General features: G+C 65.9%; 208 protein-coding genes, 1 tRNA gene and 1 riboswitch (1 of these 210 cut by a window edge). Of the genes, 92 read left to right on the top strand and 117 right to left on the bottom strand.

Annotation, left to right across the window (positions count from 1 at the left end):
* Positions 1-17 precede the first annotated feature (17 nt).
* The 4 genes from AC6H0N_RS05890 to AC6H0N_RS05875 are packed head-to-tail and all read left to right on the top strand — an operon-like array spanning position 18 to position 3857.
* Positions 18-899 (top strand): ATP-grasp domain-containing protein, encoded by an 882-nt coding sequence (locus AC6H0N_RS05890; protein WP_497573134.1) that lies wholly within the window; start codon positions 18-20, stop codon positions 897-899.
* Positions 896-1735 carry a class I SAM-dependent methyltransferase gene (locus tag AC6H0N_RS05885; RefSeq protein ID WP_497573133.1) on the top strand — a complete coding sequence of 280 codons (840 nt, stop codon included), beginning with the start codon at positions 896-898 and terminating at the stop codon, positions 1733-1735. The genes AC6H0N_RS05890 and AC6H0N_RS05885 overlap by 4 nt, the downstream gene beginning before the upstream one ends.
* Positions 1705-2736: a methyltransferase gene (locus tag AC6H0N_RS05880; protein ID WP_497573132.1), complete on the top strand. Its 1032-nt coding sequence runs from the start codon at positions 1705-1707 to the stop codon at positions 2734-2736. Before AC6H0N_RS05885 ends, AC6H0N_RS05880 begins: the two co-directional genes overlap by 31 nt.
* A complete protein-coding gene (locus AC6H0N_RS05875; protein ID WP_497573131.1) occupies positions 2733-3857 on the top strand; it encodes a zinc-dependent alcohol dehydrogenase in 1125 nt (374 codons plus the stop codon). The genes AC6H0N_RS05880 and AC6H0N_RS05875 overlap by 4 nt, the downstream gene beginning before the upstream one ends.
* Before the next feature lie 57 nt (positions 3858-3914).
* On the opposite strand, the gene AC6H0N_RS05870 is transcribed toward AC6H0N_RS05875, so the two are convergent.
* Positions 3915-5339, bottom strand: coding sequence for a Mur ligase family protein (locus AC6H0N_RS05870; protein WP_497573130.1), 1425 nt, complete (start codon positions 5337-5339; stop codon positions 3915-3917).
* Between AC6H0N_RS05870 and AC6H0N_RS05865 the strand changes: the two genes are divergently transcribed.
* From AC6H0N_RS05865 to AC6H0N_RS05855, 3 genes are all read left to right on the top strand, one after another.
* Positions 5334-6125 carry a glycosyltransferase family 2 protein gene (locus AC6H0N_RS05865; protein WP_497573129.1) on the top strand — a complete coding sequence of 264 codons (792 nt, stop codon included), beginning with the start codon at positions 5334-5336 and terminating at the stop codon, positions 6123-6125. The genes AC6H0N_RS05870 and AC6H0N_RS05865 overlap by 6 nt on opposite strands.
* 56 nt (positions 6126-6181) lie before the next feature.
* Positions 6182-6255, top strand: a tRNA-Gly gene (locus tag AC6H0N_RS05860).
* 153 nt (positions 6256-6408) lie between these two features.
* A complete protein-coding gene (locus AC6H0N_RS05855; RefSeq protein WP_497573128.1) occupies positions 6409-6915 on the top strand; it encodes a CinA family protein in 507 nt (168 codons plus the stop codon).
* Here the strand turns inward: AC6H0N_RS05855 and AC6H0N_RS05850 are convergent.
* The 9 genes from AC6H0N_RS05850 to AC6H0N_RS05810 all read right to left on the bottom strand — a co-directional run bounded on the left by AC6H0N_RS05850 (position 6907) and on the right by AC6H0N_RS05810 (position 18196).
* Complete coding sequence (locus tag AC6H0N_RS05850) at positions 6907-7599, bottom strand: MgtC/SapB family protein (RefSeq protein ID WP_497573127.1); 693 nt, start codon at positions 7597-7599, stop codon at positions 6907-6909. The genes AC6H0N_RS05855 and AC6H0N_RS05850 overlap by 9 nt on opposite strands.
* A 9-nt stretch (positions 7600-7608) precedes the next feature.
* Positions 7609-8121: a hypothetical protein gene (locus AC6H0N_RS05845; protein ID WP_497573126.1), complete on the bottom strand. Its 513-nt coding sequence runs from the start codon at positions 8119-8121 to the stop codon at positions 7609-7611.
* Between the two features lie 11 nt (positions 8122-8132).
* Positions 8133-10829 (bottom strand): ABC transporter transmembrane domain-containing protein, encoded by a 2697-nt coding sequence (locus AC6H0N_RS05840; protein WP_497573125.1) that lies wholly within the window; start codon positions 10827-10829, stop codon positions 8133-8135.
* Between the two features lie 61 nt (positions 10830-10890).
* Positions 10891-11343, bottom strand: a complete 453-nt coding sequence (locus tag AC6H0N_RS05835; protein WP_497573124.1) for a PRC-barrel domain-containing protein — start codon at positions 11341-11343, stop codon at positions 10891-10893.
* Entirely contained in the window at positions 11336-12160 is an 825-nt protein-coding gene (locus AC6H0N_RS05830; protein ID WP_497573123.1) for a BON domain-containing protein, read from the bottom strand. The genes AC6H0N_RS05835 and AC6H0N_RS05830 overlap by 8 nt, the downstream gene beginning before the upstream one ends.
* Positions 12161-12433: 273 nt before the next feature.
* Positions 12434-15415, bottom strand: coding sequence for a hybrid sensor histidine kinase/response regulator (locus AC6H0N_RS05825; RefSeq protein WP_497573122.1), 2982 nt, complete (start codon positions 15413-15415; stop codon positions 12434-12436).
* Positions 15416-15565: 150 nt separating this feature from the next.
* Complete coding sequence (locus AC6H0N_RS05820) at positions 15566-15853, bottom strand: glycine zipper domain-containing protein (RefSeq protein ID WP_497573121.1); 288 nt, start codon at positions 15851-15853, stop codon at positions 15566-15568.
* Positions 15854-16104: 251 nt separating this feature from the next.
* Entirely contained in the window at positions 16105-17508 is a 1404-nt protein-coding gene (locus tag AC6H0N_RS05815) for a sigma-54-dependent transcriptional regulator (protein ID WP_497573120.1), read from the bottom strand.
* Positions 17509-17785: 277 nt separating this feature from the next.
* Positions 17786-18196, bottom strand: coding sequence for a hypothetical protein (locus AC6H0N_RS05810; protein WP_497573119.1), 411 nt, complete (start codon positions 18194-18196; stop codon positions 17786-17788).
* Between the two features lie 179 nt (positions 18197-18375).
* Between AC6H0N_RS05810 and AC6H0N_RS05805 the strand changes: the two genes are divergently transcribed.
* The 5 genes from AC6H0N_RS05805 to AC6H0N_RS05785 all read left to right on the top strand — a co-directional run bounded on the left by AC6H0N_RS05805 (position 18376) and on the right by AC6H0N_RS05785 (position 23341).
* Complete coding sequence (locus tag AC6H0N_RS05805) at positions 18376-19638, top strand: glycosyltransferase (protein WP_497573118.1); 1263 nt, start codon at positions 18376-18378, stop codon at positions 19636-19638.
* Complete coding sequence (locus AC6H0N_RS05800) at positions 19635-20369, top strand: SDR family oxidoreductase (protein ID WP_497573117.1); 735 nt, start codon at positions 19635-19637, stop codon at positions 20367-20369. Before AC6H0N_RS05805 ends, AC6H0N_RS05800 begins: the two co-directional genes overlap by 4 nt.
* Positions 20360-21013 (top strand): D-glycero-alpha-D-manno-heptose-1,7-bisphosphate 7-phosphatase, encoded by a 654-nt coding sequence (locus AC6H0N_RS05795; protein WP_497573116.1) that lies wholly within the window; start codon positions 20360-20362, stop codon positions 21011-21013. Before AC6H0N_RS05800 ends, AC6H0N_RS05795 begins: the two co-directional genes overlap by 10 nt.
* The gene (locus tag AC6H0N_RS05790; protein ID WP_497573115.1) at positions 21001-22206 is read left to right on the top strand and encodes a glycosyltransferase family 9 protein; all 1206 of its coding nucleotides are present in this window, start codon (positions 21001-21003) and stop codon (positions 22204-22206) included. Before AC6H0N_RS05795 ends, AC6H0N_RS05790 begins: the two co-directional genes overlap by 13 nt.
* Before the next feature lie 130 nt (positions 22207-22336).
* Entirely contained in the window at positions 22337-23341 is a 1005-nt protein-coding gene (locus tag AC6H0N_RS05785; protein WP_497573114.1) for a glycosyltransferase, read from the top strand.
* A gap of 25 nt (positions 23342-23366) precedes the next feature.
* On the opposite strand, the gene glgA is transcribed toward AC6H0N_RS05785, so the two are convergent.
* Positions 23367-24923 (bottom strand): glycogen synthase GlgA, encoded by a 1557-nt coding sequence (gene glgA / locus AC6H0N_RS05780; protein WP_497573113.1) that lies wholly within the window; start codon positions 24921-24923, stop codon positions 23367-23369.
* A 68-nt stretch (positions 24924-24991) separates the two neighbouring features.
* On the opposite strand from glgA, the gene AC6H0N_RS05775 reads away from it, so the two are divergent.
* Complete coding sequence (locus tag AC6H0N_RS05775; protein ID WP_497573112.1) at positions 24992-25957, top strand: glucokinase; 966 nt, start codon at positions 24992-24994, stop codon at positions 25955-25957.
* On the opposite strand, the gene AC6H0N_RS05770 is transcribed toward AC6H0N_RS05775, so the two are convergent.
* The 8 genes from AC6H0N_RS05770 to AC6H0N_RS05735 all read right to left on the bottom strand — a co-directional run bounded on the left by AC6H0N_RS05770 (position 25954) and on the right by AC6H0N_RS05735 (position 40532).
* Positions 25954-31080 carry a malto-oligosyltrehalose synthase gene (locus tag AC6H0N_RS05770; RefSeq protein ID WP_497573111.1) on the bottom strand — a complete coding sequence of 1709 codons (5127 nt, stop codon included), beginning with the start codon at positions 31078-31080 and terminating at the stop codon, positions 25954-25956. The two genes, AC6H0N_RS05775 and AC6H0N_RS05770, sit on opposite strands and share 4 nt — an antisense overlap.
* A gap of 2 nt (positions 31081-31082) precedes the next feature.
* Entirely contained in the window at positions 31083-33002 is a 1920-nt protein-coding gene (treZ, locus tag AC6H0N_RS05765; RefSeq protein WP_497573110.1) for a malto-oligosyltrehalose trehalohydrolase, read from the bottom strand.
* The gene (locus tag AC6H0N_RS05760) at positions 32999-34213 is read right to left on the bottom strand and encodes a glucose-1-phosphate adenylyltransferase (protein WP_497573109.1); all 1215 of its coding nucleotides are present in this window, start codon (positions 34211-34213) and stop codon (positions 32999-33001) included. Before AC6H0N_RS05760 ends, treZ begins: the two co-directional genes overlap by 4 nt.
* 178 nt (positions 34214-34391) lie before the next feature.
* Positions 34392-35447: a DNA topoisomerase IB gene (locus AC6H0N_RS05755; RefSeq protein WP_497573108.1), complete on the bottom strand. Its 1056-nt coding sequence runs from the start codon at positions 35445-35447 to the stop codon at positions 34392-34394.
* A gap of 4 nt (positions 35448-35451) precedes the next feature.
* Positions 35452-37623 carry a glycogen debranching protein GlgX gene (glgX, locus tag AC6H0N_RS05750; RefSeq protein ID WP_497573107.1) on the bottom strand — a complete coding sequence of 724 codons (2172 nt, stop codon included), beginning with the start codon at positions 37621-37623 and terminating at the stop codon, positions 35452-35454.
* Positions 37620-38729 (bottom strand): zinc-binding metallopeptidase family protein, encoded by a 1110-nt coding sequence (locus AC6H0N_RS05745; RefSeq protein ID WP_497573106.1) that lies wholly within the window; start codon positions 38727-38729, stop codon positions 37620-37622. Before AC6H0N_RS05745 ends, glgX begins: the two co-directional genes overlap by 4 nt.
* Complete coding sequence (locus AC6H0N_RS05740; protein WP_497573105.1) at positions 38726-39856, bottom strand: mechanosensitive ion channel family protein; 1131 nt, start codon at positions 39854-39856, stop codon at positions 38726-38728. Before AC6H0N_RS05740 ends, AC6H0N_RS05745 begins: the two co-directional genes overlap by 4 nt.
* An 82-nt stretch (positions 39857-39938) precedes the next feature.
* The gene (locus AC6H0N_RS05735; RefSeq protein WP_497573104.1) at positions 39939-40532 is read right to left on the bottom strand and encodes a hypothetical protein; all 594 of its coding nucleotides are present in this window, start codon (positions 40530-40532) and stop codon (positions 39939-39941) included.
* 462 nt (positions 40533-40994) lie between these two features.
* On the opposite strand from AC6H0N_RS05735, the gene rpoN reads away from it, so the two are divergent.
* From rpoN to AC6H0N_RS05720, 3 genes are all read left to right on the top strand, one after another.
* Positions 40995-42365 (top strand): RNA polymerase factor sigma-54, encoded by a 1371-nt coding sequence (gene rpoN, locus AC6H0N_RS05730; RefSeq protein ID WP_497573103.1) that lies wholly within the window; start codon positions 40995-40997, stop codon positions 42363-42365.
* A 41-nt stretch (positions 42366-42406) separates the two neighbouring features.
* Positions 42407-42994 (top strand): hypothetical protein, encoded by a 588-nt coding sequence (locus tag AC6H0N_RS05725; protein WP_497573102.1) that lies wholly within the window; start codon positions 42407-42409, stop codon positions 42992-42994.
* Positions 42995-43127: 133 nt separating this feature from the next.
* Positions 43128-43517, top strand: a complete 390-nt coding sequence (locus AC6H0N_RS05720; RefSeq protein WP_497573101.1) for a ChaB family protein — start codon at positions 43128-43130, stop codon at positions 43515-43517.
* Between the two features lie 39 nt (positions 43518-43556).
* On the opposite strand, the gene AC6H0N_RS05715 is transcribed toward AC6H0N_RS05720, so the two are convergent.
* The 3 genes from AC6H0N_RS05715 to AC6H0N_RS05705 are packed head-to-tail and all read right to left on the bottom strand — an operon-like array spanning position 43557 to position 46407.
* The gene (locus AC6H0N_RS05715) at positions 43557-44579 is read right to left on the bottom strand and encodes a cytochrome d ubiquinol oxidase subunit II (RefSeq protein ID WP_497573100.1); all 1023 of its coding nucleotides are present in this window, start codon (positions 44577-44579) and stop codon (positions 43557-43559) included.
* Entirely contained in the window at positions 44572-45993 is a 1422-nt protein-coding gene (locus AC6H0N_RS05710) for a cytochrome ubiquinol oxidase subunit I (protein WP_497573099.1), read from the bottom strand. The genes AC6H0N_RS05715 and AC6H0N_RS05710 overlap by 8 nt, the downstream gene beginning before the upstream one ends.
* Before the next feature lie 18 nt (positions 45994-46011).
* Positions 46012-46407: a TraR/DksA family transcriptional regulator gene (locus AC6H0N_RS05705; RefSeq protein ID WP_497573098.1), complete on the bottom strand. Its 396-nt coding sequence runs from the start codon at positions 46405-46407 to the stop codon at positions 46012-46014.
* Positions 46408-46654: 247 nt separating this feature from the next.
* On the opposite strand from AC6H0N_RS05705, the gene AC6H0N_RS05700 reads away from it, so the two are divergent.
* Together AC6H0N_RS05700 and AC6H0N_RS05695 are read left to right on the top strand one after the other, a co-directional pair.
* Positions 46655-48442, top strand: coding sequence for a thiamine pyrophosphate-requiring protein (locus tag AC6H0N_RS05700; RefSeq protein ID WP_497573097.1), 1788 nt, complete (start codon positions 46655-46657; stop codon positions 48440-48442).
* A gap of 80 nt (positions 48443-48522) precedes the next feature.
* Complete coding sequence (locus AC6H0N_RS05695) at positions 48523-49977, top strand: NAD(P)/FAD-dependent oxidoreductase (protein WP_497573096.1); 1455 nt, start codon at positions 48523-48525, stop codon at positions 49975-49977.
* 183 nt (positions 49978-50160) lie between these two features.
* On the opposite strand, the gene AC6H0N_RS05690 is transcribed toward AC6H0N_RS05695, so the two are convergent.
* Positions 50161-50595, bottom strand: coding sequence for a BON domain-containing protein (locus tag AC6H0N_RS05690; RefSeq protein WP_497573095.1), 435 nt, complete (start codon positions 50593-50595; stop codon positions 50161-50163).
* Between the two features lie 291 nt (positions 50596-50886).
* Between AC6H0N_RS05690 and AC6H0N_RS05685 the strand changes: the two genes are divergently transcribed.
* Positions 50887-51954, top strand: a complete 1068-nt coding sequence (locus tag AC6H0N_RS05685; RefSeq protein WP_497573094.1) for an AI-2E family transporter — start codon at positions 50887-50889, stop codon at positions 51952-51954.
* 2 nt (positions 51955-51956) lie between these two features.
* Positions 51957-55295: a DUF748 domain-containing protein gene (locus tag AC6H0N_RS05680; RefSeq protein WP_497573093.1), complete on the top strand. Its 3339-nt coding sequence runs from the start codon at positions 51957-51959 to the stop codon at positions 55293-55295.
* A gap of 22 nt (positions 55296-55317) precedes the next feature.
* On the opposite strand, the gene AC6H0N_RS05675 is transcribed toward AC6H0N_RS05680, so the two are convergent.
* The 4 genes from AC6H0N_RS05675 to coxB are packed head-to-tail and all read right to left on the bottom strand — an operon-like array spanning position 55318 to position 59676.
* Complete coding sequence (locus AC6H0N_RS05675) at positions 55318-56115, bottom strand: cytochrome c oxidase assembly protein (RefSeq protein WP_497573092.1); 798 nt, start codon at positions 56113-56115, stop codon at positions 55318-55320.
* Positions 56116-56147: 32 nt separating this feature from the next.
* Entirely contained in the window at positions 56148-56495 is a 348-nt protein-coding gene (locus AC6H0N_RS05670) for a hypothetical protein (protein ID WP_497573091.1), read from the bottom strand.
* Entirely contained in the window at positions 56492-59050 is a 2559-nt protein-coding gene (gene ctaD, locus AC6H0N_RS05665; RefSeq protein ID WP_497573090.1) for a cytochrome c oxidase subunit I, read from the bottom strand. The genes AC6H0N_RS05670 and ctaD overlap by 4 nt, the downstream gene beginning before the upstream one ends.
* Positions 59047-59676, bottom strand: coding sequence for a cytochrome c oxidase subunit II (coxB, locus tag AC6H0N_RS05660; protein WP_497573089.1), 630 nt, complete (start codon positions 59674-59676; stop codon positions 59047-59049). Before coxB ends, ctaD begins: the two co-directional genes overlap by 4 nt.
* An 81-nt stretch (positions 59677-59757) precedes the next feature.
* Here coxB and AC6H0N_RS05655 point away from each other — a divergent pair, with 81 nt between their 5' ends.
* Entirely contained in the window at positions 59758-60288 is a 531-nt protein-coding gene (locus AC6H0N_RS05655) for a DUF2231 domain-containing protein (RefSeq protein ID WP_497573088.1), read from the top strand.
* A 50-nt stretch (positions 60289-60338) separates the two neighbouring features.
* Here AC6H0N_RS05655 and AC6H0N_RS05650 read toward each other — a convergent pair whose 3' ends face one another.
* The 5 genes from AC6H0N_RS05650 to AC6H0N_RS05630 form a co-directional block, all read right to left on the bottom strand.
* Entirely contained in the window at positions 60339-60758 is a 420-nt protein-coding gene (locus AC6H0N_RS05650; RefSeq protein ID WP_497573087.1) for a CopD family protein, read from the bottom strand.
* Positions 60759-60788: 30 nt separating this feature from the next.
* Entirely contained in the window at positions 60789-62195 is a 1407-nt protein-coding gene (locus AC6H0N_RS05645; RefSeq protein ID WP_497573086.1) for a phospholipase D-like domain-containing protein, read from the bottom strand.
* Positions 62167-62490, bottom strand: coding sequence for a BON domain-containing protein (locus tag AC6H0N_RS05640; protein WP_497573085.1), 324 nt, complete (start codon positions 62488-62490; stop codon positions 62167-62169). The genes AC6H0N_RS05645 and AC6H0N_RS05640 overlap by 29 nt, the downstream gene beginning before the upstream one ends.
* A gap of 188 nt (positions 62491-62678) precedes the next feature.
* The gene (locus tag AC6H0N_RS05635; RefSeq protein WP_497573084.1) at positions 62679-62846 is read right to left on the bottom strand and encodes a DUF1328 domain-containing protein; all 168 of its coding nucleotides are present in this window, start codon (positions 62844-62846) and stop codon (positions 62679-62681) included.
* Between the two features lie 175 nt (positions 62847-63021).
* Entirely contained in the window at positions 63022-63468 is a 447-nt protein-coding gene (locus AC6H0N_RS05630) for a CBS domain-containing protein (RefSeq protein ID WP_497573083.1), read from the bottom strand.
* Positions 63469-63643: 175 nt separating this feature from the next.
* Between AC6H0N_RS05630 and AC6H0N_RS05625 the strand changes: the two genes are divergently transcribed.
* Complete coding sequence (locus tag AC6H0N_RS05625; RefSeq protein WP_497573082.1) at positions 63644-63805, top strand: hypothetical protein; 162 nt, start codon at positions 63644-63646, stop codon at positions 63803-63805.
* A gap of 32 nt (positions 63806-63837) precedes the next feature.
* On the opposite strand, the gene AC6H0N_RS05620 is transcribed toward AC6H0N_RS05625, so the two are convergent.
* Together AC6H0N_RS05620 and mqo are read right to left on the bottom strand one after the other, a co-directional pair.
* Positions 63838-64635, bottom strand: a complete 798-nt coding sequence (locus AC6H0N_RS05620) for a hypothetical protein (RefSeq protein WP_497573081.1) — start codon at positions 64633-64635, stop codon at positions 63838-63840.
* A gap of 296 nt (positions 64636-64931) precedes the next feature.
* Positions 64932-66668, bottom strand: coding sequence for a malate dehydrogenase (quinone) (gene mqo / locus AC6H0N_RS05615; protein ID WP_497573080.1), 1737 nt, complete (start codon positions 66666-66668; stop codon positions 64932-64934).
* A gap of 383 nt (positions 66669-67051) precedes the next feature.
* On the opposite strand from mqo, the gene AC6H0N_RS05610 reads away from it, so the two are divergent.
* A complete protein-coding gene (locus AC6H0N_RS05610; RefSeq protein ID WP_497573079.1) occupies positions 67052-67642 on the top strand; it encodes a hemerythrin domain-containing protein in 591 nt (196 codons plus the stop codon).
* Positions 67643-67671: 29 nt separating this feature from the next.
* On the opposite strand, the gene AC6H0N_RS05605 is transcribed toward AC6H0N_RS05610, so the two are convergent.
* Positions 67672-68013, bottom strand: coding sequence for a four-helix bundle copper-binding protein (locus tag AC6H0N_RS05605; protein WP_497573078.1), 342 nt, complete (start codon positions 68011-68013; stop codon positions 67672-67674).
* 157 nt (positions 68014-68170) lie between these two features.
* Between AC6H0N_RS05605 and AC6H0N_RS05600 the strand changes: the two genes are divergently transcribed.
* On the top strand, positions 68171-68629 hold the full coding sequence (locus AC6H0N_RS05600) for a hypothetical protein (protein ID WP_497573077.1): 459 nt from the start codon (positions 68171-68173) through the stop codon (positions 68627-68629).
* A gap of 39 nt (positions 68630-68668) precedes the next feature.
* Here AC6H0N_RS05600 and AC6H0N_RS05595 read toward each other — a convergent pair whose 3' ends face one another.
* Together AC6H0N_RS05595 and AC6H0N_RS05590 are read right to left on the bottom strand one after the other, a co-directional pair.
* Positions 68669-69538 carry an SDR family oxidoreductase gene (locus AC6H0N_RS05595; RefSeq protein ID WP_497573076.1) on the bottom strand — a complete coding sequence of 290 codons (870 nt, stop codon included), beginning with the start codon at positions 69536-69538 and terminating at the stop codon, positions 68669-68671.
* A 28-nt stretch (positions 69539-69566) separates the two neighbouring features.
* Positions 69567-69854 (bottom strand): hypothetical protein, encoded by a 288-nt coding sequence (locus AC6H0N_RS05590; protein WP_497573075.1) that lies wholly within the window; start codon positions 69852-69854, stop codon positions 69567-69569.
* Positions 69855-70261: 407 nt separating this feature from the next.
* Here AC6H0N_RS05590 and AC6H0N_RS05585 point away from each other — a divergent pair, with 407 nt between their 5' ends.
* Together AC6H0N_RS05585 and AC6H0N_RS05580 are read left to right on the top strand one after the other, a co-directional pair.
* On the top strand, positions 70262-70750 hold the full coding sequence (locus tag AC6H0N_RS05585) for a hypothetical protein (protein WP_497573074.1): 489 nt from the start codon (positions 70262-70264) through the stop codon (positions 70748-70750).
* A gap of 329 nt (positions 70751-71079) precedes the next feature.
* Positions 71080-71574 carry a YciE/YciF ferroxidase family protein gene (locus tag AC6H0N_RS05580; protein WP_497573073.1) on the top strand — a complete coding sequence of 165 codons (495 nt, stop codon included), beginning with the start codon at positions 71080-71082 and terminating at the stop codon, positions 71572-71574.
* A 100-nt stretch (positions 71575-71674) separates the two neighbouring features.
* On the opposite strand, the gene AC6H0N_RS05575 is transcribed toward AC6H0N_RS05580, so the two are convergent.
* The 7 genes from AC6H0N_RS05575 to AC6H0N_RS05545 form a co-directional block, all read right to left on the bottom strand.
* On the bottom strand, positions 71675-72571 hold the full coding sequence (locus AC6H0N_RS05575) for a ZIP family metal transporter (RefSeq protein ID WP_497573072.1): 897 nt from the start codon (positions 72569-72571) through the stop codon (positions 71675-71677).
* A 46-nt stretch (positions 72572-72617) separates the two neighbouring features.
* Positions 72618-73130: a ferritin-like domain-containing protein gene (locus AC6H0N_RS05570; protein WP_497573071.1), complete on the bottom strand. Its 513-nt coding sequence runs from the start codon at positions 73128-73130 to the stop codon at positions 72618-72620.
* Between the two features lie 96 nt (positions 73131-73226).
* Positions 73227-76601 carry a maltose alpha-D-glucosyltransferase gene (gene treS / locus AC6H0N_RS05565; RefSeq protein ID WP_497573070.1) on the bottom strand — a complete coding sequence of 1125 codons (3375 nt, stop codon included), beginning with the start codon at positions 76599-76601 and terminating at the stop codon, positions 73227-73229.
* Between the two features lie 6 nt (positions 76602-76607).
* Positions 76608-78689, bottom strand: a complete 2082-nt coding sequence (locus AC6H0N_RS05560) for an alpha-1,4-glucan--maltose-1-phosphate maltosyltransferase (RefSeq protein WP_497573069.1) — start codon at positions 78687-78689, stop codon at positions 76608-76610.
* Complete coding sequence (gene glgB / locus AC6H0N_RS05555) at positions 78679-80580, bottom strand: 1,4-alpha-glucan branching protein GlgB (RefSeq protein ID WP_497573068.1); 1902 nt, start codon at positions 80578-80580, stop codon at positions 78679-78681. Before glgB ends, AC6H0N_RS05560 begins: the two co-directional genes overlap by 11 nt.
* Positions 80577-80996, bottom strand: a complete 420-nt coding sequence (locus tag AC6H0N_RS05550) for a YgaP family membrane protein (RefSeq protein ID WP_497573067.1) — start codon at positions 80994-80996, stop codon at positions 80577-80579. The genes glgB and AC6H0N_RS05550 overlap by 4 nt, the downstream gene beginning before the upstream one ends.
* Positions 80997-81157: 161 nt before the next feature.
* On the bottom strand, positions 81158-81514 hold the full coding sequence (locus AC6H0N_RS05545; protein WP_497573066.1) for a hypothetical protein: 357 nt from the start codon (positions 81512-81514) through the stop codon (positions 81158-81160).
* Between the two features lie 133 nt (positions 81515-81647).
* Between AC6H0N_RS05545 and AC6H0N_RS05540 the strand changes: the two genes are divergently transcribed.
* A complete protein-coding gene (locus AC6H0N_RS05540; RefSeq protein ID WP_497573065.1) occupies positions 81648-82682 on the top strand; it encodes a glycosyltransferase family 9 protein in 1035 nt (344 codons plus the stop codon).
* A gap of 70 nt (positions 82683-82752) precedes the next feature.
* Here AC6H0N_RS05540 and AC6H0N_RS05535 read toward each other — a convergent pair whose 3' ends face one another.
* Genes AC6H0N_RS05535 through AC6H0N_RS05525 form a run of 3 tightly spaced genes read right to left on the bottom strand, consistent with a single transcriptional unit; the run spans position 82753 to position 85593 of the window.
* Positions 82753-83880 (bottom strand): glycosyltransferase family 9 protein, encoded by a 1128-nt coding sequence (locus tag AC6H0N_RS05535; RefSeq protein ID WP_497573064.1) that lies wholly within the window; start codon positions 83878-83880, stop codon positions 82753-82755.
* 2 nt (positions 83881-83882) lie between these two features.
* Complete coding sequence (locus tag AC6H0N_RS05530; protein ID WP_497573063.1) at positions 83883-85355, bottom strand: DUF4254 domain-containing protein; 1473 nt, start codon at positions 85353-85355, stop codon at positions 83883-83885.
* Positions 85348-85593 (bottom strand): DUF2795 domain-containing protein, encoded by a 246-nt coding sequence (locus AC6H0N_RS05525; protein WP_497573062.1) that lies wholly within the window; start codon positions 85591-85593, stop codon positions 85348-85350. The genes AC6H0N_RS05530 and AC6H0N_RS05525 overlap by 8 nt, the downstream gene beginning before the upstream one ends.
* 283 nt (positions 85594-85876) lie before the next feature.
* Here AC6H0N_RS05525 and AC6H0N_RS05520 point away from each other — a divergent pair, with 283 nt between their 5' ends.
* On the top strand, positions 85877-86245 hold the full coding sequence (locus AC6H0N_RS05520) for a hypothetical protein (protein WP_497573061.1): 369 nt from the start codon (positions 85877-85879) through the stop codon (positions 86243-86245).
* A gap of 126 nt (positions 86246-86371) precedes the next feature.
* Entirely contained in the window at positions 86372-87205 is an 834-nt protein-coding gene (locus AC6H0N_RS05515) for an SAM-dependent methyltransferase (RefSeq protein ID WP_497573060.1), read from the top strand.
* A 63-nt stretch (positions 87206-87268) separates the two neighbouring features.
* Here the strand turns inward: AC6H0N_RS05515 and AC6H0N_RS05510 are convergent, their stop codons facing one another.
* From AC6H0N_RS05510 to AC6H0N_RS05475, 8 genes are all read right to left on the bottom strand, one after another.
* Positions 87269-87589 (bottom strand): DUF3325 family protein, encoded by a 321-nt coding sequence (locus AC6H0N_RS05510; RefSeq protein ID WP_497573059.1) that lies wholly within the window; start codon positions 87587-87589, stop codon positions 87269-87271.
* Positions 87582-89270, bottom strand: coding sequence for a PepSY-associated TM helix domain-containing protein (locus tag AC6H0N_RS05505; RefSeq protein ID WP_497573058.1), 1689 nt, complete (start codon positions 89268-89270; stop codon positions 87582-87584). Before AC6H0N_RS05505 ends, AC6H0N_RS05510 begins: the two co-directional genes overlap by 8 nt.
* A gap of 14 nt (positions 89271-89284) precedes the next feature.
* A complete protein-coding gene (locus AC6H0N_RS05500) occupies positions 89285-89572 on the bottom strand; it encodes a hypothetical protein (protein ID WP_497573057.1) in 288 nt (95 codons plus the stop codon).
* A 40-nt stretch (positions 89573-89612) separates the two neighbouring features.
* A complete protein-coding gene (locus AC6H0N_RS05495; RefSeq protein ID WP_497573056.1) occupies positions 89613-92093 on the bottom strand; it encodes a TonB-dependent siderophore receptor in 2481 nt (826 codons plus the stop codon).
* Between the two features lie 141 nt (positions 92094-92234).
* On the bottom strand, positions 92235-93218 hold the full coding sequence (locus AC6H0N_RS05490; protein ID WP_497573247.1) for a FecR domain-containing protein: 984 nt from the start codon (positions 93216-93218) through the stop codon (positions 92235-92237).
* Between the two features lie 31 nt (positions 93219-93249).
* On the bottom strand, positions 93250-93771 hold the full coding sequence (locus AC6H0N_RS05485; RefSeq protein WP_497573055.1) for a sigma-70 family RNA polymerase sigma factor: 522 nt from the start codon (positions 93769-93771) through the stop codon (positions 93250-93252).
* A gap of 134 nt (positions 93772-93905) precedes the next feature.
* Positions 93906-95123 (bottom strand): MFS transporter, encoded by a 1218-nt coding sequence (locus tag AC6H0N_RS05480; RefSeq protein WP_497573054.1) that lies wholly within the window; start codon positions 95121-95123, stop codon positions 93906-93908.
* A gap of 6 nt (positions 95124-95129) precedes the next feature.
* On the bottom strand, positions 95130-95630 hold the full coding sequence (locus AC6H0N_RS05475) for a flavin reductase family protein (RefSeq protein WP_497573053.1): 501 nt from the start codon (positions 95628-95630) through the stop codon (positions 95130-95132).
* A gap of 111 nt (positions 95631-95741) precedes the next feature.
* Here AC6H0N_RS05475 and mutY point away from each other — a divergent pair, with 111 nt between their 5' ends.
* The gene (gene mutY, locus AC6H0N_RS05470) at positions 95742-96806 is read left to right on the top strand and encodes an A/G-specific adenine glycosylase (protein WP_497573052.1); all 1065 of its coding nucleotides are present in this window, start codon (positions 95742-95744) and stop codon (positions 96804-96806) included.
* Here mutY and AC6H0N_RS05465 read toward each other — a convergent pair.
* From AC6H0N_RS05465 to AC6H0N_RS05445, 5 genes are all read right to left on the bottom strand, one after another.
* Positions 96803-97228: a hypothetical protein gene (locus tag AC6H0N_RS05465; protein ID WP_497573051.1), complete on the bottom strand. Its 426-nt coding sequence runs from the start codon at positions 97226-97228 to the stop codon at positions 96803-96805. The two genes, mutY and AC6H0N_RS05465, sit on opposite strands and share 4 nt — an antisense overlap.
* Entirely contained in the window at positions 97218-97808 is a 591-nt protein-coding gene (locus AC6H0N_RS05460; RefSeq protein WP_497573050.1) for a nucleotidyltransferase domain-containing protein, read from the bottom strand. The genes AC6H0N_RS05465 and AC6H0N_RS05460 overlap by 11 nt, the downstream gene beginning before the upstream one ends.
* 84 nt (positions 97809-97892) lie before the next feature.
* Complete coding sequence (locus AC6H0N_RS05455) at positions 97893-98489, bottom strand: LON peptidase substrate-binding domain-containing protein (RefSeq protein WP_497573049.1); 597 nt, start codon at positions 98487-98489, stop codon at positions 97893-97895.
* Entirely contained in the window at positions 98486-99115 is a 630-nt protein-coding gene (locus tag AC6H0N_RS05450) for a flavin prenyltransferase UbiX (RefSeq protein ID WP_497573048.1), read from the bottom strand. Before AC6H0N_RS05450 ends, AC6H0N_RS05455 begins: the two co-directional genes overlap by 4 nt.
* Before the next feature lie 200 nt (positions 99116-99315).
* Positions 99316-100137, bottom strand: a complete 822-nt coding sequence (locus tag AC6H0N_RS05445) for an ABC transporter substrate-binding protein (protein ID WP_497573047.1) — start codon at positions 100135-100137, stop codon at positions 99316-99318.
* Between the two features lie 120 nt (positions 100138-100257).
* Here AC6H0N_RS05445 and AC6H0N_RS05440 point away from each other — a divergent pair, with 120 nt between their 5' ends.
* Positions 100258-101358: a substrate-binding domain-containing protein gene (locus tag AC6H0N_RS05440; RefSeq protein WP_497573046.1), complete on the top strand. Its 1101-nt coding sequence runs from the start codon at positions 100258-100260 to the stop codon at positions 101356-101358.
* Between the two features lie 5 nt (positions 101359-101363).
* On the opposite strand, the gene modC is transcribed toward AC6H0N_RS05440, so the two are convergent.
* From modC to AC6H0N_RS05415, 5 genes are all read right to left on the bottom strand, one after another.
* Entirely contained in the window at positions 101364-102437 is a 1074-nt protein-coding gene (modC, locus tag AC6H0N_RS05435) for a molybdenum ABC transporter ATP-binding protein (RefSeq protein WP_497573045.1), read from the bottom strand.
* Positions 102434-103120, bottom strand: coding sequence for a molybdate ABC transporter permease subunit (gene modB, locus AC6H0N_RS05430; protein ID WP_497573044.1), 687 nt, complete (start codon positions 103118-103120; stop codon positions 102434-102436). Before modB ends, modC begins: the two co-directional genes overlap by 4 nt.
* Positions 103121-103448: 328 nt before the next feature.
* On the bottom strand, positions 103449-104201 hold the full coding sequence (gene modA, locus AC6H0N_RS05425; protein WP_497573043.1) for a molybdate ABC transporter substrate-binding protein: 753 nt from the start codon (positions 104199-104201) through the stop codon (positions 103449-103451).
* On the bottom strand, positions 104201-105490 hold the full coding sequence (locus AC6H0N_RS05420) for a nucleoside recognition domain-containing protein (RefSeq protein ID WP_497573042.1): 1290 nt from the start codon (positions 105488-105490) through the stop codon (positions 104201-104203). Before AC6H0N_RS05420 ends, modA begins: the two co-directional genes overlap by 1 nt.
* Before the next feature lie 155 nt (positions 105491-105645).
* Positions 105646-106239 (bottom strand): CBS domain-containing protein, encoded by a 594-nt coding sequence (locus AC6H0N_RS05415; protein WP_497573041.1) that lies wholly within the window; start codon positions 106237-106239, stop codon positions 105646-105648.
* 212 nt (positions 106240-106451) lie between these two features.
* Between AC6H0N_RS05415 and AC6H0N_RS05410 the strand changes: the two genes are divergently transcribed.
* Entirely contained in the window at positions 106452-108098 is a 1647-nt protein-coding gene (locus tag AC6H0N_RS05410) for an ATP-binding domain-containing protein (protein WP_497573040.1), read from the top strand.
* A 51-nt stretch (positions 108099-108149) separates the two neighbouring features.
* On the opposite strand, the gene AC6H0N_RS05405 is transcribed toward AC6H0N_RS05410, so the two are convergent.
* The 3 genes from AC6H0N_RS05405 to AC6H0N_RS05395 form a co-directional block, all read right to left on the bottom strand.
* Entirely contained in the window at positions 108150-108611 is a 462-nt protein-coding gene (locus tag AC6H0N_RS05405) for a ProQ/FINO family protein (protein ID WP_497573039.1), read from the bottom strand.
* Positions 108612-108698: 87 nt separating this feature from the next.
* A complete protein-coding gene (locus tag AC6H0N_RS05400; protein ID WP_497573038.1) occupies positions 108699-109922 on the bottom strand; it encodes an Eco57I restriction-modification methylase domain-containing protein in 1224 nt (407 codons plus the stop codon).
* 95 nt (positions 109923-110017) lie between these two features.
* Entirely contained in the window at positions 110018-110956 is a 939-nt protein-coding gene (locus tag AC6H0N_RS05395) for an MBL fold metallo-hydrolase (RefSeq protein WP_497573037.1), read from the bottom strand.
* A 78-nt stretch (positions 110957-111034) separates the two neighbouring features.
* Here AC6H0N_RS05395 and AC6H0N_RS05390 point away from each other — a divergent pair, with 78 nt between their 5' ends.
* Positions 111035-111988, top strand: coding sequence for a chromate resistance protein ChrB domain-containing protein (locus AC6H0N_RS05390; protein ID WP_497573036.1), 954 nt, complete (start codon positions 111035-111037; stop codon positions 111986-111988).
* Entirely contained in the window at positions 111985-113349 is a 1365-nt protein-coding gene (gene chrA, locus AC6H0N_RS05385) for a chromate efflux transporter (RefSeq protein ID WP_497573035.1), read from the top strand. The genes AC6H0N_RS05390 and chrA overlap by 4 nt, the downstream gene beginning before the upstream one ends.
* A gap of 3 nt (positions 113350-113352) precedes the next feature.
* Here chrA and AC6H0N_RS05380 read toward each other — a convergent pair whose 3' ends face one another.
* From AC6H0N_RS05380 to AC6H0N_RS05360, 5 genes are all read right to left on the bottom strand, one after another.
* The gene (locus AC6H0N_RS05380) at positions 113353-113784 is read right to left on the bottom strand and encodes a YqaA family protein (protein WP_497573034.1); all 432 of its coding nucleotides are present in this window, start codon (positions 113782-113784) and stop codon (positions 113353-113355) included.
* A 6-nt stretch (positions 113785-113790) separates the two neighbouring features.
* Positions 113791-114831, bottom strand: coding sequence for a DMT family transporter (locus AC6H0N_RS05375; protein WP_497573033.1), 1041 nt, complete (start codon positions 114829-114831; stop codon positions 113791-113793).
* Positions 114832-114856: 25 nt separating this feature from the next.
* On the bottom strand, positions 114857-115501 hold the full coding sequence (locus AC6H0N_RS05370) for a transmembrane anchor protein (RefSeq protein ID WP_497573032.1): 645 nt from the start codon (positions 115499-115501) through the stop codon (positions 114857-114859).
* A gap of 13 nt (positions 115502-115514) precedes the next feature.
* The gene (locus tag AC6H0N_RS05365) at positions 115515-116243 is read right to left on the bottom strand and encodes a HupE/UreJ family protein (protein WP_497573031.1); all 729 of its coding nucleotides are present in this window, start codon (positions 116241-116243) and stop codon (positions 115515-115517) included.
* 62 nt (positions 116244-116305) lie between these two features.
* Positions 116306-116653, bottom strand: a complete 348-nt coding sequence (locus AC6H0N_RS05360; protein ID WP_497573030.1) for a hypothetical protein — start codon at positions 116651-116653, stop codon at positions 116306-116308.
* Between the two features lie 180 nt (positions 116654-116833).
* Here AC6H0N_RS05360 and trhP point away from each other — a divergent pair, with 180 nt between their 5' ends.
* From trhP to metW, 9 genes are all read left to right on the top strand, one after another.
* Entirely contained in the window at positions 116834-118228 is a 1395-nt protein-coding gene (trhP, locus tag AC6H0N_RS05355; protein WP_497573029.1) for a prephenate-dependent tRNA uridine(34) hydroxylase TrhP, read from the top strand.
* A 192-nt stretch (positions 118229-118420) separates the two neighbouring features.
* A complete protein-coding gene (trmA, locus tag AC6H0N_RS05350; RefSeq protein ID WP_497573028.1) occupies positions 118421-119521 on the top strand; it encodes a tRNA (uridine(54)-C5)-methyltransferase TrmA in 1101 nt (366 codons plus the stop codon).
* A gap of 1 nt (position 119522) precedes the next feature.
* A complete protein-coding gene (locus AC6H0N_RS05345) occupies positions 119523-120011 on the top strand; it encodes a GNAT family N-acetyltransferase (protein WP_497573027.1) in 489 nt (162 codons plus the stop codon).
* Between the two features lie 77 nt (positions 120012-120088).
* Positions 120089-121714 carry an ABC-F family ATPase gene (locus AC6H0N_RS05340; RefSeq protein ID WP_497573026.1) on the top strand — a complete coding sequence of 542 codons (1626 nt, stop codon included), beginning with the start codon at positions 120089-120091 and terminating at the stop codon, positions 121712-121714.
* Between the two features lie 105 nt (positions 121715-121819).
* Positions 121820-122203, top strand: coding sequence for a PTS sugar transporter subunit IIA (locus tag AC6H0N_RS05335; protein WP_497573025.1), 384 nt, complete (start codon positions 121820-121822; stop codon positions 122201-122203).
* A gap of 7 nt (positions 122204-122210) precedes the next feature.
* A complete protein-coding gene (locus AC6H0N_RS05330) occupies positions 122211-122480 on the top strand; it encodes an HPr family phosphocarrier protein (RefSeq protein ID WP_497573024.1) in 270 nt (89 codons plus the stop codon).
* Positions 122481-122486: 6 nt separating this feature from the next.
* Positions 122487-124217: a phosphoenolpyruvate--protein phosphotransferase gene (gene ptsP, locus AC6H0N_RS05325; RefSeq protein ID WP_497573023.1), complete on the top strand. Its 1731-nt coding sequence runs from the start codon at positions 122487-122489 to the stop codon at positions 124215-124217.
* Positions 124218-124976: 759 nt separating this feature from the next.
* Positions 124977-126104 (top strand): homoserine O-succinyltransferase MetX, encoded by a 1128-nt coding sequence (metX, locus tag AC6H0N_RS05320; protein ID WP_497573022.1) that lies wholly within the window; start codon positions 124977-124979, stop codon positions 126102-126104.
* Positions 126101-126715, top strand: coding sequence for a methionine biosynthesis protein MetW (gene metW / locus AC6H0N_RS05315; protein WP_497573021.1), 615 nt, complete (start codon positions 126101-126103; stop codon positions 126713-126715). The genes metX and metW overlap by 4 nt, the downstream gene beginning before the upstream one ends.
* Here the strand turns inward: metW and AC6H0N_RS05310 are convergent.
* Entirely contained in the window at positions 126691-127017 is a 327-nt protein-coding gene (locus tag AC6H0N_RS05310) for a hypothetical protein (protein WP_497573020.1), read from the bottom strand. The two genes, metW and AC6H0N_RS05310, sit on opposite strands and share 25 nt — an antisense overlap.
* 259 nt (positions 127018-127276) lie before the next feature.
* Here AC6H0N_RS05310 and AC6H0N_RS05305 point away from each other — a divergent pair, with 259 nt between their 5' ends.
* The 6 genes from AC6H0N_RS05305 to AC6H0N_RS05280 all read left to right on the top strand — a co-directional run bounded on the left by AC6H0N_RS05305 (position 127277) and on the right by AC6H0N_RS05280 (position 134182).
* Positions 127277-129412 carry a putative bifunctional diguanylate cyclase/phosphodiesterase gene (locus tag AC6H0N_RS05305; protein ID WP_497573019.1) on the top strand — a complete coding sequence of 712 codons (2136 nt, stop codon included), beginning with the start codon at positions 127277-127279 and terminating at the stop codon, positions 129410-129412.
* A gap of 61 nt (positions 129413-129473) precedes the next feature.
* The gene (locus AC6H0N_RS05300; RefSeq protein WP_497573018.1) at positions 129474-130778 is read left to right on the top strand and encodes an AmpG family muropeptide MFS transporter; all 1305 of its coding nucleotides are present in this window, start codon (positions 129474-129476) and stop codon (positions 130776-130778) included.
* Between the two features lies 1 nt (position 130779).
* A complete protein-coding gene (locus AC6H0N_RS05295) occupies positions 130780-131508 on the top strand; it encodes a uracil-DNA glycosylase family protein (protein ID WP_497573017.1) in 729 nt (242 codons plus the stop codon).
* Positions 131509-131559: 51 nt separating this feature from the next.
* Positions 131560-132240: a carbonate dehydratase gene (gene can, locus AC6H0N_RS05290; protein ID WP_497573016.1), complete on the top strand. Its 681-nt coding sequence runs from the start codon at positions 131560-131562 to the stop codon at positions 132238-132240.
* On the top strand, positions 132240-133148 hold the full coding sequence (locus AC6H0N_RS05285) for an ROK family protein (RefSeq protein WP_497573015.1): 909 nt from the start codon (positions 132240-132242) through the stop codon (positions 133146-133148). Before can ends, AC6H0N_RS05285 begins: the two co-directional genes overlap by 1 nt.
* Positions 133145-134182 carry a GGDEF domain-containing protein gene (locus AC6H0N_RS05280; protein ID WP_497573014.1) on the top strand — a complete coding sequence of 346 codons (1038 nt, stop codon included), beginning with the start codon at positions 133145-133147 and terminating at the stop codon, positions 134180-134182. The genes AC6H0N_RS05285 and AC6H0N_RS05280 overlap by 4 nt, the downstream gene beginning before the upstream one ends.
* A 1-nt stretch (position 134183) precedes the next feature.
* Here AC6H0N_RS05280 and AC6H0N_RS05275 read toward each other — a convergent pair whose 3' ends face one another.
* From AC6H0N_RS05275 to rpmH, 14 genes are all read right to left on the bottom strand, one after another.
* Positions 134184-136367, bottom strand: a complete 2184-nt coding sequence (locus AC6H0N_RS05275) for a primosomal protein N' (RefSeq protein WP_497573013.1) — start codon at positions 136365-136367, stop codon at positions 134184-134186.
* A gap of 344 nt (positions 136368-136711) precedes the next feature.
* Positions 136712-137782 (bottom strand): uroporphyrinogen decarboxylase, encoded by a 1071-nt coding sequence (hemE, locus tag AC6H0N_RS05270; protein ID WP_497573012.1) that lies wholly within the window; start codon positions 137780-137782, stop codon positions 136712-136714.
* Between the two features lie 107 nt (positions 137783-137889).
* Positions 137890-139347, bottom strand: a complete 1458-nt coding sequence (locus tag AC6H0N_RS05265; protein WP_497573011.1) for a TrkH family potassium uptake protein — start codon at positions 139345-139347, stop codon at positions 137890-137892.
* Between the two features lies 1 nt (position 139348).
* A complete protein-coding gene (gene trkA / locus AC6H0N_RS05260; RefSeq protein ID WP_497573010.1) occupies positions 139349-140749 on the bottom strand; it encodes a Trk system potassium transporter TrkA in 1401 nt (466 codons plus the stop codon).
* 80 nt (positions 140750-140829) lie between these two features.
* Entirely contained in the window at positions 140830-142077 is a 1248-nt protein-coding gene (locus AC6H0N_RS05255; protein ID WP_497573009.1) for a sigma-54-dependent transcriptional regulator, read from the bottom strand.
* A 9-nt stretch (positions 142078-142086) separates the two neighbouring features.
* Positions 142087-144225, bottom strand: coding sequence for a sensor histidine kinase (locus AC6H0N_RS05250; protein ID WP_497573008.1), 2139 nt, complete (start codon positions 144223-144225; stop codon positions 142087-142089).
* Positions 144222-144815, bottom strand: coding sequence for a DUF4390 domain-containing protein (locus tag AC6H0N_RS05245; RefSeq protein WP_497573007.1), 594 nt, complete (start codon positions 144813-144815; stop codon positions 144222-144224). The genes AC6H0N_RS05250 and AC6H0N_RS05245 overlap by 4 nt, the downstream gene beginning before the upstream one ends.
* Positions 144775-146004, bottom strand: coding sequence for a 16S rRNA (cytosine(967)-C(5))-methyltransferase RsmB (gene rsmB / locus AC6H0N_RS05240; RefSeq protein WP_497573006.1), 1230 nt, complete (start codon positions 146002-146004; stop codon positions 144775-144777). The genes AC6H0N_RS05245 and rsmB overlap by 41 nt, the downstream gene beginning before the upstream one ends.
* Before the next feature lie 114 nt (positions 146005-146118).
* Positions 146119-146889, bottom strand: a complete 771-nt coding sequence (locus tag AC6H0N_RS05235) for a sulfite exporter TauE/SafE family protein (protein ID WP_497573005.1) — start codon at positions 146887-146889, stop codon at positions 146119-146121.
* A gap of 32 nt (positions 146890-146921) precedes the next feature.
* A complete protein-coding gene (gene mnmE, locus AC6H0N_RS05230) occupies positions 146922-148292 on the bottom strand; it encodes a tRNA uridine-5-carboxymethylaminomethyl(34) synthesis GTPase MnmE (RefSeq protein WP_497573004.1) in 1371 nt (456 codons plus the stop codon).
* Between the two features lie 40 nt (positions 148293-148332).
* Positions 148333-150012, bottom strand: a complete 1680-nt coding sequence (gene yidC / locus AC6H0N_RS05225) for a membrane protein insertase YidC (RefSeq protein WP_497573003.1) — start codon at positions 150010-150012, stop codon at positions 148333-148335.
* Positions 150013-150017: 5 nt separating this feature from the next.
* Complete coding sequence (gene yidD, locus AC6H0N_RS05220; RefSeq protein ID WP_497573246.1) at positions 150018-150248, bottom strand: membrane protein insertion efficiency factor YidD; 231 nt, start codon at positions 150246-150248, stop codon at positions 150018-150020.
* On the bottom strand, positions 150248-150607 hold the full coding sequence (rnpA, locus tag AC6H0N_RS05215; RefSeq protein WP_497573002.1) for a ribonuclease P protein component: 360 nt from the start codon (positions 150605-150607) through the stop codon (positions 150248-150250). The genes yidD and rnpA overlap by 1 nt, the downstream gene beginning before the upstream one ends.
* Before the next feature lies 1 nt (position 150608).
* A complete protein-coding gene (gene rpmH, locus AC6H0N_RS05210; RefSeq protein WP_002926183.1) occupies positions 150609-150743 on the bottom strand; it encodes a 50S ribosomal protein L34 in 135 nt (44 codons plus the stop codon).
* 286 nt (positions 150744-151029) lie between these two features.
* Between rpmH and dnaA the strand changes: the two genes are divergently transcribed.
* From dnaA to AC6H0N_RS05190, 4 genes are all read left to right on the top strand, one after another.
* The gene (gene dnaA, locus AC6H0N_RS05205) at positions 151030-152427 is read left to right on the top strand and encodes a chromosomal replication initiator protein DnaA (RefSeq protein WP_497573001.1); all 1398 of its coding nucleotides are present in this window, start codon (positions 151030-151032) and stop codon (positions 152425-152427) included.
* A 69-nt stretch (positions 152428-152496) separates the two neighbouring features.
* A complete protein-coding gene (dnaN, locus tag AC6H0N_RS05200) occupies positions 152497-153603 on the top strand; it encodes a DNA polymerase III subunit beta (RefSeq protein ID WP_497573000.1) in 1107 nt (368 codons plus the stop codon).
* A 136-nt stretch (positions 153604-153739) separates the two neighbouring features.
* Positions 153740-156223, top strand: a complete 2484-nt coding sequence (gene gyrB, locus AC6H0N_RS05195) for a DNA topoisomerase (ATP-hydrolyzing) subunit B (protein ID WP_497572999.1) — start codon at positions 153740-153742, stop codon at positions 156221-156223.
* Positions 156224-156466: 243 nt separating this feature from the next.
* Complete coding sequence (locus tag AC6H0N_RS05190; RefSeq protein ID WP_497572998.1) at positions 156467-157345, top strand: DMT family transporter; 879 nt, start codon at positions 156467-156469, stop codon at positions 157343-157345.
* Between the two features lie 24 nt (positions 157346-157369).
* Here AC6H0N_RS05190 and AC6H0N_RS05185 read toward each other — a convergent pair whose 3' ends face one another.
* From AC6H0N_RS05185 to AC6H0N_RS05170, 4 genes are all read right to left on the bottom strand, one after another.
* On the bottom strand, positions 157370-158638 hold the full coding sequence (locus tag AC6H0N_RS05185; RefSeq protein ID WP_497572997.1) for a D-amino acid dehydrogenase: 1269 nt from the start codon (positions 158636-158638) through the stop codon (positions 157370-157372).
* A 160-nt stretch (positions 158639-158798) separates the two neighbouring features.
* Positions 158799-158892: riboswitch (glycine riboswitch) on the bottom strand.
* A gap of 325 nt (positions 158893-159217) precedes the next feature.
* Positions 159218-161182, bottom strand: coding sequence for a TonB-dependent receptor domain-containing protein (locus AC6H0N_RS05180; protein WP_497572996.1), 1965 nt, complete (start codon positions 161180-161182; stop codon positions 159218-159220).
* 88 nt (positions 161183-161270) lie between these two features.
* Positions 161271-162620, bottom strand: coding sequence for a sensor histidine kinase (locus tag AC6H0N_RS05175; RefSeq protein WP_497572995.1), 1350 nt, complete (start codon positions 162618-162620; stop codon positions 161271-161273).
* Positions 162617-163312: a response regulator transcription factor gene (locus AC6H0N_RS05170; RefSeq protein WP_497572994.1), complete on the bottom strand. Its 696-nt coding sequence runs from the start codon at positions 163310-163312 to the stop codon at positions 162617-162619. The genes AC6H0N_RS05175 and AC6H0N_RS05170 overlap by 4 nt, the downstream gene beginning before the upstream one ends.
* Positions 163313-163507: 195 nt before the next feature.
* On the opposite strand from AC6H0N_RS05170, the gene AC6H0N_RS05165 reads away from it, so the two are divergent.
* The 3 genes from AC6H0N_RS05165 to AC6H0N_RS05155 are packed head-to-tail and all read left to right on the top strand — an operon-like array spanning position 163508 to position 167018.
* Complete coding sequence (locus AC6H0N_RS05165) at positions 163508-165715, top strand: TonB-dependent receptor (RefSeq protein WP_497572993.1); 2208 nt, start codon at positions 163508-163510, stop codon at positions 165713-165715.
* On the top strand, positions 165715-166866 hold the full coding sequence (locus AC6H0N_RS05160) for a PepSY-associated TM helix domain-containing protein (protein WP_497572992.1): 1152 nt from the start codon (positions 165715-165717) through the stop codon (positions 166864-166866). The genes AC6H0N_RS05165 and AC6H0N_RS05160 overlap by 1 nt, the downstream gene beginning before the upstream one ends.
* Positions 166863-167018 (top strand): hypothetical protein, encoded by a 156-nt coding sequence (locus AC6H0N_RS05155; RefSeq protein WP_497572991.1) that lies wholly within the window; start codon positions 166863-166865, stop codon positions 167016-167018. The genes AC6H0N_RS05160 and AC6H0N_RS05155 overlap by 4 nt, the downstream gene beginning before the upstream one ends.
* Here AC6H0N_RS05155 and AC6H0N_RS05150 read toward each other — a convergent pair whose 3' ends face one another.
* Complete coding sequence (locus tag AC6H0N_RS05150; RefSeq protein ID WP_497572990.1) at positions 167019-167879, bottom strand: HDOD domain-containing protein; 861 nt, start codon at positions 167877-167879, stop codon at positions 167019-167021. It lies immediately after the preceding gene.
* A 157-nt stretch (positions 167880-168036) separates the two neighbouring features.
* Here AC6H0N_RS05150 and AC6H0N_RS05145 point away from each other — a divergent pair, with 157 nt between their 5' ends.
* Positions 168037-169248 carry a tetratricopeptide repeat protein gene (locus AC6H0N_RS05145; protein ID WP_497572989.1) on the top strand — a complete coding sequence of 404 codons (1212 nt, stop codon included), beginning with the start codon at positions 168037-168039 and terminating at the stop codon, positions 169246-169248.
* Positions 169232-169873 (top strand): DNA oxidative demethylase AlkB, encoded by a 642-nt coding sequence (alkB, locus tag AC6H0N_RS05140; protein ID WP_497572988.1) that lies wholly within the window; start codon positions 169232-169234, stop codon positions 169871-169873. Before AC6H0N_RS05145 ends, alkB begins: the two co-directional genes overlap by 17 nt.
* A gap of 22 nt (positions 169874-169895) precedes the next feature.
* Here the strand turns inward: alkB and AC6H0N_RS05135 are convergent, their stop codons facing one another.
* From AC6H0N_RS05135 to AC6H0N_RS05125, 3 genes are read right to left on the bottom strand one after another with little or no spacing between them, the layout of a single operon-like run.
* The gene (locus tag AC6H0N_RS05135; RefSeq protein WP_497572987.1) at positions 169896-170195 is read right to left on the bottom strand and encodes a hypothetical protein; all 300 of its coding nucleotides are present in this window, start codon (positions 170193-170195) and stop codon (positions 169896-169898) included.
* 12 nt (positions 170196-170207) lie between these two features.
* A complete protein-coding gene (locus AC6H0N_RS05130; RefSeq protein ID WP_497572986.1) occupies positions 170208-170654 on the bottom strand; it encodes a phage holin family protein in 447 nt (148 codons plus the stop codon).
* Positions 170655-170662: 8 nt separating this feature from the next.
* Positions 170663-170956: an ElaB/YgaM/YqjD family protein gene (locus tag AC6H0N_RS05125; protein ID WP_497572985.1), complete on the bottom strand. Its 294-nt coding sequence runs from the start codon at positions 170954-170956 to the stop codon at positions 170663-170665.
* Between the two features lie 329 nt (positions 170957-171285).
* On the opposite strand from AC6H0N_RS05125, the gene AC6H0N_RS05120 reads away from it, so the two are divergent.
* Positions 171286-172257: a M14 family metallopeptidase gene (locus AC6H0N_RS05120; RefSeq protein WP_497572984.1), complete on the top strand. Its 972-nt coding sequence runs from the start codon at positions 171286-171288 to the stop codon at positions 172255-172257.
* A gap of 68 nt (positions 172258-172325) precedes the next feature.
* A complete protein-coding gene (locus AC6H0N_RS05115) occupies positions 172326-173513 on the top strand; it encodes an acyl-CoA dehydrogenase (protein WP_497572983.1) in 1188 nt (395 codons plus the stop codon).
* A gap of 9 nt (positions 173514-173522) precedes the next feature.
* Here AC6H0N_RS05115 and AC6H0N_RS05110 read toward each other — a convergent pair whose 3' ends face one another.
* Positions 173523-174479: a recombination-associated protein RdgC gene (locus AC6H0N_RS05110; protein ID WP_497572982.1), complete on the bottom strand. Its 957-nt coding sequence runs from the start codon at positions 174477-174479 to the stop codon at positions 173523-173525.
* A 52-nt stretch (positions 174480-174531) separates the two neighbouring features.
* The gene (locus AC6H0N_RS05105; protein WP_497572981.1) at positions 174532-174999 is read right to left on the bottom strand and encodes an SRPBCC family protein; all 468 of its coding nucleotides are present in this window, start codon (positions 174997-174999) and stop codon (positions 174532-174534) included.
* A gap of 339 nt (positions 175000-175338) precedes the next feature.
* Here AC6H0N_RS05105 and AC6H0N_RS05100 point away from each other — a divergent pair, with 339 nt between their 5' ends.
* From AC6H0N_RS05100 to ahpF, 8 genes are all read left to right on the top strand, one after another.
* Positions 175339-176052, top strand: coding sequence for a pseudouridine synthase (locus AC6H0N_RS05100; protein ID WP_497572980.1), 714 nt, complete (start codon positions 175339-175341; stop codon positions 176050-176052).
* Positions 176053-176175: 123 nt separating this feature from the next.
* The gene (gene earP / locus AC6H0N_RS05095; protein WP_497572979.1) at positions 176176-177435 is read left to right on the top strand and encodes an elongation factor P maturation arginine rhamnosyltransferase EarP; all 1260 of its coding nucleotides are present in this window, start codon (positions 176176-176178) and stop codon (positions 177433-177435) included.
* A 95-nt stretch (positions 177436-177530) separates the two neighbouring features.
* Positions 177531-178088, top strand: a complete 558-nt coding sequence (efp, locus tag AC6H0N_RS05090; RefSeq protein WP_497572978.1) for an elongation factor P — start codon at positions 177531-177533, stop codon at positions 178086-178088.
* Between the two features lie 180 nt (positions 178089-178268).
* Complete coding sequence (locus AC6H0N_RS05085) at positions 178269-178646, top strand: hypothetical protein (RefSeq protein ID WP_497572977.1); 378 nt, start codon at positions 178269-178271, stop codon at positions 178644-178646.
* 34 nt (positions 178647-178680) lie between these two features.
* Positions 178681-179283: a YcjF family protein gene (locus tag AC6H0N_RS05080; protein ID WP_497572976.1), complete on the top strand. Its 603-nt coding sequence runs from the start codon at positions 178681-178683 to the stop codon at positions 179281-179283.
* A gap of 84 nt (positions 179284-179367) precedes the next feature.
* Positions 179368-180297 carry a histone deacetylase family protein gene (locus AC6H0N_RS05075; protein ID WP_497572975.1) on the top strand — a complete coding sequence of 310 codons (930 nt, stop codon included), beginning with the start codon at positions 179368-179370 and terminating at the stop codon, positions 180295-180297.
* Between the two features lie 269 nt (positions 180298-180566).
* Positions 180567-181133, top strand: coding sequence for an alkyl hydroperoxide reductase subunit C (gene ahpC / locus AC6H0N_RS05070; RefSeq protein ID WP_497572974.1), 567 nt, complete (start codon positions 180567-180569; stop codon positions 181131-181133).
* Between the two features lie 150 nt (positions 181134-181283).
* Entirely contained in the window at positions 181284-182879 is a 1596-nt protein-coding gene (gene ahpF / locus AC6H0N_RS05065) for an alkyl hydroperoxide reductase subunit F (protein WP_497572973.1), read from the top strand.
* A gap of 86 nt (positions 182880-182965) precedes the next feature.
* Here the strand turns inward: ahpF and AC6H0N_RS05060 are convergent, their stop codons facing one another.
* The 4 genes from AC6H0N_RS05060 to AC6H0N_RS05045 form a co-directional block, all read right to left on the bottom strand.
* Positions 182966-183781, bottom strand: a complete 816-nt coding sequence (locus tag AC6H0N_RS05060; protein WP_497572972.1) for a PA2778 family cysteine peptidase — start codon at positions 183779-183781, stop codon at positions 182966-182968.
* A 145-nt stretch (positions 183782-183926) separates the two neighbouring features.
* Entirely contained in the window at positions 183927-184325 is a 399-nt protein-coding gene (locus AC6H0N_RS05055; protein WP_497572971.1) for a PA2779 family protein, read from the bottom strand.
* A 135-nt stretch (positions 184326-184460) separates the two neighbouring features.
* Entirely contained in the window at positions 184461-184871 is a 411-nt protein-coding gene (locus AC6H0N_RS05050; protein ID WP_497572970.1) for a VOC family protein, read from the bottom strand.
* Between the two features lie 7 nt (positions 184872-184878).
* Positions 184879-185727, bottom strand: a complete 849-nt coding sequence (locus AC6H0N_RS05045) for an aldo/keto reductase (protein ID WP_497572969.1) — start codon at positions 185725-185727, stop codon at positions 184879-184881.
* Positions 185728-185849: 122 nt separating this feature from the next.
* Here AC6H0N_RS05045 and AC6H0N_RS05040 point away from each other — a divergent pair, with 122 nt between their 5' ends.
* Positions 185850-186170: an ArsR/SmtB family transcription factor gene (locus AC6H0N_RS05040; RefSeq protein WP_497572968.1), complete on the top strand. Its 321-nt coding sequence runs from the start codon at positions 185850-185852 to the stop codon at positions 186168-186170.
* Positions 186167-186829 (top strand): arsenical resistance protein ArsH, encoded by a 663-nt coding sequence (arsH, locus tag AC6H0N_RS05035; RefSeq protein WP_497572967.1) that lies wholly within the window; start codon positions 186167-186169, stop codon positions 186827-186829. Before AC6H0N_RS05040 ends, arsH begins: the two co-directional genes overlap by 4 nt.
* Here the strand turns inward: arsH and AC6H0N_RS05030 are convergent.
* The 3 genes from AC6H0N_RS05030 to AC6H0N_RS05020 all read right to left on the bottom strand — a co-directional run bounded on the left by AC6H0N_RS05030 (position 186823) and on the right by AC6H0N_RS05020 (position 188218).
* Entirely contained in the window at positions 186823-187284 is a 462-nt protein-coding gene (locus AC6H0N_RS05030; RefSeq protein ID WP_497572966.1) for a hypothetical protein, read from the bottom strand. The two genes, arsH and AC6H0N_RS05030, sit on opposite strands and share 7 nt — an antisense overlap.
* A gap of 8 nt (positions 187285-187292) precedes the next feature.
* Positions 187293-187610, bottom strand: coding sequence for a hypothetical protein (locus AC6H0N_RS05025; protein ID WP_497572965.1), 318 nt, complete (start codon positions 187608-187610; stop codon positions 187293-187295).
* 164 nt (positions 187611-187774) lie between these two features.
* Positions 187775-188218, bottom strand: coding sequence for a hypothetical protein (locus tag AC6H0N_RS05020; protein WP_497572964.1), 444 nt, complete (start codon positions 188216-188218; stop codon positions 187775-187777).
* 167 nt (positions 188219-188385) lie between these two features.
* On the opposite strand from AC6H0N_RS05020, the gene AC6H0N_RS05015 reads away from it, so the two are divergent.
* The 5 genes from AC6H0N_RS05015 (at position 188386) to AC6H0N_RS04995 (ending at position 194986) form a co-directional block, all read left to right on the top strand.
* Entirely contained in the window at positions 188386-189177 is a 792-nt protein-coding gene (locus AC6H0N_RS05015; RefSeq protein ID WP_497572963.1) for a CbbQ/NirQ/NorQ/GpvN family protein, read from the top strand.
* A 7-nt stretch (positions 189178-189184) separates the two neighbouring features.
* Positions 189185-190741, top strand: a complete 1557-nt coding sequence (locus AC6H0N_RS05010; protein WP_497572962.1) for a nitric oxide reductase activation protein NorD — start codon at positions 189185-189187, stop codon at positions 190739-190741.
* A 405-nt stretch (positions 190742-191146) separates the two neighbouring features.
* Complete coding sequence (locus AC6H0N_RS05005) at positions 191147-191734, top strand: hypothetical protein (RefSeq protein ID WP_497572961.1); 588 nt, start codon at positions 191147-191149, stop codon at positions 191732-191734.
* Between the two features lie 94 nt (positions 191735-191828).
* Positions 191829-192914, top strand: coding sequence for a hypothetical protein (locus tag AC6H0N_RS05000; RefSeq protein WP_497572960.1), 1086 nt, complete (start codon positions 191829-191831; stop codon positions 192912-192914).
* Between the two features lie 302 nt (positions 192915-193216).
* Positions 193217-194986, top strand: a complete 1770-nt coding sequence (locus AC6H0N_RS04995; protein ID WP_497572959.1) for a tetratricopeptide repeat protein — start codon at positions 193217-193219, stop codon at positions 194984-194986.
* A 53-nt stretch (positions 194987-195039) separates the two neighbouring features.
* On the opposite strand, the gene yjjJ is transcribed toward AC6H0N_RS04995, so the two are convergent.
* The 4 genes from yjjJ to AC6H0N_RS04975 form a co-directional block, all read right to left on the bottom strand.
* A complete protein-coding gene (yjjJ, locus tag AC6H0N_RS04990; RefSeq protein WP_497572958.1) occupies positions 195040-196356 on the bottom strand; it encodes a type II toxin-antitoxin system HipA family toxin YjjJ in 1317 nt (438 codons plus the stop codon).
* Positions 196357-196517: 161 nt separating this feature from the next.
* Complete coding sequence (locus tag AC6H0N_RS04985) at positions 196518-197906, bottom strand: efflux transporter outer membrane subunit (protein ID WP_497572957.1); 1389 nt, start codon at positions 197904-197906, stop codon at positions 196518-196520.
* Positions 197903-201058, bottom strand: a complete 3156-nt coding sequence (locus AC6H0N_RS04980; RefSeq protein WP_497572956.1) for an efflux RND transporter permease subunit — start codon at positions 201056-201058, stop codon at positions 197903-197905. Before AC6H0N_RS04980 ends, AC6H0N_RS04985 begins: the two co-directional genes overlap by 4 nt.
* Before the next feature lie 10 nt (positions 201059-201068).
* Positions 201069-202235 (bottom strand): efflux RND transporter periplasmic adaptor subunit, encoded by a 1167-nt coding sequence (locus AC6H0N_RS04975; protein WP_497572955.1) that lies wholly within the window; start codon positions 202233-202235, stop codon positions 201069-201071.
* A gap of 98 nt (positions 202236-202333) precedes the next feature.
* Here AC6H0N_RS04975 and AC6H0N_RS04970 point away from each other — a divergent pair, with 98 nt between their 5' ends.
* The 8 genes from AC6H0N_RS04970 (at position 202334) to AC6H0N_RS04935 (ending at position 209697) form a co-directional block, all read left to right on the top strand.
* Positions 202334-202939 (top strand): TetR/AcrR family transcriptional regulator, encoded by a 606-nt coding sequence (locus AC6H0N_RS04970; RefSeq protein WP_497572954.1) that lies wholly within the window; start codon positions 202334-202336, stop codon positions 202937-202939.
* Positions 202940-203245: 306 nt separating this feature from the next.
* Complete coding sequence (locus AC6H0N_RS04965; protein ID WP_497572953.1) at positions 203246-203956, top strand: DUF481 domain-containing protein; 711 nt, start codon at positions 203246-203248, stop codon at positions 203954-203956.
* Positions 203957-204153: 197 nt separating this feature from the next.
* The gene (locus AC6H0N_RS04960; protein WP_497572952.1) at positions 204154-205785 is read left to right on the top strand and encodes an AAA family ATPase; all 1632 of its coding nucleotides are present in this window, start codon (positions 204154-204156) and stop codon (positions 205783-205785) included.
* A 296-nt stretch (positions 205786-206081) separates the two neighbouring features.
* Positions 206082-206780, top strand: coding sequence for a FadR/GntR family transcriptional regulator (locus AC6H0N_RS04955; protein ID WP_497572951.1), 699 nt, complete (start codon positions 206082-206084; stop codon positions 206778-206780).
* Between the two features lie 10 nt (positions 206781-206790).
* Entirely contained in the window at positions 206791-207585 is a 795-nt protein-coding gene (locus tag AC6H0N_RS04950) for a transporter substrate-binding domain-containing protein (RefSeq protein WP_497572950.1), read from the top strand.
* Between the two features lie 75 nt (positions 207586-207660).
* A complete protein-coding gene (locus AC6H0N_RS04945; protein WP_497572949.1) occupies positions 207661-208329 on the top strand; it encodes an amino acid ABC transporter permease in 669 nt (222 codons plus the stop codon).
* On the top strand, positions 208329-208982 hold the full coding sequence (locus AC6H0N_RS04940) for an amino acid ABC transporter permease (RefSeq protein ID WP_497572948.1): 654 nt from the start codon (positions 208329-208331) through the stop codon (positions 208980-208982). Before AC6H0N_RS04945 ends, AC6H0N_RS04940 begins: the two co-directional genes overlap by 1 nt.
* Positions 208969-209697: an amino acid ABC transporter ATP-binding protein gene (locus AC6H0N_RS04935; RefSeq protein ID WP_497572947.1), complete on the top strand. Its 729-nt coding sequence runs from the start codon at positions 208969-208971 to the stop codon at positions 209695-209697. Before AC6H0N_RS04940 ends, AC6H0N_RS04935 begins: the two co-directional genes overlap by 14 nt.
* Before the next feature lie 22 nt (positions 209698-209719).
* Here AC6H0N_RS04935 and AC6H0N_RS04930 read toward each other — a convergent pair whose 3' ends face one another.
* The gene (locus AC6H0N_RS04930) at positions 209720-210088 is read right to left on the bottom strand and encodes a thiol-disulfide oxidoreductase DCC family protein (RefSeq protein ID WP_497572946.1); all 369 of its coding nucleotides are present in this window, start codon (positions 210086-210088) and stop codon (positions 209720-209722) included.
* Between AC6H0N_RS04930 and AC6H0N_RS04925 the strand changes: the two genes are divergently transcribed.
* Entirely contained in the window at positions 210087-210587 is a 501-nt protein-coding gene (locus AC6H0N_RS04925; RefSeq protein ID WP_497572945.1) for a GFA family protein, read from the top strand. The two genes, AC6H0N_RS04930 and AC6H0N_RS04925, sit on opposite strands and share 2 nt — an antisense overlap.
* Before the next feature lie 4 nt (positions 210588-210591).
* On the opposite strand, the gene AC6H0N_RS04920 is transcribed toward AC6H0N_RS04925, so the two are convergent.
* Positions 210592-211173, bottom strand: coding sequence for a hypothetical protein (locus AC6H0N_RS04920; protein ID WP_497572944.1), 582 nt, complete (start codon positions 211171-211173; stop codon positions 210592-210594).
* 139 nt (positions 211174-211312) lie between these two features.
* Here AC6H0N_RS04920 and uvrA point away from each other — a divergent pair, with 139 nt between their 5' ends.
* Both uvrA and AC6H0N_RS04910 read left to right on the top strand, forming a co-directional pair.
* A complete protein-coding gene (uvrA, locus tag AC6H0N_RS04915) occupies positions 211313-216808 on the top strand; it encodes an excinuclease ABC subunit UvrA (protein WP_497572943.1) in 5496 nt (1831 codons plus the stop codon).
* Complete coding sequence (locus tag AC6H0N_RS04910) at positions 216805-217494, top strand: cytochrome b/b6 domain-containing protein (protein ID WP_497572942.1); 690 nt, start codon at positions 216805-216807, stop codon at positions 217492-217494. Before uvrA ends, AC6H0N_RS04910 begins: the two co-directional genes overlap by 4 nt.
* Before the next feature lie 70 nt (positions 217495-217564).
* Here the strand turns inward: AC6H0N_RS04910 and AC6H0N_RS04905 are convergent, their stop codons facing one another.
* Complete coding sequence (locus AC6H0N_RS04905) at positions 217565-218032, bottom strand: c-type cytochrome (RefSeq protein WP_497572941.1); 468 nt, start codon at positions 218030-218032, stop codon at positions 217565-217567.
* 228 nt (positions 218033-218260) lie between these two features.
* Here AC6H0N_RS04905 and AC6H0N_RS04900 point away from each other — a divergent pair, with 228 nt between their 5' ends.
* Positions 218261-219886 carry a methyl-accepting chemotaxis protein gene (locus tag AC6H0N_RS04900; protein WP_497572940.1) on the top strand — a complete coding sequence of 542 codons (1626 nt, stop codon included), beginning with the start codon at positions 218261-218263 and terminating at the stop codon, positions 219884-219886.
* Positions 219887-219936: 50 nt separating this feature from the next.
* Here the strand turns inward: AC6H0N_RS04900 and AC6H0N_RS04895 are convergent, their stop codons facing one another.
* Entirely contained in the window at positions 219937-221412 is a 1476-nt protein-coding gene (locus AC6H0N_RS04895; RefSeq protein WP_497572939.1) for a DegQ family serine endoprotease, read from the bottom strand.
* Between the two features lie 160 nt (positions 221413-221572).
* Here AC6H0N_RS04895 and AC6H0N_RS04890 point away from each other — a divergent pair, with 160 nt between their 5' ends.
* Both AC6H0N_RS04890 and AC6H0N_RS04885 read left to right on the top strand, forming a co-directional pair.
* Positions 221573-222511, top strand: coding sequence for a hydrogen peroxide-inducible genes activator (locus AC6H0N_RS04890; protein ID WP_497572938.1), 939 nt, complete (start codon positions 221573-221575; stop codon positions 222509-222511).
* Between the two features lie 123 nt (positions 222512-222634).
* Positions 222635-223108 carry a Dps family protein gene (locus AC6H0N_RS04885; RefSeq protein ID WP_497572937.1) on the top strand — a complete coding sequence of 158 codons (474 nt, stop codon included), beginning with the start codon at positions 222635-222637 and terminating at the stop codon, positions 223106-223108.
* 70 nt (positions 223109-223178) lie between these two features.
* On the opposite strand, the gene AC6H0N_RS04880 is transcribed toward AC6H0N_RS04885, so the two are convergent.
* From AC6H0N_RS04880 to AC6H0N_RS04865, 4 genes are all read right to left on the bottom strand, one after another.
* On the bottom strand, positions 223179-225689 hold the full coding sequence (locus AC6H0N_RS04880; RefSeq protein ID WP_497572936.1) for a DNA topoisomerase III: 2511 nt from the start codon (positions 225687-225689) through the stop codon (positions 223179-223181).
* A 132-nt stretch (positions 225690-225821) separates the two neighbouring features.
* Positions 225822-226286, bottom strand: coding sequence for a Smg family protein (locus AC6H0N_RS04875; protein WP_497572935.1), 465 nt, complete (start codon positions 226284-226286; stop codon positions 225822-225824).
* A gap of 17 nt (positions 226287-226303) precedes the next feature.
* Positions 226304-227389 carry a DNA-processing protein DprA gene (gene dprA / locus AC6H0N_RS04870; protein WP_497572934.1) on the bottom strand — a complete coding sequence of 362 codons (1086 nt, stop codon included), beginning with the start codon at positions 227387-227389 and terminating at the stop codon, positions 226304-226306.
* Positions 227389-228435: a LysM peptidoglycan-binding domain-containing protein gene (locus AC6H0N_RS04865; protein ID WP_497572933.1), complete on the bottom strand. Its 1047-nt coding sequence runs from the start codon at positions 228433-228435 to the stop codon at positions 227389-227391. Before AC6H0N_RS04865 ends, dprA begins: the two co-directional genes overlap by 1 nt.
* A 165-nt stretch (positions 228436-228600) precedes the next feature.
* Between AC6H0N_RS04865 and def the strand changes: the two genes are divergently transcribed.
* The 3 genes in view from def to htpX are tightly spaced (at most 59 nt apart) and all read left to right on the top strand, a layout consistent with a single transcriptional unit that may run on beyond the window.
* A complete protein-coding gene (gene def, locus AC6H0N_RS04860) occupies positions 228601-229104 on the top strand; it encodes a peptide deformylase (protein ID WP_497572932.1) in 504 nt (167 codons plus the stop codon).
* On the top strand, positions 229104-230051 hold the full coding sequence (fmt, locus tag AC6H0N_RS04855; protein ID WP_497572931.1) for a methionyl-tRNA formyltransferase: 948 nt from the start codon (positions 229104-229106) through the stop codon (positions 230049-230051). The genes def and fmt overlap by 1 nt, the downstream gene beginning before the upstream one ends.
* A 59-nt stretch (positions 230052-230110) precedes the next feature.
* Positions 230111-230686: the 5' portion of a zinc metalloprotease HtpX gene (htpX, locus tag AC6H0N_RS04850; RefSeq protein WP_497572930.1), read on the top strand. It continues 261 nt past the right edge of the window; 576 of the gene's 837 nt are visible here — the first part of the coding sequence; it begins with the start codon at positions 230111-230113; its stop codon lies off the right edge, out of view.

The following is a 230686-nucleotide window of genomic DNA, read 5'->3' as shown; positions in this document are numbered from 1 at the left end:
ACAGACAGACACCTTCCATGGCCCGCATTGTCGTTATCGCACACAAGCATGACCGCCTCCGCCAGTTCAGTCTGCGCGCCATGGGGTTTCGCGGGCGGTATTTGCTGCACGACATCCTGCAGGAATTGCGCCGCCGCGGGCATTCAGTGAAGGTGCAGTACGGTCCGAGTGAGCACGTGCCCCCGGCCGATCTGGCCATCCTGCATGTGGACGCGACCGTCACCCCGAAGGAATACGTCGATTTTGCGCGCCGTTTCCCGCGCTGTCTGAATGTCGCCGCCGCTGACATTTCCAAACGACACATCAGCGAGGCCGTGATCGGACCTGGCGAGGTCTGGGATGGTCCGGTGATCCTGAAATCGAATGCCAACTTCGGGGGGCGCGCAGAGGCACGACTGAATCGTCTGGCGCAACGGAATGGGGACCCGCTCCCCTTTCCCGGCGTGCGCGTCGTGGAGCGCTACGACATCTTCGACAGCCTCAGTGAAGTCCCGCAATCATGCTTCGACGACCCCATGCTGGTGGTCGAGCGCTTCATCCCCGAGCCGGACCCTGCGGGGTACGCCCTGCGCTTCTGGGTGTTCTGCGGCGAAGCTGAACGCTGCAACCGCTTCGTCTCGTCCAGTCCCATTCTGAAAGCCCGCAGCGTCACGAGCTGGGAACCCGTCGAGGTACCGGATGAACTACGCGCATTGCGTCGCAAGCTGGGCTTCGATTACGGCAAGTTCGACTTCGTGGTGCACGACGGAAGGCCGGTGCTGCTCGACGCGAACAAAACGCTGGGCAGGCCGCGCCACATGGACAAGACCTACGCGAGTCAGGTGCAACGCTTTGCTTCTGGGCTCGAGAGCATGCTCGATTCGACCAACGACACGCCGGACAGGACGCCCGCTTCATGACTCCCGATCAGACTCACTCCGCGCCGGGCCAGTGGCCTGCCGTGGCGCTCAACTGGCAATACATCGGTGCGCCTCTGCGGCCGTCAGCTGCGGACTCCGAGCGCTTTGGCAGCGTCATCTCGCAGTGGTGCGAAACGCATCCGGCGCAACCGCCCCGCGGCCTGATTCTCGGCGTGACGCCCGAGCTGTTCGCGTTGGCGTGGCCCGATCCAGCCCTGCTACGCGCCGCAGACCGTACCGAAGCGATGATTGCGCACATATGGCCTGGCCCCCGCAGCGCTGCGCTGGTGAACGACTGGCGTGACATCGCGTTGCCCGATGCTTCGGCCGACATCGTGATGTGCGACGGTGGCCTGCACTTGCTCGACTATCCACGCGGACAGGCCGCGCTGTGCGCCGAACTCGCACGGCTGGTCGGCGCGGGCGGTCTGGTGGCGTTCCGGCTGTTCGTTCCGCCCGCGCGCCGCGAATCGGTGGATGCGGTGCTGGAATCACTGCGCCGCGGCGCCATCCGCGACCTCAACTGCCTGAAGCTCCGACTGGGCACGGCCTTGCAGACTGCGCCGGAACAAGGTGTGGCTCTTGCCGATGTGTGGGCCACCCTGCACGCCGAGGCCGGGTCGGGCTGGAAGGATCTGGCCGCCCGACTGGATTGGCCGCTGGAGCAGTTGCAGGTCATCGACGCCTATCGCGAGTCGGGCGCAAGCTATTACTTCGTTACCACCGAACAGGCCATTGAACAGTTCCGCTGCGCGGGCTTCGAGTGCCTCGCCATCCACGCCCAGACCTACGAAATGGGCGATCAATGCCCGATCGTGGTGTTCCGCAGATGCTGAACGATCCGCTCGCACCGCTGACCCGATTGATCGACGGCTATCAGACCACGGCCGTGCTGCTGGCAGCCGTGCAGCTCGGCCTGATCGACCGTCTGGCTGCAACACGGAGTGACGTGGCGACGCTGGCCGAGAGCCTTGGCGCCGACACCGACCATCTGCATCGGTTGCTCGACGCACTGGTTGCCCTGGGTATCTGCCGACAGGAAGACCTCTCGGCATATGCCCTCACCGAAGCAGGACAGGCACTCACCGCCGGCTCTTCGAGCGGTCTGCGTCAGCGTCTGCAGCTCGCGGCGGGCCACTACGCTCCGGTGTGGGCAATGCTCGCGCAAGGCGTGCAGCAGGGCACGACCGCCTTCGCAGTCCTGCACGGCTGCACCCCGTGGGAGTATCGCGAACGGCACCCCGAGACCGGCGCACTCTTCAATGACTGGCTACGCAACGAAACCGGACGAATATCCGGGGTTCTGGCCCCGACCCTCGATCTAGCGGGCGTCTCGCACGTCGCTGATATCGGCGGCGGCACCGGGGCACTGCTCAAGGCCGTACTCAAGCAATATCCTGCGATTCACGCAACGCTGTTCGATCAACCGCATGTGATCGAACAGGCCGAGGCGCAGTGGCACGCGGAAGGCCTTGCCCCGAGACCTGCCACGCTCGGTGGCGACTTCATGCGTGACATCCCGGTACGGGCCGATGCCTACCTGCTCAAGAGCATCCTGCACGACTGGAGTGACGCCGACTCCCTGCGCATCCTGAGCAACTGCCGAAGCGCCATGCGGCACGGCGAGCGCCTGCTCGTGATCGAGCGCGTGCTGCCCGAGCACCCGGCTGAAGACCCGGCCACCCACCTCATTGATCTGCACATGATGCTGGTCACCAGTGGCCGCGAACGCAAGCTTGCACAGTTCCGCGCGCTGCTCGAATCCGCCGGCTTCGAAGTCGGGGCCGTGCGCCCGACGCCCTGCGCCTTCACCCTGATCGAGGCCGTCCCGCGATGAACACCCCTCGCTTCCGCCGCGCCATCGTCCTGCATGCAGAAGACCAGCCGATGCCCGGCGTGCATGTTCCGGCGCCGAACCAGCGCTACCGCCATCCCCGCCTTCAGCTGGAGGAGCGTGCGCTGAACGCGCTCGACCCCACGCACATCCGGGTCGAAATGCTCTATGCCGGCATCTGCGGCACCGATCTGCATCTGGTCGCACGAGATCCGCACTCCGGCTATGTGCGCACGTCTGCCCCCGCCAGCATCCCGGCTGCCGGGCGGGTCATCGGCCACGAAGGGGTGGGGCGGATCATCGAGGTCGGCAGTGCGGTTCGCACGGCCAAGGCGGGTGACACGGTCGCATTCGCATCCATCGATGCGTGCATGAAATGTCCGACCTGCCTCGCTGGCATGCCCAACCAGTGCCCGCAGGCAAAGTTGCTCGGCATGGAGATGGACGGCATCTTCACCAGCATCGCCGACGTGCCGGCCAATCTCGCCCACGATGTATCGTCCATTGCCACCGATGAAGCGGGCCTGCGCGCAGCCGCCTGCCTGGAACCGGCCGGATGCGCCTTGCTGGCTTGCGAGAATGCCCCCGTGCGGCGCGGCGACCGCGTACTCGTCTTCGGGGGTGGGCCAATCGGGCTGTTTGCAGCAATCGCGGCACGCCAGGTGTACGGTGCGGCACGCGTCGTGCTGGCCGAGCCGATCGAGCATCGTCGGCAATGTGCTGTGCCATGGTGCGATGCGGTGGCCGACCCCGCACAAGTCGACGCGCACATCGCCGACGGCATCGACGTGGTGATCGAATGTTCGGCCTCGCTCGATGTCGTGAACCGCATCTTCCGGCACATTGCGCCGGGCGGCCGGGTGGTGCTGCTCGGGCGCAGCGGCAAGCCGCTGATGCTCGACGCGGTCGACCACATGATCACCAACGCCATCAGCATCCGAGGCTCGCGCGGTCATCTTGGTGGCGCCTTGCCACGTGCCATCGAGCTGCACGGCCGCGGACTGCTTCCGATGGCCGCCGCCATCACTGGCGTGCTGGACTCCATCGACGCGCTGCTCGACACCCTGCAGCGACCCGAAACCTTGGCCTACGCCCACTGCAAGCTGCTCGCGCGGATGACATAGCGAAATTGAGCTGACGTGCAACGATACCGGCCCCAGCCCAGGCCTTGATGCGCCGCTTCAGACCAGACCAAGCTCCTTCGCCCGCTGACTATAGAGGCTCTGGATGACCAGCAGATCACCCTCGCGGGCGCGCCCGAACGCCATTCGCAGGGCCGCATCGTGGTCCCCGGCGACCTCCACCTGCCCGGCGGGCACACCTGCCGTGGTCAGGCCTTCGGCGAGCAAGCGCGGGACTTTCAGCGACTCGCGCCCGCGCAATGACATGGCATCGGTGCAGACGTACTCGTCGAACGCTCCGGCACAGACCGCACTCATGCCGCGAATGTAGTCATCCGGCCGGTCGCCCATGGCCTGCATCAACAACAGCTTGCGCCCGGCGACATCCATCTGCCGGACCAGGCCTGCCAGTTCGCGCATCGTCTCCTGACCATCGCACGCAGTCACCAACAGCTTGTAAGGCAGGTCTTCGCGAAAATTCATGCGCCCCGGATTGGAACGCTCATCGGAGGCGAAGCTACGCAGCGCTCGCTCAATGCAATCGGGCTCGACACCCATGCCGTATGCAACGGCCATCGCGAACAGTGCATTCGACAGCGCCGGAGTGAACAGCCCCCCGAACGAGGCCGGAATGTCGCTGGCCGCAACCGAACACAAGGGTGTACTGCCACGCCGCAACTGCAGTTCGCGACCTTGCTTATCAAAGAAGGCAGCAAGCCCGCCGTGCGCCATATGTGCGCAAAGTTCGGGGCTGTTCGACTGCATGCTCACCAAGCAGATGTGCGACGCCCGGACTTCATCGCGCATCGCCAGACACAGCGGATCATCGGCGTTGAGTACCGCCAGCTTGCGAGCCGCGTGCGCGACCTGCGCCTTGACGTGAGCCATCTGCTCACGTGATGTCACGCCGCCCAGGCCGACGTGGTTGTCGTAGACGTTGAGCACCGCTCCGACATCGCAGCCGTCAAACGCGATGCCGTCGCTCAATAAACCGCCTCGCGCGAGTTCAAAGACGCCTGCCTGCACCCGCCGATCGAGCAACAGACGGCTCGCATAACGGCAGTTCGAGGAATCTCCGAGGCGTGTGGCCCGACCGTTGATGAACGTGCCCTGCGTGGTCGACACCGCCACGCACAGGCCCGACGCCGCCAGAATGTGTTCGACCATGCGACAGGTGGTGGTCTTGCCGACGCTGCCGGTGACGAACGCACTCGGCACGCGCAATGGCAGCGTCCGGCGTTCGCCGCGCGCCCAGGCCGCGTGGATGCGCCTCCATCGGTACTTGAGAATACGCTTGCGCAACCAGTACATACACGCCCTCCATGTTTTGTCGCGGGCGCGAACGCCTGCATACTGCCAACCGCCCCGCGCCATTTCGGCGTCATACGGACATGACTGAGCGCACCGCCAATGAAGCCCGAACCGAAGCTGAGCATACTGCTCGTGAGCTACAACCAGGAACGATTCATAGAGCAATGTGTGCAAGGAATCCTGATCCAGGAGTACCCCTATCCGTTCGAGGTCGTCGTTGCCGATGACTGTTCGACTGACGGCACGCTGGAACCTATCGAACGCATGCTGTCCGCGGCAAGCGTCGACTACCGTGTCTTGCCGACGCCGGAAAATCTCGGCATGGGCGCCAACTACACGCGGGGCTTTGCTGCCTGCCGGGGGGAGTACATCGCCGTGCTGGAGGGCGACGATTACTGGACTTACACCCGCAAACCGGCCGAACACACAGCGTTTCTCGACCTGCATCACGAATGCGTGATGAGCTTCAACCGGGCAATCATCTACCGCGACGAGAGCAAGCGCTTCGAGGTGCGCAGCATTGGTCCGGACGGCCCCTTCGAGTACATCACCACGGCACAGCTTGCTTCAGGTGCCGGCATTGGCAACATGTCGACCTGTGTTTTCCGCACTTCGGCGATCCGCCGTCTGGACGATGAATTCTGGAGCATGAGCACCGCCGACTGGGGCTACGGGCTGGCACTCGGCCGGTTCGGACTGATCGTCCGACTGCCGGGGGCAATGTCGGTGTATCGAGTACACGGGGGCGGGCTGTATAGCGGGCGCTCCAAGGACGAATACCGACGCAGGGCAATGGAACGTCTGCAAACCTGGGACCGCTATCTTGGCTACCACTTCAGCCGCGAGTTCCGGAAGCATCAGCAGATGGCAGGCTGGAGAGGGCTGCGCCGAAACTGGCGCCGCACACTGCGCAGCGCGCTGCAGAGACTGGTCGGTCTGTCCGGACGCAACAAGGCCTGAAGCACGCGCCCGACGCTGTGAAAACACGCGGGGCTCACGTACAATCGGGCGCCTTCGCGGGTGTAGTTCAATGGTAGAACGGCAGCTTCCCAAGCTGCATACGTGGGTTCGATTCCCATCACCCGCTCCACGGCTTTCCCTTCAGGCTCCGCTCCTCGGGCCGATTCGATTTCTCCCTCGCATTGCGCCACGGCCTTCGCTCTGGCTGCGTCACGCGTCGGCCAATGCCCGGCACGCCGCTTGCTGCTGTTTCCGCAGGATCAATCTGTTAGGGAACCTACGCATGAACGCTATCGCCACCACCGCACATTTCATGTGCCATCACGGGCTGCTGCTGACCACCGCCGAGTCGTGCACGGCCGGGCAAATTGCCTCCGACCTTGCCGATGTACCCGGCGCCGGTCACCTGCTCGATTGCGCCTTCGTCGCGTATTCGGAGGAAGCCAAATGCGCGGAGCTTGGCGTGCGGGCGGAAACCATCGAGCGACACGGCCTCACCAGCGAAGAAGTCGCGCATGAGATGGCACTGGGTGCGCTGCGCCGTAGTCGCGCCAATGTCGCCGTAGCCAATACCGGTGTGGCGGATAACGGCGGCAACGGCACGCCGCCCGGTACGCAGTGCTACGCCTGGGCCTTCGCTATTGAAGGCGAAACGCCGGATGACCCAAAGGTGTTCACCGAAACCCGGCGCTTCGACGGCGACCGCAAGGCAGTGCGGCAGGCCAGCGCCGCCTACGCGCTGTCCCGCATCAGGCACTACCACGCCCGGGCGACCGAACGCTCAGGATGAATCGCCGGAACCTCGCGGCTTGACCGGCTTGCGGTTGGGTGTAACGGCCGGCGGATCGCTGGCCGGAAAGCTCTCTTCCATGGCTTCGTCGAGGAGGTCTTCCTCATGAAGCTCTTCGGGCTTGTGTCGATCCGTTTCGGTGGCCGGTGGCTTCGGCTTCTTGCTCGTCTGTTTCTGCATGTGCGTCTCCTTGTCGTCAGCAGTTGACTGCGTTTCCTGCTCCCTTCGGTGCTCACCTTGCTCCATGAGCTGCAATACCGACAGCACGATCCATCCCAGCAGACAGGCTGCCAGGGCAGTGCCAAAGCGGCCGAGCCCAGCCGCAATACCGGTCACGGAAGTCATCCAGATGCCGGCGGCGGTGGTCAGGCCACGAATGTCGCTCGCCGCGTGGCGCTTGAGGATGGCGCCGGCGCCCAGAAAGCCGATGCCGGTCACCAGCCCCTGGATCACGCGTGACATCCCGTCCGGACCAAGCTCTACCTCGACTGCCACGATGACAGCCAAGCCCGAGCCGGCGGCCACCAGCATGTGGGTGCGCAAACCGGCGGCCTTGCCCTTGCGCTCGCGCTCATAGCCGATGATCGCCCCGCAGGCCAGGGCAAAACCCAGCCGCAGCAATGAACGCGCCAGTTCCCGTGTGTCACCGAAACCCGCCAGAAGTTCTGCAGTAAGAAAGTCCATGACGGCGCTTCAGGACGCTTCGCCAGCGCCAAGCGCGGCACCGGCGGGCTCGGCTTCCCGCGCATGGCGGGCCAGCGCGCGTAGGCAGAACGCCACGCTTCCCGCGAAGGCTTCGTCGAAGGCCGGAAAGGCGCCGCTGACGGCCACCACAATGCCATCCAGGCACACTCCGCCGCGCAACAGTGAGTCGCCCCTGCACAGGCGATGCGGCTGACTGGCATGCACGAGGTCGCCGTCCAGGCCAGTGCGCCAGCTCAGCTTTGCCTTGGCGCGGGCAAAGGCGGCGTAATCGGCGTCCCAGCGGCTGGGGTCGCCGACGGCATGTTCATACAGCACGGCCTCGTCAAAGCTGCACTCTCCGGGCAGCCGGGTAGGGTCCATGATGACGAGATAGAGGAATCCGCTGCCCACCACCTCGCGGTCGGCTCGCGCCTGTTCCAGCATCGGCGCGGCCAGCGCAATGGCCTGCCGGGCGGCGTCGGGGGTGAGGTAGTAGCTGCCGTCGGATGATGGGTTCTGCATGGCGGGTTCTCCTATGGGCGGGTTGGGTCGGAAAGGGGTGCGCTGACCGGCGGCGCGGCGCCACGGCGGCCCAGCACGCCAGCCACGGCAGCCGCCAGTTCGTCGGTCTGCACCGGCTTGGCCAGATGCATCTGGAAGCCGGCGAGCAGCGCGCGCATGCGGTGCTCGCTGCGGTCGTGGGCGCCGACCGCGATGGCCGGCAGGCGTTCGTCGAGGGCGAAATCCTGCTCGGCTTCATAACGCCGGAGCTGCGCAATGACGTCGTAGCCGTCTTCCTCGCCGAGCGCGACGTCGCAGATCATGGCGTCCGGCCAATCGGTGCGTGGCTGCCCGAACAGCCAACGCAGAGCCTCGGCGCCGGAGGCGCAGGCGTGCGATAGCGCGCCATGGCGATGCAGCGCGGTTTCCACCTGATCGCGCGCTGCAGGGTTGTCGTCCACCACCAGCACGCAGGCGCCGGAAATGGACGCCACCGGTCGCGGGGCGGCGGCCTCGCCCTCCACCGTGGGCACCTCGGCCAGCACCTGCGACGGGAACGACACCAAGGTTTCCACCATAGTCCCGGCCAGGCTGCGCTGCTCGTAGCGCCCGCCCTGATCTTCCACCGCGGCGCGCAGTTCGTCGGGCTGCAGCCCGCGCGGGTCGGGCTCGGGCAGCACCGCGGCTTCGTGGCGAAAGCTCACGCGCAGCCACTCGCCTGCTCTATCGATGCGCCATTCCACACGCCCGCCCGGCGGGCTCGCCGCCACCGCATGCGCCACCAGCGTCCACATCACCTGCTGCAGACGCCCCGGGTCTCCGGTGATGCGCGTCGAATCGGCCGCGATGGTGCTGTAGAAGCCAACGCCGCGCTCGCCGATCTCCTCGCTCAGGGTATCGATGACGCCGGCCAGCAAGGCCAGCAGGTTGAGCTGCTGCAGCGCCATGTCGCGCTCGGTGCGCTCGACCTCCTGTTGCTGGCGCTGCAGACGCCATAGCTGGGCATACAGGCCGTCGTCGTGGAGCAGGCGCTGGTGCGTGCCGCGCTCGACGATGCGGCCGTGTTCGAGCACCAGAATCTCGTCGGCGTCGACGATGGTGGACAGCCGGTGCGCGATGATCAGCGTCGTGCGGCTGCGGGCGAGACGATCCAGCTCCTCCTGGATGGCGCGCTCCGAGCGGGTGTCCAGCGCCGAGGTGGCCTCGTCGAAGACCATCACCGGCGGGTTCTTGAGAATCGCGCGGGCAATCGCGATGCGCTGCTTTTCGCCACCGGACAGGATCACGCCGCGCTCGCCCACCTCGGTGTCGTACTGCTCGGGCAGGCTGGCGATGAACTCGTGCACATGCGCCGCTCGCGCCGCTTCGATGACTTCCGCCTGCGACGCACCCTGGCGACCGTAGGCAATGTTGTAGGCGATGGTGTCGTTGAACAGGATGGTGTCCTGCGGCACGATGCCGACGGCCGCGCGCAGGCTGTGCTGCGAGATGTTGCGGATGTCGACGCCGTCGATCGTGATGCGCCCGCCGCCGACCTCATAGAAGCGGAACAGCAGCCGGGCCAGCGTGGACTTGCCCGAGCCGCTGCCGCCGACCACCGCCACGGTGGCCCCCGGCGGGATCGTGAAGCTCACGTCCCACAGGATCTGGCGGCTCGGTTCGTAGGCAAAATCAACGTGCTCGAAGCGCACCTCGCCTTGTGTTGCCGCCAGATCGGGGGCCGCCGGGCTGTCTTCGATCTCGGGCTTCTCGTCGAGCAGGCGCAGCATCTTCTCGGCGTTCACGACCGCATCGCGCGCCTGACGGAAGACGAAACCGAGCGAATTGAGCGGCAGACAGATCTGGATCAGATAGGCGTTGACCAGCACCAGATCGCCTACCGACATGGTGCCGTCCAGCACGTTGCGGGTCGCGAGCAGCATCACCGCCGCGACTCCCACCGCAATCAGCCCGCTCTGCCCGACATGCAAGCGCGACAGCACCTTCTGGTTCTTCACGCCGACCTCGATCCACTGGTCGAGAATGGTGCTGAAGCTGCGCCGCTCAAAACCCTCGTTGGTGTAGTACTTCACCGTCTCGTGGTTGAGCAAACTGTCGACCAGGCGACCGTTGGCGGTGGAATCGAGCTCGTTCAAGGCGCGCTGATAAAGCGCCCGCTTCTCGGTGAACACCACGGTGAAGCCGGCATACAACACGAAGGTCGCCAGAATGATGGCCGTGAACCAGTTGCTGTAGCCGATGCTCAGGATGGCGATGACGGCCGTGATCTCGACCAGCGTCGGCAGGATCGTGAACAGGCCGACCCCGAGCAGAAAGCCGATGCCGGCGGTGCCCCGCTCGACGTCGCGGGTAACGCCGCCCATGCGGCGGCGGGCGTGAAAGCGCGCGCTGAGGCGATGCAGGTGGGCGAACACCTGCATCAGGAAGTCGGAAACCGTGCTTTGCGTGACGCGCACGAAGACAACGTCCCGCACCTCGCTGAAGAAGGTGCCGAGAAAGCGCAGCACGGCGTAGCCCAGCACCAGAACGACCGGCAGCACCAGCGACGCGGGGACGCCATCGAGCTGGTCGATGATGCCCTTGAGCGCCAGCGGCACTGCCACGGCCGCAAGCTTGGCAAGGATGACCAGCGCCAGCGCCGTCAGCGTACGGCTGCGATAGCGCGTCAGCGCCGAGCGCAGCAGGCGGAAGACGAAGGCGGTGGTCGAGGAGGTAGCGACTGTAGCCATGGCACGGATGAAGCGGGTTGCCGTCCCCTGCCGCGCGCAGCAACAGGGGACGGCAACGGGCTTACAGGCGGTCTGGCTGCCAGTAGGTGGGCTGACCGTAGAAGTCGTGCACCTCGCTGGCCCACGTCGCATCCGCCATTCGCGGCCAGTAATCCTTGTCGAAGCCGGGTGCGCTCTTCAGGCGTTCGGCGTCGACGTCCAGCACAAAGCACTTGCGGTCGATGTCCAGCGTCAGCGCCGCCCACGGAATCGCGAAAAGCCGGTCGCCAATGCCCAGGAAGCCGCCCGACGACAGCACCGCGTAGGCCACCCGGCCGCGCGGCACGTCGATCATGATTTCCTGGATCGTTCCCAGGTCTTCACCCCGGCGGTTGACCACCTTGTCGCCCTCGAGCGTGCTTGCGGCCATGACTTGCGGCCCCGGTCCGTCGGGCTGCAGGGGCTGCTCACCGACGATGGCCTGGCCGTCGGCACGGCCCGCCTCGCCACGACCGGCGGAAGTCGCATCAGCCATTCTTCGGCCCCCCGCGGGAACGCGACGGAGCGGACGCTCCAAGCGGTTTCGGCGCGGACGTGCGCGGCTCGGACTCCAGGCCGTCGGTGGCCTGGGCCGGGATCGGGCCGGAGCGCGGCGCAACGCGAATGCGGTTGTCCACATCCTTCACGCCCCAGCAGTTGTCGGCGGCATCCTCAATGGCATGCTTCATGTAGCGGTAGGGCACCGTACCTTCCAGCGACACGCAGCCCTCGCTCACGTTCACCTCGACATCGCTGACCTCCAGCACGTGCTCGCGCGCCAGAGTCTCGCAGATGTGCTCGCGAATGCGCTCGTCGGAACGGCTGTAACCGCGCGGCCCCTTGCGGTCGCGCGGCACGTCGTCCCAATTGCGGTCGGCCGGGTTATCGCCGTAGCCCTGCGACCACCACGCGCTGCGGTTGGCGCCCGGGGCATCCTGGTCATCGCCCCAGTGTCCCGGCTGAGTACCGCTGCGCAGCCGGTCGGAATTGAGGCCGCGCCGGTTGCTCTCGATCGAGTCCCGGCCGCGCTCGAACGGGTCGCGGCCATAGCCCTCGCGACCGTAGCCCTCGCCGCCGCGCCGGCTCATCTCTTCGTCGCGGTAACGTCCTCGCCCGTCGGGCCAGTTTCGCTGGGCACTGTGCCGGCCGCTGCTTTCGCCGGCGTGGCGGAAGTCCTCACTACCCTGTTCCGCCCAACGCTCGGACGGCTGGCCGTAGTCCGGATCACCGCCAATGCTGCTCGCACCGGCCTCGTCATACATGGGTTCGCCCTGACCGCGGTAGGGCGTGGACTGCGGATATCGGTTTCTCATGGTGATGTCCTCGTGTCTGGGTTCGTCAGCGCACCGGCAGCTCCGCTGCCGCCGGGGGGAGTACCGGGAGAGCCCCGTCGCCCCGCCGGTCGCCTTCACGCTCGCAATCGGCGTGCCTTGGCCGGCCAGACGCAGCGGTCTGCGCTGCTGCCGGGCACGCAAGCCGGGTTGGCAAGAATTACAGCGGCGTGTAGTTCTTCCCCGCGGGCGCACGACTGCGCCCGCGGGGAAGACACGCTGATCAAGGAAACCAACAAAAGGAGAGGTGCAGAGTCAGGACAGGTGTGCCGCCGACCGCAACAGGTCGGGCGTCGGCGTTTCGGCGTGCGCGGGTCTGCCCAGCGCAATGAGCAGTGTGTCGATCAAGCGGTCTTCCTGCACGGGCTTGCCAACGCGCGACTGGAAGCCGGCCTCGATGAAGCACTCGTTCGCGATGTGCGTGAAGGCGGTGCAGGCAACGGCCGGAATGGCCGGGCGGCGGTCGCTCGCCCGCAGCTGCCGCAATACGGCAAATCCGCTGCTGCCCGGCATCGCGACATCCAGCAGCAGTACCGCCGGCATGGGGATGACCGCGTCGCTGTTCCACATCTCCAGCAAGGCCTCTCCGGAACCGAATTCCTGCACCTCGGCGCCGGCGTTGACCAGCATCAGGCGCATGACCTCGCGCGCGCTCTGCTCATCATCAACCACCAGCACCATCGCTCCGCGCAGCGGCAAACCCACCTGGCGTCCCGAGTCGGAGTACCCGATCCTGCGTGCCACGCCGCCCTTGGCGCGCGGCAGGGTCACGCTGAAGGACGCGCCCTGATGCGTGCCGGGGCTGCTCGCGCTCACGCTGCCGTGGTGCAGCTCAACCAGATTGCGCACCAGCGCCAGACCGATGCCCAGGCCCAGATAGCAGCGCGTCATGGAGGTGTCCGCCTGGCTGAAACGGTCGAACAGATGTGGTACGAAATCCGGCTCGATGCCGATGCCGTTGTCGGTCACCGTGAGTTCGACCTGCTCCTCGGTCTGCTTCACGGAAACCTCCACCGTGCCGTGCTCGGGAGTGAACTTGATGGCATTGGAAAGCAGGTTGCTGACCACCTGCTGCAAGCGGTCGAAGTCACCTTCCACCGGCACCATGGTGTCCTCGCACACGATGCGCAGTTCGATCTCCTTTTCCTTCGCCAGATCACGTGAGCTGTCGAGCGCGCCCGACACGACATCGGCCAGGTTCAGGCAGTAGAGATTGAGTTCCAGCTTGCCGCTGATGATGCGCGAGCTGTCGAGCAGGTCATCGATCAGCCGGGTCTGGTGATCGATGTTGCGCTTGATTGCAGCGGCCGCGCTTTTCACCAGCTCGGGCTCCAGCTCGGTCGCGCCCGCCAGGATCTGGCTCCAGCCCTTGAGCGCGTTGAGCGGTGAGCGCAGCTCGTGCGACACGATGGCCAGGAATTCATCCTTGGCGCGGTTGGCGCGTTCGGCCTCGCCGCGCAGACTGTGCTCGGCCATCAGCAGCTGCTCCAGCTCCACTTGCGCGCGCTTGCGCTCTGTGATGTCCATGGCCACGGCCACCACGCCGAAAACGTGCTCGTCTTCCTCTCGCAGCGGCGATTTCGTGACCAGATAGGTGCGCGTCACGCCGCCAACCGTGCGCCGCTCCTCCACAATCAGCGAGCGGCCGGTCTCGATCACCCGGCGGTCGTGCTTGATCGACAGGCGCGTCTCGGCGGTAAAGCCCAGAACGTCCTCCTCGCGCCGTCCGACAACTTCCTCACTGGTCAGTCCCATCACTTCCAGCGCGGCGGCGTTGACCATGATGATGCGGCCATCACGCCCCTTGGCCATGATCAGTTCCGGCGTGGTGGCGGCGATGGTGCGCAGCAGCTCGGTGCTCTCACGCAGCACGCTCATCGTCTCGTCGAGTGCCTGCGTGCGCTCGGCCACGCGCTGGTCGAGCGCCGCATAGGCCTCGCGCTCGGCGTGTGCGCGGGCGCGGTCGATGCTGACGTCCCGCAGCACCAGCACGCCGCCGGTCAGGCGGTCGCTGCTGCCGACAATCGGCGTTGAGGTCACTTCGACCGCACGCAGACGGCCATCGCGGCGGAGCACCGCCGGCTCGCCGGCCAGCGCGCGCGCGAAGCCCCCGCTGAAAGCGCGGTGCAAAGGCGAACCGAGTGGGGTGCCGGTGACTTCATCGACCAGCATCAGGACATCGCCGATGTCCTGCCCGATCGTGTCGGCGGCCTCGACCTCGAGCAGTTCCTCGGCGGCGCGGTTGAGAAAGCTCACACGTCCGGCGTCGTTCAGGCTGATCACGGCATCACTAATGCTGGCGAGTGTCGCCTGCAGCCAGCGCCGCTGATTCGCTTCGCGGCCTTCGGCGACGGAGCGCCGATGGTTCATTTCGTCCAGCCGGCTGGACGTCCACAAAATCAGCAAGACACAGGCGCCGATGCCGGCCACCGTCAGAGCGCCGGCGCTCTCGATGCCCTCGAACCAGCCGGCGCGCACGCCCAGCCCCTGCACCCAGGCAGCCAGCAGCGGCAGGCACACCGCCAGCGGAACCAGCCGACGCGCGATGACGGCGCCGGGCGAATCGTTCTCCAGCAGTTGCAGCAAGCGCGAGGCAGGGCGCGTCAGCATCAGGCCGACACTGGCAGCCAGCAATCCCAGCGCCACCGGCAAGGCCATGCCCAGCGAAGGCACCGCGACATCCAGTCGAACGAGGCGGAAGGTCAGACCCACCAGCGCGACCAGCGCGATGCCGCCGACCATGGCTCCGAAATACTGCGCCCACTCCCAACTCCGCTGTCCTGGCAGTGTGGCCAGCAGGAGGGCTGCCGCCAGGATTACGTAACAGGACGCGGCACCGACGGAAGTGGGCGGCCAATCCAGCCACGGCATCTGGAAGACTCCCGCGGCACCGCGAGCCGACCACCAACCTTCTTCCAGCGCGATGCCGGGAAGCGCGATCACCAGAATAAGCAGTGCGCACAACCGTACCGCCCAGCGCTGCTCATGCGCCTTGGGGCTGGCCAGCATGCGCAATGAAATGGTGGCGGCGAGCAACACCGCCACGCCACTGAGCATGATCGGTCTGGCCTCGGTGCCGAGGGTGGTCAGCGCTGGCACGCCGGCAAGCCAGCCGATCACCCCCAGCAAGGCCAGAAAGGCCACCAGCGCGCTGGCGCCCGCCACGCTCGAGCGCAAGCGGGCAGACCAGACTTCCGAAGCATTAAGAGTCGAAGGCGCTGGGATGCCGGCAATCACGGCGCGGCCTCCCTGGCGCGCCACGGCACGCCGCCCACCTGCCTGCGTTGGGCGGGGCCCTTGCGGGCGTCCTGCGGCTGAACGCCGCAGACCTTGGAGGGCGCGACGCAGGCAGGCGAACCATTGCATACCTGCATCACCGGCGGGTCCTCAGCGCGACAGCAGCCGGCTGAGCAGCAAGCCGACGCCTACCGCGACCGCTACTGAAGCCAAGGGATGATCACGCACGCAGTCACGCATTTCCTCGGTCCACAACTGACGGCGCGCCGACAGTTCATGCGCCAGTTCCTGACTGCGGGCGCTCGATTGACGCAGCGCTGAAGCCGCGCCCTGCTGCGCACGTTCCGCCGCCTGACGGGCCCCTACGGACAGATGCTCCAGCTTGGCGGCGCCCTCTTCGGCCACGTCTGCAATGCGCTTTCCCGTACTTGTACTCATGTTCTCGTCCTCCGTTGACTTCAAGCCCGGCGCGTTCGCGCCGCTGCCGGCGTGGGCGGAACACGCGGCCGGCAGCTGCTGGCCGGTCGCAATTGTCGTGCCCGCCCCTGAGGCCACTGCCACCACGTCGCCGGATGCTGCCACCGTGGTGATCGCCTCGCCACGTGCTCAAGCCGAAGAGCCAAGGCGTCCGACCCTGCGGCCGGAAAGAGCTACTCCCTGACTGTAGCAATTACATGGACAGGCGCCTGCTAGCCTCCGGGCGCGTCGGCCCGCTCTGGTTCGTCCTGCAACTCGTCGTCCTCTTCGTCTTGTTCCTGCTTGCCGGCGTTATAGACAGCCAGTCGGTTGTACAAGGTCTTCAGACTGATTCCGAGCATCTCGGCGGCCTTGCGCTTGACGTTGCCGCACTCCAGCAACGTGGCCTCCAACACCCGTCGGTTGACCTCTTCCAGCGGCGTTCCGACGCGGATCGTGAGGACCGTGCTGTGCGCCGGCTGCAGAAAGCTCTCGGGCGCCAGATCCGCCTCGATGACCTCGTCGGCAAGAATGTAGGCGCGGTGTACGTAGTTCTTCAGCTCGCGCACGTTGCCCGGCCAGCTGTGGGCGTAGAGCGATGCAACGGCCTCGGGCGCGAAGCGCTTTGTAGTGCCTTCCTGCTCGTTGAGCTGGGCGAGGAAGTGCTCGGCGAGCAGTTCGATGTCGGTGCCGCGCTCGCGCAGCGGCGGCAACTGGATGGGAAAGACGTTGAGGCGGTGGAAGAGGTCTTCGCGCATGCGGCCTTCGGCCACCGCCTTTTCGGGCGAACGGTTGGTAGCGGCAATCAGCCGCACGTCCGTGGCGATGGGTTCATTCGTGCCCACGCGCATGAAACTTTTTGTTTCAAGTACGCGCAGCAGTTTGACCTGCAGGTCCACCCGCATTTCGGTGACTTCGTCGAGAAACAAGGTGCCGCGGTGGGCGCGCTCGAAAAAGCCCTGGTGCTGGCGGTCGGCGCCGGTAAAGCTGCCCTTTTCGTGACCGAACAGCTCGCTCTCGACCAGTTGCGGCGAGACGGCCCCGCAGTTGAGCGGCAGAAACGGCTGGCGTCTACGCCGGCTCAGTTCGTGAATGGTCTGTGCCACCACTTCCTTGCCGGTGCCGCTCTCGCCCATCAGCAGCACCGAAGCCGAGGTCGGCCCGACCCGCTTGATCTGGTCGTACACGCGCCGCATGGCCGGCGAGTTGCCCATCATTTGGCCGAAACGGCCCAGTCGCAGCAACTCGTCACGCAGCTCGCCGATCTCTTCGCGGTAGTGCTCCACCTTCGGAACCCGCTGCAGGATGCTGCGCAGGCGTTCGACGTCGACCGGCTTCACCAGATAGTCAGTGGCCCCGAGTCGCAGCGCTTCCACCGCACTTTCCAGACTGGCGTGACCTGTTACCACCACCAGCTCCGGCGAGTCGCCGTCTTCGAATTCATTGATCAGTTCGATGCCTTGCCCGTCGGGCAGCATCAGGTCGGTGAGGATCAGCTCGGGGCGCGACCGCGTCAGCTGTATACGCGCCGTCCTCAGCGAATTCACGGCGCTGACGGAATACCCCAGACCGCCGATGAATTCCTTCATCCAGGCGAGCGCCTCGGCGTCATCGTCAACGAGAAGTACTTGCGGCATATCGGCTCCCTTTCACGCATCCCTGCGAAATATGTCTGAATGTTATCCGCAGGCGGAGCAGCACGATGGATGCAATTTGTAATATTTTCGACGGCTTTGTGTGCACTTACTAAGAAAATAGGTCCTTAACCTAAAAATGACAACGCGCTGCTGCGCCGCGACCGGCGGGGCATTGCCCCCGAGGTTAACCGGGTCGACGGCTGCTGCAAACACAAGTTCATTGGTGCAACGGCCCGCCGACCGCGTCGGCGCTGTGACCACACATTAACGGCGGGAATCAGCGCCGCGCCGGGGCGATACGCGTCCGACAAGGGATATGCGGACGGGCTTGCCAGCGTTGGCGTCGCATCCGGCGCGTGGGCAAGCGCGCGCGGCGTGATACACCGCGAGTCAGCGGGAAGCGCGGCATGAATACGCTGCAGACACCCCGCGCCGGAGGGATGCCCTCGCCGCCCAGCGGGCGACCGGTGGGCTCCCACAGCAGCAGCCCGACCACGCTTCCCACCAGCAAGCCTACCGACGCACCGCCGGTCATCGCCCCCAGCCCCCACCAGCCGCCAAGCAATACACCGGCGAGCGCGCCGATGAAGGCGCCGCGCAGCACCTCGGCCCCCAGCGTGGGCTGCTCGGCACACAGCCGACAGGCGATCTCCAGCACGACACGATTCCAGGACAGACGAGGCTTCATGCCGCTGCTGCAAGCAGCCGGCGTGCCCTGTCCACGTTCGGAGAGCCTCAGTAATTTTTCTCTGCTTCATGACGAAGTTACACGCCGGCCGCCCCGCGGTTGCGCCGCGCTAGGAGGCATCCGCCGGGCACATCGCTTGCGTAGGCAGCAGTCACCCAACTTCCTTGACGCAGGTTTCCATGAACATCGCACTCATCAGTGAACACGCATCTCCGATGGCCGTTCAAGGTGGCGCCGACAGCGGTGGCCAGAATGTTTACGTCGCGTACGTCGCGCGCGAGCTCGGTCGGGCCGGACACAGCGTGGATGTGTTTACGCGCCGCGATGACCCGGCTCTGCCGCGCGTCATCGATTTCGCGCCGGGCGTGCGGGTATATCCGGTGCCGGCAGGGCCGGCAACGCCGCTGCCCAAGGAAAAGCTGCTGCCCTTCATGCGTCAGTTCGGCGAGCGCATCGTCGAGCATTGCGCCCAGGCGCCCCGCCCCTACGACGTCGCCCACGCCAACTTCTTCATGTCCGGCCTGGCCGGCCTGCAGTTGCGCGAAGCCTTCGGCGTACCGCTGGTAATCACCTTTCACGCATTGGGCAAGATCCGCCGACAGCACCAGGGCGACGCCGACACCTTCCCCGACAGCCGACTGCACATCGAGGAAATGCTGGTGACGTGCGCCGACCGCATCATCGCCGAGTGCCCGCAGGACCGCGAAGATCTGGTTTCGCTCTACGGCGCCGACGAGAAGCTGATCGAGACCGTGCCCTGCGGCGTCGATCTCGACGAACTGGGCCCCGGCGACGCCGGCATGCGCGAGCGCCTGGGCCTGGCCGCGGAGGATTTCGTCGTCCTGCAGCTGGGCCGGCTGGTGCCCCGCAAAGGCATCGACAACGTGGTGCTGGCGCTCGGCGAACTGCGCCGCCGTCACGGCGTGCGGGCGAAGCTGCTGGTGGTCGGCGGCGAATCTGCCAATCCCGACGACGGCCGCACCCCCGAGATCAGCCGCCTGCGGGCAATCGCACGAGCCGCCGGCGTCGAAGCGCAGGTGCATTTCACCGGCCGACGCGAACGCTCGACGCTGCGCGACTACTACGCCGCGGCCGACGTGTTCGTGACCACGCCCTGGTATGAACCTTTCGGCATCACTCCGCTGGAAGCCATGGCCTGCGCCCGTCCGGTGATCGGCGCGGCGGTCGGCGGCATCCGCCACACGGTGGTCGAAGGCACGACCGGCTACCTCGTCCCGCCGCGCGACCCCGTCGCGCTGGCCGACCGCCTCGCCCTTCTCCACAGCGACCCGGAGAACGCGCGTGCGCTCGGCCTGGCCGGCATGCGGCGAGTGCGCCGCAACTTCACCTGGGAGCGCGTTACCGCGTCCCTCATCGGCGTCTATAGCGGCCTGCAGCAAACGCGGGCCGTTCAACTCACGGAAAGGATGACAGCTCAATGAATTCAGCCCCTCCTCTACTGTCCGGCAAGATCGCTCTCGTCACCGGTGGTGCCCGTGGTCTGGGCCAGGCCATTTGTGAAGCACTGTGCGAGGCCGGCGCGCGTGTCGTCGTGGCCGACGTGCGTGCCGACCTCGCGGCGCAGGTCGCCAGAGACCTGACCGAACGCGGCCACGAGGCCCTGCACTGCGCTGTGGATGTCGGTGACGAAAAGCAGGTGAGCGACTGCATCAACACCACCCACGAACGCTTTGGCCCGATCGACATCCTCGTCAACAACGCCGGCGTCGACTACACCGTGCCGCTCGACGAACTGGAAGTCGAGCAGTGGGACCACGTCATGTCCACCAACCTGCGCGGCCCCTTCCTGCTCACCAAGTACGCGGTCGCGCAGATGCCGTCAGGCGGCGGGCATGTCATCAACATTGCCTCCACCGCGGCCAAGCGCGGCTGGCCCAATGCCTCGGCCTACCACGCCAGCAAGTGGGCGCTGCTCGGCTTCTCGCACGCCCTGCATGCCGAGCTGCGGCCGCAGGGCATCAAGGTCACGGCGGTAATCGTCGGCGGCATGCGCACGCCCTTCCTGCTCGACCGCTTCCCCGACATCGACCCGGAAGTGCTGCAAGACCCGCAAAGCGTGGCCGAAGCCGTCGTGCATGTATTGACGCTGCCGGCCGGCAGCGTCGTAGGCGAAATATCGGTCTTGCCGATGAGGGAAACATCATGGCCGTGAGCGAAGCGGTCGTACCGCCGGCCGTCAGGCCGCGCACGCGCGAACGGGCGCCGGCCATCTTCATCGACAAGGACGGCACACTGGCCCACGACGTCCCCTTCAACGTCGACCCGAGCCGCCTGCGCCTGCGCCACGACGCCGGTCCGGCGCTCGCGCACCTGCAGCGCGTCGGCTACCGCCTGGTGTTGATCACCAACCAGTCGGGCATTGCCCACGGCATGTTTGACGAAGCCGCGCTGCCGCCGTTATGGGCCGCCATCGCCACGGCGCTGGCGCCGCACGGCGCCGTGCTAGACGCCATCTACTACTGCCCGCACCACCCCGACGGCAGCGTCAGCCAATTCGCGCGCAGCTGCGACTGCCGCAAGCCGGCGCCGGGGCTGCTGCTGCGGGCAGCGCGCGAGCACGGCCTCGACCTCAGCCGTTCGTGGTTCATCGGCGACATCCTCGACGATGTCGAGGCCGGTCATCGCGCGGGCTGCCGCTGCGTGATGCTCGACGTCGGCAACGAGACCGAATGGCGCGACTCGCCGCTGCGACGTCCGGACCGCATCGCCGCCAGCTTCACCGAAGCGGTTGCCGACATCCTCGCGGCGCCGGGCGCGAGCCGCGCCCGCACGCAGGCGGAGGCGTGGATACGTTGAAGCCCGACGACGACTCGCCGCCGCATGACGGCGTCACCGACACCCCCCCACCAGCGCAGCACTCCGTGACGCGTCACGCCGCGCCGTCGCGGGCGTGGCGTCAGGCGCGGCGCATTCTGGCGGTGCGCCTGGACAACCTCGGCGACATCCTGATGACCACACCGGCACTACGCGCACTGCGCCAGGCCGCAGCCGGACGCCACATCACCCTGCTGGCCGGCGGCGCCGGAGCGGCGCTGGCGCCGTATCTGCCGGAGGTCGACGACTGCATCACGGCCGCCTTTCCGTGGCTGCCGGGCGACAAGCTCAGCCCCGACAGGCTGGCCGCCACGGCGGAGCGGCTGCGCGCCGGCTGCTTTGACGCGGCGGTGATCTTCACCGTCTACAGCCAGAGCGCGCTGCCCGCCGCCTTGCTGTGTTGGCAGGCCGGCATCCCGCTGCGGCTGGCCTACAGCCGCGAGAACCCCTACCAGTTGCTGACCGACTGGGCCGACGAAGTCGAACCGCACGAGCTGCTGCGTCACGAGGTGCGCCGCCAGCTCGACCTCGTGGCACGTGTCGGCGCCCGCCCGGACGATGATCATTTGTCCTTCGCGGTGCCGGCGCGCGAGCGCCGCAGCGCACGAGCCAAGCTGGCCGAGGCCGGCATCGACCCCGACCGCCCCTACGTGGTGGTGCACCCGGGCGCCAGCGCGCCCAGCCGGCGCTACCCGCCGGTGCTGTTCGCCGCCGCCCTCAGGCAGCTTGCCGCGCTGTCGGCCGGCCAGGCGCCGCAACTCGTGCTCACCGGTGACGACAGCGAAATCGCCCAGGTCGAGGAGATCCGCCTGGCCGTCGGCACCGCCGCCTCGCTGGCCGGACGGTTGCGTCTGGGCGAACTCGCCGCAGTGCTCGACGGCGCCGCGCTGCTGCTGGCCAACAACACCGGGCCCGTGCATCTGGCCGCCGCGCTGGGCACCCCGGTGGTGGACATCTATGCCCTCACCAACCCCCAGCACGCTCCGTGGAAAACCCCGGCCGCGGTGCTGTACCACGACGTGCCCTGCCGCTACTGCTACCGCAGCGCCTGCCCGCAAGGCCATCACGCGTGCCTGCGCCTGCTCGAACCCGAGCGCGTGGCCGCCGCGGCCCGTCGGCTGCTCGACGAAGCCGCCGAATCGGTCGCAGTAGTGGCCGTCCCGGACGGCGGCTAAGCCACACGGAGCGCAGCTTGACCACGCCCGTCGCCAGCCACCACCTCGTTCCATCGAAAAAGGCCTGCGCGCGCTCCCCCGTCGCGCCGCGCTGCCGAACGCCCTGAACCTGCACGGAGGAGACCGCCCGATGGCCGCCCATCCCACGCTGTCACGCCGCCCGCTGCGCATCCTGACCTGGCATGTGCACGGCAACTATCTGTACTACCTGAGCCATGTGCCGCACACCTTTGTGCTGCCGGTGGACGCCGAGCGTTCGCCGGGCTACACCGGTCGCACCGGCACCCTGCCGTGGGGCGACAACCTCGTCGAAGTACCGGTGGAAGACCTGCCCGACACCGAGTTCGACTGCATCCTGTTCCAGTGCGCGCGCAACTACGAAGAAGACCAGCACCGCCTGCTGACGCCGGCCCAACGGCGGCTGCCGCGCATCTTCCTGGAGCACGACCCACCACAGGTCCACCCCACCAACACCCGGCACCCGGTGGACGACCCGGACACGCTGCTGGTGCACGTCACACCGTTCAACGCGCTGATGTGGGACAACGGCCGCAGCCCGGTGCGCGTGGTCGAGCACGGCGTCACCGTGCCGCAAGTGCAGTACAGCGGCGAGCTGACACGCGGTATCGCGGTGGTGAATCACCTCGCGCGGCGCAGCCGGCGCCTCGGCGCAGATGTGTTCGAGCAGGCGCGCGAACAGGTGCCGATCGACCTCGTCGGCATGGATGCGCAGCGCAGCGGCGGGCTGGGCGAAATCCCCAACCTCGAGCTACCAGCCTTCCTCGCACGCTACCGTTTCTACTTCCACCCGATACGCTGGACCAGCCTCGGCCTGGCCGCCATCGAAGCGATGATGGTCGGCCTGCCGGTGGTCGGGCTGGCCACCACCGAGCTGGTCAGCGTGGTGCGCAACGGCCGTGAGGGCTGGATCGACACCGATCCGCAGAAGCTGGTCGAAGTCATGCGCCATTTGATCGACGACCCGGCCGAGGCCGCCCGCATGGGAGCCGAAGCACGCCGCACGGCGCTGGAGCGCTTCGGCATCGAACGCTTCGTCGCCGACTGGCTGGCGGTCTTCGCCGAAGCCACCGGCCAGGCACAGCCGCAAAGCGGTGACCGCCTTGCCGTGTTGTGAACAGCGCGGCGCAAGCGCGTCGGCTCTAGCCTGCGGCGACGCGTCGGGCGCGCGATTTGGGCTGCGCCGCCGCCTGCGTGCTTGCGCGCCGCTGCGGCGACACGCCGGCATCGATGGGCGCGTCCAGCATGCTGCGGTAAAGCGCCACATAGCCGGCCGCGCTGGCCTTCCAGCTCATGTCGCGGCGCATGCCGTTACGCCGCAGCCGGTCCCAGGCGTCAGGGTTGTTGCGCACGGCGGACACGCGGTCCACCGTCGCGATCAGGGCCTCGACCGTCGGCTCGGTGAACACGAAGCCGGTGGCTTCGCCGCGCTCCAAGGCGCCCGGCTCGTAGTCGCACACCGAGTCGGCCAGGCCACCGGTGGCGCGCACCACCGGTGGCGTGCCGTAGCGCTGACTGTACATCTGGTTGAGGCCGCAGGGCTCGAAGCGCGACGGCATCAGAAAGGCATCGGCGCCGGCCTCGATGCGGTGCGCCAGCGCCTCGTCAAAGCCGATATGCACGGCCACCCGGCCGGGCCAGGTCTGCGCCGCCTCCCGCAGCGACAGTTCCAGGCCCGCGTCACCACTGCCCAGCAGCACCAGTTGCAGTGGCCGGGCCAGCAGCTCGGGCAGGGCTTCCAGCACCAGATCCACGCCCTTCTGCTCGGTGATCCGGCTGGTCATGCCGAGCAGCAGCACGTCGTCGCGGACCTCCAGACCGGCTTCCTGCTGCAGCGCGCGTTTGTTGTCGGCCTTGGCGGCCAGCGCATCGGCGTCGTAGTTGCGCGCCAGATGAGGGTCGCTGGCCGGGTCCCACTGCGCGGGGTCGATGCCGTTGAGAATGCCGTTGAGGCTCTCGCGCCGTGTCCGCAGCAGACCCTGCAGGCCGCAGCCCAGCGGCTCGTCCAGAATCTCGCGGGCGTAGGTCGGGCTGACCGTGACGATGCGGTCGGCGTAGTACAAACCGGCCTTGAGGAAGGACAGCTGACCCCAGTACTCCACACCCTCGACGCCCGTCGACTCCGGCGGCAGACCGAGCGCTGCCGCGCTCGACATCGGGAAGAGCCCCTGAAAAGCCAGGTTGTGCACCGCCATCAGGCTGCGTGCCGGTTGCGGCAGGCCGAGCTTGAGGTAGGCCGGCGTCAGCGCTGCCGTCCAGTCGTTGCAATGCACCACGTCGGGCCGCCACGACAGCGGGCTGGCCGCGCTCGACAGGCGCGCCGCCACGCGCGACAACAGGCCGAAACGCAGCGCGTTGTCGGCATGGTCCCCGCTCTGTTCGTCCTGATAGGGGCCGCCGTTGCGGGCGTACAGCGACGGGCAGTCCAACACCATCACCGGCACGCCGTCGGGCAGGCGCCCGCGCAACAGCGTGGCTTTCGGAAAGCCGGCCTCGGGCTCGAACACAGCGGCGCGCCGCAAGCCCTTGGCCTGCGCCAGCACCGACGGGTAGGCGGGCATCAACACCCGCGCGTCCACATCCAGCTCGCGCAGCGCGGCGGGCAAGCCAGCGCTGACCTCGCCGAGGCCGCCGGTCTTGGCCCACGGCGCGCATTCAGGGGTGACATACAGGATCTGCAGGGCGCGTTTTTTGCTCATGTTGATTCTCTCCATACCGGTGCCGCGCGGGGCGGCAAGCGGTTGTTGACGGGACAAAGGGGGATGCAGTGATTCTGTGTGGCGATATCGGTGCAACGAAAAGCCTGCTCGGCTACGCCGAACAACATGGCGACGGCTTCCGCATGGGCTTCGTGAGGCGTTACGAGAACCGTGACTGGCCGGACTTCAACGATCTGGTCATCGACTTCATCGCTGCAGCGGCCCAAGTCACCGGCCGGCCGGCCGAACTGGCGATGGCCGCTTTCGGTGTGGCCGGGCCGGTCGGGCCAGGCGGCGTGCATATGACCAATCGCGACTGGCAGATCGGCGACGACGCGCTGCGCACCCTGCTGGGTGGCGCGCCGGTGAGCCTGCTCAACGACTTCGAGGCCAACGCCTACGGCATTTCCGATCTGGCGCCCGACGGCTTGCTCACCCTGCAGCAGGGCGAAACCGTGGCCGGCGCGCCGCAACTGGTGATCGGCGCCGGCTCGGGGCTGGGCGTGGCCTTCCGGCTGCCGGGGCCGAACGGCCCGCGGGTGTTGGCCGGTGAAGGCGGACACATCGGATTCGCGCCGCGCGACACGCGTCAGGCCGGCCTGTGGATGAATCTGCAGGAGCACTTCGGACGGGTCAGCGCCGAGCACGTGGTGTCCGGGCCGGGCCTGGTGCGTATTCATGACTGGCTCAGCGGAAGCGATGGCGTGCCGGTCAACAGCGGCGAGGCGGTGTGGGCGCGCGCGCTGGCCGGCGACCCCTGCGCCAGCGAGGCGCTGGCCATCTTCGTCGACGCCTATGGCGCGGTGTGCGGCGACCACGCCCTGAGCGTGCTGGCGCGCGGCGGGGTGTACCTCACCGGCGGCGTGGCGCCGCGTCTGCTGCCAGCCGCGGCCGGCTCCTTTCTCGACGCCTTCCGCGACAAAGGGCCGCACGCGGTGCTGGCGGCCAGCCTGCCAGTGCATCTGGTCACCGACGAGCGCCTGCCGCTGCTCGGCGCAGCACGCGCGGCGTGGCAACACGCCGGCCATCATTAGGCCGACTCCGCGCGTTCGGCCACCAGCAGCGCGAACGGCAAGGGGCCGAACAGGCCTGAGAGTTCCAGCGCCGTCGGGCCGTCGGCCGGCAGCGGCACTTGCCGCCCCGACAGGGCTTCGCGCCAGCCACCGGGGGCGTGCCGCCACGGCAACTCCACGCAGGTGCCGGCCCAGGTGGCCGCGTCGCAGATGCGCGCTTCATCGCCGCCGGTCAGCCCGAACAACAGGCGTGTGGCAATGGCCACCACGGCGCCATATTCATCCACGCGGGCAAAGGCCACCACGTGGCGGGCGGCCGGCCCGCTCACATCGAGCGGCAGGTAGCGGCCGTCGCGCAGAGTGCTCTCGAGCCTGCGGCGCAGTTCCAGCCCGCGCCACAGCAGGTAGTGCTTGAGACGGCCATCGCCCAGCGTGTCCAGCATCTCCGCGAGGCCTTGCGCGTCGGCACCGTCCGGGTAATCGCGCTGCAGCCCATCGAGGCGCTGCGCGGCGGCGCTGAAATCCACCGGGCGGCGGTTGTCGGGGTCGACCAGGCTGAAATTCCAGCCCTCGCAGCCTTGATACACATCGGGCACGCCGGGCGCAGCGAGCTTGAGCAGTTGCGTGTTCAGGCTGTTCCACGCGCCGTAGCGCGCCACCACCGCATGGAAAGACCGGAAGTCAGCCAGGAAGCCCTGCTCATCCGCCAGCACCCGCCGCACGAATGCGCTCAGCGCGGCTTCATAGGCCGGGTCCGGCGTCATCCAGCTGGTGTGGCTCTTGGCCTCGCGCGCCGACTTGAGCAGGCAGGCCTGCAGCCGCACGATGAGTTCGGCCTTCTCTTCGGCGTCGGGCGGCTCGAACGGCCAGATGCCGAGCAGCGTCTGATAGAACAGGTATTCGTCATTGGCCGACGGTGCGGCTGCAGCGCCTACGCGGGTCTTGCGCCGCTCGTTGAGGCGCCGCCAGCGCCGCAGCGCCAGCCGCCACGCGCCGGGCATCTCGGACAGCACGTCGATGCGCGCGCGCACGTCTTCGGAGCGCTTGCTGTCGTGCGTGGAGGTGGCCAGCAGACCATAGGGATGGGTGCACGCCAGGCGCTCGGTGGCAAGGTGGAAATCCTGCACGCCGATGCCAAAAGTGCGCGGATCACCGCCCACTTCATTGAGCGACATCAGCCGGTTGTAGCGGTAGAAGGCGGTGTCTTCCATGGCCTTGGCCATCACCGGTGCGGTGAATTGCTGGAAGCGGCGCACGAAGTCGAGCTTGAGCCGCCGCAAGGCCGCATCCGGCTCGCTGGGCGCACCCAGCAACACGTCGCGCACGAAGCGCTGCACGCTGGCGTCGCCCGCCAGGCCGCGCGCGGCGGCGTCTTCCACGGCGCTGTGCACGTAACGTCGGTCGCCCTCGCCGACGCCGCGCTCGCCGATATAACTGCGATACACCGGAAAGGCCGCGATGATTTCAGCCAGCGCGCCACGCAAGCGGCTGCGCGTGAAGTCGCGTGTGCGGCGGTCGCGCTGCGCGATGTCGTGCAGGCGGTGCGCCAACGTGCCCAGCTCGCCCGACAGCGAGTGCGTCATGATCAGCTGGCGCGACTCCAGCAGCACTTCGCTGAAGGTGCGCGACTCACCGGTGAAGGCGCGGTAGATGCGGCTGAAGCGCGATTCCTGCACCGGATCGACGAAGAGGTTGTTGCACAGGTTGGCAAAGCGGTAGCCGGTGCCGCCGTGCACCCGCCAGTCGTCGGGCAGGCCCTCGAATTCGGCGAAGATCTTTTCCACCACCACGTACAGCGCTCTGACCGACGCGCCGACGGTCTCGGCGTGGCGCTGCTGCAGGCGCTCGAAGTAGGCCGCCGGATCGGCCAGCCCGTCGGGGTGGTCGATGCGCAGGCCGCTGACCCGCCCTTCGGCGCACCACTGCAGCACGCGCGCATGCGTGGCCTCGAACACCTCGGCGTGTTCCATGCGCAGGGCGGCGAGGTCGTTGACGTCGAAGAAGCGGCGGTAATTGATGTCGTCGGCCGCCACCCGCCATGAGGCCAGGCGATAGGCCTGACGCGACAGCAAGGCATCCAGCGCATCGAAGCTGGCCGGCTCGCCGACCTCGCCCCGATAGGCTGCCAGCGCAGCTTCGACGCGTTGCTGCACCGCCGGCAAGCGCGCATACAGCTCGGCCAGCTGCTGCTTGAACAGCACCTGATTGCGGCGCCGCTCGGCCAGCGCCTCGGAGTCCTCGGCGTCGCGCGGCGGCAGATGGCGCAAGGCCGCCAGCAAGGTCTCCAGCGCGGCGTCCTCGGTCACCTCGGCTTCGCCGGGCGCGGACTCGGACGGCACCGCCGCATCCAGGATGGCTGGGTAGTCGCTGGGGTCCACCGGGAAGCGGTGGCCGTAGTAATGCACGCTGAATTCACCGCGCTCCGGCGCGAAGTCGAGCCGCAATTCGCCGTTTTCCAGCACCCGTCCGTACTGGTCGCCCAGTACCGGCAGCAGCAGCTTGCCGCGCAATTCGGCAAAGGACGGTTCCCAGTCGATGTCGAAGTGGTCGGCGAACTCCGACGCCTGCCCGTTCTCGAGCACGTCGAGCCACCATTCGTTGTCGGCCTCGAACACGCCGACATGGTTGGGCACGACGTCGATCACCTGACCCATGCCCTCCTCGGCCAGGCGCGCGCAGTAGCGCTCGAAGTCGTCCTCGCTGCCGATCTCCGGGTTCAGCGTGGCGTGATCGACGATGTCGTAACCGTGGCTGCTGCCCGGTCGCGCCTTGAAGAAGGGCGAGGAATACACGTGGCTGACGCCCAGCCTGGAAAGGTAGGGCAGCACCGCTTCGGCGTCGGCAAAGCCGAACGCCGCATTCATCTGCAGGCGATAGGTGGCGCGCGGAATGGTGGCGAGTTCGGGGTGGAAATCCGGCGGCCCACCACTGAGCAACAGCGGCCGATGCCGACGCTCGCCGTTGATGGCCTCGGTCACCGCCTGCCAGCGCGGATCGGCGGCGAGTTCGGTGAGGCTGGCGGCAAGCCGGCAGCGCCAGTTGGGCCAGGTCTCTTCGCCGGTGCCGGGCAGGTTCACCGCGTCGAGCTGGCCCAGCACGTCCTCAAGCTGCACCGCCAGCATGGCCGCCGGCGAACGCGCGAGATAGCGATGTACGGCCGGCGCCAGCCAGGCCGGCGGCTCACCGCCGTCCTCGGCCTCTTGACGCGACAACTCACCGGCCAGGCCCTGTTCGCTGAGCGCATCGAGCAGCGCCGCGCGGTCCTCGCGGCGGCGCTGGAAGTGCCGGTCACGCAGGCCGCTGTCGGAATAGATGCCGAGCCGCTCGCGCAGCATCAGATCGCGGCTGCACCAGTAGCCGCGCAGCGTCGGCAGGTCGTGCGTGCCGACCACCGCCATAGCTGCCGCCTGCCAGTGCTGCGGCGCGCGGAAGGCCGCGCCGTCCTGTTCGAAATACAGCGGCCGGTAGGACAGCAGGCCGTGGCGCGCCATGGCCTCGCGCACCTGCGGCGGCACGATGCCCAGATCCTCGCCGATGATCAGGCAGCGCTGGCGTCGACTCTCCAGGCACAGCAGACGCATCAAGGCTTCCAGTTCGGCGCCGACATAGGCGCCGACCGCCGGCCGGCCATCCACACGGGCAGCCGGCAACCAGAACAGCCGCATCAGGCTCATGACGTGGTCGATGCGCAGCGCACCGGCGTGACGCATGCTGGCGCGCAGCACGGCGCGGAAGGCGGCGTGGCCATCGGCCGCCTGGCGGCGCGGGATGGGCGGCGGGAAGCCCCAGTCCTGCCCGGCCGGGTTCAACTCGTCGGGCGGCGCGCCGGCGTGGGCGCCGAAGGCGTGCAGCGACTGGCGCGCCCAGGTTTCCGAGCCGCCCTCGTTCACGCCGACGGCGAGGTCGCGATACAGGCCGATGCGCATGCCGCGCGCGCGACAGCGCGAGGCCACCGCATACAGCTGCGCTTCGGCCTGCCATTGCAGGTATTCGAAGAACTCGATGTCCTGCTCGTGATCGCCGGCGAAGGCTTCCACCGCCGCACCGTCGGGGTCGCGGTATTCCGGCGGCCAGGCAGGCCAGCCCCACACGGCCTGGTCGCGCTCATAAAAGTGGGCCTGCAGGGCGTCGAACAGCGCATGCAGACGCAGGCTGCGGCCGCCCTCGCGCTGAAAGTCGCGGAACAGCCCGGCGCGCTGCGTGCCGCGTTCCAGATGGGTGCTGCGGAAATGGCGGTAGAGCAGTTCGAGCACCTCGAACTTGGCCGCCGCCACTCCGCCGTAGTCCACCTGCTCGCTGGCGCGCAGCGCCTCGATGCGGCGGCGAAAGTCGGCCGAGGCGCTCAGCTCGGCGGCCGCCTCGCACTCGGCGAAATCGCGCGTGGCCTCGATGTCGATGTACAGCACGTTGAGCCACTCGCGGCTCGACGGGCTGTACGGGCTGGCCCGCGCCGGATCGTGCGGGAACAGCGCGTGCAGCGGATTCACGCCGACGAAGTGAGCACCCGCGTCGGCCGCCAGATCCACCAGCCGGCGCAGGTCGCCGAAGTCGCCCATGCCCCAGTCGCGGGACGAGCGCAACGCATACACCTGCACCGACGGGCCCCACAGGCGCTCGCCCGCGGTGGGCTGGCAACTGTCCGGGCAGACCGCCACGGTGGTTTCGGCCAGCGGCTGTGCAGCGCTGGCCGATTCGTACAGCGAGAGGCGGTGGTAGCCCGCCGGCAGGTCGACCGGCAGGTTCAGCTCGGCTTCCTGCAGCGTCCCGGCGTTGTCGGACGGGCCGTTGAGCGCGCGCGCAAAGGCCAGGCCACCGCGCTCGCCGCCTTCTTCGAGCTGAATGCGCCAGCGCAATTGCGTGCCCACCATCTCGGGCGGCAGTCGCGGGCGCACGCGCAGCGGCGGTGCGCCGGCCTCCAGCGCCAGCAATGCCGGCAGCACGCAGGCCGCATCCTCGGCGTGCAGACGGGCCAGCTCCGCCTCGGCTGCGCCGGCCACATCGAGCTCGCCCAGCGGGTGGCCCATGGCCGCCAGCAGCGCGAGCTGGCTCGTGCGCGGCACTTCGGTGCGGCGGCCCCAGGCGTCCTCAAAGCTGGCGTCGATGCCCAGAAACTCGCACAACGCATCCACTGCATCGGCAGCCATGCTCAGTCCTCTTCCGGTGGTCGATTGAGGGCATCGAGCACATAGGCACGTACGGCCCACGGCCCCAGCCGGCCGCCGTTGTCACGAGCCTCGGCGCCGACGGCAGCAAAGGGCGGCACGCCTGGTTCGGGCAGTGGCGGCGAATCGAGGCCGGACAGATTGGCGGCGAGCACCAGCGTGAAGCCGTCGCTGGTCTGCCAGCGCAACTCGAAGGCGTTGTCACCGGCGAAGACCCGCGCGCAGCGCCCCGGCACGAGCCGCGGCAGCAGCGGCTGGACGAGACGACGGCGCAGCGCCAGCAGCTCGCGGTAGAAGCTCAGCCACTCCTGCGCTTCGGGCAGACGGCGGGCGTCCCAGTCGAGCTTGCTGGCGAGAAAGGTCGATTCCGCGCAGGGGTCGGGAATGGCCTCGGTGTCGAACTGGGCGAAGTCGGCGAACTCCTTGCGGCGCCCGTCGCGCACCGCTTCACCGAGCTCTCCGCTGTAGTCGCAGAAGTACAGGAACGGCGTGGTGGCGCCGGCTTCCTCGCCCATGAACAGCAAGGGCGGCTGCGGCGCCAGCAGTTGCAGCGCAACCAGCGCGCGCAGGCGCTGCACGGTGGTGAGCTTGATGATCCGCTCGCCCAGCGCACGGTTGCCGACCTGGTCGTGGTTCTGCAAAAAGTTCACGAAGGCGCTGGCCGGCAGGCTGGCGCTGGCTTCCCCGCGCGGACCGCCGTGAAACTCGGAATACTCACCCTGGTAGGCAAAGCCCTGGGCCAGGCAGCGTGCCAGCAGGCGCACCGGACTGTCGGCGAAGTCGGCGTAGTAACCATCCTGCTCGCCGGTGAGCAGCGCGTGGGCGGCATGGTGGTAGTCGTCGTTCCACTGCGCTTCGTAGCGCCCCGGCGTCGCCGGCGGGCCAAGCAGGCTGGCGCGGTTGTCGACGTTCTCCAGCACCAGATGCACGTGACGGTCGCGCACGCGCTCACGCACCCGCAGCGAGATCTCTTCGAGAATGTGCGGGCGGCTGTCGTCGAAGATGGCGTGCACGGCGTCCAGACGCAGGCCGTCAAAGCGGTATTCCTGCAGCCAGTACAAGGCGTTGTGCACGAAGAAATCGCGCACCGTCTGACTCGCGTCGCCGGCGTAGGCGATGGCGCCGCCCCACGGCGTTTGGTAGGCATCGGTGAAGAACTGCGGCGCGTAGGCGTGGAGGTAATTGCCGTCCGGCCCGAAGTGGTTGTAGACCACGTCGAGAAACACCATCAGGCCGCGCTTGTGGGCGGCCTGCACGAAGCGCTTGAGTTCGTCCGGCGTGCCGTAGTCGGCCGCCGGCGCATACGGCAGCACGCCGTCGTAGCCCCAACCGCGATGGCCCGAAGCCTGGGCCAGCGGCATCAGTTCGATGGCGGTGATGCCCAGCCCGGCCAGCTCGTCGAGCCGGCTCTCGGCGGCTGCGTAGGTGCCTTCCAGCGTGAACGTGCCCACATGCAGCTCGTACAGCACGCACTCTTCCCACCGCCGGCCGCGCCAGTTGGCATCGTCCCAGCGGAAACTGGCCGGATCGACGATCTGGCTGGGTCCGTGCACACCGTGCGGGTTGAAGCGCGAGGCCGGGTCGGGCACCTCCAGGCCATCCTCCAGCACAAAGCTGTAGAGATCGCCGGGGCGGGCCTGCCACAGCTTGCAGCTGTGCCAGCCGTCGGAGACGGAACACTCCTGCACGATGCGCTCACCGTCGGCGCAGTACAGGCACAGGCTGACGCGCTGCTGCGTCGGCGCCCACAGCCGGAAGCGGTAGCCGGCGTCGGGGTTGGAGGCGTTCAGCACGCGCGTGCCGAACGGCATGCGATGCTCGAAATTGGCGTTGCGGCGGGCTTCATCCTCACGCCGCCAGCCGCGCGAGAACCGAAGGGCCGGATGTGCGAAGGCTGTACTCATGGCTTGAGCTGCCCTTTGCCGACGACCACGATGCCGCTGTCGCTGACGTGGAAACGGGCCCGATCGGCATCCAGGTCGTAGCCGATCTGCATGCCGGGCGGGATGACGTTGTACTGGTCGATGATGGCGCGCCGCACCTTGGCGCCGGCACCGATGACGCTGCGGTCCATGACGATGGATTCGCTGACCTCGGAACCCGGCTCCAGCACGACCTCGCGCCGCAGCATCGAACGCTCGACGCTGGCATCGCGAATCAGCACGCCGGCACCCACCGAAGCGCAATGGATGCGTCCGTTGATGATCTGGGCCGAATCGGTCTGATCGGGTGCGGCATAGATCGGCCAGTGCGGGTTGGCCATGGAGAAGCTCGGCGACTCGCCCAGCGTGTCGAAATTGGCCTGGTAGAAGGCTTCGATGGTGCCGACGTCGCGCCAGTAGCCGATTTCCTCACTGTCGCGCAGGCCCGGCACGGTGTTGGTCGAAAAGTCGTAGGCCATCACGCGATGGCTGTCGCTCAAGGCCGGCAGCAGATTGCGGCCGAAGTCGTAGCCGCCGCGCGAATGCGCACGATTGAGCGCATCCACCAGCACGCCGGTGTTGAAGATGTAATTGCCCATCGAGGCCAGCGCATGGTCCGAACGGCCGGGCATCGGCTCGGCCGTCGCGGGCTTCTCCTGGAACTCGCGGATGCGGTGGTCGTTGTCGGTGCGGATGATGCCGAAGGACGAGCACTGCGACAGCGGCACCGGAATTGCCGCCACGGTGGCGTCGGCGCCGCTGTCGAGGTGAAAGCGCGCCATCTGCCGCACGTCCATGCGATAGACATGATCGGCCCCGAAGACCGCCACCAGATCAGGCTTGATCAGGTCGATCAGGTGCAGGTTCTGGTACACCGAGTCGGCCGTGCCCTGGAACCACTCCGGTCCGTTGAGCATCTGCGGCGGCACGACAGTGACGAAGTGGTGCGGAATCACCGGGCTCATGACCCACGAGCGACGCACATGCTCGATCAGCGACTGCGACTTGTATTGCACCAGCAGGTAGATCGAGAAGATCTCCGAATTGATGAGATTGGAGAGCACAAAATCGACGATGCGGTGGCGTCCATTGAACGGCACCGAGGGTTTTGATCTCTGGGCAGTCAAGGGGTGCAGACGGCTGCCTTCCCCTCCTGCCATGACGAACGCGAGTACGGATTTGCCAGCAATCATGATGTGCCTCTCTGGTTGAAGAACCGGCGGCCGATGGCGGGCCTTCCGGTAGTAATGGCGCCAGCGGCCACGGCCCGCGGATGCGGGCGGGGTACGCCGGCCGGCGCTTGAATGGCCGCCGTGCGCTGCGCACGGCGGAAATGGGTGAGCCCTCGCCGGGGCGTTGTGGTGTCGCGTCTCATGCGCGCAACTCCCGCACAGCGGCCCGCGGTGGCAAGGCACTGCGCGGCGTGGCCGTGGCGCGACGCCGCAGGCCACGCTTGAGCAGGCGGCTGAGCACGTCGTCGGGCAGCGGCGTAGTGCCATCGGAATCCGCTGCATCGGCCAGCTCGCCGGCGAGGTAGAGGTCAAAAATCACCGGGCAGATGTAGCTCGCCCGCGTCACCGCGGCGGTGTTGCCAAGCTGCGCCGCCACCTCGCGCACGCAGCGCGTGAGTACCTTGGCGCCGCTGCGCTCGTCCGCCGGCGCACCGGCCGCGGCCAGAATGCAGGCGGCTCGGGCGGTGCCGCCCCAGGTGCGGAAATCCTTGGCGCTGAAGGGGCCGGCGAGGTCGCGGATGTAGGCGTTGAGCTCGCTTGCCCGCACCGGCCGCACCCCGCCGCTGCCGTCGTCGCACTTGAACAGCACGCTGCCGGGCAGTTCGAGCAGGCGCCCGACCAGCCGGGCCAGGCGGCGATCGCGCAGCGTCTGTTCCTGCTCGACGCCGTGCTTGCCGGTGTAGCGCAGCATCAGCAGGCTGCCGTCCACCCGCACGTGGCGCTTGCGCAGCGTGCTCAGGCCATAGCTGCGGTTTTGCCGCGCGTAAGCGGCGCCGCCCACGCGCGGATGCATGCAGTCGAGCAGGCGCACCATCAGCGCCAGCACCTTGCGTTGCGGCAGGCCGGGGCGGCGCAGGTCGGCCTCGGTGTGTTCGCGCAGCCGCGGCAGCGCCTCGGCAAAGCGCGCCAGACGCTGCCACTTGTGCATGGCGCGGCGCCGCACGAAATCCGGGTGATAGCGGTATTGCAGGCGGCCACGGGCGTCACGCCCGAAGGCCTGCAGCACCTCGTCCGGATCGGGGCTGACGAACACCTCGCGATAAGCCGGCGGCACGGCCAGCGCGGCGATGCGCGCCAGCCCGGCGCGATTGCGGTATTCCCGCCCGTCGGGGCGCAGGTAGCGGAAGCCGCCGCCGGGCAGCGCCTCGCGGCGCAGATAGCGATTGCGCAGCACGCTGGTGCAGGTTTCGGCCATGGCCTCAGCCCTCCCCGTCCAGCCGCGCGACAAATTCGCGCATGTAGTTTTCGTCGCTGTCGGGCATGGCCGCGAACAGCAGCAGGGAGCGCGCGCCGACGCGGTAGCTGTCACCCACGCCAAAATCCGGGCAGCCGTCGGGGCCATCGAGGGCGGTCGTGACCAGCAGTGTCCAGCGCGTCACGCCGGCGACGGTCGGCAGCGTCCATTCCACGGCCACATGCGCGGCATTGAGGATCAGCAGCGTCACCATGTCGGCGCACGGCTCGGGGCCGGTGCCGAGGTGGGCGCGCCCGTCGGCCAGCATGCCGAAGCAGCGCATCACCGGATCGTCCCAGGCCTCGGACTGCAGCTCTTCGCCGGACGGCGACAGCCAGATCACGTCGCGCATTTCGTGCGAGGGATGGCCGCCGGTGGCGAAGCGCGCCGGGCGCAGCACCGGCAGCGCCCGACGGATGGCCAGCACCCGGCGCACGAAGGCGATCTGTGCGGCAGCGCCGCCGGCCAGCGCGGGCCAGTCGATCCAGCCGATGCGGTTGTCCTGGCAATAGGCGTTGTTGTTGCCCTGCTGGCTGCGACCCAGCTCATCGCCGGCCAGCAGCATCGGCGTGCCCTGGGCGAACAGCAGGGTGGCGAGCAGGTTGCGTTTCTGACGCTCGCGCAGTTCGATGATCTCGGCATCGTCGGTCGGGCCTTCCGCGCCGCAGTTCCACGAACGGTTGTCGGAATGGCCGTCGCGGTTGTCTTCGCCGTTGGCTTCGTTGTGCCGCTCGTTGTAGGAAACGAGGTCGTGCAGCGTGAAGCCGTCGTGGGCGGTGATGAAATTGACGCTGGCCCACGGCCGCCGGCCGCGACGGTTGTAGCGCTCGGCAGAGCCGGTGAGGCGGCCGGCGAGATCGCCGGCCTGGCCTTCGTCGCCACGCCAGAACGAGCGCACGGTGTCGCGGAAGCTGTCGTTCCACTCGGCCCAGCCGGGCGGGAAGTTGCCCGGCTGGTAGCCGCCGGGGCCGCAGTCCCAGGGCTCGGCGATGAGCTTGACGCGTTCGAGCAGCGGATCCTGCCGGCAGGCGTCGAGAAAGCCGCAGCCGGGGTCAAAACCGGCGTCCTCGCGCCCGAGCACGGTGGCCAGATCGAAGCGAAAGCCGTCCACGCCCAGGTGCACCCAGTGGCGCAGGCTGTCGAGCACCATCTGCACGACGCGCGGGTGGCTCTGGTTGAGCGTGTTGCCGGTGCCGGTGTCGTTGATGTAGTGACGGCGGTCGGGCGCCAGCCGGTAGTAAGAGGCGTTGTCGAGGCCCTTGAAGCTCAGCGTCGGCCCCAGCTCGTTGCCTTCGGCTGTGTGGTTGTAGACCACGTCGAGGATGAGCTCGATTCCGGCGTCGTGCAGTCGCTCGACCATCTCGCGGAAGGCCTGCGCGCCAGCGCCGGGGAGATAGCGTGGCTCGGGCGCGAAGAAGCCGAGGCTGTTGTAACCCCAGTAGTTGCGCAGCCCGCGCTCGAGCAGGTGGGCGTCATCCACGAAGGCATGCACCGGCAGCAGCTCCAGCGAGGTCACGCCGAGGCTGCGCAGGTGGTCGATCACGGCCGGGCTTGCGATGCCGCCGAAGCCGCCGCGCAGCTTGGCCGGCACATTCGGGTGCAAGCGCGTGAGGCCGCTCGCGTGGGCTTCGTAGATCACCGTATGCGGCCACGCCACGCGGTGCGCGAGCGGCACTTCGCGCGCCGGCTCCGGCGAGGTGACGCGGGCCTTGAGCATGGCCGAGGCGCTGTCGCGACGATCGAAGCCGGCGCCGGGTTCGCGGCGGTTGCGCATGTCGTAGCCGAACAGCACGGAGCTCCAGCGCAGGCGGCCGACCAGCTCGGTGGCGTAGGGGTCGAGCAGCAGCTTGTGCGGGTTGAAGCGGTGGCCTTCTTCCGGCACATACGGCCCATGGGCGCGGTAGCCGTAGACCAGTCCGGGCTGCGCGCCGGGCAAAAAGCCGTGCCACACCTCGTCGGTGTATTCCGGCAATTCCAGACGCGCGACCTCGTTACGGCCGTCCGCGTCGAACACGCACAGTTCGATGCGGCTGGCGTGGGCCGAGAACACCGCGAAGTTCACCCCGTCGCCGGTGCAGGTCGCCCCCAGCGGATGCGGCTGCCCGGGCTCCAGACGCAGCTCTGCCGGCAAGCTCATTGCCATCCTCCCTGTTCGATGGGGGCGGCGAAATCGTCGCGCGGCGTGCGCACCGCCTTGATCACGTCGTGCACGAAGCACAGCTTGTCGAGCACCGTGTTGGCGATGACAAAGGGGTAGGCATCGCCCTGTCCCAGGCTGCGGCCCATGTTGTTGAGGAACTGGCTGAGCGGCAGCCACTGCTCCAGCAGCACCTGGCGAAACGGGCGGGCGCCGTTGGCAACGTCAGGCACGCCGACCGGCCCGCCCTCGCTGGTAGCGGAATGCAGCGCGAAGCCCCAGTGCGCAGCGGTGTCGAGCGCATCGCTGATGTGCAGGTAGTGCGCCCAGGTCTCCGCCCAGTCTTCCCACGGGTGGGCGGCGGCGTAGGCGCTGATGTGGTGCTGCGACCAGTCGGTCGACGGCGGCGCGGCGTAATGCGCGGCGAGGGCGGCGGCGTAGTCCTGGCGCTCGTCGCCGAAGAGCTGACGGAAGCCCGGCAGCCACGGCCCGCCGTCGACCAGGCGCTCCCAGTAGTAGTGGCCGATCTCGTGGCGGAAGTGGCCGAGCAGCGTGCGGTAGAGCTCGCCCAGCGCCACGCGGCGGGCTTCGCGGGCGCTGTCGTCAGCCTCGGCAATGTCCAGCGTGATGGTGCCGTGCAGGTGGCCGGTGGTCGGCGCCTGCTCGCCGCCACTGCCGCGGCGGAAGTCGAACATCAGCGGGTAGCCGTTCTCGCCGTCCACCGGCAGGCCGAGCTGGTAGAGCGAGTAGAACAGCCGACGCTTGGCCGCTTCGAGCTTGAGCCAGGCGGCCTTCTCGTACGGATTGTTCACGTCGGGGATGAGATCGGTGTGGCGGCAACAGCGGCACAGCGTGTTGGCGTCTTCGGCACGCACCATCCAGTTGCAGATCTGGTGATTGGCGTAGTTGTGGCAGGGCTGCCAGGCCAGTGCCTCGCCCTGCTGCGCATCGACGCCCAGGCGCTGCCAGCGACCGTCCGGCCGAACTTCGAAGGCGGCCATGGCCAGCTCTTCCGGCACGAAACCGAGCCGCGCCCCGCACTTTCCGCACAGGTCGTTCTCGAAGAAGGCGACGAAGCCGCAACGCTCACACTGAAAGCTTTTCATGGCGCCGGCGCCTGTGTGCCTTCCACAGGGCTGTCGGGCCAGCCGGCGGCCTCCGGCGACATGGCGCCCTCACGCGCCGGCCGCTCGATGGTGGCCCGGTGCTGGGGCAGCCACTCCGGATAGTGTTCCTGCATGAAGGAAATCAGCTGCTCGCGCACCTTGCAGCGCAAATCCCAGCCCAGCCCAGCATCGCGGGTGCTGACCAGCGCGCGCAACTGCATTGCCTTGTCGCTGAAGTCGGTGACCTGCAGCACGCACACCCGGCCATCCCATTCCTGCGCCTGCTCCAGGATGTCCTTGAGCGCGTCACGCAGCGGCTGCACCGGCATGCGGTAATCGACCCACAGGAACACCGAGCCGATCAGGTCGGAAGTGCGTCGGGTCCAGTTCTGGAACGGGTTCTGAACGAAGTACTCGAGCGGCACGACCAGCCGGCGGTCGTCCCAGATGCGTACCACTACATAGGTGCCGGTGATTTCTTCGACCCGCCCCCACTCGCCTTCGACGATGAGCACGTCGTCCACGCGGATGGGCTGTGCCAGCGCGATCTGCAGGCCGGCGATGAGGTTGCCGAGCACGGGGCGCGCGGCCAGACCTGCGACGATGCCGGCCAGGCCGGCCGAGGCGAGCAGGCTGGCGCCGATCTGGCGCACGTTGGGGAAGGTCATCAGCACCGAGCCGAGACCGAGCAGACCCACTATGACCATGGCGATGCGCGCCAGCACGCGCACCTGGGTATGTATGGCGCGCGCTTGCAGGTTGTCCGCCACGGTGGTCGGATGGCGCGCCGCCGTAGCGTCGGCCAGCGCCGCAACAACGCGCATCGCCAGCACGGTGACCAGCAGGATGACGGCGATCGACATGAGCTGGCGCAGGCCGGCCAGCACGCCGGCCGGAATCGCCGCGTCGGTCAGCGCGAGGTGCACCAGCAACACCGGCAGCAACAGGCGTCGCATGCGGCGCGTGTAGTCCACGATTCGTTGAATCGTCGGATGACGTCGGCTGATCCGTCCCCACAGGCGGTCGAACACCGCATGCAGAACGAGACCAATCACCACCGCCACCACGCACTGCAACAGCAGCGCGATCCACGGATAGCGCGCCAACAGCTCGGTAGCCTCATTCATTCGCCACCCCCGCATAAGCGCAAGCCGCCCTGCACGAGGCAGGGCGGCGCACTGCGAGGAAACGCCCGGTCAACCATGCTGCTCAGCCGCGCGTGCGCTCGGCCAGGGGCGACGCCCATGCACTCGCACGGTCGGCAGCGGCCAGTGCCACGCCGGCGGCGTAGTCTTGCTGCGCCGTGGCCTGAACGGACGGCGGCAGGCCCAGGGACGAATTCGGCCTGAGCGGCAGCGTGCCGTCCGGGCCAGCCCCGGGGTTGGCGCCCGGCACCGTATCGACGTCGCGCGAGTTTGCCCCGCCGTCGGTGCTCAAGCCGGTACCGGTCATGCCGCCGCTGGTGCCCGTGCTGCTGCCCGAGTCCGTTCCGGTACCCGAGTCCGTTCCAGTACCCGAGCCCGTTCCAGTACCCGAGCCCGTTCCAGTGCCGGAGCCCATGCCGCTGCCCGAGCCCATGCCGCTGCCCGAATCCGTGCCGTTGTTGGTAGGCGGCGTCTGGGGCGCGACGTTGGTCGGCGGCACCGCCGGCGGCATGGAACTCGCCGGCGGGGCGGAGGGGCTGGACGGGGGAGCGGGGATGCCGTCAGGCTGAGAATCCGCCGGCTCTTCCGGGCCGCAGGCCGTCAGCAAGCCGCCAGCCGCCATCACTGCCACCAGTTGACGCAGTCGTATCGAATTCATGGTTCTTCCTCCATTTCGCGGGGGCCTGCGGAGGTGCAGACGCCCTTCCGTGCCAGCCCCCGACCGCCCAATGAGTGGGGCGGACTGCAGCCAGCCACCCCGTTCCTGCATTCGGCGTGCCTGAAGGCAGGGGCGGTCTGAAAGTGCCTGTTTGCTGGATTGAGGAAAGACCGAGGAGATGGCTTGCCGCACCCCGGACGGGATCAAGGGAGATGTGCGAAAGCACGGGCCTGCGCCTGCGGATGGGGCCGCTGCACAGCCATTCCAAGCGCATTTTCGCGGCGCCAACAGATGGGAAGTTCTTACTATCCGGATGTAAAACCTTCCCGCCCGGGCGGGCGGCAACAGGGCGGCAGCCCAGCACCCGCGGGCGCGAGCACGTTGGCATGGACCTTGCGAAGTCTGTAGCCCGGCCCGCGGCACCCCGCCCGCAGGCCATGCAACGCAAAGGAAGGAAACGTCATGAGCCTCGGAATGGAAATGCGCATGCGCCCGCACCTGGCGATCACCCCGCAAATCCGGCAAGCCTTACGGCTCTTGCAGCTGTCCTCGCAAGAATTCACCCAGGAAGTCGAACAGGCGGTTACCACCAACCCTTTCCTGGAAGAAGACCCCGACCGACCCGCGCCGCCGCCAACCCCTGCCGTTACCAGCCCGTCTGCGGCAGACATTGCGCCGACCCCGACCTATGACGGCGGGCGCGGCGGCAGTGACGAGGATTCGGACTGGACCGACTGGACCGAATCGCCGGTCTCGCTGCGCGACAATTTGCGCGACCAGTTGCTGTTCTCGACGATGAGCGACCGTGATCGCACGCTCGCCCACATGATCATCGACGAGCTGACCGACGCTGGTTATCTGGAGACCCCGCTGGAGGAGTTGCTGGAGCTGATCCCGCCCGAAGACGGGGTCGATCTGTGCGAACTGAACGCCGCGCTGAAGCTGGTGCAGCACCTTGAGCCGGTCGGCATCGCGGCGCGTTCGCTGCAGGAGTGCCTGCTGCTGCAACTGCGCGCACTGCCGTCGGACACCCCCGATCTGACGCTGGCACTGCAACTCGTCGACACGCATCTGGAGCTGCTCGCAGGACGCGAATTCAATCGCCTGCAGCACAGCCTGGGCTGCAGCGAGCATGAGCTGCACAGCGCACGCACGCTGATCCGCTCGCTCGAACCGCGCCCGGGGCGCGGCTTCGCGCCCGACAACACGCGCTATGTGGTGCCCGACATCTTCGTCACCTTTCAGCGCGGGCGCTGGGTGGCGACGCTCAATCCGGCCGTGCAGCCGCAACTGCGCATCAACCGCGCTTACGCCGATCTGGCCTCCGGGCGCGGCGGCGGCAGTTTCTCGGGTCTGTTGCAGGAGGCGCGCTGGCTGCTGCGCAACGTCGAACAACGCTTCAACACCATCCAGCGCGTGGCCGACGCCATCGTGGCGCGCCAACGCCTGTTCTTCACGTATGGCGATGCCGCCATGAAGCCGATGGGCCTCAAGGACATCGCCACCGAACTGGGTCTGCACGAGTCCACCGTGTGCCGCGTCACCAACGGCAAGTACATGTCCACGCCGCGCGGCCTGTTCGAGTTCAAGTACTTCTTCTCGCGCCAGCTCGCCACCGACGATGGCGGCACGTGCTCGGCCACCGCCATCCGGGCGCTGATGAAGGAGCTGATTGCAGCCGAAGACCCGCAAACCCCGTTGTCCGACGCACGGCTGGCCCATCTGCTCGCCGAACAGGGGCTGAAACTGGCACGTCGTACCGTGACCAAGTACCGTACGCTCATGCGCGTACCCAGCGTGGAACTGCGCCGGGTTGCCGGGCGCGCCTCATGACCGCCGCTACCCGCGGCGTTCCCAACCAGGAGACACGACCCATGACGACAGTCATCATTGCCGGGCATTTCGCCCACATCGAAGACCTGCATCAGGCCACCGCAGAGTTGGAAGACGCCGGTTTCAGCCGCGACGACTTTGCCACCTACTTCCTCAACCTCCCCGGTCAGCACGACCTTCACCCCATAGGCGGTGACGCCAAGAGCGACGAGGGCGCCAGCGACGCCGGCAAGACCGCCGCCGCCGGCGCGGTTGGCGGCGGCGCGGCAGGAGCCGTGGCCGGCGGCACCGCCGGCGCGCTGCTTGGCACGCCGGGCGGGCCGGTGGGCGCCCTCGCCGGCGCCGGCCTCGGCGCCTATCTGGGCGCCTTCTCCGGAGCGCTGTGGGGCACCGACGATCCCGATCCCGAAAACGCCAGCCGCGACAGTCCGGCTGAGCCGCCGCCCGGTCCGATGGTTGCCGTGCGGGTGGACACGCAAGAGCAGGAAGCCGCTGCAGCGGACATCCTCGATCGTTGCCGTGCGCGCCAGGTCGACCGCACCCTGGGCGAATGGCACAAGGGCGAGTGGCTGGACTTCGATCCGCGCGAACCCATCAAGACCCTGCTGCGTCGGGACGACCAGCAGTAAGGCAGCACTGCGTGATGCGCCTCGCCGCCGACGGTAGCGCGGCGCGTCACGCGGGGAGCGGCAAGCAGCCGCCCGGGCACGCGGATTTCATGCCTTCCGGCAGGCACTTCCGCCTGACTTTCAGGAGAGATTCATGCCCCGAAATCAGATCAGCATTCCCGACACCATCAAACGCTCGTCGGCCAAGGCGCGACGCACCTATGCCAAGACCCTGGAAAGCGCCGAGCGCCAGTACGGCAAGGGCGAGCGCGCCAGTCGCACGGCGATTTCCGCCCTCAAGCACAGCTTCGAGAAGGTCGGCGATCACTGGGAGGAAAAGGCGCGCCGCGGGCCGTCCGACCCGCGCGCCGAAAAGTCCGTGCCGCGCGACGGGCGCGACCGCGGCGAATCCTTCGGCGGCGTGGATTACAACGGCCACACCGCACGCGAGCTGTACGAGCGCGCGCGCGACCTCAACATCCGCGGGCGTTCGTCGATGAACAAGGCCGAACTCGCCCGCGCCATCGCCAAGCACCAGGACTGAAGCCACGGGCCGCAACACTGCGGCCCTTCACCGCGGCGCTCAGCCGTAGTCGAGCTGCGTCGCCTTGCCCCAGAACACGCGATAGGCAAACACCGTGTAGGCCACGATCAGCGGCAGCACGATGACAATGCCGACCAGCATGAAGCGCAGCGACTCGGGCGCAGCCGCGGCCTGCCACAAGTCCATGCGCTGCGGCACGATCCACGGATACAGGCTGTAGGCCAGGCCATGAAAGGCCAGGATGAAGATCGCCACCGTGGCGGCAAAGGGCACCCACGCCCAGCCCTGGCGCCCCTCCCGCAACTGCGCCGGCAGGCGGTACAGCGCCACCCCGGCGAGCACGAACAGTGCGGCGGTGATCAGCGGGATCGGCGCCAGCAGGAAGACCTCGGGAATGGAGAACCACTTCTCGAAGATCCCCTCGCTCAGAAACGGCGTCACCACCGACACCGCCGCAATGCCGAAAGCCGTGGGCCACAGCGCCCACCAACCCCAGCGCGCGGCGCGGCGCTGCAGCGCGCCCTCGGCCTTGATCAGCAGCCAGCCGGCGCCGAGCAAACAGTAGCCGGCCGCCAGGCACAGGCCGATGAAGGCAGCAAAGGCCACGTTGGTCGGCGTGCGCTCGAAGCCCACCACCAACATGCCCAGCATGTAGCCCTGGGCCAGTGCGGCAAGCAGCGAGCCGACGCAGAAGGCACGGTTCCACCACGGCTTGTGCTGGGCCTGGGCCTTGACCCGGAAGTCGAAGGCCACGCCGCGCAGGATGAGACCGGCCAGCATGGCCGCTACGGGCAGATAGAGCGCGCCCATGATGATGCCGTGGGCCAGCGGAAAGGCTGTCAGCAGCACGCCGACGCCCAGCACCAGCCAGGTCTCGTTGGCATCCCAGAACGGCCCGATCGAGGCCACCATGATGTCCTTGTCGGCATCGCTGGCCAGGCCGAGCAAGGCGCCCAGGCCCAGGTCATAGCCATCGAGCACCACATAGACGAGCACCGCCAGCCCCATCACACCGAGGAACACCAGCGGCAGCCAGGCGTTGGCGTCACCGAGTTCAGTCATCACGCTTCTCCTGTGCAGGGCCGGCGTCAGGTTCGGGACGTTCGCGCTGCGCCACGCCGACGCCGGCCTCGAAGGGGTCGTGGAGCGGATTCATGCGCTTGGGCTCGTCGCTCGCCCCGGCCTTGCGGGCCAGGTGGAAGACCACCGTGATGAAAGCCGTCAGCAGCACGGCGTACAGCGTCAGATACATGCTCAGGGTCATGCCGATATGCGTCGCCGGCGTGTCGGTGGCGGCGTCAGCCGTGGCCAGCACGCCATACACCAGCCATGGCTGGCGGCCGATCTCGGTCACGTACCAGCCCGCCACCAGTGCCACCCAGCCCGAAAACGTCATCGCCACGAGCACGCGCAGCAGGCCCGGCCCCAACACCCCGCGACGGCGCAACTGGTACACCGACAGCCACGACACCAGCAGCATCAACATGCCGATGCCGACCATGATGCGGAAGGCGAAGAACACCGGCCGCACCGGCGGGTGCTCACCGACGAAATCGTCCAGGCCCTGGATCTCGGCGTCGAAGGAATGGCCGAGGTACAAGGACGCCAGACCGGGCACCGCAATCTCGTAGCGATTGCTGCGCGTGGTCTCGTCCGGCAACGCAAACAGCACGGCCGGGGCGCGCGTCTGGGTCTGCCAGATGCCTTCCATCGCGGCCAGCTTGGCCGGCTGGTGGTGCAGCGTGTTGAGGCCGTGCAGGTCGCCGACCAGGATCTGCAGCGGAATCAGCAGGGCCGCAAGGCGCAGGCCGGTGCCAAGTGCCGCGCGCACCTCGCCGGCGTGATCGCCGCGGCGCCAGCGCCAGGCTGAAACGCCGGCAACCAGAAAGGCCGTGGTCAACCCCGAGGCCAGCATCATGTGGGTGAAGCGATACGGAAACGACGGCGAAAACAGGATCGCCAGCCAGTCGGTGGCGTGGGCGCGGCCGTCGATCATCTCGAAGCCGACCGGCGTCTGCATCCACGAATTGAGCGCCAGAATCCAGAACGCCGACAGCGTGGTGCCGGCGGCCACCAGAAAGGTCGCCAGGATGTGCACGCGCCGGCTGACCCGGCCGGTGCCGAACAGCATGATGCCGAGGAAGGTCGCCTCCAGAAAGAACGCCGTCAGCACCTCGTAGGCCAGCAGCGGACCGGCGATGTTGCCGACGGTTTCCATGTAGCCCGGCCAGTTGGTGCCGAATTGGAAGCTCATGGTGACGCCGCTGACCACCCCCAGCGCGAAGGTCAGCGCGAAGATCTTCACCCAGAAGCGGTAGGCCTGCATCCACGCTGCGTCGCCGCTGCGATCGAAGCGCAGGCGGAAATAGAACAGCACCCAGGCGAGCGAAATGCTGATCGCCGGGAACAGGATGTGGAAGGTGATGTTGGCGGCGAACTGCACCCGCGACAACAGCACCGGATCGAGGCTCTCCATCGCTGGCCAGACCTGTCGTCAGCGCACGCTGTCGGTCGGCTGCGCGTACAGGCGCTCGTAGCGCTCCTGGCACGGCACACAGCGCGCAGCCGTCGGTTGGGCCTGCAGCCGGGCGAAGGGAATCTCCTCGTCACAGTCGATGCAGATGCCAGCCTGGCCGTCGGCGACGCGCGCCCGCGCCGCCTCGATATCGCGCAGTTCGCGCACTTCGCGCACGACGGCGGCGTTCTCGTTGTCGCGTGTCAGTTCCACATCGGCACGGTCGGCCGTGTCGCCTACCGGCGTCGTGGTTTCCGGTTCGCTGACTTCACGCAGGCGGTCGATGTGCTCGTGCACGCCGGACCTGACCTCCTGCTCACGCGCGGCTAGCAGTTCCTCCAGGATGTTCAGTTGCTGTTCGCTCAGATGGCTCATGAATCGCTCCTCGTTGCGCCCTGCCGGGCATGGGACGCTTTGCTGCAAGTCGCGGACCCGGCAGGCCTGCCCGCTTGAAGCACCGCCAAGCTCGACGGCAGCGGTAGCTTTTTCGTCGCCGTGCACATTCTTCATCCCGCTCGGGGACGACTGCGTGCGCCGCGCATGCAAATGCCACGCCCGCCACGCGACGGGTACGCCACTTGCAAACATCGCGGGACATCCACGCTTCAATGGAGAGCACCACATGCATCAGACGGTCAGCGACTACCTGCTCGAACGCCTGCACGCGTGGGGCGTGCGCCGCATCTACGGTTATCCGGGTGACGGCATCAACGGCATCATCGGCGCCTTCGACCGCATGGGCAGCCGCATGCGCTTCATCCAGGCCCGTCACGAGGAACTGGCGGCCTTCATGGCCTGCGCCCACGCCAAGTTCACCGGCGAGGTGGGGGTGTGCCTCGCAACCTCCGGCCCCGGCGCGGTGCACCTGCTCAACGGCCTGTATGACGCGAAGCTCGACCACCAGCCGGTAGTGGCCATCGTCGGCCAGCAACGCCGCGCCGCCCTCGGTGGCGACTACCAGCAGGAAGTGGATCTGGTGTCGCTGTTCAAGGATGTGGCACACGAGTTCGTGCACATGGCGACCACGCCGGAGCAGGTGCGTCACCTGATCGACCGCGCCATGCGCATCGCGCGCGACCAACGCACGGTGACCTGCGTCATCGTGCCCAACGACGTGCAGGATCTGGCCGCCGCCGACCCGTCGCGCGAACACGGCACCGTGCACAGCGGCATCGGCCGCACCGCCATCGGCCAGGTGCCGGCGGCAGACGATCTGGCCGAAGCCGCCGACATCCTCAACCGCGGCGAGCGCGTGGCCATGCTGGTTGGCGCCGGTGCGCTCAATGCCACCAACGAGCTCATTGCGGTGGCCGAGCGGCTGGGCGCCGGCGTGGCCAAGGCCCTGCTCGGCAAGGCCGCGCTGCCCGACGACCTGCCCTACGTCACCGGCGCCATCGGCATTCTCGGCACCAAGGCGAGCTGGGATCTGATGAACGAGTGCGACACCCTGTTGATGGTCGGCTCGGGCTTTCCCTACGGCGAATTCCTGCCGCCCGAAGGCCGCGCGCGCGGCGTACAGATCGACATCGACCCGCGCATGATCGGCCTGCGTTACCCGATGACGCTGGGCCTGGTCGGCGACAGCTGCGAAACCCTGCGCGCGCTGCTGCCGCTGCTCGACCACAAGCCGGCCGACGTCTGGCGCAAACGCGTGCACAGCTGGGTGGAACGCTGGTGGCGGGTGCTCGAGAGCCGCGCGATGAACCCGGCCGATCCGGTCAATCCGCAGCGCGTGTTCTGGGAGCTGTCACCGCGCCTGCCCGACGACGCCATCATCACCTGCGACTCGGGCTCGGCCGCCGACTGGTACGCGCGCGACCTTCGCCTGCGCCGCGGCATGCTCGCCTCGCTGTCGGGCGGCCTGGCCAGCATGGGCTCGGCCGTGCCGTATGCGCTGGCCGCCAAGTTCGCCCACCCGAAGCGGCCGGTGGTGGCGCTGGTTGGCGACGGCGCGATGCAGATGAACGGCATCAGCGGCCTCATCACCGTCGCGCGCCACTGGCAGGAATGGAACGACCCGCGAATGGCCATCCTGGTGCTCAACAACGGCGATCTGAATCAGGTGACGTGGGAGCAGCGCGCCATGGGCGGCGACCCGCGCTTTGCCGATTCGCAGGAAGTGCCGGACTTTCCGTATGCCGCCTACGCCCGCCTGCTGGGCCTCGGCGGCCTGTTGGTGGAGCGGCCGGAAGACGTCGGCGCGGCCTGGGATCTGGCCTTGTCGGCTGATCGGCCGACCGTGGTCGAAGTGCGCACCGACCGCAACGTGCCGCCGCTGCCGCCTTACGTAACGCTCAAGCAGGCTGTGTCCTACGCGCGTGCGCTGCGCGGCGACCCCGACGCCCGCGCGCTGGTGATCACCTCGCTGCGCGAAACCTGGGACAGCCTTTTCCCCGGCAGCAAGCGATGAACAAGCCCTTGCGCCACACCCTGCAATGCCGGGCACGCCACGCGCTGCCGGCGTGTTCGGCCCGTTTACCGGAGACCGCCATGATGTCCACCTTCCTGCAGCCCCTGTCGCGCGCCGGCGCCATCATGTTGTCGGCGCCGGAACCGGCCGGGTTCTCCCGCAAGCCGCCCGGCGCCGACGCTGATGAAACGCCGTCACCCACCCCGCTGACGGCTGATCTCGCGTCCCACGAGACGGCCGCCCGCCGCCATCGCATCGTCATCGTCGGCGGTGGCGCCGGCGGGCTCGAACTGGCCGCGCGCCTGGGTGACGACGCCGGCCGGCACGGCAAGGCCGAGATCGTGCTGGTGGACGCGGCCCTGACGCATCTGTGGAAGCCGCTGTTGCACGAAGTCGCGGCCGGCACCATCGAGCCGCAGGACAACGAGTTCGACTTCCTGCAACAGGCGCGCCGCCATCACTTTCACTTTCATCCCGGCCGTCTCGAAGCACTGGAGCGCACGGCGCAGCGCATCTGGCTGGCCCCGCTGACCGACGAATCGGGCATGGAGCTGGCCCCGCGCCGGCCGGTGGCCTACGACACGCTGGTCATCGCCATCGGCTGCGTCGACCACGACTTCGGCACGCCCGGCGTGCGCGAGCATTGCCTGTCGCTGAACACGGCCGAGGAGGCCCGGCGCTTTCACCAGCGTCTGCTGGCGCTGTGCGTGCGGGCCGAGATGAGCACCGGTGAGCCGGTGCGCATTGCCATCGTCGGCGGCGGCGCCACCGGCGTGGAACTGGCCGCCGAGCTGAGCAGCGCCGGCGCCGAAATCGCCGCCTACGGCGTGCGACTGCGCCAGTTGAAGCAGCCGCTGCACATCACCGTGCTGGAGGCCTCCGACAGCCTGCTCTCGGCGTTGCCGCAGCACATGGTCCGCGAGGCCCACGAGAATCTGCGCCGACGCGGCGTGGACATCCGGCTCGGTGCGCGGGTGACCGAAGCTCACGCCGATCACATGGTGCTCGAGGGCGGCGAGCGCATTACCGCGGATCTGATGCTGTGGAGCGCCGGCACCCAAGGGCCGGAAGTGCTGGAAAACCTGAGCGGACTGGAGAGCAACTCGCGCCGCCAACTGAAGGTCCGGCCGACGCTGCAGACCACCGCCGACGACCGCATCTTCGCCTTTGGCGACTGCGCCAGCTGCCAGCTGCCCGGCGACGACAAGCCGCTGCCGCCCAAGGCGCAGGTCGCGCAGCAACAGGCCCAGCTGCTGGCACGCTCGCTGCAGCGCCACATCGTCGGCAAGCCACCGCTGGAGTTCCGTTACCGCGAACACGGCAACCTGGTTTCGCTCGGACGCAAACGCGCCGTCGGCGACGTCGACGCGCCGGGCGGGCAGCACCTGCGTCTGAGCGGACGCTCGGCACGGCTGGGTTACTGGATGCTGTACCAGCGCCATCTGATGGTGCTGCTCGGCGGGCTGCGCATGGTGCTGGTCACCATCGGCCGGTGGCTGAAGCGGCGCTCACAGCCGAAAGTAAAACTGCACTGAACAAGTGCCGGAACCTTGCTTGCAAACGCGGCTGGCGCAGTCCGGGGTGGACTGCGATGACGGGATGGGCTTAAACGGCGCGGCCGGACGCAGCTGCGGCCCGCCTGAACAGACGGGCCGCAGCGGGTTGTAGAAGTTACAACCGCCGACAAGAACTACACGTCGGCGGCCTGCCGTGCACGATCAGCGCGACGGCCGCGTGGTCAGCGAATTGCGCACTTCGCGCACGCCGTCGACGCCCTTCGCCGTCCGCTCTGCTTTCTGGGACTCGGCTTCGGAATCGACGGTGCCATTCAGATGCACGACGCTGTTGCGCACCTCGACTTCGATGTCGCGCGCCTTGGTTTCGTCGTTGCCGATCAAGGCCGCCTTCACCCGCGTTTCCAGCATCTGGTCGCCGACCTGTTCGCCCATATCGCGGTCGCCAGCGCCCTGATTCATCGGACGCTGATCTGCGTCGCGCTCCTGCATGCGCCGCTGGTCGCCGTCGGTCATCGGGCGCTGGTCGGCGCTGCGTTCCTGCATGCGCCGCTGGTCTCCTTCGGCATACACGGCCGGGGCCACCAGGGCGGCAGCGGCGATGGCGCCAATCACGGATGCGAGTCTGCTTTTCTGCATGGAACTTTCCTCCTGTCAGGTCCGCGTCGGCGTGCACGCAGCGCGCCTCGCGGAACATTCCGGACCGTCGGATGACGGCTCCACACAGCACAAGGCAATCGACATACCTGCAGGGCACGATGCTTGCAGCATCACCTAAGGAACCCTTTCGGTGGAGACCCCCATGAATGTCAGACTCGATTCCCTGCCTCCGCCCCGTTCCGCAGCCGGACCGCAGGCGCGGCAGCGGGCAAGCGCTTGAGGCCGCGCCCCTCCGTGATGCCACGCCGACGCCATTTGCGCGCGATGGCCATGGCACCCGCAGCGCCCGGCGTGGCGGCCGACGCCCGGCGAGCGGACCGTTCCATCGCCGTCGCCGCGCTGGTCATCCTGCTGCTGGGCTTTGCCCTGCTGCTGTGGGCCATTGCCGACGTGGTGCTGCTGATCTTCGCCGGCGTCCTGCTGGCGGTGTTCCTGCGCGGCCTGGCCGAAGCCCTGTCGGAGAAATGCGGGATGTCGGACCAGGCTGCGCTGGCCGTGGTGGTGCTGTCGGTGGTCGGGGTGCTGACCCTGGGCGGCACATTCCTCGGCGACGAAGCCGCCAGCCAGCTCGAGCAGCTCGGGCCGCGCCTGGGCGAAGCCTGGGACAAGGCGCTGGCCACCATCAGGAGCTATGAATGGGGCAACACGCTGCTCTCCGAGTACAACCTGCGCCTGCTGATGCCTCAGAGCGAGGACTGGCTGAAGCATCTCGGCGGCCTGTTCTCCACCACCTTCGGCGCCGTGGTGGGCGTGTTCATCACAGTGTTCATCGGCCTCTATGGGGCGGCTGACCCGGGCACCTACCGTCGCGGCTTCCTTGCCCTGTTCCCGCTCGGCAGCCGTGATCGGGCCGGACAGATGGTCGACGACGTCACCCAGACCCTGCGCTGGTGGCTGATCGGCACTTTCGCCAAGATGACGCTGGTGGGCCTGTCGGTGGGCATCGGCTTGTGGATGCTCGACATCCCGCTGGCGCTCGCGCTGGGGCTGATCGCCTTTCTGTTTGATTTCGTGCCCTTCATCGGCCCGATCCTGGCGGCCGGCCCGGCCTTGCTGGTGGCGCTGGCGACGGGGCCCGACGAAGCGCTGTATGTGTGTCTGCTCTACCTCGGTGTGCAGGCCGCAGAAAGCTACGTGATCTCGCCGCTGATCGACCAGCGCAGCGTGCACCTTCCGCCCGCCCTGGCAATCGCCTCGCAGGTCCTTCTCGGCGCCCTGCTGGGTGCACTCGGTGTGGTCTTTGCCACGCCGCTGGCCGCCTCGGGTATCGTGCTGCTGCGCGCACTGTACGTCGAAGACGAGCCCGAGCCGCCCGACGCGGAGGAGTGCAAGGATTGAGCATGAATGACGACCGTCAACCGGAACTGCCCATGTCTGACGAGCCCCCTCAGTTTGCACCGCGCCGCAGGCTGATCCAGGTCGCCGTCGGGCTGGCCGTGCTGCTCGTGCTGTATGCGCTGGCCGGCTTCCTGCTCGCGCCATGGCTGGTGCAGCGCCAGCTGCCGCAGCTCGCGGCAGAACGCCTGGGGGTGGAGCTGACGCTGGAGTCCCTGCGCTTCAACCCGTTTACCCTGCGCGCCGAAGGCCGCGACATCGTCGTCGCGCTGCCTGACGGCGAGCGCCTGGCCACGGCCGAACGCTTCAGCGCAGATCTGGCGTGGAGCGGGCTGTTCACCCGCCACTGGACGCTGTCGTCGGTCGAACTCGACCGTCCGCAGGTCGCACTCATGCGCGAGGCCGACGGCAGCTTCGTGCTGCCCCAGCCGCGCCGCGACGAAGCCGCGCCAGCCGCCACCGGCGATGACACCGCCCAAGCCGAGCGCGCGCCGCCGGCCGTGTTGCTGCGCCACCTCACACTGAACAACGGCAGATTCAGCGTGCGCTCGCGCAATGACGAGTACGCGCCGGTGGTGGCGGACGACATCATGCTCGAAGCCAGCGACCTCGCCACTAACGGCGGCGAGCCCTCGGGCCGCTATCGCCTCGCAGCGTCGCTGCCGGGCGGCGGCACGCTGACGGCCGAAGGCCTGGTCACAATTGCCGCACGCAGCAGCGCCGGCTCCCTCGCCATCGCCGACGCCGAGCTGTCCGGCTGGTGGCCGCTGTTGGCTCGCGAATGGGCGCTCGCGCCGCCGCAGGGTCGGCTTTCGGGCACCGGCAATTACCGCGCGGGGGTCACCGCCAACGGCTTCGACCTTGTCCTCGACCGCCTGTCGCTGACCGCCACCGGGCTCTATCTGGCGCAGCCCGACTCCGACACACCGATGCTGGCGCTGCAGCAAGCCAGCACCAGCGAAGGTCGTTTCGCCCTCGGCGAGCGCCAGCTCACGCTGCCCGGATTACACCTGACCGACGGCGAGCTGAGCCTGCAGGTGGACGCCGAAGGGCGGCTGGACTGGGCCACGCTGCGCCGCAACCCCGACGAGACGCAGGCCACCGAAACGGACCCGTGGCACATCGACCTGCCCGATGCGCGCGTCGAGGCCCTGGCCGTGCATTACCGCGAGTTGAGCAACGAGCAGCGCCGTCTGGACGTGGCCCGTGCCGACGCCACCGGCAGCGTGCTGATCGCTACCGGCGAAGAGGGTGTGCGCATCGAGAGCCTGGCCGCCACGCTGCAGGAGCCGCGCTTTTCGGGCGGCGACGCCACGCCACTGGCGGTGCAGCGCATCGTCATCCAGGACGGCAGCCTGAACACCGCCCGCCGCAGCCTGCGCGCGGCCAAGCTGACGTTGTCCGGCAGCCAGGTGAATATCGCCATCGCGCCGGACGGCAACCTGCAAGTGCCGGGCGGGCTGCTGCCACGTGCCGCCCAGGAGGGCCGGCCGGCCGATGCGCCGGCCGACGAGCCCTCCGAACCGTGGTCCTACGACTTCCGTCAGGTCAGCGCCGACGACATCAAACTCGGCTTTCACGACCGCCGCGCCGCCACTCCGCTGCAACTGCAGGCCACTGCCCGGCTGCAGCTGAACGAGGTCGCGAGCGGCGCCGAAACCCCGCTGGGCTTTGAGGCACGGCTGCAACTTGCCAGCGGCGGCACCCTGCGCCTGCAAGGCACGGCGGCGCAGGACGCCAGCACGCTGCAGGGCCGGGTGCATCTGGACGGTGTCGATCTCACGCCGGCACGCGCGCTGGTCGAGTACCACACCACGCTGCGGCTGGTCGGCGGGAAGCTTGGCGGCGAACTGCAACTGGCCTACGCCCGTGACGCGCAACCAAAACTGAAGGTCGACGGCAACGCCCGGCTCGACGCCATCCGCTTTGACGTGGCCGAAAGCGGTGAACCGCTGTTCTCCGCCCGCAGCGTGACCACCCGCGGCGCCCTGCAACTGTCGCCGAACGACATGACGCTGTCGTCGGTGGTGCTGGACCACGCCACCGCCGTGCTGCAGGTGGATGCTGATCGCCAGCTCAATCTCGCCGAGATCGTGCGGGAGCGCCAGCAGGAGGACGCCCAGCGCGATGACGACGGCGAGCGTTTCCCGCTGCGCATCGATCGCATCGAACTGCGCGAAGCCACCATCGACTTCAGCGACGAGAGCCTGATCCTGCCCTTCTCCACGCAGATCACCCAGCTCAACGGCTCGCTGCGCAGCGTCAGCAATGCCCCCGACAGCGAGGCCGTGCTCGACGCCCGCGGCGCCATCGAGCCGCATGGCGAGGCGCGCGCCGAAGGCCGCCTGCGCCCCTTCGACCCGACCGAGCTGACCGACGTCACGGTGCAATTCGACAACGTCGAAATGTCCGAACTCTCGCCGTACACCGCCACCTTTGCCGGCCGCACCATCGCCCGCGGGCAGCTGTGGCTGAAGGTGGATTACCGCGTCTTCGACCAGCGCCTGGATGGCCTCAACGTGGTCACGCTGGAAGACTTTGAACTGGGCGAACGGGTCGATGCGCCCGGCTCGATGGACCTGCCGCTGGAACTGGCGCTAGCGCTGCTGCGCGACCCGCAGGGACGCGTGCACCTCGAAGTGCCGGTGCGCGGCGACGTCGGCGACGCGAGCTTCGGCTACGGCGCACTGGTGCGCGACGCCATCGGCAACGTGCTGCAGCGCGCGATCACCGCGCCGTTCCGCCTGCTGGCGCGGCTGGTCGGGGGCGGCGAGGACGACAGCCTGGAGGCCATAGGATTTGAAGCCGGCAGCGCGCGTCTGGCCCCGCCGCAGCAGGAAAAGCTGCAGCGTCTGGCTGACGCCCTGAGCCAGCGGCCCAAGTTGCAACTGCAGCTGCGCGGCACCTACCTTTCCGAAGTCGACGACAAGGCCTTGCGCACCCAAGCCCTGCGGCGCGAGATCGCCGCCAGCGCCGGCACCACTCCCGAAACCGGCCCGGTCCCGCTGCTCGACTTCGGCAACGAAGCCGTGCGCCGCGCCGTCGCCAAGCTTTACGAGGAACTCACCGGCCCCAATGCGCTGGCCGAGTTCCGCAGCGAGTTCGCACAGGGCCCCCAAGCCGGCAACGAGGCAGCACTGCACCGTGCGCTGTTCGAGCGCTTGCTGCAGAACCAGCCGCTCGCCGAAGGCGCGCTTGAAGAGCTCGCCCGCCAGCGCGGTGAAGCGGTACAGGAATTTCTGGTCGGTCTAGGCGTGGCGGAGCAGCGCCTGGACAAGCAGCCGGCCGGCAGCGCTTCGTCCGACAAGGGCGCCGGTGTGGAGCTGTCGCTGGACACCAAGTAAAACGCCGGCAGCGGGCTGCGTTTCAAGGCCCGGGGTTGCCGCTCGTGCGCAGTGCGCCGGCACCACGCTGCAGCCAGCGCCAGCTCATCCAGCCCGCCGCAACGAGGTAGAACAGCGAGCCGGGCACCCACATGATCAGGCCGGCGAGTTGCTGTTCGGTCACGCTGCGCTCCGGCCCGTAGAAGGACACGGTGGCGAAGGTCAGCAAGGCGCCGAGCAGGCCGGTGTGCATCAACGTCACGCCCACGGCGACCAGCGCGGCACCGGTCGCACTGCCTGTCGCGCGCAGCGCCGCCCACCAGAACAGCCACGCGGTGAACAGAAAGGCAGCGTGTTCGAGGGCGTGCACCCAGGCGTTGTCCAGCGCCAGCACGTAGAGAAACGGTACGTGCCACACCCACACCATCGCGCCGTGCAGCGTGGCGCAAGCGGCCGGCTGGCGACCGGCCAGCACCAGCGCGCGCCATAGCAAACGGCCGCGCCCGCCCAGCGCCGCGTGCCACTGCGGCAGCGGCCCGGCCAGCGCCCATAGCGGTGCGATGACAACCATGAACAGCATGTGCTGCACCATGTGCATGGCGGTGTTGGTCTCGGCCCAGTGGTCGAGCGGGCCGAACACCGCCAGCACGGCAATCACCATGCCGGCGTGAAAGCACCAGCGCGCGGAGGCCGGCGCCGGTCGCAGCCGCACACCGCGCAAATAGAGCAGCCAGGCGGTGGCCATGCCCAACGCGGCCAGCCACAGCGGCAGGCGCTCAAGCTCCAGCGCAAACGGCGAATGGGCCTGCACCGCGCCCGACGTCAGCAGCAGGCACGCCATCAACATCCCCTGCACGCAGCGCCGGGGCGACATCACAGGCATGGCGGCAGCCCCAGCAGCGGCACGCCGACGAACAAGATGGCGACCACCGCGATGACGTGCATCGCCGACCCGACGCGTGCGGCGAAGCGCTCCTGCGACGGGCGGCCCTCGGCGTGGCGCGCGGCACGCCAGCACTGCACGGCGTAGTAAGTCGGCACCAAAGCGGTGAGCAGCGTGAACAGCAGGAACCCGACATTGATCGAACCCATGCCCTCGCCCGCCGCAGGTTGCAGCCGCTCGCAGGCCACCGCCACGCCGCCGTACAGGGCGACGAACCACACGCCCCACAGGCTCAGGCCAAGCGGGATGTGCGCCGGATGGAAAGCGGACGGTTTCATGCGCCGCCCCATGCCGGCGGGAACAGCACCAGCGCCGCCCAGGCGCTCCACAGCACGCCACCGTTGAAGTGCCACAGCCGCGCCACGACCTGCGGCTCGTAGGGCGCTTCGAGGTGCACGTAGCCATGGCGCACCCGCAGCGCCTGCAGCGCGGTCACGGTCGCGGCGAGCGCCACATGGACCATGGCGTAGCCCAGCGTCACGGCGATCACCGCGTCGTGTGTGGTGGCCGTGATGTCCAGACCGGCAGCGCTCAGCGAGGCCAACAGCAAGCCCAGCGTGACGAGGCCGCCGGCGCTTGCCGCGGCAAAGCCGACGCCGGAGTACGGCAGGCGCACGCCGCGGGCCAGACGCCCGGCGAGCCGGCCCATGCCGAGTTGCGCCACGCTGTGCACCACGGCCGCGGCCAGCAACAACATGCCGGCCAGGCCGGTCACGCCGGCGTTCTCCGGCACCTGCCAGTTGGGCGCCACGGTCCACAGGTAGATCCAACCAAACAGCAGCGACAGATACAGCGCGCCGTCGGCCAGCAGGGTCAGTGCCATGCCGAACAGGCCGGGGCCATCCGCCGTGCTTGAGTGCAGTGGCGGATCGCCCTCGACGCGGCGCGCGCCGGCTACCGCCTGGGAATGGTGGCCGTTCTCCCACGACCAGCGCAGCAGCAGCGCCACCGTGAACAGCGCCGCAACGAGTGCCAGCCAGTAGAACTTCGTCAGCAGCGCGATGCACATCACCGCCAACACCGCGGCGGTGATGATCGGCAGCAAGGTGTTGCCGGGCAGATGAATGACCTCGCGCACCGCTCCGCTGAACGGATCGACGCCCCAGGTTTCGCGGCGACCGTGGTCGATGACGTTCAGCCCGCCTTCGCCGCGCGCCAGTTCGACGCCCAGTTGCGGTCGCTCCCACAGCGGATGGCGGCTCGTCACACGCGGCAGGGTGAGGAAGTTGTAGGGCTGCGGCGGCAAGGCGGTGGCCCACTCCAGCGTGTCGGCCTGCCACGGGTTGTCCGGCGCCGGCCGGCCATAGCGGAAGTGCAGCAGGATGTCGGCAATCACGACGGCAATACCCGCCGCCATTACGAAACTGCCCACCGACGAAATCAGGTTGGGCAAGTCCCAGCCCAGCCCGGCCTCGTAGGTGCTGACCCGCCGTGGCATGCCGAGCAGGCCGGTCCAGTGCATCACCAGAAAGGTCAGGTTGAAGCCGCCGAACACCAGCCAGAAACCGCAGTGCCCCAGCCCGCGCATCGGCATCCGACCGGAGAAATGCGGCAGCCAGTAGTACAGTCCGGCCACCATCGGAAAGAACATGCCGCCGACCAGCACGTAGTGCAGATGCGCGACGACGAAATGCGTGTCGTGCACCTGCCAGTCGAAGGGCACCAGCGCCAGCATCACGCCGGTCAGCCCGCCGGCCACGAAGACCACCAGAAAACCGGTCAGCCACAGCATCGGCAGGTGGAACACCGGCCGCCCCAGCCACAGCGTGGCGATCCACGAAAACACCTGAATGCCGGTGGGCACCGCCACCAGCATGCTGGCGGCGGAGAAGAAGGCCTGCGCCAGCATCGGGATGCCGACCGTGAACATGTGGTGCACCCACAAGCCGAAACTGATGAAGGCCGTGGTCAGCACCGCCACCACCACCCACGCATAGCCGACGATGGGGCGGCGCGCGAACACCGGCAGCAGCGTCGACACGATGCCGGCCGCGGGCAGGAAGATGATGTACACCTCGGGGTGGCCGAACAGCCAGAACAGGTGCTGCCACAGCACCGGGTCGCCGCCGCGGGTCGGGTCGAAGAAGGGCATGCCGACCGCGCGTTCAAGCTCGAGCAGGATGGAGCCGAGGATCAGCGGCGGGAAGCCGACCACGATCATCATCGCCATCGCCAGGATGTACCAGGCGTACAGCGGCATCTTGTCGAGCGACATGCCCGGCGCGCGGGTGCGCAGGATGGACACCGCCAGCTCGACGCCGGCGGATACCGCCGAGATCTCGACGAAGGTGATGCCGATCAGCCAGAAATCGGAGTTCGGCCCGGGGGTGTAGGTGCCGCTCGACAGCGGCGGGTACATGAACCAGCCGGCGTCCGGCGCCACGCCCAGAAAGAGGCTGGCGCACAGGATCAGCCCACCGAACAGGTAACACCAGTAGCCGAAGGCCGTCAGGCGCGGAAACACCAGGTCTCGCGCGCCCAGCATCTTGGGCAGCAGATAGACCGCCATCCCCTCCATCATCGGCACCGCGAACAGGAACATCATCACCGTGCCGTGCATGGTGAACACCTGCCCGTACGCCTCGGGCGTCATGATCGGGTGCTCCGGCAGCGCCAGCTGGGTGCGGATCAGCATCGCCAGCAGGCCGCCGAACAGGAAGAAGCCCAGCCCGGTAACCATGAAGCGCAGGCCGATGGTGGTGTGGTTGACCGCGCTGATGGCGCGCCAGCCCGGTTCGTTGCGCCATACCGCGTGAAAGGCCCGGTGCAGTTCGGGCTCGGGCGTGGCCGCGGCCGTGCTGTCGGTTTCGGGCGGGCGCTGTGCGTCGCTCATTGCCCGCCCTCCTGCTGCGCCTCAAGCCACGCCTCGAAGGCCGCGGCCTCATGGACCTGCACCTGCAGCACCATGACGGCATGGCCGGTGCCGCAATACTCGGCGCACTGCCCGCGAAACTCACCGGGCTCGTCGGCAAACAGCCGGATCAGATTGCTGCGCCCCGGCACCACGTCGATCTTGCCGGCCAGGCGCGGCACCCAGAACGAATGGATGACGTCGGCGCTGCGCACGCGCACATCCACCGCCCGTCCGGCGGGCAGATGCAGTTCATCAGTGAGCACCACCTCGCTGTCCGGGTAGCGCACTTCCCACCACCATTGGTGGCCGGTAATCTCGACGCGCAAGGGCTGTTCGCCGACCAGCGGCAAGGGCAGCATGCGATGACCGGCCGGAATGCCGAAGGCCAGCAACACGACAATCGCGCTGCACGGCAACACCAGCCCACCCCACACCAGCCAGCGCAGCGTGACGCGGCGCGCCTGCTCGGGGCTCAGCTGTGGAGCGGGTCGGCGCATCGCATACAGCCACACCGCCACCACCCCGATCAGCACCACCACGGCCACGGCCAGCATGCCCCACCACAGCTGGGCCGCCTCGCGCGCTGCCGGGCCCGCCGGTTGCATGGTGGACTGCGGTCCGGCGCATCCGGCCAGCAGCCCGGCGCCGAGACACACCATCACTCGCCAACTGCCGAGGAAGCCTTTATGCCCCGACCCCTGCGACCGCCCGGACCACCCTTGCCGAAGGACACGCCGGAGCCGATCCACAGCCGCGCGTCCATCGGCCCGCATCCGCTGCATCCGATGCTGATCCACTTTCCGGTCGCCGCACTGCTCGGGCTGGTGGCCACGGATTTCGGCTGGTGGATCAGCGAAGACCCGTTCTGGACGCGCGCCGGCCTGTGGCTGGCCGGCGTCGGCGCCCTCGGCGGCTGGGTGGCGAGTTCCATGGGGTTGATCGATCTGCTGACCGTGCCGCGTATTCGCGAAAAGATCGCTGCCTGGTGCCACGCCGTACTGGCGGTAATGATGCTCTCGGCGGCCACCCTCAACTGGTTGCTGCGGCTGCGCGAGGCGGAAACGGTGGACGTTGCCGGCCCCTGGCTGTCGGTGCTCACCGCGGTGCTGATTGCGCTGACCGCCGCGCTCGGCGGGCAACTGGTGTACGAACACGCCGTGGGCGTGAGCCAACCCGCCCAACCGGACGAGGCGGAGGAGCCGGCGGACGGGCGCTGAGGCCGCCCGGGCCCGGCCGTCGCGCCCGCGGGGGCGTGCATGGGCGCTCCCTAGAATGGTTTCGCCAGCACCAGCCACAAGGTCGCTCCGATGAAGGTCAGCACGCCCAGCAACAAGGCGTTGGCGCAACGGCGCAGTAGAGCCATCGAGGGGGATTCGCGCTCCAGCTGCAGCAGCACTGCGCCACAGCCGGCGTGGCAGCACACCATGCCGGACACGCTGCTGAGCTTGGCGACCAGCCACAAGCCGGTGATGTCGGCGCTCAGGAACAGCAGCGTGCCGGAGCCGACGGCCAGCAGTGCCGCCGGCGTGGCGGCCCAGATGAACAGCAGCCGCGCGAGGCGGGCGTGCAGGCTGTCGTCGTGCGCCTCGGCCGGCAGGCAGGCTGCGCGCAACAGCGTCGGCAGATAGATGAGCAGGCCGCACCACACCAGCAGGGCCGAGAAGTGGAACAGCTTCAGCCAAGGCATGGTCCCTCCAGATGCGCCGTCGGGCGGCGCTCACAGCAGGTATTCCAGGCGCCGCGCCAGCCATTCGAGAAAGCGCGAGGTGATGCCGCGACGCTTCCAGTCCGCCGCCAGCACTTCGTGCGACTCGCCGACGTCGTGGGTGAACAGGGCTTCGAGTTCCTGCGCGAAACCGCCATCCAGCACAAGAATGTCGGCTTCATAGTTGTGGACGAAGCTGCGCCAGTCGAGATTGGTGGACCCCACGCTGGACCACACGCCGTCGATCACCGCTGTCTTGGCGTGCAGCAGGGCATCGCGGCGCTCGAAGACCCTCACGCCGGCCTTCAGCAGCTTGCTGTAGTGCGATCGCCCGGCATGAAAGGGCGCCCAGAAATCGCTGAAGCCGGGCAGCACCAGACGTACGTCCACGCCGCGGCGGGCGGCCGCAGCCAGCGATTCCACAAGCCGTTCGTCGGGCACGAAATAGCCGTAGGTCAGCCACACGCGCTCGCTCGAATGCTCCAGCGCAGACAGCAGCGCGACGTACAGCTCGCTGCGCCCCTGGATCGGATCGGCTGCCACGAGCCGCATCGCCATGTCGCCGGCGCGCTCCGGTGTCGGACGCGAGCGCGCCGCCATCTCGGGCTTGCAGCGCTGGTCGCGCCAGCTGTCGTCGAACAGCTGCTGGAAGTGCGCCACCACCGGGCCGCGCACCTCGACATGGGTGTCGCGCCAGCCCGAACGGGGGTCGGCCGACTGCCCGCTCTGGCCGAAGGAACCCGAGCTGTAGACCGAGCTGATGTTGATGCCGCCGGTAAAGGCCACCTCGCCGTCCACCACCAGAATCTTGCGATGGTTGCGGTTGTTGATGGTGAGCTCTGTATCGGCGGCAGCGTCCATCGGATTGACCGGATTGAATTCGCACACCGCTACTCCGAGCGCGCGCAACTCGTCGAAGTACGACGCCTCCGTGCTGCGCGAACCAACGCTGTCGTACATCACCCGCACGTCCACGCCGTGCTGGCGCCGATCCTCCACCAGCGCCAACAGGCGTTCGCCTGCCCCCTCCCGTTCGAGGATGTAGGTCTCCAGATCGATGCTGTGCTGCGCCTCGGCGATGGCGCGGAACATCGCATCCTTGGTGTTGGGGCCATCGATCAGCAGATGTGCATCGTTGCCCAGCACCAACGGAGAGACGACAACCTTCTCGACCTGGGCCAGATGGCGGGCGAGCAGCTGTTGCTCGTCGCGGTCGCGCGCGAGCTTCTGCACCACGGCTGCAGCGCGTGGCGCTTTGATCGGGCCGTGTTCGTCCTCGATGCGTACTTCGCCCGCGGCACCCCCCGCCTGCGGCGGCGGCACTGCGACGGCCGGCCCGATGGCACAGCCGCCCAGCAAGGGGCTCAGGGCGAGTACACAAGCCCATCGATCAATTCGACGGCTTGATTCGGATGTCATTTCTGACCGACCGTACCCCCGGAACGTCACGCGCCAGCTCGACAGCGCGGTTTGCCTCAGCAGTGGTGCCTACAAAGCCACTCAGCTGCACCACGCCGTTGTGGGTTTCGACCTGCACCTCGCGCCCGCGCACTTCCTTGCTTTCCACCAATCGGGCCTTGACCCGTGTGGAAATGGCCGCGTCATCAATGTAGGCGCCGGTCGACTGGCGCGTCTCGGTGCGGGCGCAGGCTGCCACCAGCGGCACCAGCATGACCGCCGTGGCGGCACGCAGCATGGAACGTCTGTTCATCATCTTGGGATTCCTCCAGAGATTGGGAGTCGATCGCGGCGGCGCACTGCGGCAAGGCGCAAGGCGCCGCTGTTGCCGACCGCCGAAGGCGAGCCCCCGGCCTGTCGGCCTTCGCGCGGGCGATCACGGCCGCGCGAAGATCGGCCCAGCCCACACGCTATCAGGTGGGGTCGGGCATCGTCAGACGGGGGCTAACCAGCCCCCCCCATCAAGCCCATGACCAGCGACACCAAGAAGATCACGAGGAAGACGTAGAACAGGATTTTGGCAATGCCGGCGGCGCCGGAGGCAATGCCCCCGAAGCCGAACACAGCGGCAACAAGTGCGATGACCAGAAATACCACGGCGTAATAGAGCATGGTCGTTCTCCTGTTGAGGTGATTTTGACTGCGCTGCGATGGAGCAATCCGCGTGCCCCGCCCGGTTCTGCACGATCAGCCTGCGCGAATGCCGCGGCGGCATAAAAAGCGCCACGCCGGCTGTAAAACTTGCAGGCGAGGGACGGTGCTCCATCGCGCTTGATGAATACGCTGACTACTGGCGCGAACTGCTCATGGACCCCGCGCCGTTCGAGGGGCGCGAGATACCGCACATGGCCTGCCCTACCGATCGCAGACCCTGGCGGTTGGCGAGGTCCGCCAGCGAGACGATGCCCACCAGCTGCTTGTCATGGTCGAGCACCACCAGGCGATGCAGCTGGATGTCGCCCATGTTGCCGGCCACGCTGTCGAGGTCGTCATCCTCGAAGCAGTACTTCACCTCCTGACTCATGACCTCGCGCACCTTGGTGTCGGCCGACTTGCCCTCGGCCACGCCGCGAATGGCGATATCGCGATCGGTCACCATTCCAACCAGACGCCCGTTCTCGCCGACCGGCACCGAGCCAAGATCGCACTCGGCCATCAGGCTCGCGACCTCGCGGATGGATTGATTCGGGTCGACCAGCTTGACGTCTCTGGTCATCGCTTCACTAACTTGCATGGTGGTCTCCTTGAAGTGTCTATGGCGGACGACGCCCGCCGCCCCTGTCGGACTGCAAACCGCGTACCCGCCGCGCCCACGCTGGCGCGCTTGCCGGGCCTTCGAGTGACCACGGCCTGCCGGGAGGCACGCCGTTTGCGGCACATGCAGACACGCTTCAAACAAGGAGAACGCTATGAGCTTCCAACGCCTGCACGAGCGCGTTGCACACCAGCCGCTGCCGATGCCCGATCCGGACCCCGACCCCTTCCCCGACCCGCCGCCGGAGAATCCCCCGATGCGCGACCCGGAACCGCCCATGCCCGCAGAGGAAGACCCGCCACCAACGTTGCACTGAGCCCGCCGCGGCGCGGTCGCAGGTGCCCGTCGTCAGTCCACCCGTGGCGGGTCGCTTGCGCGCACCGGCGGCGGGGCCGGGCCAATGGTGGGGCTCACACGCGGCCCCGAAAAAGTGTCCGGGCGGGCGCCCAGGCGCACCCCATGCACCCCCGCGGCGCCACCTGCCGCGCCGGCGAACAGCGCCAGCAATGCGGCCACGCTGAGCCAGGTGGCGGCGATGGCGGCGGTTCGCGCGGCGTCATTCCGCGCTGCGGTGCTGTGCCGCACCGCCAAGGCCTGATCGACGGCGCGGCTGGCCTGTTCGTCACTCAGGCCGAGGCGCTCGCTCAATACACTCGTTGCGGTGGCACGGTCGCCGCGCTGCAGGCTTGCCACCAGCTCCCCCAGTGCGCTTTGCGACGTGTGGGGCGCGGCAGACGGCGCATCGGCGGTCGCCATCAAGGTGCCGCTCACGACCTGGCTGCCCAGCACACCGCTGAGCATGGCCACGAACAGCAGGCTTGCGCCCCAGCTCACGGCACCGTGCAACACGCCTTCCGGAATGCGCTGCAGCGCCGCACTGCGCGCAGCCACATAGCCTCCGGCAAAAGCGCCGATCAACATGCTGGCGGTGTTCCACAGGGCAGCCGTGGTCAGCAGGCTGTCGCCGGCCGGCCGCAGCGCGCTGCCGAAGGCCGCCAACGCAGCGGCCGCGCCGATCAGCATCAGCAGCAGATGTACGCCCAGTCCCACGGCCAGACCGCCAAGGACAGCGCCCCAGCACAGGCGCGTGGGGTGCGAAAAAGGTTCGGCTGCGCCGTCTTGGGCTTCCAGAGCCGGGCTTTCCATGGTTCTCCTCGCAACTAGTGAGCGGGTTTCGATCGCCCCGCAGGGGCACGCAATCGTCGATCCGCGGCACGGCGCGCTGTCGGCAGCCACAAGGGCGCAGACCATACGAACTATTTACGCGACGCTGTAATTCCTACCGACCGCGGCTGGCGCCCTCGAACCCCTTCGATAAAGGGGGTGCTTGCCCGGCAATGCAGACGCTACAGCCCGCAGCCTTTGAGCCAGTCGCTCGTGCATGAGGCGCGGCCGCGATTACGAGCTGCGGGCCTGCCTTTGAAATGGCGCGCCGTATCGCTTCAGTTGTCGGTAACGCTTTCCCGGCGCTCTTCCTCATCGGCGTTCTCTACGTCACCGACCGGGCCGCTCTCCGGTGCTGTTGTGTCTTTCATTTCTTCCGTGCCGGCACCGCCGCTCGGGGTGGGGGCGGCATCGTCACCCGGCAGGTTGGCCCGCACGAAGGCTTCCTGACCCTCCAGTTCCAGCAGCTGCGAGGTGCGCAGACGCACCTGGCGCAGCAGGTCCGGGTTGTCCGCCAGTTTCGTGCCCAGCGAGGGGATGATCTGCTTGAGCTTGGTCTGCCATTCCGGGCTCTCGAAGCGCTCCGGAAAGACGCGGGTCAGCAGGTTGAGCATGATCGGCGGTGCGGTGGAAGCGCCGGGCGAGGCACCCAGCAGGGCCGACATGGTGCCGTCCTCGGAGACGACCACCTCGGTGCCGAACTGCAACTTGCTGCCCTCTTCGGTCTTCTTGATGATCTGCACGCGCTGGCCGGCTTGCCAGAACTCCCAGTCATCCGGATTCAGCTCGGGGTAGTACTGACGCAGGGATTCGAGACGATCCTCGCGGTCCTGCAGCACCTCGCCCACCAGATAGCGCACCAGACCGAAATTGCTCAGCGCGACCTTTGTCATGGGCAGGACGTTGCGGAAAGTCACCGATTCAAACAGGTCGGTCCACGAGCCCTCCTTCAGGAACTTCGTCGAGAAGGTGGCGAAGGGGCCAAAGAACAGCACCGGCTTCCCGTCCAGATAGCGCAGATCGAGGTGAGGTACCGACATCGGCGGCGAGCCTTCAGCGGCCAGGCCGTAGGCCTTGGAGTGGTGGCGCGACACGACGTCGGGGTTGGTGGTGTAGAGAAAGGACCCGCCCACCGGGAAGCCGGCGTAAGGCTTGGCCTCGGGTATGCCGGATTCCTGCAGCAGCAACAAGGCCGCGCCGCCTGCGCCATTGAACACATAGCGGGCGTTTACGGAGTCGGTTTCACCGCTTTCAAGGTCGTACACGGTGACGCGCCAGGTGCCGTCCTCGTTGCGATCCAGGCCGCGCACTTCGGTGCCGGTGGTGAGCGTCACGTTGGGCTGGCGATCCAGGTTTGCCGCCATCTGACGCGTCATCACGCCCCAGTTGACGGCGGTGCCCAGATCCATGCGCGTGGCGGCCATGGGCGTGTCGTCCTCGCGGCCGGCCATGACCAGAGGCATCCACTCGGCGAGCGTGGCCTTGTCTTCGGTGTACTGCATGCCGGCGTAGAGCGGGATCTCTGACATGCGCGCATAGCGTTCGCGCAGGAAGTCGATGTTCTCCTGCCCCCACACCACGCTCATGTGCGGCACCGTGGCAATGAATGAACGCGGGTCGGAGAGGATTCCGCGTTCGACCTGATGCGCCCAGAACTGCCGCGATATCTCGAACTGTTCGGTGACATTGATGGCGCGCTGGATCGTGACGCTCCCATCCTCGGCCATGGGCGTGTAGTTCATCTCGCAGAACGCCGAGTGACCGGTGCCGGCGTTGTTCCAGCCGTGCGAGCTTTCCTGGGCGATATCGTCCAGGCGCTCAAACAGCTGGATGTTCCAGTCGGGCTCGAGCTCGGTCAGCCAGGTGCCCAGCGTCATGCTCATGGTGCCGCCGCCGATGAGCACGACGTCGAGAATTTCACCCTCGCTGCGCGTGCCGTCGTTGTCCTGGGCGGCGGCAAAGCCGGGGAGAAAAAACAGGTTGAGAAGTAGCACTGCGATGAAATGCGTTTTCATGACGGTCTCGTTGCTTGGTGCGCTGTGATCAAAAAAGCGCCTCTTGGGGAAACGGATGGCGGTATCGCTTACCACTGCTGGCAAAAGGTGTGCCGCTCCGGCTGGCCGGGTGTTGCTTTCAAGCCTTCGGGGTGAGCAAACGATGGTCCCAGCAGGGGCTGCTCATCGCCTTCGGCAGACGGCGCGCCCTGGGTCGGCAGCGCTCAGTGCGGGCACGCCGACAGTGCGAACTTCTTACGCATCGATGTAATTCCTACCGGCGCCGGCTGGCGCCGTGCCACGTCGTGCGCGGGACTTTCCCCGGCACAGGTCTTGCGCGGAACACACCACCGCCTTCCCGGATGAAACCGTGACGAGCCGGCACGCGCCGGCAAGGAGAGCACATGACACCCGCCCGCAAGCACGACGCCCTCGACCAGATTCAGGCCGAGCACGACGCCCTGCGCACGCTGCTCGCCGAGGCTCGCACCAAGGCCACCGCAGACATCCCCGGCGACGCGCCGGCGGCGATGCCCGAGCGCGACCGCCCACTGCGTGACGTGCTGCCACATGTACGGGGCTGGCTGACGCGCCGCTCGCGCCTGGAGCACGGCCTGCTCTACCCCGCACTCGAAGAAGCCGACGCCGACGAGGTGATCCTCGGCTATGCGCGCACCGAGCATGAGCTGCATTGCCGGCTGCTCGAACGCGCCGAGCAACTGGCCAGAGCGGCCACGCAGGTGGACGGCGGCGAGTCGAGCAACGGCCATTTCCGCATGACCTTCAACGAACTCGCCGACCGCTTGTTGCGACACGTCGAATGGGTGGAACGCATGGTCTTTCCGCTGGCGCGCCGCACCCATGTCGACCTTGTCGCGCTGGGCAAACGCATGCGCGAACTGCCCACACAGCAGGAAGAACCGCCCGCGGCCACGCATGCGGACGACGGACGGCTCGATGTCGGTGCGGGGGAAGATCGCAGCCCCAAGCTGTGACGGCGAAGCCGCTCCCAGCCGCCGCGCCTTCACTTCGAGGTCATCCCCTCGCAGCTGTTCTTGCAGCGCTCGCAAGCCGCGATGCAGTCGTCCATGTCATCGAGATCACGACAACTCGTGATGCAGGCATCGCAGACATCCGCGCAGACCGCGCAGATCTGCCGGTGCAGGGTCGATCCAGTCGCCATCACATCTGCGGCCAAGCCGCACACCCATGCGCAGATCAGCATCGCGCGCACGTGTTCGGGCTCGATGTGGCGGCCACCTTTCTCCAGGCAATGACCGGTGGCCAGGTTGAGGCAGATCATCTGGCACTGTCGGCATTCGTCGATGCAGGCGGCGATCTCGGGGGCAAGTTCGGGTCGGGTCATGGAAACCTCCTTGTGTGGAATGGAACGGGCCGACTCGACGCCGACCGTGCCACTCCCTCGCAGCAAGCCCCGTTCCCACGACGCCGGCCCGCACGCCGGAACGCCGGAACGCCGATTGCTGACAGCACTCGCAGCGTGTCTGACAAGGAGGCCCAACATGCGCAAGGAACACATCGGCGGTCTGGAAGACCTTTGGCTGCAGAACGGTTACGACACCGCCGGCGGCGAGGTGACGTGGCGCGACCGGGACGGCCTGAGGCGCGCCATCACGCTGGAGTTGTGCTGCGCACGGCATCGTCTGGCGCCGGATGGCATCCGCTTCCTGCGACGCCTGACACAGCGCAGCGAGGGCGAACTCGACGCCCTGCTGGGGCTGGCCGATGGCACCGTGGCGGCGTGTGAAGCCGGTACGGCAAAGCTGCCCGAAGAGGCCTCCATGCGCCTGCGCAGCGATGCCCTGTCCGTCATCGGCGCTGCGGACAGCGAGGTCGAGGCGCAAACGCTGGTGCCGGCGCGCAAGCTCGTGTTCGCGCATCGCGACAGCGGCTGGTACTGCGCCGAACGGACGGTAGTGCCGGCCCTGTTGCAGGGCGCTCCGCAGTTCACTGTGAGGTAAGCGTAAGCGGCCGCGCCGAGCGACGCCGCCGCTTGCCCCTCAACCGTTGACGATCTCGCCGCCGTTGGGGTGCAACACCTGGCCGGTGATGTAGCTGGCACCGGCGCTGGCCAGAAAGACGTAGCACGGCGCGATCTCGTCGGGCTGGCCGGGGCGGTGGCCGAGCGGCTGCTTGCCGCCGAATTTGTCGACCTTCTCGGCCTCGAACGACGACGGAATCAGCGGCGTCCACACCGGCCCCGGCGCCACGGCGTTCACCCGGATTTCCTGCCCAGCCAGCGACTGCGCCAGCGAACGCGTGAAGGCCACGATGGCACCCTTGGTGGCGGCATAGTCGATCAGGTGCGCGCTGCCGCGGTAGGCGGTGACCGAGGTGGTGTTGATGATGCTGCAGCCCGCCTTGAGCCGCGGCAGCACCTGGCGGCACAGCTCGAACATGCCGAAAACGTTGGTGCGGAAGGTGCGCTCAAGTTGCTTGCGGCTCACGTCGGTGAGGCTGTCCTGCGGGTGTTGCTCGGCCGCGTTGTTCACCACGATATCCACGCCGCCCAGCATCTGTGCCGTCGACATCACCAGCCGCTCGACAAACGACTCATCGCCGATGTCGCCGGCCAGCACCAGGCAACGTCGCCCTTCGGCCTCGACCAGACGTTGGGTGTGCGCGGCATCGTCATGTTCGTCGAGATAGGCAATGGCGACGTCCGCGCCTTCCTTGGCAAAGGCCACCGCCACGGCGCGGCCGATGCCGCTGTCGCCGCCGGTGATGAGGGCGACCCGGCCCGACAGCTTGCCGCTGCCGACATAGCCACGCATCTCGTCGCAGGGTTGCGGATCCATCGGCGCGACATGGCCAGGCTGCTTGTCCTGGTGCTGCGGCGGCGGGGTCTTGTCCGATTGCGATGTGCTCATGATTTGCTGTCCTCCATGAATGGGCGAGTCACGACCGCGGGCCGTGACGCTTGCCGCAGCAATAACCGGCCAGCATGCCGGCCACGCCGCCCAGCACGCTGGCGGTGCACAGCGCCGTCCACGGCCGGGCGGCAATGCGTTCGCGGCAGTGTGCGAACATCCCCGCGAGCTGGCCTTCACGCTCGCTGGCGTATCCGCCCGCCCCCTGTGCGGGATGGCCGGTGTCGCTGGCGTATACCTTCACGGTGTCCTCGGTGCCGACACCACGCTCGGCCGGCTGGATGTCGCTGCCGGTGTCCGGATGTTGTTCCTGCATGTTCGGGTTCTCCTGTTTGCATTGCTTCGTTCGGCGCCGCTCGCGCCGCAAGCGACGACCTGAGCACGCGGCGTATCCAGCCCGCGCCCGTCGTCGTTACGTGCAAGGCTCGTTCCCGAGTCGGCAGCGCGCCCGGTGCCGGCGCGCCTCAAGCGAGGGCGTAAAAGTTACCGGCCGGGTCGCGGCTCTGAGACAGCCGGCGGCAGGACACACGTGCCGGCTTATGGCTTAGGTGTGCGGCAAGCACGGAGCCGGGAATTTCCCTTGCTTGGCAAGACAAAGGCCGCTCAAGCGCGGCCGGTCAATTCCGGGCTGCACAGGAGGAAGACCATGTCCGAGAAGACTCCTCATAACCTCTTCGGCCGCACCGACACGCCTCTGCGCACGCGGCACGCCGGGGGGGCGCCATGACCGTGCTGTCACGAGCACTTCCCGCCGTCGCACTCACGCTGACTGCGTTGGGGCTGGCACCCGGCGCAACCCACGTGCTGGAGCTGCCCGTCAAGCTGGACTACGCTCCGGCGCTGTACGCGCAAGTCACGAGCACCCTGTATGCGTGGTTCGGGCTGGTGGGTGGCTCTGTTCAGATTGCCGCCGTACTGGCCGTTGCGCTTCTCGCGTTCCGCAACCGACGCACCCCCGCCGGTCGCCTCGCTGCAGCATCGGCCGCCGCGCTGCTCGCGTCCTTGCTGCTGTGGGGCCTGGTAGTAGCTCCCGTGAATTCAGCATGGGCCGCAGCGGAAGGGTCCCCACAGTTCGTTGGCGCATACGAGCAACTGCGCGCGCGCTGGGAGTTTGGTCACGTTGCAGCGTTTCTCGCCTGGCTGACCGGCTGGTTCGGCCTCGTTGCGGCAGTCACGGGACGTCACGCTGCAACTCAGCAGGGTGTTGCCTGAAGCCTCGGCAGCACGACAAGGCGGCGCAGACGCAGCGTAATAATTTCACGCGCCGTGTCGGATTTTCCGCGTGGCGCGGGATGCCCCGCGTTGGTCAACAGCGCCGAATGAACGGGCACGGCTCCCGCCCCACGGCTGGCCTGGCATCGGCTGCAGCCGGCTCTAAGCGCCAAGCCGCAGGCCCGCGCACGCACTCCGAGAACCGCAATTCGGCCACTTGAAGAAAGCCCAAGCAGCACACGTCACGGACCGGGAATTGGCATTGCTGGGTAGCGGCAGGAGGTCGCACACCAGCGGCCTGCTCAACCCACGAAACACAGGAGAGAACCATGTCCGTGAAGACCCTTGAAGACCTGTTCGTGCACGAACTGTCCGACATCTACAACGCCGAAAAGCAGCTCAGCAAGGCGCTGCCCAAGCTCGCTCGGGCGGCGAGCAATCCCGAGCTGGTCTCGGCCTTCGAGTCCCATCTGGAGGAAACCCACCATCAGATCGAGCGCATCGATCAGGTGGTGGAGAAAACCGGCCTGCGGCTCAAGCGCATCAAGTGCGCGGCCATGGAAGGGCTGGTCGAGGAAGGCCGGGAAGTGATCGACGCGATTGCCCAAGGGCCAATCCTGGACGCCGCGCTGATCGGCGCGGCGCAGAAGGTCGAGCACTACGAAATCGCCAGTTACGGCACCCTGCTGGCGCTTGCCGGGCAGTTGAAGCTCGACGGCATTGACGGGCTGCTGCAGGAGACGCTGAAGGAAGAGAAGGCCACCGACGCCAAGCTCACCAAGCTGGCCGAAAGCGGCACCAACCAGGCCGCCGCCGGCCGCTAGGAGGGCAGCTGCACCGGTGCAGCGCGAGGGCGGCCAACGCGCCGCCAAAAAAGGGGCGGTCCCGTGGGCCGCCCCTTTTTTTCACTACGCAAAGCCGGGCTCAGGCCGTGATGCCGGCGTCGAGAACCATCATCAGCACGAAGCCGAACATCAGCCCGCGCGTGGAATCCGCCTCGTGCCCCTGCCGGTGCGACTCGGGAATGAGCTCGTGGCTGACCACGAACAGCATGGCGCCGGCCGCAAAGGCCAGCCCCCACGGCAACAGCGGAGCGCTGACGCCGACAGTCACGGCGCCCAGCAGTGCTGCGAGCGGCTCGACCAGCCCGGACGCGGCGCTGATCAGGAAGGCCGGCAGCCTGCGCAGCCCGGCGCCAAGCAGCGCCACGGCAACCACCAGCCCTTCCGGCACGTTCTGCAACGCGATGCCGGTCGTCAGCGCGGCCGCCTGGTCGGCTTCGGGGCCGGCCGCCGAAACGCCAACCGCCAGCCCCTCGGGGATGTTGTGCAGCACGATGGCGAACACGAACAACCACAGGCTGCGCACCCGCCTGGCACGGGCAGCGTCGCCGCCATGTGCCTCGATGAAATGCGCATGCGGGGTAAAGCGCTCGGCCAGCATCAGCAGAATGGCGCCAAGCAACACCCCGGCACCAACCGTCAGCGCCGGCCTCCAGGCGCCGCCGGCCCCCGCGGCCGCCGCCTCAAGCGCCGGCCCGATCAAGGAAAAGCACGCGGCGGCCAGCATCACCCCGGCGCTGAAGCCGAGCAGGGTGTCGTTCAGCCGCTCGCCCAGCTTCCGCATCACGACAATGGGTACGGCGCCCAGTGTGGTCGCAAGCGCCGCCACTCCGCCGGCGGCAAGGGCGGCGCGTGCCGTCGGCGCAGTTTCCAGCCAATCCCAGGCCTGGCCCGCCAGCACCAGCGCGCCCACGACCAGGGCGCTCCAGCTCAGGAAGTGAAGCGGTCGCTGGCGCAGGCTGCCGGTCTTCTCGTTCATGTCGTATGCAGCGCCGTGGATCGCTCTCCGTCGCCGGAGCTGAAGCTCAACGCTTGGCCTGCGCGTTCGGGGCGAGATCGCGCGCGAGGAAGGCCTGCGTGATCTGCGGCAGGTGTTCGAGCAGCCACTGCGCCATCTCGACCTCCTGCGCGAGGATGTCCTCGCACACGCGGCGCGTTTCGGTGTCGCCGGCGGCATCGGCGGCAGCGATCAGCACGGTGTAGCTGGCGATCTCCATGTTCTCGAACACGTAACCGCTCATCGCGCCTTTCACCACTTCGTCCGACATGAACATGCCGGCGACCCCCTGGCCGAAGGCGGTGATCTTGCCGGTCAGATCCTTCATCGTCGAAGTGCTTCCGCCGAGTCCGGTTATGAGGCCGTCGAGCAAGCGTTGCTGCCCCATCGTCTCCTCGATGTGCTGCTCGATGCGGGCCTTGAGCTGCGGGTAGTTTTCCAGACGCTCGGCCTGGGCCTTCAACATGCTTTCGGCCTGCTGTTCCATCGCGTGCGCGTCGCGCAGCCAGTCGAGCAGGTTGGTCTTGTAATCGGTTGCCATGCAAATCTCCTTTGAATCACGTGAATCCGGGGAACGCCTGCCGCCTTGTGGCAGCCGGCACCGGAATGCAGCAATCGCCGTTCCCTCGCGCCGGATTCAGGGGCGGTCTGCGGCTTCGACCGCATCCACCAGCGCAGCCAGCGGGATATGCACCCAATCGGCGCGATTCTCGAGTTCGTAGCACAGCTCGTAGAAGAGCTTTTCCAGCACGAAAAGCGTCAGCAGATCGTCGTCGTGGCGGCTGGCAACGGGCTGTTCGACGGCGCGATAGGCCGCCAGAAAGGTCTCGCTGCTGCGCGCCTGCCAGGTCTTCAGCGCGCGGGCGAACTCCGCTTCGCGCTCCGGCCGTGCCGCAACCGCCCGCGCCTCGGCGGTGCGCGCGGCGTAGTCGAAGGATCGCAACATGCCGGCGACATCGCGCAACGGCGAATGCTTCTCGCGGCGCTGCGCGACCGGGCGCGCAGGCTCACCCTCGAAATCCACGACGACAAACTCGTTGTGCACCAGCAGCAACTGACCCAGATGCAGATCGGCGTGATAGCGCGTCTTAACGATGCCGGCGGCGGCGAGATCAAGGCTCTGCAGGCGGGCGGCCAGCACCACGCGCAACTCGATCACACGCCGGGCCAGCCCGGCCGTGGCTTCGCTCAGGGCCGGAAGACGGGCTTCGAGCAGATCGAGGCTGCGCTCCAGATCGGCCGCCACCGCATCGCGCCAGGCGGAAACTTCGGCCGGTGTCACCGGCTCCGGGCGGAAGGCCGGGTCGTCGGGGTCGGAGGCCAGCGCGGCGTGCAGCTCACCGATGCGCTGCCCCAGCCCGGCGATGCGCAGCTGATAGCCGTGGTCGAGCCCGTCGACATCGCTGCCTTCGTCGCTGCCCGGCCACACGTCGGGCGCATACAGGCGCGAGAGCTGGTCCAGCGTGTAGTCCCAGGCGTTGCCCTGGTTGTCGATGTAGTCCTGCACCAGCAGCAGGGCGGCGCTGTGCCCTGCGGCGTCCACGTATTCAGCACTGCCGGCCACCCCGGCGATGTGCGTAAAGCCGGCACGCGCGAGGAAACGGCCCATTTCGGCCTCCGGGTTCACGCCCTGCTGCAGGCGGCGGTAACCCTTGAGGTAAAGATCGTCGCCGAAGAACACGCCGATGTTGGTCTGCTCCTGCGCCGGCAAGCGCACCTCCAGCGTGGCGGCGCTCTCCAGCCGGTCGCGGTGCGCGCTGCCGTCGAAATCCAGCCGACCGTCACCCAATGGCAGGGATTCGCCGCGCGCCATGGCGCGCAGCAAGGCGTGGCAGAAGGCCGGGTCGGCAAAGGCGTCGTAGAGCAGCCCGACGCGCGCCTTCTCGCGTACCCGCGCCAGGGCGTGCGGACCGACGCGCTCGGCCGGCAGCTCACCGTTCTCTTCCCATGCGAGCGCCAGCGGCAGGAAGTAGCGCTGTGATTCGCCGTCGGCAAAGCGCACTTCGAGCAGCGTCAGCAACCACTCGCCGTGTTCGGTGCGCCATTCCTGCTCGTCCGTCACCGCCAGCCCGCTGATCGACTGGCCCTTGCCGGCGAACCAGCGCCGCCCGCGCAGGTAGGGCAGCACGATCTCGTCCTGCAACTGCCGGCGGCTGCGCAGCGCGACCGCAGTGCGTGCCGACGAATGCACCGCGCTTTCGACTTCGCGCAGGAAGGTGCGCCAGCCGTCGGTCAGCACCAGCACCGGCAGATCCGGCTGCAACTGGCGCTCGGCGTGCCACTCCGGCGGTGGCGCCGCTGTCGACAACTCGAAGGCATAGAAGCCGTAGCCGGGCAGCGTCAGCAAATACGGCAGCCGGCCGATCGGCGGAAAGTGGCTGCGGCCGCTGATCTCGACCGGCACGCGGCCGTCAAAGCGCGACAGTTCCAGCTCCACCGCCTGCGGCGTGGGCGACAGGTTGGCCACGCACAACAGGCGCTCGCCGCCGCTGCCATCCGGCCCGGCCTCGCCGTATTCGCGCAGATAGGCCAGCACCTTGCGGTTGCCCGGTTCGAGAAAGCTCAGGCTGCCACGCCCGAAGGCGCGGTACTGGCGGCGGGTCGAGATCAGCCGGCGGTGGAAGTTGAGCAGTGAATGCGGATTGCGCGCCTGGGCCTCGACGTTGATGGTCTGATAGCCATAGATCGGGTCCATGATCGGCGGCAGATAGAGCTGCTGCGGGTCGGCGCGCGAGAAGCCGGCGTTGCGGTCGGAGGTCCATTGCATCGGCGTGCGCACGCCGTTGCGGTCGCCCAGATAGACGTTGTCGCCCATGCCCAGCTCGTCGCCGTAGTACAGCGTGGGCGAGCCCGGCATCGTGAACAGCAGCGAACTCATCAGCTCGATGCGCGGACGGCTGTTCTCCAGCAGCGGCGCGAGCCGGCGGCGGATGCCCATGTTGATGCGCATGCGCGGATCAGCCGCGAAGTACTCCCACATGTCGTCGCGCTCGCGATCGGTGACCATTTCGAGCGTGAGTTCGTCGTGATTGCGCAGGAAGATCACCCACTGGCAGTTGTCGGGGATGTCCGGCGTCTGCCGCATGATGTCGACCACCGGAAAGCGGTCTTCCTGCGCCAGCGCCATGAACAGCCGCGGCATCAGGGGAAAGTGGTAGGCCATGTGGCATTCGTCGCCCTCGCCGGCAGCGTTGCCGCCGAAGTATTCGCGCACGTCTTCCGGCCACTGGTTGGCCTCGGCCAGCAGCACGCGACCGCGGTAGTGGTCGTCGATGACGCGGCGGATCTCGCGCAGCGTGGCGTGGGTTTCGGGCAGGTTCTCGTTGCTCGTGCCTTCGCGCTCGCGCAGGTAGGGCACGGCATCCAGGCGGAAGCCGTCCACCCCCATGTCGAGCCAGAAACGCATGGTGCGCAGCACCGCCTTGAGCACGCGCGGGTTCTCGTAGTTGAGGTCGGGCTGGTGGCTGAAGAAGCGGTGCCAGTAGTAGGCGCCGGCCACCGGGTCCCACGTCCAGTTGGAGGTCTCGGTGTCGTTGAAGATGATGCGCGTGCCGGAGTAGCGGTTGGGGTCATCGCTCCACACGTAGTAATTGCGCTTGGCCGAGCCGGGCGGCGCATGGCGTGCCGCCTGGAACCACGGGTGCTGGTCGGAGGTGTGATTCACCACCAGTTCGGTGAGCACGCGCAGGCCACGGCGATGCGCCTCGCGCACGAAGGTGCGGAACTGCGCGCGCGTGCCGTAGGCCGGCAGCACCTCGTGATAGTCGGCCACGTCGTAGCCGTCGTCCTTCAGCGGCGAGGGGTAGAAGGGCAGCAGCCACAGCGTGTCGACGCCCAGATCGCGCAGGTAGTCGAGCTTGCTGGTGAGGCCGGGGAAGTCGCCCACACCGTCGCCATTGCTGTCGAAAAAGGCCTTCACGTGCAGCTCGTACAGCACCGCGTCCTTGAACCACAGGCCGTCGTCTGCGCTGTCGGTGCCGGTGAGGCCCGGGCTTGTGGGCTGGCTAGTCATCGCGTCTCACAGGAAATAGTCGAAGTCGTGCTCGCTGCGCAGGCGCTGCCGCAGCACGAAGACATGTGCCGGTACGCGCGCCGGATCGAGGCGCACGAAGTTGCGCGCGCCGCTCCACAGGTAGCGCGCGCCGCTGAGCAGGTCGTGCATCTGGTAGCTGGCGTCCGGCGCCACGCCCAGCGTCGCCAGGTCCAGCTCCAGCCAGCCTTCTTGCACCTGCCAGGGGTCGAGATTGACGACCACCACCACGAGGTTGTCGCCGGCCTCGTCGTGCTTGGCGTAGGCCAGCAACTGACGATTGTCGATGGGCAGAAAGCGCAGCGAGGCGTTGCCGTGCAGCGCCGGGTTGTCGCGGCGGATGCGGTTGATGCGCGTGATCAGCGCTTGCAGGCCGTCGCCGCGCTCGGCGCGCACCGCCGCCCAGTCGCGCAGCTGGTACTTCTCGGAATCGAGGTATTCCTCGCTGCCGGGTTCGCGTGGCGTGTGCTCCATCAGCTCGAAGGCCGGGCCGTAGATGCCGTAGGCCGAGGCCAGCGTGGCGGCCAGCACCAGGCGCACCGAAAAACCCGGGCGGCCGCCGGTCTGCAGGTACTCGGGCAGGATGTCCGGCGTGTTGGGCCAGACATTGGGGCGGAAGTAATCACGGCCCGGTCCGCGGGCGAGTTCGGTGAAGTAGGCGGTGAGTTCTTCGCTGGTGTTGCGCCACGTGAAGTAGGTGTACGACTGGTTGAAGCCGAGCTTGGCCAGCCGGTGCATGACGCGCGGGCGAGTGAAGGCCTCGGCCAGGAAGATGGTGTCGGGGTGGTCGCGGCGCAGGCCGTCAAGCAGCCATTCCCAGAAGGCGAAGGATTTGGTGTGCGGGTTGTCGACGCGGAAGACGCACACGCCCTCGCCGATCCAGTGCCGGAAGACGCCGTCCAGCGCCTGCCATAGGCCGCGCCAGTCCTCGCATTCGAAGTCGAAGGGGTAGATGTCCTGGTACTTCTTGGGCGGGTTCTCGGCGTACTGCACGCTGCCGTCGGCGCGGCGGCGAAACCACTGCGGATGCTGGCTCACCCAGGGGTGGTCGGGCGCGCACTGCAGCGCGATGTCGAGCGCCACCTCCATGCCGTGCCCACGCGCGGCGTCGACCAAGCGACGCAAATCGGCGGCGTCGCCCAGCGCCGGGTGGATGTCGCAGTGGCCGCCCTCGCGGGCGCCGATCGCCCATGGGCTGCCGGGGTCGTCGGGCCCGGCGATCAGCGCGTTGTTTGGCCCCTTGCGGCGCTCGCGGCCGATGGGATGGATCGGCGGCAGATAGACCACGTCGAAGCCCATTTCGGCGATGCGCGGCAGGTGCTCAATGCAGTCCGACAGCGTGCCGTGCGACGGCGTTGCCAGCGAGCGCGGGAAGAACTCGTACCACGCGCCGAAGCGCGCCAGCGGGCGGTCGACATCCACCGCCAGCGGCGCATGAAAGGCGGCAAATCGACGGTCGGGATAGCTCTCCGCCAACTCGGCGCCGACCGAATCCAAAGCCAGTGCTTTCAACGCGCCTGCGTCGTCGGCCTCGCCACGCAAGGCATCCGCCCAGGCCGCCAGACGCTCGCTGTCGTCGCCCGCGGCACGTTCGGCGGCCTGCTCCACCAACTCGGCGCCGCCCAGCACCGCCAGGCGCACGTCGTCAGGGTCGATGCGGCGCGACAGCTCGTTGCGCCACGACTTGAAGGTGTCCACCCAGGCACACACGGTGTACCACCAGCGTCCGCATTCGGGCAGCGTGACGGCGGCGCGCCAGCGATCATTGCCGAGGGCGCGCATTGGCAGCACATGCCAGTCGCTGCCGCCGAAATTCACCACGCTGCTGCCTTCGCAGGCGCCCGGGCCGGGCCCGCCCGAAACCAGCGCGGACGCGCCGGGCACCTCCTTGCGCCAGCACAGCAGCACGGCCACGCTGTCGTGACCGTCGGCGAAGCAATCCGCTTCGATCACCAGCGCTTCGTCGAGGCTGTGCTTGACCGGAAAACGCCCGCCGTCCACCTGCGGGGTGATGCCCTCGACCACCGCGCGCACCCGGCCCTCGGGCGGCAGTTGGGTGTCACGCACCATCGGGGACCTCGAGCTGCAGGTACAGCACGCTCATCGACGGCAGGGTCAGCGCCAGCGACCAGGGCTGGCCCAGGCAAGGCAGCGGCGCCGCGTCGACGCCACCGAAGTTGCCGGCTCCGCTGCCGCCGTAGTGCTCCCCGTCGGTGTTGAGGCGCTCCTGCCAGTGGCCGGCGCAGGGCACACCGACCAGATAGTTGTGGCGCTGCACCGGCGTGAAATTGCACACCACCAGCATCGGCGAGGCGTCCGGCGCCTCGCGCAGGAAGGCGATGACGCTGTCCTGACTGTTGTCGGAATCGACCCAGCGAAAGCCGTCGGCATCGAAGTCGCGGCGGTGCAGCGCCGGGTGCGTGCGGTAAAGGTGATTGAGGTCGCCCACCAGCAGGCGCAGGCCGGCGTGTCGCGGGTTGTCCAGCGCCGCCCAGTCGAGCTCGCCCTCGTGCTGCCATTCGGCGCGCTGGCCGAATTCGCCCCCCATGAACAGCAGCTTCTTGCCCGGATGCGCCCACATGTAGGCGAGCAGCGTGCGCAAACCAGCAAAACGCTGCCAGTCGTCACCCGGCATACGCCCGATCAGCGATCCCTTGCCGTACACCACCTCGTCATGCGACAGCGGCAACACGAAGTTCTCGCGGAAGGCGTACCAGATCGAGAAGGTCAGGCGGCCCTGGTGGTATTGGCGGTGGATCGGGTCATGGCTGAAGTAGTCCAGCGTGTCGTGCATCCAGCCCATGTTCCACTTCATGCCGAAACCCAGGCCGCCGAGGTAGGTCGGGGCCGACACCATCGGCCAGGCGGTGGATTCCTCGGCGATGACGTGCACGTCGGGAAAGTCGCGGTACACCGCCTCGTTGAGCTGGCGCACGAAGGCCACCGCTTCCAGGTTCTCCTTGCCGCCGAAGCGGTTGGGCACCCATTCGCCTTCTTCGCGGGCGTAGTCGAGGTAGAGCATGGAGGCCACCGCGTCGACCCGCAGCCCGTCGATGTGATAGCGCTCGAGCCAGCACAGCGCGCTGGAAAGCAGGAAGGCGCAGACCTCATGCCGACCGTAGTTGAAGATGCACGAGTGCCATTCGGGGTGGTAGCCCTGGCGCGGATCGGCGTGCTCGTAGAGATAGGTGCCGTCGAATTCGGCCAGGCCGTGCGCGTCGGACGGAAAGTGCGAGGGCACCCAGTCCATGATCACGCCGACCCCGGCGCGGTGCAGGGTATCGACCAGGTACATGAAGTCTTCCGGCGTGCCGTAGCGCGCCGACGGGGCAAAGTAGCCGGTGCACTGATACCCCCACGAGCCATAGAACGGGTGCTCGGCCAGCGGCATGAACTCGACGTGGGTGAAGCCCATGCCGCTGACGTACTCCGCCAGCAGCGGCGCGATCTCGCGGTAACCGGGCAGGACGCCATCGGGACGCTTCCAGGAGCCGAGGTGTACCTCGTAGATGCTCATCGGCGCGTCCAGCGCCTGATGCTGCGCGCGCCCGGCCATCCAGGCCTCGTCACCCCACGCGTAGTCGAATTCCCATACGCGCGAGGCGGTGCGTGGCGGCTCTTCGGTGCAGGCCGCGAATGGGTCTGCCTTGTAGGCCACCTCGCCATCGGCGCGGACCAACCGATACTTGTACAGCGCGCCCTTGCGCACGCCCGCGACGCGGCCTTCCCATAGCCCGGAGCCATCCGGACGCGGGCTCAGCGGGTTCGCTTCTTCGCTCCAGTCGTTGAACTCGCCCACCACCGCCACGGCACGCGCATTCGGCGCCCACACCACGAACACCGCAGCGTCACCGTCGAGATGGCAGCCCAGCTTCTTGTGCAGGCGAGTGTGGCTACCCTCGCGGAAAAGGTGGATATCGAGGCCGCTCAGCTCGGCAACCGCGCTCGCGCCCCCGCTCATGGCGCCGCGGACGCCGTGGCGGCGACGATGCCTTCGCTCGCGGCCAGCAACAAGCAGCGCTCTTCCTCGATCTCGGCGGCCGTACGCACGCCAAGCCGACGCAGCACCGGCAGCGGCGGACACCAGCCCTTCAGCGCGTGCTGCAGCAGGAAGCCACCGACCAGGGCCGGCAGAAAGAAGAAGCGACGATGGGCGAAGACGCCGAGTACGCAGCCGGCCAGCACCACGCTGGCGGCATTGGCCTCGAGCACCCGCTCGATGTCCCACTCGCGATCCAGTTCGGCGAGGCGTCGCCTGATACCCGCCGGCCCGCCCAGCACGGCCGCCTCCACCGCATCACGGCCGTGTTGGCGGATGCGTCGGTTGATATGGGGCGGCGTGTTCAGCGGCACCCGTTCGTCGGTCAGCGGCAACATCACGTGCTCCTTTGCGGTTCGACTCGCCTCAAGCCTGCAATTGACGTGCCGGGGCCAGACACCGTCGCGTGCTGCGCTGTCGGGCCGGAATTTCGCCGCGCCGGGGTCGCCCAAGCATGCAAAGACTGCACGCCGGTGTAAAAATCACTCCCGCCCGCCACTCAGGCCGCTCCGCGTCGGCGGGCATGCGTGCACGCCACCAGGCGTCCGTGGCGACCCACGTCCAGGCAGCGCGGGTCATCGCCGCAACTGACAGTCTCGACCGCGCCGTCGGGCCGTTCGAGTTGCCGCGTCCACGCCGCGCAGCCGCAGCAGGCGAGAAAGCGCTGCAGCACCTCGGGGTTGTGAAATACGGTCAAGCGCCCTTCGCCGTCGTGCAGCGGACGGCCGTCGACCATCAACACCACGCAGCGCTCACCGCAGTCGCTTACGGCATGCAGGCCGAGGCCGGCGTCCTTGCCCTGCGCGGCCAGGACTGCCAGCTCCAGCCACGTCGCCGTCCGGTTCTTCAACACCATTTCCGTTTCTCTCCATGTGCGCGCAAGCAGGCCGCACCTGTGCGCCTCGGCACGCTCCAGACGCGACGATGCAAACCCCGGGCCCCGGCACCCCGTTTGCTGAAAACACGGCGTCATCTGTCTGGAGAGTTCGATGGAAACTGCACCGCTGCTGCGGCCCGGGCCGCGCAAGATCGTCGTCCTGCGCGCCCTGCAACTGGGCGACATGCTGTGTGCGGTGCCGGCGCTGCGCGCCTTGCGTGCCGCCTGCCCGCAGGCGCAGTTGACGCTGGTCGGCCTGCCGTGGGCGCGCGACTTCGCGGCCCGCCTTGCGGCCTACGTTGATGACTTCGTGGCCTTCCCGGGCTTTCCCGGCCTGCCCGAGCAGGTGCCCGACATCGCCGCGGTGCCGGACTTTCTGGCCGGCATGCAGGCGCGCCGCTTCGATGTGGCAATCCAGCTGCATGGCAGCGGCCGTCTCACCAACCCGATCACGGCCTTGTTCAACGCCGTTACCAACGCCGGCTTCCGTCCGGCCGACGCAAACACTGCCTATGACCCGCAGTCCTACCTGGCGTATCCGGCGCAGGGCTCGGAAGTGGAACGGCTGTTGGCGCTGACGCGCTTTCTCGGCGCGCCGGACCAGGGCAGCGAACTGGAATTTCCGCTGCTGCCCGAGGATGAAGCAGAGCTTGGCCGCAGCCGGCTGGCCGACGGCCTGGTGCCGGGCGGCTACCTCTGTCTGCACGCGGGCGCCCGCGCCCCCGACCGCCGCTGGCCGGCAGAATGCTTCGCCGCCGCGGGTGACGCCCTGCATGCCGCCACCGGCCTGCCGCTGGTACTCACCGGCTCGGCGGCCGAGCGCGACATCACGGCGGCCGTGCAGGCCGCCATGCGCACGCCGGCGCGCGACGCGGCCGCACCGATCGGCGTCGGCGCGCTGGCAACACTACTGGCGGGCGCGCGCATGGTGCTCAGCAACGACACCGGCGTGGCCCACCTGTGCGCGGCACTGCGCGTGCCCAGCGTCGTCGTGTTCCGCAACTCCGAGCTTGAGCGCTGGGCCGCGCAGGACCGCTCACGCCATCGCCCCGTGTGGGCGCCGGCCGGCGCCACCGTGGACGAAGGGCTGCACGAGGTGCTGACGCAGGCCATGGATCTGCTGACCGACAATCCGGCGCCTCACTAAGCGCGGCAGGGGAGCCGCGGCGGTCGGCCATCAGGGCCGCATACCCGTCGCCGTTTCCGTACCGTGATTGCTAGGCGTGGGCTTCGGCCATCGCCTCGCGCGGGACTTCTTGCCGCCACAGCGCAAGCGCGGCGTCGATGACCTCATCGACCTCGATATCGGCAATGAAGGAGGGGTCGTGGGAGCAGCGCCGGGCGAGGTTCTCCGCGCCACATACCGGGCAGTCCAGCCGGCAGGACACGAAGTAGCGGTGCCGCGCGACCGTGGGCGGAGCGGCCAGGAAGAGGTTGCTCAGCCAGTACAGCCCGACGCTGGCGGTGCCGACGGCCTGCGCCAGATGCAGCGGACCACTGTCGTTGGCCACCGTTAGCGTGCAGCGCTCGAACAGCGCCGCCAGCCCGCCCAGCGACAGCACACCGCCCAGGTCCAGCGCGGGGCGCTGCATGGCCCCGACCACCGCGGCGGTCAGTGCCCGCTCGCCATCGTCGCCCGGCACCACCACCGTCGCACCGGCGTCTGCCAGCGCATCACCGACGGCTGCAAAGCGCTCCACCGGCCAGCGCCGGCGCGGGTCGGTGGCGCCGGGGCTGAGCACGGCCAGCGGGCCCAGCGGCAGATCGACGCGCGCGGAGAGTTCGGCGCGGTCGCGCGCCAGCACCGGCAGATGCGACTCCAGCTCGACGCCATGCGCATCCGCCAGCGCGACCACTTCAAGCAGGCGCAGGCGTTCGTTCTGCCAGTCGAGGTAAGGCAGCGAATGCTCCAGCGGCTCGGCGCCGGGCGCGCACAGACCAAAGCAGTGACGCGCGCCGAAGCGGCGCACGAACGGATTGGAGTAACGGCCGCCGCCATACAGCTGAAAGGCCAGATCAAAGCGGCGATGGCGCAGACCGGCGCAGCACGCTTCGATCTCGCGCGGATCGCAGTGGGCTTCCGGCGGCGCCCCCACGCCGGGTATCGGCGGCAGCGTGACGACTTCGTCCACCAGCGACGTGCGCCCCGTGAGGAAACCACGGTGCCAGGGCTTGCCCAGCAAGACGACGTGGGCCCGCGGGAAACGCGCACGCAAGGCCGCCAGCGCCGGCAGCGCGAACATGAAATCCCCCACCCCGGTGGAGCGCAGCACGGCTATGCGCTCCACCGGGCCGAAGGCCCCACCCTCGGCTTGCTTGACGGCATGGCTGCGTACGGTACGCATGGCTAGCCCAGACTCAGCACACGCGGCGCGTCGACCTCGCGCTGCGTCACGGTGGTAGGCAGTTCCTGGTGATAGGCGCCGGACGGGATCAGCCCGCAGCCGCCGTCGCGCGCCATGACCCGCAACTGCGCATAGACGTCCTCACCGCAATGATTCTCGGGCAGACGTTGCCAGAAGCTGAAGCCGCCGGCAGCACGCAGCCTGGCGGTATCGAACAGCACGCAGCCACCGACCCAGGCCACGCGATAGCAGCGCTGGTTGGCGCGACTCAGGCCAAGCCGGCGCTGCAGGTGGTACAGGTTGGCCGCGCTGTGCAGGTGATGGCGCGCCCACGCGGGGCTGTCGGGCAGGACCGTTTCGGGTTCCACCCGGCTTTCCCAGAACTCGATGTCCTGCTGGTGAGGGCGCTCGTCGTCGGCGTGGCTCATGCCGATCACGGCACTGCCGACAAAGCCGCAGTCTTGCTCGCGGATGACTTCGAGCAGGCGTTCGATGAGGTCCGGCTCCAGCACCACGTCGTCATCCAGAAACAGTACATACGGCGCGCGCGCCTGCTCCAGCAGGAAATGACGCTGCTCGGCGAGGCCGCGCCGCGGCAGGTGGCGGTGCACTTCGAGCGTATGGCCACGCGTGCCGAGCAGGCGCTGCAGCGCCTGCACTTCGCCCGTCACGACGGCCTCGTGCTGCTCACCCTGATCCGAAATGACGATACGCAAGGGCGCGTGCGTCTGGGCGAACAGCGAGGTCAGCGTCACGGCCAGCGCCGCAGGCCGGTCGCAGGTGGGGATCAGCACGTCGACCAGCCCACTGCCGGCGGGCTGCCCCGTGCCGTTGCTCCCGCGGTACAGCTCGGGGTTGAGCGCGGGGTCGTTGTACATCTTGAACTGGCGATAGGTCTTGAAGCGCGAGACGCCGCCATGCGCTTCGGAAAGCAGGCGGTCGAGGCAGCTGGCGAGGTCGGCGCGCTGTTCGATCAGGGTCTGGTGTTTGGCGCGGCAGCGCTGCATATGCTCTTCGCCGGCTTCCTGCCGCTCGGCCTGCACGCGCATGTTGTGTATCTTCAGCGCGAGAATGGAAAGGCGGTCGATGATGGCGCCGGCCGTTTCGCTCGACAGCCGCGCTTGGGGCGAGGGCGGCCCGAACACCTTCTCGAACGCGCCCAGCAGCTCCTGATCGAAGGCCTCGACCGCATCGTTGCGGCGCTGGTTGTAGCGATCGATGTTGCGCTTGCAGCGGACGATGTCGGCGTCGGCCACGTCGGTGCGGCGGGCCTTGTCCTCTTCCTTCCACAGCGCGGCGTTGCAGCGGTGGTTCTCGGCAATCCAGCGCCATACCGAACCGGCTCGCGCCACGTCGCCCTCCTCGCCTTGCAGGAAGCGGTCATGGAAGGTAACCACGGCCTGCGCCGCAAGCTCCAGCGCCACCGCGAGTGGCTGCCCGGACGCCAGCCCTTCTGAGGTAGTCAGCTCAGCCAAGTTTCCCCACCTCCCGCGAGATCGACACCGGGCTGTCGTAGTCGCGCTCAGGAATCTGCTCAAGCGCCTCCAGCACACGCTGGTCGGCGCCTTCGTCACGGGCCTTCTGGATGATCTTGTCCTTGCTGACCGGATAGTCCAGACCACTGAGGAATTTCTGGATCTGAACCGGGTTGGGGCTGTCGTTGCCGGCTTGTCCGGAGTGTCCGTTGTGTTGCTGCGGTGCTTGCTTGTTCATGGCAGGTCTCCTGAAGGAGGGTTCGATGCCCTCGCTGTGCAAACCTGATGCCTGCCCTGCCACCCCGGCAGCCTTGCCGCCCGGCTTGTTCCGGCTGCTCCGCAGTGGCAAAAATTACCCGTCACCCGTAACTCTTACACCTCTCCGCGCGGCCTCGCGTCATGCCGCAGCGCCCGCATCCACCGCGGCGGAAAGCCTGGCGGGTCCGGCAAGCCATGGCGCACAGCATGGGTACGATGCATGCTCTGCAACACTGGCTGCACATCTCAAGGACGCCCACCCCATGAAACCTCTCAAACTGCAGGGCTGGCTGTCGGCAGGCGCGCTGTGCGTGCTGGCCGGTTGCGCCGCAACCTCGCCCACGCCCGTCACCACGCTCTTCAAGCACACCGGGGCGCGACAGTGCGAAACACCCACCGCAAGCGCCGCCGGGCTGCAGGCCGAGGTCGCCGCGCTGGAAAGGGCAGGCATTCAGGTGAAGTCGGCGCACTGCGGCGACGACGGCAACCTCTACCCGGCGGTATGCGGCGGTGGCACCGGCGACGTGTGGATCGTGAGCGTCGTGGCCGAATCGCTGTCCGGCCTGCAATCGCGCGGCTACCGCCGGCTGGACCCGGCGTTGCCGATCCAGACCCTGCCCTGCCGGTCCTGACCGGCACGCGCACGCCGTGTCGTGGAACCAAGCCCGCGCGATGTCGTCATCTGCATCAGTGCCGGGCGCGGCGGCGCGAGCAGCACATCTTCCTGCGCTGACGAGTCACCTTCACGGAGAACGGCGATGAGAACCCTCAATACATTCCTTGCGGCTGCGGCCTGCAGTGCCTTGGTGCTCGGCGGCCCGGCGTGGGCGCAGGCAACGGAGCCGGCAACGGGGCCGGCCGCATCAGACTACGCGCCGCGTGTTGGCCAGGAGGGCAAGGACGTGGTGTGGGTACCCACCGCCGACAGCCTGGTGGCGCGCATGCTCGATATGGCTGAACTCAAGCCCGGTGATCGCCTGGTCGACCTCGGCTCGGGAGACGGGCGGACGGTGATTGCTGCGGCAAAGCGCGGCGTGCCGGCGCGCGGCATCGAGTACAACCCGGAGCTGGTCGCCCTGTCGCGGCAGAACGCCAAAGCGGCGGGCGTGGCAGACCAGGCCACGTTCGAGGTCGGCGACATCTTCGAGTCGGACTTTTCCGAGGCCACGGTGGTCACGCTGTTTCTGCTCCCGGCGCTGAACCTGCGGCTGCGCCCGATGCTGCTCGACATGCCGCCGGGCACACGCATCGTGTCCAACTCCTTCCACATGGAAGAGTGGCAATCCGACGAACAGGTCGAGGTCGACGGCGCCTGCAGCACCTGGTGCCGCGCCTATAAATGGGTGGTGCCTGCCAAGGTCGAGGGCCGCTGGCAGCTCGGCGACCAGCAACTCGCACTGAACCAGAGCTTCCAGATGCTCGAAGGCGAGCTGCGCGGCAACGGCGAGGCGCTGGAGATTGCCGACGCGCGGCTGAACGGCACGCAGATCCAGTTCACGGCCGGCGCGCAACGCTACGTCGGCGAGGTGGACGGCAACACCATGCGCGGCTTGATCGACGGCAGGACGGCGTGGACGGCCACGCGCCAATGAGCGCAAGCCCGGCCGGCAACATGCCGCCGCGGTAAGCCCACGGACAGAGGGCCTGGTGCCGGCTCAGCGCCTGGCCAGAAACACCAACGGCCGCAGCCAGTGCGCCCGCCAGCCGAGCAGCAGCGCAATCGTCAGGGCGGCGGCGGCGAGCAGCATGACCCACACCAGACTGGCCATCGAAGGCCGGTCGGCGATGAAGCACAACACGGCCGACGCTGCCAGACCGATCGCGCCCATCAGACGCAGCCCGCTGGCGGAAGCTGCCGTCAGCGCGGCTTTGGGGCCGAATATCTGCCGCCAGTGCGCTTCCAGGCTCAAGGCCAACCAGGCCATTCCGGCCAGGGCGCAGAGCGCCGCCAGACACAGTGCCAGGGATTCAGCCATGGACCACCTCGGCAGCCATGGCCACATCGGCGCCGCGCTCGCGTCGCGCCAGCTTGCGCGCCGCCCATGCGGCGAGCGCGGCGCACGCCAGCAGGCTCAGATCGACGCCGGCCACCGGCCAGTACGGATCGGTGAAGACGGTCTTGAACAGATGGTCGCCGGTGGTGAGCCCGTTGAGCGTCACAGCCAGCACCGCCAGCGCCGTGATGGCCCAGCATTGCTCGCGCCACGCCGGGTTGATGCGCGCCTGCGCGACCGGCGCGCTGCGCACCAGTGCGTGCAGCAGGGCGGCAATCCACACGCCCCAGAACGCCAGCCGCTCCCAGTCGCCCTTGCCGAGCATGTCGGCCGGTAGCAGGCGGTTGGCCACCAGCATGCCGATGGCCGCAATCACCATGCCGGTGACGCAGGTCACCGCCAGCGCATCGACGATGCGGCTGCCCTGGCTGCCCGCTTCGGCGTGCCTCTTCTTGCGCTTCTCGACGAAAAAGACAAAGCCGGTGGCGATGCAGATGCAGCCCAGCAAGCCGCCCAGCACATACAGCCAGCGCAGCATCCAGTGCTCGAAGTGCTGCAGGTGCAGTCCGGTCAGGAACTCGTTGATGCCGCTGACGACGCTGCGCGGCGGGTCCTCGTGCAGCACTTCACCGCTGCTGCCCTTGAAATGGATGCCTTCGCCGACCAGCGCGACGCGGTCGCTGCCGGCGCGGTAGATCGAAACGTAGCTGTTGGCGTCGCCGACGTGGTGCACCATCAGGAAACCCACCTCTCCGGCCATGTCGCGTGCAGCCCAGCGGCGCCTGGCCTCGGCCACCATGGCGTCGACCGAGGCCAGCGGCGCAGCGACGCCGGCCGCCTCATGCGGTAGCCCGGTTGCCTGCGCCTCCAGTATTTCGTGCTGGTCGTGCAGCGGTTTGAGTACGCTGTGTCCGAGCGGGAAATAGATCGACGCCGCGAAGATCAGCAGGCCGGTGAAGGCAAAGAAGAAGTGAAACGGCAGCGCCACGACGCCGCTCAGGTTGTGCAGATCCAACGTGCTGCGCTGGGTCTGCTTCGACGGCCGGAAGGTGAAGAATTCGCGAAAGAACTTGCGATGCATGATCACGCCGGTGACCAGCGCCACCAGCATCGTGAAACCGGCCAGCCCGACGATCCAGGAGCCGACGTTGTTCCAGGCCCAGTTCAGGCTGTAGTGCAGCGGGTAGAACCAGTCGCTGCCGATCTTGAGCGCGTCGTCCGGCACCCCCGCGCCGCTGCGCGGGTCGATGGTCACGTCGCCATGCACATGGTTGTGATCGTCCGGGTTCCTGGCCAGCGGCACGCCGAAGCCCACGCCCATGATCAGCACCGGATCACGGTGCGTGGTGTAGGCCCAGTATTCGTCCGCCGGCAGTTCCAGGCGCGGCGTCATCGGGCCTTTGGCGGGGTCGTGCAGCTGCGGCATCATCGCCGCGTACTCTTTCGCATCGGGCTCAACGCGCTGCAGGATGGGCAGCAGCATGTTGTCGAACGACGGCATCGGCTGCGGTTCGAAACGCGTTTCGGGAATCGCCCAGCGATCGATCTCGCGATCGAACACCGACAGCGCCCCGAAGAAAAAACAGACCATCAACACGAAGCCGATGACCAGACCGAACCAGGTATGCAGCCAGGTCATGGTCTGGCGGAAGTTGGAAAACATGATCAAAAGCTCCGTCAGTACAGCAGGGCCTGCTGCAACCCCCAGGCTGCAGCCAGCATGAGCGCCGCACCGCCCGCCAGCACGGCCCACACGCGAGCCAGGCGGGGAGCGGCGAAGGCCCACAGGAAAACCACCAAAAAGACCACAAAGGCGAGCAACAACATCGCCGTCTCGGCCTCATGAAAGTCAGCGCCAAGCGCCACCAGCAGTACCGTGCCCAGAGCGGTCACGCCCCACGTGAAGGCATATCCACCCCCCAGACCAGCGACCACTCTGGCGACCACCAAAGCCGTTCCGTTCATTGAAGCCTTCTCCCTTGTGTCTTGATCTGTTCATCCACTGCTACCAGCGATACGAGAAGGTCGCCATGACGTTGCGCGACTCGCCCCAGTAGCAGTTCTCCATGCTGATGCACGAGGCCACGTAGGTTTCGTCGAGGAGGTTGTTGGCGGAAATGCGCAAGCTGCTGCCGGCCAGCGCCGGCGTGAGACGGCCCAGGTCGATGCCGAACATCAGGTCCACCAGCGTGTAGGGATCGACCTTCAGCGAGTTGGCGTTGTCGACCCAGCTCGAGCCGACGTGGCGAACGCCGCCCGCAAGCGTGAAGCCCGGTCGGAATTCCCAGTCGGCCCAAACCGAGGCCATGTGCTTCGGTGCCTGGTAGGGCGTGTTGCCCTCGAAGCCCTCGGAGGACTCGCGGAAGCGCATGTCGTTGTAGGTGTAGCTGGCCAGCACCGAGAGCTCGTCGCTCAGTTGCGAACGGACTTCCAGCTCGATGCCGCGCGAACGCACCTTGCCGGACGGCTCGTAATAGGACTGCAGCGGCACGCGCGAGGCGACGTTGTCCTGGGTCAGCTGATAGGCCGCCGCGGAGACATAGCTGCGGCTGCCGGACGGCTGGTAGCGCACGCCGATCTCGTACTGTTTGCTGGTCGCCGGCTCGATCAGGTCGCCGTTCTGGTCGGCCCGCAGGGCGGGATTGAAGCCGTCGGCGTAGCTGACGTAGGGCGCGAAGCCGTTGTCAAACAGATACACCGCGCCGACGCGCGTGGTGAGTTCCGAGCCTTTCCAGCTCGAAACCGCGCCGGCGTATTCGTTGCTTACGCGCGCCGTGTCATGGCGCAGCCCGAGCGTGAAGCGCCATTTGTCCCACGCGATCTGGTCCTGCAGGTAGACGCCGGTCTGCTTGAGCTGCCGGTCGATCGGATCGCGGCTGCCGATCACTAGATTGGGATTTCCGTACTGCGGGTCGCGCACATTGATCGGGTCGGCGCTGCCCGATTCCCAATAGCCGTCGTTGTTGCGGCGCTGATAGTCGATGCCGCCCACCAGCGTATGTCGCAGCGCGCCGGTGTCGAAGCGGCCTTCGAGCTGGTTGTCGACCGTCCAGGCACTGAGCTGCTCGCTCGCGCCGGCGTAGTAGCGCGTCAAGGTGTCCGGACCGTCCCAACCGTAACCGTAGATCTGCTCCAGATCCACGTCCGATCGCAGCTGGCGGAACTGCTGGCGGAAGGTCAGCCGGTCGTTGAAATCGTGTTCGAACTGATAGCCGAGCATGCGCTGCGTGCGCTCGAAGCGATTGGCGGTGGGATCGCCGTCGAAGAAGCTGCGCGGCACGCGAAAACCGTTGTGGTCGCGAGTGACGCTGGCGTCAGCGGGCACCGCGCCGTGGTAGTTGCCCTCCGGATCGCGCTGCAGATAGGCCTGCAGCAACAGGCGGGTCCGGTCGGAGAACGCGATGTTCAGTGACGGTGCGATGCCCACCCGCTCCTCGCGCACGTGGTCGAACTGCGTGTCGAGCTTGCGACCCATCGCGACGAGGCGATAGGTCACGTTGCCTTCCTCGTTCACCGGGCCGGACAGGTCGATTCCCACCTCGCGGCGATTGCGGCTTCCGATGCTCACCTCGACCTGACGATAGGGCTCGGCCAGCGGGCGCTTGCTGGTGAGGGCCACCACGCCGCCCGGCGAGGAGCGCCCGTACAGCACCGACGAGGGCCCACGCAGCACGTCGGCGCGCTCGAGGAAGTAGGGCTCGACCTGCGTGGCGGTGTAGCTGCCGTGGTCGCTCAGGGTGCGCAGACCGTCTAGCAGCGTGTTGTCGACGCTGTTGTCGTTGAAGCCGCGCAGGGCCACGTAGTCGTAGCGGTTGGTCGCCCCCACCAGGCCGGTGAACACGCCGGGCGTGTAGTTGAGCGCTTCGGACACGCTGCGCGGCTTCTGGTCGTCGAGCTGCTTGCGCGTGACGACCGAGATCGACTGCGGCGTCTCGATCAGCGGCGTGTCGGTCTTGGTACCGGCCGCGCTGCGCCGGGCCACCAGGCTGTTGACCGGGCCCCAGGCGGATTCGATGGTGTCGGATACGGTCACGGCGGGCAGCGTCGTGGGCGCATCGCCGCCCCTGTCGGCGCGCAGACGCACGGCGTAGCCGCCGCCGGGCGTGGGAACGGCCTCCAGCGGCGTTCCGGCGAGCAGTCGGGCAAGCCCTTCGGTCACGCTGTAGCGACCGCGCAAGCCCTCTGTGCGCAGCCCGGCGGTGAGGTCCGGGTCCACCGCGATCATCGTCCTGGAGGCAGCGCCGAAGGCGCTCAGTGCCTGGTCCAGCGTGCCGGCCGGAATGTCATAAAGCGTTTGTGCCTCGACCGTCTGCGCGGACTGCGCGCTCGCGGCGGGAACCAGGCCCAGCAGGCCGGTCGTCGCAAACGCCAGTGTCAGCGCTGCGCTGAAATTGAGCGTGTTATCCCTAGGCCGGGATTTTGCGGGTGCTTTCACCTTGAGGCCGCGCGCCTCCGGGAGACCGGTCTTGTGCCGTGTCTGCGTCATCTCTGTCTTCCCTGATCATGGTTGGCGGGACGTCGCTGAACACGACGTCTCTCACCAGACAGGACACGCGAGGCAGGGATATCTGCCCGGCCGTTACAATTTCGCCGGCAGACAGCATGGTGTGAGGCAGGCGGCGAGGGCTCATGACGGCCCCACCGTGATCCAGTAGCGTGTTCGGTATGCGATGCGCACGGGCAGCACCTCCTCCAGCATGCGCAGCGCGCCGTCCGTATCGTCCAGCGGGAAAGCGCCGGTTACGGCAAGCGTCGCCACGGCCGGATCGCAGCGCACGAGGCCGGGCCGATAGCGCGCGAGTTCAGCCGCAAAACGCGCGAGCGGCATGCGTTCGGCGATCAACATGCCCTGATGCCATGCGCCCTCGGTCGTCGGAGCGTTCATGGGCCGCGGCGCTTCGACGCCGGCAGGGCTGAAGCGGGCGTAGTGCCCGGCGTGGACAGTCGCTTCCCCGCCGCCTGCCGCCCTGCCCGGACGCACGCGCACCGCGCCCTCCATGACCGCGACGCGGACACGATCAGCCGCGTCGTCGTACTGCCTGACCGTAAAGCGCGTGCCCAACGGCTGCAGACTTCCGCCGGCGGTATGCACGATGAAGGGCCGGTGCGCGGCATCGGGCGCGGTCTCCACCAGGATCTCGCCGCGTCTGAGCCATATCTCGCGCCGCGCCTCGCTGATCTCGATATCAATCGCTGTGCTCGTATTCAGTACAAGGCGGGACCCATCGGCAGCCGTCAGCGTCAGCCGCTCGCCCACGCCGGTGCGATGGGCTGCGAGCAACGGCGGGGCAATGGTTTCTGCTGCGCGATGGCCCAGAACGGCAACCCCCGCAACCACCAGCGACAGCTTGATCAGCTTGCGGCGCGTGGCGCCGGGGGCCGCTTCCAGGGCCGCGCGCGCTGCACGCGGGTCGCCGGAAACCGCCGTATTCGAAAATGCGCCGGACAGCGCCTGGATGCGCTGCCACGCGCACTCGTGGTCGGGGTGCGCGGCGCGCCACTTCTCGCACGCCCCGAAGGTATCGGGGCCAGCTTCCGCATGCAGGCGCGCCATCCACCGCGCCGCCTCGCGCACCACTGCCGCCGACGGCTTTCCCGACGAGGAACCCATGGGGGCGAACAGGGCGGATGATCCGCTTCGCTCAGCCATAGACCGCGGCATAGCAGTGCTCCAGCCCCCGGATGACAGCCTTTTGCACGATGTTGACGGTGACCTGCAGTTCGGCGGCGATCTGCTTGTAGGGCAAGCCTTCGAGTTGGGCCATCAGGAAGATCTGACGGTCCCGCTCGCGCATGCCGTCGAGGACGGCGCAGATTGCCTCCAGCGCCTCAATCAGCAGACTCCGTGTCTCGACCGACGGCACGACCGTTTCCGGGCGCGCCGCCAACGCGTCGAGATAGGCCCGCTCCAGCTCAGCACGGCGGAAGCGGTTGCACATCAGGTTGTTGGCGATGGTGCGCAGATAACCGCGCGGCTCGCGCAGCTCGCTCCGCGCAGGCGTGCGGATGACCTGCTCGAAGGTGTCGTGGGCGAGGTCGGCAGCGTCATCGCGGTTGCCCAGCTTGCGGCGCAGGACACCTTCGAGCCATCCGTGATGATCGCGGTAGAGCTCTTGAACGATGTCACCGCCGCCTGCCTGCGCATGCGGTATTGCTGTCGGCACGCCTCACCTCCCATATCAATTACGAATGAAAACTATTATCACTCGCAATCGATGTCAAGCAGGGGAGGATATTTCGGTGGCGGCCCTGACCCGGTTCGGCGCTCCGGACCGGGTCAGCGTCCCAGGCGCGCGGCTCAGCCCGCGCGCTGACGGCGCCCGATGAGTACGGCGAAGCTGATGCCGATCAACAGCAAGCCGCAGGCCGGCACGAGAAAGGCCGGCGCGTAGCCGAAGTGGTCGATGACCAGCGCATTGAGCGATACCCCCGCGGCTTGACCGAGGAACAGGCAGGACGCGAACAGCGCCACCGCCGTGCCGCGGTGCTCCGGCACCATTTGGGTGGCGTTGAGTTGGAAGGTGTTGTGCAACATGTAGAAGCCGATGCCGGCCAGCCAAGCGGCCGGCAAGGCACCCGCCCAATGGGGCACCAGGGCAAGCAGCGCGAAGGCCAAGCCGAGCGCAGCGCCGCCGGAAACCGCCAGACCGCGCTCGCCCAGGCGTTCGACGAAACGGCGCGCGAACAGCGCGTAACTCAGCCCGCCCAGACCGAACAGGCCCATCACCGCGCCGGCCTGCGTCAGCGAGAGCTCGAAGTGTTCGTGCAGGTACGTCGGCACGAAGGCCAGCCCGCCGAACACCAGACCCCCTTCCAGACACACACCCAACAGGATCAGGCGCGCCCAACCTACCCGGCCGACCGCCGCGAAGCGTTGCAGAAAGCTGTGGTGGCGGGTCGCGACTGGCGTTGCGGCGTCGATGTCGGGGCTGCGCAGCACCTCGCATACCAGCAGCGCACCGACCAGCGCGAACACCACCAGCATGAACCAGAAGGCCCCGCGCCAGCCGGTAAGGTCGGCGAACAGGCCGCCGAAGGCCTGGCCGCAAATGACGCCGAAAATCTGTCCGATCAGGAAATACGCCAACACCGGCTGACGGCGTTCGTAGGGGACGTTGTCGGCAATCCACGCCATCGCCAGCGGGATGGCTGCGGCACAGGCCACACCACTGAGCACGCGAAACAGCAGCAGGTAGGAAAAATCGCTGGCCAGAGCCGACCCGAATACGCCAACGGTTCCGGCCAACAAGGCCCAGGCGATTACGCGGAACTTGCCGAAGCGATCGCCCAGCGGCCCGTACAGCAACTGGAAAAAGCCATAGGCCAGCGCGAACAGCGAGACCGCATGGGCGGCCTGCCCGGCGCTCACCGCAAACTCGGCCACCAGTTGCGGCAACAGGGGGTCGGCGATGCGCGCTGCGCCGCTGCTGGCGAAAGCAGCCAGCGACAACAGCGCGATGCGGCGGATCAGGTCACGTTCGGACGGTGGCGCCGACACGGCAGGCGGGCCGGCCACGGCGACTCAGGGCGCGAGGCGCTGATAGGCGCCGCCCCAGTAGATCAGCGGCGGGTGGGTTTCGTCGTGGTCGAAGCGCACCACTTCGGAGATGAACAGAATGTGGTCGCCGCCGTCGTGACGCACCGTGTTGCGGCACTCGAAGCGCGCGCAGCAGCCCTTGAGCAGGGGTACGCCATTCATGCCGGTGTCGAAGTCGAGCCCGGCGAACTTGTCGTCCGAGCGCGAGGCGAACAGGTTGGAGATGTTGTCCTGGTCGGCCGCCAGCACGTTCACCGAGTAGTATTCGCAGGACTCGAAAATCGGCACGCAGGGCAGATTGGACGACAGGCTCCACACGATCAGCGGCGGATCGAGCGAGACGGAATTGAAGGAATTGACGGTCAGCCCGATCGGCTGGCCATCGGGCGAACGCGTGGCGACCACGGTGATGCCGGTGGCAAACATGCCGAGCGCGTCGCGAAATTCGCGGGTGAAAGACTGGTGGGAAATCGGGGTTTGGGACATGAATGAGACCGGTCGAAAATCGGGTGATGTGCGCAGACCGGCGTGCAAGATCAAAGGTTCCGGTGGCGGGATTATCCCCGGGTTGTGCGCTGCGGTCGACAACGGACTGCGATGACGCCCGGACCGCAGTTCGCCGAGCGCCTGCTGGAGTGGCACGCGCAGCATGGCCGGCACGACCTGCCGTGGCAGGCCATGCGCGACCCCTATCGCGTGTGGTTGTCCGAAATCATGCTGCAGCAGACCCGCGTCGAGACGGTGATTCCTTACTACGCGCGGTTTCTGGCGCGCTTTCCGGACATCGCCGCACTGGCCGCCGCACCGGTCGAGGACGTGCTCGCGCTGTGGAGCGGGCTGGGCTACTACGCCCGCGCCCGCAATCTGCACAAGGCGGCGCAGGCCGTGGTGCAGGACCACGGCGGGCAGTTTCCGCAGTGCGCCAATGACATCGCCACGCTGCCGGGCATCGGCCGCTCGACGGCCGCCGCCATCGCCGCCTTCTGTTTCGGTGAGCGCAGCGCGATTCTCGACGGCAACGTCAAACGCGTGCTGTGCCGCGTTTTCGGCATTGACGGCTTTCCGGGCGAACGCGCAGTCGAGGAAAGTTTGTGGGCACTGGCCGACACACTGATGCCTGCAACACGCGGCGGCGACTACATCCAGGCGCAGATGGATCTGGGCGCCACCTTGTGCACGCGCACCCGGCCAGCCTGTGGGCGTTGTCCGCTGTCAGCCGACTGTGTGGCGCTGGCCACCGGCCGGGTCGGCGAGCTGCCGCAGGCCCGCCCGAAAAAGGCTGTACCGCAGCGGCACGTGCGGGTGGCGGTGATCGAGCAGGGCGGACGCGTTCTGATGGAGCGCCGCCCGCCGAGCGGCATCTGGGGCGGTCTGCTGGCGCTACCGGAAATCACCGAAGGCGAAGACCCGGCCGGCTGGCTGCTGCGCCGCTTCGGCGCGCCCGCCAGCGAAACCGCGGCGCTTGCCACCGTGCGCCACGTGTTCACGCATTTCCGGCTCGACATCGAGCCGGTGCTGCTGCGTACCCAGGGCCTTGCGGCTGCCGCGGCGGAAGCCGGGATGGAATGGCTGGCGCTGAATGCACTCGACGAGGCCGGACTGCCGGCGCCGGTGCGGCGCATCCTCGACGCGATCGACCACGTCGCGCGCCTGAGCAACTAAAGAACGTCGTCAGCGATGTGCTGCAAACGGGCAGCCTGGCGCAAGCACTCGGCCAGGGCCTGGTCAGTGATCAGTTCGCCATCGTAGTCACTGAGGTTGCGCTGCTTTCTGAGGCCATCAAGGACGCGCACCACGCCAGCCTCCTGGCCAAGGGTGTGGGCGAGGCACTGGATGCTGGTCTGGTGGTGACCGGGCCGGCTGGTCGTGGTGCGAAAACCGTGCTTGAGCAAGGCGGCATCGGCAATCGCGCGGATGGCCGTGTAGGCACAGTCGAACCGGGTTTCGGTGCTGTTCTCCTCGCGCTGGGCGTCTGCCAGCCGACTTCGGGCCGTGGCCAGCAACTTCTCCATCAAGGCCTGGGAGAAGGGAACTCTGTCTAGCTGGCCAATGCGCGCGAGGTTTTCCAGTTCTTCAGCAGGCACTTTCGTCTCCGATCAACAAAAGGCGAGGCTTTGCCAGGACATCGAGCACAAAGGGGTTGCCAGCGGCACGTCGGTCCTGCCATTCGTCACGGCTCATGAGCTTCGGGTTGATCTCCCGACCCAACTGGGTCTGCGCGTCATAAAGTGCATTGATCACTTCCGAAAAATCGACTCGCCCCACGATCAAAAGGTCGATATCGCTGTTGGCGTTTTCTGTCGCGCTGGCCATGGAGCCGAATACGAACGCCAGTTCGATGCGCTCTGCCAAGGGCGCGAGCCCGTCTCTGAGCACATCTCCCAAGCCTACCGTTTTCCTGATCAGGGCCTGCAACTCGGGAAACACCGGATGCGCGGTGTTGGTGCTGAACTGGACCTGATTGCCAACGCGTCGACTGAGCAACAAATCAACGCGGCACAGTTCGTCGAGTTCTTTCTTCAACGTGCCCGGCGCCGTGCCTGTCAGTCTGGCGACTTCGCGCAGATGGATCCATTGGCCGGGTCGTAACCACAGCAACGCCATCACCTTGCGGCGATAGTGATTGGGAAACAGCAGGTCGGCGAGGCTGGCTTGTGTTTTCAATTAAGAAACGATCGTTTTCTTTAAGGAAACAGTTTAGCCTAATATTCACGGCGCGCCAGCGCGCCAGCGCGCATGCGAGTCTGCTCAGTCCTTCTTGAGCCCCTGCTGCGCCAGATAGCTGCGGATGATCTGTAAGCGGTCGATCGGCAGTTCCAGCTCCAGCAGCGCCTGCCGCGCACGCAGCGGGATCGGCAACACACCGGCCAGGCGCATGCCGACCCAGTCGGCGTCTTCGAAATGCTGTGGCGGCGGGAAATGCTCTTCGCCCAGGTCGTTCATAATCGCGCGCAGCACCGATACCAAAATCACGCTCTCGGGCGGCACCGGCTGTGGCGCGCGCTCTTCGAGCCACTCCACATTGGCAATCAGCAGGCCGTTGGGGCCGACTTCGGTGTCAATGATGCGGTAGCGCCGCTCGCCCATCACCGACACCTGCAGCAGACCCGGCTGCGGCGCGTCGCAGGACACGATGCGCGCGCTGGTACCGGTGGCGTGCGGATGTGCCGGCGCACCCACTTCCTTGCCCTCGGCGATCAGGTTTACGCCAAACGTCGAACCCTCGCGCAGGCACTGCGACACCAGATCGACGTAACGCGCCTCGAACACCCGCAGCGGCAGCAAACCGCCGGGAAACAACACGGTCTGCAGCGGAAACAGCGGCAGGCTGGAAACCTCCTTCATTCGCCTGCCTCCGCGCCCCAGCGCTGCGTCAATGTGTGCGGCACATGCAACTGGTCGAGCACACGCGCGACGACGAAATCGATCATGTCGTCCACGGTCTGCGGATGTGTGTAAAAGCCTGGATTGGGCGGCAGAATGACCACGCCGAGGCGCGAGAGCTTGAGCATGTTTTCGAGGTGAATGGCCGAAAACGGCGTCTCACGCGGCACCAGGATCAGTTTGCGACCTTCCTTGATGGCGACATCGGCCGCGCGCTCGATCAGGTTCTGCGACAGCCCGGCGGCGATGGCGGCGAGCGTGCCCATGGTGCACGGGCACACCACCATGGCATCGGCCGGATTGGAGCCCGAGGCCAGCGGCGCAAACCACTCCTCGCGGCCAAACACACGCAACTGACCGGGTTTGGTGTTGAACTGCTGCGACAACACCGCTTCGAGCTCGGACGGGCGGGATGGCAGCTCGAGGTTCATTTCCTGCCGCGCAACGATCTGCGCGACCTGCGAATACAGCAGCCACACGGTGGTGCCGGCGCCGAGCAGGGTTTCGACCAGACGTAGGCCGTAGGGCATGCCGGAGGCGCCGGTAAAGGCGACGGCAACAGTACTTGGGGGGGTGCCGAAAGACATCAATCGCTCCGGTCGGACAATCGAACCGGGCCACTCTATCACGCTGATGGACGGCCTTCCTGAGCGCCCCTTCCTAAGGCCGGCAGGCGCAACGCACCTGACTTTCAGCGTGTGAGCGCGTATCCCACGCAGGAATCACGCAGGCGCCCTGAAACGACAACGGGGCGCCCGCAGGCGCCCCGTTGCAATGATTTACCCGATTACTTGTCGGCGTTCGGGAAGAACAGCTGCTGGCCGTCGATCTTGTACTCGGCGATGGCCGCCTGGCCTTCGGCCGAAACCAGCCAGTCGATGAACTTCTGACCGGCTTCCTTCTTCACGTGGGTGTGCTTCTCGGGATTCACGAGGATCACGCCGTACTGGTTGAACAAGCGCTCGTCACCCTCCACCAGAACGGCCAGATCGGCGCGGTTCTTGAAGTTCAGCCAGGTGGCGCGGTCGGACATGACGTAGGCGCCGCTCGATGCAGCGATGTTCAGTGCCGGGCCCATGCCGCAACCGCATTCCTTGTAGCCGCTGCCCATGTTGTCGATGCCGGCGGCCTTCCAGAAGCGCAGTTCGGCCGAGTGCGTGCCGCTCTTGTCACCGCGCGACACGAACGCCGCGTTGTCAGCAGCGACCTTTTTCAGCGCCGCAACAATGTCATTGCCCTTCACGTTGGCCGGATCCTTCTTGTCGCCGATCAGCACGAAGTCGTTGTACATCACCGGGAAGCGCTTGACGCCGTAGCCTTCCTCGACGAACTTCTTCTCGGCCACGACGTTGTGCACGAACAGCACGTCCGCATCACCGCGACGGCCGGTGTCGAGCGCCTGACCCGTGCCCTGGGCGACCACGCGCACTTCGATGCCGGTGGCCTTCTCGAAGACCGGCAGGATGTGGCCGAACAGGCCGGATTGCTCGGTTGAGGTGGTCGAGGCGACCACGATGGACTCGGCGTGGGCGGCACCCGCGGCAAAAGCGGACAGGGCAAACGCTGCGAGCAAGCCGCGCAACGGACGTGCAAAGGAAACCGGTTTCATGAAATCACTCCTGGGTTGAACGGGCTGTCGCGGTGTTGCGCGGCAACCTATGGTCTCGGGTTCATTACTTGATTTGGCGTAATCTATTGATCGTGATTACTTTCAGCAATATGAAGACCCGTGCATAGGATTCAGTTCAACTACGTGCTCGCCGACACGCGCGGGCCGACCCGGATACGCAATCCGCTGATCGACCTGCTCCATGCAGTCGAGGACAACGGCTCGATCTCCGCCGCTGCACGCCAGCTTGGCTACTCCTATCGCCACGTATGGGGCGAGCTCAAACGCTGGGAAGGCGAGCTGAACCACAGCCTAATCGTGTGGGAGAAGGGCCAGCCCGCACGGCTGACCGAGTTCGGCACCAAGCTGCTGTGGGCCGAGCGACAAGTGCAGGCGCGGCTGCAGGCGCAGATCGACAACCTGCACGCCGACCTTGAACGCGCCTACGCCGTGGCCTTCGACGACTCCACCCACGTACTGAGCTTCTACGCCAGCCACGACGACGCGCTCTCGGCGCTGCGCGAACAGGCGCGCGCCAGCAAGCTGCATCTGGATATCCGCTTCACCGGCAGCGTGGACGCGATCCGCGCACTCAACGAAGGCCGCTGCATGATGGCGGGCTTCCATACCCGCCTGCATCCGGCCCGCAGCTCGCTCGCCTATCGCACCTACAAGCCCATGCTCAAGCCGGGCCTGCACAAGATCATCGGCTTCGCCCGGCGCACGCAGGGCCTGATCGTGGCGCCTGGCAATCCGCTCAAGCTCAATGGTCTGAAGGACCTCGCCAAAAGCCGAGTGCGCTTTGCCAACCGTGCGCTCGGCACCGGCACGCGTCTGCTGCTCGATGAATTACTGGCGGAACAGCGCATTGCTGCGGATTCGATCAACGGATTCGACAGCGCCGAACCCTCACACACGGCCGTGGCGCAGGCCGTGGCGGCCGGCCAGGCCGACGCGGGGATGGGCATCGAAGCGGCGGCGCGGGCACGCGGGCTGGACTTCGTGCCCATCGTCGAAGAGCAATACCACCTCGCCTGCCTCAAGTCGGCGCTGGCCGAATCAGGCATCCAGGCACTGCTGAAACTGCTCGGCAACACCGACTGGCAGCACATGCTGGCAAACCTGCCCGGCTATGCGCCGGAACACTGCGGTGAGGTGCTGGCGATGAGCCGTGTGCTGCCGTGGTGGCGCTATCGCACGCACAAGCATCCGGCCGAGTAAGCGGCTCAGGCCTCCAGCAGTGCCGCCGACTTGATCTGCGCCCACACTGCGCAGCCCGGCGCCAACCCGAGCCGGTCGGCCGAGCACCGCGTGATGCGCGCCAGCAGCGGCACTCCGGCCGCATCCAGCCGGATCAGCACATAGGCCGGAGCATCGGCGGCCGCAACTTCAACGACGTTGACCGGAATCTGGTTGTTGATGCTGGTGTCTTCGGCGCGCGAGCGCGCCAGCCCCACATCGCGCGCATGCACACGCACACGCAGCGCCTCACCCGGCGCACGCGCACAACGCGGGACCAGCAATTCCCCGCCGGCGAAGGCCAGCCGAGACAGATGCCAGGCCTCGTCGTGGGCAACCACGGTCGTCTCGATCATGACGCTGGACTCGATGCCCCGCGCCAGCGACAGGTCGGTGCGCGCCAGTGTCTCGACCAGCGGGCCAGCCGCTTGCACGCGGCCGTTCTCGATCAGCACCAGGTGGTCGGCCAGCCGGATCACCTCGTCGTGGGAATGGCTGACATACAGCATCGGAATGTCCAGCTGGTCGCGCAGGCGTTCGAGGTAGGGCAGGATTTCCTGCTTGCGCGCGGCATCCAGCGCCGATAGCGGCTCGTCGAGCAGCAGCAGGCGCGGGCTGGTCAGCAGTGCGCGGGCGAGCCCGACGCGCTGGCGCTCGCCACCCGAGAGCTGCTCGGGGTGGCGGTCGAGCAGATGCCCGAGATCGAGCAGTGCCACCAGATCGTCCCAGCCGATGCGGCGCTCGGCGGCCGGAACGCGCTTGTAGCCGTATTCCATGTTGCCGCGCGCCGACAGGTGCGGAAACAGGCTGGCCTCCTGGAACACGTAGCCGAGGCTGCGCCGGTGGGTCGGCACGAAGTCGCGTCCGTCCTGCCACACCTCGCCATCGAACTCGACGCGGCCATCCGCCAGCCGCTCCAGCCCGGCGATGCAGCGCAGCACCGTGGTCTTGCCGGCGCCGGACGGCCCGAACAGCGCCGTGACACCGTGAGACGGCAGCTTCAGGTCGACATCGAGCCCGAAGTCGCCACGATCGACACGGAAACGTGCCGCGATCGTCACGATGCCACTCCCATCACCTTGAAGCGCCGGTTGATCGCATACACGCTCAGCAGCAGCGAGAACGACAGGACCACCAGCACCAGCGCCAGGCGATGCGCGGCGGCGAAGTCCATCGACTCCACATGGTTGTAGATGGCGATCGAGGCAACCTGGGTGCTGCCGGGAATGTTGCCGCCGAGCATGATGATCACGCCGAACTCGCCCAGCGTATGGGCAAACGACAGCACTGCGGCGGTGAGGAAACCACGCCGCGCCAGCGGCAGCGAGATCGTCACGAAGCGCTCGAAGGGCCCGGCGCGCAGGCACGCTGCAGCCTCCAGCACGCGCGTGCCGGTGGCCTGGAAGGCGTTCTGCAGCGGCTGCACGACGAAAGGCAGCGAATAGATCATCGAGCCGATCACCAGCCCCGAAAAGCTGAAGGCAAGGTGACCAATCCCGACATCTTCAAGAAAGCCACCGATGGCGCCATATGGCCCCAGCAGCAACAGCAGGTAGAAGCCCACCACGGTCGGCGGCAGCACCAGCGGCAAGGACACCAGCGCCTCGACGAAAGTCTTGATGCGCGAGCGCGTCTGCGCCAGCCACCACGCCAGCGGCACGCACAACACGATCAGGATGGCGGTGCTGATCACCGCGAGCTTGAGCGTGATCCACAGCGCGGTGAGGTCCTGCGGTGACAGCATCCAATTTCCTCATCAACCGGAAAACAATGACGCCTTCCGAACAGCCCACAGCACCATCACTCCCTCCCCTTCAAGGGGGCGAGCACGGGGTTTCGCGAAGCATTGCTTCGCGCCGTGTGAGCGGGTTGGCTGCGCAAAGCCAACCCTGGACCGTCGGGGTAGGGATGGGTTGAGCCAGTGCAACAAACCCATCCCCCTCCTGGCCTCCCCCTTGAAGGGGGAGGAACACGGCCTTCGACGGCCTTCGCCCGCTCGAAAGCCCCTTCCCGACCGTCCCTTGCAGCGGAGAAACACGGCGCCCGGACGGCTGCGCCATCCGCTTGCCGCCTCAGGAGTCGGCGAACCCGTAACCGGCAGCCTCGATGACCTTGCGGGCCTCGGCGCCACGCAGCCACTCCAGAAACTGCTTCGCAGCCTCGACATCAACCGCACGCTTGAGGGCCACGCCCGCCTGGGCAATCGGCGTGTAAGCTTGCTTCGGCGGAATCCAGTACGAGCCGGCAATGCCGCGCTCGGTCTTGACCTGCGCCAGCGCGACAAAGCCCAGATCCGCGGCAGCACTCGCGACCTGACTGTAGGTCTGGCCAATGGACTGCCCGCGCACCAGCTTGCCGGCGGAGTCGAGCCTAGCGAACACGCCGCGTTTGCGCAGGATTTCCTCGGCCGCCTTGCCGTAAGGCGCGAGCCTGGGATCGGCGAGGGCGAGATGGCGGAAGTCGCCGCGCTCCAGCACTGTTGCGTCAGCATCGACCACGCCTTCACGCGCACTCCACAGCACCGGCACACCCAGCGCATAGACAAAGCGCGTGCCCTCGACGGTGTGGCCTTCGCTCTCCAGACGTTCGGGGCGCGCCGCGTCGGCCGACAGGAAGACGTCGAAGGGCGCGCCGTTGAGAATCTGCGTGGTCAGCGCCCCCGAAGAGCCGGCACTGATCACGAGATCATGACCGCTGGCCGCCTTGAACATCGGCGCCAGCTTCTGCAAGGTGCCGTGAAAGTTGGCCGCGACGGCGACGCGAATCTCGGCCGCCAACGCCGTCGGCCCGCAGACCATCAGGATGAGTAAGGCGAGTGCCCGCATCACAGGAACAGGTAGGAACAGATCGCCACCGCCGCCATGATGGCAATCACATCTGCAGTCAGCGCGGCGGCCAGCGTGTGGCGCATGCGGCGGATCTGCACCGCACCGAAATAGACGGCCAGCACGTAGAAGGTGGTTTCGGTCGAACCCTGCAGCGTCGTCACCAGCATGCCGACGTAGCTGTCCGGGCCGATGGCCGGGTCATTGATGATCGAGGCCATCACGCCATAGGCGCCGGAACCGGACAAGGGCCGCAACAGCGCCATCGGCAGCGCCTCGGCGGGAAGGCCGACCTTGCCGGTGAGCGCGCCTAGCGTGGCCACCATGTAGTCCATCGCCCCGCTGGCGCGGAACATGCCGACCGCCACAAGAATGGCAACCAGATACGGAATGATGCGCAGCGCGACCTGAAAGCCATCCTTGGCGCCATCAACGAAGACTTCGTAGATGCGCACCCCGCGCAGCGCGCCGAACAGCAGAAAACCCACCATCAGCCCCGGCACGATCCACGGCGAAATGGCGCGGCCGTACACGATGGTGAAGGGAATCAGCGCAAACAAGCCACCCAGCGCCAGCGCCGACACCCACAGCGGATAGCCGCCGCCATCGTCCGGCAATGCCTCGCTCTCGGCATCGACCCAGGGGCGGTCAATCGGCGCGGCATCGGGGTCGAGCGGCCCGACCGGGAAGAAACGCCGATACATGAACGCGGCCACAACGGCTGCGATCGTCGCGCAAATGGTTGCGAAAAGCGTGGTTGGCAGAATCGCCGCCGGGTCAGCCGAACCGGCGGCCGCGCGGATGGCGATTACGCCAGTGGGCAGCAGCGTGACGCTGGAGGTGTTGATGGCGAGGAACAGCGCCATCGAGTTGGTGGCGGTACCGGGTCGGGTATTGAGCTTGTCGAGCTCCTGCATGGCACGAATGCCGAACGGCGTGGCGGCATTGCCCAGGCCCAGCGCATTGGCTGACATGTTCAGGATCATCGCGCCCATGGCCGGATGGTTGGGCGGCACTTCGGGAAACAGCCGCGTCATCAGCGGGCGAATGACCTTGGCGATGATCACCAGCAGGCCACCCGCCTCGGCAACCTTCATCAGGCCCAGGAACAGCGTCATCACACCGACCAGACCCAGCGCCAGCTCCACCGAGCCGGTGGCCGCGTCGATCATGCCCTTGGACAGCGCCTCCATCGGCGCAGCCATACCCTCGACCGGCACATGGCCGATCTGGCGCCAGGCTGCCGCACCAAAGGCAATCAGGACGATGCCGAGGAAGATTCCGTTCACCGCACGCCCTCCGGCCGGACGGCAGAGGGGCTGCAGACGATGCGATACGGGGAAATCAAGATGCGACGGCTCCTGGCGGCGGGGCATGACGGGCGGCGGACAGCCGCCATGAAATCACGTCGCCCCGCCCCGCACAAGCCGCCCGGAGGCGGACCTCAGCCGTTGGCCAGGGTCTCCTCGATTTCGGCGAAGGTGCGCGCCACGGCCATCGGCACAACCGGCACACCCAGGCGGCGCGACAGATCGGCCGACGAATACACGCCACAGATCTGCGCGGCGCCAGCGCTGTCACGGCGCATCACCAACGCGTGCTGGCGGCCATGCGCACGCATGGTCTCGACGATGTCCCCGACGCGTGCGCTAGCCAGCTCGGCGATGTCGATTGCCTCCACCGCATCAGCGGGCGTCATGATGTCCTGCACGCGGATCTCGTCGTGGTGCACGCCCCGTTCGCGCACGATCTGCATCGGTTTCTCGCCGAGCAGGTCGTTGCTGGTGATCAGACCGACCACGAAGCCGGCGTGATCCACCGCAAACAGCATGCGCACACGCCGCTCCAGCATGCGCTCATGGGCAGTCACGACGAGTTCATCGGCCCGCACGGTGACGGCCGCAACGCGGGTCAGATCGGTCATTGCCGCCAGCGCCGGTTCGTCGAGCATGCGCTCCAGGGGTTGTGCTTCGGGTGGCGCGGCCACGCGCGCCTTGCCGGACAGTGCCGACGCGGAAATCACATGAAAACTGGCCATTGCTTGTCCTCCTTCGCGGGCTGCAGGCTCTGCAACCGGTGGGGTTCGCCACGGCGGGCATGCCTGAAGCATCCAGCCAGGCGGCCGTTTTTACTATGGGCGCCACGCCAGCCCGGCGCAAGCATCGGAAACCACGCAGCTATGGCCTGGCAGACACGCGCCTTCGGCCGCTTCGCGTACCATGCGGGCATCCGCGACCACGGCTTCCGACCATGCCCCGCATCCACCCCGAAGGATGGCGCCAGATTCCCGCCAGCGGCGCGCTGGCACGCAAGCTCGATACCCTGGGCGAGCTGGAAGACGGCCTGCCCGATGGCTTCACCGTATTCCACGGCATCCACTGGACGCGCGCCGAGCACGAGCAACTGCTGTTCGGCGCCATCGACTTCGCCGTGGTCGGCCCATCCGGGCGGGTGCTGCTGATCGAGCAGGTCGCCGGCTTTCTCGACGAAACGCCCGAAGGCCTGGTCAAACGCCACATCCGCGCACGCCACAACATCAGCGTCGAACTGGCGCGCACCGCCGATCACCTGCGTGCACGCCTCAAGACCAACCTCGACGGCATGGAGCCGGTGCTCGACCTGCTGCTGTTCTGCCCCGACTTCACGGTGCGCGACCCCGGCAGCGCCGGCATCGATCCCAGCCGCATCATTGACGCCACCAAGCGCGATCAGCTGGCAAACGCCGTTCGCACGCTGCTCGCCAGCGAAGCGTCCGAACCGGCCATCGTCGCGCGCATCAACCGCTTCTTTGCCGACGAACTTCAGCTCGTGCCCGACACCAGTGCGCTGGTTGGCCAGGCCACCACGCTGTACACGCGCCTGGCCGGTGGCCTGGCCGAATGGGGCCGACGCATCGAGATGCAGCCGCACCGTTTGCGCGTCACCGGCACCGCCGGCAGCGGCAAGACACAACTCGCGCTGGCCGTGCTGGCCGATGCCGTGGCGGCAGGGCGGCGCGCGCTTTACGTCTGCTACAACCGCCCGCTGGCCGACCACATCTCGCGCATTGCGCCCACCGGCACGGAAGTCACGACCTATCACCAGTTGTGCGACCGCATGCTCAGCGCCGCCGGCAAGCGGCCGAGCTTCGGCGGCCCCGACTCCTTTGCGCGCATGGAACGCGACTTCGCCGCGCTGGCCGTCGAGCCGCGCTTTGACGAGCTCATCGTCGATGAAGGGCAGGATTTCGCCGAGGAATGGCGCGACGCGCTGCTACGCCTGCTCACGCCCGAGGGCCGCGCCTGGTGGCTCGAAGACCCGATGCAGAACCTCTACGAGCGGCCCGAAGTCGCGCTGCCGGGCTGGGTGCGGCTCACCAGCGAGCGCAACTTCCGCAGCCCCTCGGACATCGTCACGCTGCTCAACCGCAAGCTTGCGAACGAGCGCCCGATGGAAGCCGGCAGCCCGCTGGCTGGTTCGGAAGTGGAGATTTCGGTGTGGAACAACGAAGCCGAGATGATGGAGCGCACGCGCCGCGCCATCACCCGCGCCATCGGGCTCGGCTTCCGGCGCGAACACATCGCGCTGATCACCTTCCGCGGGCGCGAGAACTCACGCTTCACCGGGCTGGAACGCCTCGGCCAACACAGCCTGCGCGCCTCCACCGGGCGCTACGACCTGATCGGCTCGCCGGAATTCACGGCCGGCGATTTCCTCATCGACTCGGTGCACCGCTTCAAGGGCCAGGCCGCGCCCTGCGTGATCTTCACCGAGATCGACTTCACGGCGCTGGACGTACGCACGCAACGCAAACTCTTCGTCGGCGCAACGCGGGCGGGGATGAAGCTGATGATGGTGATGTCGCAGCGGGCGGCAAAGCTGATGGAGCTGAGCGCCAGCGAGGGGCCGGCGGCGTGACTCGCAGGTCAGAAAAACGCTGAGCGGCTTCTCTGACCTGCGCTTGCAAACTCAACGCTTCGAGAACTTCCCGACCAACTGATTGAGCCGCTCGGCCTTGCGCTGTTCGGCTTGTTCGGCGCGTTCGCGTTCCTGCTGTTCCTGCTGCTCGTCGCGCTTGCGCTTGGCTGCGGCCGCGAAGCGCTCTTTCAGCGTCTGCGAGGCGTGGCTGCGGTGCTCTTCGGTGATTTCGCCGTCCACCTTGCCATCGAGATCGAAACGCTCGGTGGCCTTCTCGACGGCCTTCAGATAGCGCGTCGAGCTGACGTGCATGCGCATGGCGGTGCGCACCGTCTTGCGTTCGAATTCGGGGAAGCGCGCGTGGATGGCCTTGTCGATGCCGAGCGCCAGCGGCTTGCAGTCGCGGAAGGTCGGCGATACCTCTTGCAGGCGGCGCAACACTTCACGCGGTTCTATACCGGCAGCCTTGGGGGCCTCGGTGGCGGGTTCTTCGCTGGGGATCTCGGATTCCATCGGCTCTACAGGCAGCAGTTTCGGACGCGGCGCAATCATCGCACGAAACGGCGGATGCCGCTCAGAAGGGCCGAACAGCCAGCCCGATCAAGCCACGTGGCGTCGTGCGGAAGTCGCAACTGCGCCCGGGCTCACTGGCTGCGGGCGACGCAACTCGTTGAACACCTCGGGCAACAGCAGCGATGCAAGGCTGCGCTGCGTGAACAAGAAGCGGCCGTCGACCACAAAGCCCAGCTCGGCCCACGGCACGGCGGTGTTCAGCAGCTCGACGGCGCGCGTGATGTCCATGCCCTCGACCTTCGGAAACAGCGCCAGAATCGAGCCGTCGTAGGCCTCGCAGTCGTGCCGGAAAAACGGCGCCGAGCGGCGCGTGCGGCTGTTCACGTAGATACGCGGGCGGCCCGGTGCGTCGTGGAAGGCCCGGCCCCACATCCACCAGTTGGTCTCGTCAAAGTCGCGCACGCGGCGCGCCAGCAGCTTGGCCTTGTGGCGCTTCAGCGACGGGTGGCGCAGGTTGTAGAGCATGCGGCGGGTCTCACCGGTGTCGATGGTCTTGGAGCACACGAAGTCCACATTGCCCTGCCGGTGCTCAAACACCGCATCGGCCCCCGACACCGCGCCCACCTTGACCATGAACAGCGAGGCCAGCGGCACGCTCAGCTCGGTGGACGAGAAAATCAGCTGCCCGTCCATCTCCACGAAACGGCGCGTTTGCCACTCGCCACTCCACTCGCGGTACAGCGTCTCACGCGTGAAGTTGCCCAGCTCGAAGCGGAAGATCGCGCAGTTGGGCACCGCGCCATCAAAAATACGGTTATCTCCCGTCTCGATCCAGTGCGTGATCGTGCCCAGCTCGAAGAGCCGGCGGTTGAGCTTGCGCGCCGAGGTGAGCTTGATGAATTCGCGCGGCACGATGAACACCAGCTCGCCCCCCGGCTTCAGATGTCGCACTGCCTTCTCGATGAAGAACAGCGCGAGGTTGCTGCGCGCGTCGAACAGCGTGCCGTCGAGCAGCCGCTTGGTCGCATCACCGATGTCCTGAAAGCGCACATACGGCGGGTTGCCGATCACCGTGTCGAACTGCTCGCTATCCGGGTAGGCGAAGAAATCCATCACCTGCGCACCCGCCGGCGCCACGCGAGCGTCGAACTCGATGGCCACGCAGCCCGGAATCCGGCGCGAGAACGCGCCATCGCCGCAACTCGGCTCCAGCGTGCGGCCCTTGCGCTCGCGCAGGGAAAGCATCTGCTGCACGACCAGATCGGGCGTGAACACTTGGCCAAGCTTCCCCACGTCGAGCTGCTTCTTCAAACCGACCCTCCTTGCTGCTGACGCGGCCCATTGTCCCGCCAGCGAATCCGTGGCGGAACTCTAGCACCGATGGATTGCGCATCGGCCGCGTGCATTCAGAAGGCTTCGATCTCCACTTCGAGGAACACGCGGCTGGCATTGCCGGGAGAGAGCAGCTCGAAATTCTCCAATTGCGCCCAGGCGGACTGGTCGATTGCGCGGGCTGCCGCCGACGGAGAGGCGCCGGCCTCGACCTGTTCCAGCGCGACAGCGCGCATGTGGATCAGGTAGTCGAAGGTGTCACGGCGGGCCTGTTCCAGGCCGGTCGGCGCGCCGTGGCCGGGCACGATCACGCGTGGCTGCAGGGCCGCCAGCGCCTCGAAGGCCTCGACCCAGCCGGCACTGGAGCTGATCGGCAGCACCGCCAGCAATCGCTCGGTGTAGACGATGTCGCCGGCGAAGACCGTCGAGGCATCGGGAATCCACACCGCCACATCGCCCGGCGTGTGTGCGGCGCCGAAATGCAGAAGCTCGACGCTGCGCCCGCCCAGATCCAGCACCTTGCGCGCGCCCAGCTGCTTGTCCGGAATAGCCGCCTCGCTGCCGGCAAACAGCGGGCCGAGGGAGCTTTCGAGCGCCGCGTGCTGCATCTCCTGTTGCGCCCGCATCAAGTCGGTGGCCTCGCCGTGCGCCATCAAGGTCGCGCCCTTGGCCGCAAATACCGCGTTGCCCCACCAGTAGTGGCTCTGGCTGTTGACGTTCACCACCCACTTCACCGGCAGCGCCGTGCGCGCCTGCACGGCGCCGAGCAAGGCTTCACCCACGCGACGCGACGGCCCGGAATTGATCACCAGCACGGCCTCATTGCCGATCACGAAACCGAGATTTGCGTTCAGGCCTTCGTTCTCGGCGCTCTGCCCGCCCAGGTCGCCGACAACGGCATACACGCCGGGCGCGACTTCGCGGGTGTCCAGCTTCGCGCCGCCGGCAAGCGCGAGGCACGGTGCTGCAGCAACCAGGGCGACGAATAGCGGCACAGCAAATCTCTGGAACATGGGTCTATCTCCGGTTGAATTGTTCTACTTGTAACGGTAGCGTAGCAGCTGTTACGTACAGCACACCCAAAGCAGCCGATGCGCTTCCTCGCCCTGTTCATGACCCTGCCGGCACGCCAGTCGACCACGCGCATGCGCACGTGGCGCGCGCTGCGCACGCTGGGTTGCGCCACGCTGCGCGACGGCGTGCATGTGCTGCCCGATTCCGCGCAGCACGCCGAGGCGCTGACCGCCATCGCACTCGAAGTCACACAGGCCAGCGGAACCGCCGAGGTGTTCGAGCTGGCCGGCCGTGACGAAGCGCAGCAAGCCGGCTTGTGCGCCGCATTCGACCGCAGTGCCGACTACGAGGCCCTGCGCGCCGAAGTCCGCGAGCTGCGCGGACGCGTCGACGGCCGCAACGCGGCCTCGCTGCAGCAGCAGGCGCAATCCCTGCGGCGACGTTTCGAGCAGATCGCGACCATCGATTTCTTTCCCGCCGCGGCGCGGGAAGACACCGCGCGCGCATTCGACGAAGTAGACGAGTTGCTGCGCCAGCATCTGGTGCCGGACGAGCCGCAGGCAGTCGATGCCGCCGTCCCGCAGCGCAACCCTGCCGAACACCGCGGCCGGCTGTGGGCCACGCGCGCACGGCCGTGGGTCGACCGCCTCGCCAGCGCCTGGCTGATCCGCCGCTTCATCGACCCGCAGGCACGCTTCCTCTGGCTCGCGCGTCCGGCCGATTGCCCCGCCGACGCACTGGGTTTCGATTTCGATGGCGCCACCTTCAGCCACGTCGGTGAGCGCGTAACCTTCGAGACGCTGCTGGCGAGCTTCGGGCTGGAGCACGACGCAGCCCTGGCCGACCTCGCGCGCATCGTGCATTACCTCGATGTTGGCGGCGCGCCGGTGCCCGAAGCGGCAGGGGTCGAATCCCTGCTCGCCGGCATGCGCGCCAGCCTCACCGACGACGACGCGCTGCTGGCCGCCGCGTCCAACGCATTCGACTTCCTGTATCGATCCCGATCTTCAAACCTGCGAGCCTCCCGATGACCGAACCGCACGCTGCCCCGAACGCGCCCGACGAGAACGCGGCCCCGGCCCACCCGAGCTTCTACGAGGCCTTCCTGTGGTGGCTCAAGCTCGGCTTCATCAGCTTCGGCGGGCCGGCCGGGCAGATTTCGATCATGCACCAGGAGCTGGTCGAGAAACGCCGCTGGATCTCGGAGCGGCGCTTTCTGCACGCACTCAACTACTGCATGGTGCTGCCCGGCCCCGAGGCACAGCAGCTGGCCATCTACATCGGCTGGCTGCTGCACCGCACCTGGGGCGGCATCGTGGCCGGCGCGCTGTTCGTGCTGCCCTCGCTGTTCATCCTCGCGGGGCTGACCTGGGTCTATCTGGCCTATGGCGACGTACCGTTGGTGCAGGGCATCTTCGCCGGCATCAAGCCGGCCGTCGTGGCCATCGTGCTGTTTGCCGCGTGGCGCATCGGCAGCCGCGCGCTCAAGAACGAGGTCATGTGGGGCATCGCCGCGCTGTCCTTCGTGGCGATCTTCGTGTTCCGCATCCCCTTCCCCTTCATCGTGTTGGGCGCGGCGCTGATCGGCATGGCCGGCGGCAAGTTCCTGCCCGCCAAGTTCGCGGTTGGCGGTGGCCACGGCTCAGCCGACAAGAGCTTCGGCGCCGCGGTGATTGATGACAACACGCGCCTGCCGCACACGCTGTTCAACGCCGCGCATCTGGCCAAGCTGCTGGGTGTCGGGCTGGTGCTGTGGGCCGCGGGCATGTGGCTGCTGCCGGCCGGCACCCTGAGCGACATCGGCGCCTTCTTCACCAAGGCCGCGTTGGTGACCTTCGGCGGCGCCTATGCGGTATTGCCCTATGTGTATCAGGGCGGCGTGGACAGTTACGGCTGGCTCACCGGCGCGCAAATGATCGACGGCCTCGCGCTGGGTGAATCCACGCCCGGCCCTCTGATCATGATCGTCGCCTTCGTCGGCTTCGTCGGCGCCTGGACGCACCAGATCTTCGGCTCGGAGAACCTCTTCCTCGCCGGCTTCGTCGGCGCCAGCGTGGCGACCTTCTTTACTTTCCTGCCGTCCTTCGTGTTCATCCTCGCCGGCGGGCCGCTGGTCGAATCCACGCATGGCGACCTGAAATTCACCGCGCCGCTGTCGGCCATCACGGCAGCCGTGGTGGGCGTGATCCTGAACCTCGCGCTGTTCTTCGCCTGGCATGTGCTGTGGCCGCGCGCGTCGATGGACGCGCCGTTCGCCGGCGGCTTCGAGTGGTTCCCGGCCGTGATCGCCGTGGCCGCCTTCATCGCCTTGTGGAAGTTCAAGCAGGACATCCTGCGCGTGCTGGGCGTGTGTGCGGTGCTGGGGCTGGGGTGGACCTTGCTGGCGGGCTGAGCATCAGCCGAGCACGCCGAGCGTGAGGCCAGCCACGACGAGGTAGCGACCGAGCTTGGCGACGAGCACGATCAGTGTGAAGCTCCAAAGCGGCTCGCGCAGCACACCGGCAATCACCGTGAGCGGGTCGCCGATGAACGGCGCCCAGCTCATCAGCAGCGACCAGCGGCCCCAGCGGTGATACATGCGCTGAAAGCGGTCGAGCTGCGATTCGCGCAGCGGAAACCAGCGGCGGTGGCGGAAATGTTCGATGTAGCGGCCGAGCAGCCAGTTGATGATCGAGCCCAGGACGTTACCGGTGGTGGCCACCGCGATCAGCGCCCACACCGGGTGATCGCCCAGGGTGAGCAGGCCGGCGAGCACGACTTCGGACTGCATGGGCAGCATGGTTGCCGCAACGAGTGCGGACAGGAACAGGCCTAAGTAGGCCGTCATGCGGCTTCAGTGCTCATGGCGGTGATGGATGTCCGGGTAATGCGGGTGCTTGTGCACAATGGCTTCATGACCGTGGTCATGCGTGTGCGGTTCCTCGCCGTGCCAATCGAAGTCGTGCGCGTGTTGGTGGTGCTCGTCGTGCACGTGGCGGTGCGTGTGCTCCATGGCTTCGTGCGCATGGACATGCTCGTGACGTTCCGTCAGATGCAGCCAAACGCCGCCGCCCATTAGCAACGCCGCGATCCACAACGCGAGCGAGGTCGATTCGCCGAGCAGCATCAGCGCCACCGCGGCGCCGAGGAAAGGTGCAGTCGAGAAGTAGGCGCCGGTGCGCGCGGTGCCGAGCCCGCGCAGCGCCAGAACGAACAGCACCAGGCTCACCCCGTAGCCGAAGAACCCCACGGCCAGCGTCGAGGCGAACACCCCAGTGGCCGGCATGACCGCGCCCAGCGACAGCGCGAGCAGCGTATTGACCGCGCCGGCAGCGAAACCCTTGATGCCGGCAACGAACACCGCGTCGGACGCCGATACACGGCGCGTGAGATTGTTGTCGATGGCCCAGCACAGGCAGGCGCCGGCGATCGCCAGCGGCCCGAACCATTCAGTGGCGGCCGCGTCGCCGCTGGGCCACGACAGCACCACGCCACCGGCGACAATCAGCAGCATGCCGGCGACGATGCGCCGGTCGGCGTTCTCGCGGAACACCACCCAGGCGATCACCGCCGTTAGCACGGCCTCGAGATTGAGCAGCAGCGAGGCGGCCGAGCCGCTGGTGTGTGCGAGCCCGGCCATCAGCAGCGCCGGCCCCAGTACACCGCCGAACAGCACCGCGCCGGCCAGCCACGGCCATTCGCCATTCGCCATGCCGGTGGCCGACCAGCCGCGGTCGCGCAGCACACGCACCACGCCCAGCCCGACGCCGCTGCCCAGATACAGCAGGCCGGCCAGCAGCAGGGGCGACACCTCGCCGACCAGCAGCTTGGCGAATGGCGTGCTGGCGCCGAACAGCGCGGCGGCGGCAAGAGCGTGGAAGACGCTGCGGTTCATCGGGGTGTCCGGAGTCGGGCTGCGTTCAGATTACCCGTTCGACCTTGTCGTAGTCACCGCGCACCTTGAGCGTGATGGTGACTTCCTTGCCCGAGCGGTTGCGCCAGAACCAGCCGTGCTTGCCGTCGAAGGCCGCTTCCAGCGTGCCGGCGTCGGAGGGCTGGTTCCGGCCCTTGCCGTAGCCGTGGTAGAAGTCGCGCGGTGCGCCGAAGGGGTCACCGTGGGTGTCGTAGTTCACGGCACCACCGGCGGACGACCATTCGTATTCGACCTTTGCGCCCTCGTCCATCACCAGCTTGATCTCGGCGGCGGCGTTGGGCGCGAGCTTGAAGCTGACGGTGTCGCTGCGCGGGTCCGGCGCAGGTTCGGCCGCTGCGGCTGGAGGGACCTCGGCGGGGGGTGGAGTGACCGCAATCGGCGTTTCGGCCACTGCCGTGGCTGGCGGTGCGGCCTCCTCGGCGGTGGCCTCGGCCGCGAGCTGGGTCTTGATTTCGCCCATCTGTGTGAGGCCCAGCGTGCGGCCGATGCCGGTGGGGTCGATGCCGTATTCGGCAGGCAGCACCGTGGTGACGAGCAGGGCCGCGGCGACCAGCGCGGCGATGACGGTGGAACGCAGGAGCTTGCCGGCGCTGGGCAGTTCGGCGCGGCTGGGCAGGTCGGTGTTGTACATGTTGGACTCCAATTCAGGCAATGAAGTAGCCGGTCATCTGATAGCCGACCAGCATGAAGCCGGCGCACATCATGGCGACGTTGGCGGTATAGGCATGGCGGACGAAGGACGGGCTGCGGCGCCAGAAACCCATCGCGATCAGGATCAGCGCGAGTGCCATGAGCTGGCCGAGCTCGACGCCGACGTTGAAGGCCAGCAGGTTGGGCAGCAGGCCGTCGCGCGCGATCTCGTATTCCTGGATCTTGGCGGCCAGGCCGAAACCGTGGAACAGGCCGAAGATCAACGTCGCCGCCTTGGTGTTGGGCTGCACGCCGAACCAGCGCTGGAAGGCGCCGAGGTTGTCGAGCGCCTTGTACACCACCGACAGGCCGATGATGGCGTCGATCAGGTAGGCGTTCACATTTACCCCGGCATACACGCCGTAGAGCATGGTCACCGAATGCCCCACCGCGAACAGGCTCACGTACAGCGCGATGTCCTTGAGCCGGTAGAGGAAGAAGATCACCCCGGCGAGGAACAGCAGATGGTCGTAGCCGGTGACCATGTGCTTGGCGCCGAGATAGGTGAAGGGCAGCAGGTGCGTGCCGGTGATTTCCTGGATGTAGCCCTTGTCGCCCTCGGCCACGCCGTGGGCGTGCGCGAGACCGAAGAGCATCAGATAGGCCAGCACGCCGAGCAGGGCGCGTGGCAGCAGCCCCGGCCGCGTGCCTGCGCGGCCGGATTGCGGATTCATGCGGTTCATGAAGTTCCTTCCGAAGAATGTGGGGTGCATGACGGATCGCCCGCGGCCATCCGCCCGTTCCATCAACTCATCGGAAGCGGTTTGGGTGGTCGTTCAGGCAGCGAACAGCGGGCGGGATAGGCGTGCCGCTTTTCGCCGGCATTGAGCGGAGCGGTACATGCCGGCGCGCGGCTCAGATGCAGCGGCGGGACGTTGGGCTTGTCGTGACTGTGGTCGCTGGCGTCGTGCTCGTGTGCGGGGTGAGCGTCGGCGCGGTGTTCTTCGTCGGCAGCATGCACATGCCCATGACCTGTAGTTTCGGCAAGGTGTGCATGACCGAGTTCATCGAGCGGGGCGTGCGAGAGAGACGCCGCACTGACCGTGCCGACCACCATGTGCGCGACGACGATGATCCCTATCAGGATGCGCATCAGCTTCAAGCGACAGGAGAAATGGTGTCCGACGGGCATGCAGGGACCGGTCCAATGCGGGGTGCGACAAGCCTATAGCAGATGCCGCAACGCGGCAATCGACACGCCGGGGCTCTTCGCCGCGGCCGGAAATGCATTGCCGATCCGCTAGAATCGCCGGACTCTCCGCAGACGATCGCCATGACTTCCCAGACAGCCCCCGAACTGCTCGCCCCCGCCGGTTCGCTCGACATGATGCGTACCGCCTTTGCCTATGGCGCCGACGCCGTGTATGCCGGCCAGCCGCGCTATTCGCTGCGCGTGCGCAACAACAGCTTCGACAAGGTGGAGGCGCTGGCGACGGGCATCAACGAGGCGCATGCGCTGGGCAAGGCGTTTCACCTGGTGGCGAACATCAGCCCGCACAACAGCAAGGTGCGCACCTATCTGCGGGACATGGAAGACGTGATTGCGCTGGGGCCGGATGCACTGATCATGGCCGACCCGGGGCTGATCATGATGACGCGCGAGCGCTGGCCGGACATGCCCATTCACCTATCGGTGCAGGCCAACACCACCAATTACGCCAGCGTGCGTTTCTGGCAGAGCCTAGGCGTGAAACGCATCATCCTGTCGCGCGAGCTGTCGCTCGACGAGGTGGCGGAGATTCGGCAGGAATGCCCGGACATGGAGCTGGAGGTGTTCGTGCACGGCGCGCTGTGCATTGCGTACTCGGGCCGCTGCCTGCTGTCGGGTTACTTCAACCACCGCGACCCCAACCAGGGCAGTTGCACCAATTCGTGCCGTTGGGATTACCGCATGCACGAGGGCACGGAGAATGGCGCGGGCGATGTGGTGACGAGCAACGCCATGCCCATCGGCAACCCGAAGGATGCCGGCGCGGTCGGCACGGCCACGCGGCCGATGGCCACTACCACCGCGCTGGGCGGCGGGCCACGCCACATCGGTGGCAGCAAGACCTGGTTGCTGGAAGAGGGCACGCGCCCCGGCGAGCTGATGCCCATCGAGGAAGACGAGCACGGCACCTACATCCTCAACTCCAAAGACCTGCGCGCCATCGAGCACATCGGCCGGCTGGTGGAAATCGGCGTGGATTCGCTGAAGATCGAAGGCCGCACCAAGAGCCCGTATTACGTGGCGCGCGCCGCGCAGAGCTACCGCCGCGCAATTGACGACGCGGTGGCCGGCCGGCCCTTTGACCCGACGCTGCTTGGCGCGCTCGAAGGCCTGGCCAACCGCGGCTACACCGACGGCTTCTACCAGCGCCACAGCACGCCGGACCACCAGAACTACCTGCGCGGCCACTCCGAATCAGGCCGCAGCCTGCTGGTGGGCGAGGTCACCGGCTTTGACGCCGCGCGCGGACTGGCCGAGATGGAAGTGAAGAACGGCTTCGGGCGCGGCGACCGGCTGGAGTTCGTTACGCCGGCCGGCAACTTCGAAGTCGTGGCGGAGCAGATCGAGAACGCTGCGGGCGAAGCGCAGGAGCGCATTCCCGGTAGCGGGCGCACGGTGTGGCTGCCCTTGCCGGAAGGTGCGCCGCAAGGCGAGTGCTTCGTGGCGCGCTTTGTTTAAGGGCATGCGATAGCCCTCGCCGCCTGTCATTGCGAGCGCAGCGAAGCAATCTCGCCTTCTGTTTTTGCGGCGCAGTTGAGATTGCTTCGTCGCTGCGCTTCTCGCAATGACCGCTTATTGGGCACCTTGCTGCCGTAATCGCCCGACCCACGCGGTACCCTCTCAACCCTTGTCTTATTCCCCCGGTTTCAAATGTCCCTGCCCAATACCCTGATGTCAGCCGAAGCCTACGAAGCACAACTTGAGGGCAAGCTGGCGCGCTATCGCGCCGACTTTGCGCCGCTGGGGCTGCCGGAACCGGAGGTGTTTCGCTCGACGCCCACCGAATACCGCCTGCGGGCGGAGTTTCGCCTGTGGCATCACGAAGGGCGCGTGGATTACGCGATGTTCGACGCCGCCAACCCGCGGCAGCCGGTGGTCGTCGATGATTTTCCGGCCGCGGTGGCGTCAATCCGCGCCGCCATGCCGGGCCTGCGCGATGCGCTGATTGCCAACGAGACGCTGCGCAACCGGGTGTTCCAGGTGGAGTTTCTCGCCACGCTGTCGGGCGAGCTGCTGATCAGTCTGGTGTATCACCGCAAGCTCGACGAGGCGTGGGAAGCCGAGGCGCGCCCGCTGGCCGCGCAACTGAAGGCGCAGATCATCGGCCGCAGCAAGGGCCAGAAGGTGGTGCTGGAGCGCGACTGGCTGCTCGAAGAACTGGAGGTGGACGGCCTGCGCCTGCGCTACCAGCAGATCGAAGGCAGCTTCACCCAGCCCAACGGCGAGGTGAACCGCCACATGCTGCACTGGGCGCGCGCGCAGTGCGCAGAGGCTGGCGGCGACCTGCTGGAGCTGTATTGCGGCAACGGCAACTTCACGTTCGCGCTGGCGCCGCTTTTCGAGCGCGTGCTGGCCACCGAGCTGTCGAAATCGTCGGTGAAGGCGGCGCTGTACAACATCGAAGCCAACGCCACCGACAACATCACGCTGCTGCGCATGTCGAGCGAAGAGCTGAGCGACGCAATGGCCGGCGGGCGCGAGTACCGCCGCCTGCAGGATATTGATCTGGCGGCATACAACTTTTCCACGCTGTTCGTCGACCCGCCGCGCAGCGGGCTGGACCCGGCCACGCTGGCGATGGCGGCGAATTTCGACCGCGTGCTGTACATCTCGTGCAACCCCACCACGCTGCGCGAAAACGCCGAGGCGCTGAGCGCCACGCACGACATTGCGGCCGCCGCGGCCTTCGACCAGTTTCCCTACACGCACCATCTGGAGTGCGGCCTGCTGCTCAAACGCCGGGGCGCGTGACATGAGCGAGGCCGTGCGCATCGTCACCACAAACCTGCACGACCCGGCCCACGCGGCGGCCTGGTTGGGGCTGCTCGACGCCTACGCGCGCGACCCGATGGGCGGCGGTTCGGGCTTGCCCGATGCCGTACGCGCCGCGCTGCCGCAACGGCTGGCCGACCGCGCGGGCTTCGTATCGTTTCTGGCCTTTGCGGGCGATGAAGCGGTTGGGCTGATCAACTGCTTCGAAGGCTTTTCGACCTTCGCCGCACAACCGCTGCTCAACGTGCACGACATCGCCGTGCTACCCACACACCGCCGCCGCGGCATCGCCCGCGCACTGCTCGCTGCGGCCGAGGACGCCGCCCGCCAGCAAGGCTGCTGCAAGCTCACGCTGGAAGTGCTGTCGAGCAACCACGCCGCAATGGCGGCCTACGTGCAGCAGGGTTTCGCGCCGTATGAACTCGACCCGGCAGCGGGACAGGCGGTGTTGCTGCAGAAGTGGCTGTAAGCGGCAAGGGCCTGCGGTGAGCAGGCCACGTAGGGTATAATTCCGCCCTTTCTTTTGCTTCAAAAACAGGATCTTCCGTGCTCGTCGCCGCCAACATCACCATGCAGTTCGGGGCCAAGCCCCTTTTCGAAAATGTCTCCGTCAAATTCGGCGATGGCAACCGCTACGGCCTGATCGGGGCAAACGGGGCCGGCAAGACGACTTTCATGAAGATCCTGTGCGGCGCGCTGGAAGCGTCGGGCGGCAACGTCTCGAAAGAGCCGATGGAGCGCATGGCCTATCTGCGCCAGGATCAGTTCGCCTACGAAGACAAGCGCGTGCTCGACGTGGTGATGATGGGCCACGAAGAGCTGTGGTCGGCCATCCAGGAACGCGACGCGATCTACGCCAACCCGGAAGCCACCGAAGACGATTACATGCACGCCGCCGAGCTGGAAGGCAAGGTCGGCGAGTACGACGGCTATACCGCCGAGGCGCGTGCCGGCGAGCTGCTGCTGGGCGTGGGCATTTCCACCGATCTGCACGACGGGCCGATGAGCGAAGTAGCGCCGGGCTGGAAGCTGCGCGTGCTGCTGTGCCAGGCGCTGTTTGCGAACCCGGACATCCTGCTGCTCGACGAACCGACCAACAACCTCGACATCAACACCATCCGCTGGCTGGAAGACGTGCTCAACAACCGTGACAGCACGATGGTGATCATCTCGCACGACCGCCACTTCCTGAACCAGGTGTGCACGCACATGGCCGACCTGGATTACGGCACGATCACCGTGTACGCCGGCAACTACGACGACTACATGGAAGCCTCGGTGATGGCGCGCCAGCGCCAGCAGTCGGCCAACGCCCGCGCCAAGGAGAAGATCTCCGACCTGCAGGACTTCGTGCGCCGCTTCTCGGCCAACAAGTCCAAGGCCAAGCAGGCCACCAGCCGCCTGAAGCTGATCGACAAGCTCAAGCCGGAAGACGTGAAGCCGTCGAGCCGTCAGTACCCGTTCATCCGCTTCGAGTACGACGAGAAAGAGAAGCTGCACCGCCTGGCCTGCGAGATCGACAACATCACGTTTGCCTACGAGGGCATGGACAAGCCGCTGTTCAAGGGCTTCAGCATGCCGATCGAGGCCGGCGAAAAGATCGCCATCATCGGCGAGAACGGCGTCGGCAAGACCACGCTGCTCAAGCTGCTGCTGGGCGAACTCAAGCCGCAGAAGGGCACGATCAAGTGGGCCGAGAAGGCCAACCCCGGCTACTACGCGCAGGATCACTCGGCCGATTTCGCCGAGGATGTGAGCCTGACGGAGTGGATTGCCGAGTATTCGCGCATCACCGCCGCCATCACCGGCGAAGACAACGAGACCCTGCTGCGCGGCACGCTGGGCCGCTTGCTGTTCTCGGGTGACGAGGTGAAGAAGTCGGTCAAGGTGATCTCGGGCGGCGAGCAGGGCCGCATGCTGTTCGGCAAGCTGATGCTGTCGCGCCCGAACGTGCTGATCATGGACGAGCCGACCAACCACCTGGACATGGAATCGATCGAATCGCTCAACACGGCGCTCGACAAATTCCCCGGCACCTTCGTCTTCGTGTCGCACGACCGCGAATTCGTGTCGTCGCTGGCCACGCGCATCGTCGAAATCAAGCTCGACGGCACCATCGTCGACTACCGCGGCACCTACGAGGAATACCTCTCCAGCCTCGGCCTGGGCTGATCCAGCCCGCGTTGGTCTGAACCATCGCGCAATCCGGCTCTGCAGCCGGATTGCGACGATTGTTCAATCCGACCTATGCGCTCAGCACTCCGCTAGAATCTGCGCATGATCGGCATCTTCCTCATTACCCACGGCACGCTCGGCGAATCACTGATCCAGTGCGTGAGCCATGTCCTCAATCAGCGCCCGGCGCAGATCGTGCAGCTCGGCGTCAGCGGGCAGGACGACCCGCTCGACATGCTGCCGATCGCGCGGCGCATGCTGGACTGGGTGGATGAGGGCGACGGCGTGCTGGTGCTGACCGACATCTTCGGCGCCACACCCTCCAATATCGCCAGCAAATTGCTCGACCCCGGCCGGGTGGAAGGCATCGCGGGCGTGAACCTACCGATGCTGATGCGCGCGCTGACCTATCGCGAACGCGACATGAATACCTTGATCCAGCGCGCCATCAGTGGTGGCTGCGATGGAGTACTCCACATCAAATGAGGCCACGATGCCGCGCAAGGAAATCGAAATCATCAACAAGCTGGGGCTGCACGCGCGCGCCTCGGCCAAACTCACCCAGACCGCCAGCCAGTTCCGCAGCGAAGTGTGGATGGAACGCAATGGCCGACGCGTAAACGCCAAGAGCATCATGGGAGTGATGATGCTGGCCGCCGCCAAGGGCACCAGCGTCATCGTCGACATCGAAGGGCCAGACGCCGATACGGCCATGCAGGCCATCGACGCGTTGATCGCCGACCGCTTCGGCGAGGAGGAGTAAGCGCGCATGACCTTCACCGTCCACGGTCTGCCGGTCTCGCAGGGCATCGCCATCGGCCATGCCCACCTCGTCTCGCGCGCGCTGCTCGAGGTGAATCACTACCACGTCGCCGAAAAGCACGTGGGCGACGAGATGAAGCGTCTGGACGATTCGGTCGCGGCGGTGAAGCGCGAGCTCAACACGCTCAAGACCACCGCTGCCAGCTCGCAGGCGCACGGTGAAGTCGGCGCCTTCGTCGATCTGCAACTCATCATGCTGGCCGACCCGCTGCTGGTGGACGCCGCGCGCAGTGTGATCCAGGAACGCCGCTGCAATGCAGAGTGGGCGATGGTGCAGCAGATGGACCACCTGGTCGCGCAGTTCGACCAAATCGAAGACGCCTACCTGCGCGAGCGCAAGGCCGACGTAGTGCAGGTGGTCGAGCGTGTGGTCAAGGATCTGGTGGGCCACCCCGGCCACCTGCCGCCCAAACGCCGCGACGGGCTCGGCACCATCATCGTTGCGCACGACCTGTCACCGGCCGACACCATCGGCTTTCGCGACCACAACATCGCCGGCTTCCTGACCGACATCGGCGGCCCGACCAGCCATACCGCCATCGTTGCGCGCACGCTGTCGATCCCGGCCGTGGTCGGCCTGCACCGCATCCGCGATCTGGTCGAAGAAAACGAACTGATCATCATCGACGGCACGCTGGGCATCGTCATCGTCGATCCCGACGAAGCCATTGTCGAAGCCTACCGCCTGCGCCGCACCGAGCTGGAGATCAAGCGCTCGCGCCTGAAGCTGCTGCGCGACACGCCGGCCAGCACGCTCGACGGCCGCATCGTCTCGCTGCTCGGCAACATCGAAGGCCCGGCCGACGTGGCACAGATCAAATCGGTCAATGCCGACGGCGTCGGCCTGTACCGCACCGAATTCCTGTTCATGGGCCGCGAAGACCTGCCCAGCGAAGACGAGCAGTTCGAGGCCTACCGCGCCGTGGTCAAGCCACTCGCCGGCAAGCCGGTGACGATCCGCACCTTCGATATCGGCGCCGACAAGATGCTGTCGATCGGCCACCAGCGCACCGAGCCCAACCCTGCGCTGGGCCTGCGCGCAGTGCGTTTCTCGCTGTCCGAGCCGCAGATGTTCCGCACCCAGTTGCGCGCACTGCTGCGCGCCTCGGCCTACGGCAAGCTGCGCATCATGATCCCGATGATCTCGCACGTGCAGGAGCTGGAGCAGGCGCTGACCATGCTGGCACTGGCGCGCGAGGAACTGAGGGCGACCAAGCACAAGTTCGACGAATCCATCGACATCGGCGCGATGATCGAGGTGCCGGCTGCCGCGCTGGCCATCGGCATGTTCAAGAAGCGCGTGTCTTTCCTGTCGCTCGGCACCAACGATCTGATCCAGTACACGCTGGCCATCGACCGCACCGACGACGCCGTGGTGCACCTCTACGACCCGCTGCACCCGGCCGTGCTCAAGCTCATCAACGGCACCATCCAGGCCGGCAAGCGCTACGGCATGTCGGTGTCGGTATGCGGCGAAATGGCTGGCGACCCGACCTACACCCGATTGCTGCTCGGCATGGGCCTGCGCGAGTTCTCGATGCATCCGGCCAATGTGCTGGAGATCAAGCAGCAACTGCTGCACGCCGACTACTCGGAGCTGGCGCCGCGGGTGCAGCGCATCCTGCGCATGGATGAGCCGGCGCGGGTGCATGAGGCAGCGCTGAAGCTCGCGGGCTGAAGCTGCGGCTGCAGTCCGGATGCGGCTCGCCGAGAAACCGCTTTCCCCTAGTGTCACCTGAGTCAGATTTTCATGCCCCGGCCGGCCGGGATTTCGCCCCGGCGGGCGACCTTCTTTCTTGTAGTGCAACAAGAAAGAAGGTAAAGAAGTGCACCCTCCTCACCGCCCCTTCGGGGTTCCTTCGCTGCGAGCCCTCCCGGCGGCCGGCCTTGCGAACTCGCTGGCGCTCAAACAGCAAGACCGGAAGGCCCCGCCGTGAGCACTCTTCGCTCAGCGGCTCAGAAGGGATTGGCAAACAAGACGCGATCCATCCGTAGTCGCCTGTTCGTTGTTCGAGCGGCTCCGCTGGCACCCTGATCCCCTCTGGCTCGCCGAGTGCAGGGTGGTTTCGCCGGGGAAGTCCGGTCCTGCTGTCTGAGCGACAGCGAGTTCAGGACCGGCCGGTGAAACCGCCCGGAGCGAGGGAAGCCCGAAGGGCCGAGACGGCGGGGCACGCTTCTTTGCTTCCTTTCTTGTCGTGCAACAAGAAAGGAAGTCGCCCGCCGGGGCGAAATCCCGGCCAACGCACGCCAACCATCGGCGTTGCCACAACGAATCGGCGAGGCGCTGAAATTGACTTTCCTCCCCCGGCACGATAACTTCGCCGCCTATCAGCGCCGATTTGAACTACAGCTTGCGGGCGCTCAATAAATACGGCTAAAGCGAGGGCAGCCCTGTCCGCGTCTTTGAGCCGACAGGGTTTTTGTTTTTATATACGCCATGATCCAGCCCCAATCGGTCGGCATCGTCACCCCGCAGCGGGCGGTTTTCAACGAACCGCTGCCGCTCAAGTGCGGCGCAGTGCTGCCGGCCTACGAACTCGTCTACGAGACCTACGGCGAACTCAACGCCGATCGCAGCAATGCGGTGCTGGTCTGTCACGCACTGTCCGGTTCGCATCACGTTGCAGGCCAATACGCCGACGATCCCGGCAACATTGGCTGGTGGGACAACCTCGTCGGGCCGGGCAAACCGCTCGATACGCGGCATTTCTTCGTCATCGGCGTGAACAACCTCGGCGGCTGCTTCGGTTCGACCGGGCCGGCCTCGATCAATCCAGCCACCGGACGGCACTGGGGCGCGGACTTTCCGTTCATCACGGTTGAGGACTGGGTCACGACGCAGGCGCGGCTGGCCGATCAGCTCGGCATTGAGCGCTTTGCAGCGGTGGTGGGCGGCAGCCTGGGCGGCATGCAGGCCATTTCCTGGGCGCTGCAGTATCCCGAGCGCGTGGCCAATGTGGCGGCGATTGCGTCGGCGTCCAAGCTGACGGCGCAGAACATTGCCTTCAACGAGGTCGCGCGCCAAGCCATCCTGACCGACCCGGACTTTCACGGCGGCAACTTCTACGAACACGGCCTGGTGCCGGCGCGCGGACTGCGGCTGGCGCGCATGATCGGCCACATCACCTATCTGTCGGACGATTCGCTGGCCGAGAAATTCGGCCGCGTGCTGCGCCACGGCAAGGCCATCTACAGCTACGACGTGGAGTTCGAGATCGAGTCCTACCTGCGCTATCAGGGCGACAAGTTCTCGAAGGTGTTTGACGCCAACACCTATCTGCTGACCACCAAGGCGCTGGATTACTTCGACCCGGCCTTCGAGCACAACGGCAACTTGGCCGCGGCCATGGCGCGCTGCACCGCAGACTTCCTGGTGGTGTCGTTTTCGACCGATTGGCGTTTCTCGCCCGAGCGTTCGCGCGAGATCGTCTATTCGCTGCTGCACAACCGGCGCAACGTGAGCTACGCCGAGATCGAGAGCGGCGCCGGCCACGACGCCTTCCTGCTCGACGATGCGCACTACCACGCGGTGCTGCGCAGCTATTTCGAACGGATGCGCAAATGAGCCCGATCTATCGCTACGACTACGACGTCATCGCCGGATGGATCGCCCCCGGCGAGAAGGTGCTCGACCTGGGCTGCGGCGACGGCAGTCTGCTGCGCCGCCTGATGGACGAACGCGGCGTGCTGGGCTGGGGCGTGGAGAATGATCCTGCCAATCTGGTGGCCTGCCTGAACAACGGCGTGAACGTGATCCAGGTCGACCTCGAAAAGGGGCTGGCCGGTTTCGAGGACGGGTTTTTCGACCACGTCGTCATGAGCCTGTCGCTGCAGACCATCCACAACACGCAGGGCATTCTCGACGAGATGCTGCGGGTGGGCCGCGAGGCGGTCGTGAGCTTTCCGAACTTCGGTTACCGCAGCCACCGCGAGAGCATCGGCGAAGGCCACATGCCGGTGTCCGATAGCCTGCCGCATCAGTGGTTCAACACGCCCAACGTGCGCTTCTTCACCATGGCCGACTTCGAATCACTGTGCGCGCAAAGCGGCATCGTGGTGCGCGAATGCCTGGGCTTCGATGATGGCCGCCGTATCGACGACAACCCCAACCTCAACGCCAGCATGGCGGTGTACCGCCTCGGTCGGGACGGTCAGGACAAGGCGCGCACCGCGTAGTCCGCCACATTCACCTCCAGCGCCGCTGCCTCACTCAGATGCAACGCGCTGGCGGCGTAGCGGTCGCGCCACGCGCCGGCCTGGGCGAAAGCCGCCTCACCGGCCGCACCCGCCACTCCCAGCAACAGATCGGCCGACAGCAGCTTGCCCATCGGATTCGACGGCTCACATCCGGCCTCCTCGAACTGCCTGACCAGCCATTCGCGCGCCTCGCCCGCAGCCACGGCCGCGAACTCACGCTCGGCAACGGCCAGCACGTATTCGCGCCCTTCTCCGAACGAAACTACAAGCCTGCGCATCATCCCTCTCACCCACCCGGAAGCTGACCGACGATTGTCTGCTTCCGGCTCGCGCCGGGCAAGGGCATGCCTCGATTTGCCATGGTCGCCCCAAGATCACGCGCCAGTGTGCACACGACCACGCTTTGGCGGCACAAAGCCTTGTATTCAAAACACATGACGGCGAGAATCGCGCCCTGTATGTGCCCGCGCGATGGGCACCGCACACCGCAACAACTCCCACCGCGCGGGGCCCTGACCGGCCTCCAACCAGGAGCAGTACATGCACCGAGACCCGGCCGGTCCCGACCACGCCCCCGCAGACGGCGGTCAGCCGTCTGCCACGGCGGCGCAGGTCATCGCCCGGCATCTGTGCCAGCCCCAGGCAACGGTCATTCTCGGCAGCTGGACACACGACCTGCGCAGCGGCGAGCTGTGCTGGTCCGACGCCTTCCGCAGCCTGATGCACATTCCGCCAGACGAATCGCCGAGCTTCGAGGGCTTCATCGAGCGTATCCACGCCGACTGCCGCCCCGACGTGCTGCGGGTGCTCCAACAATTGTGTGAAGTCGGCGGCAGCGCCAGTTTCAATTTCCGCGTGCCGTTGCCGGGCGAAATGGCGAGTTTCGAGGCGCACATCGTCGTCGACCGCGATCGGCTCGAGCGCCCCACGCTGGCCCACGGCAGCATTCGCGATGTCACCGCGCGCAACAACAGCGACGACGCGTTGCGCCGCCGCAGCGTGTACCTAAACGCCATCCTCGACCAGTTGCCGCAGGCCATCAGCGTATTCGACGATCAGCTGCGCCTGCAGTGCTGGAATGCGCGCTATGCCGAGGTGATCGGCGTGCCGCGCGACATGCTGCATGCCGAGGCACGCTTTGAGGACATCTACCGCATTCCCGCCGAACGCGGTGACTTCGGCCCCGGCAACCCAGCCGAGCTGGTCGAGCAGCGCAAGCAGCTGGCCTTGAACTTCGAGCCCCTGCTGTTCGAGCGCACACGCTCCGACGGGCGCACCCTGCTGATCGCACGCGAGCCGCTGTACATCGACGGACGCATTGCCGGGCTGGTGACAACCTACACCGACATTTCCGAGCGCAAGCGCATCGAGGCTGAGGTTCGCCATCTTGCCCATCACGACGTGCTGACCGGGCTGGCCAACCGCAGCCTGCTCGACGGGCGGCTGCAGCAGGCCATTGCCGACTCGCGCCGCTGCGACCAGCATCTGGCGGTGCTGTTCATTGATCTGGACCGCTTCAAGAACATCAACGATTCTCTCGGCCACCATGTCGGCGACGAGCTGCTGGTGCAGGTCGCCGAGCGGCTGCGCGCCGAAGTGCGCGAGTCGGACACGGTGGCTCGGCTGGGTGGCGACGAGTTCGTCATCGCGCTGCAGGGCGTGGGCGGCGCAAGCGACGCGGCGCGCCTCACCGAGGGAATTCTGGCCAGCCTGTCGCAACCCTATCTGGTGGCCGGCACCGAGCTGCACGCCACGCCGTCGATTGGCATCAGCCTTTTCCCGGACGACGCGCAGGACGCCAACACGCTGCTGCGCAACGCCGACACGGCGATGTATCACGCCAAAGCCGTCGGCCGCGCCAACTACCAGTTTTTCACCGACGGGCTCAACCACAGCACGACGGTGCGCCTCGAACTCGAAAACAGCCTGCGCCGCGCCATCGGCCGCAAGGAATTCGAGCTGTGGTACCAGCCGCTGCACGACGCACGCGGCTCTGCGCTAAGCGGCTTCGAGGCGCTGGTGCGCTGGCGCCGCGAGGACAACCTGCTGGTCATGCCCGACAGCTTCATTCCGATCGCCGAAGATACCGGCATGATCGTCGAGCTCGGCGAGTGGGTGCTGCGCGAGGCCTGCCGCCAGGCCCGCCTGTGGTCCGACCTGGGGGCCGCGCGTCCGCGCATTTCGGTCAATCTGTCGGCACGCCAGCTGCGCGACGCGCGCTTTGCCGACATGGTCGCCGACATCCTTGCCGAAACCGGTCTGGAGCCTTCGATACTCGAACTGGAGATCACCGAAAGCTCGGTCATGGACAAGCCTGACGACGCCGTTGCGCTGCTGCGCAAGCTCAAGACGCTCGGCGTCGGCATTGCCATTGACGATTTCGGCACCGGCTATTCCTCGCTGTCCTACCTGAAGATGTTCCCGCTCGACCGGCTCAAGATCGACGGTTCCTTCGTGCGCGATATCGACAATGACCCGAACGACTCGGCCATTGTCTCGGCCGCCGTATCGCTGGCGCACAACCTCGGCTTGCCGGTGGTTGCCGAAGGCGTGGAAACCGCCGCCCAGGCCCAGCATCTGGTGCGGCTGGGCTGCGACGAACTGCAGGGCTATCACTTCAACCGCCCCATGCCGGCGCAGCAGGCCGATTCCATGCTGCGCGCGCTGCAGGTCTGAACCAGCCACCCACGCATCTGCAATAATCGGGGCCTTGCTCCCGACCCCCGACGGATTCCGCGTGCCCGAAACCGAACGCCCGAGCTGGCAACAAGCCCTGCTCAACCGCCGCATGCTGGTGTGCATCTTCACCGGCTTCAGTTCCGGCCTGCCGCTGTTCCTGCTGTTTTCCCTGCTGCCCGCCTGGCTCAAGACCGAGGGCCTGAGCCTGAAAGTCATCGGCGCTTTCGCGCTGATCCAGTTCCCCTACACCTGGAAATTCCTGTGGGCCCCGTTGCTCGACCGCTACGGCATCCTGCCGTGGCTGGGCCGGCGCCGCAGCTGGATGCTGGTGTCGCAGATCGGCCTGGTCGGCGCCATCGCCTGGCTCGGCCATCTGTCGCCCACCGAGCACCTCGGCATGGTCGTGGCGCTCACCACCACGCTGGCCTTTCTGTCGGCCACCCAGGACATCGCGCTCGATGCCTTCCGCCGCGAGATCCTGCCGGATGTCGAACTGGGGCTGGGCAACGCCATCCACGTCAATGCCTACCGCGTGGCGGGGCTGGTGCCGGGTTCGCTGTCGCTGATCCTGGCTGACCACCTGCCGTGGGCGCAGGTGTTCCTGATCACCTCGCTGTTCATGCTGCCCGGCCTGCTGATGACGCTGATGGTCAAGGAGCCGGTGGCGGCTGCAATGGCACCGCGCACGCTGCGCGCCGCGGTGGTCGAGCCCTTCCAGGAGTTCTTCAGCCGCCACGGCATTCGCTCTGCGCTGCTGGTGCTGTCCTTCCTGTTTCTCTACAAGGTCGGCGATTCGCTGGCCGCCGCGCTGGCCACGCCCTTCTATCTCGACATCGGTTTCACCATGACCGAGATCGGTCTCGTCGCGAAGAACGCCAGCCTGTGGCCGATGGTCATCGGCGGCATCCTGGGCGGGCTGTGGATGCTCAAACTCGGCATCAACCGCGCGCTGTGGATCTTCGGCGTGGCGCAGGTGGTATCCACGGCCGGCTTCGTGTGGCTGGCCTGGATGGGGCCGGCCGAAGCGGACGCCGGGCGGCTTACCGCACTGGCCGTCGTCATCACCTTCGAGTCACTCGGCGCCGGGCTGGGTACGGCGGCTTTCGTGGCCTTCATCGCGCGCACCACACACCCGGCCTACACGGCCACCCAGTTCGCGTTGTTCACCAGCCTGATGGCGGTGCCGCGCACCTTCGTCAACGCCACTTCCGGCTGGCTGGTCGAGAACATCGGCTGGGTGGATTTCTTCAGCCTGTGCGTGCTGATCGCCATTCCGGGCATGCTGCTACTGATGAAGGTGGCGCCGTGGCACGGCGAACAGGACGCCATCGACGCCATGCCGGTTCGCTCCGGAGGGAAATGACATGACCACTCCTACCGCCCGCGCGGCCATAGCCGCCGCCCGCAACCTCTCCGACACGCTCACACCGATGCGCTTCGCACCGCCGGTGAGCCACGTGTACAACCCGCTGACCTACGCCTGGAGCGTGCATGAGGCGTACCTCGCACGCTTTGCCGCGGCGCCCAAACGCGTGGTCTTTCTCGGCATGAACCCCGGCCCCTTCGGCATGGCACAGACCGGCGTACCCTTCGGCGAGATCGAAGCCGTGCGCGACTGGCTGGAGCTGTCGGGCGAAGTCGGCAAACCGCCGGTCGAGAACCCCAAACGCCCGGTCGAAGGCTTTGCCTGCCCGCGTTCCGAGGTGTCGGGCCGCCGCCTGTGGGGGCTGTTCCGCGAACGCTTCGGCACGGCCGAGGCCTTTGCACAGGCGCATTTCGTCGCCAACTACTGCCCGCTGGCCTTCTTCGACGGCGGCCGCAACCTGACGCCCGACAAGCTTCCGGTAGCCGAAGCCGGCCCGCTGATGGCAGCCTGCGACGAGCACCTGCGCGCGCTGGTAGATACGCTGCAGCCGGAATGGGTGGTCGGCATCGGCGCCTGGGCCGAACAGCGCGCCGTACAGGCGCTGGCCGGGCGCGACTTGCGTATCGGACGCGTGCTGCACCCGAGCCCGGCCAGCCCGGCGGCCAATCGCGGCTGGAGCGAGGCTGCCAGCCGCCAGCTCGTCGAACTCGGCATCTGGAGCGCTTGAACACCGCCCGGCACGGTAAAATCATGGCCTGACCCATCTCAGGCAGACACCGTGAACGAAATCCAGCATCTCTTCGACAGCAACCGCGCCTGGGCCGCCCGCCGCCTGCAGGAAGATCCCGACTTCTTCTCGCGTCTGGCACGCCAGCAATCGCCGGAATATCTGTGGATCGGCTGTTCCGACAGCCGTGTGCCGGCCAACCAGATCGTCGATCTCGATCCGGGCGAGGTCTTCGTACACCGCAACGTCGCCAACGTCGTCGGCCACACCGATCTGAACGTGCTGTCGGTGGTGCAGTTCGCCGTCGATGTGCTCAAGGTCAAGCACATCCTGATCGTCGGCCACTACGGCTGCGGCGGCGTGGCGGCCGCGCTGCACAACCGCAGCATGGGGCTGATCGACAACTGGCTGCGCAACGTACAGGACGTACGCGACCGCAACATCATCCTGCTTGATTCGCTGGGCGCCGACCGCGACCGCCAGAACCGCCTGTGCGAGCTCAACGTGATGCAGCAGGTGGTCAACGTAAGTCAGACCACGGTATTGCGCGAAGCCTGGGCGCGTGACCAGAAGGTCACCGTGCATGGCTGGTGCTACTCGCTCGAAGACGGCCTGATCCGCGATCTGGGCATGAGTGCGCGCAGCGCCGACGAGGCTTACCGCAATTTCCATGACACCAGCCGGCGCATGCTGGGCAGCAAGACCACCCTGGCCGACCGACGGGGCGGCTGATGCGCATCGGCGTCGATCTGGGCGGCAGCAAGATCGAGATCGTCGCACTCGACGAGGCCGGCATCAGTCATTACCGCGAGCGCGTAGCGACTCCGGCCGGCGACTACGCCGCCACGCTCGACACGGTTGCAAGGCTGGTGGCGCGCTGTGAGGCCGCCATCGGCACACGCGCCACCGTCGGCATCGGCACACCGGGCTCGTTGTCGCCGGCCAGCGGTCTGATCCGCAACGCCAATTCCACCTGCCTCAACGGTCACGCACTCGGCAGCGATCTGGCGCAACGACTGGGGCGCGAAGTGCGCATTGCCAACGACGCCAACTGCTTTGCGGTATCCGAGGCCACCGACGGCGCAGGCGCGGGCGCACCGTGCGTGTTCGGGGTCATTCTCGGCACCGGTGTGGGCGGCGGAATCGTGATCAACGGCCGCCTCTTGAACGGCGCCAACGGCATTGCCGGAGAATGGGGCCACATCCCGCTGCCGCTGCCCGGCGCCGACGATCTGCCTCTGCCGGCATGCTACTGTGGCCGCGCAGGCTGCATCGAAACCTACCTTTCCGGCCCGGCCCTGGCCGCCGAGCATGCCCGCCGCACCGGCCTGACACTCGACGCCCGCGAGCTCGCGGCCGACGCCCAGCGAGGCGGGCAATGCAGCGAGGCAACGATGGAGCGTTTCGAACGTCGGCTGGCGCGTGCGCTGGCGACTATCATCAATGTCGTCGACCCTGACGTGATCGTGCTCGGCGGCGGTCTGTCGCAACTCGATCGGCTATACCGCAACGTACCGCGCATCTGGGAGGAGTACGTGTTCTCCGACATCATCACCACCCGTCTTGTACCGGCCCTGCACGGCGACGCCTCGGGCGTGCGCGGCGCGGCCTGGCTATGGCCGGCGGACGCGTCGTCATGAGCCGCGCCTGCACCCCGCCGGGGGAAGCCGAACGCCTTGCTGCGCTGCACGCCTACGGCATTCTGGACACACCGCCCGATGCCAGCTTCGACGCCCTGACGCGCATTGCTGCGCACATTTGCGGCACGCCGATGGCGCTCATCAGCCTGGTGGACCGCGAACGTCAGTGGTTCAAGTCCGAGATTGGTCTGGGCGTGCGCGAGACGCCGCTCGACGCCTCGATCTGCGCGCACGCCATCCTGCAGCCCGGTCTGTTCGTCGTGCCGGACACCACGCAGGACTCACGCTTTGCCGACAACCCGCTGGTCAGCGGCGATCTGCATCTGCGTTTCTACGCCGGCGCCCTGCTTGAAAGCGAAGAGGGGCATCGGCTGGGCACTCTGTGTGTGCTGGACCATCAGCCGCGCTCCCTCAGCCCCGAGCAAGGCGCGATGCTGCAAGCACTGGGCGGCCAGGTCATGCTGCTGCTGCAGCTCTATCGGCAGAACCAGAGGCAGGCCGAGATGCTGGCCAGCATCGACGCTGCCCGCCGCGAAATGACACAGCTCGCGGCCACCGATTCACTGACCGGCCTGGCCAACCGGCGAGCCTTCATCGAGCGGCTGTCGCAGGAAATTGCACGCGTCGCGCGCGGCAAGGGGCCGAGCTGCCTGATCATGGCCGACCTCGACCATTTCAAGGCCATCAACGACCGCTACGGCCATCAGACCGGAGACCACGCGCTGACCGTGTTTGCCGACAGCTGTTCAAGCGTCTTCCGCGAGGCCGATCTGATCGGGCGTTGGGGCGGCGAGGAGTTCGCCATACTGCTGCCCGACACCCTGCTGGAGGATGCCCTGCGCGTTGCCGAACGCCTGCACACTGCGCTGGCGCGGACGCCGATTGCCGGCAACGGCGATTCATTTCATCTGTCGGTCAGCCTGGGAATTGTCGAGCTGGACGGCGGACGCAGCATGGACGCGGTCATCCGGCTTGCGGATGAGGCGCTGTACGCCGCCAAGGACGCGGGGCGCAGCCGCAGCGTGACGGGCTGACTCACACGTCCAGCGGATCGATGTCGATCTGCCAGCGCAGCGTCCGCGGCGCGCGTTGCGCGCGCAGGTAATCAAGCCATGCCGCCACGAAGCCCTGCAGCAAGCCGCGCTGATCGGCCTCAACCAGTAGTTGCGCACGTTCGCGGCGCGCCAGCCGTGTCATGCGCATCGGCACGGCATCAAACACGCGCAAGCCCTCCGGCGCCACCTGCAGCGCCCACTCGCGCGCACCGCTCAGAAACTCCAGCGCAGCCTCCAGCTCCGGCGCATCGGCACGCAGCATCACCTGATGACTGAAGGGCGGAAAGCCGGCCATCTGACGCTCATCCAGTTCGCGTGCGGCAAAGCCGTCGAAGTCGTGGCGGGCCAGATGGCGATACAGCGGATGTTCGGGAAACTCCGTCTGAATCAACACCTCTCCCGCCAGATGCGCCCGCCCGGCGCGGCCACCGACCTGCATGAGCTGCTGGAACAGACGTTCCGGCGCGCGGAAATCGGCGGCGTGCAGCGAAGAATCGGCCCCGATCACACCAACCAGGGTGAGCTTGGGAAAGTCGTGGCCTTTGGCCATCATCTGCGTGCCCACCAGAATGTCTGCCTCGCCGCCGGCAATGCGTGCGAGCAAGCTCTCCCACTGCGGGCGCGTGCGCGCGGCGTCGCGGTCCAGACGCAGCACCCGCGCCTGCGGAAACATCGCCGTAAGCCGCTCTTCGATGCGCTGCGTACCGCGCCCGAAGGGCTGGATGTCCTGGTTTCCGCAGCTCGGGCAAGCGGGGGGAATGGGCCCTTCGGTGCCGCAGTGGTGACAACGCATGCGCCGGTCGGCCAGATGCACGACAAGTTTGGCGGAACAATGCGGGCAGCCGCTGACCCAGCCGCATGAGGTGCATGACAGCACCGGCGCGTAGCCGCGGCGATTGAGGAATACCAGGCTTTGCTCGCCACGCTCCAGGCGTTGCCCGATGGCCTCGCGCATGGCCGGGCTGATGCCTTCGTCCAATCGGATGTGGCGGGTGTCGATGCAGCGCACCTTCGGCATGCCCGCCGACACCGCCCGCGCATCCAGCCGCAAGGGTTTGTAGCGCCCCTGTCGTGCGTGCTGCCAGGTCTCGAGCGAGGGCGTGGCCGAGCCGAGCACGATTGGCACGCCCCGGTCGTGCGCGCGCCATACGGCGACGTCGCGCGCCGAATAGCGCACGCCTTCCTGCTGCTTGTAGGAGGCGTCGTGCTCTTCGTCGAGCAGGATCAACCCGAGCCGGGGCAGCGGCGTGAACACCGACAAACGCGTGCCGAGAACGATGTCGGCGTGCCCCTCCATGGCCTGTACGAAGCCGCGCGAGCGCGCCCCGGCGGCCTGGCCCGAATGCAGGCTGACCACGTTGGCAAACGGAAAACGCGAGGCGACGCGGGTCTCGAGTTGCGGCGTCAGCGCGATCTCGGGCACCAGCATCAATACCTGGCGCCCGGCCGCCAGGGTGCGCTCGGCCAGTCGCAGATAGACCTCGGTCTTGCCGCTGCCGGTGACACCTTGCAGCAACCAGCAGCCGAAGGTGTCCAACCGTGCCGCAACCGCATCAATGGCGGCCTGCTGGTCGGAAGTGGGCACAGGAGCCGGCCCGGCGGTGTGCGGCGGCTGGTCGGCATCGACGATCTCGATCCAGCCCCGGCGCATCGCATCGGCCAGCGCGCCGGCCAAGGGGTGTTCGCGCGCGACGCTGCGGCGTAGCGCGCCGGCTTCGGCCAGTGCGAGGACCAACTGCCGGGCACGGCTTTCACGTCCGCTTTCGAGCGCCGCACGCCCGGCAGCGGAGACGCCGACGAAAGGATCTGCGGCGGCGGAATCGACCGCATCAGACCGGCGCAAACCCGGCGGCAGCGCCAGCGCGATCACCTCGCCGAGTGGTTCGTGATAGTAGCGGGCGACGAAACCGACCAGCGCAAGCCAGTCGTGTGGCAGGGGAGGCAATTCACGCAAGACGCGGGAAACGGACTTCAGACGGGATGAATCAACCGCCTCCAGAGGCAGCACATCGACAATGACGCCATTCTTTTCAGATGCCCCGAAGGGAACGCGGACACAGCGCCCGATATCGCTTCTGGATAGGCCTTCACACGCGTAATCAAAGAGTTGCGGCAATGGAACTGCAATCGCAACACGGGCGACGAGCTGTTCCGGAGGGCTCATTGATCCTGAACTTCCTTTTTAAACAATCGCTTGCGCATGAAACCTGATCACGATGATTGAAAGAGCCGCTAAGGCATTGCTCTTCAACCTTTAGGCGGGTTGTCCACAAAATCTGTGGATAACTTTGTGAAAAAGCTGGGCGAAACCGCGTGAACCCGCCGGAATGACGGGACTCCGGTCACATTGCCTTAACAATACGCAACAGAAACTTCATTTAAAAACAATGAGTTGAAATAAATGCTTGGCTGGAAACATTTTTTCTTCACGCAGATGCAGTCAAACACCCGACCGTGTGCATAAGTCAAGCCTGAATTTGCCTTTTTTCGGTTTCCCGAAGACGAAAATCAAGTGCCCGATCGCAAGCTTCGGCTGTGGCTGTGCACCGTCTCAACGAGCACGTCCACGGACTCCGGCGGCGTGAACTGCGAGATGCCGTGGCCGAGGTTGAACACGTGGCCCGCGTGCGGCCCGAAGGAATCGAGGACACGACGTGCCTCGGTCGCCACCACTTCCGGCGGAGCGAACAGCACGTTGGGGTCGAGGTTGCCCTGCAGCGCAACGCGGTCGCCGACCAGCGCACGAGCGCGGCCGATGTCCATGGTCCAGTCCAGCCCGACCGCATCACAACCGATGTCGGCGATGCTCTCCAGCCACAGGCCACCGCCCTTGGTGAACACGATGCTCGGCACGCGCTGGCCGTCGCGCTCGCGCGTGAGCCCGGCCACGACACGACGCAGATAGGCCAGCGAGAACTCCTGGTAGGCGGCCTCGGACAACACGCCACCCCAGGAATCGAAGACCATCACGGCCTGCGCACCGGCTTCGATCTGCGCATTGAGATAGGCAACCACGGCGTCGGCCGTGACCGACAGGATGTGGTGCATCAGGTCCGGGCGGCTGTAGACCATGCTCTTGATCTTGCGGTAGTCGGACGAACCCTGGCCCTCGACCATGTAGCAGGCCAGCGTCCACGGGCTGCCGGAGAAGCCGATGAGCGGCACCGACCCATCGAGCGCGCGCCGGATCTCCGACACGGCGTCCATGACGTAGCGCAGTTCGATGTTGGGATCGGGCGCGGTGAGGTTGCGGATTTCCCATTCCTCGCGCAACGGACGCTCGAAGCGCGGGCCTTCGCCCTCGGCGAAGTACAGGCCCAGACCCATGGCATCCGGCACGGTGAGGATGTCGGAGAACAGGATGGCGGCGTCGAGGTCGTAGCGCGCCAGCGGCTGCAAGGTGACTTCGCAGGCCAGGTCCTTGTTCTTGCACAGGTCCAGAAAGCTGCCGGCGCGGGCGCGCGTCTCACGATACTCGGGCAGATAGCGGCCGGCCTGGCGCATCAGCCAGAGCGGAGTGTAGTCGGTGGGCTGACGCAGCAGTGCGCGGAGGAAGGTATCGTTCTTGAGACGGCTCACGGGATCAGTCCTGTGGGACCGCGCAAGGCGCGGCCGAAATCGGTCGTAAAGGACGGATTATCCCGGTTTTCGGCACCGCTGCCGACCCTCACGCCACCAAACAGGGCTCAGCGACGCCAGAACACCGGCGTGAGCACGACCAGCAAGGTGAGCAGTTCGAGACGACCAAGGATCATCGCGAAGGACAGCACCCACATCTGGAGCTCGCTGAGGCCGGCGTAATTGGTAGCCGGACCGACCAGCGCCAGACCCGGGCCGGTGTTGTTGATGCAGGCCACCACGGCCGAGAAACCGGTCACCAGGTCGGCACCCAGGGCCGTCATCACCAGTGTCAGCGTGACGATGGACACCATGTACAGAAAGCTGAAGGCCAGCACGGCATGCAGGACGTTCTCGGACACACGCTGATGGCCCAGACGCACCGGGTAGACGGCGTTGGGATGCAGTGAGCGCACGATCTCGCGGTAGGCCTGCTTGTAGAGGATGATGGCGCGCATCATCTTGATGCCGCCGCCGGTCGAACCGGAGCAGGCGATGAAGCTGCCGAGAAACAGCAGCCACAACTGCAGAAAGCCCGGCCACATGGTGTAGTCGTGCGTCACCAGACCCAGCGAGGTCGAGATCGAGACAACGTGGAAGGCGACCTGCCGCACCGTCGTGGCCAGATCGGCCGTGCTGTCGAAGTACATCAGGTAGCCGGTCATCATCACGACGCTGGCCGCCAGCACGAGAAAATAGAACGGAATTTCCGGGTCACGCAGATACGGCTTGGGCGAACGGCGCACCAGTGCGAGGTAATGCGTGGCGTAGTTCAGGCCGGCCAGCAATGCGAAACCGATCACGACCAGTTCGATCGGCAGGCTCTGAAAGTGGCCGATGGAATCATCCTTGCTGGAAAACCCCCCTAGGCCAGCCACCGTGAAGGCGTGAATCACCGCATCCCACGGCTCCATGCCAACCGCCCACAGGCTGATGCCGCAGGCCACGGTCAGCAGCATGTAGGTCAGCCACAGCCCTTTGGCGGTTTCGGCGATGCGCGGCGTCAGCGACGACTCCTTCATCGGCGTCGGCACCTCGGCCTTGAACAGCTGCCGGCCACCGATGCCCAGCAGCGGCAGGATCGCGACCACCAGCACGATGACGCCCATACCGCCGATCCAGTGCATGAAGGTGCGCCACAGGTTGATCGCCACAGGCAGATCGTCGATGCGGTAGAGGATGGTGGCGCCGGTAGCGGTCAGACCCGACACCGCCTCGAAGAAGGCCTTGCTGACGCCGAGCTCGGGCATGAAGCCGTATAGCGGGATGGCGCCGAAGATCGGCAACACCAGCCAGGTCAGCACCACCAGCAGGAAGCCGTCGCTGGGTCGCAGATCGCGCTTCTTGCCCCGCGTGAGCGCCCATACGATGGCCCCGCACACGAAGGTGATGAGCATGGCCCGGTCGAAGGCCGACACCGCCTCGTCGGCATGCAGGTGGGACACCGTCAGCGGCACGCTCATCAACAGGCCGAAGATCATGATGATCAGGCCGAGCGCGTTGAAAACGGGAAAGAAGCTGCGCATCTTAGAGGAACGTAAATCCGACCTGGAACAGCTTCTCGACCTGACGCACAAGCTTCTTGTGCGTGCAGAACACAATGATGTGGTCGTCCTGTTCGATCAAGGTGTCGTGGTGCGGCATGATGACTTCACGCCGGATCACCCGTTCGTCGCGCATTTCATTGCGCACGATGGCGCCGATGGTCACGCCACGCGGCAGGGGGATGTTCTCGATGGCCTTGCCGACCACCTTGGACTCCGACGGCGTGCCGTGCGCGACGATCTCCAGCGCCTCGGCCGCGCCACGGCGCAGACTGTGCACCGCCACCACGTCGCCGCGCCGCACGTGTGCGAGCAGCGTACCGATGGAGATCTGCGCCGGAGAGATGGCGATGTCGATCGGCCCGCCTTGCACCAGGTCGACGTAACTCTTGCGGTTGATCAATGCCAGCGTGCGCCGCGCGCCCATGCGCTTGGCGAGCGAGGCCGACATGATGTTGTCTTCCTCGTCATTGGTCAGCGCCACGAAGAGGTCGATTTCGTCGATGCCCTCGTTCTCGAGCAGCTTCTCGTCGGTGGAGTCACCGCGCAGAACCAGGGTGCGATCAAGGTTGGTGGCGAGCAGCTCGGTGCGCCGCTTGCTCACGTCGAGCAGCTTGACGTTGTAGTCCTGCTCGATCGAGCGTGCCAGCCGGAAACCGATGTTGCCGCCGCCGGCGATCATGATGCGGCGCATCGGATGATCGCTGCGGCGCAACTCGCGCATGACCTGACGGATGTGCACGCTGGCGGCCAGACAGAACACTTCGTCGCCTGGCACGATGATGGTGTCGCCCTCGGGGATCAGCGCCTCGCCGTTGCGGTAGATCGCCGCAATGCGCACTTCGATGTTGGGGAGGTGGTAGCGCAGGGCCTTGAGCGGGTGGCCGACCAGCGGGCCGCCTTCGAAGGCGCGCACGCCGATCAGGCTCAGCGTGCCGTCGGCAAACTCCAGCACCTGCAGGGCTTCCGGGAAGGAGATCAGGCGCTTGATGTAGTCGGTGACGATCTGTTCGGGACAGATCGAGAAATCGACGGCGAAATTCTCGCTCGACAGCAGTTCAGGGAAATCGACGAACTCGCCGGAGCGCAGCCGCGCAATCCGCGTCGGCAGGTTGAACAAGGTACGCGCAACCTTGCATGCGCACAGGTTGCTCTCGTCGGACTGGGTGACGGCAATCAGCAGGTCGGCGTCGTCGGCACCGGCATCGCGCAATACGGACGGCGAAGCGCCGTTACCGCACACGGTGCGCACCTCGAAACGCTCGCGCAGGGTGTCGAGCAGTTCGGCGTTGGAATCGACCAGGGTAATGTCGTTGGCCTCGGAAACCAGGTTCTCGGCCACCGAGGTGCCGACCTGTCCCGCACCCAGAATGATGATTTTCACTTCCGGACCGCCCTCATTCCGAAAGCGCGCATTGTACGCTCGCCCTGAGGCTCATGGTGCAGCGCGCAATTCCCATCGCTTCAGCTCTCGGCGGCGCTCTTGCGACCCGGCTGAAGGCCGAGTTGCTTGAGCTTGCGATACAGATGGGTACGCTCCAGACCGCACTTCTCGGCGATCCGCGTCATGTTGCTGCCTTCGGAACGCAGGTAGTGCTCGAAGTACAAGCGCTCAAAGGCTTCGCGCGCTTCGCGCAGCGGCTGGTCGAAGGAGATCGCATGCACGTTGTCGGCCGGTGCGGGCAATACACGACGCACATCGGCGAGGCTGATCTCGTCTTCGAGCGTGCCCAACGCCAGTGACTTCACGGCAGCTCGCAATTCACCAAAACCACCGGTCCAGGGTTGGGTGCGCAGCGCATTGAGGGCTGCAGTCGAGAATCCCCGACGGGGGACCTCACCGCCTTCGACCAGGTGCACCAGCAACTGGGACGCCACTTCCGGGACGTCATCCTGCACGTCGGCAAGCGTCGGGGGCACCAGGCTGACTTCGAACAGACGGGACACCAGACGTTCTTCCCAGCCTTCGGCAATCAGAGCATCCGGGCCGGACTCGGCTGCCACCACCACGTGCAGATTGAAGCGGTCGAGGCGTTCCAGCGCAAAGGCGAGGTTCTTCTGCTGAGTGCGCGTCAGCTTGCCGGGCTCGCCGACAAAGACCACGCCGCCGCTGCAGTTCTGCAACTGGGTCAGATCAATCGGGTGACTGACAGTGCTGAAATCGAGCCACGGCGAACCATTGGGCTTGATGCTGCGCGCCGCGAGCTCTGCGAGGCTGCCGGGGCCGGCCCGCAGCGCCAGCACGCGAGCCTTGTCGGCGATCTGCTGCAAGCGCTTGCGCAGCTCGCGCAGAGGCGCGGAGCGCGGAAAGGCCGCCAGGGTGAGCGGAGCAGGCTGACCGGTTGCGCTGGGGCGCTGCAGGCCGCGTTTGACGGCAGTGAGCAGCTTCTGCAAGGCGATGGGCTTCTCGAGGTAGTCGATGGCGCCGATACGCGTTGCCTCGACCGCCGTGTCGATGGTGCCGTGACCGGACATCATCACCACCGGCATGGTCAGCTGACCGTTGGCGGCCCACTCCTTGAGCAGGGTGATGCCGTCGGTGTCAGGCATCCAGATGTCGAGCAACACGAGATCAGGTCGTTTGGCATTACGGGCGGCGCGCGCGGCGCCGGCGTTCTCTGCCAGAACGACATCGTGACCTTCATCGCAAAGAATCTCGGAGAGGAGTTCGCGGATGCCGACTTCATCGTCGACGATAAGAATGTTCGCCATCTTTGCTCTTTACCACGTTTCTGCGTTGCGTTCCGGAACGGCTTCACCGGCGAGCGGAAACCGCACGGTGACGACGGCGCCACCTTCCGGTCCGTTCGACAGCTGAACGTCGCCGCCATGCTCATCGACGATCTTCTTCATGATCGCCAGCCCCAGCCCCGTCCCGCGGGCCTTGGTGGTGAAATACGGCTCGAAGGGCCGCGTCAGCACTTCGGGAGGGAAACCCGGACCGTTGTCGCGCCAGTCCAGTTCGATCATGTCGGACGCTATCCGGGTGGTCAGCGTGACCTGCGCGCTGGCTGATCCGCCCAGCGCGTCTTCGGAATTCTGGAAGAGATTATGAATGATCTGTCGGATCTGCGCCGGATCCCCGTTGGCAAGTGGTGCGCCGGGCGCGAACTCGCAGCGTACATGCAGCGGCGAGCTTTCGTACAGGCCGAGTACCTCTCCGACCAGCGCGTGCATGTCCACCGGCACGTAGCCGGGACTCTGCGGCCGTGCGTAGTCGCGGAAGGCGTTGACCAGGTTCTTCATCGCCTCGACCTGGTTCACGATCGTCTTGGTCGCGCGCTGCAGGATCGCCTGACCGTCCTCGTCGAGTCGGCTTTCAAGCTTGTAGGCCAGCCGTTCGGCTGAAAGCTGGATCGGGGTGAGCGGATTTTTGATCTCATGCGCGAGGCGCCGCGCGACTTCACCCCAGGCGGCTGTTCTCTGAGCACGCACCAGCTCCGAGATGTCGTCGAACACCACCACCATGCCGCCGCCACTTGAAGCCGGCAGACGTGCACCATGGATGCGCAGCGTCTGTGGCTCGTTGCCGTCACGCACGATTTCGACCTGTTCGTGCCACTCGGCCTGATTGCGGGCGAATCCGTCGAACAAGGCATCGCGGAATCCGTGCAGCCGCGGCCAGTGCGACAGCGGGATTTCCTCGAAGCCTTCGAGCGCGTCGCCGAGGATGTCGACCGCGCCATGGTTGGACGCGCGCAAGCAGCCGTCCTCGCCGAAGGCCAATACCCCCGCCGAGAGGTTGGCGAGCACGCTCTCCAGATAGACGCGCGCCGTCTCGACCGCATGCCGGCTCTTGTCGGCCTGCCCGCGGGCCTCTTCAAGCTGACGGGTCATCTGGTTGAAAGACTGGGTAAGCACACCCAACTCATCGCGGGCCGGTAGCGCACGCCTGGGGCTGAAGTCACCTTGGGCAACGGCGCGCGTGCCTTCGGCGAGGATCAGCAGCGGCGCGACCAATCGGCGCGTCAGCACGAACGCGACCGCAATCGCTCCGAGCAGCGCGAGAAACAGCGTGAGGGTCAGGGTCAGCAGATAGATCTGGCTCAGTCCGTCACGCCCGATGACGATCTGCTGATACTCGCGGTGGGCTTCCTGCACCGCTTCGACGTTGCGCAACAAGGCGGTCGGCACGGGTTCGGTTAGCTGGAGGTAGTAGGGATCGCCGAGCATGCTGCGATTCTGAATCGGTACGACGACGCGAATCATCATGCTTTCGTCATGCGCGGCCTCGACCTGAGCATAGCGACGCAACTGACGCGCCTGACGGAGCTGGGCGGAATTCGGCAGGTCGGGAAGCAGGCTGCCAACGCCGCTGCTGACGGTCGTGATCAATTGCCCGCCCGGGCCCATCAGCGTCAGGGTTGCGACGCCCGAGCGCTCACGCAGCGCATTGAGGCGCATGGACGAGGCAGCAATATTGCCGTCGAGCTCGATCGCAACGTCACGGCCGCGTTCGACCACTTGGCTGACCAGGTGATCGAGCGCCGTCTGGCCCAGCACGATACCGCCATCGAGCGCACGCTCGACACGCACGTCGAACCAGGAATCGATACTGCGCACGACGAAGAACAGCGACACCGCATACAGGATCAACCCCGGTATGACGGCCATCAGCGCAAACATCAGCATCAGCCGGTACTTGATGCGCGAACCAAAGCTGCGCGCACGGTACTCACGCCACAGCCTTACCAGCTGCACCATCACGACCGACGCCAGGATCACGGCGGCTACGCCGTTGATGGCAAGGAGCTGCGGGAAAAGACCACCCAACAAGTCGAGATTCGCGCTGACCGACGTCAGCAAGAACAGCGAAACTGCTGCGAGCGCCAGAATCAGCGCAATGCCGGCGCGCTTCATGGCCGTGGCTCCCCGCTGAACTGCCAATGCACCCATGGGGTTGCGAGCGTCCATTCCCGCCCCCCGGTAGCCGTAACCACCAACAGCTTGGGCAACAGTTCGATCTGGTGTCGCATGCGCAGCGAAGCACGGTACTCAGAGCCTTCCGTGATCGCTGCATAGGGCATCACGTACCAGTTGCGGACACGTGTCATCGTAAGCAACGCGGCGTCGAGGGTATCGAAGGTTCGGTGCAGACCGCCGAACGAGAGCCGGTAGCTGCGGGTAACGGCATGGTAAGCAAGCCGGTACTGCAGCATGCTTTCGAGCACCGTATTGTCAAACCAGTACCAGCGGGGCTGCTCGACCTTGAGGTCGATGCTGAAATGCAGCGAGACTCCCCGCTGCAGCGCGTCGATCAGCCGTGGATTGAGGCCGAGCTGAAAATCGGCGTTGAGGACATAGCCCTCCTCGGTGGCGATCATGGCAGCCGAAGCGACCTTGGCGTCAGCTTGGGCGATCAATGGCAGACACGCGAAGATAAACGTGAGCGTCAAAACCCTCAGGCGATCAAGCAGACTTCCGCAGCAACGCGTAGTAAAAGCCGTCATGCTCGGCATCCGGCAGCAGTTGTAAATCCATCCGGTCATGCAGCGGCTGCCTCTCCACGTCGGGGTGGCGATCGCAGAAGGCTGCGATCTGCGCGCCATTCTCAGCGTTGAATACCGAGCAGGTTGCGTACAGCATTGTGCCACCTCGGGCGAGGCTTGGCCAAAGCGCATCCAGGATCTGTGCCTGCTGCGCGGCGAAGCCGGCGATATCCTCGTCGCGGCGAAGCCACTTGATGTCGGGGTGTCGGCGTACCACTCCGGAAGCGCTGCACGGCACGTCGGCGAGAATCCGGTCGTAGGGCTGGCCATCCCACCAGCTATCGAGGTCGCGCGCATCGCCACACAGAGTCTCGGCCTTCAACCCAAGGCGATCGAGGTTGGCGCGCACACGCGCCAACCTCGTGCGATCAACATCCAGTGCGGTCATCTGCACTGCAGCCTGCTCAAGGATATGCGCGGTCTTTCCACCCGGCGCCGAACAAGCATCCAGCACTCGCTCGCCGGCCATCGCCCCCAGTAGTTGAGCCGCGAACTGAGCACCGGCGTCCTGCACCGAAACTTTGCCTTGCGAGAAACCCGGGAGTTCAGCAACGCCCATCGGGTACTGCAGGCGCAGACCGTCTTCGCCGATTGGCGTAGCCTCAATGCCAGCTGCGGTCAGCTCCTCCAGGTACGCCTCCCTGCTCATCACCCTGCGGTTCACCCGCAGACTCATGGGGGGATGCGTGTTGCCAGCATCCAGAACTGCTTGCCATGCCTCGGGCAGAGAGGATTTCACTCGTGCCACCCACCAATCTGGGTGGCGCGACCGAGCAGCCTCATCTGCGTCAATTGCACGCTGGAGGTCTTCACGCTGACGCAGGTAGTTTCGCAACACCCCATTCACCACCCCTTTCAGGCCAGGTACGCGGGACGCAGTGGCCTGCACGGCTTGATCGACAACAACGTGCGTACGGTCGGGCTGAACTTCCAGCCGGCGCAATGCGATCAGAAGAATGGCGTGGATGTCATCGGGCAACGGTTTGGACAGCAGTCGATCAAGTACGACGTCGCCTGCTCCGTAGTCGCGCAGCGTCGACCACGCGAGATCGCGCACTGCACCGCGCGTTGCCGCCGGCCATTGGGGATTGGCCGAAAGCATGTTCTCCCAGCTCTCGGTAAGGTTCCTGCCTTGGAATACACTGGCCATCAAGGTCGCAGAGTGACACATTGCGTACGCAAGGCTGTCGCTTGCCAAGCTTTGGCGAGGCGGGGTTTGGTGCGTGGAGGATGTCTGTTTCACGTGAAACCAATAAATTGGGGTTCAGCCGTAGATCAAATCAAAAGCCATCTTGGCAATCAACACGACCACAACCAGCAGGAATATTCGACGCACGAAGCCCGCACCATGACGTAACGCCAAACGGGACCCTACGACCGCGCCGCCTAGATTGCAAATAGCCATCACCAGCCCAGCCTGCCACAGCAAATCAACACTGCTCGCGAAAAACGAAAGGGCTGCGAAGTTCGTCGCCACATTAAGTATCTTGGCCGTCGCCGATGCGTGCAGGAAGTCGAGCGCGACAAAACGAACCAGCAGAAAGATGAAGAAACTTCCGGTTCCGGGCCCAAAGAAGCCATCGTAGAACCCGACACCCATAGCGATCGCAACAGTGATGAATACATCGCGGCGCTCAATGGCGGTCTTGTTCTGCGCAGTGCCAAAGTCCTTTCGTGCAAAGGTGTAAGCCGCGACGAGGATCAGCAACAGCAGCACCAACAGCCGCATAAGCTCGACAGGCATCCAGGCAACGGCACGCGCCCCAAACCACGCCCCGACCAACGCAGCGGCCGCACCGGGTAATGCAATGCGCCAAGGAATGCTGACGCGGCGCGAGTACTGAACTGCTGCGCAGCTGGTGCCCACGATGCTGGCGATCTTGTTTGTGCCAAACAGGCTTGCAGGGCTGGCTGATGGAAACGCGGTGAATAGCGCAGGTATCTGGATAAGCCCACCTCCTCCCACCACAGCGTCGACGAAGCCCGCCATGAACGCCGCCACCGCGATCAGCACCAGTACGTTTTCAAGATCCACGACTCACCGCCGATGTTTCACGTGAAACCGCTTCATTTACCAATGCAGAACCGCGAAAAAATCACGCCGAGCAAATCATCCGGGGTGAACTCACCGGTGATTTCCCCGAGTGCCTCGTGTCCGAGACGTAGCTCCTCAGCAAACAACTCCAGCACTGCCGCCTGATGACGCGCAGTTTCGACGTGACTCGCAGCGCGACGCAGAGCATCGATATGGCGCTCACGTGCGATGAACACATCTTCGCCCGACGATTGCCATCCGGCGATCGACAGCAACTCAGACCGGAACAACTCGACGCCGTCGCCGCTGCGCGCGGACAGCCAGATCGTCGATATGCCGTCCACCGACTGTCTCCGCGGATCCTGGCCTGACAGATCGATCTTGTTGATAACCCGCAACCGTGGCACTGACGCGGGTATGCGCGTATCTGCCTCGGCGCTGTTAGCCTCATCGTCACTGTCGCTCAGCAGCACAAGCACGTCCGCATTAGCGATCTCCTGCCAGCTGCGCGCGACGCCAATGCGCTCGACCGGGTCATCCGTGTCGCGCAAACCGGCCGTGTCGATGATATGCAGCGGTACGCCTTCAACCTGAATGGTCTCGCGCAAGACATCACGGGTCGTACCTGCCACATCGGTGACGATAGCTCGGTCATCCCCGGCCAGCGCGTTGAGCAGACTCGATTTTCCGACGTTGGGCCTGCCCGCCAGCACAACACGCAAGCCATCGCGTAACAACGCACCCTGACGGGCAGTGCGCAGCACACGCTCTAGATGTTCGGCGATCGATTCGAGGCGTTCGAAGGCACGCGCGCGTTCGAGAAAATCGATCTCTTCTTCGGGGAAATCGAGCGTGGCTTCGACGAGCATACGGAGATCGATCAGTTCGTCTCGCAAGGCCTCGATGCGGCGGGAGAACTCCCCCCCGAGCGAGCGCACTGCAGAGCGCGCAGCCTGCTCCGTCGACGCCTCGATCAGGTCCGCCACCGCTTCGGCTTGGGCCAGGTCCATACGGCCGTTGAGGAAGGCCCGTCGCGAGAACTCACCTGGCTCAGCCAGCCGGGCGCCAAGCTCGACACAGCGGGAAAGCAGCATGCGCATGACCACCGGCCCCCCGTGGCCCTGCAACTCGAGCACGTCTTCGCCGGTGAAGGAATGCGGTGCCGGGAAATACAGCAACAAGCCCTCATCGAGCACTGCGCCGTCTCTGGCAAGAAAGCGCGTAAAGCGCGCACGGCGTGGCTCAGGCACGATGCCGCAAAGCGATTCAGCGAAAGGAAGCAGATTACGACCGGATAGCCGCACTACGCCGATGCCACCACGGCCGGCGGCCGTGGCGATGGCGGCGATGGTTTCAACGCCGTCGCGGGAAGGTTCGTTTACGTAGGGCGTATCCGTCACCATCCCGCTCCGTCAGACGACGCGCCAGGCGCGCCGCTCACAATCAGACCGGCTTTTCGGCCTTCTTCTGCGATTCGATCATGCGCGTGATCTGCCATTGCTGCGCGATCGACAGGACGTTGTTGACCACCCAGTACAGCACCAGGCCCGACGGGAACCACAGGAACATGATGGTGAAGACGAACGGCAACGCCATCATCACCTTGGCCTGGATCGGATCCGGCGGTGCCGGGTTCAGCCTCATCTGGATGAACATCGAAGCGCCCATCAGCACCGGCAGGATGTAGTACGGATCCATTGCCGACAGGTCGGTGATCCAGCCCAGCCACGGCGCATGGCGCATCTCGACGCTGCCGAGCAGCACCCAGTAAAGCGCGATAAACACCGGAATCTGAACCAGGATCGGCAGGCAGCCGCCCAAGGGGTTGATCTTCTCGGTGCGGTACATCTGCATGACTTCCTGCTGCATGCGCGGCTTGTCGTGCCCGTACAGCTCCTTGATCTTCTGCATGCGCGGAGCCAGCACGCGCATCTTGGCCATCGACTTGTAGCTGGTCGCCGACAGCGGGAAGAACACCGCCTTGATCAGCACCGTGACCAGGATGATTGCCCAGCCCCAGTTACCGGTCAGATCGTGAAACCACGACAGCACCCAGAACAGCGGCGCTGCGATCACCGTCAGCCAGCCGTAGTCCACCACGAGCCCGAGGCCTTCGGCGATCGCGTCGAGATGATCCTGCTCCTGCGGGCCAGCGTAAAGGCGGGTCCCGACACTGGCGGTCTCCTGCGGCGCAATCGCTGCCACCGGCATGATCACGCCGGCCGTGTACTGGTCCGGACCGATCTTGCGCATGTAGTTTTCACGCTGCGCACCATCGAGCGGCAGCCAGGCGGCCACGAAGTAATGCTGCACCATGGCCAACCAGCCATTGCTCGCACGCGGCACGAACTTGGCCTTGCCTTCGTCGATTTCCTCGAACTGGACCTTCTGGAACTTCGCCTCTTCCGTGTACACCGCCGGGCCCGTAAAGGTGTTCACACCAAACACCTCGACCGCCTCGGCTTCACGGCCGTCACGCGCGAACTGGAAGTACGCGTGCGCCGACAAGGGACGATCACTGCGGTTGGCCAGCTCGTACTCCATGTCGATGACATAGCTTCCGCGCCGGAAGGTCAGCACCTTTGTGACTTCGACGCCCTGCGCATCGAGTGCTTTCAGACGCAGCACGAGGCTGTCCTGGCCCTCTTCGAGGATCTGGTCACTGTCGGGCAGGGCGTACATCGTGCGGTGGTTGGGCAGGCCCTCACCAATCAAGCCGCCCTGGGCCGAGTAGGTATGCCGCATGCCGTCGTCGAAGAGTACGAAGTTGCGCGTCTTGTCTTCGGTAGCCGCGTGGCGCTTGAGCTCCATGCGCACGATCTGGCCGCCTTGCGCCGAAATCTCGGCCTTGACCATATCGGTCTCGACCGTGATACGACGCTGACCAGCCGATGCCGGTGCTGCGGTCGCCTCGGGTACGGCTGCCGGGTCTACGCCTTGGGCGAGATCAGCGGTGGGCGTCGGAACCGCGCCGTTGTCCGAAGCGGCGGGGGTACCCGGTGCGGTCTGCTGGGCGACCGTTGCCGGCACAGCGTCGCGACGCTGATCCGACGTCCACGCGTCCCACAGCATGACAAGGGCAAAGGAGAGAACAAGAAAGGCTATGAGGCGGCGCTGATCCATCGGATTTAGTCTTGGCTGTGCGAAGGTTTGGAGACGGGATCATACCCGCCCGAATGGAAGGGGTGGCATCGACCGAGCCTTCGCACGGTCATCCACGTGCCACGCAGGGCGCCATGAGTCTCTATGGCTTCGCGGGCATATTCGGAGCAGGTCGGGTAAAAACGGCAATTGCTCCCGAGCAGCGGGCTGATGCAATAGCGGTACGCAGCAATGAGGCCGATCAGCAACCGGGTCATCATTTTGGCAGGCGTTCCAGCAAACGGACCACATCTTCGTTGATCATGCTGCGCGTAGCCCCCCCAACGGGGGCCGACAAGCGCATCACGATATCAACCGCCGGCAGCGTCGCGCGCCGCTTGCGGAACTGCTCCCGCACGATGCGCTTGACGAGGTTACGCACATTGGCGCGCTTCGCCAGCCGTTTCGCCACAACAACGCCCACACGGGCGTGCGGCAGGTCACTGGGCCGATAGTGCAGCATCAGGTAGCGCCCCTTGAGCGCTCGCCGAAAAGCAAAAACGGATGAATACTCATCCGTTTTTCGCAATCTGCAGACGCCGGGGAAACCTTGTCCGGCGTCTGGTGTGTCAATCACCTCAGACGGCGAGACGGTGACGACCCTTGGCGCGGCGGGCACGGATCACCGCGCGGCCACCACGGGTCTTCATGCGGACCAGAAAGCCATGGGTGCGCTTGCGACGGACGACGGAAGGCTGGTAAGTGCGTTTCATTTTGGTTCTGCCGGGTTTGGGTCAAACGCGGTATTTGATTCGATAGGACCATGTTTGTCAAGCACATTTTTTGGCCCGTGCTGTGGATAAGTCAGGCGCTGCGGGGGTAGAATCCGGGGGTCGTACCCTGTTGCCGCGCCGGCCCCATGCAATTGTCTTGCCGGCCTCATCCGCATCGGGGTTTTTCCAGCATGCCTGGCGTGTAGTGGCAAATCCGATGGCAGCCTAATGGCCCCGCCATCCGCCCGCGCTTTGCATGGAACCGCGAGCTCACATCGACAAATCCGTGACCCAAGATTTCTGGTCCTTCTGCCTGTCCCGCCTCGAGAGCGAACTGCCACCGCAGCAGTTCAGCACGTGGATCAAGGCGCTCAAGGCAGACGGTGACCATACCACCGACACACCCTCGCTGCGTCTGTTCGCGCCCAACCGCTTCGTGTTGCAGTGGGTTCGCGAGCGCTACCTGCGCCGCATCGGTGAGCTCGGCGAGGAGTTTCACGGCGAGCCGATCGATCTGCAGCTGGTTCTTCCGAACGTTACCAACGGCGCCGCATCCACCACGCCTGTCCGGAATGCACAGGCTCCCGTTGTGGCACCGGAGCCGGCAGCAGCCGCGCCCGCAAGCGAGGCGCCGCGTCGCCGCGTGGCCGAATCCGGCTACGACAAGACGCGCCTGAACGGCGACTTCAGCTTCGACAACCTCGTCACCGGCCGCGCCAACGACCTGGCCCGCGCCGCTGCCATGCAGGTCGCGGAGAACCCGGGCACCGGCTACAACCCGCTGTTCATCTACGGTGGCGTCGGCCTCGGCAAGACCCACCTGGTGCACGCCATCGGCAACTCGGTGTATCGCAACAATCCGTCTGCGGTGATCCGCTACGTGCACGCCGAGGACTACTACGCCGACGTGGTGCGCGCCTACCAGCAGCAGAGCTTCGAGCAGTTCAAGCTGTATTACCGCTCGCTCGACCTGCTGATCATCGACGACATCCAGTTCTTCAACCGCAAGACGCGCACGCAGGAAGAGTTCTTCCACGCCTTCAATGCGCTGACCGAGGCCAAGAAGCAGATCGTCATTACCTGCGACACCTACCCCAAGGACATCCAGGGGCTGGAAGATCGCCTGATCTCGCGCTTTGACTGGGGTCTGACGGTGCAGATCGAGCCGCCCGAGCTGGAAATGCGCGTCGCCATCCTGAAGAAGAAAGCCGAAGGCCTGCGCGCGCAGATCTGCGACGACGTGGCCTTCCTGATTGCCAAGAACCTGCGCTCCAACGTGCGTGAGCTCGAAGGCGCGCTGAACAAGGTCGTCGCCTACGCCAACTTCCAGAACCAGCCGATCACGCTGGAGCTGGCCAAGGCCGCGCTGAAAGACCTGCTCAACGCGCACAACCGCCAGCTCACCATCGAGCACATCCAGAAGACGGTTTCCGACTTCTACAAGATCAAGGTCGCCGACATGCACTCGCGCAAGCGCACCCGCGTCATTGCGCGGCCGCGTCAGGTGGCGATGTGGCTGGCCAAAGAGCTCACCCCGATGTCGCTGCCGGCGATCGGCGAGGCCTTCGGCGGGCGCGATCACACAACCGTGTTACATGCCTGTCGCACAATCACCGAGCTGCGCCTTGGCGACCCCCAGTTGAATCACGACGTACACGTTCTGACCCAGGTCCTTCGGGGATGAGCGCAACAACCGCCCGCACCCGGCCTGCGGTCGGCATTACCAACAACAAAGACGGACGAATCTGACGCCATGCATCTGCTCACCACTACCCGCGACGCGCTCCTCGCCCCGCTCCAGTCGGTGTCGAACATTGTCGAGAAGCGCCACACTCTGCCCATCCTTTCGAACGTGCTGATCGAGAAGCGCGGTGAGCAGCTGACCATGCTCGCCACCGACATCGAGATCCAGATTCGCACCACCACTGCCGGCGATCTGGGCGGCGAAGACGCCAACCTCACCGTTTCGGCGCGCAAGCTGCAGGACATCCTGCGCGCGCTGCCCGACGGCTCCGACGTCAATCTCACGCTCGACGACAAGCGCCTGACCGTGAAGGCCGGCAAGAGCCGCTTCGCGCTGCAGACCCTGCCCGCGGCCGACTACCCGCGCATGAATCCGCCGGAAGAGGGCGGCGCGCGCTTCTCGGTGTCGCAGAAGGCCTTCAAGCGCCAGCTCGCGCAAGTGGCCTACTCGATGGCCCAGCAGGACATCCGCTACTACCTCAACGGCCTGCTGCTGATCGTCGACGGCAACGAATTGCGCATGGTCGCCACCGACGGCCACCGCCTGGCGTTCGCTTCCAGCCCCATCGAATCGTCGATCGAGCGCACCGAAGTCATCCTGCCGCGCAAAACCGTCACCGAGCTCGCACGCCAGCTGGCCGACACCGACGACCTGCTCGAAGTCGTCCTCGCCGGTAACCAGGCCCAGTTCCGCTTCGGCCCGACCGAGCTGGTGTCCAAGCTGATTGACGGCAAGTTCCCCGACTACGAGCGCGTGATCCCGCAGAACCACCCCAAGCTGGTGATCTTCGAGCGCGCCCCGCTGCTTGCCGCGCTGCAACGCGTGGCCATTCTCACCAACGAGAAATTCCGCGGCGTGCGTCTGGTGATCGATGATGGCGTGCTGCGCATCAGCAGCTCCAACACCGAGCAGGAAGAGGCCGTCGAAGAAGTCGAGATCGACTTCCATGGCGAAGGCGCCGATATCGGCTTCAACGTCAGCTACCTGCTCGACGTGCTCGGCAATGTTTCGCACGACACCATCGAGTGGCGTTTCAACGACGGCAACTCCAGCGCGCTGCTGACGCTGCCCGGCGACGACAGCTTCAAGTACGTCGTGATGCCGATGCGCATTTGATACGGTTCCTCCCCCTCAAGGGGAGGCCAGGTAGGGATGGGTTGTGAAGCATTTTCGGTCTCACCCATCCTCACCCCGACCCTCCCCTTGAAGGGGAGGGAGTCATACCGCTCTTTACGAATTACCCGGGAAAACCATGTCCGAATTCCAGAATCGCCCGATCAACGAAGACTACGACGAATCCAGCATCCAGCAGCTCGAAGGCCTGGAAGCCGTGCGCAAGCGCCCCGGCATGTACATCGGGGACACCTCCGACGGCACCGGTCTGCACCACATGGTGTTCGAAGTGGTCGACAACGCCATCGACGAGGCGCTGGCCGGACATTGCGACGACATCGTCGTCACCATCCACGCCGACAACTCCATCTCCGTCACCGATAACGGCCGCGGCATCCCGGTCGGCGTCAAGATGGACGACAAGCACGAGCCCAAGCGCTCGGCGGCCGAAATCGTCATGTGCGTGCTGCACGCCGGCGGCAAGTTCAACCAGAACAGCTACAAGGTCTCGGGCGGCCTGCACGGCGTCGGCGTGTCGTGCGTCAACGCGCTGTCCAAGTGGCTGCGCCTGTCCATCCGTCGCGACGGCAAGAAGCACCTCATCGAGTTCAACCGTGGCGCGCCGCAGGATCGCGTGATCGAGGTCGTCAATGGCGTCGAGATCAGCCCGATGCGCGTGGTCGGTGAAACCACCAAGCGCGGCACCGAAGTGCACTTCCTCGCCGACGAGGAGATCTTCGGCGACATCGAGTTCCACTACGACATCCTCGCCAAGCGCCTGCGCGAACTGTCCTTCCTGAACAACGGCGTGGCCATCCGCCTGGTCGACCAGCGCCACAACAAGGAAGAGAACTTCGCCTTCGCCGGCGGCGTAAAGGGCTTCGTCGAGTACATCAACCGGACCAAAAGCACCCTGCACCCGTCGATCTTCTACGCCGAGGGCTCGACGCGCATCCCGACCCCGACCGGTGACGCCGAACTCACCGTCGAAGTCGCCATGCAGTGGAACGACTCCTACGCCGAACAGGTGCTGTGCTTCACCAACAACATCCCGCAGGCCGACGGCGGCACCCACCTCACCGGTCTGCGCGCGGCGATGACGCGCATCATCAACAAGTACATCGAAGAAAACGAAATCGCCAAAAAGGCCAAGGTCGACATCACCGGCGACGACATGCGCGAAGGCCTGGCCTGCGTGCTGTCGGTCAAGATGCCCGACCCCAAGTTCGCCAGTCAGACCAAGATGAAGCTGGTGTCGTCCGAAGCCCGGCCGGCCGTCGAAGAAGTGGTGGCCAACAAGCTCGGCGAATTCCTGCTCGAGAACCCCAACGACGCCCGCACCATCTGCGGCAAGATCGTCGAGGCCGCGCGCGCCCGTGACGCCGCCCGCAAAGCGCGCGAGATGACCCGCCGCAAGGGCCTGCTCGACGGTGTCGGCCTGCCCGGCAAGCTTGCCGATTGTCAGGAAAAAGACCCGGCCCTGTCCGAAATCTACCTGGTCGAGGGTGACTCCGCCGGCGGCTCCGCCAAGCAGGGCCGCGACCGCAAATTCCAGGCCATCCTGCCGCTCAAGGGCAAGATCCTCAACGTCGAGAAGGCCCGCTTCGACAAGCTGCTGCAGAGTCAGGAAATCGCCACGCTGATCACCGCGCTCGGCACCGGCATCGGCAAGGACGACTACAAGCCCGAGAAGCTGCGCTACCACCGCATCATCATCATGACCGACGCCGACGTCGACGGCGCCCACATCCGCACCCTGCTGCTGACCTTCTTCTATCGTCAGATGCCCGAGCTGGTCGAGCGCGGCCACATCTACATCGCCCAGCCGCCGCTGTACAAGATCAAGCACGGCAAGGCCGAGCACTACATCAAGGACGACAACGAGCTCAACCAGCACCTGCTGCGTCTGGCGCTCGACAACGCCTCGCTGCTGCCGCGTACCGGCGCCGATCCCATCGCCGACGAAGCACTGGCCGGGCTGGCCCGCAGCTTCCTGCTCGCCGAGGCCGTCATCAACCGCCTCGCCGCCTACATCGATCCGGCCGTGCTGCACGCCATGCTCGCGCGCAACCTCGCCGTCAGCCTCGAGAGCGAAGAGGCCGCCCGCGCCTCGGCCGCGGCCATCCAGCCGCACGTCTCCGACGAGATCCGCATCCTCGCCGAATACGACGAAGAGTCCGAGAACTGGCGTTTGGCGATCGAGCGCATGTACCACGGCAACCGCCGCATCACCTCCATCGAGGAGAGCTTCCTCCTGTCGGGCGACTACCGCAGCATCCGCACCGCCGCCGAATCCATCGCCGACCTCATCGGCGCCGGCGCCGAAATCCGCCGTGGCGAAAAGAGCCAGCCGGTCACCCGCTTCGCCGATGCCATCCGCTGGCTGCTGGCCGAGGTCGAACGCAACCTCACCAAGCAGCGCTACAAGGGTCTGGGCGAGATGAACCCCGAGCAGCTCTGGGAAACCACCATGGATCCCGAAGTGCGCCGCCTGCTGCGCGTGCAGATCGACGACGTCATCGCCGCCGACGAAATCTTCACCACCCTCATGGGCGACAACGTCGAACCGCGCCGTGCCTTCATCGAGAGCAATGCGGTGTACGCGCAGAACATCGACGTCTGAAAACGACTGGGCACCACATCAAACCCGGCCACGGCCGGGTTTTTTTGTTTCAGCGTCCGTTCCGCAAGCACACGTCTTCCGGGCAAATTCCGCTCTGCCCTGCGCAAGCAGCTTTCAGGCAAGCAGCGCTGTCGCGTGGTGCAGAATGCATGTTCACCCGCCACAAGCCCGCCTTTCCCGGCTTGACGCGGAAACCTTCGCCGTATCCCGGAGCCATTTGTGTCCCGCCTTGATACAGACACCGTGACATCGCCTGCCGGCCTCTCCGAACACACCAAGGGCCTGCTCGCGGCAGGCGTCGTGGTGTTGTGCTGGTCGGGCTTCAACATCGTGTCGCGCGTTGGCTCCACCGGGGCGCTGACACCGTTTGACATCGCGGCGCTGCGCTTTGCCGTGTCGGGCCTGCTGGCGCTGCCGTTCTTTCTGCGCATGGTGCCGGTAGCGCTGTATCCGCGCTATTTCGTGCTGGCGATGCTGGCCGGGGTGGGCTACTCGGTGCTGGTGTACTGCGGGTTCTCGTATGCGCCGACGGCGCATGCCGGAGTCTTCGTCAATGGCGGAATTCCGTTCTGGACGGTGCTGATCGTCGCGGCGATGTCGGGCTTTCACGTGTCGCGGCCGATCCTGCTGGCGCTGGGGGTGACGGCGGCGGGGCTGTTGCTGATTGCCTGGCGCAGCCTGACCGAAGTCAGCGCATCCGACGTGTGGATCGGCGACCTGCTGTTCCTGAGCGGAGCGCTGGTGTGGGCGGTGTTCGGCATGCTCGCGCGACACTGGAAGGTGCCGCCGCGCAGCGCCATCGTCGGCATCGCGGTCATGTCGCTGGTGGTGTACATGCCGGTCTATCTGCTTTGGCTGCCAAAGAACATCGCGGCCGCACCGATGGGCGAGATCGCGCTGCAGGCGGTGTACCAGGGCGTGATCGCAGCGCTCATCGCCGGGTCGATGTACACCTATGCCTGCCAGACCATCGGCGTGTACCGTGCCTCGATGACGCTGGCCATCGTGCCAGGTGCGTCGGCCATCGGTGCGTGGCTGCTGCTCGATGAACCGCTGACGGTGATGGCCATTACCGGGCTGGCGCTGGTCTCGATCGGGGCGCTGCTGTCGGCACGGCGCTGAAGCGCCGTGCCGACCCCTCCTGCGTCAGGCGTTGTCTGGCCGTAACTGCGACGCCCCCCGCACGACCCGCCCTGCATCGGCCACATCAGCAACGATGGCGCCGACCATGTCCGCCGTGACTGCCGACAGCGTCCACCCCAGGTGGCCATGGCCAGTGTTGTAGAACACGTTGGCACGCCGGCCGCGACCGACGCGCGGCATCATGTCGGGCATCATCGGCCGCAACCCGGCCCACGGCACCACCTGCCGCGTACTCACGCCCGGGAAGCAACGGTTCACCCAGTCCACCAGCGGCCGGATGCGATCGGCGCGAATGTCCTTGTTGAAGCCATTGAACTCCGCCGTGCCGGCCACGCGGAAGCGCTCTTCACCCAGGCGACTGGTGACCAGCTTGGCGTCATCGTCGAGCAGGCTGACCCACGGCGCACAACGCTGGCTGCGCTCGTCGGTCAGATTCACCGTGATCGAGTAACCCTTCACCGGATAAACGTTCACGCGGTCACCCAGCTGGCGTGCGAACTCGCGACTCGCCACCCCCGCGCATACCACCACCGCATCGAAGGTCTGCACCTCCTCATCGCCCTCGAAGGCGGCAGTCACCGTGACACGGTTGCCGTCGCTGTGCAGCGCACGCACGTCACGGCCAAAGATGCTGCGCACGCCCATACGGTCTAGCGCCGCCGACAGACCCACCGTGAACTTGTGGATGTCGCCAGTGGAATCGCTCTCCGTGTAGAACCCGCCGTAATACTTGCCAGCCAGCGTCGGCTCGATGGCACGCATCTCCTCGGGCGTGACCGCGCGGCGCTCCAGCCCGCCCTCTGCCAACAGCCGCGTGACCTGCGCCGCGTGTTCAAAACCGGCGCGGTCGCGATACACATGCAGGATTCCGCGCTTCTCGCAATCAAACTCGATGCCCTCGGCCTCGGCCCAGGCGAAGAGATGCTCACGTGCGGCCACGGCCAGCCTCGCGGTCTCAATGGTGTTGTCGCGGTAACGCGGAATGCTCGCCATGAACTGCGCGAACCACGACAGCTTGTGCCAGGACGGCATCGGGCTCACCAGCAACGGCGCGTCCCGCCGCAGCATCCACTTGAGGCCCTTGAGCACGGTGCTCCAGTGCGTCCAGGTTTCAGCATTGGATGCGGAGAGCTGGCCGCCGTTGGCGAACGACGTCTCCATGGCGGGGTAGCGGTGCTTCTCGAACAGCGTGACGGAATAGCCTCTGCGGGCGAGTGCGTAAGCACTCGTCACCCCGGTGATGCCTCCACCGATGACAGCAATGGTCTTCATTGGAACGGTCTCCAGACGTCGGGGGTTGGGGTGCCTGCGCAACATGCGCTGAACACGCCCCCTCTGTCCGGTACCTGAGAGATTCACGCCGGCCTTGCAGGCGGCGCTTGCTCCTTCGGTGTGCCGGGTGACGAACCCGGCAGCTCTTCAGAGATGGATATCGGTCCGATCGGTCCTTTTGCCTGAGAGTTTCCGGGGCGGTTGCTCCTTCGGCGCCGCGCCTTGATGGCGACGGTCTCTCCCGATCGAATCCCGGCCAAGGCCGGCGATTACAGGAGCCACTTTAACCCTGCGGCCGGCACAACAAAAGCCGTACTGACCGCCAATTGCCTCGGCGGAGCGCTTCGATACCCCTGAACTCCGCCACCACAGCTGATCCGGCTTAATTTCCCTGTAACCCGGCAGTGCGAGATTCGTGACCAGACAAACAGGAAACGAGACAGGTCATGCAAAGCGTCTGCGCACATTGCTACCGTCGCCTGGAACGCCCGCGGCAGCATGCCGGAGCGATCCTGTGCGAGCACTGCGAACTCCGGTGGGCTCGCAGCGCTGCGAGCCTCCGGCCAGGCACGACACCACTCAGAAGCGGTACGCCACGCTGATCCTCAGCTCGCGGCCGGCTTCCTTCGAGCCGACGATGCCGGCGTAGCCCGGAATGCCCTGGAAGTCTTCGTTGGTGGCGTGGTCGAGGTAATCCTTGTCGAGCAGGTTCTTGATCGTCAGTGACAGGCTCAGATCGCGCAGATTGGCGGGGCTCCAGCGGGCATATACGTCATGTACCGCGTAGCCCGGCTTGTCGACCTTGCCGACGCTGGTGCGCAGGCCGTCCAGACCGCGCACGAAACGCCCCTGCCAGCCGAACTGCAAGCCCGCCATGGCCGTGTAGTCGGCATGCAGCGTCAGGCTGTCGCCGATGCTCGCGCCCAGACCATTGTGCTCATACACATTGAGACGCTCGCCGTTCAGGCGCGAATCGTTGTGGTGCAAGCTGGCGCCTATGGCCAGCTGCGTCCAGGTGTAGGCGGCGTTGAGCACAATGCCGCGTGAGCGCACGTCGCCGACATTGACGTAGAGCGAGGGGCTGCCGATGGGGTCGGAGATCGCGTCGGCAATGACGGTTCGATAGACCTTGGCGCCCATGCTCAAGCGACCGCGTTGGAAGTCCAGCCCGATCTCGGTGCTGCGCGCCTTTTCGGAGTCGAGATCCGGATCATTGGTGGCCCCGTCGAGCTTGAACGCATCGCGGATCTCGACGCCACGCAACGCGCGGGTGTGGCCTGCATACAGGGTGAGTTCGGGCGTGGCCGCAAAGCTCAGATTGACGTTGGGGCTGAAGCCGCTGTCGGAGAAGTTCTGGTCCGACGCATCGTCCAGCTTGTAACGGTCGTAGCGCACGCCCAGCCCGAGATTCAAGCGCGAGCTGAGGTCGATGCTGTCCTGCACGTACAGGCCGGTGACCGTGCCTTTCTCCTTCATCTCGGACGGATCGCTGCCCGGGCCGGCGGTAACGCGGTCACGCCGGTGGTCGATGCCGTAGGTCAGGTGGTGAGCGCCGATGCGGCTGGTGTTGCGCACGTCGAAACCGACCGATTTGACCGCGCCGTTGTAGAGACCCCAACGGTCAAAGACGTCCTGCTCAAGCGAGATATCGGTGTGGTACAGCGTGGCTTCGAGGTCCACCAGATCGTTGTCGACCGGGCGCCACGTGTAATTGGCCGTCCAAGTTTCACGCACGCTCTCCAGCGGGTAGGCGCGGTTGAAACTGCTCGGCACCCATTGCGGGCGATGCGTGCGCACGCCGCGGTCGTCACGTCGCTCGTAGCTCACGCGCAGCGTCTGGTCATCAGTGAGCTGGCCGACCAGTTTCAGAAAGCCCAGATCCTGGCGCGCACGCGTGGTCGGCACAGTGTCACCGTCACCATCCTTGTAGTCGTTGCGGTCCTGATGGGTGGCCGAGACCATTGCCGACCAGCGCTCACCGAGCCGGCCGAACACGTTCGAACTGAGTTTGAAGCCCTCGCCATTGCTGAAGTACGTGGCCTTGAGCAGCGCGCCGACGCGCTCATCGGGGCGCAGCATGTCGAGCGGGTCCTTGGTCACGAAACGCACCACGCCGCCCAGCGCCCCCGGCCCGGCCAGCGCATCGCCGGCGCCGGACTGCACCGCCACGCGCTTGATCAGCTCGGGCTCGATGCTGATGCGGCCAGTGTGGTGAAACACCTGACCGGCCTGCATGGCGCCGTCGATGCTGACGTTGAATAGTGTGTCCTCGACGCCGCGCACGTACACCTTCTGCGCAATGCCGTGCCCGCCACCGACCGACACTTCCGGCTGACCGGAGAACACGTCTTCCAGATCGGTTGCCTGATAGCGCTCGATCTCCTCGGCCTGAACCACGCCGACAACGTTGCGTCCGCTCTCGGCAACGACTTCCACCGGTGCAAGCTGAACCGGATCCTCGCTAGTTTCGGCCGCCAGGGCCAACGACACCGGACTGAGTCCGGCCAGCGCCAGCGCGACGACCAGCGGACGGGGGGAGAACATTGCGTGCATGGGTTCCTCAGCGTTGCGGTAACAATTTGAGAAAGATTCTCATTACCCGAACGGTCGGGAACGAGCACTTTTACATCTGTTACGCCACAGCGGAGGAACCGGAGCCCAGGCGGATCGTCATTCGCAGCCCGCCTTCAGGCCGGTTTGCTGCGACGATGCTGCCGCCCGTCGCCCACACCTGGCGGCGCGCCAGAGCCAGCCCCAGGCCGAAGCCGGAACGCTCCGCGCCAGCTGGGTCCGGCACGCGGAAGAAGGGCTCGAAAATGCGCTCCAGCAACGCGGCCGGCACGCCCGGCCCTTCGTCCTCGACGACGATGCAGAAGCCGTCACCAGGTTCTTCGACCCGCACACTCACGCACCCTCCCACCGGCGTGTGGGCCAGCGCATTGCGGATGATGTTCTCCAGCGCCTGGGCCAGCGAGCGATGGCTGGAGCCCTGCACCATCGCCTCATCCGGCAGGTCGGCCTCCACGCGGCGGTCGGGATACTCGAAACGCGCATCCTCGATCAGGCTGTCGAGCAAGGTGGTCAGATCCACTGGCTCGTCGCGCAGCTCCGGCGTCTCGTTCTCCAGCCAGCTCAGCGTCAGCGCATCCTCGACCAGACGCCGCATGGCCGAACAATCATCCCGGATGCGCCCCAGCAGCACGTCCTCACCCTGGCGCTGCGCCGCCAGTTCAGCCGCCATCTCGATGCGCGTCAGCGGCGTACGCAACTCGTGCGATAGATCGGCCAGACGCTGGCGCTGCGACGCGATCAAGTGCCCGGTGCGCGTGGCCATGTCATCGAAGGCGTGCGCCACACGAGAGAGTTCGTCACGCCCGGCACCATCGGATGCGCGCACGTCGTAGTGCCCTGCGCTGAAGGCATGCGCCGCCCGTTCGAGGCGGTCGAGCGGGCGCATCAGGTGGCGGTAGAGCCAGATGCACACCGCCAGCAGCAACAATGACGGCAGCACCAGATGCAGCATCAGCCGCAACGCGGTCCAACCCGCACCGGGCCGCATGCGCGCAGGCAGCTGGATCAGAAAACGCGTGTGACCATCCGAGAACGCAACTTCCATGATCGGGTTCTCGGCGAAGTAGAGATGGATCTTCCACGACACATCGCGCCCCAGCACGAAGCCGCGGTCGAAGCGGTCCGTCAGCACGCTGCCGCCCAGCGGATGGGCCTCGGCACGCACCACTGCCGCCCAGACCTGCTCGCGCGCCTGCAGCTCGTCCAGCCAGCGCGCCAACGCCGCCTCGTCACCCGCCGCATGCAAGGCCTCGGCCTGTGCGCCGTATTGCAGCAAGGTGCGCTGGTGTTCCGGCGCAATGTGGCTCATCACCTCTTCGGTGTGCGTGGCCACGTGCGTGATGCCCCAGAACAGCGCCACCGTGCCGACCGCCACCGTCGCCCACAGGCGCCAGAACAGAGGCCGCTTCATTCGAAGACGTAGCCGCGGCCGTGCACGGTCACGAGCCGGTCGATGCGCATACCGGCCTCGGTGAGCCGGCGCCGGATGCGGCTTACGTGCATGTCGAGGCTGCGGTCGTAACGGCTGAAATCGCGTTCGAGCACCGCGCGGTACAGATATGGCTTGGTCAGCGCTTCACCGCGATGCGCCACCAGATGCCACAACAGCCGGAACTGCAATGGCGTGAGCTGGACGTTACGGCCGCTCACGCTGACCCGCTGGGCAGCGCGTTCCAGCTTGAGATCCTCAAGCTGCAGCATGGCCGGCTGCGTTACCGACGCGACGCTGGACTGAGTGCGGCGCAACACCGCGTCGATGCGCAACTGCAGTTCCGTCAGGTTGAAGGGCTTGGACAGATAGTCGTCGGCACCATGGCGCAGACCGCGAATGCGCTCCTCCTCGGCCCCGCAGGCCGTCAGCATGATTACCGGCGTCTGGCGGCGCAGACGCAGGCGGCGCAGCACGTCGAAACCGCTGGTGTCCGGCAGGCGCACATCCAGCAACACCAGCGCAAAGTCTTCCTCCAGCGCGCGCTGCAGCCCCGTCTCGCCGCAGCTCGCGGTCTCGGTGCACAGGCCGTGCCGACGCAACAGACTGCGCAACTGTTCGAGCAGGGTCAGATCGTCTTCGACGATCAGGATGCGGGGTGAGCGGGGCGGCACGCGAGCGACTCGAGTCGGATGGAAAGAGCCGCCATGATAACGCGAACCGTTCTCATTCAATAAGCGTCTGATGCGTTAAGCCAACAGTCGGCGGCACAGCGCGAACCGTCTCTCTGCTGGTTGTTATAATCATTCGCGATCGCGAATCATTATTATTCGCTTGTTTATTCATAAGACATGTTCCCGGAGGTTGTCTTGTCGCGTCGTCGCCCGCTCCCGTTTCACCGTCTTCGCCCGAGCGTGCTCGCCATCGCGCTCGCCTTCAGCCCCGCAGTGCTCGCGCAGTCACCGGAAGAAGCTGCCAACGAGACGCTGACCGTGCTCGCCCCCGTTGAGGTCAATGCCAGCGCCGACGCCTCGGCCGAAGGCCTGACGCCCGCCTACGCCGGCGGACAGGTGGCTCGCGGCGGACGCGTCGGCCTGCTCGGCAACCGCGACACCATGGAAACGCCGTTCAACGCCAACGCCTACACCAGCGAACTGATCCAGGACCAGCAAGCCAAGAACGTCTCCGACGTGATGCAGAACGACGCCTCGGTGCGCACCGCCCGCGGTTTCGGCAACTTCCAGGAGCTGTACGTCATCCGCGGCTTCCCGGTGTACTCCGACGACATGTCCTACAACGGCCTGTACGGGCTGCTGCCGCGCCAGTACGTGGCCGCCGAACTGCTCGAACGCGTTGAAGTGCTGCGCGGTGCGAACTCCTTCATCAATGGTGCCGCACCCAGCGGCAGCGGCATTGGCGGATCCGTCAACCTGCTGCCCAAACGCGCGCCCAATGAGCCGCTGACGCGTCTTACCACCGGCATCGAAAGCGGTGGTCAGGCCTATGTCGCAGCCGATGTCGCCCGACGCTTCGGCCCTGATCAGGCCAACGGCATCCGCATCAACGTCGCGCGTCGCGACGGCGACACCACCATCGACGGCGAGAGCCGCCGCCTCGACGTGGTCGCCATCGGCCTCGATCACCGCGGCGCCAACTACCGTCTGTCGGCCGACATCGGCTATCAGGACCACGACATCGACGAACCGCGCCCGAGCGTGACGCCGACCGGCCGTGCCCCCAAAGCCCCGGACGCCGACGACAACTTCGCCCAACCGTGGACCTACTCGAAGGAGCGGCAGGTCTTTGCGACCTTCCGCGGCGAACTCGATCTGAACGAAGACGTCACCGCATGGGCAGCAGCCGGCATGCGCCGTGGCGACGAGAAGAACAGGCTGTCAAACCCGAGATCTGCACCCGATGGCGGCACCACAGCCAACCGTTTCGACAACGTGCGCGAGGATGAGGTAAGCACCGGCGAAGTCGGGCTGCGTGGCCGTCTGACCACCGGCAGCGTCTCGCATGAACTAGTAGCCTCGGCCAACGTGTACCGCATGACCTCGCGCAACGCTTTTGGCAGCTCGGCCACGGGAGGCGTCATCAGCGATCTGTACGATCCAATCAATGTCGTTTCGCCCCCGGCGATCACCTCCACCACCGGTGGTTCGATGTCCTCGCCCCACGTGACGGGGCGCACCAACACCCGCAGCTTCGCTGTGGCCGACACCCTCGGTTTCATGGACGACCGTCTGCTTGTCACGCTCGGCGCACGCCACCAAACGCTGGTTGCGCGCGGCTATGACTACACCACCGGATCGAGAACGTCCAAGTACGACGAGTCCGAAGTCACCCCGATGGCTGCAGTGCTCTACAAGCTCAACCCGCAGGTGTCGCTGTATGCGAACTACGCCGAAGCGCTGGTGAAAGGCGATACCGCCCCCGCCGGAACCGTCGGCGATCCGATCAACAACACCGGCGAGATGCTCGCCCCCTACGTATCCGTACAGAAGGAAATCGGCGCCAAGTACGACGGAGGCCGCGTCGGCGGCAGCCTCGCATGGTTCACCACCGATAAACCGTTCTCCACCGTTGAAAACGAACTCTTCATAGAAGGCGGTGAGCAGCGTAACCGTGGTCTTGAACTAACCGTCTACGGCCAGGCGACCGAGCGCCTGCGCGTGCTCGGCGGCATCACGCTGCTCGACGCCAAGCTGCGCAAGACCGAAGGCGGTGCGCAGGACGGCAACGACGCCATCGGCGTGCCCGAGCGCCAGATCAACGTCGGTCTGGAATGGGATGTACCGGGCGTCGCCGGCCTGACGCTGACCGGACGCGCGATCCACACCTCGAGCCAGTACATCGACAACGACAACAACAACCGCATCCCGTCGTGGACACGTTTCGATCTGGGCGCCCGCTACATCACCGACATCGGCGGTCAGGTCATGACCCTGAGAGCGCGCATCGACAACGTCACCAACCGCGACTACTGGGCCTCGGCCGGTGGTTACCCGAACCGCAACTACCTGGTCCTCGGCGCGCCGCGCACTTTCACCGTCACCGCGAGCTTCGATTTCTGATGAGCCCCGCTTCACTGCGTCGCTGGAGCTGGGTGCACAAGTGGTCGAGCCTGGTTTGCACGCTGTTCATGCTGATGCTGTGCATCACCGGCCTGCCGCTGATCTTCTCGCACGAGATCGATCACCTCACCGGCAACGAAGTCGAGATGCCGCAGCTGCCGGCCGGCATGCCGCACGTGTCGCTCGACCGCATCGTCGCCGCGGCCGAGGGGCATCATCCGGCGCTGGTGCCGCTGTATCTGTTCGCCGGCGACGACGAACCCGACCTGTGGCTGGCCAAGATGGACACGCGCGTGGATACCGACGAGCGCCTGGCGGAGTTTGCCTACGTCGATGCACGCAACGGCGACATCCTCGGCGAGCCCAACTTCGGCGAAGGCTTCATGAGCGTGATGTACCGCCTGCATGTCGACCTCTACGCCGGTCTGCCGGGCAAGCTCTTCCTCGGCACCATGGGCATGCTGCTGCTGGTCGCGCTGGTCTCGGGTGTGGTGCTCTACGCCCCCTTCATGCGCAAGCTCGACTTCGGCACGGTTCGGCGCCAGCGCAGCCAGACGCGCTGGCTGGATCTGCACAACCTGATCGGCATCGTGACGCTGGTATGGGCGCTGGTGGTCGGCTTCACGGGGGTCGTAAACACCTGGGCGGACCTGATCCTGCAAGCCTGGCAGCGAGACCAGGTGGCCGTGCTGCAATCGGGCGGGGCTCAGACGCTGCTGGCGGCCGACGCACATCTCGCCGCGCCGGCAGACGGTAGCCTGCAGACCGCAGTAGATCGCGTGCTGGCCGCCGCTCCGGGCATGAAGGCCGACATGATTGCCTTCCCCGGCACGTTGCGTGCAACGCCTGATCACTTCGCGGTGATGCTGCGAGGCGATACGCCGCTGACCTCGCGCATGACCCGCGCCCTGCTGGTCGATCCGGACAACGGCGAGGTGCTCGAAGCGGCCGGACGGCCGTGGTACGTCACCGCCTTCATGCTGTCCGAGCCGCTGCATTTCGGCGATTACGGCGGAATGCCGCTGAAGATCCTATGGGGACTGCTCGACCTGCTGACCATCATCGTGCTCGGCAGCGGGCTCTACCTGTGGTGGAAGAAACGCGCGGCCGCCGGCGCCTCGTTGCCCATCGCCAACGGGGCACGCACATGAAAAGTCTTTGGGTATGGCCCGTCGTCATCGGCGTGCTGTCGGCAGTCGGACTGGTCGCCGGGCTGGTTTCGGACGGCGTCGGCGACGCCGCGGCCTGGCTCGGCCTCGGCGTGCCGGTCGCCATTACCGCGTGGTTCGGGCTGCGCGGCTGATCAGTTGGCGTAGTCGCGCTTGAGCTCGGCGAGGCGCTGTTCAATGCGCGGCGCCAGCGCCAGATAGCAATCGCCTAGTACGCGCTGCCTGCGGTCGTCACCCCATTCCATGCTGCCGCCCGCGATCACGTTGGCCGCATACACCACTTCCTGAAGATTGCGCGGCGTATCCAGCAGGGGTTCGCGCGGCTGGTCGTGATCACGCACGGATTCAACGATGTAGTCCGGCAATTGCAACGCGTGCAGCAGCGACTCGCCGATGCTCTCGTGCCATTGCGCGATAAGGTGCCGCACCGTATCCGGTCGCTCGCGCAGTTCTTCGTACTGAACGGAGCGATAGAGCATGTAGAAGGCGCCCAGGTCATGCACCAGCCCGGCGAACATCGCTTCTTCAGCGTTGATGCGCGGCGCAAGTTCGCGCGCGATGACATCTGCCGCCGCAGCGGCATGCAGTGAATGCAGCCACAGCTGGCGCGAGAACTCCTTGAAATCGACCAGATCCTTTGCCCGCACCAGCTGGCTCACGGCAATCGCCAGCGCGGCATTGCGTACCGCATTGATGCCCAGACGCTTGATCGCGGCGCCAATGTCGGTCACCGGCGGGTTGCCGCCTTGTGCGGCGGAATTGGCCTGATGGATCAAGCGGGCACAGATCAGCGGTTCGGCGCGAATCAGCGCGACGATGCGCTTGACCGACACTTCGGGGTCACGCAAGGCGTCACGCATCCGGATGACGATGTCGAACGAAGTCGGGAACACGATCTCTCCGCCCGACATCTCGTCGGCGATGTCCTCGAGCATCTTGAGTCGCTGCAGCTTGAGCGCCTCGCCCTTCTTGTCCGGGTGACTGGCCGTACTCATCTTCGCTTCCGTTGGATAAATGGAGCCCACATTCTATGCGACCTGCCGCCAGCCTGCCGTGACGCTCCGGCCCCGGCCCGACCGATCAGCCAGATGCTTGATCGACATCGGCCACTGTCGCATGCTCACGGCTGCACTTACGCAGGAGATTGCACGCATGAGCAGTTCGCTCGAACAGGCGCGCGAACATTTCAATGACGGCCTCGAACATTTCGAGGCCGGACGCTTTGAAGAGGCCGCAGCCAGTTTCGAGGCAGCGCTGGTTCTTGCGCCAGGGCGGCCCTCGGTGCTCGGCAATCTGGGCATCACCCTGTTCCGGCTGGGCCGCAGTGAACGCGCGGTGGATGTGCTGCAGCAGGCCGTGCTCGCCGACCCCTCACACGCCGAAGCACGCGTCTGTCTGGGTCTTGCACACGAGCTGCTCGGGCATTGGGAGGCGGCCGCCGAAGCGCTGGAACAGGGGCTGGTGGATTTCGACGCCGGGGCAGTTGCGTGGCTGGCTCTGGGCCGCGCGCTCGGCCGCTCGGGGCGCTTTGCTGACGCCTTGCGCGCGCTCGACCACGCCGTCGCAAAAGAAGAATATCTGGCCGAAGCCTGGAGCGTGCGCGGCAACGTGTTGCGCGACATGGGCCATCTGGCCGAGGCAGCTGAAAGCTTCCGCCGCGCCATCGACGGCGGCGCTGATCCCGAGCTGCACGCCTACTACCTGGCCGCGAGCAAGGGGACGACCATCGACGCACCCCCGCGTTTCTTTGTCGAATCACTGTTCGATGAGTACTCGGCGGACTTCGACGAACACCTGGTCGACCAACTGGGCTACCGCGGACACGAGCGTCTGCTTCAACCGCTGCTCGACAACCATCAGCAGTACCGCCACGTGCTCGACCTTGGCTGCGGTACGGGCTTGTGCGGCGAGCTGGTGGCCGGGCACGCCGACACGGTAGACGGTGTCGACCTCTCCGCCGCCATGCTCCGTCAAGCCCGCCAGCGCGGGGCCTACCGCGAACTCGTACACGACGATCTGAAATCTTTCCTGGCCAGTCGCCAGGAAAAGGCTGATCTGATCATCGCCGCCGATGTGTTCATCTACGTGGGTGCGCTTGACGAGGTCTTCCGTCACGTCCGTCGGGTACTCGCGCCAGGCGGCCTTTTTGCCTTCACGCTGGAACGCGCCGAAGCGCCGCAAGGCTTCCATCTGCTGCCCACCCTGCGATACGCCCATTCCGAAGACTATGTGCGGACACTCGCGGCACAAAACGAGCTGATGGTGCGTGAGATCATTACCGCCGGCCTTCGCGCGGACCAGGCCGAAACCCTGCAAGGCCTCTACGTTTACCTGCAGTCAGCCGAACATGACCGGACTGTTTGACGAATCCCCGACGCAAGCACTGCCGCTTGCCGATGGCGCCGTACTGCTGCCTGGACGGGCACGGGAATGCGCCGGCGATCTGATTGAGGCCATCGAGAAAGTTGTCATGCTGGCGCCGTTCCGCCACATGCACACGCCGGGCGGCTACCGTATGTCGGTGGCCATGACCAACTGTGGCGCGCTGGGCTGGGTCACGGATGCCGACGGCTACCGGTACTCGCCGGTCGACCCGCAAACCGGGCTCAAGTGGCCGGAAATGCCGAAAATACTGCTGGACCTTGCGTGCGCAGCGGCCGCCGAAGCGGGCTTCGAAGGCTTTCAACCAGACGCCTGTCTGATCAATCGCTACGAACCCGGCGCACGCATGTCGCTGCACCAGGACCGCAACGAACGCGATTTCGGCTGCCCCATCGTTTCCGTGTCACTCGGCCTGCCCGCCACATTCCAGTTCGGCGGCATGCAGCGCGCCGAGCGTGCTCAGCGCGTGCCTCTGGAACATGGGGACATTGTGGTGTGGGGCGGTCCTGCACGTCTGCGCTTTCACGGCGTTCTTGCCCTGAAGGACGGCCATCATCCACTGACCGGCGCTGCACGCATCAACCTCACCTTCCGTCGCGCGGGCTGACAGCCCCCCGCCGGCCGGATGCCTATTCGACGCCGATATGGTTATGGCCGACCGTCCGGGCGACCAATTCAATCAGCGGCACCGCTCGTAGCAAGGACAGGCCGAGGATGCTGCCGGTCTGGACGCCGCGCCAATGCGGGCGCAAGCGATCAAACAGGAATCCAGCAGAAAACCCCGCCAGCAAAATGCGGAAAGTGCCAAAGCGGCTGTGCAGGCGCTGCCCGAATGCCGTCACGTCGTGCCGAAAGCGCAGCTGGCGGAGCGCTACGTCCTCGCTCAGCGCCTGCACTTCGCGTGCCTTCCGAAAGTGTTGAAAAATCACGATTTTTCCTCACTAGGCATCTGGGCCGTCCCCGCTGGTCAAACGTGCCAGCATGCGCCGGCTTTCCGTGAAACGCAGGTGGCGAGTCAGGCCGCGCATGCACAGCAGACAGACTGCCGCAATCGCAAACAGGGCGAGCGTCGCAAGCAAAGCCGCAAGCGCCGGGTCCACGCCGCCGTGCTCGATGAGCAAAACCACCACTGCCACGACCAGAAAGAGCAGCGCCCCGGCGACGACGAAAGCGGCCGTTACTGCCAGCATGGCGATCAGCAGCAGCGACGACACAAAAAGCTTGCTCTCAGCGCCGAAAAGCCGCGCGCCTTGCTTTACCCACCCGGCGAACTCGTCTCGCAGCTCGCCAAGCCGGCCAAGCAACTCGCGCTCAGACGACCCTCCGTCGGAAGGGTCTGTGCGCGGCAAATCGTCCGGGTGGCCGGACTCGTTCCCTGCTCTATCCATCAACGGTCTCAGTGGCGACGGCGCAGTGCCGAGAAGATGCTTCCGGCAACGAAGGCAATGCCAAGCGAGATCAGCGGATTCTCACGCACATAGTCGGTCACCTTGACGACCATATCCTCGCCCTGGGCTCGGGCAAACTCCTTGCCTTCACGCATTTTCTCCGCGGCCACTCTGGCCTCTCCACGGACGCGCTCCTCCGCTGTACCAAGACCTTCCGCGGCCCTGTCGACGACATCGTGCAGCTTGTCCGCGACTTGATCGACCGTTCCATGTGCCTGTTCTACCGGCTTTTTGGTGGGCATGTTGGCTACCTCCAGATGGGTTGCGAAGCGTTCTCCGGAGAAGTTCTCCGGACTAAGACCTCACCCCCAGAATACCGACATCACGGGACAATGCCCAACCGCCCTGTTGCATACTATGTCCCGGCGGGGTGCTCGCAGCTTGAGCAAAAGGCCCATCCAGCCTGACGAAATGCCGCCCCTCACTGGCTTGTCGTGAGGGCGGTGCAACCCAAGCATCATTGGCCAAACCGCGTTCAAACCCGCCTTTGGCTTGGCTGCAGCGCAACCGTCCGGCCTGCGCTACAACGGGCTTCCCGGCTGAAAAAACATCCGGTAACAAACCTCCGAGCATGATGCAGACTGCTACCGAACACTTTCAGATCGATGAACTCGAGCTTCGGGTGCACCACTTCAGCGGGGATCACGCTGGCCCCCGGCTGATCGTGCTGGGCTCCGTTCACGGCAACGAGATTTGCGGCAGCATCGCGATCGAGCAAGTGCTCGCCGCGCTCAACACGGGTGATCTGGTGATCCAGCGCGGCCACGTCAGTTTCGTGCCCATCGCCAATCCGCTTGCATGGAAACAGGCCAGCCGCGAAGGTCAGCGCAATCTGAACCGCTGGCTGCAACCCACAGACCGTCCCGCCCAGTTCGAGGATCACGTTGCAAACCGCCTGTGCCCTTTGTTGGCGCAGAACGACGTGCTGCTCGACCTGCATTCCTTCCACACCCCCGGCGAACCTTTCGTGATGCTCGGGCCAGACGACAACGACGGTCCGCTCGAAGCCTTTGCACGCTCTGCTGAGGAGCGCGCCCTCGCGCGACATCTAGGTATCCAGCGCTGCGTGGACGGCTGGCTTGAAACCTATGCTCGGGGCATGGCACGTCGCAGCGTCAACGACACCGCCGCCGACCCGCGCTATGGCATCGGCACCACCGAATACATGCGCAGCGTCGGTGGCTACGGCGTCACCGTGGAATGCGGCCAGCATGACGACCCGCAGGCTGTCGCGGTAGCGCACAACTGCATTCTGAATACGCTGGCGTTCCTTGGCTTCAACGACGCACCCGCGCCGGCAGCGCTACGCTCTTTCCAGCACCTGCGCATGTTCGAGGTAATCGACCGCGACGACGCAGCAGACCGTTTCGCGCGCGATTGGGACAGCTTCGACCCGGTGCGTGCAGGCGAGCTGATCGGAACACGCGCCAACGGCAAGGCTATTACCGCAACGCGCGACAGCTTCATCCTGTTCCCCAACCCGGAAGCAGCCGCCGGTCGGGAATGGTTCTACCTTGCCGAGCAGATCACCAGCCCTGCGTGATTTCCGCGGCTTGACGCTGCCTGTGCGCGGCGCGATGCTCGGAGCCTCATCAGTCGAGGAACGCCGCCATGCCTGCCAACCGCCCGAGCTTTGATCGGGACGATCCGCTGCGCCTGAACGACCAGCTCACGGAAACGGAGCGCATGGTGCGCGACGCCGCCGAAGCCTACTGCCAGGACAAGCTCCTTCCGCGTGTGCAGGATGCCTTCCGCCACGAACGCACTGACCGCGACATCTTTTTGGAGATGGGCGAACTGGGCCTGCTCGGCGCAACCGTCAGCGAAGAATACGGCGGCGCGGGTCTCGGCTACGTCGCCTACGGACTGATTGCGCGAGAAGTAGAGCGCGTCGATTCGGGCTATCGCTCGATGATGAGCGTGCAGTCATCGCTGGTGATGCTGCCGATCGATACCTTTGGTTCAGAGGAACTCAAGCATCGCTTTCTGCCAAAACTGGCCAGCGGAGAACTCATTGGCTGCTTCGGCCTGACCGAGCCCGATCATGGCTCCGATCCGGCCAGCATGGCTACGCGGGCGCGCAAGGTGGACGGTGGGTGGGTGATCACCGGTTCGAAAACCTGGATCACCAACAGCCCGATTGCCGACGTCTTCATGGTCTGGGCACGCGATGAAGCCGGAGAGATTCGCGGCTTCGTGCTGGAAAAGGGCTGGAAGGGGCTTTCTGCACCGGTCATCCACGGCAAGATGGGCTTGCGTGCGTCGATCACCGGTGAAATCGTACTGGACGAAGTTTTCTGTCCGGAAGAGAACGTTTTCGAAGACGTTCGTGGCCTGAAAGGCCCGTTTACGTGCCTGAACTCAGCGCGTTACGGCATCGCCTGGGGTGCTTTGGGCGCTGCCGAAACCTGCTACCGCACGGCCCGCGACTACGTCATCGACCGCCAGCAGTTCGGCCGCCCGCTGGCTGCCAATCAGCTCGTGCAGAAGAAGCTGGCTGACATGCTGAGCGAGATCACGCTGGGACTGCAGGGCTGTCTGCGCCTGGGGCGCATGCGCGAGGAAGGCACCGCGGCGGTCGAACTGACCTCGATCATGAAACGCAATTCATGCGGCAAGGCGCTGGACATCGCCCGCACTGCACGCGACATGCTCGGCGGCAACGGCATCTCCGACGAGTACCCGGTGATCCGCCACATGCTCAACCTGGAAGTCGTGAATACCTACGAAGGCACGCACGACATCCACGCATTGATCCTGGGACGGGCCATCACGGGCATCCAGGCTTTCAGCGGCTAACGCACGAAATTACGCAGCAACTTCCCACGGCGGCGTGGCCGACGAAGCCTCTGTGGACGGCTTTTCCGCCTCAAGCTCGCCACCCAGCGCGTCCATCAGATCCGGCAACAGCCGCGCCAACTCGCCAGTCATCAATGCGAACGAAGCATCGAACATGGCCTGCGCGTCCTCGGCGCCGGAATCCTCAACCTTCTCCTTGACCACATCGAGGAAGTCCAAGCGCTTGATCTCGAGTTTCTCGGTCAGCACGAAGCTGATGCGGTCGTCGAAAGTCAGCGCCAGGCGCGTCGGCATCTTGCCGGCAGCCAAATGGCCGCGGATTTCCTCAGCGTCGAGCACGTGATTGACATAGCGCACCGCGGCCTTGCTCTCGGTAATCGAACGCAGCTCGCAATCCAGATCGATGGAGAAACCCTTCGGCGCTTCACCACCGGCCAGCCAGTCGGCCATCGCCGAGCCCGGCGAACGTTCAGTGCGCAACAGGGCCAGCGGAAGGGCGTCGAGTGAGTCGCGCAATGCCCCCAGCACGTCTTCCGCACGGGTCTGGCTGGGCGCATCGATGCCAAGCCACCCCCCGACCGGGTCGATCCACGCATAGACCTTCCTGCGGCGTGTGAACGCCCGCGGCAGGAATTCCTGCAGGATCTGCTCACGCAGTTCCTTCATCTGCTTGCGCCCAGGCTTGTAGCCCTGCTCCGCCGCGATGTGTTCGGCCCGCTCCTCGGCTTCTTGCTTGACCACGGCCGCCGGCAACAGGCGTTGCTCGAAACCGAGTGCGATCAGCCAATGCGTGCCGACCCGATGCACCAGCGCGTCGTCACCGCACGGGGCAACCCAACCTCGGCTTTCCTGATCCTGACTACCGCAGGGCTGGAAGCGACGACGCGAGAGTTGTTCCTGCAGGGTGTCGGCTTCGATGTTCCAAGGCGCCGGGAGGCGATACAGCTGAAGGTTCCTGAACCACATGTGAGGGATTTCCGCGAATTGAAAACACCCGTCCTGCGACGGGGCGTGGATGTTACTGCATCGAACCGCTTGCGACGATCTCGCGGATCACCCGCACGGTGTCGATATCGGATTGCTCGTAAGCCGATTTCACCAGATCAGCGTACATCGTGCTGCCGTCTTCCGTGTCGGGCTGTGTCGTGCGATACACGAAACGCAGCACCAACTGATCTGTGGCCGGCTCCTCGATGCGGATGGTCAGGTTGCCTCCGGCGTGCTGGGCGCATTGCTCGGCTTCGAAACTGACCGAGATCATCGGCTCCAGCGTGACCCGATCACGGATACGCAGTGCCCCGAAATCGAGTTCCCGCAACACTCCGTTTTCCCAACGCTCCAACACCTGGCAACTCTCAAGGCCAGGCAGGAAAGGCGCGGGGTTTTCTACCCTGCACAGCAGGCCAAACCAGAGCTGTTCCCTGCTCAGATCCTCGATCAAGGGATTCTGCGGATCGTTGACGATCACAACGTGTTCGAACTTCAAGCCTGCGACTCCATGACGGTTTGACCAAGTCTAACAGGCCATCACGGCCCTGCTGCGAGTGCTTTGCCGGTCGTGCCGAGCTCACAAGAATGTTGTTGTTAACTTCTTTCTATTTAAAACAATAGTAATGATGATGCTTTGCCTGTTTCTGTGGGTAAGCCTGTTTACTTAATATAAATCATAAACTTATGTAGTCCGAAACACCGTTAGTAACCGGTTGACCTGATGTGCGGGGATTGTGGCCGGATTTCGCCGACCGTGCGAAACCACGACTTGTCCACATGTCGCACACAGCGGATACAGAAGTTATACCGTCTGCTCCGGGCTACACTTCGCGCCATGAAACTAGAACGCATCCTGCAAACACAGGGCTTCGGCAGTCGTCGTGAGTGTCGGGCCATCATTCGTGCCGGTCTGGTCGAGATCGCCGGCGAAGTCGTGGAAGATCCGTTTGTCGAACTCGATCCAGCGGGGCTGGAGTTCGTCGTCGACGGGGAAGTGTGGTCCTGGCATGAGCGCGTCTATCTGATGCTGCACAAGCCGCTCGACTACGAATGCTCGAGACAGCCCCAACACCATCGCTCGATTTTCGAGCTGTTGCCGCCGCAGTTCGCGCTGCGCGACGTGCAGTCTGTCGGCAGGCTGGATGTGGACACGACCGGCCTGCTGCTGATGTCCGATGACGGTCAGTTCATCCACACCTGGAGCTCCGGCAAGAAGCGCATCCCGAAGTGCTACGAAGTCGGCCTGCGTCATCAGGTCAATGACGAACTGCTCGCGGCCCTGCGTGGCGGGGTGCAACTGCACGACGAACCTGCACCGATTCAGGCGCACCAATGTGAAGCAACGGGCGAGTCTTCGATCGATCTGGTGGTTACCGAAGGCAAGTATCACCAGGTGCGTCGCATGGTCGGGGCGGCAGGAAACCGGGTCGAAGTACTGCATCGCCGCTCGGTAGGTGGCCTTTCACTGCCGGCTGACCTGGTTGCCGGTGACTGGCGCTGGATGTCGGAAGCCGATCTGGCTGCGCTCGCGGATTTCGATGCCGGGTGATCGCCTGCGCGTCGACAGGGTGCATTTTGCGTCGTTTGCACGCACCGTTTTGTAGCATCGCTGCGGCTGTGGACAAATCTGTTGACTTCCTGACATCGGATCGGGAGCCGATTCCCGATTCTGGTGCAGATTTTTCGAAAGTATTACTTTCGACATGTATTTCAGCGTTCGATCATATTTTTGAAAACCAATACCAGTAAGGCTTTCAGAGATGTTGATGGCAGTTCAGAAAGTTATATGAACGAGTCGCGGGCGATCAGGTCCAGGCGCTGGAGCATCTTCTGCCGGGTTGTGGATAACTTCGGGGATATCGGCGTTTGCTGGCGCCTCGCACGGTCTCTCGCAACGCACCATGGTCAGCACGTCAGCTTGTGGCTGGATGACATGGGAAGCCTGCGGAAGCTGCATCCGGAGTTGCTCCAGGGAAATGATGCACAGCAACTGGACGGGGTCTGTGTGCGTCCTTGGATGGCACCGTTCGACGTGGTTGCGGACGATGATGTCGTGATCGAGGCCTTCGCCTGCGAGTTGCCGGACGAGGCGTTGGTCGCAATGGCGTCACGGTCTGTCCCGCCGCGCTGGATCAACCTCGAATACCTCAGCGCAGAGACCTGGATCGAGGGTTGCCACCTTATGCCCTCGCCACACCCGCGCCTAGCGCTGCAGCGCCTTTTTTTCTTTCCGGGCTTCACCACATCTACCGGCGGACTCCTGCGGGAGCCGGCTCTGCTGACGCAGCGTGACCGCTTCTGCGGTGACGCCAGCGCGCGTGCAGACTTGCTGGGGAGCTTGCTCGGTCGCGCAGTGGCTTCGCAGGCCAACGTGATTTCACTCTTCTCCTACGAGCAAGCTGCCCTTCCGGCCCTGATGTCGGTCTGGGCAGCGGCCGATCAGCCGATCGAACTGCTGGTTCCGGAAGGCCGCGTTACGCCTGATGTTGCTCGCCATTTCGGGCGCTCTGCTCTCTCTGCCGGCATGCAATTGCACGATCGCGCCTTGTCGGTCAGCGTGATCCCATTCGTTGATCAGGACTGCTACGACCGGCTTCTGTGGGCTTGTGACGTCAACTTCGTGCGGGGGGAGGACTCCTTCGTGCGCGCGCAATGGGCCGCCCATCCCTTCGTGTGGAACATCTACCGCCAGGACGAAGACGCACACCTGACCAAGCTCGACGCCTTTCTCGCGCGCTTCCTCGCGCGTGCGCCCCACGAAACCGCTGATGCGGTCGTGAAGTTCTGGCATGCGTGGAACGGACGTGGAGATCCGGCAGCTGAGTGGCCGGCGTTTGCCGCGCATCGCCAGGCTTTCGGACGGCACTGCGCGCGCTGGAGCGCGGCGTTGGCAGCGCAGGACGATCTTGCTTCGTCCTTGCTGAAGTTTTAGTAAACAAGCGTATAATCAACGGTTTTTTGAAAATCGCGGCTCGCTCCGATCTCGATTCGTCGCCGTCCCGCACCTGTCCAGGAAATCTAGCAAGCATGAAAACCGCCCAGGAACTCCGCTCCGGCAACGTCATCATGGTCGGCGCTGACCCGCTCGTCGTGCAGAAGGCCGAATACAACAAGTCCGGCCGCAACTCTGCGGTCGTCAAGATGAAGCTCAAGAACCTGCTCAACGGTTCGGCTTCGGAGTCGGTGTACAAGGCTGACGACAAGTTCGAGGTCGTCCTGCTCGAGCGCAAGGAAGTGACCTTCTCCTACCTTGCCGACCCGATGTATGTCTTCATGGACGAGGAATACAACCAGTACGAGGTTGAAGCCGAGAACATGACCGACGCGCTCAAGTACCTCGAAGACGGGCTGGCGTGCGAAGTGGTGTTCTACAACGGCAAGGCGATCTCGGTCGATCTGCCCAATTCCGTGGTGCGTGAAGTCACCTACACCGAGCCGGCCGTCAAGGGCGACACCTCGGGCAAAGTGCTCAAGCCGGCCAAGATCAATACCGGCTTCGAGCTGATGGTTCCGGCTTTCGTCGAGATCGGCGACAAGATCGAGATCGATACGCGTACCGACGAGTACAAGAACCGCGTCAAGTAATCTGCCGCTTCGCAGCGAAGCAGACGGAAGAAGCCCGCCCTGCGGGCTTTTTTTCGTGCTGCGCTACAGGAATGTTGCCCATGTGCAACGCTTTGTTGCGTACAGGCACCTTCGACTTGCTTTTTCGTACGAAAGGCATAGGTTTGAAAGGGTCCAAAACTACTTTCGAGGAAAGTAAAGATGAGAAACGTAGCGGCGCTCATTGCCGCCTCGTTGTTGGTGTTGTTGGTCGCATGCGCACCGGATCGTCCGGTCAGCTCGCAGGCGGCAGAGGCCACTTCCCCGTCTGGCGAAGTCGCAACACCGCAAGCCTTCCCGTCCCACGCCGGCGCTCCCGGTAGTGAAGTGCGTGATGCACGCGAAGCAGCCGAAGAGGCTGCGCGCAAAATCTACGATGCGACGCTGAACGCGGCCACCCGTATCCGCGAGGCAGGTGTTGATGCTGTGCAAGCCGTGCGACTCGGGGATACCGAGGATGCAGCTGCCGACGCACCAGCCGAGGAAGTCGCCAAAGCGAACCCTTCGGCGCCCTCAGAGTCCGAGCCTGCACGCAATTGAAAGCGGCGATGGCTTGCCGCCAGCCCCGAATCTGATGGATATCCCCGGCCGCGAGCGCTTCAACGCCTATCGGGAACGCCTGCTGCGTGCCCTGCTGGAACCTCGTTCTGACCACGTCCGTGCGCAGGATCTACCAGAGGGCGTTCCATTACCGGTGGTTGCCGATACGTCCAGACTGCCTCGGGCGGAGGCTGCCGAGCGCGAGATACTCAGCCACACTCGCACGGCCGCAGCGCTGGGCGTACTGCCTGTGGTCGATCTGATTGCGGTGACTACGCTGCAGGCACGCATGCTCAGGCGTCTGGCAAAGGTGCACGGTGTTCAGTGGGATGTCGCTATGGCGCGCGATTTCATCGCTCGTCTTGGTTCCGGCATTGCCGGTGGCATCGTCGGCCATACGGTCGGGCGCAGCGTGTTCAAGGTCATTCCGTTCGTTGGCCAGACTGCCGGCGCAGCTTGGAGCGCGCGTTCCAGCGCAATTTCAACCTACGCCATCGGCAAGGCGGCAGAGTATTTTCTGGCACTGCATTCGGCCGGCGAAACGCCGGAGGCTTCAGCCTTGCGACGGGTGCACGCCCAGGCGGCTGGCGATGCCACTTCCCGCGTCAAGCAGCTTATCGATCCCGATAAGGTCTGAGCCCGACGCATTTTCGCCCGCTTGAGGCGGGCCGTATAATGATGCCGTTTGCCGCCGTTTCGCGGTTCCGGCCATGAGGAAACCATGACTACGTTGATCTATTCGCACCCCGCCTGTTTCGAACATCGCCCCGGTCCCGGTCACCCGGAATCGCCCGAGCGCCTGAAGGCCGTGCTGGCGGCCCTGCAGACGCCCGAGTTCTCCGAGCTGCAGTGGGCCGAAGCCCCGCTGGGCACGCGTGAGCAGGTGCTGATGGTGCACACCGAAGGCTATGTGTCGGATGTCGAGGAAATCTCGCCGCGCCACGGCACCATGCCGCTCGATGGTGGTGACACGGTGATGTCGCCCGGCTCGCTCGAAGCCGTCATGCGTTGCGTCGGGGCCGCGTGCGCCGGCGTCGACAAGGTCATGAACAAGGACGTGGACAACGTCTTCTGCGCGACCCGTCCTTGCGGCCACCACGCCACCCCGAATCGCGCCATGGGTTTCTGCATCTACAATCAGGCGGCGATTGCAGCGGTGTACGCCAAGGAACGTCACATGCTCGAGCGCGTGGCCGTCATCGACTTCGACGTACACCACGGCAACGGCACGCAGGACGCCTTCTACAACGATCCGGCGCTGTTCTACGGCTCCACGCACCAGTCGCCGCTCTATCCCGGCACCGGTTCGCGGGCCGAAACCGGTGTTTCGGGCAACATCGTCAACGTGCCCCTGCCGCCGGGTTGCAACTCTGAGGTGTTCCGCAGCCAGGTCACCAACGAGCTGCTGCCGAAGATTCGTGACTTCAATCCCGAACTGATCATCATCTCGGCCGGTTTCGATGCCCATATGCTTGATCCGCTGGCGGGTCTGAATTTCAAGGATGAGGACTATCGCTGGATCACCGAGGAGCTCAAGGAGATCGCCGAAGAATGCTGCGAGGGCCGCATTGTTTCGATTCTCGAGGGCGGTTACAGCCTGGACGCGCTGACCAGCAGCACGGAAGCACACGTCAAGGCGCTGATGAGCTGACGCAACGCAACATCATGTTTTGATTAAAGCGGCCCGGGACTTCCCGGGCCGCTTTCATTTGGACATTATCCTTCGTATGTGAATAGCTCCGATCGGCCACCATATTTGCTTATGGGCTGATAAAGATAATTATTAAATAACGTACAGCTATCCGATTCATACGGTCTATTCATTTCACTAATATCCCGCAACGCAATAAAATTCATTCGTCGGCTCAATCGGCCGCGCATGATTTCAAGCAACCCATCAACCTCAATCAGGAGATTTCCATGAGTTCGTTGATCAACACCACCGTCCAGCCGTTCTCGGCCAACGCCTTTTACAACGGCAAGTTCATTCCGGTTACCGAAGAGAACCTGAAGGGCCAGTGGTCCGTCGTGATCTTCATGCCGGCCGCCTTCACCTTCAACTGCCCGACCGAAGTCGAAGACGCTGCTGACAACTATGCCGAGTTCCAGAAGGCTGGTGCCGAGGTCTACATCGTTACGACCGACACCCACTTCTCGCACAAGGTGTGGCACGAGACCTCGCCGGCTGTCGGCAAGGCCAAGTTCCCGCTGGTCGGCGACCCGACCCACCAGCTGACCCGTGCTTTCGGTGTGCACATCGAAGAAGAAGGTCTGGCCCTGCGCGGCACCTTCGTGATCAACCCGGAAGGCGTCATCAAGACGGCCGAAGTTCACGACAACGCTATCGCTCGTGACGTGACGGAAACCCTGCGCAAGCTCAAGGCTGCCCAGTACGTTGCCGCTCACCCGAACGAAGTGTGCCCGGCCAAATGGAAAGAAGGCGAGCAGACCCTGGCTCCGTCACTGGACCTCGTCGGCAAGATCTGAGTCCTGCCGAACAAACCCGGCGCTTCGGTGCCGGGCGTAACACCGGGCCGCCCTCGGGCGGCTCATGCAGGAGCGCCGCGTGCCGACGCTGCTGCATGAGCCGGAAAGCCCTTCCGGATTCAAGCCCTCAACGTATTCAAGGAGCCCGCCATGCTGGACGCCAACATGCAAGCCCAGCTCAAGACCCTTCTTGAGCGCATCAACGAAAATGTGGAACTCGTCGCCTTTGTCGACGACAGCGCCAAGTCGCGCGAAGTGCTCGAGCTGATCGAGGACATCGCCGCACTGTCCGACCGCGTCAGCGCCCGCCGCGCCGACAGCAACGACGGTGAGCGCGTGCCGTCCTTCTCCGTCAGTCGTGCCGGTACGGACATGGGCGTGCGCTTTGCCGGCCTGCCGATGGGCCACGAATTCACCTCGCTGGTGCTCGCGCTGCTGCAGTCCGGTGGCTATCCGCCGAAGGTGGAGGCTGAGCACATCGAAGCCATCAAGGCGCTCGACGCCGAGATGGAATTCGTCACCTACATCTCGCTGTCGTGCCACAACTGCCCCGACGTGGTGCAGGCGCTGAACCTGATGGCGATCCTGAACCCCAAGATCCGCCACACAATGGTGGATGGCGGCGTGTTCAAGGCCGAGGTCGAAGCCAAGAACATCATGGCAGTGCCGACCATGCTGCTTAATGGCGAAGAATTCGGTTCCGGCCGCATGACGCTGGAAGAGATCCTTGCCAAGGTGGATACCGGTGCGGCTGCCCGCGACGCCGAAAAGCTGTCGGCGAAGGATGCCTTCGACGTGCTGATCGTCGGCGGTGGCCCGGCCGGCGCGGCGGCGGCGATCTACGCTGCACGCAAGGGCATCAACACCGGTATCGTCGCCGAGCGTTTCGGCGGCCAGGTGATGGACACCATGGCCATCGAGAACTTCATCTCGGTGAAGGAAACCGAAGGCCCGAAGATGGTCGCCGCGCTCGAAGAGCACGTGAAGACCTACGAGGTCGACATCATGAATCTGCAGCGTGCCGACAAGATCGTGCCGGCCGCCACGCCCGGCGGCTACGCCGAGGTCACGCTGGCGAACGGTGCAGTGCTCAAGAGCCGTAGCGTCATCCTCGCCACCGGTGCGCGCTGGCGCGAGCTTGGCGTAACGGGCGAGCGCGAGTACCGCGGCCGTGGTGTGGCCTATTGCCCGCACTGCGACGGCCCGCTGTTCAAGGGCAAGCACGTGGCGGTGATCGGCGGCGGCAACTCGGGTGTCGAGGCCGCGATTGACCTGGCCGGCATCGTCGGTCACGTCACGCTGATCGAGTACGACGCCAAGCTGCGCGCCGACGCGGTGCTGCAGGCCAAGCTCACCAGCCTGCGCAACGTCACGGTGATCATGAGTGCCCAGACCACCGAGGTGACCGGCGACGGTGAGCGCGTGAATGGCCTGATCTACACCGATCGCATCAGCGGCGAATCGAAGAAGGTCGAGCTTGCCGGCGTGTTCGTGCAGATCGGTCTGCTGCCCAATACCGACTTCCTGAAGGGCACGCTCGAGCTGTCGCGCTACGGCGAAGTGGTGGTCAATGATCGCTGCGAGACCTCTGCACACGGCATTTTTGCCGCCGGTGATTGCACCACCGTGCCGTACAAGCAGATCGTCATTGCCATGGGTGAGGGCAGCAAGGCTGCGTTGTCGGCTTTCGATCACCTGATTCGCAGCTCACCGGAGACGGAAAAGGCACAAGCCATCGCCGCGTAAGCGATGGCGAGTGACGCTGAAAAGCCGGGTCGCAAGGCCCGGCTTTTTTATGGCCCGACAGAAGTGAGCAGAGCGAGGATCCCGGCTCAGGTACTGGTCAGGCGTTTGAGTGTCTCGCGCGGAGCCGCATCGTCGGGGCCCGCAAGTTCGACGGCTTTGCGCGCGGCGGTGATGGCTTCTTTGCGACGGCCTTGTTCGTCGATGACCACCGCCAGGTTGTTCCAGGCGGCAGACGAGGCGTGACGTTCAGCGGCAAGCCGGAACGCCCGCTCTGCGCCGGGCAGGTCACCGGCCGCGTAGCTTGCGTTGCCCAGGCCGATGGCGAGTACCAGATTGTTCGGCCAGCGTTTCAGCCCAGCGTCGTAAGCCAGTACGGCCTGCTCCGGTGGCGCGTTGCGTTCGAACGCAACAAGGGCGCGCTCGGCGTCTGCCTCCAGCGCAGTCACCGGCAACTGGCCCGGCGGCAGCGCCACAAAGGCCCAGTGCCGCGCACGCGCCCAGGTGTGTTCGAAGGTACGAAGCGCCATCTGCTGACGCTTCATCGGGCCGGAACGCAGCAGCATTTCGCCGGCATCCAGGTCGTAGCCCACCGCGACTGCGTAGTGCCAGGACGGCACCCACTTCAAGCCGAGGTTGGACAGCACCACGACCGGATGGCCGGCCGCGATTTCCCGCAGCAGGTCTTCCAGCGTGGGCGGCAACACGGTTGAAACTGCGCCGCCGCGCCGTGCGGCGACCAACATCTCGATCTGCAGAGAGCCTTCCCGGCCTGGCACGAAAACCTGGTCCGCGACCGCTTCCGGGTTGGTGTTGAAGCCCGCTGCGGTCAGCACCGTGGCCAGCGCGGCTGGCCCGCAGTAGAAGGTCTCGTCCGGGAAGAATGGCGTGTTCGCGAGTTCCACGCGAGGCGGCAAGCCGGGCGGACGGTTGGCTCGCAGATTCGACGTTTGCGTTGCGCAGCCAGCGAGACCGCCGATCAGCGGTACAGAAAGAACGGCCGCCGACAGAAAGCGTCGGCGGCCGGGGCGTTGCAGCGAGTGAGTCACCTTAACGAACTGAGCGCGTGAACGGGAACACCTTGGTGAAGCCCAGCACGTCAGTGATCAGCAGCACGAAGAACACCAGCAAGATCGCGCCGAGCACGCCGGCACCGGCCGGAGCGCTCTCGATCTCATCGGCGAGCAACACCGCTTCCTCGTCGGTCAATGCGGCAACGCGAGTCTGGGCATCCTCGGGATTCACGCCGAGCTTCTCGAGTTGCGCAACGACGTCCGAGCGAGACATCAGCTCGGCCAACCGATCGTGAGGCGATTCGCCGTTGGCGGTGGCCACCGAGCGTGCGACCTGGTCGGTCGAGATCAATGAAGCCGAGGCAGTCTGCAGCACCATGACGTTGGCGATGCAGACAACCATCAGCATTGAGAAAAAGCGTTTTACGGATTTCATGACGGGTCTCCTTGCGGGAGCGTGGATTTCAGTGACGGCGGATCGCCGGCCAATTCATTCTGGCACCTGCGCGGCCAAAAGCTGCACCGTCCGTCGGACCCATCCGTTACCGGGTGTAGTTGGGGGCGCAAGCACTCAAGACGATGGCCCGACCTGCATGAAGGGGTTCCACGCCACCTCCCACAGGTGCCCGTCGGGGTCCGTGAAGTAGCCCGAATAGCCTCCCCAGAACACGTCCTGCCCGGGTTTTCGAAGCGTGCCGCCGGCAGCTACGGCCTGAGCCAGCGTGGCATCCACGTCTTCGCGCGAGGCGACGTTATGCGCGAGTGCTACGCCGGAGAAGCCGCTGCCTTCGGCGGATACGCCGGCGTCTTTGGCGAGGTCGTCGCGCCCGAACAGCCCAAGCCACGCGCCGGCGAGCGGGAAGAAGGCCACAGCATCGCTGTCGACGGCCATGCGCGGCAGACCGAGGCCCTGCTCGTAGAACTGCGTCGAGCGGGCGAGGTCGCTCACCCCCAAGGTAATCATTGAAAGATGCGGTTTCATTTTTTCCTCACCGGATGTCGAGCGCGGTCGGACCAAACGGCGGCGGAAAGGCTTCGTCGAGCTCGGACAGATCCTGCGATGTGAGTTCGATGCCAGCAGCCGCTGCATTTTCGCGAACGTGCTCAACGCGACCGGCCTTGGGGATCACGATCACGTCCTGCTGGTGCAGCAACCACGCAATGGCGATCTGCGCGGGTGTGGCGTTGTAGCGATGAGCCACGGCTTCCAACGTGGGGTCGTCGAGAAAGCCGAACTGCTCATTGGGCGAGTGCTCGATCGGCGAGTAGGCCATCACCGGCACGCCATGCTGGCGTTGCCACGGCAGCAGGTCCCACTCCACGCCGCGGCGCATCAGGTTGTAGAGAATCTGGTTGGTGGCGAGCTGGTCGCCCCCTTTGGCGGCGGCGCAGCGCTGCATGCCGCGCGTGTCGAAATTGCTCACGCCATAGTCGAGGATCTTGCCGGCGGCCTTCAGCGCCTGAAAGGCTTCAAAGGTTTCGTCGAGCGGCACCGAGCCGGGCCAGTGCAGCAGATACAGGTCGAGGCGGTCGGTGCCGAGGCGTTGCAGGCTCTGCTCGCAGGCGGCGATCACGCCACGTCGGCTGGCGTTGAACGGGTACACCTTGCTGACGTAGTAGGCCTCGTTGCGGCGGTGGCCGATGGCCTCGCCGATCAGCTCTTCGGATTCCCCGTCGCCGTACATCTCGGCGGTGTCGATCAGCGTCATGCCCAGATCCATGCCGAGCTGCAACGCGGCGATTTCCTCGCTGCGCAGGGACGGGATTTCACCCATCTTCCAGGTGCCCTGGCCGAGCGCAGCAACGGTCTTGCCTGAAGGGAGCGTGATGGTCTTCATAGGTTCTTCCTTGGCCGTCGAAGCCCCCATTGTCTTGCGGAGCGCGCCGAGCGTGCAAACCCGGTGTCGATTTGACCTCGTGTGCCAGTATTTGCATACTTGCGCAAATACGAGATAACTACATGGCCGAACACATCCTCAGCGCCCTCAATGCACTTGGGCAGGGCACCCGCCTCGAAGCCTTTCGCCTGCTTGTCCGCGCCGGCCCGCAAGGGCTCAGCGTCGGCGAACTGGCGACTAGGCTCGAAGTGCCGGTGTCCACGCTGTCGCGCCACCTCGACCAGTTGCAGCAGGGCCGCTTGCTGCGCACCTGGCGCGACGGCCGCCATGTGTTCCACGCCATCGACTGGGACGGCACACGCGCGCTGCTGGCCTATCTCACCGAAGACTGCTGCCAGGGCTTTGCCGGCTGCAGTGACAACCCCTCCGGAGACTGTTCGTGAAATCCACCCATCCGCCCCGCATCCTGTTTCTGTACGGCTCACTGCGCGAGCGTTCCTTCAGCCGGCTGGCGGCCGAAGAGGCGGCGCGGCATCTCACTGCCATGGGCGCCGAGGTGCGCTTCTTCCACGCGCACGGGTTGCCGCTTCCCAACAGCGTCGAGCCTGGCCACCCCAAGGTTGCCGAGCTGCGCGAACTGGCCGAGTGGAGCGAGGGCATGGTGTGGTCCAGCCCCGAGATCCACGGCAATCTGAGTGGTCTGATGAAGATGCAGATCGACTGGATTCCGCTCAACACCGGTTCGGTGCGCCCTACGCAGGGCAAGACGCTGGCGGTGATGCAGGTGTCGGGCGGCTCGCAGTCGTTCAACGCGGTCAACAGCCTGCGCGTGCTCGGCCGCTGGATGCGCATGTTCACCATCCCCAACCAGTCGTCGGTGGCCAAGGCCTGGGAGCAATTCGACGACGACGGCCGCATGAAGGATTCCGCCTACCGCGACCGCATCATCGATGTGATGGAAGAGCTCTACAAATTCACCGTGCTGCTGCGCGACGAGAAGGATTTCCTCACCGATCGCTACAGCGAGCGCAAGGAAAACGACCCGGCGGCCACCTGGAACATCCTGAAGGGTGCCGGCGCGTTGGAGGCCGAAACTCAGTAAGGCTGGCCGCGGTACATGCGAACGCCTTTTGCGGGCGTCAGCGGCGCACTGTCGTCGGGCTCCGGCGCTTTTGCCGCCGGAACTGCGGCTTCAGGCTGCGGTGTGAGCAAACCGACCGCATCGGGTGTGAGATTGCGCACCAGCAGGTTGGTGACCATGCGCACCGCTACCAGGCTCGACGCGTCATGCATCAGCACCGCCAACACGTAGGGGCCGGCGCGGCGCAACATCAGGCAACGTTCGTCATAGCGCAGCACGCAGTCTTCGGCGCCCGCCGGGCTGCTGTCGAGCGCGGCGTACAGCGCACGGATATGGGTGCGCGAATTCTCCAGTGGATTGTGCGTCAGTCCCGCGGGCTGCCTATGAACGTGGGCTACGCCCTCGGAATCGAGCAGCCATGCGCCTTCCACGCCCGCAAGCGCGGTCACGTTGTCGAAGAGCTTGCCGACATCCACGGTCGCGCTCAGGCCAGCATCGCGTGCAGACGCTGCGATACGTCCGACAGCGCGGTTCGTGAGCCCGTCTCGACCATCACCGCGCCATCTTCACAGGGCAGGCACAGCGCGTGCAGCTGGCCGTGCAGCTCGGCCTCGCGCAATGTTCCCAGGCCCAGTTCGTGACCCAGCTCTGAAGCCAGATGGAGAATTCGCGACAGCGAGCCGTCCAGCGAAGGCGCAGCTTCACCGCTGCGCAAAACCACCCCGCCCTGGGGGTCGCAGTGCGCAAAGGCGAGTACGCCGGGGATGCCGCCCAGGCTTTCGTGCAGATGGGTGCCGATCATGGTCGCAGACTCCTGTAGAAAGGGTCAGGTACACCATGCATCTTGCGTGCCAGTTTGAATGCCGCCGAAAAGCACCTGAAACGGGCGAAAACCGCTGCAGTGGCCGATCACGCGCATCCGATGATGCACCGCGGCAGGGCGGCGCGCACCGATAGCGGGCCTGACTAGCGGCCTTCGGCCAGCAGCCGCTTGCGGGTGCGCTCGATTGCCTGCGCGAGGCCATCCGGATCGCGAATGAACGACACCGTGCGGATCATGCTGCCGGCCAGCTCCAGCGTGACCGAACGGCTGTCGGCCGACACGCTGCGGACCTTGTGCAGCAGCACTTCGCTCATCTGGCCACGTAAGGCGCCGGTGCGCAGCAGCACGCGGCGGTTGGTTACCGCGATGTCGCCCAGCACGAGCGACAGCGCGATCAGCGCCGTGTAGGGAATCAGCACCCCGATGACGAGTATGCCGACGTAGGGCACATATTCCGGCGGCAGCATGAACGCGAGAAAGCCCACGATAACGGCCAGGATCAACGGCTTGATGAACACCATCGGGTGCAGCCGCGTCCGAAAGACGATTTCCTCGCCGGGTTGGAGCATCCGGTTGACGTAGTTCATGCGTTTCCTGGGCCAAAGTCTGGTGACCGGCAATGATGCCGTCAGGCGCAGTGCAACACAACGTCAACGCCCGGCACAGGCTGAAAACACGAGCTCTTTTGCGGCATACTCGGCATTTCGCCGGGCTGCCGAGCGCGCCCGGGACTCTCTGCTGGAAGCCCGACCCGATGTCCAACGAAAACCCCGAACTCCCCTATTACGAACCCGTCGGCAACGAGATCGACCTGTTCGAGCGCGCCTGGCGCAATCGCCTGCCGCTGCTCATCAAGGGCCCGACCGGCGTCGGCAAGACGCGCTTTGTCGTGCACATGGCCGCCCGTCTGGGTCTGCCGCTGTACACCGTCGCTTGTCATGACGACCTGACCGCCGCCGATCTGGTCGGCCGCCACCTCATCGGCGAGGGCGAAACCTACTGGAACGACGGCCCGCTGACCCGCGCGGTGCGCGAAGGCGGCATCTGCTACCTCGACGAAGTGGTCGAGGCGCGCAAGGACACCACGGTGGTGCTGCACCCGCTGGCCGACGACCGCCGCGTGCTGCCGATCGACCGCACCGGCGAGATGCTCGCCGCGCCGCCGAGCTTCATGCTGGTGGTGTCATACAACCCGGGTTACCAGAACTTCCTGAAGGGCATGAAGCCCTCCACGCGGCAGCGCTTCGTGTCGCTGCGTTTCGATTTCCCGTCGGTCGAGTCCGAGCGCACCATCCTCACCGGTGAAACCGGTTGCAGCGCCGAACTGGCCGCCCAATTGGTCGAGATCGGCCGTCAGATTCGCGTGCTGAAAAACGTCGACCTCGAAGAAGTCGCTTCCACTCGCCTGTTGGTCTACGCCGCCCGCCTCATTCACGACGGCATGGACCCGGTCGAAGCCTGCAGCGCGGTGCTGATCGAAGCGCTGACTGATGACGAAGACGTCGCCGCCGCTCTGCTGGAAGTGATCCGCTCGGTCTTCGGCTGAGGCTCGGGTGAGCACCGATTTCTCCCCCAGCGCGGTCATGCTGCGCGACATCGAGCGCACCACCGCCACGCTTTTTCGCGCACTGGGCCGCGACCCGATCCTGCGCGTGGCCGCAGGGCGCGCGGAGTTGGGCGCCTGGCGCGACGGCGACACCCTGTGCCTGCCGCAGTGGCTCGATGCCTGTAAAGACGCCGCGCTCAACCGCGAGCTCTACCTGTGGTTTGTCGCGCTCGCCGCCAACTTTGACGAGCCCGAAAAGCTCGAAGACTGGCCGGCCGCCAACGCCGCCGCCGTAAGTACCGTACTCGCACGCCATCCGGGTTTCGCGCAGCGTCACGCGCGTCTCGTTGCGGCGCTTGGTGACCCGGCCAGCCTGCACCTGCAGCCGCCGCCGCGCCGCGCATCGGGAGGCGCTCGCGCGACCATTCGATTGCGCGAAGAGGACGATGCCGCGCGCGAAGACCGCAAGCGTAAAGCCGCCAACATCACGCACACCGTCCAGCTCGACAAGGCGGCCGCCATGGCCGAGTTCATCCGCGTCGCCAGCGACACCCGCAAGAACGAAGACGAACCCGCCGCGCCGCCCGCCGCCGGCGCCGAAGGCACCAGTGCCAACGCGCGCATGCGCTTCGACGTGGAGACGTCCGATCAGCCGCACGAAGATCTGCCCATTGGCGACGGCATTGCCGCTGACGAATGGGACTACCGCAAGCGCATCCTGCTGCCCGGCCACTGCAATGTGCAGGAGCTGCTCGGCCGTACATCGGGGGGTGAGGCCCTGCCCGAGCGCCTGCGCAAACACGCCATGCGTCTGCGTCACCAGTTCGCCGCGCTGGTGCCGCAACGCCAGTGGATCCGCGGCCAGCCCGACGGCACCGAGCCCGATCTCGACGCCTACGTGCGCCTGCACGCCGACCGCCTGGCCGGCGGTCACGACCGCGAGCAAAACCTCTACATCGCCCAGCGCAACCGCGAGCGCGACCTCTCGTGCATGGTGCTGGCCGATCTGTCGCTGTCCACCGAGGCGCGTGTGTCGCCCGCGCAATGCGTCATCGACGTCATCCGCGACAGCCTCATGCTGTTCGCCGAAGCCCTCACCGCCACCGGCGACCGCTTCGGCCTCTACGGCTTCTCGTCGCAAACCCGCGCCCAGGTGCGCTTCCACCGCCTCAAGGAATTCGGCGCCGCATGGGACGACACTGCCCGCGGCCGCGTCGCTGGCCTCAAGCCCGGCTTCTACACCCGCATCGGCCCCGCCCTGCGCCACGCCACCCGCATCCTCGAACGCCAGGACACGTCCCTGCGCGTGCTGCTCATCCTCACCGACGGCAAGCCGCACGACATCGACTACTACGAAGAGCGCTACGGCATCGAAGACACCCGCATGGCCGTCATCGAAGCCCGCCGCAAACGCATCAAACCCTTCTGCATCACCATCGACCGCGAAGGCTCCAACTATCTGCCGCATTTGTTCGGGGTGAATGGCTACACCGTGCTGCGCCGGCCGGAAGACCTCACGGCGCGGCTGCCCATGCTCTATGCGCAGCTGACCGGGCAGAACTGAGCGCGGCCCCCCTCGCGCCTGAGGGAGCGGCTTCAGCCGCGAACAACCACGCAGCCCGCTCGGTGCTGCGATCAACTGCAATGCCCATTTGACCATCGCCATTGAGCCGCGCGCAGCGATAACCTGCTCGACATATGCCCATTCAATTCGTATGCTCCAACGAGAATGCCCTATAGGCTTACGCAATTGCTCCTGAGTCCTGCCTGGACGCAGCGGCGGTACCGGCACCGGCGCAGTGCCGAGTTTCATGGGTTGTTATCCGGGCTTTTTCGCAGGGCCTTTGCATGAAAAACCCCAAGCGGGAAGCGCGTTACGGTGCGGTTCGATGCTCGATGTTATCGAGCAGTGACAATGTTATGTAGCAGGACTGTCGCCCTAAAAAAGTTAGACCCTAAGGATAATTTCATGCAAACGGAACTAGAGCTGCTCCAAAAAATTGCTGAGAACACCAGCAGCAATTCTTCTATGCATATAGCGCTTGTAGCTGGTGGCTCTGCGGTTGCGGGCGCATTGGCTTCGGCGCTCTTGAGCTACTTTGGCATTGTCCGCACCCTCCGTGCGCAGACGCTGATTGAACGGCAAAAACTCCAGGCTACCGTAGTGACTACGGAAAGACTCCGCTGGTTGCAAGACCTTAGGGCAAAAGTTGCAGCCTTCTATGCGCAAATTGAAATGCAGTTGAGCCACTTGGAGCGACCTGTTGGCGCCATTCAAGCTGCCAAATACCAGGAAAGTCTGGACGCACTTTCGATGGATGTGATGTCACAGTGCTATGCAATCTTTCCAATGCTTGATACAGAAAATGAGGATCAAAGCAAGTTGCGCTCAGCATTGGATGCTTCGCTCATCTTCGCTAGAGCGCGCTTCGCCGAGAAGACCAACGAGGAAATGCGGATTGATATGGTTCCATTCGCCAAGCTAAAGGTCGATGCCTTTGGTGCCCTTGAACAAATTGGACGGAAGGCATGGAAGAAGGTTCAGGCCCTAGAGTAAGAGGTTAACAATTCATTCAAGCCGACGCCGCTTCGCGGCGCGGCTTAATTCAGACGTTAGGTTTACTCTGGCGGCGTAGCAAGATGGAGAGAAAATGGCGAATGAATCGCGCATTGATTCCGAGTGGCTGACAATAAATGCAGTACGAGAAATACTAAAAATCGCCACAAAAGGAGACATGGCAAAGTCCACGTATGACATAGCCATGGAATTTGGCGCAGACCTATATCCAGAGATGCTCGGCCCAGACGTAAGTTTGCTGCGGCGCGAAAGGGAGAGCGAAACGGCTCGGGAGTATAGGCAGCGGGCAACGTTGCTCAGTATTCAGGAGCGCAGAGAGGTGTCCCCGGCTGAGCTAATAGCAGCCGAGATAAGCGAAATTGACGGCCTCCTCCAGATCGCAAAATCGGAAGGTGAAAATAAGAATAAGGTTGATCAGCTTCGCAGGAAGCTGAAAGACCTTAAGTACGCAAAGGATGAGGTTTCCCTAGAGAAGCATTCCGAGAATCAGCTCATATTTCGAGACGCCTACAATGTAGAAAGAAACGTTCCGCAGATCGGCTCGGGGAAAGCATACAAGACTTACAGGCTACCAAATAGTAACGCGCTAAGGATGCGAGTCCTTCATCCGGATATACCGGAGCAGGTAACTGGTGCGGACATTATCTACGAGAGGCATGCGCCATATTCTGCAGAGGCAAGCGTCGTTGCAATCCAATACAAGATCTGGGAAGAGAGGCTTCTTCGCCTCACTGATAAGCGTATGCAGGGGCAACTTAAGAAGCTGGAAGACTTCTCCTGCAAGAGCGGACTTTGCAACCCCCCTGAGGGTTCAGAATCCTATAGATTTCCGCATTGTTCGGCGTTCATTAGACCTACCGATAAGCTGCAGAACCCAAGCCAAAAGCTGATTAGCTCGGGTGAGCATCTGCCGATATGCAAGATTGGTCAGTGCACGGATAAGACGGATCGAGGAGTAGATGTGCTGACATACAAATCTATGCAGGGAGCATCGCTATCCGCAGGTCCATTTGAGTATCTATTTAATGAAGGTCGTATTGGGTCGCGGATGATTTCCTACAGCGATCTTATCGAGCTCTATAAAAAGTATGAAATCGCGGCATCCGCCGAGCGAGTCATCATTCACGCGCAGGAGTTTGATGATGCGTGGTCAGTGTAAGCCTAACAATTCGTTGCAGGCACGACGGCCCTGACGGGCCGAGGCCTGAACTCACGGCAGAATCGGGGTCAAGCCATGCAATCCGGCATCACGAGATGGCGAAAGCGCTAATTCACGAGCTGAGGTCAGATTAACTGATTTGCGTGTGGGACGTGGAGGCTGCTGCAAATGTGGCTTTGCATGACCTGGTCCCGTTCCACGGTAGAACTGAGCGTCGACCATATCGATTCACCCACGCGCAGGTGCTATAAGAATCGGATCGCCTCATATCCCTTTCTCATGCCCGAGGATCTGTCATGCGCATGCGCCGCCTTCCATTCGCCCTTGCCGTTTGCGGTTTTGTCCTTGTAGCCGTTCCCGAGCCGCGCTCGCTGCGCGCCGAAGATCCGCTGTCTCCGTCATTGCGCGACGTGTGCCGCGCGCCCGCGCTGGTGCAGTCCCCGTTGCTGCTCGCCCGGAGCGAAACACAGCCTTTCACCTCTGACGTGATTCCCGCAGGAGAGGCGGCCAGCGGCATGCCACCGCTGTTCATGGACCTGGGCGAGCTTCACGTCTCGATCACAACGAGTTCGCCCGAGGCGCAGACCTATTTTGATCAGGGCATGCGTCTTGCGTTCGGGTTCAACCACGCCGAGGCCCGGCGCGCCTTTGTTGCGGCCCAGGGCTTCGATCCGGATTGTGCGATGTGTTTCTGGGGCGAGGCGCTGGTGCTGGGGCCCAACATCAACGCGCCGATGTTTCCCGACGCCATCGCGCCGGCTCACGCCGCCGCGCAGCGTGCCGGTGTGCTCGCCGGCAAGGCGAGTGCGCGCGAGCAGGCGCTGATTGCCGCACTGGCCAAGCGCTACAGCGCCGCTCCGGCCGCAGATCGCGCAGCGATCGACCTAGCCTGGGCGGACGCCATGGCGGAGGTCGCTGCGCGTTTTCCTGACGACGACACGATCCAGGTTCTGTATGCCGAGTCCTTGATGGACCTGTCGCCGTGGGACTACTGGGAGGCCGATGGCGTGCAGCCCAAGGGCCGCGGGGCTGACATGCTGGCCGCGCTGGAACGTGTGCTGGCGCGCAACCCCGAGCATTCGGGCGCCATCCACCTCTACATCCACGCGGTCGAGGCCTCGCAGGAACCCGAGCGGGCCTTGCCGCATGCGCGCCGTCTGGCCGCGCTGATGCCCGGCGCCGGTCATATCGTGCATATGCCGGCGCACATCTATTACCGCGTCGGCCTGTATCGCGAGTCGCTGGACGCCAATATCGATGCCGTCGCAGCGGACGAGCGCTACTTTGCCCGCTCCGACAGCGACCCGTTCTACCGCAACGGCTACTACCCGCACAACCTGCACTTCCTGATGGCCTCGGCGCAGATGGGCGGCGATGCGGCCACTGCGCTGGAAACGGCTGCCAAACTCGATGCATCCATTGATCCGAATGTCCTCCGGGTCGCGGCAGGGCTGCAGCCGGTCAAGGCCAGCCCGTACTTCGCCCACGCGCAGTTCAGCAGCCCGGAAACCATTCTGGCGCTGCCCGATCCGGGCGACGAGTTCGTGCTGCTCAAGGCCATGTGGCACTACGCCCGTGCGGTCGCGCACAGCGCAGCGGGGGATGCGAACGCCGCTCAGCGCGAGATTGCTGCGCTTGCCGCTATTGAGGCGACGGCTGATTTCGCGCCGCTTCAAACCTCGGGCGTCCCCGGCCGCGAGGTGGTGCAAACAGCCCGGCTCGTCGCCTCAGGGCGTCTTGCCGACGCTGGCGGAAAGTTGCACGAAGCGGTCGCCGCATATCGAGAAGCAGTTGCCATCCAGGACAGGCTTGCCTACATGGAGCCGCCGTACTGGTACTACCCCGTGCGCCAGTCATTGGGCGCCGCGTTGCTGCGTCTGGGTGAAGTTGATGCCGCACGCGCTGCCCTTGAACAAAGCCTGCAGCGCACGCCAAACAACGGATGGGCGCTGTTCGGGCTGCAGCAGGTGGCGCGTCAGCGCGGTGATGTGGATGCGGTGGGTGAGCTGGAGCGGAAGCTTGATGGCGCGTGGTTTGGCGACCGGGCGGGATTTGATATGGGGCGGCTGTAGCCCGCGCTGCGTCCTCGGTACGGCGAGGGTGTGGGGGATGGAAAATGGTGAAGCTACCCCATCCGCATGATCATCGCGCCCGCGTCCTTCACGCGATTTTCCAGGGCGTCGAGACGCGGTAGCCAGCCAGCCGACAGCTGGCCCTCATCCCTCAACCTTGCAACGAAGCGTTCAGCCAGTTCCAGCGCGCTCCGCCACGTCTCCACCGACACCTCGGGATGCAGCCGTACAGCGGGTATGTCGTCCGGCAGACTCCCTCCGCTGCGGGGTGCAAAGGCCATCGGCAACATGTCGTAGGCCGGGGCGAGTTCGTAGGGTCTGCCGTGCAGTGCGACGAAGGACAGGTTGCCGTTGTGCATGTCGGTATTGCCGATCAGGGTTCCGAATGCGTGCAGCAGTGCCGCGCCCTCGGCGGCTTGCTGAGTGACGAAACCGTGCGTGGCGAGGCGGCGGGTCAGGACGGGCCAGGGGGCTTCGGCGGCGCCGATGAACTCGGCTTCGAGCGCGCTCAGGGAATGCACGGCCCGCCTGCCGAGCGGGCCGACGCGGTCGAAGCGTTCCACTTCCAGAAAGCGGCGTCCGCCGATGTCGAGCAGGCGTGAGGCTGCGGCCGGGATGTCGGCATCGCGCAGCACTTGCGCGGCGAGATGCTCGGCCGTGAGCAGATCGCGCCAGCGGCGGGTGACCGGGTGGTCTTCGGCGGCAGTGAACTTGACCAGTACGTGGCGGTCGGTGAAGGCCATGAACTTCGGTTGTTCGCCGCCTGCGGAGGAGCCAGGCGTGTCGCCGCGTTCGGCGGCAGCGGCGAGTTCGGGGTAGCGCATGGTGTCAACCGGCTCAGGCGGGGGCGCCTCCAGGAAGCGTTCGCGGGCAAAATCGCCGAGCAACAGGTTGCCGACCACGTCGTGCCCGTGCGCCAGTAGGGCACGTAGCACATGGGCGTCTGTCCACTCGCCCAGTCGTGACGGCAGGCCGAGTGCTGCGGCGTGGCGGGCGGCATAGGCGCGGCCGAGAAAGCCCTGCGGGCGCATGTCCTGCAGCCACCAAGGCAAGCCGTGGCTGTGCAGGGTGGCACCGTCTTCCTGCTGCATCACGAAGCCATCCGGCCGCACCGGAATCAGGACGCCGAGCCGGCGCAAAGTACCTTCGGCGGACACGCGATATACCGGAACCTCATCCAGCCCGCGTGCCGTGTCGCGCAGCGCATAGTGAATGGATGGACCGGCACCGATGCGCACCACGTCACTGCCGAGCGCGCGGATGGCACGCGACACGGTCGGCTGACTGATGTTCATTCTTTCAACGACTTGGCGTGCGCTCAACGGCTCGCCAGACAGGGCAAGCCGCAGCGCGTCAGCATGAGGAGGCATGGTATGAATCGTTAAATGAATAGGTCTTTGAATAGAACTATGGATGATATGTGAAATTTTCAGAGAGCGCCATGGAGGCGCGCTGGGCCTCACCTATTGTGGTGTCGGCATAAAAAAGGGGACGCTGTAGCGCCCCCTCTTTGCTTTGAATCGGGTGGGCCTTACTTCCAGCCACCCCCCAGCACCTTGTACAGCGTCACCAGGCTCGTTGCGTCGGCGAGCTGCACGCTGACCAGTTCTTGCTGCGCGGAGTAGAGCTGGCGTTGGGCGTCGAGGACGCCGAGGTAGGAATCCACGCCCCCCTTGTAGCGCGCTTCGGACAGGCGGAAGCTCTCGGAGGTGGCGTCGAGCAGGGCCTGTTGGGCTTCGATGCGTCGGTTCAGCGTAGCGCGGTCGGCGAGTACGTCGGCGACTTCGCGGAAGGCGGTCTGGATGGCCCGTTCGTACTGGGCGACGGCAATCCGGCGGTCGATACGGCTGACGTCGACCTCGGCAGACAGCCGGCCGGCGCTGAAGATCGGGATGGAGATCGCCGGCATGAAGGCCCAGGTGCGGGTCCCGGACGCGAACAGACCCGACAGGCTGGTGCTGGCGGTGCCGGCCGAGGCGGTGAGCGAGATGCGCGGGAACATTGCTGCGCGCGCGGCGCCAATGTTGGCGTTGGCGGCGAGCAGGCGGTATTCGGCTTCGAGGATATCGGGACGGCGCACCAGCACCATGGACGGCACGCCGGCCGGCAGGTCGGGTAGCGTGACGCGGCCGGTGAGACCGTCGGGCAGCAGCTCGTCGCGCACCTCGCCACCGACCACCAGCATCAGCGCATTGCGGCCGCGGGCCGCCTGCGCTTCGTAGCGCGCAGCATCGGCGCGGGCGCGCTCGAGGCTGGTGCGGACCAGGTTGAGATCCAGCGCGGAGGCCACGCCGAGCTCTTCGCTGCGCTTGGTCAGTTCATACGATTCTCCCTGCGCGCGCAGGGTTTCACGCGCGATCGAGAGCAGTTCGAGGTCGGCCGCGAGCGACAGCCAGGTGCCGGCGACTTCGGCCACGAGGCTGATCTGCGCCGCGCGACGCGCTTCGGTGGTGGCGAGGAACTGTTCCAGGGCCGCCTGGTTGAGGTTCTTCACGCGGCCGAAGAAATCCAGTTCGAAGCCGGTGAAGCCGATGTCCGCCGCGTACTGGCGGTTGACGGTGGATTCGCCGGTCTGTGAAACGTCTTCCGAGACGCGCTGGGCGCTCTGGTTGACGCCCACGTCGAGGGTGGGAAACCGGTCGGCGCCGCGGATGCGGTACAGCGCGCGGGCGCGTTCGATGTCGAGCGCGGCAATGCGCAGGTCGCGGTTGCCGGCCAGCGCTTGTTCGATCAGTGCGTGCAGCCGGGGCTCGGTAAAGAACTGGCGCCATTCGAGTTCGTCGGCCGGCACGCCGTCGGCAGCAGTCGGCTGGCTCCAGCCGGTCGGCACGGGCGCCGCGGGGCGCTCGTAGTCCGGTGCGAGGTTCATGCAGCCGGACAGCACCAGCACGGTCAGCAGGGAGAGTGCAGGGGTTTTCATGAGGTGTGGTTCTCCTGCGGTTCGACGGCTTCGCGTGTCTTCTTGCGACTGAAGATGCGCAGGATCACGACGTAGAACAGCGGAATGAAGAAGATGCCGAGTAGCGTGGCCGACAGCGTGCCGCCGAGCACGCCGGTGCCGATGGCGTTCTGCGCGCCGGAACCCGCGCCGGTGGCGATGGCGAGTGGCACGACGCCAAGGCCGAAGGCCAGCGAGGTCATCAGGATGGGGCGCAGACGCTGGCGCACGGCAATCAGCGTGGCCTCGATCATGTCCTTGCCCTCTTCCATCTGCGCCTTGGCGAATTCGACGATGAGGATGGCGTTTTTCGACGACAGACCAATGATCGCCAGCAGGCCGACCTGGAAGAACACGTCGTTCGACATGCCGCGGCCGAGTGCAGCCACCAGGGCGCCGATAACGCCAAGCGGGATGACCATCATCACGGCGAACGGAATTGACCAGCTTTCGTACAGCGCCGCCAGACACAGGAACACCACCAGCACCGACAGCGCGTACAGCGCAGGCGCCTGCGAACCGGAACGGCGTTCTTCATACGACGTGCCGCTCCACTCGTAGCCGAAGCCCGGCGGTAGCTTGGCCATGATCTCCTCGACTGCCTGCATGGCATCACCGGACGACAGCCCCGGCGCGGCCTGGCCGAGCAGTTCCACCGCCGGCTGTCCGTTGAAGCGCTCCAGGCGCGGCGGGCCGTAAGTCCATTCGGCGGTGGCGAAGGCCGACACCGGCACCATCTCGCCGGAGGCATTGCGCACGTACCACTTCGACAGGTCTTCCGGCAGCATGCGGGAGGGCGCATCGCCCTTCACATACACCTTCTTGATACGGCCGCGGTCGATGAAGTCGTTCACGTAGCTGCCGCCCCAGGCGGTGGACAGCGTGTCGTTGATGTCGGCCACCGACACCCCCAGTGCCCCGGCGCGGGCGTGGTCGATCTGGATACGGTATTCGGGCGTGTCTTCCTGCCCGTTGGGACGCACGCCGACCAGGCGCGGATCTTCGCCGGCCATGCCGAGGAACTGGTTGCGCGCCGCGATCAATGCCTCGTGGCCAAGGCCCGAGCGGTCCTGCAGCTGCACGTTGAAGCCACCCGAAGTGCCGAGTTCGAGCACCGCCGGCGGCACGAACGCAAACACCATGGCCTCGCGAATCTGCGAGAAGGCGCCCATTGCCCGGCCGGCAACATCCTTGATGTGTTGCCCCTCACCGGTGCGCTGGTCCCACGGATGCATGTTCACGAAGCCGATACCAACGTGCTGGCCGCGGCCGCCGAAGCTGAAGCCAGCCACCGTGAACAGCGCCCGCACGTTCTCCTTCTCGTCTTCGAGGAAGTGCTTCTCGACCTTCTTGAGCACCTCCAGCGTGCGCTCTTGTGTGGCGCCCGCCGGCAGCGAGACCTGCGTGAACATCACGCCCTGGTCTTCATCCGGCAGGAAGGAGGTCGGCATGCGCAGGAACAGCAGGCCCAGCACCGCGACGATGGCCAGATAGATCGCGAGGAAGCGCGCCGACCGATGCAGGATGTAGCCGACCGACGATTCATAACGCTTCTGGTTGCGCTCGAAACTGCGGTTGAACCAGCCGAAGAAGCCCTTGAACCAGCTGCCTTCACCAGGGTTGTGGCCCTTCGGCACCTGCTTGAGCATGGTCGCGCACAGCGCCGGCGTGAACACGATGGCGACCAGCACCGACAGCGCCATGGCCGACACGATGGTGATCGAGAACTGCCGGTAAATCACGCCGGTGGAGCCGCCGAAGAAGGCCATCGGCACGAACACCGCCGAGAGCACCAGGCCGATGCCGACCAGCGCGCCGGTAATCTGGCCCATCGATTTCTTGGTGGCCTCTTTGGGTGGTAAACCCTCCTCGGTCATGATGCGTTCGACGTTCTCCACCACCACGATGGCGTCGTCCACCAGCAAACCGATGGCCAGCACCATGCCGAACATGGTCAGCATGTTGATCGAGAAGCCGAAGGCCGCCATCAGGCCGAAAGTACCGAGCAGCACCACCGGAATGGCGAAGGTCGGGATCAGTGTGGCGCGGATGTTCTGCAGGAACAGGAACATCACCAGGAAGACCAGCGCGACCGCTTCGATCATGGTCATCACGACTTTCTGGATCGAGATGCGCACGAACGGCGTGGTGTCGTAGGGGATCACCGCCTCGACGCCTTCCGGGTAGAAGCGCTCCATTTCCGTGAGCTTGGCGCGGATGGCGGTGGCGGTTTCCAGCGCGTTTGCGCCGGCGGCGAGACGTACACCAATACCGGCAGCCGGTTGGCCGTTGAAGCGCGCGATGGTGTCGTAGTTTTCGGCGCCGATCTCGATGCGCGCAACGTCCTTCAGACGTACTTCGCCACCCGAAGCGGCGCTGCGCAGCAGGATGTCTTCGAACTGCTCAACCGTCTGCAAGCGACTCTGTGCCGTGATCGAGGCGGTGAAACCCTGGCCCGGCAGCGCCGGCGTGCCGCCGAGCTGGCCGGCCGAAACCTGGGTGTTCTGCGCTTCGATGGCGCGCTTTACGTCACCCGGCGTGAGCCGATAGTTGTTGAGCTTGGTCGGATCGATCCAGACACGCATCGCGTACTGCGAACCGAAGATCACGACTTCACCGACCCCCGTGACGCGCGACAGCGGATCCTGCACGCTCGACACCAGGAAGTCGGTCAGGTCGAAGTTCGACAGCGACCCATCCGGCGTGACGAAGCCGATCACCATCAGGAAGTTGCGCGCCGATTTGGCGACCTGCACACCCTGTTGCTGCACGGCTTGCGGCAGCAGCGGCAAGGCAAGCTGCAGCTTGTTCTGCACCTGCACCTGGGCGATGTCGGGATTGGTGTCGGCGCTGAAGGTCAGCGTGATGGTCGAGCGACCGAAGGAGTCACTCGACGAGTTGAAGTACAGCAGGCCGTCGAGGCCGGTCATCTTCTGTTCGATGACCTGGGTGACGGAGTCTTCCACCGCCTTGGCCGAAGCGCCCGGATAGGTGGTGTTGATGGCGATCGCCGGCGGCGCGATGGCCGGGTATTGCGACACCGGCAGGCCGAGGATGGACAGCGCCCCGGCCAGCATGATGACGATGGCGATGACCCACGCGAAGATGGGCCGGTCGATGAAGAACTTTGCCATGGTCGGTTCCTCAGCGCGCTGCGTCGGCGCTGACGACGCTGACCTTGGCGCCCGGCCGGATGCGCTGCAGTCCCTCGACCACCACACGTTCGCCCGGCTTCAGGCCGGACGTGACGATCCAGTGTTCGCCGGTGGCGCGCGCGACGCCGATGACGCGCGACTCGACGGTATCGTCGTCTTTCACCACCATCACCGTGGGGTTTCCGCGCGGATCTCGCTGCACTGCAGCATGCGGCAGCTGGATGGCGTTTTCGTTCACACCCTGCTCAATCCGGGCGCGCACATACATGCCCGGCAGCAGGCGTTGTTCCGGGTTGGGTACTACAGCGCGTAGCGTGACGCTGCCGGTGCCTGGATCAACGGTGACTTCGGAAAAGGCCAGCCGCCCTTCCTGTTGGTATTCCGTGCCGTCCTCGAAGAGCACTCGCACCGGCGTCTCGCCCGCACTGTTGCTGCGGATGCTGCCTTGTTCGATGGCGCGGCGCATCTGCAGAAGCTCGGTGCCGGATTGCGTCAGGTCGACGTAGATCGGATCAAGCTGCTGCACGGTGGCCAGCGCGTGTTCCTGATTGGCCGTGACCAATGCGCCAGCGGTGACGCTGGAGCGCCCGATGCGCCCGGCGATGGGGGCCTTCACCTGCGTGCGTTCGAGGTCGATGCGTGACGACGTGACGGCGGCGCGCGCTGAGGCGATCTCGGCCTGCACCTGCTTGTAGGCCGCCACGGCGTCGTCGTGGGCCTGGGTGCTGACCGCCTTGATCTTGACCAGCTCCTCATAGCGCTCGGCCCTCACGCGGGCTGCTTCGGCATTGGCCTCGGCGCGCGCCAATGCTGCGCGGGCGCTTTCGAGCGCCGCCTCGTAGGTCGCCGCGTCGATGCGGTACAGCACGGCGCCGGCCGCTACTTCTGCGCCTTCGGTGAATAGCCGCTCCTGAATGATCCCGCCGACTTGCGGGCGGATCTCGGCAACTTGATACGGAGTGGTGCGGCCGGGCAGTTCGGTCGTCACCGTCGTGGCTTCGCCGCGCACTTCAACCACGCTTACCTTGGGCGCTTGCGGACCCTGCGGCGCGCCGCTTTCGCCGTCACTGCCGCTGCCGCATGCGGTAAGGAGGGCCAGAACGGCGGCTGCGGCAACGAGCAGGCCGGGGGCGGGGCTTCGGGGCAGGGCGGGCATGAGCGATCTCGGGGGGCTGGGGGAGTTAGAATGTACGTTCTAGTTTGAGCGCTCATTCTATGTTATGCTGCACTGCATCGCAAGCCCGGATTCCCCGCATGACCGCAGCGCAAGCCATTGTTGACGTACTTCCCAGCCCCCGCGCAGAAGCGCGTCGCGCACAGATCCTGAGTGCCGCGCAGGCCTGTTTCCGCGAGCATGGTTTCCATGGCGCGAGCATCGCGCGCATCTGTCAGGCCGCAGGCATGAGCCCCGGCCACATCTATCACTACTTCCGCAACAAGGAAGACATCATCGCCGCCATCGTCGAACAGGACGTGGCACGCATCCTCGATTTCCACGATCGCATGCGCAGCTCAAACAATCTCACCGCCACGGTGTGCGCCTGTGTGAGCGAGAGCGTGCTGAGTGCGCTTGACGCCGGTGAAGCCGCCTTGAAGCTGGAGATCGTTGCCGAAGCCGCTCGCAATCCGCGCATCGCCGAGCTGGTGCGTGCGGCCGACCAGCGTCTGCGGGCGAGTTTCATATCGATGATGCGCGAGGTCGGGCTGGGCCGCCCGGCCGAAGAGCTTGAGGACTGTGTCGACACCTTGTGCGCGATGTTCGACGGTCTGATGACCCGCGGCGTGCGCAATCCCGATCTTGACGTGGCTACGGTAACCGAGCGTTATCAGCGGCGCGTGCTGGAGCTCATGGGGCTGTAGCGGTCCCCTACATTTTTTTACGATTGCTTGATTTCCGTCGATCCAGCCTCTTTGCAGCACCGCTGCATGCGTCTGCTGCGCTTGGCTGATTCTCCCGCCGTGCCGGGAATGCAGCCCTGGCGCGCTGCGCCGTCCGTCTGCCGCCGCGCAGATTCCGTTTGCATGGCACTTAGCGCGTCGCCCCTCCGTCGCTTTTGATGCCCATCCACCGATTTGCTAGGGTCAGGCGCTCCCCGGACCCTCTGCAAGGCCGCGTGGAACCTCCGGTCCGGGTCAGTTACCCCCAAACCCGAACAGGAGAACAATATGAAGAAGCTCGCACTGAGTGCCACTCTGGCGATGGCCACCGCTCTGCCGGCGCACGCCGAGGGATGGACCGGTGGCCTGGAACTGGGTTTCTCCAACACGGCCGGCAACAGCCGCGACACCAGCCTCAACACCCGCTTCGACCTCAAGCACGAAAACGCCATCTGGTCCCACGAGTTCTACGGCGACGCCTATTACGCCAAGTCCGACGGTGACAAGACCGCCGAGCGCATCGGGCTCGGCTACAAGCCGCGTCGTGAGCTGACCGAGGTCTCCTACGCGTTTGGCACCGTGCGGTACGAGCGTGACCGTTTTTCGGACATTCTGGCGCGCTGGAGCACGATCGGTGGCTACGGCCGGACGCTCTACGAATCGAGCGCGAGCGAGCTCGAAGGCGAAATCGGCGCCGGCTTTCGCAGGACGAACTACGACGAGAACCCCGACGGTCTGCGCCAGACCGAGCCCATTCTTTATGTCGGCGGCCGCTTTGCGCACGAGATCTCGGACAGCGCCAAGTTCGTGCAGACCCTGCGCGTGGAGTTGGGCAGCGAAAACACCTGGACCGAGTCCATCTCCGCGCTGACGCTGCGCGTGACCGATTCGATCTCCGCCAAGCTCTCGCATACCATCCGCCACAACAGCGCAATCGAAGGCGAACGTGGCAAGAAGACGGACCAGATCACCGGCGTGAACATGGTCTACAGCTTCTGAAAGGCCAGTGCCGCCGCGGCTTCCAAAGCATGGCGGCTTGATCTATAGTGGCCCGGCCGCCAAGGCGGCGGTCGAGCTCGCAAGGGCTCGCGCCGAACAGGATTCGCGGCTTCCGGGAACCGGAGGCCGTTTTCGTTTGCGGGGCCCCGACGGCCCCGATGTGCCGCGCGAACCGACGCAGCGGCGATGGAGTGGCAATGGATCTCGAGATTTCCGACACCCTGCGCAACCGGCTGCTGGGCAGCATCGATGCCGACAGCCCGCTGGGCAAGCGGCTCGCCCAGTGCGCCGTATATCACGGCCGCAGCGTGGTGCCGAGCAAGCTCTTCGACGCACCCGCGCTGGAGACCTTCCACAGCCTGTGCGAAGCCGCCGGCGAGCGCACCACCATGCTGCAGGTCGCCGCCCTGCGCCGCATCCGCAGCGAGCCGGCCGGCATCGCCGTGGACAACCTCGAAGTGTTCATTCCGGCGCTCGTCGCCTACCTGTTCAAGGACATCGAAGACGGCTGGCTGTACCGCCGCAACAAGGACGGCGTGCTGCTGCCCTGGCTGGTCAGCTACGTGCGTATGTTCAACCCCGAACAGGGTTCGCCGTATGTCATCGTCGGGCTGATGGCCAACACCATCTGGTCGGCCCACAACGAGGTCAACGAAGACGCCACCCAGCGCGGCGGCGGCATGACAAACGCCATCGTCTTCTACAAGCACGACCTGCAGGGCAAGACCGTGCCTGACCTGCTGGCCGAGCGCGGCTACTTCAAGGAAACCACCGAGCTAAAGCGCGAGTACCTTGAGCACGAGCGTCGCTTCCTCGAACTGCAGCCGCGCTTCGGCATGCAGTTCTCGTGCCGCAACGCCATGTTCCTCGCCAAGGGTCCGCAGGACACCGAGTTCATGAAGCTGCCGCGTGGGGTGAGCGTCAAATGCGTGAACGACGAAGGCGTGCTCGAACGCAGCTTCGACTTCAACGCCGACACCACTTTCTGGCGAGAGCTGGGTATTCCCTGTGGCTTCGAGCGCGTGCCGCTGCACTGCTACCTGAACCTGTTCCACCTCGAGTTGCACCGCAATGTGTGGGTGCACGTGCAGAACCTCGAGCCCTACGAGTACAAGCCCGAACTGCGCGAAAAGCTGGTGTTGCCGGATTCGCACCGCGACCTCATCGACATCCTCACCTCCGACATGGAGGTGCTGCAGGACGACATCGTCGAAGGCAAATCCGGCGGCACCATCATCCTGTGTCAGGGCGCGCCCGGCCTGGGCAAGACGCTGACCGCCGAGGTGTATTCCGAGGTCGTCGGCAAGCCGCTGTATCGCGTGCATTCCGGCCAGCTCGGCATCACCGCCGAATCGGTCGAGGCCAACCTGTCGACCGTGCTGCAGCGTGCCGCGCGCTGGGACGCCATCATGCTGCTCGACGAAGCCGACGTGTACATCCGCTGCCGCGACAACGACCTGCAGCACAACGCCATCGTGGCCGAATTCCTGCGCACGCTGGAGTACTTCAGCGGCCTGCTGTTCATGACCACCAACCGCATCGACGATGTGGACGACGCCATCCTGTCGCGCTGCATCGCCACCATCCGCTACGACGTCCCGCCGCGCGAAGCCGCGGTGCGCCTGTGGCATACGCTGGCAAAGCAGTTCAACGTTGAGCTGGACGAAACGCTGATCGAAGCCCTGGCCGACACCTACAGTGACGCCAGCGGCCGCGACATCAAGGAGCTGCTCAAGCTCACAGCCCGCTTCTGCAAGAGCAAGCAGCTGCCGCTGTCGGCCGAGGCCTTTGCACAGTGCGCGGTGTTCCGCGGACTGGGCGGCAACTGATGCAGTCGCGCGCGTAGCGAAGCAATCTCGTTACCAGCCGCCGGACGCAGGCCATCCTCGGGCCTGCAGTCGGCGCGCCTTCATCCGGTCCACTCCGCACCATCACGGGGCAAAACGCATCACGCGGCTTGCCGCGATGGTGCGTGCTTGTCTGTTTGCCGCCTCCCGACGTGCTCCCCAATCTACAAATCCCCTTGTAATTACTGACAAAACAGCGATCTGGCACGGCTGATGCTTTAACTGGCCTGACTGGTCTGACCAGTTAAAAACCATCTGTCGATCTTGAAAACAGGACCATGCCCAGTATTGCCAGCATCGCTGCTCAAGCGCTCCAACGCCGTATCGTCTCGGGCGAGTTTGCCCAGGGCGATTCCCTGCCGTCGCAGCGCGACCTTGCCGAAAGCCTGAGCATCAGCCGGGCCTCGTTGCGCGAAGCCGTATCGATGCTCGAAGCGCTCGGCCTGGTGCGCTCTCAGGCCGGCAAGGGGGTGTTCGTCACCTGGGGCAGCAAGCTCGGTCCGGCGCAGTTGCCGGCCGGGCCGTCGGCAACCCCACCGCATGCGCTGTTCGAATTCCGCCACGCCATGGAGCCGGTCTGGGCCGGTCTTGCGGCGCAGCGGGCGTCGAAGGCGGATGTGGCCACCTTGTGGGCGATCCAGCACGAGATGGAAGACGCGCTGCGCGCGGGCGACCTGGTGCAGGCCTCGGAGCTGGATCTGCGCTTTCACCTGCAACTGGCCGAGCTGTCGGGCAACCCGCTGATGCGAGCGGTGGCGGCCCAGTTCAGCGCCCAGATCGCCCACAGCCTGCGTCTGCCGTTCAGCGACGTGGGCAGCATGTGGTCGCCGGCCGATGAGCACCGCGTCATCCTCGCCGCCATCGAGGCGGGTGATGCCGCTCAGGCTTCGCAGGCCATGCGGGCACATCTGGACAGCGCCGCCAGCAGGGCGGGCATCGAGTTCGTCAGATCGGAAACTTCCTTCACCCGTTCGTAGGAGTCATGTCATGCAGATCCATCGTCGCAGCTTCATCCAGAACCTTCTCGCCGGCGCTGCGCTGTTCGCATGCGTTGCCTTGCCTGCCCACGCCGACGCGCTCGACAGCGTGCTCAAGAACGGCACGCTGCGCGTCGCCGTGCCGCAGGACTTTCCGCCCTTCGGCAGTGTCGGCACCGACCTCAAGCCGCGTGGCTACGACATCGACATGGCCAACCTGATCGGCAAGCAGCTGGGCGTGAAGGTCGAGCTGGTGCCGGTGACCAGCACCAACCGCATTCCTTTCCTGACCACCGACAAGGTCGATCTGGTGATCTCCAGTCTCGGCAAGAACCCCGAGCGCGAGAAGGTCATCGATTTCTCCGATGCCTACGCGCCCTTCTTCAACGGCGTGTTCGGCCCGACTGACGTCGAGCTCAAGGCGGTTGAAGGCCTGGACGGCAAGACTGTGGGTGTGACGCGCGGCGCGGTCGAAGATCTGGAGTTGAGCAAGATCGTGTCGTCGAAAGTCACCGTGCGCCGCTTCGAGGACAACAACTCCACCATCTCGGCCTACCTCACCGGTCAGGTGGACTTCATCGCCACCGGCAACGTGGTTGCTGCGGCCGTGGCCGACATGACAAGCCGCCGCAGTCTGGAGCCGAAGTTCCTGATCAAGAACTCGCCGTGCTACGTCGCCACCGCCAAGGGTGAGACCGCGCTCATGGCCAAGGTCAACGAGATCATCGCCAAGGCCAAGTCTGACGGTTCGCTTGAGGAAATCTCGCAGCGCTGGCTCAAGGCCCCGCTGCCGCAAGGTCTGTAAGCGCATTCGCGGCCGGCCGCCGTACGCGGTGGCTGGCCCGCGCTGAGTCTGACATTCACCGGATCGGGAGTGCGCATGGCCTACCAGTTCGATTTTGCGCCGGTGTTCGACAACACCGGAATGCTGCTGCAGGGCGCGGCCGCCACGCTGGGCCTGACGGCCGTCGGCGCCTTGCTGGGCATCTCGCTCGGCATCGTCGGCGCAATCTGCCGTGCCTGGCGCGTGCAGCCCTTCTCGGCGGCCTTCGGGGTATATGTGGAGGCCATCCGCAACACGCCGTTTCTGGTGCAGTTGTTCTTCATCTTCTTCGGCCTGCCGTCGCTCGGCGTGAAGCTCAGCGGCTGGGAGGCCTCGATTCTGGCCATGGTCATCAACCTCGGCGCCTACTCCACCGAGATCATTCGTGCCGGCATCATTGCCACGCCGCGCGGGCAGATCGAGGCCGCGGCGTCGCTGGCGCTCAACCGCGTTCAGATCTTCGTGCATGTGGTGCTGCGGCCGTCGCTGGCGCGGGTGTGGCCGGCGCTGGTCAGCCAGGTCATCATCGTCATGCTGGGGTCGGCCGTTTGCTCGCAGATCGCGGCAGAAGAACTCACGTTCGCAGCAAACTACCTGCAGTCTCGCAGCTTCCGCGCGTTTGAGACCTTCCTGGTGGCCACCGCGATGTACTTCGCCATGTCGGTGTTCGTGCGCTGGCTGCTGATGCAGTTCGGCCAGCGCGTCATCGTCGGGAGGGCGCGCTGATGTTCGTCGAATTCACCACCTGGGACATCGTCCGCAACCTGCTCGAAGGCGCGAAATGGACGCTCGCGCTGTCGCTCATCGCCTTTGCGCTGGGCGGCGGGGTGGGGCTGCTGATCCTGTTCCTGCGCATCTCGCGCAGCCGCCCGCTGCAATGGTTCACCAAGGCCTACATCGAGGTCTTCCAGGGCACGCCGCTGCTGATGCAGCTGTTCATCGTCTTCTTCGGCCTGCCGCTGTTCGGCGTGAATGTGTCGCCGTGGATGGCAGCAGCCCTGGGACTGACGCTGTTTACCAGCGCCTATCTGGCCGAGATCTGGCGCGGCTGCGTCGAGGCCGTGCCGCGCGGCCAATGGGAAGCCTCCTCCAGCCTGGCGCTGGGTTTCACGCAGCAGATGCGCTACGTGATCCTGCCGCAAGCCATGCGCCTGGCCATTCCGCCGACCGTCGGCTTCTCGGTGCAGGTGGTCAAGGGCACGGCAGTGGCCTCGATCATCGGCTTCTCCGAACTCACCAAGACCGGCTCGATGCTCGCCAACGCCACTTTCCAGCCGTTCATGGTGTTCGGGCTGGTGGCGGTCGGCTACTTCGCGCTGTGCTATCCACTTTCGCTGTATGCGAAACACCTGGAGAGGAAGTTCCATGTCGCTCGTTAAGATCACCGCCCTGCACAAGCATTTCGGCAGCAACCACGTGCTCAAGGGCATCGACCTGACCGTCGAGAAGGGTGACGTCATCGCCCTCATCGGTCGCAGCGGTTCGGGCAAGAGCACGCTGCTGCGCACCATCAACGGCCTCGAAACCATCGACGACGGCGAGATCGTGGTCGACGGCGCTGCGCTGCACGGCGGCAAGGGCGATCTGCGCGCGCTGCGCCAGAAGGTCGGCATGGTGTTCCAGCAGTTCAACCTGTTTCCGCATCTCACCGCCGGGGAGAACGTGATGCTCGCGCCCACCGTGGTCAAGAAGACACCCAAGGGCGAGGCCGAGGCGATTGCCCGCGAGGTGCTGGCCAAGGTCGGACTGTCCGACAAGTTCGACAGCTTCCCCGACCAACTATCCGGCGGCCAGCAGCAGCGCGTGGCGATTGCCCGTGCGCTGGCCATGAACCCCAGCGTGCTGCTGTGCGACGAGATCACTTCCGCGCTCGACCCCGAACTGGTCAGCGAGGTGCTGGCAGTGGTGCGTCAGCTTGCCGACGAAGGCATGACGCTGATCATGGTCACGCACGAGATGCGCTTCGCACGCGACGTCGGCAACAAGCTGATCTTCATGCACCACGGCCGCATCCACGAAAGCGGCGACCCCAAAGTCATCCTGAGCGACCCGCAGACGCCGGAGCTGGCCAACTTCACGCGCTCGGTGATGTAAGCCGCGCTGCGGCGCGCGGGTTTCAGCCCCGCCCCTCGCGCCGTAGCCGTCGGTCCACCATCACCCGATAGGCGCGCGAACACAGCCCGCGCACGCCCGGCAGGCCGATCAGCCAAGCCAGCGGCTTGAGCGCCCACACCCGCGACATCAGCAGAATGTAGGCATCGAGCTCACGCAGCACCCGCCCGTCCGGCGCACGCACGTGCAGCTCACGCAGCGCTAGCGCCGGATCGATGCCCTCGGCCCGCAAGGCATCGTCCCGTCCGGTGATGTCGCACCACTCCACATCCTTCCCGCCCTCTCCGGCCAGATGCTCGTAATTGGCCCGGTCGCGCCGGCAGCGCGGACAGGCGCCGTCGTAGAAGACGGTCAGCGGATCTTCTTCGGGCATGGTTTTCCTCCGCTTTCAGTGTGGCACGCTCGGCATTGCTATGCTTCCAGTTTCATCCAGCCGGGAGGGAGGTGTCATGTCAGCGACAGAAGTTACGGGGAGTTGTCTGTGTGGCCGCGTGAAGCTGCGCGCGAAGGTGAAAGACAGGGTGTACGGCGCCTGCCATTGCACTACCTGCCGCAAATGGAACGGTGGGCCGATGCTGGCGGTGGAGTGCGCGGAGACGCCGACCATCGAAGGTGCGGAGCACATCAAGGCGTATGACTCGTCGGAATGGGCGGATCGCGGGTTCTGCAGCCATTGCGGCACGCATCTGTTCTACCGGCTGAAACAGAGCGGCTTCTATGCGTTTCCGCTGGGCTTGCTGGAGGACGGCGACTGGCGCTTCGACCATCAGGTGTTCATCGACGAGAAGCCGGCGCATTACGCGTTTGCCAACAAGACACACGACATGACGGGGGCCGAGGTATTTGCGAAGTTCGGGGCGCCGGAAGACTGAGCGTTCAGACCTGTTCGGCGTCGCCGGAGGCGAACTCGGCGAGCGTTGAATCCGGCTCGGCGAGCCAGGCTTCGGGCGCCACTTCGGCTACGCGGCTGGCGATCTTGCGGGCGTAGCGTGTGCCGGATATTTCGGCGATGAAGCGCAGCGTGGCGTCGATGGTGTTCATGACTTCGGTTTCGGCGGTGGCGGCGTGCAGGCGGGCTGACATGGCGTTGGCGTCGTCGCGGCGCATCAGGCTGAGCATGTCGGTGACGTAGATTTTTGCAATGGCGGCCGAACGGCGGTTGCGGGTCGTTGCGGCCGGTTCGGGCGCGATGGGTGCCGCCGCTGCCTCGGACGGTGGCGGCGGTGGCGGCTCTGGTGGTGCTTCCGCGATCTGTGTCCAGCTCAGAAAACCTTGTTCTCGCAGTCGTTCGAGCGTGTCGGGCGTGCCGGGCCCGAGCAGCGCGGTGAGTTCGTCAGGTGGGCGTTTGCCGTCGCACAGGATCAGCAGGCGGCGCTCGGCAAGGCCCAGCGTGGGGTCGCGCACGGCCAATGCAGTGCGGGCGAGTTCGGTCTTGGCCGGATGCATGGTCGGGAGCAAGTCGGGTCACGGAGTGCATACGCTGCCGCATGCGCGTTACGCCGCGATGAAGGCGGCACGGCCGGTAAAAGCGCAAGCCTCGGGAACCCGCCCCGGGCGATAGAATCAGAACCCGCTCCTCTTCCTTTCCGGCCACTTCATGACCGACTCGATCCGCATCCGCGGCGCGCGCCAGAACAACCTGCGCAACCTCTCGCTCGACATCGCGCTCAACGAGCTGACGGTGGTGACCGGGGTGTCCGGCTCGGGCAAATCCTCGCTGGTGTTCGACACGCTCTATGCCGAGGGGCAGCGACGCTACGTCGAGACCTTCTCGCCCTACGCGCGGCAGTTTCTCGACCGCCAGGACAAGCCGCAGGTCGACCGCATCGAGGGTGTACCGCCGGCGATTGCGATCGACCAGACCAACCCGGTGCGCAGCTCGCGCTCGACGGTTGGCACCATGACCGAGCTGTCGGACCACTTCAAGCTGCTCTACGCGCGTGCGGCGCACTTGCATTGCCGGGGTTGCGGCTGCGAGGTGCAGCGCGACGACCCGGAGAGCATCGTTCGGGCGCTGGCCGAGCGCACGGCCAAGGATGATCCGCGTCTGGTGCTGAGTTTCCCGGTGCCGGTGCCGCACAACTTCAGTGAGGCCGAGGTCGAGCAGCTGCTCGCCGCCCAGGGTTACACCCGCATCCAGTCGCGCGAAAAGGCTGCGGACGGCGATGTGCTGCATGTCGTGCAGGATCGCCTGCGCTTCTCGAATGCGGAATCCGCGCGCGTGGCCGAGGCGATCGAGGCGGCACTGGTGCGCGGTAAGGGCCGCATGAGCGTGCATGCCGAAGATGCGACATGGCGCTTCTCGACCGATCTGCACTGCGCCGACTGCGACATCCATTACGGCGACCCCACGCCGGGGCTGTTCTCGTTCAATTCGCCGATCGGCGCGTGCGAGATCTGCCGGGGCTTCGGCCGGGTGATCGGCGTGGATTTCGGGCTGGTCGTGCCGGACGAATCAAAGACGCTGCGCGAAGGCGCGGTGAAGCCATGGCAGTCCAAGAGCTACGCCGAGAGTCAGGACGACCTGATCAAAATGGCGCCGAAGTACGGCGTGCCGCTGGACGTGCCTTTCGGCGATCTGTCGCCCGAGCATCGCCGCTGGGTGCTGGAAGGCGACGAGACCTGGAAGAGCTGGAAATCCTCGTGGCCGAAGAAGTGGTACGGCGTGCGTCACTTCTTCGACTGGCTGGAGACCAAGGCCTACAAGATGCACATCCGCGTGCTGCTGTCGCGTTATCGCAGCTACACGGAATGCCCGGCCTGTCACGGCGCGCGGCTCAAGCCCGAGGCGCTGCTGTGGCGTCTGGGCGGTAAGGGCAAGAACAGCGCCGCGATCCATCAGTTGATGGCCAAACCGATAGCCCGTGTGCGCGAGTTCGTCGATGGCCTGGAACTGCCCAAGCCGCTCGATGAAGCCACCGATTTGCTGCTCGGCGAGGTGCGCAGCCGGCTCGATTACCTCGACCGCGTGGGGCTCGCCTATCTCACGCTGGATCGGCAGTCGCGCACGCTGTCCGGCGGCGAGGTGCAGCGCATCAACCTGACCACGGCGCTGGGCACTTCGCTGGTGAACACGCTGTTCGTGCTCGACGAACCGAGCATCGGCCTGCACCCGCGCGACATCGACCGCATCCTGGGCGTCATGACGCGGTTGCGCGACGCCGGCAACACGCTGGTGGTGGTCGAGCACGATCCGCAGATCATGTTCGCCGCCGACCGTCTGCTCGACATCGGCCCCGGCCCCGGCGAGCGTGGCGGCGAGATCGTGGCCTATGCCACGCCGGCCGAAGTCGCGGCCGACCCGGCTTCGCGCACCGGCGCCTATCTGGCCGGCCGTGAGCGTGTCGACATCGGCCGGTTGGCGCGTCCGGTGGCCGATGGTGGCCCGGCGCTGACGCTGCGTGGCGCACGTCTGCACAACCTGCGCAGCGTCGATGTGGAATTTCCGCTGGGGCATCTGGTGTGCGTCTCGGGCGTGTCCGGCTCGGGCAAGTCCTCGCTGATCCAGGATGTGCTGTACCCCGCGCTGGCGCGCCGTTTCGGCGAGAGCGTGGCCTCCGAACTGCCGCCCGATGCGCTGGCTGGCATCGATGGCGCCGAGCATCTGGCGGGCGTGGTGCTGGTCGATCAGTCGCCGATCGGCAAGAGCGCACGCTCGATGCCGGTCAGCCACGTCGGCGCGTGGGACGCCATCCGCAAGCGCTACGCCGCGCTGCCCGAGGCCAAGGCGCGCGGCTACACGCCGGGCACCTTCAGCTTCAACACCGGCACCGGGCGTTGCCCGACCTGCACCGGCTCGGGCTTTGAGCATGTCGAGATGCAGTTTCTGTCGGACGTGTACCTGCGCTGCCCGGATTGCGACGGCAAGCGCTACCGCCCCGAAGTGCTGGAACTGCAATGGCGCGGCAAGTCGGTGGCCGACGTGCTGGAGATGACGGTGCGCGAGGCGCTCGATTTCTTCGCCGGCGAGAAGGACGCCCTCGCGGCGCTGGCGCCGCTGGCGGACGTCGGGCTGGAATACGTGCGTCTGGGTCAGCCGGTGCCGACGCTCTCGGGCGGCGAGGCGCAGCGCCTGAAGCTCGCCGGCCATCTGGCCGAGGCCACCAAGCTGGCGGGCCGGAAATCGCGCAAGGGCGCGGGCGAGCAGCTGCTGTTCCTGTTCGACGAGCCGACCACCGGCCTGCATTTTTCCGACGTGGCGACCTTGCTCGGGGCGTTCGACAAGCTGCTCGACGCCGGACATTCGGTGGTGGTCATCGAGCACAACCTCGACGTGTTGCTGACGGCCGACTGGCTCATCGACCTCGGCCCCGAAGGCGGCGAGGACGGCGGCGAGATTCTGGCCTGCGGCACCCCCGAAGCGGTGATGCGCGTCGAGGCGTCCCACACCGGCCGCGCCATGCGCGAATACCGCGCCGCGCTCGACAGCAAGGCGGTGCTGCGCAAGGTGGCCGAGGCCGCGCCGCGCCATCGTCCGCTGCCGGCGCCCGTCATCGGCATCCGCCACGCGCGCGAGCACAACCTGAAGAACGTCAGCCTGGAGATTCCGCGCGACAAGTTCACGGTGATCACCGGGCTGTCCGGCTCGGGCAAGTCCACGCTGGCTTTTGACATCGTGTTCGGCGAGGGCCAGCGGCGCTATCTCGAATCGCTCAACGCCTACGCGCGCCAGTTCGTGCAGCCGGCCAGCCGGCCGGATGTGGACCACCTCACCGGCATCCCGCCCACTGTCGCCATCGAGCAGCGCGTGAGCCGCGGCGGGCGCAAGAGCACGGTCGGCACGCTGACCGAGATCCAGCCCTTTCTGCGCCTGCTGTACGTCAAGCTCGGCACGCAGTACTGCCCGGACTGCGAAGTGCCGGTTGTGCCGCAGAGCTTCGACGCCATCGCTACGCAGATCGCGAAGGACTTTGCCGGCAAGTCGGTCGAACTGCTGTCGCCGCTGGTGATGAACCGCAAGGGTTTGTATACCGATCTTGCCAAATGGGCGCGCGGCAAGGGCTTCGAGCAACTGCGCGTGGACGGCGAATATCTGCCGACCACCAAGTGGCCGCGGCTGGACCGCTATCAGGAACACAACATCGACCTGCCGGTGGGCATGCTGGTGGCGAAAGCCGACAGCGAGCCGCGCCTGCGCGAATTGCTGGAAACCGCGCTGGAGCATGGCAAAGGCGTGGTCAAGGTGCTGGAGCTGGGCGCACTCAACGCCGCCCCGGTGACCTTCTCGACCAAGCGCGCCTGCCCGTGCTGCGGCACCAGCTTCCCCGAGCCCGACCCGCGGCTGTTCTCGTACAACGCCAAGCATGGCTGGTGCGCGAGCTGTTTCGGCACCGGGCTGAAGGTGAGCGGGCGTGTGGAAGACCCCAACGAGCTCGATCTGGCCGAGGACGAGCATGTAGTCGATGAGGTTTGCCCGGCCTGCGAAGGTGCGCGGCTGAACCCGGTGGCGCGCGCGGTGCGCTTCCGCGATCTGGGCATTCACGAGCTGTCGTCGTTCGCGGTGGACAAGGTGGCCGGCTTCTTCGAGGCCATCGCGCTGACCGGCCGCGAGGTCGACATCGGCCGCGATCTGGTCGCGGAGATCGGTGGCCGGCTGCAGTTCCTGCACAAGGTCGGTCTGGGCTATCTGGCGCTCGACCGCGGGGCGCCGACCTTGTCGGGCGGCGAGGCGCAGCGCATCCGCCTGGCGGCGCAGCTTGGCTCCAACCTGCGCGGCGTGTGCTACATCCTCGACGAGCCGACCATTGGCCTGCATCCGCGCGACAACCGCCTGCTGCTGGATACGCTCGAAGCGCTGCGCGACCGCGGCAACACCCTGCTGGTGGTGGAGCACGACGAAGACACCATCCGCCGCGCCGACCACGTCATCGACCTCGGCCCCGGTGCCGGCGTGCGCGGTGGGCAGGTCACCGCCGAAGGCTCGCTGGCGGACCTGATGGCCGCGCCCGAATCGGCCACCGGCCGCTGCCTGCGCGCGCCGCTGCTGCATCCGCTCCACCCGCGTCGTGACGTTGCCGCCGATCACCCGGCCATCGTCGTGCGCGGCGCCAGCCTGCACAACCTCAGGAACGTTGAGGCGCGCGTGCCGCTGGGCCGGCTGACCGTGGTTACCGGGGTCTCCGGCTCGGGCAAGTCGACGCTGGCGCGCGATGTGTTGCTGGCCAACCTGCAGCGCGTGGTCGGCGCGAAGACCGCGCAACCGGTGCTCGGCTGCAAGAGCATCGAAGGCGCCGAGTTCATCGGCCGCGTGCTGGAAGTCGACCAGACCCCCATCGGCAAGACGCCGCGCTCGTGCCCGGCGACCTACGTCGGCTTCTGGGACACCATCCGCAAGCTGTTCGCCGAGACCTTCGACGCCAAGACGCGCGGCTGGAACGCCTCGCGCTTCTCGTTCAATACCGGCGCCGGGCGCTGCCCGGTGTGTCAGGGGCAGGGGCAGGTCACGGTCGAGATGAACTTCCTGCCCGACGTGAAGTTGCCGTGCGAAGCCTGCTCAGGCCGCCGCTTCAACGTCGAAACGCTGGCGGTCGAATGGCGGGGCAAGTCGGCGGCCGAGGTGCTGGAGATGCCGGTGGACGAAGCGGTGGAGTTCTTCGCCGCGCACCCGTCGGTCGCCCATCCCCTGCGCCTGCTGCAGGACGTCGGGCTGGGTTACCTGACGCTGGGCCAGCCCAGCCCCACGCTCTCAGGCGGCGAAGCGCAGCGCATCAAGCTGGTCACCGAGCTGGCCAAGGTGCGCGGCCGCGCCGGTGAATCGGCGGCCACCGGCGGGCGCCCGCTGCCGGCCGAACGGCACACGCTGTACGTGCTCGACGAGCCCACCGTGGGTCTCCACATGGCCGACGTCGAGAAGCTCATCCACGTGCTGCATCGGCTGGCGGATGCTGGCCACACGGTGCTGGTGATCGAACACGATCTGGACGTGATGGCCGAAGCCGACTGGCTGATCGACCTCGGGCCGGAGGGTGGCGATGGTGGCGGCGAAATTGTTGCGCAGGGCCCTGTCGAAGCCGTTCGCAGCGTTACGCGGTCACATACTGCGGCCATCCTGGGTGAATTCCTCGCCACGCGCACCTCGACGGAGAAAGCATGAGTCAACGCCTCATCAAGGTCTGGGATCTACCGACCCGGCTGTTCCACTGGTCGCTCACCGTGCTGATCGTCGCGGCGGTGGTGACGGTCAAGATTGGTGGCAACGCAATGCTGTGGCACGGCCGCATCGGGCTTGCGATTCTCGGCCTCGTGGTGTTCCGCGTCGCGTGGGGCGTGGTCGGTTCGACGTACGCCCGCTTCACCGACTTCGTGCCGGGGCCGCGCGCGATCCGCGACTATCTGGCCGGGCGCTGGGATGGCGTGGGCCACAATCCGCTGGGCGCTTTGTCGGTGCTCGCACTGCTCGGTGTGGTGGCCTATCAGGTTGGCACCGGCCTCTTTTCCAATGACGACATCGCCTTCAGTGGTCCGTTGGCGCCGGCCGTGTCGTCAGACACCAGCGGCTGGCTGTCGGGCCTGCACCGCCAGGGCGAGTGGTTCCTGTACGGGCTGGTCGCCCTGCACGTGGCGGCCGTGCTGTATTACGTGCGGGCAAAGCGCGACGACATCCTCACGCCGATGATCACCGGCCGAAAGCGTGTCGAAGGCGAGCATCGCGAGGCGCGCGGCGGTGGCGCGGCGGCTTTCGTCATTGCGCTGATCGTGGCGCTCGGGGCGGTATGGGCTGCAAGCGGTGCCTTGCTGCCCCCGCCTCCGCCGCCACCCCCGGCAAATATGGGGTGGTGAGCGGCTCGCACCGCGCGCCGAAAGACAAAACGGCCACCCTCGGGTGGCCGTTTTTGATGATGCCGAGGACTTATTCCTTCTCGCGGTAGTTGTCGTGACAGGCCTTGCAGGCCTTGCCGACCTCGCCAAACTGCGCGGCGACGGCAGCCTTGTCGCCGTTGGCGGCAACTTGCTGCAGCTTGTTTGCCTGTTGAACGAAATTAACCGCAATTTCGCGCACCTTGTCCTGCTCGGCGAAGAACTCCGGCTTGAGGCGCGTTTCCTTCCAGCCCGTGCCCTTGTCGGTGCCCGGCGCATACAGCGCGCCCATGCCCGAATTGGCGACGGAGGCGATGACATTGGCGGCGGCCGCGACGCGGGCCTGATCGTAATTCGCGCCTTCGAGCTGGGCCTTGATGTTGCCCATGTTCCACGACATGAAGCTGTAGCCGGACTGGCGGAACTTGATCATGTCGGAGGCGGAGACCTGAGCCTGTGCAGCGGCCGTGACCGCCAGTGCCGTGACACCGAGGATGGCTGCGAGCATGGTTTTCTTCATTGTGTTGCTCCTGAGACAGGTGGAAATCGGGAGTGCCGCTGCATCGCAGCAACGGCGAAATGACCGCGTGCGGCGCATTTGGTTCGAATCTATCTGATCTGGATCAGCATCTGCAATTGCATTGCCGCATAAGCTTGGCCACTAAAGCATGCGGGGTCATGAGTCATGACCCCGCATCTCGTCCTGACCATTCTGCCGTTCATGCGGTGCCTTTGCGGAAGTTTGCCCATGTCATCCCGTTTTTCCGATACTCCGATCTGGATGCGCCTGACCGGCGCGATCTGGCTGATGCTGGTGATTGCCTGGGGCAGCCTGATCGCCTGGGAGACCCACAGCAACCGGCGCAACGCTGTTCAGCAGGCGGAGGAGTTCGCCATGACCATCCACGAGATGACCATGGCGGGACTCACCGGCATGATGATCACCGGCACGGTTGATCAGCGCGATGTGTTCCTCGATCAGATCAAGGAACTGGTGGTGTTGCGCGATCTCAAGGTGTTGCGTGCCGAGGCGGTGAGCAAGGCTTTCGGCCCCGGCAAGGCCGGCGAGACGGCCACCGATGATACCGAGCGTGCGGTGCTGGCCGGCGGCGAAGCGGTCGCGCGGGTCGAGTCCAACGCGCAGCACGGAGAGCACCTGCGCGTGGTTGTGCCGTCGCGGGCGAGTGCCAACTACCTCGGCAAGAACTGCCTGATGTGCCACCAGGTGGCCGAAGGCACGCCGCTGGGCGCGGTGTCGATGCGCGTGTCGCTCGATCGCGCCAACGAGGCGGTGGCGCGTTTGCGTAACGAGAGCATCCTCTTTGCACTGCTGGCTTCCTTGCCCTTGATGGCCTTCGTGTACTTCTTCATCCGGCGTGTTGTGACGCGGCCGATGAGTCATCTGTCCGGCACGCTGGCCGAGCTGGCGCAGGGCGGCGGCGACCTGACGCGGCGGCTGCCGGTGGACGGCGACGACGAGATCGGCCGCACGGCCGCCACCTTCAACCGCATGCTCGGCACCATCGCTGATCTGGTGCGCAACGTCGGTGAATCGGCCGGCGTGGTGACGCGCTCGGCGCGCGAGCTGGCGGAGGACGCCAGCCGCGTGGCGCAGGGCTCGCACCGTCAGAACGACCAGTCCGAGCGCGCCGCGGTGGCCGTCGAGGAGCTGGCCAGCGACATCGGCCAGATCGCGGCGAGTACCGAGCAGGTGCGTGAGCGATCGCGCGAGAGCTTGGCGCGTTCGGCTGAGGGCAAGGCCAGCTTGCAGCACTTGATCGGCGAGGTTTCGCATGTCGAATCGGCGGTGCAGAACCTGGCCGGGCTGATCGATGCCTTCGTGCAGTCGGCCGGATCGATCACCGGCATGACCAGCGAAGTGCGCGAGATCGCGGAGCAGACCAATCTGCTGGCGCTCAATGCCGCCATCGAGGCGGCGCGCGCTGGCGAGCAGGGCCGCGGCTTTGCGGTGGTCGCCGACGAGGTGCGCAAGCTGGCCGAGAAGTCCGCCATGTCGGCCGGCGAGATCGACAAGATCACGCACGAGATCCTGAACCAGTCGAAGGCCGTGCAGAAGTCGCTGACGCAGGGCATCAGCCACATCGAGTCGAGCCGTGCGGCGGCCGGCAAGGTGTCTGAGGTGCTTGATGCGGCCAACGCGCTGGTGGCCGAGGTTGGCGCCGGGCTGGACGACATCGCCGCGTCGGCAGCGTCGCAGCGTCAGTCGTCGGACAGCGTCAGCGGCAGCATCGAGGAGATCGCCCGCATGGCGCGCGACAACAATGCGGCCATCGACCGCACCGTGTCGGCTGCGCGTCAGCTTGAGGAGCTGGCGGCGCGGCTGCAGGAGGCCGTAGCGCGCTTCCGCGTGTGAACGAAAAACGGCCGGCGCAATGCCGGCCGTTTCAGTTTCCGAACTCGCTGTCAGTCCAGCGTCACCGGCAGGAAGATGCGCCCTTCACCGCGCTGCACCAGCAGGGCGAAGCGCTTGCCGGCCGATTCCACGCGTGACCGCAGCTCTGCCAGATTGGCTACGCCCTGGTTGTTGAGCGCGAGCACGATGTCGCCGGCGAGCAGCCCGGCCTTGGAAGCCGCCCCACTCACGCTTTCGACCAGTACGCCACCGGGGATGCCGATCCGACCCGCTTCTGCCGGATCAATGTTGCGGCCGCGCAAGCCGAGCGCGGCGACGCTGCCGTCGGGCTCGGGAACTGCGTTCGGCGTGGCCAGCGGCATGTCGTCGGCGGGCATTTCGTCCAGCGTCGCGGTGATGCGCTTCTTGGCGCGCTCACGCCATACGTCGAGCTGCACCTTGGTGCCGGGGCGCTTTTCGCCGATGACGCGCGGCAGATCCGTCGATTCCTCGACACGCATGCCATCCACTCCGGTGATGATGTCGCCCGGTTGCAGCCCCGCCTGGGCCGCGGCGGAATCGGGCTCAACGCGGGATACCAACGCGCCATGCGGCTCGGACAGTCCGAAGGTCTGTGCCAGATCCTTGTCCACCGGCTGGATCAAGACACCCAGGCGGCCGCGCTGGACGCGGCCGAACTCGACGAGCTGGTCCTTCACGTTGAGTGCGACGTCGATCGGGATGGCGAAGGAAATGCCCATGAAGCCGCCCGAGCGCGAGTAGATTTGCGCGTTGATGCCAATCACTTCGCCGGCCAGGTTGAACAGCGGCCCGCCCGAGTTGCCGGGGTTGATGGCGACGTCGGTCTGGATGAAAGGCACATAGGTTTCGCTCGGCAGACGGCGCGCCTTGGCCGAAATGATGCCGGCCGTGACGGTGGAGTCGAAGCCGAAGGGCGAGCCGACGGCGACCACCCACTCGCCGACGCGGGCTTGTTCGGGGTCGCCCAGCTTCACGGTGGGCAGCCCGCTTGCTTCGATCTTGAGCACGGCGATGTCGGTGCGCGGATCGGTGCCGATGACCTTGGCCTTGAACTCGCGGCGATCAAGCAGGCGCGCCGTGACTTCGGTGTCGGTGCCGCGTTCGCTGACCACGTGGGCGTTGGTCAGCACGTAGCCATCGGCGCTGATGATGAAGCCCGAGCCGATACCGCGGCTGATCTGGGGGCCGCGTGCTTGCGGGCCCTGACCGTTCTGCCCCGGCATGTTCGGCAGCGGCACGCCGAAACGGCGCAACAGGTCGAACATCGGGTCTTCGGCGAACGAACCCGGTGCGCTTGCGGTCTGGGTATGGACGACGCTGATGTTGACCACCGCGGCCGAAACATCGTCCACGAGATCGCCGAAATCCGGCAGGCCGAAGCGGTTGGGCTTCACCAGCGTCTGGGTTTCCGGGGGGGCCGCGAAGGCAGTCGAGGGAATGACCAGAAAGGCCATGCCGAGAGTGATCGCCAGCGCGACGACGGTGTGTGAAATCGAATGGCGCATGAATGCCTGTCCTCCGAAAGGTTCTGAAGCGATCTGGTAGACGCTGGCGCGTCTCGTGCGTTCCCGTGCTGCTGCCTGCAAAGCTGTCGTATCCTTTGTTCCGCGTGTTTCCCGGCGCCGCAACCCGTTTCCGCGCCTTGCCCAGACAGGAGTTTCATCCATGACCCTCACCGACCTGCGCTATCTCGTGGCCCTCGCGCGGGAGCGCCATTTCGGGCGGGCCGCCGAGCGTTGCCACGTCAGTCAGCCGACACTGTCGGTCGCGATCAAGAAGGTCGAGGAAGAACTCGGCGTGCAACTGTTCGAGCGCAGCGCAACCGAGGTCAAGATCACTTCGGTCGGCCAGCGTATCGTCAACCAGGCCGAAAAGGTGCTGGTCGAGGCAGCGCTGATCCCCGAGCTTGCGGCGGCCGGCAAGGATCCGCTGTCCGGGCCGCTGCGCATCGGGGTGATCTACACCATCGGCCCCTATCTGCTGCCGCGCCTGATTCCGCTGATGCGCAAGCATGCGCCAAAGATGCCGCTGGTGATCCAGGAAAACTTCACGCACGTGCTGGTCGAGCAGCTCAAGCGTGGTGAGCTCGATGTGGTGATCCTCTCGCTGCCCTTCGAGGAGCCCGGCGTGGTGGCGCAGCCGCTGTATGACGAGCCTTTCCGCGTGCTGTTGCCGGCCGGCCATGCCTGGGCCAGCGAGAAGACCATCGAGGCCGACAAGCTGGCCGACGACCAGTTGCTGCTGCTCGGGGCCGGCAACTGCTTCCGTGACCAGGTGCTGGAGGTCTGCCCGCAATGCCGCAACGTCGGCGGCCTGCAGCGCACACTCGAAGGCAGTTCGCTGGAAACCATCCGCCACATGGTGGCTTCCGGTCTCGGCGTCACCATCCTGCCCAGTTCCGCGGCCGATGAATTGCAGGAGAACAATGCGCTGGTGGCCGTTCGCCCGTTTGCCGAGCCGCAACCGACGCGCCGGGTGGCGTTGGCCTGGCGCGTGACCTATCCGCGCAGTGGCGCGATCGATGTGCTGCGATTGGCCATCCATGAGTGTGGTCTGCCGGGCGTAAGGCCTGTGGGGCGAGCGCCGGTCGAGGAGGCCGCCTGAAGCCCATCAAGTCTCTTGATGAGGCTCTTGCGGCTTTTCAATTGGCCCTCTGTGAGCGACACACGTAGCATCGAGTCATGGTCGGCTCTGCCGGCAATTAGCTGTTTTCCTCTGGAGGATTGAATGGATATCGATATCGGCATCAACAAGAAGGACCGTGCCCAGATTGCGGATGGCCTGTCACACCTGCTCGCCGACAGCTACACGCTGTACCTGACGACGCACAACTTCCACTGGAACGTCACCGGCCCGATGTTCAACACGCTGCATTTGATGTTCGAGACGCAGTACACCGAACTGGCACTGGCCGTGGATGCCATCGCCGAGCGCATCCGTTCGCTGGGTTTTCCGGCGCCGGGCACCTACGCCGAGTTCGTCAAGCTGAGCAGCCTGAAAGAGCCCAAGGGTGTGCCGTCGGCCGACGAGATGATTCGCCACCTGGTGAAGGGGCAGGAAGCCGTCATCAAGACCGCGCGGGGCCTGATGCCGGTGGTCGATGCCGCCGCTGACGAACCCAGTGCCGATCTGCTGACCCAGCGCATGCAGGTGCATGAGAAGACCGCCTGGATGCTGCGCAGCCTGCTCGACAGCAAGTAAGCACTGCTGCTTTCAGCAAACAAAAGGCCTTGCCGTTTCCGGCAAGGCCTTTTTCATTGGCGTGACAGGATCAGGCCTTCGCGGCGCGCTTCTTCTTGGGCGCCTCAGCCTCGCCTTCCTTGGCGTCGGCCTTGGGTTTGCGCGGTTCGAATTCGAAGCCGACCTTGCCGTCTTTGCCGCGTGCGAGAAAGGCCGAGAACTTGCGGCGCGTGCGGCTGGAGACGAAGCCCTTGAGCAGGTCGGTCTTGCCGTCGGTGAGCAGTTTCACCATCTGTTCGCGTTCGATCGGCTGCTGCAGGATGATCTTGCCGGAGCGGAAATCGCAGTTCTTGTCCGGACCGACGGACTTCTCGCAGACGTAGGACATGCCGTGCTCGAAGACGCGGCTGGAGCATTTCGGGCAGGCGCCGAGCGGTTGCTGGTCCGAGAAGTCCGGCGCTTCGGCTTCTTCGCCTTCTTTGGGCTGGCCGAAGTCGAACTCGGGCTGTTGCTCGTCGTTGAGCTTGATCTCGGCGTTGAAGGCACGCCCCATCTTGCTGCGGAAGCCCATCAGCGGGCCGACCCGGCGTTCGGTCAGCAGGGTCTCGATTTCGTCGATCTCGAACTGGCGGCTGGCAACGATCTTCCACGCGCTCCAGTCGCATTTCTGGCAGGCGAACTTCTTGTAGTTCTCCTTCACCACCCCACCACACTTCGGGCAGGGTGCCTTGAGTGTGGCGAAATCGCCCGGCACGGTGTCGGATTCGTAGCTCTTGGCCTTGTCGACGATGTCGCGCGCCATATCGGCGATTTCGGCCATGAAGGCCTCGCGCGACAACTCGCCGCGCTCCATGCGCGCCAGCTTGTGTTCCCAGCCGCCGGTCAGTTCGGGCGAGGTCAGTGAATTGACGCCGAGACCCTTGAGCAGCGTGATCAGCGAGAAGGCTTTGGCGGTCGGAATCAGCTCGCGGCCTTCGCGGTGCAGGTATTGCTCGCTGATCAGGCCTTCGATGGTCTGTGCGCGGGTGGCTGGCGTGCCGAGGCCACGTTCGCTCATGGCGGCACGCAGCTCTTCGTCGTCGACCATCTTGCCGGCGCCTTCCATGGCGGAGAGCAGCGTCGCTTCGTTGTAGCGCGCCGGCGGCTTGGTCTGCAGGGCCTTCACGGCGATTTCGTCGGTGCTGATCTTCTCGTGCTGGTCGACCGCCACGAGCTGGTCTCCGCCGCCTTCCTCGGTAACCGCTTCCTTGCCGTAGATGGCGAGCCAGCCCGGCTTCACCAGCACCTTGCCCTCGGTCTTGAAAGCGTGCTTTTCGACGCGCGTAATGCGGGTCGTGACGCGGAATTCCGCGGCCGGGAAGAACACCGCGAGGAAGCGCTTCACGACCAGGTCGTAGAGCTTCTGCTCGGGTTCGGACAGGCTTTTGGGCACGACGCCGGTCGGGATGATGGCGAAGTGGTCCGAGATCTTGGCGTTGTTGAAGATGCGCTTGTTCGGCTTGACCCAGTCGTTCTTGGTGATTTCGTTGGCGAACGGGGCGTAGGCCTGGGGCAGTTCACGCAGCACGTCTTTCACGGTCTGCACGTAGTCTTCGGGCAGCGCGCGCGCATCGGTACGCGGATAGGTCAGCACCTTGTGACGCTCGTACAGCGCCTGCGCGATCTGCAGCGTGGCGCGTGCCGAGAAGCCGAAACGGCCGTTTGCTTCGCGCTGCAGGCTGGTCAGATCGAACAGCAGCGGCGACATCTGCGTGGTGGGCTTGGCCTCTTCGGTGACTTCGCCCGGCTTGCCGTCGCAGGTGGCCCGGATGGCGTCGGCCTGATCCTTCTCCCACAGGCGGAAGGCCGTGGCGTGCTCGTCACCTTCCGGCCGCTTGAAGCCCTCGTCGAACCAGCGACCAGTGTAGGTGCCGGCCTTGCAGCCGAACTCGGCCTCGATTTCCCAGTAGTCGCGCGACTTGAACTTGCGGATGCGGTTCTCGCGCTCGACGACGATGGCCAGCGTCGGCGTCTGCACGCGGCCGACCGTGGTCAGGTGAAAGCCGCCGCTCTTGGAGTTGAAGGCGGTCATGGCACGTGTGCCGTTGATGCCGACCAGCCAGTCGGATTCGGCGCGGCATACTGCCGCCGAGCGCAGGCCTTCGACTTCCTCGGCGCTGCGCAGCTGGGCGAAGCCGTCGCGAATGGCGGCGGGCGTCATCGACTGCAGCCACAAGCGGTGCGCCGGCTTCTTGGTCTTGGAATGTTCGGCGATGAAGTTGAAGATCAGCTCACCCTCACGCCCCGCGTCGCAGGCGTTGATGAGGCCTTCGACGTCCTTGCGCTTGATCAGCCGCGTGAGCAGCTTGAGGCGGTCGTCGGTTTTCTCGATGGGTTTGAGCGCGAAGTGCGGCGGGATCATCGGCAGGTGTGCGAAGGTCCATTTGCCGCGCTTCACTTCGAATTCTTCGGGCACGGCCAATTCGAGCAGGTGGCCGACCGCCGAGGACAGAACGTACTCCTCTGACTCGAAGTAGTCCTTTTCCTTGGTGAAACCACCCAGTGCGCGTGCGATGTCCTGCGCGACCGAGGGTTTTTCCGCGATGATCAGTTGTTTGCTCATGCCTGTTGGCCAGCCTTGCGGGAGCGTTTTGCTCCCTTCAATTGATTGAGGCCGGCACTTGCGCCGGCCTTATATGTGCGGCGCATCATAAGCAGGCCTGTTCAGGCCGTGCAAGCGTGCGCCGGGATCGGACTACTGCAAAACGGCTTCTTCGGCGTCGTCTGCACCGTTTAGCAGCTCGTCGAGAATCAGCACGTCGAGCGGGCGTTCCTGCTGCCACAGCACCATCAGCACAATGACCTTGAGGCGGTGCACGTCGAGCCTGAAGCCTTCGAGCGCCAGCGTGCGGCCGATGACCAGCTCACGCGTGCCGGCATCCAGCGCCCCGCTGTTCTCCAGGAACGCCAGAAATCCGCGGCATTCCACGTCGAGTCGCGCCTCTTCGTCTGCCGTGAAGATGCGGATCGAGTCCGGCTGCGGCGCCATTGCCATCGGTACGGTGGCGATCTCACGCAATTCGGACAGCCAGTTCAGGGCCTCGGAGATCTCCTCGTCGTCAAAGCCGGCGTCCGCCAGCGTGCCGGCGAGTTCCCCGTCGGTCGGGCAGGACTCGGGGTGGAGATCGTTTTCGAAGAGATAGACGAGGATGTCGAACATGGAAATGGGAGCGTGAATCAGAGGCGCTGGAAGCGGGAACCGGGAAGACTGGCAACACGGCCGTCAAGTTCCAGCGCGAGCAGGATGGCGTACAGCGCATCGAGCGTCAAGCCGCAACGCTCGACCAGCAACTCCGGTGTGACCGGGTCGAAACCCATTGCGTCGAGCACGGCAGCGCTCTGCGGGTCCGCTGGCGGGGGGCTTGTGCGAGGTTCGGGCGCCTTGCTGACGGAGCTGTTCCAGCGCAATTCGTCCAGCACGTCGGCGGCGGTCTCGACCAGCTTTGCACCGTCCCGGATCAGACGATGGCAGCCGCGCGACAGCGGGGAATGAATCGATCCGGGAATGGCCAGCACCTCCCGTCCGTTCTCGCTGGCCAGTCGTGCGGTGATCAGTGAACCGCTGTCGGTAGCAGCCTCGACCACCAATACGCCGCGTGCCAGCCCGGCAATGATGCGGTTGCGTCGCGGGAAGTTGTGGGCGACCGGCGGCGTGCCGAGCGGATATTCACTGACGATGGCGCCGCAAGCTGCGACGCGATGCGCCAGATCGCGATTGCGCGCCGGATAGACGCGGTCGGCACCGGTGCCGATGACGGCAACGGTGTGTCCATCTGTCGCTTCAAGAGCGCCGCGGTGTGCGGCGGTGTCGATGCCGAGCGCCAGCCCACTGACAATCACGAGGCCGGATTCGGCCAAGCTGCGGGCGAAGGCGCGCGCGTTGTCCATGCCCTGGGGCGTGGCGGAGCGGGCGCCCACGATCGCGATCGCGGGGCGGTTGAGCAGTTCGGGCTTGCCGATTACGTACAGTGCCGTCGGCGGGTCGGGAATTTCGAGCAGGGAGGGCGGATAGGCCGCATCGGCCAAGGTAACGAGGTGATGGTCGGCTTCGCCCAGCCAGGCAAGGGCCGCCTCGAGTTGCGTCGGGTCGGGCCCGTTCAGCAGCGCGTCGGCAGGCTCGCGTCCGACAATGCCGGCCAGCGTGCCGCGGGAAGCGGAAAGGACATGCGCCGGAGGGCCGAGCGCCGATAGAAGGCTGCGCTGTGCCGCCGCGCCTACGCCCGGCGTCAGGATCAGGCGCAGCCAGGCCTCGCGATCATCCATCAGGGGCGACTGACGCGGTCTCCCACCGAAACGTGTCCGTCAGTGTCCATTACCAGTGCGTAGGCCACGCGGTTGAAGACCCTGAAGACGAAGGCGACGCCGTAGCGGAGATCGGGCAGGTCAAAGCGTTCCTTGCCGTCTTCGCCACGGTGAGTGACCGTGCCGCGCTTGCGATGCAGGGCAATGACATGACCGACTTCCAGTCCGTCGCGGCTGCCGATATTGAGCGTGACGACATGGTGGCGACCGGTTTCGGCCACACCGCGATAAATGCCGATCAGCTTGCCATTGATGTCGGTCTCCGGCGCGCGCGGGACGTAAGACAGGATGCGCGGCTGGTCGATCTTCAGAAGCCGATCGTTCTCGCCGATTTCTTCGACCGCCTTCGTAACCTGCAAGGTTGCCGGAGTGCGGCTGTCGTCAGGGCCGGCAGAGGCCACCTCAAGCACGTTGGCCTCGCCCAGATAATGAGCTTCGTAGGCGAGAACTTCCTTGGTATCCGGGTCTAGCAGCGGGCGTGCCCGGCGAAAAACCTGCAGTGCTTGTGCTCCTGTGGGAAGGTCCTTGGCGAAAAGGATGTCTCCTTCTGCCGAATACACGCGCTGGTTCTCGGTGGCTACGACGGTGCCGGCGGCGGCAAGGTCTTCCTCCTCGACGATCAGCTGCCGCACCAGGAAGGGCTCGATATCCGCCAGCGGGATGCTCGAAATCGCACGCGAAAGCGGTTCCGCGTACACCTGCGGCGAGAGCTTCTGATCGGTGATGACACGCCCGATCGACAGTCGCCCGGCACTGCGGTCGAGGATGATGACCTGCCCTGGATAGATCAGATGCGGGTTCTTTACCGCGTCCCGGTTGATCTGCCACACCTCCGGCCAGCGCCACGGTTGCTGCAGGAAGCGCTGGGCGATGCCCCACAGCGTGTCGCCGCGCTGCACCGTGTAGGTGTCAGGCGCGTCCGGCGCGAAGGTGTCGGACTGGGACAGCGCCGGGGTTGCGAAGAGCATCGCGGCGGCACACAGAAGAGGGAATATAATGCGGGTCATCATTCGATTCCGTAACAGGCGGGTGAGCTGCGGTACCGGAACCCCGGCGTCGTCAAGGCGTCAAACCCGCGGGCTCATTCCAGTGCCCGGTGAGGCTAAGCGGCTGGCATGCCACTAGCGGAACCGATTCTGCACGTAAAATCCATCAACCGGCAAGCACTCAAAATGGCACTCCTTCCGATCCTGCGATATCCCGATCCAAGGCTGCACAAGCGGGCCGCTCCCGTCCAAGTGGTTGACGATGTCATTCGCAAGCTCGTGGCCGACATGGCCGAGACCATGTACGAGGCGCCCGGCATCGGGCTGGCTGCAACGCAAGTCAATGTGCACAAGCGCGTTGTCGTCATCGACGTCACGGAAGACCGCTCGGACCTGATGACCTTCATCAACCCGGAAATCCTCGAGAAATCCGGCGAGCAGGTGTGTGAGGAAGGCTGCCTGTCGGTTCCCGGCGTCTACGAGAAAGTCACGCGGGCAGCGGAAGTCCGCGTCGCCGCGCTGAACGACAAGGGCGAGCGCTTCGAGCTGGAGGCCGACGGTCTGCTCGCAGTGTGCATCCAGCACGAAATCGATCACCTCGACGGCAAGGTCTTCGTCGAGCATCTGTCGCAGCTCAAGCAAACGCGCATCAAGGGCAAGCTCGTCAAACGGGCACGGATCACCGCCTGATGGCCGCCGATCTGCGCGTCGCGTTCGCCGGCACGCCGGAGTTCGCGGCGGTGGCGCTGCGTGCGCTGCTTGCTGCCGGATACACCGTCCCGCTGGTGCTGACCCAACCCGACCGGCCGGCCGGACGCGGCATGAAGCTCACGCCCAGTGCGGTCAAACGCGTTGCGCTGGATGCCGGCATCCCCGTGGACCAACCCGAGAAGCTGCGCACGCCCGAACAGCGCGCGGCGCTGGCCGCTTGCGCGGCGGACGTGCTGGTGGTGGCCGCCTACGGCATTCTGCTGCCGCCTGAGGCGTTGAGCTTGCCGCGGCTGGGCTGCATCAACATCCATGCTTCCTTGTTGCCGCGCTGGCGCGGTGCCGCGCCTATCCATCGCGCCATCGAAGCGGGTGATGCGGAAACCGGCATCACCATCATGCAGATGGATGAAGGCCTTGATACAGGCCCGATGCTGCTGCGCCGCTCCACCCCGATTACGCCCGAGGACACCACCGGCAGCCTGCACGACCGCCTGGCCGTACTCGGGGGCGAACTGCTCGTGCAGGCGCTGGAGCGTCTGCAAACGGGTGATCTGCCTGCCACGCCGCAGCCCGAGGCCGGCGTGACCTATGCCGCCAAGATCGCCAAGACCGAGAGCCAGATCGACTGGGCGGCGTCGGCCGAGCTCATCGCCCGGCGTCTGCGGGCCTTCGACCCCTTTCCCGGACTGGTCTCCGATCTGCGCGCCACGCCGGTCAAGTTCTGGCGCGCCACGCCGGTCAGCGGGTCCGGAAAAGCCGGTGAAGTGCTCGCTGCGGACGGCGATGGAGTCGTGGTTGCCTGCGGTGCGGGCGCGATCTGCGTCACGGAACTGCAGCGCCCGGGCAGCCGCCGCATGGGGGTGCAGGAGTTTCTGCGTGGTTTCCCGATCGCGCCGGGTGAATGTTTCGTGCAGGCTGGCGATTGAAACCGGGCGCGATGTACCCCATCTGAGCGTCTGGATTTTCTGAGCCGGAGAAGCAAACGATGTACGGAAACTGGGTCAAGACTTCGATGCTGATGGCCGGCATCGTGGCGCTGTTCGGCACGGTCGGCGCACTGATCGGCGGCCAGCAGGGCATGCTGCTGGCGCTGGTCTTCGGCGGCGCCACCAATCTGTGGGCCTACTGGTTCTCGGACCGCATGGTGCTCAAGATGTACCGCGCCCGCGAGGTCGACGAGACCACCTCCCCCTATCTCTACAACATGGTGCGCGATCTGGCGCGGCGGGCCGATTTGCCGATGCCCAGGGTGTACCTCATCGACGAGGCCCAACCGAACGCCTTCGCCACCGGGCGCAATCCCGACAACGCGGCTGTGGCGGCCACCACCGGCATCGTGCAGCTGCTCTCCGAGCGCGAGTTGCGCGGCGTGATGGCGCATGAACTGGCACACGTGAAGAACCGCGACATCCTGATCTCGACGATGTCGGCGACGGTAGCGGGTGCAATTTCGGTGCTGGCGCAGTTCGGCATGTTCTTCGGCGGGCGTGGCGAGGATCGCCCCAACCCGGCGCTGGCGATTCTGGTCATGATTCTCGCGCCGATCGCGGCGATGATCATC

It is taken from the genome of Pseudazoarcus sp. NS34, assembly GCF_059703725.1.
This window is presented reverse-complemented; position numbering and strand designations above follow the sequence as displayed.

Coding starts and splice junctions, on each gene's coding strand:
- mqo (WP_497573080.1), bottom strand. CDS start 66,668: ATGAAAACGCATTTCATCGCAGTGCTACTTCTCAACCTGTTTTTTCTC.
- AC6H0N_RS05115 (WP_497572983.1), top strand. CDS start 172,326: ATGCCTGCCAACCGCCCGAGCTTTGATCGGGACGATCCGCTGCGCCTG.
- AC6H0N_RS05770 (WP_497573111.1), bottom strand. CDS start 31,080: ATGGCTGCCGATGCAGTGGATGCGTTGTGCGAGTTTCTGGGCATCGAC.
- AC6H0N_RS05590 (WP_497573075.1), bottom strand. CDS start 69,854: ATGCAGGAACAACATCCGGACACCGGCAGCGACATCCAGCCGGCCGAG.
- AC6H0N_RS04945 (WP_497572949.1), top strand. CDS start 207,661: ATGGCCTACCAGTTCGATTTTGCGCCGGTGTTCGACAACACCGGAATG.
- AC6H0N_RS05835 (WP_497573124.1), bottom strand. CDS start 11,343: ATGGCTGATGCGACTTCCGCCGGTCGTGGCGAGGCGGGCCGTGCCGAC.
- AC6H0N_RS05330 (WP_497573024.1), top strand. CDS start 122,211: ATGCCGCGCAAGGAAATCGAAATCATCAACAAGCTGGGGCTGCACGCG.
- AC6H0N_RS05020 (WP_497572964.1), bottom strand. CDS start 188,218: ATGAACTACGTCAACCGGATGCTCCAACCCGGCGAGGAAATCGTCTTT.
- AC6H0N_RS04900 (WP_497572940.1), top strand. CDS start 218,261: ATGTCATCCCGTTTTTCCGATACTCCGATCTGGATGCGCCTGACCGGC.
- AC6H0N_RS05175 (WP_497572995.1), bottom strand. CDS start 162,620: ATGAAGCGGCCTCTGTTCTGGCGCCTGTGGGCGACGGTGGCGGTCGGC.
- AC6H0N_RS05550 (WP_497573067.1), bottom strand. CDS start 80,996: ATGTTGCCGCTGACCGACGAACGGGTGCCGCTGAACACGCCGCCCCAT.
- AC6H0N_RS05250 (WP_497573008.1), bottom strand. CDS start 144,225: ATGAAGCGCGCCGGCATTGCGCTGATTCTGGCGCTCGCAGCAGTTTCG.
- AC6H0N_RS04910 (WP_497572942.1), top strand. CDS start 216,805: ATGAGTCAACGCCTCATCAAGGTCTGGGATCTACCGACCCGGCTGTTC.
- AC6H0N_RS05490 (WP_497573247.1), bottom strand. CDS start 93,218: ATGGGTTCCTCGTCGGGAAAGCCGTCGGCGGCAGTGGTGCGCGAGGCG.
- AC6H0N_RS05310 (WP_497573020.1), bottom strand. CDS start 127,017: ATGATGCGCAGGCTTGTAGTTTCGTTCGGAGAAGGGCGCGAATACGTG.
- dnaN (WP_497573000.1), top strand. CDS start 152,497: ATGCATCTGCTCACCACTACCCGCGACGCGCTCCTCGCCCCGCTCCAG.
- AC6H0N_RS05795 (WP_497573116.1), top strand. CDS start 20,360: ATGGCCGTGAGCGAAGCGGTCGTACCGCCGGCCGTCAGGCCGCGCACG.
- AC6H0N_RS05655 (WP_497573088.1), top strand. CDS start 59,758: ATGCCCCGACCCCTGCGACCGCCCGGACCACCCTTGCCGAAGGACACG.
- AC6H0N_RS04995 (WP_497572959.1), top strand. CDS start 193,217: ATGCGCCGCCTTCCATTCGCCCTTGCCGTTTGCGGTTTTGTCCTTGTA.
- AC6H0N_RS05725 (WP_497573102.1), top strand. CDS start 42,407: ATGACGACAGTCATCATTGCCGGGCATTTCGCCCACATCGAAGACCTG.
- rpmH (WP_002926183.1), bottom strand. CDS start 150,743: ATGAAACGCACTTACCAGCCTTCCGTCGTCCGTCGCAAGCGCACCCAT.
- AC6H0N_RS04875 (WP_497572935.1), bottom strand. CDS start 226,286: ATGTTCGACATCCTCGTCTATCTCTTCGAAAACGATCTCCACCCCGAG.
- treS (WP_497573070.1), bottom strand. CDS start 76,601: ATGACTAGCCAGCCCACAAGCCCGGGCCTCACCGGCACCGACAGCGCA.
- AC6H0N_RS05160 (WP_497572992.1), top strand. CDS start 165,715: ATGAGCCCCGCTTCACTGCGTCGCTGGAGCTGGGTGCACAAGTGGTCG.
- AC6H0N_RS05760 (WP_497573109.1), bottom strand. CDS start 34,213: ATGATTGCTGGCAAATCCGTACTCGCGTTCGTCATGGCAGGAGGGGAA.
- yjjJ (WP_497572958.1), bottom strand. CDS start 196,356: ATGCCTCCTCATGCTGACGCGCTGCGGCTTGCCCTGTCTGGCGAGCCG.
- AC6H0N_RS05675 (WP_497573092.1), bottom strand. CDS start 56,115: ATGGCGTGCCTGCTGCTGACGTCGGGCGCGGTGCAGGCCCATTCGCCG.
- AC6H0N_RS04975 (WP_497572955.1), bottom strand. CDS start 202,235: ATGCCCGCCCTGCCCCGAAGCCCCGCCCCCGGCCTGCTCGTTGCCGCA.
- AC6H0N_RS05810 (WP_497573119.1), bottom strand. CDS start 18,196: ATGAAGCCTCGTCTGTCCTGGAATCGTGTCGTGCTGGAGATCGCCTGT.
- yidC (WP_497573003.1), bottom strand. CDS start 150,012: ATGGATCAGCGCCGCCTCATAGCCTTTCTTGTTCTCTCCTTTGCCCTT.
- AC6H0N_RS05700 (WP_497573097.1), top strand. CDS start 46,655: ATGCATCAGACGGTCAGCGACTACCTGCTCGAACGCCTGCACGCGTGG.
- AC6H0N_RS05305 (WP_497573019.1), top strand. CDS start 127,277: ATGCACCGAGACCCGGCCGGTCCCGACCACGCCCCCGCAGACGGCGGT.
- AC6H0N_RS04965 (WP_497572953.1), top strand. CDS start 203,246: ATGAAGAAGCTCGCACTGAGTGCCACTCTGGCGATGGCCACCGCTCTG.
- AC6H0N_RS04935 (WP_497572947.1), top strand. CDS start 208,969: ATGTCGCTCGTTAAGATCACCGCCCTGCACAAGCATTTCGGCAGCAAC.
- AC6H0N_RS05710 (WP_497573099.1), bottom strand. CDS start 45,993: ATGGAGAGCCTCGATCCGGTGCTGTTGTCGCGGGTGCAGTTCGCCGCC.
- AC6H0N_RS05520 (WP_497573061.1), top strand. CDS start 85,877: ATGAAACCTCTCAAACTGCAGGGCTGGCTGTCGGCAGGCGCGCTGTGC.
- AC6H0N_RS05805 (WP_497573118.1), top strand. CDS start 18,376: ATGAACATCGCACTCATCAGTGAACACGCATCTCCGATGGCCGTTCAA.
- AC6H0N_RS05335 (WP_497573025.1), top strand. CDS start 121,820: ATGATCGGCATCTTCCTCATTACCCACGGCACGCTCGGCGAATCACTG.
- yidD (WP_497573246.1), bottom strand. CDS start 150,248: ATGACCCGGTTGCTGATCGGCCTCATTGCTGCGTACCGCTATTGCATC.
- AC6H0N_RS05815 (WP_497573120.1), bottom strand. CDS start 17,508: ATGCCGCAAGTACTTCTCGTTGACGATGACGCCGAGGCGCTCGCCTGG.
- AC6H0N_RS05445 (WP_497573047.1), bottom strand. CDS start 100,137: ATGAAACCGGTTTCCTTTGCACGTCCGTTGCGCGGCTTGCTCGCAGCG.
- AC6H0N_RS05875 (WP_497573131.1), top strand. CDS start 2,733: ATGAACACCCCTCGCTTCCGCCGCGCCATCGTCCTGCATGCAGAAGAC.
- AC6H0N_RS05800 (WP_497573117.1), top strand. CDS start 19,635: ATGAATTCAGCCCCTCCTCTACTGTCCGGCAAGATCGCTCTCGTCACC.
- AC6H0N_RS05885 (WP_497573133.1), top strand. CDS start 896: ATGACTCCCGATCAGACTCACTCCGCGCCGGGCCAGTGGCCTGCCGTG.
- AC6H0N_RS05100 (WP_497572980.1), top strand. CDS start 175,339: ATGAAACTAGAACGCATCCTGCAAACACAGGGCTTCGGCAGTCGTCGT.
- AC6H0N_RS04885 (WP_497572937.1), top strand. CDS start 222,635: ATGGATATCGATATCGGCATCAACAAGAAGGACCGTGCCCAGATTGCG.
- def (WP_497572932.1), top strand. CDS start 228,601: ATGGCACTCCTTCCGATCCTGCGATATCCCGATCCAAGGCTGCACAAG.
- AC6H0N_RS05845 (WP_497573126.1), bottom strand. CDS start 8,121: ATGCAGAACCCATCATCCGACGGCAGCTACTACCTCACCCCCGACGCC.
- AC6H0N_RS05735 (WP_497573104.1), bottom strand. CDS start 40,532: ATGAATTCGATACGACTGCGTCAACTGGTGGCAGTGATGGCGGCTGGC.
- trhP (WP_497573029.1), top strand. CDS start 116,834: ATGACTTCCCAGACAGCCCCCGAACTGCTCGCCCCCGCCGGTTCGCTC.
- treZ (WP_497573110.1), bottom strand. CDS start 33,002: ATGAGTACAGCCTTCGCACATCCGGCCCTTCGGTTCTCGCGCGGCTGG.
- AC6H0N_RS05635 (WP_497573084.1), bottom strand. CDS start 62,846: ATGCTCTATTACGCCGTGGTATTTCTGGTCATCGCACTTGTTGCCGCT.
- AC6H0N_RS05275 (WP_497573013.1), bottom strand. CDS start 136,367: ATGAGCCCTCCGGAACAGCTCGTCGCCCGTGTTGCGATTGCAGTTCCA.
- AC6H0N_RS05285 (WP_497573015.1), top strand. CDS start 132,240: ATGCGCATCGGCGTCGATCTGGGCGGCAGCAAGATCGAGATCGTCGCA.
- AC6H0N_RS05670 (WP_497573091.1), bottom strand. CDS start 56,495: ATGAAACCGTCCGCTTTCCATCCGGCGCACATCCCGCTTGGCCTGAGC.
- coxB (WP_497573089.1), bottom strand. CDS start 59,676: ATGCAACCGGCGGGCCCGGCAGCGCGCGAGGCGGCCCAGCTGTGGTGG.
- ahpF (WP_497572973.1), top strand. CDS start 181,284: ATGCTGGACGCCAACATGCAAGCCCAGCTCAAGACCCTTCTTGAGCGC.
- AC6H0N_RS05575 (WP_497573072.1), bottom strand. CDS start 72,571: ATGAACGAGAAGACCGGCAGCCTGCGCCAGCGACCGCTTCACTTCCTG.
- AC6H0N_RS05395 (WP_497573037.1), bottom strand. CDS start 110,956: ATGTTCCAGAGATTTGCTGTGCCGCTATTCGTCGCCCTGGTTGCTGCA.
- rsmB (WP_497573006.1), bottom strand. CDS start 146,004: ATGGCCAGTGTATTCCAAGGCAGGAACCTTACCGAGAGCTGGGAGAAC.
- AC6H0N_RS05850 (WP_497573127.1), bottom strand. CDS start 7,599: ATGGACTTTCTTACTGCAGAACTTCTGGCGGGTTTCGGTGACACACGG.
- AC6H0N_RS05185 (WP_497572997.1), bottom strand. CDS start 158,638: ATGAAGACCATTGCTGTCATCGGTGGAGGCATCACCGGGGTGACGAGT.
- AC6H0N_RS05450 (WP_497573048.1), bottom strand. CDS start 99,115: ATGTCTTTCGGCACCCCCCCAAGTACTGTTGCCGTCGCCTTTACCGGC.
- AC6H0N_RS05505 (WP_497573058.1), bottom strand. CDS start 89,270: ATGTTTTCCAACTTCCGCCAGACCATGACCTGGCTGCATACCTGGTTC.
- AC6H0N_RS05130 (WP_497572986.1), bottom strand. CDS start 170,654: ATGGATAGAGCAGGGAACGAGTCCGGCCACCCGGACGATTTGCCGCGC.
- AC6H0N_RS05180 (WP_497572996.1), bottom strand. CDS start 161,182: ATGTTCTCCCCCCGTCCGCTGGTCGTCGCGCTGGCGCTGGCCGGACTC.
- AC6H0N_RS05455 (WP_497573049.1), bottom strand. CDS start 98,489: ATGAAGGAGGTTTCCAGCCTGCCGCTGTTTCCGCTGCAGACCGTGTTG.
- AC6H0N_RS05680 (WP_497573093.1), top strand. CDS start 51,957: ATGAATGACGACCGTCAACCGGAACTGCCCATGTCTGACGAGCCCCCT.
- AC6H0N_RS05245 (WP_497573007.1), bottom strand. CDS start 144,815: ATGACGGCTTTTACTACGCGTTGCTGCGGAAGTCTGCTTGATCGCCTG.
- AC6H0N_RS05705 (WP_497573098.1), bottom strand. CDS start 46,407: ATGAGCCATCTGAGCGAACAGCAACTGAACATCCTGGAGGAACTGCTA.
- AC6H0N_RS05830 (WP_497573123.1), bottom strand. CDS start 12,160: ATGAGAAACCGATATCCGCAGTCCACGCCCTACCGCGGTCAGGGCGAA.
- AC6H0N_RS04980 (WP_497572956.1), bottom strand. CDS start 201,058: ATGGCAAAGTTCTTCATCGACCGGCCCATCTTCGCGTGGGTCATCGCC.
- AC6H0N_RS05415 (WP_497573041.1), bottom strand. CDS start 106,239: ATGGCCAGTTTTCATGTGATTTCCGCGTCGGCACTGTCCGGCAAGGCG.
- AC6H0N_RS05740 (WP_497573105.1), bottom strand. CDS start 39,856: ATGAATGAGGCTACCGAGCTGTTGGCGCGCTATCCGTGGATCGCGCTG.
- AC6H0N_RS05515 (WP_497573060.1), top strand. CDS start 86,372: ATGAGAACCCTCAATACATTCCTTGCGGCTGCGGCCTGCAGTGCCTTG.
- fmt (WP_497572931.1), top strand. CDS start 229,104: ATGGCCGCCGATCTGCGCGTCGCGTTCGCCGGCACGCCGGAGTTCGCG.
- AC6H0N_RS05405 (WP_497573039.1), bottom strand. CDS start 108,611: ATGGAATCCGAGATCCCCAGCGAAGAACCCGCCACCGAGGCCCCCAAG.
- AC6H0N_RS05375 (WP_497573033.1), bottom strand. CDS start 114,831: ATGAACCGCAGCGTCTTCCACGCTCTTGCCGCCGCCGCGCTGTTCGGC.
- AC6H0N_RS05380 (WP_497573034.1), bottom strand. CDS start 113,784: ATGACGGCCTACTTAGGCCTGTTCCTGTCCGCACTCGTTGCGGCAACC.
- AC6H0N_RS04985 (WP_497572957.1), bottom strand. CDS start 197,906: ATGAAAACCCCTGCACTCTCCCTGCTGACCGTGCTGGTGCTGTCCGGC.
- AC6H0N_RS05000 (WP_497572960.1), top strand. CDS start 191,829: ATGGCGAATGAATCGCGCATTGATTCCGAGTGGCTGACAATAAATGCA.
- AC6H0N_RS05150 (WP_497572990.1), bottom strand. CDS start 167,879: ATGAGTACGGCCAGTCACCCGGACAAGAAGGGCGAGGCGCTCAAGCTG.
- AC6H0N_RS05625 (WP_497573082.1), top strand. CDS start 63,644: ATGAGCTTCCAACGCCTGCACGAGCGCGTTGCACACCAGCCGCTGCCG.
- AC6H0N_RS05690 (WP_497573095.1), bottom strand. CDS start 50,595: ATGCAGAAAAGCAGACTCGCATCCGTGATTGGCGCCATCGCCGCTGCC.
- AC6H0N_RS05880 (WP_497573132.1), top strand. CDS start 1,705: ATGCCCGATCGTGGTGTTCCGCAGATGCTGAACGATCCGCTCGCACCG.
- AC6H0N_RS05560 (WP_497573069.1), bottom strand. CDS start 78,689: ATGGTGCGTGACACCCAACTGCCGCCCGAGGGCCGGGTGCGCGCGGTG.
- AC6H0N_RS05120 (WP_497572984.1), top strand. CDS start 171,286: ATGATGCAGACTGCTACCGAACACTTTCAGATCGATGAACTCGAGCTT.
- AC6H0N_RS04925 (WP_497572945.1), top strand. CDS start 210,087: ATGGTTTTCCTCCGCTTTCAGTGTGGCACGCTCGGCATTGCTATGCTT.
- AC6H0N_RS05535 (WP_497573064.1), bottom strand. CDS start 83,880: ATGCGTACCGTACGCAGCCATGCCGTCAAGCAAGCCGAGGGTGGGGCC.
- AC6H0N_RS04950 (WP_497572950.1), top strand. CDS start 206,791: ATGCAGATCCATCGTCGCAGCTTCATCCAGAACCTTCTCGCCGGCGCT.
- AC6H0N_RS05075 (WP_497572975.1), top strand. CDS start 179,368: ATGACTACGTTGATCTATTCGCACCCCGCCTGTTTCGAACATCGCCCC.
- AC6H0N_RS05855 (WP_497573128.1), top strand. CDS start 6,409: ATGAACGCTATCGCCACCACCGCACATTTCATGTGCCATCACGGGCTG.
- AC6H0N_RS05085 (WP_497572977.1), top strand. CDS start 178,269: ATGAGAAACGTAGCGGCGCTCATTGCCGCCTCGTTGTTGGTGTTGTTG.
- dprA (WP_497572934.1), bottom strand. CDS start 227,389: ATGGATGATCGCGAGGCCTGGCTGCGCCTGATCCTGACGCCGGGCGTA.
- AC6H0N_RS04890 (WP_497572938.1), top strand. CDS start 221,573: ATGACCCTCACCGACCTGCGCTATCTCGTGGCCCTCGCGCGGGAGCGC.
- chrA (WP_497573035.1), top strand. CDS start 111,985: ATGACCGAACCGCACGCTGCCCCGAACGCGCCCGACGAGAACGCGGCC.
- AC6H0N_RS04895 (WP_497572939.1), bottom strand. CDS start 221,412: ATGCGCCATTCGATTTCACACACCGTCGTCGCGCTGGCGATCACTCTC.
- AC6H0N_RS05345 (WP_497573027.1), top strand. CDS start 119,523: ATGAGCGAGGCCGTGCGCATCGTCACCACAAACCTGCACGACCCGGCC.
- glgA (WP_497573113.1), bottom strand. CDS start 24,923: ATGAGCAAAAAACGCGCCCTGCAGATCCTGTATGTCACCCCTGAATGC.
- AC6H0N_RS05645 (WP_497573086.1), bottom strand. CDS start 62,195: ATGACATCCGAATCAAGCCGTCGAATTGATCGATGGGCTTGTGTACTC.
- AC6H0N_RS05820 (WP_497573121.1), bottom strand. CDS start 15,853: ATGAGTACAAGTACGGGAAAGCGCATTGCAGACGTGGCCGAAGAGGGC.
- AC6H0N_RS04865 (WP_497572933.1), bottom strand. CDS start 228,435: ATGACCCGCATTATATTCCCTCTTCTGTGTGCCGCCGCGATGCTCTTC.
- AC6H0N_RS05125 (WP_497572985.1), bottom strand. CDS start 170,956: ATGCCCACCAAAAAGCCGGTAGAACAGGCACATGGAACGGTCGATCAA.
- AC6H0N_RS05410 (WP_497573040.1), top strand. CDS start 106,452: ATGCCCCGCATCCACCCCGAAGGATGGCGCCAGATTCCCGCCAGCGGC.
- AC6H0N_RS05295 (WP_497573017.1), top strand. CDS start 130,780: ATGACCACTCCTACCGCCCGCGCGGCCATAGCCGCCGCCCGCAACCTC.
- AC6H0N_RS04880 (WP_497572936.1), bottom strand. CDS start 225,689: ATGAGCAAACAACTGATCATCGCGGAAAAACCCTCGGTCGCGCAGGAC.
- AC6H0N_RS04960 (WP_497572952.1), top strand. CDS start 204,154: ATGGATCTCGAGATTTCCGACACCCTGCGCAACCGGCTGCTGGGCAGC.
- ptsP (WP_497573023.1), top strand. CDS start 122,487: ATGACCTTCACCGTCCACGGTCTGCCGGTCTCGCAGGGCATCGCCATC.
- AC6H0N_RS05620 (WP_497573081.1), bottom strand. CDS start 64,635: ATGGAAAGCCCGGCTCTGGAAGCCCAAGACGGCGCAGCCGAACCTTTT.
- AC6H0N_RS05145 (WP_497572989.1), top strand. CDS start 168,037: ATGAGCAGTTCGCTCGAACAGGCGCGCGAACATTTCAATGACGGCCTC.
- AC6H0N_RS05080 (WP_497572976.1), top strand. CDS start 178,681: ATGGATATCCCCGGCCGCGAGCGCTTCAACGCCTATCGGGAACGCCTG.
- AC6H0N_RS05525 (WP_497573062.1), bottom strand. CDS start 85,593: ATGAACAAGCAAGCACCGCAGCAACACAACGGACACTCCGGACAAGCC.
- AC6H0N_RS05695 (WP_497573096.1), top strand. CDS start 48,523: ATGATGTCCACCTTCCTGCAGCCCCTGTCGCGCGCCGGCGCCATCATG.
- AC6H0N_RS05110 (WP_497572982.1), bottom strand. CDS start 174,479: ATGTGGTTCAGGAACCTTCAGCTGTATCGCCTCCCGGCGCCTTGGAAC.
- metX (WP_497573022.1), top strand. CDS start 124,977: ATGATCCAGCCCCAATCGGTCGGCATCGTCACCCCGCAGCGGGCGGTT.
- AC6H0N_RS05600 (WP_497573077.1), top strand. CDS start 68,171: ATGCGCAAGGAACACATCGGCGGTCTGGAAGACCTTTGGCTGCAGAAC.
- AC6H0N_RS05630 (WP_497573083.1), bottom strand. CDS start 63,468: ATGCAAGTTAGTGAAGCGATGACCAGAGACGTCAAGCTGGTCGACCCG.
- AC6H0N_RS05570 (WP_497573071.1), bottom strand. CDS start 73,130: ATGGCAACCGATTACAAGACCAACCTGCTCGACTGGCTGCGCGACGCG.
- AC6H0N_RS05610 (WP_497573079.1), top strand. CDS start 67,052: ATGACACCCGCCCGCAAGCACGACGCCCTCGACCAGATTCAGGCCGAG.
- AC6H0N_RS05595 (WP_497573076.1), bottom strand. CDS start 69,538: ATGAGCACATCGCAATCGGACAAGACCCCGCCGCCGCAGCACCAGGAC.
- AC6H0N_RS05005 (WP_497572961.1), top strand. CDS start 191,147: ATGCAAACGGAACTAGAGCTGCTCCAAAAAATTGCTGAGAACACCAGC.
- AC6H0N_RS05500 (WP_497573057.1), bottom strand. CDS start 89,572: ATGAACGGAACGGCTTTGGTGGTCGCCAGAGTGGTCGCTGGTCTGGGG.
- AC6H0N_RS05040 (WP_497572968.1), top strand. CDS start 185,850: ATGGCCGAACACATCCTCAGCGCCCTCAATGCACTTGGGCAGGGCACC.
- AC6H0N_RS05715 (WP_497573100.1), bottom strand. CDS start 44,579: ATGACTGAACTCGGTGACGCCAACGCCTGGCTGCCGCTGGTGTTCCTC.
- trmA (WP_497573028.1), top strand. CDS start 118,421: ATGTCCCTGCCCAATACCCTGATGTCAGCCGAAGCCTACGAAGCACAA.
- glgX (WP_497573107.1), bottom strand. CDS start 37,623: ATGAGCTTGCCGGCAGAGCTGCGTCTGGAGCCCGGGCAGCCGCATCCG.
- AC6H0N_RS05510 (WP_497573059.1), bottom strand. CDS start 87,589: ATGGCTGAATCCCTGGCACTGTGTCTGGCGGCGCTCTGCGCCCTGGCC.
- AC6H0N_RS05280 (WP_497573014.1), top strand. CDS start 133,145: ATGAGCCGCGCCTGCACCCCGCCGGGGGAAGCCGAACGCCTTGCTGCG.
- AC6H0N_RS04905 (WP_497572941.1), bottom strand. CDS start 218,032: ATGAAGAAAACCATGCTCGCAGCCATCCTCGGTGTCACGGCACTGGCG.
- AC6H0N_RS05585 (WP_497573074.1), top strand. CDS start 70,262: ATGACCGTGCTGTCACGAGCACTTCCCGCCGTCGCACTCACGCTGACT.
- metW (WP_497573021.1), top strand. CDS start 126,101: ATGAGCCCGATCTATCGCTACGACTACGACGTCATCGCCGGATGGATC.
- AC6H0N_RS05050 (WP_497572970.1), bottom strand. CDS start 184,871: ATGAAACCGCATCTTTCAATGATTACCTTGGGGGTGAGCGACCTCGCC.
- gyrB (WP_497572999.1), top strand. CDS start 153,740: ATGTCCGAATTCCAGAATCGCCCGATCAACGAAGACTACGACGAATCC.
- AC6H0N_RS05025 (WP_497572965.1), bottom strand. CDS start 187,610: ATGATCGGCACCCATCTGCACGAAAGCCTGGGCGGCATCCCCGGCGTA.
- AC6H0N_RS05370 (WP_497573032.1), bottom strand. CDS start 115,501: ATGTACAACACCGACCTGCCCAGCCGCGCCGAACTGCCCAGCGCCGGC.
- AC6H0N_RS04955 (WP_497572951.1), top strand. CDS start 206,082: ATGCCCAGTATTGCCAGCATCGCTGCTCAAGCGCTCCAACGCCGTATC.
- alkB (WP_497572988.1), top strand. CDS start 169,232: ATGACCGGACTGTTTGACGAATCCCCGACGCAAGCACTGCCGCTTGCC.
- modA (WP_497573043.1), bottom strand. CDS start 104,201: ATGCGGGCACTCGCCTTACTCATCCTGATGGTCTGCGGGCCGACGGCG.
- AC6H0N_RS05475 (WP_497573053.1), bottom strand. CDS start 95,630: ATGTCCCAAACCCCGATTTCCCACCAGTCTTTCACCCGCGAATTTCGC.
- AC6H0N_RS04970 (WP_497572954.1), top strand. CDS start 202,334: ATGACCGCAGCGCAAGCCATTGTTGACGTACTTCCCAGCCCCCGCGCA.
- AC6H0N_RS05255 (WP_497573009.1), bottom strand. CDS start 142,077: ATGGCGAACATTCTTATCGTCGACGATGAAGTCGGCATCCGCGAACTC.
- AC6H0N_RS05580 (WP_497573073.1), top strand. CDS start 71,080: ATGTCCGTGAAGACCCTTGAAGACCTGTTCGTGCACGAACTGTCCGAC.
- rpoN (WP_497573103.1), top strand. CDS start 40,995: ATGAGCCTCGGAATGGAAATGCGCATGCGCCCGCACCTGGCGATCACC.
- AC6H0N_RS05360 (WP_497573030.1), bottom strand. CDS start 116,653: ATGCGCATCCTGATAGGGATCATCGTCGTCGCGCACATGGTGGTCGGC.
- ahpC (WP_497572974.1), top strand. CDS start 180,567: ATGAGTTCGTTGATCAACACCACCGTCCAGCCGTTCTCGGCCAACGCC.
- glgB (WP_497573068.1), bottom strand. CDS start 80,580: ATGAGCGGGGGCGCGAGCGCGGTTGCCGAGCTGAGCGGCCTCGATATC.
- AC6H0N_RS05755 (WP_497573108.1), bottom strand. CDS start 35,447: ATGGCCGAAACCTGCACCAGCGTGCTGCGCAATCGCTATCTGCGCCGC.
- AC6H0N_RS05840 (WP_497573125.1), bottom strand. CDS start 10,829: ATGGCTACAGTCGCTACCTCCTCGACCACCGCCTTCGTCTTCCGCCTG.
- mnmE (WP_497573004.1), bottom strand. CDS start 148,292: ATGGTGACGGATACGCCCTACGTAAACGAACCTTCCCGCGACGGCGTT.
- AC6H0N_RS05265 (WP_497573011.1), bottom strand. CDS start 139,347: ATGCGCAGCTTCTTTCCCGTTTTCAACGCGCTCGGCCTGATCATCATG.
- AC6H0N_RS05045 (WP_497572969.1), bottom strand. CDS start 185,727: ATGAAGACCATCACGCTCCCTTCAGGCAAGACCGTTGCTGCGCTCGGC.
- AC6H0N_RS05650 (WP_497573087.1), bottom strand. CDS start 60,758: ATGCCTTGGCTGAAGCTGTTCCACTTCTCGGCCCTGCTGGTGTGGTGC.
- AC6H0N_RS05155 (WP_497572991.1), top strand. CDS start 166,863: ATGAAAAGTCTTTGGGTATGGCCCGTCGTCATCGGCGTGCTGTCGGCA.
- AC6H0N_RS05720 (WP_497573101.1), top strand. CDS start 43,128: ATGCCCCGAAATCAGATCAGCATTCCCGACACCATCAAACGCTCGTCG.
- AC6H0N_RS05545 (WP_497573066.1), bottom strand. CDS start 81,514: ATGGTGTTGAAGAACCGGACGGCGACGTGGCTGGAGCTGGCAGTCCTG.
- ctaD (WP_497573090.1), bottom strand. CDS start 59,050: ATGAGCGACGCACAGCGCCCGCCCGAAACCGACAGCACGGCCGCGGCC.
- AC6H0N_RS05365 (WP_497573031.1), bottom strand. CDS start 116,243: ATGAACCGCATGAATCCGCAATCCGGCCGCGCAGGCACGCGGCCGGGG.
- AC6H0N_RS05745 (WP_497573106.1), bottom strand. CDS start 38,729: ATGAAAAGCTTTCAGTGTGAGCGTTGCGGCTTCGTCGCCTTCTTCGAG.
- AC6H0N_RS05785 (WP_497573114.1), top strand. CDS start 22,337: ATGGCCGCCCATCCCACGCTGTCACGCCGCCCGCTGCGCATCCTGACC.
- efp (WP_497572978.1), top strand. CDS start 177,531: ATGAAAACCGCCCAGGAACTCCGCTCCGGCAACGTCATCATGGTCGGC.
- AC6H0N_RS05890 (WP_497573134.1), top strand. CDS start 18: ATGGCCCGCATTGTCGTTATCGCACACAAGCATGACCGCCTCCGCCAG.
- mutY (WP_497573052.1), top strand. CDS start 95,742: ATGACGCCCGGACCGCAGTTCGCCGAGCGCCTGCTGGAGTGGCACGCG.
- AC6H0N_RS04940 (WP_497572948.1), top strand. CDS start 208,329: ATGTTCGTCGAATTCACCACCTGGGACATCGTCCGCAACCTGCTCGAA.
- AC6H0N_RS05685 (WP_497573094.1), top strand. CDS start 50,887: ATGGCACCCGCAGCGCCCGGCGTGGCGGCCGACGCCCGGCGAGCGGAC.
- AC6H0N_RS05015 (WP_497572963.1), top strand. CDS start 188,386: ATGTCCAACGAAAACCCCGAACTCCCCTATTACGAACCCGTCGGCAAC.
- uvrA (WP_497572943.1), top strand. CDS start 211,313: ATGACCGACTCGATCCGCATCCGCGGCGCGCGCCAGAACAACCTGCGC.
- AC6H0N_RS05605 (WP_497573078.1), bottom strand. CDS start 68,013: ATGACCCGACCCGAACTTGCCCCCGAGATCGCCGCCTGCATCGACGAA.
- AC6H0N_RS05640 (WP_497573085.1), bottom strand. CDS start 62,490: ATGATGAACAGACGTTCCATGCTGCGTGCCGCCACGGCGGTCATGCTG.
- AC6H0N_RS05540 (WP_497573065.1), top strand. CDS start 81,648: ATGGAAACTGCACCGCTGCTGCGGCCCGGGCCGCGCAAGATCGTCGTC.
- AC6H0N_RS05390 (WP_497573036.1), top strand. CDS start 111,035: ATGCGCTTCCTCGCCCTGTTCATGACCCTGCCGGCACGCCAGTCGACC.
- AC6H0N_RS05055 (WP_497572971.1), bottom strand. CDS start 184,325: ATGAAATCCGTAAAACGCTTTTTCTCAATGCTGATGGTTGTCTGCATC.
- modB (WP_497573044.1), bottom strand. CDS start 103,120: ATGCTGTCACCGCAGGACCTCACCGCGCTGTGGATCACGCTCAAGCTC.
- AC6H0N_RS05495 (WP_497573056.1), bottom strand. CDS start 92,093: ATGACGCAGACACGGCACAAGACCGGTCTCCCGGAGGCGCGCGGCCTC.
- AC6H0N_RS04930 (WP_497572946.1), bottom strand. CDS start 210,088: ATGCCCGAAGAAGATCCGCTGACCGTCTTCTACGACGGCGCCTGTCCG.